Consider the following 230,686-nt stretch of genomic DNA (forward strand, 5'->3'; position numbering starts at 1 on the left):
GTCCGCGGGGCTCTGGTCGCGGCAGAGGGACTGGCCCGCGCGCAGCCAGGCGGACCGCAGGCCTCCGCGGTCGTCGCCGGGGCCGGTGGCGTACGCGGTGGTGACGCGCAGCGGGTCGGCCGTGCACACCGCGACGGGGTCGGCCAGGTCGACCGCGTGCCGCGCCTCGTAGGGCAGGTCCCCCGGGCCCGGCTCCCCTCGCCCGGAGGCTCCCTGAGCCGGGGCGTTCGTCTCGCCGCGGTCCGCCTCCTCCGCGTCCCCGTCGAGGTCCACGACCGTGACGCGCCGGTCGGCGAGGAGGGCGTACGAAGGCGTTCCCGTACAGCTCTCGACGACGAGCCGCACCCGGCCCGAGGCGGCGAGTTCGCCGATCAGTTCGGCGATCGCCTCCGGCTCGGCGGCGGCGTGCAGGTCCGGCAGGACGAGGGCCGCGCGTCGTGTCTCGGTGGTGGCGACGGCCTGGACCAGTTCGCCTGGCGTCCTGGCCACGACACCGAGCCGGTTCGCGATCGTCCAGGCCGCGCCGAGCGCGCACTGTCCGGCGAGCGGGATCAGCTCGCGCGCCGCGCGCCGGCGGCGCGCGCCCGCGCGGGTGCCGTGCGCGGCGAGCCAGGAGAGCAGCGCGGACTTGCCCCTGCGGGGGCCGCCGACGACCAGGCAGAGGCGGGGGGCCTCCGGGTCGGTGAGCCAGCCGAGCAGGGCCGCCGCCTCGGCCTCCGTTCCGGCGGGGCGGTCTCCGCGGACGGATCCGGTCACGGGCGCCTTCCCCGTGCCGGGGACGGAGTCGCGGACGGCATGGGACACCTCACGGACGGCGCGGTACGGGCGGGTTCACGGCAACAGCCAACGGCGGCAAGGGCCGAGGGCACCGGCCGACGGCAACGACCTTAGTCGTCAGTCCGCCGATCCGGTGAAATGCTCCCTGACAAGTGACTGCACGACGGTGACATCCTGGGCGATCAGGGCGTCGAGGAGGGCGCCGTGTTCCGCCGCGTCCGCCACGAGGTCGCCGTGGCGGGTCACCGGGCCGCTCGTCAGGGGCCACTGGGAGCGGCGGTGCAGGTCGTCGGCGACGGCGAGGAGCTGCTCGTTGCCGGCCAGTGAGAGCACGGCGCGGTGGAAGGCGCGGTCGGCCTCGGCGTAGTGGGCGCGGTCGCCGCGGGCGGCGGCGGCGCCGGTGGCCTCGGCGAGCGGCCGGAGCTCGGCCCAGCGGGCGGCGGGGACCGTGCGGGCGAGGCGGAGCATGATCGGGATCTCGATGAGCGCCCGGATCTCGGCGAGCTCGGCGAGCTCGCGCGGAGTGCGTTCGGTGACCCGGAATCCGCGGTTCGGTACGACTTCGACGGCGCCCTCGACGGCGAGCTGTTGCATGGCCTCGCGCACGGGGGTCGCGGAGACGCCGAAGCGCTCGGCGAGGACCGGTGCGGAGTACACCTCGCCGGGGACCAGCTCGCCGCCCACGAGGGCGGTGCGCAGGGCCTGGAGGATCTGGCCGCGTACGGAGTGGCGCTGGACGGTACGGGGGGCGAGGCCGGGCGTGGACGGCTCACCGTGGGTGTACTCACCGCGAGTGTGCTCGCCGTGGGTGTGCTCGCCGCGGACCTGCTCGGGGACCCGCACCGCGCCGTCGTTCGGCGGGTGCGGCCGGCCGGCGGCCCGCTCGCGCGCTCTGCCCTGCTCCACCCGGGTCCTCCTGCGGGCTCGTGCCGGGCCTGGCTCGCGATACCGAGGCCCCCTGTGCACCATAGGCGGCCAGGGCTGCAGTTCAAACATCGACGCCATCGGGTAAGGTAAGGCTAACCTGCTAACGATCGCGATTCGGTGGTCCCCGTATGGCCCTCCCCGCTCTGCTCCCCGCCCCGTACACCTCCCCCGTCGCGGCTTCCTACGCCCGCCTCGGCGAGGTGTTCTCCGGCCTGCGGATAGAGGAGCTGGACAGTGGCGAGAGCTCGCCACGGGGGGCCGGCTGGGTGGGGGCCGACGAGCTCGCGGCCGGCGGCGCCGCCCTCGACGCCTTCCTGGCCTGGGACAACGCCCAGGTACTGCGCGACTACGGGCAGCAGGCCCGCCCCGACGTGATCGCCGGCTTCGGACTGCACCGGTACGCCTGGCCCGCCTGCCTCCTGGTCACGGTCCCCTGGTTCCTGCACCGCCGGGTCCCCCGGCTGCCCGCCCGGAACGTGTCCTTCCAGCGGGCCCTGGGACGGATGACCGTACGGATCGAGGAGTTCACCTGTCTGCCGGGCGACCCCGCGGCTTCACTGCCCGGCGCCCGGGTCGTCCCGGACGAGGAGGCGCTGCGCGCCGAGCTCAGGGACGCGCTCGCCGAGCACTTCGAGGAGATCCTGGCCGGCTTCGGACCGCGGATGCGACGCGGGAGGCGGGCGGTGTGGGGCATGGCCACGGACGAGATCGTCGAGGGGCTCTGGTACGTCGGGGCGCTGTTCGGCGAGGAGCGGCGGGCGATGGACGAGCTGGAGCTGCTGATGCCCGGCACGGCCAAGCCGTACGCGGGCACCGCGGGCTTCCGTGAGCTGCCCGGCGCCGAGACGGCCGACGGGACGCCCCGCCCCACCCGGGACCGCGCGACGTGCTGCTTCTTCTACACGCTGCGCCCCGAGGACACCTGTCTGACCTGTCCGCGCACGTGCGACGCCGAGCGGGTCCGCAGGCTCGCCGCGACCGCCTGACGGTCGGACGAATTACGCCACTCGTACGGGTGACGTCGATCGAACACAACTCCCTTGCACCGGCCGGTCGTTCGACCAGATCGCACCTATTCGTATGCCGTGCGGCCCCGATGGCGTGCTCTTGCCGCGAAACCCCTTGAGCGGCCCCCGGGGTCGGCCAGTATGGGCGGCCGAAACGCCCTACTGCGATGCAAGGGACACCGCATGAGACTGACCGACATATCGCTGGACTGGCTGCTTCCGGGCGGCGTCATGGTGGCCGGAGTCCTGACGGCGGTGGCGGTGCTCGCGCGCGGCAAGCGCGCCGGTGACCAGGCCGCGGCCGAAGACTCCTGGGAACGCAGTGAGGAACGTCGCCGACGCAAGGAGGCGATCTACGGAACCGCCTCCTACGTCCTGCTCTTCTGCTGCGCGGCGGTCGCCGCCGCGCTCTCCTTCCACGGCCTCGTCGGCTTCGGCCGGCAGAACCTGAACCTCACCGGGGGCTGGGAGTACCTCGTCCCCTTCGGCCTCGACGGCGCGGCGATGTTCTGCTCGGTGCTCGCCGTCCGTGAGGCGAGCCACGGTGACGCGGCCCTCGGCTCGCGGCTCCTGGTGTGGACGTTCGCGGGCGCGGCCGCCTGGTTCAACTGGGTCCACGCCCCCCGGGGTCTGGACCACGCGGGTGCCCCGCAGTTCTTCGCGGGCATGTCCCTCTCGGCTGCGGTTCTCTTCGACCGGGCCCTCAAGCAGACCCGCCGGGCGGCCCTCCGTGAGCAGGGCCTGGTGCCCCGTCCGCTGCCGCAGATCCGGATCGTCCGGTGGCTGAGGGCGCCCCGGGAGACCTTCGCCGCCTGGTCGCTGATGCTCCTGGAGGGCGTACGGACCCTGGACGAGGCGGTGGACGAGGTCCGTGAGGACCGGCGCGAGAAGGAGCAGCACCGGCTGCGCAGGCGTGAGCAGGAGAAGCTCGACCGGGCCAGGATCAAGGCGATCAACCGCCAGCACCGGGCCTTCGGGCTGGGCAGAGGAGGCGGACGCCAGGTCGAGGTGCCGTCCCTGAACTCCGGCGCGGGCTCCGCGACGCCGTCCGTGGGGACAGCCGTCGCGGAGCCTGCCATAGCAGACCCCGGACAGCTGCCGCTTCGACACCGGCCCTCCCTCCAGGCCGTGAAGGGTACTGAGCCCCGGACGGTGGACCTCACCGCCGAGGACGACACCCAGACACTGCCCCGGCTCGACTCGCTGGAGCGCAAACTGAAGGACCTGGAGCAGCAGTTCGGCTGAGAGGCCGACATGAACGGCGGGGCCGCGTGAGAGCTCTCACGCGGCCCCGCCGTTCAGCTCGAACCACACGACCTTGCCCACGCCGTGCTTCTCCACGCCCCAGGAGTCGGCCAGGGCCTGGACCAGGACGAGCCCCCTGCCGCTCGTACCGTCGTCGGCGATCGGTGCCCGTGGCTCGGGGAGCCCGGCGACGAAGTCCCGCACCTCGACCCGGAGACCGTCCGGGACGACGGTCGCGGTGATCACGGCGCCGTGGTCGGTGTGGATCAGAGCGTTGGTGACGAGTTCGCTGGTGAGCAGCTCCGCGACGTCGGAGGCCCCCGGTCCGCCCCATGTCCGCAGCATCCTGCGCAACGCATGTCGTACCTCCGGCACCGCGGTGAGATCCGCGCATCCCACCTTTCTGAGCATCTGAGTCGGCTGTCGCGCCTCCCCGGCCATAACCCCCACCCACATGTCGGTACAGATCTCCTCGAACAGGCTCACGGGGATGCATGCCCCACCGCCCGGCCCGCATTCATGGCCGGGGGACGTTCCGTACGTTGGAGCGGGCCATCTGGAGCATGCGGCCGACGCCGCCGTCGAGGACGATCTTGCTCGCCGAGAGGGCGAAGCCGGAGACCATCTCGCGGCTGATCTTCGGGGGGATCGAGAGGGCGTTGGGGTCGGTCACGATGTCGACGAGGGCCGGCCCCTTGTGCTTGAAGGCGTCCTTCAGGGCGCCGGCGAGCTGTTTCGGCTTCTCGACGCGGACGCCGTACGCGCCGGCCGCGCGGGCGACGGCGGCGAAGTCGGGGTTGCGGTTGGTCGTGCCGTACGAGGGGAGGCCGGCGACCAGCATCTCCAGCTCGACCATGGAGAGCGAGGAGTTGTTGAACAGGACGATCTTCACCGGGAGGTCGTACTGGACCAGCGTCAGGAAGTCGCCCATCAGCATCGAGAACCCGCCGTCGCCGGACATCGAGATCACCTGACGCCCGCGGTCCGTGAACTGGGCGCCGATGGCCTGCGGCAGCGCGTTCGCCATCGAGCCGTGCGAGAAGGAGCCGATGATGCGGCGGCGCCCGTTGGGTGAGATGTAGCGCGCGGCCCAGACGTTGCACATTCCGGTGTCGACGGTGAACACGGCGTCGTCGTCGGCGAGTTCGTCGAGCACCGAGGCGACGTACTCGGGATGGATCGGGACGTGCTTCTCCACCTTGCGGGTGTACGCCTTGACGACGCCTTCGAGCGCGTCGGCGTGCTTCTTCAGCATCTTGTCGAGGAAGCGCCGGTCGGACTTGGCCCGCACCCGCGGGGTGAGGCAGCGCAGTGTCTCCCGGACGTCGCCCCAGACCGCCAGGTCGAGCTTGGAGCGGCGGCCGAGGCGTTCGGGCCGGACGTCCACCTGGACGATCTTGACGTCGTCCGGCAGGAAGGCGTTGTACGGGAAGTCCGTGCCGAGCAGGATCAGCAGGTCGCACTCGTGGGTGGCCTCGTAGGCCGCTCCGTAGCCGAGCAGCCCGCTCATCCCGACGTCGAACGGATTGTCGAACTGGATCCACTCCTTGCCGCGCAGCGCGTGGCCGACGGGGGACTTCACCCGCTCGGCGAACTGCATCACCTCCGCGTGCGCGCCGGCCGTGCCGCTGCCGCAGAACAGCGTCACCCGATCGGCCTCGTCGATCATCCGCGCCAGGGCCTCGATCTCGGCGTCACCCGGACGGACGGTGGGCCGTGAGGTGACGAGGGCCGTCTCCCACGCCTTCTCGGGGGCCGGCTCGGAGGCGATGTCGCCCGGCAGCGCGACGACGCTGACCCCGCTCTGCCCGATGGCGTGCTGAATGGCCGTCTGGAGCAGCCGTGGCATCTGCCGGGGGCTGGAGATCAGCTCGCTGTAGTGGCTGCACTCGGAGAAGAGCCGGTCGGGGTGGGTCTCCTGGAAGTAGCCGAGGCCGATCTCGCTGGAGGGGATCTGCGAGGCGAGCGCCAGGACCGGGGCCATCGAACGGTGTGCGTCGTAGAGGCCGTTGATCAGGTGGAGGTTGCCCGGGCCGCAGGAGCCGGCGCACGCCGCCAGACGGCCGGTGATCTGCGCCTCGGCTCCGGCGGCGAAGGCGGCGGCCTCCTCGTGCCGGACCTGGATCCAGTCGATGTCGGGGGTGCGGCGGATGGCGTCGACGACGGGATTCAGGCTGTCGCCGACGACTCCGTACAGCCGTTGGACGCCCGCCCGGACGAGGATGTCGACGAACTGTTCTGCGACGTTCTGCTTGGCCATGGATCCATCAACCCATGGGGTGGAGCGTTACGCCTCCCAGACGGCCACGCCCGTACGGTCGTCGGCGTACCCCTTCACCCGCAGCTGGGTGTCGGCGAGGAAGGCGGCGAGCCCGGGCGGCTCGGGGACCGCCCAGCGCGCCGCGAGCTCCCTGGCGAGGGCGGGCTCGCCACGCATGGGCTCGGCGAGGCCCTGCGAGGCGAGCAGGAGCGTGTCACCCGGGCGGGCGACGGAGGCGCGGAAGCGGAACGGTTCGGCGGGGGGCGCGGGGTCTCCCCCGCCGGAGGCCGGGAGAGGGTCCTCCGCGAAGGGGGCGCCCGGCGGCCCCGTGACGCTCAGTCTCATGGTGTGGCGGTCGCCCTCCGCCGTCTCGGACGGTGTCCCCGAGGCCGTCCCCGCAGGCGGCGAGCCGAAGCCGACGACAGGGGCGCCGGCGAGCGCGGCGGGCTCGGGGAGCAACGGTTCGATGTCCTGCCAGGCGCCGTCGCGGAGGCGGAAGAGGCCGCCCGGGCCGATCCCGAAGAAGACCCGGGTGCGGCAGGCGGGGTCGGCGGAGAGCAGCAGGCAGCGCAGCCCCGCCGTGTACTCCTCGGGGCCCACGCCCATCTCGGCGGCGCGGGCGCGCAGCTTGCCGTAGGTGCGGTCGGTGAGCCGGTGGAGCCCCGACTTCAGGTCGCCGCGGCGGCCGGACCTGATGTCCTCCGAGAGCCGGGCGTGGCTGCGGCCGACGGCCTCGCCGATCCAGTGGCAGGCGTCGGCGGCGGCGAGATGGGCGCCCTCGGCGGCGCGGGCGCCGCTCGCCACGGCGACGAGGACGAGCGCGGCCTCCTCCTGGCCGAACCGGGCGGTGAGCAGCGCGTCCCTGCGGGGTTCGCCGCGGTAGCGGGCGGAGTCGCCGCGCTGCGAGGCGGCGCGCAGGGTGTACGCGCCGTAGCGCGCGCCGTCGAGGACGGTGTCGGCGACCAGTTCGCCGAGGTCTCCGGGCCGGGCCACGGGCAGCGCGGTCGGCTCGGCCTCGTACGTGGGCGGCCGGTTGCCGATGTGGGCGGTACGGGGACGGGGCACCGGCGCGGGTCCCGCCTCCGGTGCGCTCGGCCCGGGAGCGGCGTCCTCGTCGGCGTCGGCCGCTGCGGCCGGCTCCGGGGCCGGTCCGGGGAACGACCGTGGTTCAGGGGCCGAGCCGGGGTCGTCGAGCGGCTCCCAGGGAGCCCGGGGCGGCAGCGCCGCCGTGCGCGTCGTGTCGCCCGTCGCCTGCGACGCGGAGTCGAAGCGGTCGTCGAGCGTGTCGCCCGTCGTGGCCGGTGCCGTGTCCGGCGCCGACTCGTCGTAGAGCTTGTCCCACCAGTTGTCCCCCTGCTGAGTCATGCCCTTATTGTCCACCGCGCGGGTGGCCGGAAAACGGGACATGACGAAAAAAGGGGTCCGCCGGGCGACCCCACCCCCCACGGGAAGGACGCCCGGCGGACCGGCGTGATCAGCGCACGTCGTAGGCGCGGACCACGGTCTGGGTGACGGAGTTGCCGTTGGCGTCCGTCAGTTCGGTCTTCAGAGTGACCGGCCTGCCGGCCGCGCCCGCGTGGTTCACGGTCGCGGTCCACACACCGTTCTGCTTGGAGACCTGCGCCTCTGTCCAGGTCGTACCGTCGTCGTAGGAGTACGAGAGCCTGGCCGAGGTGAGAGCGGCGGACTTGTAGCCCGCGTGACCCGTCGCGGTGAGGCCGATCTTCTGGCCGTCGGTCGCGGCGAGGGTCTTGAGTCCGTCCTCCGGAAGGGTGTACCGGGGGAAGAGAATCGGGATGCCTTGAGAGTAGACGCTCTCGTCGGCCTGGGAAGTGAATTCCCATACCGAGTTGACGGATGTGGAGCGGTTCCACACCTTGCTGCCGACCTTCATGGTGTTCTGTTCGAGCGTGTACGTGCCGCGCTCGGACGGGACTTCGAAGGCCCCGAACGGCCATCCGGTCTCTCCGAGCACCTCACCGTCCCTGCTCAGCCGGAGGTTGCCGAGGTCCCCGAAGGACCCGGGCTGGGCGTAGTGGGTGCTGTCGCCCCACATGGCGTCGGCGAAACCGATGAGGTTGCCCTGCCGCTCGGCGACGAGGACCGGTTTTCCCGCCGCGTCGAGCGGGGCGGTCGGGGCGATGACGCCGTCGTACCACCGCTCGGTGCGCTTCTCCCCGGCCTTGTAGGCGTGCTGGGCACCCATCATGAACTCGCCGAACGGGAAGCTGGAGGAGAGAACCGTCTCCCACCGGGTGTCCCCGGCCGTGTAGTACTCCGTCCGGGTGCCCGGCGCCGGGACCGCCTCGATCGCGCCGAAGTAGACCGCGGTGCCGTTCGGCCGGTAGGCGGCGGGGCTGTCGACGAAGTCTGCGGCGACGCCCATGGAGCCGTAGGTCGACTCGGTGCGGCCCAGCTGTCCGTCCCGGACCCGGTAGGTCTTGTCGTCGCGGATCGGACCGGTCTCCTGGAACCCCAGGTTGTAGAGGTACGGGCTCTTCGCCGTGGCCTTCCAGGAGAGGGTGACCTCGCCGGCCGAGAGCTTGGTCAGGAGCCCCGCGGCTTCGGCGGAGTCGACGGCGAGGACCGGGAGCCCCGGTCCCGCGAAGCCCGCGGTCGGGATCCAGCGGACGGGCGAGGTCCGGTGGACCAGGACCGCGACGGCGCCCGCGGCCTTGGCGTCCCGTGCGACGGTGGCCACGAGGCTGGAGGTGTCCGGGATGCGGACCAGGGCGACGCGGCCCTGGACGCCGGCGGCCTTCAGTTCCTCCGGGGTTCCGGTGCCTGCGTCGACGAGCCGGGCCGAGCCGGCGCCGTCGAGGTTGTCGGAGCCGAGGGAGGTCGAGTACGGGTGCAGGACGGTGCCGTCGCTCGTCTTCAGCTCGGAGACCTGCGGGGCGGCGGTGCGCCAGTAGCTGCCGAACTCGAAGTCGCCCTCGTCGGCGCGGCCTTCGACCGAGGCGTAGTAGCCGCGGATCGAGCGGGTGCCCGCGGCCGTGCCGGAGTGCAGCCAGATGTCGTCCCAGGAGCGGGAGAACGCCAGGGTGGTGCCGCGCTGTTCACCGGGCTTGTCGGTCTCCACCGACAGCCTGTGCGCCCTGCGGGCGTCGAGGACGACGGTGGTGTCCTTCTTCACCTCCACCTGCGGGCGGGCCAGGTAGCTGAGCGAGTCGTTCAGCGTGGCGCCCTCGCCGGTGTCGGCGGTGGTGACGAAGGAGGTGAGGAAGTAGCTGCCGGGCCGCACCTGGAAGACCTGGTCGGTGGCGCCCTCGTTGAAGCGGCGCTCGCCGCTGGCGTCGTCGGTGCCGATGAGGTCCACGGAGGACGCCCCGGCGGCGGGCTTGCCCTGACGGTCGATCAGCTTGACCCGCAGGGTGACCGTCTCGGGCTGGACGTAGAGCGAGAAGGGCGTCGAGACGTGGACGCCGCCGGGGGCGGTGGCCAGGACCCGGCCGGTGACGTCGCCGTACTGGGCGCGCTCCAGGTGGGCGGACGGGTCCAGTTGGAGCGGCACCTCGACGGTCGCGCCGGCCGGGACGGTGACCGTGCGCCTGCCGAGCCGGGCGACGGAGGACCGGACGCGCGAGCCGTCGTTGCCGGTGACCCTCTCGACGGCGAGCGTCAGGGTGACGGCCTTGCCGGAGGTGTTGGTGTACGGCACGGAGACCGAGGTCCGGTCGCTGCTGTCCTGGGGCCAGTTGAAGGTGCCGCCCTGGACGGCGTCGGCGCCGAGGACCGTCTGGTCGATCGCGGCCTTGACGTCCAGGCGGCCGCCGCCGACCTCGCGTACGTCGCCGGGGACGGAGCTCTCGGCGGAGGAGACGAGGGCGGCCTTGATCTGCTGGGCAGTCCAGTCGGGGTGGCGCTGCTTGACGATGGCGGCGGCGCCCGCGACGTGCGGGGTGGCCATCGACGTACCGGACATGGCCTGGTAGGCGTACACGCCCCGGCCGCCGGCCGCGGCGGCGGATATGCCGACGCCGGGGGCCGCGATCTCCGGCTTGAGGGTGTGGCCGAGGGTCGTCGGGCCACGGCTGGAGAAGGACGCGGTGGAGTCGTCGCGGTCGGTGGCTCCGACGGTGAGGACGCTCGGCGCGCAGCCGGGCGAGGAGACCGTGTTCAGCGAGGGGCCGGTGTTTCCGGCGGCGACGACGAACAACGTGCCCTCGTTCTGGGCGAGTTCCTCGGCGGCGATGCTCATCGGGTCGGTGCAGTCGGTCTCCGAGGGGTTGCCGAGGCTCATGGAGACGACGTCGGCGCCCTGGGCGACGGCCCACTCCATGCCCGCGATGATCCAGGAGGTGGCGCCGGAGCCGGAGTCGTTGAGGACCTTGCCGTTGAGGAGGTCGGCGCCGGGCGCGACGCCCTTCTTCCTGCCGTCGCTCGCCGCGCCGGAGCCGCCGACGGTGGAGATGGTGTGGGTGCCGTGGCCCTGGCGGTCGTCGGCGCTGTCGGAGTCGGTGAAGTTCTCCGAGGCGACGACCCGGCCCTTGAGGTCGGGGTGCTCGACGTCGGCGCCGGTGTCGAGGACGGCGACCTTGGTGCCCTTGCCGTCGTAGCCGGCGGCCCAGGCCTCGGGGGCGTGGACCTGCTGGGTCGAGCGCTCCAGGGTGGCCTGGACCTTGCGGTCGAGCCAGAGCTTCTTCAGGCCGGAGGCGGACCGGGCGGCGGGGGCGTTCACATCCGCCCAGAAGGCGGCGGCCTGCTTCTTGTCGGTCGTGAGGGCGACGCCGTCGACGGTCTTGAGGATCTGTCCGCGCCGGGCTCCGCGCGGGGCGGCGGGGACGGAGCGGGCGAGGTCGGAGCCGTAGACGGCGATCAGGGGCAGCGTCTGGGTGGCGGCGTCGTCGTAGCCCTGCCGGACCAGGCCGGTGACGTTGAAGAGCTCCTCGTCGACGCGGCCCGCGGCGAGGGCGGCGATGGCGCCCTCGGGGTAGACGTACAGGTCCTGGCCCGAGCGGCGGGTCTGGACGAGGGGCACCGTCCCGTCCTCGCGGGGCAGCGCGGCGGCGGCCGGGTTCCCGGCGGCGTCGCGGGTGACGAGGACCCGGTCACCCGTGACCAGCGTGACGGTGGCGGCCCGCTCCCCGGCGCGGGCCTGGGCCTCGCTGCCGACCAGCGGTCGACTGCCGGTCGTGTCGTCCTGCGGCGCGGCTGCCGTGGACGGCGCGACCGCGGTGACGGCCAGGACGGCGGCGGTCGCCGCCCCCAGGGCCGTACGCGAAATCGGGCGCATCGCTCTCCCCATCTGATTCCGGGCATAGGCAGGCAAAGGGCCCTGTGCCCGGAGGCTGTTGGTGCTGCGGTGCCGCCACATTGGCAGAGGTGAGGGTGGTGCAGGGATGATGTGCGCGGCGGGAATGCGTCGTGGCCGATTCCCGCCAGGGCACCAACGGAACGAATGCGTCCGGTGAACGTCCGGGGAATGTCCGGGACATCCCGGGACGTCCGGCGAGGGGTGGGGCAGCGATGCTGGGAGCGATAGGTCTCGACGAGCGGCAGGAGTCGGCGTACCGCGCGCTCGTCGCGCTGGGCGCGGCCGAGGTGACGGACCTCGCGCACCGGCTCGCCCTGCCCGAGACCGACACCGAGCGGGCGCTGCGGCGCCTGGAGTCGCAGGGGCTGGCCGCGCAGTCCTCGGCCCGGACCGGGCGGTGGGTCGCGGCGCCGCCGGGGGTGGCGCTGGGCGCGCTCCTCACCCAGCAGCGCCACGAGCTGGAGCAGGCGGAGCTGGCGGCGGCGCTGCTCGCCGAGGAGTACCGCGCGGAGGCGGCGGAGCCGGCCGTCCACGACCTGGTGGAGGTGGTGACCGGCGCGAGCGCCGTCACCCACCGGTTCCTCCAGCTCCAGCTGGGCGCGACCGACGAGGTCTGCGCGCTGGTGTCGGGCAAGCCGATCGCGGTCTCCGGGATGGACAACGACGCCGAGGAGCTGGCGGCCGGGCGGGGCGTGTCCTACCGGGTGGTCGTCGAGCGGGAGGTGCTGACCCTGCCGTCGGGGATCGTCGAGCTGTCGGCCGCGCTCGGCCGTGACGAGCAGATCCGCGTGGTGGACCGGGTCCCCACGAAGCTGGTGGTCGCGGACCGGGCCCTGGCGATGGTCCCGCTGACGGGCCGCGGGGCGGAGCCTGCCGCGCTCGTGGTGCACGCGAGCGGGCTCCTGGAGTCCCTGATGGGCCTCTTCGAGGCGGTCTGGCGCGACGCGCTGCCGCTGCGGCTCGGGGCGAGCGCGCAGGTCACGGAGACGGAGGCGCCGGGCCCCGACGTGACGGACCTGGAGATCCTCTCGCTGCTGCTGGCCGGCATGACGGACGCGAGCGTGGCCAAACAGCTCGATCTGGGCCTGCGCACGGTGCAGCGGCGGGTCAAGGGCCTGATGGAGCTCTCGGGCGTGACGACCCGGCTCCAGCTGGGCTGGCACGCGTACGAGAAGGGGTGGGTGGCTCGGCGGTAGGGGGGCCGGGGGCCCGGGCGGCGGGTCCGGTGGCGCGGCGAGGGGTCGACCCGGGGCGCGGGGCCGGTGGCGCGCCAGGGGGCGACACGGGGCGCGGGGGCGGCCGGTAGGGCGCCGGAGCCAGGGCCGGTAGGGCGCCGGGCGGTCGACCCGGATGGTGGAGCCAGGGCCGGTAGGGTGCCGGGCGGTCGAACCCGGATGGCGGAGCCGGACGGGCGGGTGGGCCCCCCGTACGTACCCTGCGACCTGCGGGGAGATCATGGGTCCTGCACGCTGGGCAGATGGGTGTGTGGCAGCTGTTGCTCGTCGCGATGGTGATGCTGCTCGGCCTGTTCGGGGTACTGGCTCCCGGCGTGCCGGGGCCCTGGCTGGTGTGGGCGGCCATGCTCTGGTGGTCGCTGCACGAGCAGAGCGGCCTCGCCTGGATCCTGCTGGTCGCCTCGACCGCACTGCTCCTGCTCACCCAGGTGGTGGTGTGGCTGCTGCCGCAGCGCCGGATCCGGGGCGTCGGCATCACGCGGCGGATGGTCACGTACGCGGGGGTGGGCGCGTTCCTGGGCTTCATCCTGATCCCCGTGGTCGGCGCCGTCCCCGGTTTCATCGGCGGGATCTACCTCTGCGAACGGCTCCGCCTGGGCGGTCACGGCCAGGCCAGGGCCTCCACGCGGAAGGTGATGCGGGCGGCGGGGACGAGCATCCTGGTGGAGATGTTCGCCTGCCTGCTGATCGTCGGCGCGTGGGCGGGGGCGGTGATCTGGGGCTGAGGTCGCCATGGGCCGTACGACAGCCGGGGCCTTCGCGAGCCCGTCGGGAACCCGTCCCGAACCCGTCGCGAACCTCATGAACCCTCACGAATCCTTTGGAAGATCGATCTGGTACTTGATGAAGCCGGTGTCGCGGGCGACCTTGTCGTAGAGATGGCGGGCGGTGGTGTTGGACGCCTGGGTGTTCCAGTAGACCCGGTCGCAGCCCTGCTCCCGCGCCCACTCCGCGACGGCCGCGATCAGGGCGCGCGCCACGCCCCGGCCGCGCGCCTCGGGGTCGGTGAACAGGTCCTGGAGATAGCAGACGTCCGGCCCCGAGGTGCTGGGGTGGACGAAGAAGTGGGTGAAGCCGACGAGACGCCCGTCGAGCCTGGCTGCCCGCGCGTGCAGCCGCGTGCCGTCCTGGAAGGCCTGCCAGGCGCGCTCGTACATGGCGTCGGGCTCGCTGCGGCCGTAGAAGTCGATGTAGGCGCGGAAGAGACGCTCCCAGGCGTCGCGGTCGTCGGGTCCGAGCAGGTCTGTGTCGATCATGGGGTCATTGTGCCGGTAGGGGCACGAGCGCCCGGTACCGGTGTGCGTACGACCGCCAGGGCCGCCAGGCGTCGGACTCCGGGCGCGCCTCCGGGTCGGCCTGCGGGTCCACGTCGGGGTCGCCGAGGGCCCGCATACGGATCACGGCGGCGTGGACGGCGGTGACACCGGGGACGGCGCGCAGGGCGCGCTCGGCCTCGTCGCGGTCGGCGCCGGGGTCGAGGCGTACGGCACCGTCGGCGAGCGCGGCGGCGAGCGGGCCCGCCTGGGGGTGGGCGGTGAGCGCGGCGGGTTCGGGGAAGAGGCGGGTCAGGGTGGAGCAGGCGTTGTCCAGGGGCGTGCCGTGGGTCTGGACGAGCCGCGCCGCCTCGTCCGGGCCGACCACGGTCCGGAGCGCGAACTCCTCCGGTTCGGCCGCACCCGGCGACCGCAGGCCGGGGCGGGCGGCGACCCGGCCGGCGAGGGCGGGGTCGGCGCCGAGGCGCTCGGCGACGGCGTACGGATCGGCGTCCAGGTCGAGGAGGCGGCGCAGCCGCTGGACGGCGGTGGTCAGGTCGCGCAGGTCGGTGAGGTGGATCCGGGCGTCGAGCCAGGGCCCGGCGGCGCGCTCGTCGACGGAGACGATGCCGATGCCGTACGGGAGGCGGAGCGTACGGCGGTAGGTGCGGGCGCCGGGGCCGGGGCCGGAGAGCACCTCCTCGACGCCGGGCACGGCCTCGGCGGAGAGCAGGTCGAAGACCTCGCGGGCGGCGTACGGGCCCCGGTGGGCGAGCCGCAGCGGCACCCCGGCGGCGAGTGCGGTACGGGGCCCCGCGCCGGTGCCGGACTCGGCGCGCAGTTCGGTGGGGGTACGGGCGTAGATGCGGCGGATCGTGTCGTTGAACTGGCGCACGCTGGCGAAGCCGGAGGCGAAGGCGATCTCGGTGACCGGCAGCCCGGTGGTCTGCAGGAGCAGCCGGGCGGTGTGCGCGCGCTGGGCGCGGGCGAGGGCGACGGGGCCGGCGCCGAGTTCGGCGGTGAGCTGTCGCTGCACCTGGCGGGGGCTGTAGCCGAGGCGTCCGGCGAGGCCGGGGACGCCCTCGCGGTCGACGACGCCGTCACCGATCATCCGCATGGCGCGCCCGACGATGTCGGCACGGACGTTCCACTCGGCGGAACCGGGCACGGCGTCCGGCCGGCACCGCCGGCAGGCGCGGAAGCCGTGGCCCTGGGCGGCGGCCGCGGTCGGGAAGAACGTGACGTTCTTCCGCTTGGGCGTGACGGCGGGGCAGCTGGGGCGGCAGTAGATCCCGGTCGTCTCGACGGCGAAGAAGAACGCACCGTCGAACCGCGCGTCCCGACTGCTGACCGCCTGGTACCGCGTGTCCTCGCCGCTCTCCGGCCTGGTTCCCTGATGCCTCACGCCCTCCAGTGTGCGGGACCCGACGCCCCCCGCCTGGCGGTTTTCGGACACGACGCTGCCGGGGGCCGGCGGCGGGCCCGGCCAGGCGCCGCCGCCGTGCGCCCGGCGGGTGGCTCGGCCGGGTGGCTCAGCCGGGCGGCTCGGGCGGGTGGCTCGGGCGGGCGGCCGCCCGGTCCGGCGGACCCGGCGGACCCGGCCGGGCGGGCTCTTGCCCGCCCGGCCGATCGTGCGCGGGTCCGGCTACCGGCCCGCGTGCCGGGTGCGGGCGCCGCGCCGGCTCGCCCCGGGCGGCCGCCGGGTCCGGCGAGCCGGGCGGCGCCGCCGTGCGACGCCCGGGCGGCTCCCCCCGGGCGCCCGCTCGGACCGAGGGGCTCTGCTCGCCCCGGGCGGCCGACCGGCCCGACGGACCCGGCGGACCCGGCGGACCCGGCGGGCCCGGGGGCTGGGCGGGCGGTCGGCTCGGCCCGGGCGGCTCCGGGCCGCCGGCCCGGCCGGCCGCTCGTGTGCCGGGCCGGCTAGCGGTCCGCGTGGCGGGTGCGGGGGCCGCGTTTGGCCTCCAGTGCCGCGCGGCCCTCCGCGCCCTTGCGCTTCCAGTCCTTGAGCATCTCGGCCCGCATGCGGGCGTCCGTCTTGGCGACGATGCGCTGGTTCTCGCGCAGGAGCTTGCGGTAGCTCTCCAGCCGGCGGACCGAGAGCGTGCCGTCGTCCACCGCGGCTGTCACGGCGCAGCCGGGCTCCGCCTCGTGGGCGCAGTCGTGGAAGCGGCACTCCTCGGCGAGGCCCTCGATCTCCGAGAAGACCTGGCCGACGCCGGCCTCGGCGTCCCAGAGCCCGACCCCGCGCAGCCCCGGGGTGTCGATGAGGACACCGCCCCCGGGCATCACGAGCAGGTTGCGCGTGGTCGTGGTGTGACGGCCCTTGCCGTCCACGTCACGGGCGGCCTGGACGGTCATGACGTCCTCGCCGAGGAGCGTGTTGGCGAGCGTGGACTTGCCGGCGCCGGAGACGCCGAGCAGCACACTGGTGCCGCCCGCCACGACCGCCCCGAGCACGTCGAGCCCCTCGCCGGTGGTGGAACTGACGGGAATCACCTGCACGCCGGGCGCCGCGCTCTGCACGTCCTCGACGAGGTACGAGAGGCCGACCGGGTCGGGCACGAGGTCGGCCTTGCTGAGTACGACGAGCGGCTGGGCACCGGACTCCCAGGCGAGGGCGAGGAAGCGCTCGACGCGGCCGAGGTCCAGCTCGACGGCGAGCGAGACGGTGATGATCGCGTGGTCGACGTTGGCGGCGAGGATCTGGCCCTCGGAACGCTTGGACGACGTGGACCGCGCGAACGCCGTCCGGCGCGGGAGGAGCGCCCGTACGTAGCGGGGATCGCCGGTCGGGTCGACCGCGGCCCAGTCGCCCGTGCAGACGACCTTCAGCGGGTCGCGGGGCACGACGAACTCGGTGTCGGCCCGCAGGGTGCCGATCGGGGTGACCAGGTCGCACTGACCGCGGTCGACCCGCAGGACCCGGCCGGGCAGAAGCCCCTGCTCGGCGTACGGAGCGAACTCCGCTTCCCAGCCTTCATCCCAGCCGTGGGCGGCGAGGACGTGCTGAGCATCAGAAGTGGAAGACGTGTTGAGCGAAGCGTTGAACAAGGGGAACCCTTCGAAGGGCGGCCCCGGCGGCGCGCTAGGCGCGCGGAAGTCAAGTGGGTTGTCAGCCGGAGACCACAGGGGTGGAAACGATGAACTCCTGAATGCGGGCAGCGCCCGTCACCATGACAGTCATCAATGTCCTCACCTCCTGCTTCTTCTCAACGAACCAACGAACCAACGAACCGAGACCGCGCCCCCCGGCAACGACACACAGCCGCGCCTGGGAACGAGCAGAACCATAGCCCCACCCCACGGCAGGGCACCACCTGATTAAAGCCAGGGCTTCACCTGAACGCCCCCGACAGCCGGCGGAAGGCTGACGGGCCGGAAACCGTTCGCGGCCCTGGGCGAACGCTCCTAGCCTGCGTCAGGTGATGACTGCTGAAGACGTGTTGTCCGTCCTGGCTCTCCTACGGCGAGCGAAGGCGGACGTCTGGATCGGTGGAGGATGGGGGATCGACGCACTGGTCGGCGAGCAGACGCGAGACCATCGGGACCTGGACCTGATGCACCGGCAGGACCAGGAGGACGTCGTGGTGGCGGCGCTCCATGAGGCCGGTTTCGTGGAGACCCTGGACTGGAGGCCCATCCGATTCGTCGTGACGGCACCGGACGGGCGAGAGATCGACCTCCACCCGCTGGTCTTCGCAGATGACGGCTCAGCAGTGCAGGCGTCACCCGAACCCGAGCGTCCCTTCGCCTACCCGACCTCGTGCTTCGTGACGGGCACCCTCCTTGGGACGTCAGTCCCGTGCTTGTCTGCCGAACAGCAGGTCCACTTCCACCAGGGCTACGAGCCCTCGGAACGTGATCGTCACGACATGGACCGACTCCGCCGCGTCTTCGGCATCGCAACGCACTTCTGATCACGACGCCCGGAGGGTGTCCAGTACCGCGAGCTGCTCCGTGAGGCGGTCGGCGGACCAGGTGTCGAGCCAGGACGCGAAGTCTCCGCCGTAGGCGCGGGGAGCGGCCTCCACGCGCATGACGAGGGCGAGGTAGACACGGTAGAGGGCGAGCCGTACGCGGGCGCCGGTGTCGACGGTCAGGCCGGGTGTGACGGAGCGGTACCCGGCCATGAGGTCGGCGTCGTCCTCGGCCGCACCGAGGGGGTCGAGCCCGACGAGTTCGGCCAGGGGGTCGCCGAAGAAGGCGCGTTCGCCGTCGATGAGGCCGGCCAGAGACCATGAGCCGTCGACGTCCCGGGCCAGGACGATGTTGCCTTCCCAGGCGTCGAAGTGGACGAGCGCGGGACGACGGACCTCCGCGAGCCGGTGGCCGAACCGCACGGGCAGTCCGGCGAACTCGGCGGCCGGGGCAGGCAGGGTGACGCCGAACCGGCCGGCGTCGGCGAGGACGGCACGCAGCATGCCGGTGAAGGCGGAGGGCCAGTCGGGGGTGGAAAGGCCGGCGGCGCTCTGCGGGTATCCGTACGCCGGGCCGGTGACGGTGGCGACCCGGGCCAGGCACTCGCCCAGCCGGCGGCGCAGCACGGTGCGGTCGGCTGGGGTGAGCCAGTCGCGGGCGGCGTCCCATGTGGCGCCGTCGAGGTAGGAGAGAAGCAGCCACTCGGCGGGCGCGCCACGGCCGGAGGGCTGGTGGTGGAGGACGGTGGGCGCCTGGACACCCGCTCCGGCGGCGAGACGGTGGAAGAGCGCCTCGGTGCCGAGGAGCCCCTGCTCGTGAGCGAGAGCGGGAGCGCTCGCTAGGGGCGCGGTCTTGAGTATCAGACGCCGTCCGTCGGTGAGTTCGAGCAGGCGGACGGAGTTGTAGAGGCCCCCGCTGAGGGCGGTGTCACGGGCGACCGTGACCGCGCCGAGGACGGGACGCAGCCGCTCGGCGGTGAGTTCGTCGGCGTCGCCGGGTTCCGAGGGAGACGACGGGGCGGTCGTGGTGGCCATGGGCGGCTCCTGCCGGGGGGAACCTGGGCGGGGAGTCGGAGCGGTGTAGCGCACGGCAGGCCCCGCCGGGCGCTCCGCCGTGTGCGCTGGTGGAGCCCGGTGGCCGGTCCCCGCCCGTACCGTAGGCGTGACCGCCTCCTGCGGGAGAGTGCTGCGGCCTCGGCCTCCGGAAGGGCCCCAGGAGGGCAGCCTTCCGGAGGCTCGTCACGGGTTTCCGATCAGTCGGTGGTCGTCGCCCGGTGGGCGCGGATGATGTCCGCGTACCGTCGGCCGCTCGTCTTCACGGTCCGCTTCTGGGTCGCGTAGTCGACGTGGACGAGGCCGAAGCGCTTGTCGTAGCCGTAGGCCCATTCGAAGTTGTCGAGCAGGGACCAGGCGTAGTACCCGGCGAGCGGGGCGCCCTTGCGGAGGGCGCGGGCGCAGGCGGCCAGGTGCTGTTCCAGGTAGCGGGTGCGCTCGGGGTCGTGGACCGCGCCGTCGGGGCCGACGGTGTCGGGGAAGGCCGAGCCGTTCTCGGTGACGTACAGCTCGCGTACTCCGTAGTCGTCGGTGAGGCGCAGCAGGAAGGCCTCCAGGCCGCCGGCGTCGATCTGCCAGTCCATGCCCGTGCGGGGGACGTCGGGGAGACGGACCTCGCGGGCGTGCGGGACGGGGCCCGCGGGGTCGTCGGCGACGGTCACCGGGAAGTAGTAGTTGAGGCCGTGCCAGTCGAGCGGGGCCGCGATGGTCTCCATGTCACCGGCCTGCTCGGGCAGTTCGACGCCGTACAGCTCGCGCATGTCGGCGGGGAAGCCGCGGCCGTACACCGGGTCGAGCCACCAGCGGTTGGTGTGGCCGTCCATGCGGGCGGCGGCCGCGATGTCCTCGGGCCGTGTGGAGGCGGGGGCGACGGTGGAGTGGTTGGTGACGAGGCCGACGCGCGCGCCGGGGGCGGCGGCGCGGATGGCCTGGGTGGCGAGTCCGTGGCCGAGCAGCAGGTGGTACGAGGCGCGGACGGCGGCCGTCAGGTCGGTGAATCCGGGGGCCATGCGGCCTTCCAGGTGGCCGATCCAGCCCGAGCAGAGGGGTTCGTTGAGGGTGGTCCACTGGGTGACGCGGTCGCCGAGGCGCTCGGCGACGACGGAGGCGTACGCGGCGAGGTGTTCGGCGGTGGCCCGCTCGGTCCAGCCGCCGCGGCTGTCCTGGACCCGGTCCTGGAGGGCCTGCGGCAGGTCCCAGTGGTAGAGGGTGACGGACGGGGCGATGCCCGCGTCGAGGAGGGCGTCGACGAGCCGGTCGTAGAAGTCGAGTCCGGCGGCGTTGACCGGCCCGTCGCCGCCGGGGACGACGCGCGGCCAGGCGAGGGAGAGGCGGTACGCGTCGGTGCCGAGGCCCTTCATCAGGGCGAGGTCCTCGGGCCAGCGGTGGTAGTGGTCGCAGGCGGTGTCGCCGTTGTCGCCGTTGTCGATCGCGCCGGGGGTACGGGAGAAGGTGTCCCAGATGGAGGGGGCGCGGCCGTCCTCGGCGACGGCGCCCTCGATCTGGTAGGCGGACGTCGCCGTGCCCCAGGCGAAGGACGGAGGGAAAGCCTCCAGATCGAGCGGCTGGGAGTCGGTGGATTCGGACACGGAGAACCCCTTCGTGGTCGGTGTGGAGAAGGTCGTCACTTGACCGCGCCTGCGGTGAGGCCGGCGACGAGATAGCGCTGGAGGAGCAGGAAGCCGACGACGACGGGGACGCTCACCACGAGGGAGGCGGCCATCACTTGGTTCCAGTAGACGTCGTTCAGGGTGGCGTACCCCTGGAGCCCGACGGCGAGGGTGCGCGTGGTGTCGTTGGTCATGACGGAGGCGAAGAGGACCTCGCCCCAGGCCGTCATGAAGGCGTAGATCGCGACGGCGACGATGCCGGGCATCGCGGCCGGGATGATCACCCGGAACAGCGCCCTGATCGGCCCGCAGCCGTCGACCTTGGCGGCCTCGTCGAGTTCGCGCGGGATCGAGTCGAAGTAGCCGGTCAGCATCCAGATGGAGAACGGCAGCGAGAAGGTCAGATAGGTGAGGATCAGACCCTCGCGCGAGCCGAAGAGCGCGATGCCGGTGGCGTTGCCGAGGTTGACGTAGATGAGGAAAAGCGGCAGCAGGAAGAGGATGCCGGGGAACATCTGCGTCGAGAGGACCGTCACCGTGAAGACCCGCTTGCCGCGGAAGGAGTAGCGGCTGACGGCGTACGCGGCGAAGATCGCGACGGCCACCGAGAACACCGTGGCCGCGCCGGCGACGACGATCGAGTTCACGAAGTAGTCGGCGAGCGGGACCGTCTCCCAGATGTCGAAGTAGGGGCGGATCGTGAGCCCGGAGGGGATCCACTGGAACTTCCCCGAGACGTCCTCGAGGGGCTTGAGGGAGCTGGAGATCATCACGTACACCGGCAGCAGCACGAAGGTGGTGAGCACGGTGAGGAAGATCCGCCGGGTCCACAGGAACGAGCGGGGTGCCGCCATGGGCGACCGTGGAGCCGTGCGCCGGGCTGCGTGCTCAGACATCGGAGGTCTTCCTTCCGCGGGTGGTGAGCAGGAGGTAGACGCCCGTGACGACGAGGAGGAAGAGCAGCAGCAGGACGGACATGGCCGAGCCGGTGCCGAAGTTCCACGTCTGGAAGGACGACTGGTAGATGTGGAGGGAGATCAGGTCCGCGGCTTCGGGTGCGGCCTTGCCGAAGAGCACGAACGGCGTGTTGAAGTCGTTGAACGTCCAGAGGAAGAGGACGAGCACGAGGACCTGGTTGACGGAGCGCAGGGACGGCAGGGTGATGTGCCGGATCTGCTTCCACACGCCGGCCCCGTCGAGGGCGGCCGCCTCGTACATGTCCCGGGGGATGTTCTGCAGTCCCGCCATGACGGTGAGGAAGGCGAACGGCCAGCCCTTCCACACGGAGACGGTCAGCAGGGCCCAGAAGCTGTTGTCGCCGATGAGCCAGAAGGCGGGGCTGTCGCCGATGCCCAACTGGTCGTGCAGGACGTGGTTGATGATGCCGTTGTCCCGCTGGAACATGAACGCCCAGGTGATGACGGCGGCGTAGACGGGCAGCGCGTACGGGACGAGGAACAGGGTCCTGAGGAAACCGCGGCCTCGGAAGTTCTCCTGGAGGAAGACCGCGGCGGCCGTCCCCAGGAGCCAGCACAGGCCCACGGACAGGACGGTGAACATGCACGTGGTCAGGAACGACTTGAGGAGCGCCTGGCCCACGGGGGCGTCGAAGTCGATCGCGACGGTGTAGTTGTCCAGCCCCGACCAGGGCGCCTCGGACCAGTTCCGGATGTAGAACTGGGTGAGCTCGCGGAAGCTCATGGTGATGCCCATGAGCATCGGGACGAGGTGGACGAGGAGTTCAAGGAGCAGGGCGGGCAGGAGCAGGAGGTACGGCAGTGCGATGCGGCGCCGCCCGGAGCGGCGCGGGGGGCGCGCCTCTCCGGGTGTGGCCTTGCGCACCGCCGGCTCGGTCGGGTGAGCGACGGCGGTTTCGGTCATGGCGGGGCGGCCTACTTCTTGGGCATCTGCTGCTGGGCCTTTTCGAGCTTGGCCTTCACCGACTCCGTGGTGACCGGCCGGCCGGCGGCGGCCTCGGCGAACAGTTCCTTGACCGCGGTGCCGACGACCGTCTCGAACTGCGACTCCTCCGGGACCTGCGGCAGGGCGGCGGCGCTGGTGGCGAGGGTGTCGCGGAGGACCGTCAGGGCCGGGGTGCTGAAGGCGGGGTCCTGCTGGGCGCTCTTGACCGGGGGGATGGAGCCGTAGGCCTGGTTGAGGGTCTTCTGCTCCTCGTCGCTGGTCATGAACTTCACGAACTTCAGCGCGCCGTCGATGTTCTTGGTGTTCTTGAAGACGGCCATGTTGATGCCGGCGACCATGGAGTTGGTCTGCTGGCCCGCTCCGGGCCTGCCGGCCGGGACCGGGGCGGGGGCGACGCCCCACTCGTCGTCGTCCATGCCCTGCGCCTTGAACGTGGCAGAGGCGGTCTGCCACAGGACCATGGCGGTCTTGTCCTTGGCGAAGTCGCTGAGGGACTGGTTCTGGGAGTACTCGGCGTTGCCGGGGGCGACGATCTTGTGCGTGGCCATGAGGTCGACGTACTGCTTGACGGCGGCCACCGCGCTGTCGGAGGTGAAGTCGGCCTTGCCGTCGGCGGTGAAGAAGTCGGCTCCGTGCTGCTTTCCGAGGACGAAGACCTGGTGGATGTTGTTGGAGAGGTTGGAGCCCTCGACCCCGATCCCCCACTTGCCGTCCTTGCTCAGGCGCTTGCCGGTGGCGGCCAGCTCGTCCCAGGTCGCCGGCGGCTTCTCGATGCCGGCGTCCTTGAACATCTTCTTGTTGTAGTAGAGCGCGTAGGCCATCGAGTACAGCGGGACGGCGGCCGGGTCCTGGGCCTGGACGCCGGTGGAGCCGAGGGCGGACTCGACGAAGCGGTCCTCGCCGCCGATGGCCTCGAAGTTCTTCGCGTCCCAGGGCAGCAGGGCGCCGGTGGACTGGAGGGAGGCGCTCCAGGTGTTGCCTATGTTGAGGACGTCGGGGCCCTGGCCGGAGGTGGTCGCGGTGAGGATCCGGTTGAGCAGGTCCGACCAGGGCACGACCTCCAGCTTGACCTTGATGCCGGTCTGCTTCTCGAACTTGTCGAGCTCGGGCTGGAGGACCTTCTTGTCGACCTCGATGCTGGCGCCCTGGTTGGACGCCCAGTAGGTGAGGGTCTTGGGCTGCTCGTTGGACCCGGATCCGCCGGCGGAACCGCCGCCGCAGGCAGCCGCCGTGAGGACGAGGGAGAGGGTGACGGCACCGACAGCCGCGACTCTGATTCTGCGCATGGGTCCACGAGTCCTTATCAGGGATGGCGAAAGCCGAGGGAGATGAGGGAGCTGCGTCCCGCAGGAGACCTGATCGGCCTCTCGGCTTAATTTAGGATGTGAGTTAATCCTCGGGGGAAGGTCGCGTCAAGAGGTGCCGCACCGGTATGTTGCGCCGTAGGACCTAGGGAAGTGGGTGTCCGGTGAGAGTGCGCAGCGGTCGTACCGTGCGTGACCTGCGGAGGGAGAGCCGCACGGCGGTTTTGCAACGGTTGTATTTCGACGGGCCTCTGAGCCGCCTCGCACTCGGGCCGGCCACGGGCCTCAGCTCGGGGTCTGTCAGCAACGTGGTCGCGGAACTGGTCGCGGACGGCCTGGTGGAGGAGGCCGGCAGCGTGGACTCCGCCGGCGGCCGGCCCCGCACGCTCCTGCGCATCCGCCAGGACAGTGCCTACATGATCGGCGTCGACGTCGGTGAGACGCGGGTCCGGGTCGAACTCTTCGATCTGGCCCTCACCGAGCTCGCGCGCGTCGAGAAGCCTCTCGCCGCCAACGGGCCGCGAAGAGAGGACCGTTACGACGTCGCCGTCGTCGTCGCGCACGTGCGTGCCGGCATCGAGGAGGTCGTCCGACAGGCAGGGGTCGGGCCCGAGAAGCTACTGGGCGTGGGCGTGGGAGTCCCCGGTATCGTCGCCAGGACACCGGAGGACGGCGCTGTGGTGCACGGGCAGACGGTCCGCTGGGACGCCGTGCCTCTGGAACGGTTGTTGCGCGAGTCGGTACCGCTGCCGCAGTCGGTGCCGTACTTCATCGACAACGGGGCCAAGACGCTCGGTCAGGCCGAGATGTGGTTCGGTGCCGGACGCGGAGCCGGCAGCGCCGTCGTGGTGCTCTTCGGGTCCGGGGTCGGCGCGTGTGTCGTCAGCGACGACCCGCGCTCCGCCCGGGCCATCGAATGGGGACATCTGAAAGTACGCGTCCGCGGGCGCCGCTGCCGCTGCGGAGCCCAGGGCTGCCTGGAGGCCTACGCCGGAGCGGAAGCGCTCCTGGAGCGCTGGCGGGAAGCCGGCGGCGGTCCTCCGGACGGCGCGGACGAGGAGACTGCTCTGACGGCGCTTCTCGCCGCCGCCTACCCGCCCGACCCGGGGGTGCAGGCCGATACGACCGCACTGGCCGTCCTGGAGGAGACCGCCGAGTACCTGGGCGCCGGATTCGCCGACCTGATCAACCTCTTCCAGCCCGAGCGGATCCTCGTCGGAGGATGGGCGGGCCTTCAGCTCGGTGCCCGGTTCCTCGACAGCGTCACGGAGTACGCCGCCCTCTACGCCCTTTCCTACCCCGCCTCCCGCGTGAGCGTCGAACTCGGCACCCTCGGGCCGGACGCCGTCACGGTCGGCGCCGCGATCCTGCCGCTCGCCGACTTCTTCGCCCAGGGAGGTCGCCGGGAGCCGCCGGAGATCGAGGAGACGGCGCCGGCGTGGAAGACCTCGCTCCGTCAACGGGCGGCACATTGAAGGTGCTGTCCGCCCGGCGCGCAGGGCCGGCGGGCCGGATCGCGGCGCTCCCCCGGTCGGTCCAGACCCAGCACGCCGTCCGGTGCGGGACGGATTCTCCGGCCCTGGTGATCGAACACGTACAGCTGTGCCAGCCGCTACGGTCGAGCCGGGCGAGTTCCTGGTCCTGCCCGTTCCCTCAGGCCGACTCACGCACGACGAGTTCGGGGTCGAAAAGCACGCGCGCAGGCCCGCGCCCAGCCCCTTGAAGATGGCCCGCCAGCAATTCCGCCATCGCGGCGGCCATCTTCTCGACCGGCTGACGCACGGTTGTCAGTGGCGGCCGGCAGGTGACCGCGACGGTGGAGTCGTCGAAACCGACGACGGCCACGTCGGCGGGTACGCGTCGCCCCTGCTCGCGCAGGACCTGACAGGCTCCCTGGGCCATCAGATCGTTGGCCACGAAAACGCCGTCGGTCTCGGGGTGGCTGTCCAGCAGACGGATCATGGCTGCGGCACCGCTGTCGAGGGTGAAGTTGCCCTCGACCACCGGCGCGGGGTCCTGACCCGCATGAGCGAGGGCGTCACGGAATCCGGCGAGTCTGTCACGACCGGCCGGCAGATCCTGCGGCGCGCTGATCGCCGCCGGGTGCAGGCACCCGCGAGCCAGGAGGTGTTCGGCGGCCAGCCGCCCGCCCTGGTAATGGTCCATGTCCACGTAGCTCACCGGCAACGGGTGGGGCGGCCGGGCGAAGAGCACGGTCGGCACCCGGGCGTCGACGAGCATCCGAGGCAGAGGGTCGTCGGCTTGGATGGACACGACGAGGGCGCCGTCCGCGCTTCCCTGACGGAGGTAGTCGACCACCTGTTCCCTGGCGGCGTCCGATTCCGCGAACATCAGCACCGGGTGCATGGCTCGTCCCCGGAGGTACGTCACGGCGCCGCTGACGATGCGGCCGAAGAACGGGTCGGCGAAGACACGGGCGGCGAAGCCGTCCCCCGCACCGGAGACCAACAGGGCCACCGTCTCCGCGCGTCGCGTCACAAGGGACCTCGCCGCGCCGTTCGGGGTGTATCCGGTGGCCTGGATGGCCTGGCGGACCAGATCCTGGATCCCGGGGTCCACATTGCGGACCCCGTTCACGACACGCGACACCGTCGCCCGGGAGACGCCTGCTTCCCGTGCGACGTCCTCCAAGGTCGGCCCCCGCTTGTTCACTCCAGCACTGTAACGCGCCGTTTTCCCCGCTCACACAGCACGCTCTCGGGCCCTCAGGCAGGGCCCGGCCGGACGGCCGGTGTCACTCCGCGATCAGCGGCGCCTCCCATTCCATGGCTCCCGCCGAGCGTCCCACCATGATCCTGAACGGTCCGGATTCCGTGAGCCACGTTCTCTCCGCGGGAGACCAGTGCCGCAGCGCCCGTGGCCCCACGGTCACCTCGGCTGTCGCCGTTCGATCCGCGTCGGCGTGGACCGCCGCATAGCCGGCAAGCCACCGCGCGGGGCGCTCCACGGTGGAGCCCGGCCGGGCCATGTAGACCTGGACGACCTCACGCCCCGCGCGCTTTCCGGTGTTACGCAGCGTCACCCGTACGGTGAACGGGTCTCCGATCCTGATCTGCGCCGGTGCGTCCACGTGCTCGTACTCCCAGGTGGTGTAGCCCAGGCCGTGCCCGAACCAGTAGGCGGGCTCGCGTGCTGCGCGGAGCCAGGCGCGGTACCCGATGTGCAGGCCCTCCGCATAGTCGAGCCGGCCGTCGACGGGCCGGGTGCGTGTGACGGGCGCGTCGGAGAGGGAGGCCGCCCAGGTCGTGGGAAGCCTGCCGCCCGGCTCGCTGCGGCCGAAGAGGATGTCGGCCAGGCCGGCGCCGGCCTCCTGGCCGGGGAACCAGGCGAGCAGCAGTGCGCCCACCTCGCTGCGCCAGGGCAGTTCGACCGGGCCTCCGCTGTTGACCACCGCGACGGTTCGGGGGTTGGCCGCGGCGACCGCGCGTACGAGGCCGTCCTGAAGGCGGCCGAGGGACAGGTCCGTGCGGTCGTACCCCTCCGTCTCGCTGTGCTCCGTCGTGCCGACGACGACGATCACGGCGTCCGCGCCACGGGCCGCGTCCACGGCCTCGGCGAGGGCGGCCGCCGGGTCGCGCTCCGGCGGTGCGGCGGCGACGACGGTGGCGCGGCCGGTGCCGGAGGCGAGTTCGCGACGTGCCACGAGGAGAACGGGGCACTTGCTGTCCAGCTGCGCCTGCGCGGTGTGCAGGGGTGGGGTGACGTGCACGATCGCCGGGTCATCGGTTTCGCAGGGGTAGGTTCCGTCGAGGACGGCGCGCCCGTCGATGCTGAGCGACATCCTGCCGAAGCCGCCCATGCCGAAGGTCCACGTGCCGGTGGTCTCGGGCCGGAGCAGCGCGCTGATCTCCACCGTGTGCGCGCCGGGAACCTCCTCAGGTTCGAGCTGCCTGCCCGACAGGCGCCGCTCCGCATACAGTTCGCGTCCTTCGGCGTCCAGGCAACGCAGCAGTACACCGGGCTCCCCCGACCTCGGATCCGTGCACCGATCGGTGTCCAGCGGCGGCGGGGGCACATTCAAGGTGGGGCCCGGGGCGTACACCACACGGCTTCGTCCGCGCAGTTGTGCGCGGATGCCGTCGAGCGGTGTGACGACCGCCGAGGGGAACACGCCGGCGCTGCCACCGCCCTGGACACGGGGTGCTGCGGCGTGTTCGCCGATGACCGCCACCGTCGACAGGGTGCCGGCATCGAACGGCAGGATGTCCGCGTTGCGTGCCAGGACCGTTCCGGCCGCGACCGCACGGCGCAGCAGCGACCGGGCCTCTCCGGTCCGCAGCTTCGGACGCCGGCGCCGGTGCTCGTCGAACGCGCCGACGCGGGCTGCGAGCCGGAGCAGGCTGCGCACCTTGTCGTCGATGACCGTCGGGGGGACGCGGCCGTCACTCACGGCTTGGACGAGCTCTGCGGCCCAGGGGCTCCTGGGCCCCGGCATCGCCAGGTCGAGCGCCGCCCGGGCCGTCTCCTCGGTGGTACGGACGGCGGCCCAGTCCGAGACGACGGCCCCGTCGAAACCCCATTCGCCCTTGAGCGGTTCGGACAGGAGGGGGTGCGCCGTCATCGTCGTGCCCTCGACGCTGTTGTAACCGGCCATGACCAGCCAGACGCCGGCTTCCACAGCTGCTTCGAAGGGGGCGAGGTACACCTCGCGCAGGGCCCGTTCGGAGACGCGGACGTCGGCGCGGAGCCTGTCGGTCTCGGAGTCGTTGGCGACGAAGTGTTTGGCCGTGGCAGCTACTCCGTGGTCCTGGATCCCTCTGATCAGGGCCGCTCCGGTACGGGCGGTCAGCTCGGGGTCCTCCGAGAAGCACTCGAAGTGGCGCCCTCCCAGGGGGCTGCGGTGCAGGTTCAGATTGGGCGCGAGCACGATGTCGACGCCTTTGAGGACGGCTTCCGAGGCGAGCAGTCCTCCCAGGTCCGTCAGGAGCCGCTCGTCCCATGCCGCGCCGAGGGCCGAGGCGGAGGGAAGCAGAGCGGAGGCGCGCCGCTCGTCCCATGCCTCTCCTCGCACACCCGCCGGGCCGTCGGAGCAGACCATCTCCCTGAGGCCGATCTCCTCCTCGGCGGCCGTCCTCCAGGTCGTGGAGCCGGTGAGGAGGCGGACCTTCTGCTCCGGACTCAGCTTCTCGACCAACCGGTCCAGCATGTCCTCACGCATTGCCACTCCTTGCTCTCTCCGGGAGAACACGCTCTCCCTGTGCTTGCCCGTCGCCCCGGCCCGGCGAAAGGCCGTGCGGAAAGGGCAGGCAGATCGAGGGCCCGGCCGCCCCCGGGATGAGCGGGGGCGGCCGGGCTTCGGCGGATCCGTCGGCCCGGTCAGGGCAGGCGGTGGTCCGCGTTCAGCGCGGCACCGCGTTCGGGGCGGTACAGGTCGAAGCCTCGTGTGTCGCACTGCAGGCCGCCGACGATGCAGTGGTCGACGAGGGCCTTGAGGGTGCGCTCCTCCCACGCGTTGAAGAAGTCGTAGTGGAAGGAGTAGCCGCGGCCACTGGCCAGGCGGACCTGGCTCATGTCGCCGTTGACCGGCCACGCCATCTTGAACTCGATCATCGGCAGGGCGACCGGGTGGGAGGCCGGGCACATGTTGTCGTTGGTGCCGGGCTTGACCACCGGGTAAGCCATGTGGCTCTTGTGGTCGGGGGTGTCGAGGTACAGGCCGTTCCAGCAACTGGGGGCCTGCATGCGCAGATTGAGCTGTACGTCGGGCCGGCTCGGACAGCTCGCCGGGATGTCGGTGTTGAAGAAGCTGTCACCGCACTCCCAGCCCTCGACGAAGCCCTTGTGGTTACGGAACTCCTGGGCGCTCTGCATCGGGTTGCCGACGACGAACCGCAGACCCTTGGGGAAGGGCCGCACGCTCCGGTAGTCGGTGACGCCCGCCTTGTAGTAGATGACCTGGGGGCCCACGGGCAGGATCTTCTGGTCGCCCTTGTAGAGCGAGGGCATCCAGTACGCGGAGGAGTCCGCGGGCGCCTTGCAGGTGGTGTTGCCTCCGTAGAGCGAGCCGGTGGTGCTGGCGGCGTTGGTGGAGGTGTTGCCCATGAACGTGTGGTCGTGGGACTTGCCGAACTGGCCCGGGTAGACGATCGGGTCGTCGGGCGCGGTGTGGGTGACGGAGCAGCCGGCCTGGAACTCGTGATGGTAGGCCGGAGGCGGGGTGGCCGTGGACGGTGTCACACCGGTGACCTGGGGCACGGCCGGGATGTAGCCGTCTCCGTCGGCGTCGTCGCCAGAGGCCTGGGTGGACGCGGCCATGATGTGTCCGCTGTGAGCGTTGGCCGCGACGACGGCGGGCGAGGTGCCGCTGTCCGTGCCCGCGGCGGAGGCGATGGTACCGACGCCGAGGACGCCGGCGATGAGGGCCGTGCCGACGAGGAGTACGGAGAGCCGCTTCGGACTCGATCTCATGGGGATCTCCTGCCCATGGGGGTGGTTTCGCGTGAGCGCGAAGGCGCCACGCGACTGGCGTGATGGGTTCCTGTGCGGTGGTGCCGGGGTGGCGGAGCCGAGCGGCAGGCCCCGCCACCCGTCATGGGGTTCGGCCCGTCAGCTGTAGACGCCGAACTCGTGGAGGGAGTAGCCCCAGCCGGTGCCGCGTGCGGTGAGCTGGAGCTTGACGTACCGGGCGGTGGTGGCGGTCTCGATGGTGTCGACGTCTCCGTTACCGGTGGTCGTGGAGTGGACCGGACGCCAGGTGCTGCCGTCGTCGGAGACCTGCACCTCGTAGGCGCGGGCGTAGGCGGGGTCCCAGACGAGTTGCAGGGTGCGGATGGGCTTGGCCGCGCCGAGGTCGACCTGGATCCACTGCGGGTCGCTCCAGTCGCTGGCCCAGCGGGTGCCGGTGTCGCCGTCGGTGGCGTTGGTGGCCGGGCACGGGCAGTCGCCGTAGGAGGCCTGGGCGGAGGAGGCGGTGGTGGGCCTGTTCAGGGCGATGTTGGTGCCGGTCATGGGCGGGGCGACGACCTTGACGGACTTGGTCTCGATGCCGGCGTTGCCGCGGCCGTCCTCGGCCTGGATGTAGACCTTCCACACGCCGAGCTTCTCGGGCGCGGTGACGGCGAAGGTGCCGTTGCCGGTGGAGCGCCACTGCGCGTCGACGAGGCGCTTGTCGCCGTTGGCGTAGTTGCCGCTGAGGTAGATCCTGGGGGTGACCTGGTCCCCGTCGGGGTCGCGGATGTCGGCGCGCACCGTGAACTCACGGCCGGCCGGAGCCGCGGAGGCAGGGCTGACGGTCATGTTCGTGATGACGGGCGGGGTGTTGCTGCCTGCGGAGCCGCTGTACGCCTTCTTCACGGCGTAGTACGACAGGCGCTTCAGGCCGTCCGGGAGAAGGTTGAACCAGATGCCGCCGAAGTCGTGTTCGAGGCCGTAGTGGAAGAGGGTGGCGCCGAGAGCCACGCCCTGGTGTCCGGTGACGCAGCCCCACGCCTTGGTGTAGCCGTCGGCCTTCTGGACGTCGGTGGGCTCGTCGGGGATGCCGTTGACGTCGTCGGGGACCTCCCACTCGCCGGCGGGGCCGCCCTCGGTGATGATGTACGGCTTGTCGTAGCCGCCGTCGATCCAGTCCTGGCGCACGCCGCAGATGTCGCCGTAGGAGTTCATCGAGTACAGGTCGAGGTCCGGTGCGTTGCGCTTGTAGTACGGCCAGGCGCCGGTCCAGGCGTCCGTGGAGGTCACGGGGTGGTCGGGGTCGATGGAGTGGATCTTCTTGGCGACGTCGTTGACGAAGGTCGTGTACGCGTTGCGCTGGGCCTCCAGCTCGGCGCCGCCGTAACAGTTCTGCAGGCCGAGGACGGACTCGTTGCCGACGTTCCACATGAGCGTGGCCGGGTGGGACTTGTAGGTGTCGACCCACTTCGCGAACTCGGTGAGCGCGGTGTTCTTGTACGCGGTGTCCGTCACGTAGTTCACGCACCCGCCGGAGCCCGGTCCGCCGCCCGGCTGGAGCCAGAAGCCGTTGACGACCTTCAGCCCCTGGGCGGCCGCGGCGTCGAGCAGGGGCTTGCTGGAGGCGTCCGTCCCCCAGGTGCGGACGGTGTTGACACCCATGGACTTCAGGTCCGGCATGTAGCGGGGAGCGTCGGCCATCGCCGGGCCCCAGGTGAGGCCCTTGACGGTGTAGGGCTGTCCCCCGACTGTCAGCCGCCAGTTGCCCTGCGAGCCGGTCACCTTGACCGCGCCGGCCGGCGGCGGGTTGGTTCCGCCGTCGCTGCCGTAGACCTGGAACTCCCACAGGGAGTAGCCGTAGCCGGTAGCTCGTGCCACGCCCTGCATGCGGACGTACCGGCCCGAGCCGGAGACGGCGAGGTCGTCCGTGCCGCCGTCGCCGCCGGTCACGGTCTTCAGGGTGCGCCAGTCGGTGCCGTTGTCGGACGCCTGGATCTCGTAACTCCTGCCGTAGGCGCCCTCCCAGGTCAGGACGGTTCGGCTCAGGTCCTTGGTCGCCCCGAGGTCGACCTGGATCCACTGGGCGTCGCTCCACTGGCTCGCCCAGCGGGTTCCGGTGAGGTCGCCGTCGACCGCGGCGGCCGCGGACCAGGCGGCGCCCTCCGCCGACGAGGCGGTGGCGGTCCTGCCCTGGGAGAGGAGGGTCTCCGCGGCCTGTGCCCGCGGGGCCAGACTCAGGGTGAGTGAGGACGCCAGAAGGGCGCCAAGCGTCACGAGGGACGTTCCGTTGCGCCCACGGGAACGAGTGGGCGTGGAGGGGGGACTGGACACGTGTGCTCCTGGCTGATTCATGACGCCGGGCGCGTGGGGCCGGCCGTGGGGCCGGCTCGCGTGCGGCGCTTCGTGTGGAGGGGGATGCACGGTGCTGCTGCGCGAGCCCTTCCGGGCCGGGCCGCGGGGACGTGATCACCCGGCCCGGAAGGGAATCGAAGGCCTCACCGGCGTACGGCGGTGAGGCAGCGGCGTCTCAGGGGAAGGAGACGACGGTGGACGGCACGGTCGAGGTGCCGGCGGGGATGGTGGACGCCCCGGTGTCGTTGATGACGTGGTTGTAGTGGCCCATACCGCCGAGGGACACCACCAGGAGGCTGTGGAACTTCACCCCCGGCTTGACGGGTGCCTTGAAGCCGTGGTCCTGGACGATGGTCGGGTCCACGTTGTAGTTGCAGTAGCTTCCGAGGCCCCAGGCCTCGTGGGTGTTCACCGAGTCGTCGACCCGGTAGGCGGCGTACCCCTTCGTGCTGCCGTTCTGGATGGCGGCCTGGTTGGGGGCGTCGTACGCCTTCTCGTTCTGGTAGAAGATCGTGCGGCCGCGCTCGCCGTACCACTCGACGTCGTACTTGTTGAAGTGCTCGACGAACAGGCCGGTGGCCAGCACGTCGTCGCCGTTGACCCGGACGCCGTAGTCGGCGCGGTTGGTCTCCCAGCCCCAGCCCTCGCCGTGGTCGGCGCGCCACACCCAGGTGTGGTCGATGATCGTGTCGTCACTGTTCACGACCATGCTGGTGGTGGCCTTGCCCGCGCCGGCGCCGCCGATGCGGATGTACACGTCCTGCACGGTGGTGGGGTTGGCGGCGTGGTCCGCGCCGGAGTTCTGCGGTCCGAGCTCCAGCAGCGTCGGGGAGTTGACCGGGCCTGCATCGATCAGGAATCCGGCGAGCCGGACGCCGTCGACGTCGGCCACCTTCATCGCGGTGACGCCGTTGTCCGGGATGATCGTGGCGAGACCGAGACCGAGCACGATGGTGTTCGCGCGGTTGACGTTGATGGTCTGGTCGACGTGGTACACGCCGGGGGTGAAGAGCAGGTGCAGGCCCTGGGCCAGCGCCTGGTTGATCGTGGCGGCGGTGGCGCCGGGCTTGACCACGTAGAACCGGCTGAGCGGGACGGACTCGCCCTGCGGGGTGCCGTTGGCCCAGCTGGTGCCGCGGGCGTTGACGCGCTTGGCGGGCGCGAAGACCTTGTACTCGTTGCCGTCCAGGTAGAGGTAGGGCTTCTCGCGCGAGATCGGGGTGGTGTCGAGCGTGGTGTAGCGGGGCTCGGGGAACGAGGTGGCGGGTGCGCCCTCGACGCCGGAGAAGGTCTGGTTCCACACGCTGTTGGACCAGCCGTCGATCGCGCTGTCGCGGGTGTACCACTGCTGCTGCGAGTAGTTGCCGATCTGGCCGTCGACCTTGGAGTCGGCGATGTAGCCGCCGCTGGCCCAGCCGTAGCCGTTCGGGGCGAGGTTGAGGCCGCCCTTGACGTGCATGCGGCGGAAGGAGGAGGCCTGGGAGACCGCCCAGCGGTTGGTGCCGTTGACGGGGTTGAGGGTCAGGCCCTCGGCGCCGCGCCAGAAGTTCTGGGTGGCGTTGCCGTTGAACCAGCCCGCGTCGACGGTCACGTCACCGTTGATGGTGGTGTCGCCCGGGCGCAGGCCGAGGCCGGCGATCTGGGTGTAGAAGCCGATCTGGGCGTTGAGGTTGTTGTACGTGCCGGGCTTGAAGAGGAAGGCGTGCCGGCCGGAACCGAACTGGGCCGACTCCTGCTGCTGGAACACCTGGTCCAGCTTGCCCTGGATGTTGGGGGTCGAAGGGTCGATGACGTGCACGTTGGGGCCGAGGTCACCGCCGCCCGGCAGGACCGGGCCGCTGTCGCCGCCGCCGTACACCTGGAACTCCCAGAGCGAGTAGCCGTAGCCGGTGGCTCGTGTCACGCCCTGCATGCGTACGTACCGGGCCGTGCCTGATATCGCGAGGGTCTCCGTACCGCCCGCGCCGGTCGTGGTCGAGTAGGCCGTCGACCAGTTGGCGCCGTCCGTCGACAGTTCGATGCGGTAGGCCCTGGCGTACGCCCCCTCCCAGCGCAGCACCACCTGGCTGAGCGAGGCGGAGCTGCCCAGGTCCACCTGCAGCCACTGCCCGTCGGACGCGGCGCTCGACCAGCGGGTTCCGAGATTGCCGTCGACCGCGTCGGCCGCCGGGGTGCCGTAGTGCTCCTGGCTCGAAGCCGTGACGGGCTTACCTTGCGACAGCAGCACGGGAGCCGCCTGGGCCGTGGTCGTCGGAACCACCGCCAGGAGCGTGGCGGCCAGCGCGGTGACGACGGCACCCGCGAGACCGCGCCGCACGCGCTCGCGGGTCGGCGGTGAGGCCGCCAGAGGCATGCCAAAAGTGGACATAAGGGGTGTCTCCTTGAAGCGAGAGAGGCGCGTGGGAGAGCGCTCTCCGGAACCATGCCCGCCCCTCCAGGCACGGTCAATATCTCTGACAAGACTTTTCTTTTCACTTGGCTTAAGTGACGATGGAGGCCCTTCCGGGGCCAGATCGCGCCCGCTCGGGCGAGGACGCGCACCGACCTGCGAGTTCTCTTCCGAACGCCGGTACGCAGCTACGCGAGCGGGAGGACGCCCGGGCCGGGGTGGACGCGTCGGACGCCCTGGCCGTCTCACGCGGCGCCGCCCGCCGCGGAAGGCGCGGCCCTGCCCGCATCGGCTGACACGGACCGGCCCCCCTCATCCGCGGGCTCCGCTCGATGTGAGCGGGTGGCCGGGATCCGGTCTCCCGTGGGGCCCTTCTCACTCCCGGCCGTGACGAAGCCGGCCGGCTTCAGCGCTTCGCCGTGTGCATCCTCGCGTAGGGGCCGCCCCGGTCGATGAGCTCGTCATGGGTTCCCACTTCCGCGACCCGCCCGCGGTCCATGACGACGATCCGGTCGGCGTCCTGGATCGTGGAGAGGCGGTGGGCGACCACGAAGACGGTCCGGCCCCGCACCAGGCGGCTCAGCGCCTGCTGGATCAGCGCTTCCGAGTGGTTGTCGAGGGCCGAGGTGGCTTCGTCGAGGACGAGCACGCGGGGATCGCGGATGAGGGCCCGGGCGATGGCCAGGCGTTGCTTCTGACCGCCGGACAGCCGCGCGCCGCGCTCCCCCACGACGGTGTCGACGCCGTGCGGGAGGCTGTCCACGAACTCCAGTGCGTGGGCGTCGTGGAGGGCCTGCCGGACGGCGTCCTTGCCGGCGTTGCGCAGACCGTACGTGACGTTCTCCTCGATCGTGCCCTCGAAGAGGATCGACTCCTGGGGTACGACGGAGACGAAGTGCCGGTAGGTCCTCAGGTCGAGCCGCGCCATGTCGGTGCCGTCGAGGAGGATGCGGCCGCCGGTGGGCCGGATGAAGCCGATCAGCAGGTTGAGGACGGTGGACTTGCCGGCGCCCGAGGCCCCGACGAGCGCGACGGTCTCGCCGGGCCGTGCCGAGAGGGTCACCTCCTCGACGGCGGTACGGCGGTCCGCCGCCCCGGGCTCCCCGTAGGCGAAGGTCACGTTCTCGAAGTCGATGCGTCCCTCGACGGTGGAGATCCGCTCCTTGCCGGTGTTCCGCTCCAGGTCGGGCTCCTGGAGTACTTCGCCGATCGAGCGCACCGATTCCAGGCCCTTGCTGAGGACCGGCGCGAGGCTGAGCAGCGTGGTGACAGAACCCGTCAGGACGGTGAAGAAGCCGCTCAGCATGACGACGTCGCCGGCCGTGACGGGGAGCCAGCCGTGGTAGGCGACCAGCGCCGAACCCGTCAGGCACAGCAGACCGAGTGTGTTCAGCACGATCCACGCCAGGGAGCCGAAGCGCCCGTTGAGCAGGTCGAGCCGGATGCCCTCCGAGCGGACCTCGTCCAGCGTGGCGTTGACGCGGCCGAGGGCCGCGTGCTCCAGGCCGTGGGCCCGGGTGATGGGGATGAGCGAGGTCATCTCCCCCACGTGTGAGGACAGTTGTTCCATCCGGCGCCGGAAGAGTTCGTTCTGGTCGCGCAGTCGGCCCCGGAGCCTCATCACCAGCAGTCCCGCCGCCGGAACGACGATCAGGAAGACCGGCAGGAAGGAGGGGACGCGCAGCCCGATCACGACCAGTCCCCCGACCAGGGTGACCACCGCCGCGAGCCCGAGGTCGGCGCACTGCATGAGCATCTGCTCGACCGCTTCGGCGTCCCGGATCACTTTCGCCTGAAGGACACTCGCACTGGTTCGCGAGTGGTAGCCGATCGACAGCTGCTGCATGCGGGCGCACAGCGCCGAGCGCAGCATCGTGCCCAGTCCCCGCACGATGGTTCCCATGCAGCGCACGTAGACCAGGTGCAGAGGGAAGTTCAGTAGGAGAACCGTCAGGAGGACCACGGTGGCGGTCCACAGTTCGGCCACGGGCCGGTGTTCCACCACCACGTCGAGTATCACCGCCGTGATGAGCGGCAGCAGCCAGATGGGACTGTGCTTGGCGACGAACGTCACGACGGCCACCGTCAGTCGTGGAAGCTCGGGACGCAGCAGCCGGCCGAGGGTGCGTACGGGGTTCTGCCCGCTGTAGGCGTGGTCGGCGGGCAGGGGGGCCGTCCGCGGGGTCGGCTGTTTCGGTCGCATGCGTGTCATTTCTGCTCTGTCGGAAGACAGGGTGCGGGCGGCGCGTCGGTCCGTGGACCGTTCGCGCCGCCCGTACCCCTTACGTCTGTCGTGGCCGTGTCACCAGGTGGACGGTGCCGGCGGGGCGACGACCGGAGGACGGTCGTCACAGGTGAGGGTGTCGGGCAGCATCCACGGCGCGAGCCAGCCGCCGTCGTTGTCGCCGCGGTCGGTCAGGGCGAACTCGGATCCCGCGGTGGGGAAGTTGAAGGAGCCGCAGTTGTTGACGCCGACCGCCCCGACATTGCGGGCGTCGACGTTCTCGAAGGTGGCGGAGCCCTTCACCCTTGCGCTGAGGACGGAGGTGCCGGTGCCGTCGACGCGGACGTCCTTGAAGTGGACGGCCGGGATGTCCACCTTGTCTTTCACCCCGTAGTCGCTGACCAGCATGATCGCGTTGTAGGTGGAGTCGAGGTAGTGATCGCCGGTGACCTGGATGTCGGCGTCGATGCTCTTGTCCAGGGCGTAGAACCAGAGGGCGCCGAGGCCGATCTTCCAGTTGAGGTCGAGGGTGCCGGCGCGGACGGTGGTGTTGCCGGTGAAGCGGAGGGTGCCGGTGAAGGGCTCGGCTCCGAACCGGGAGCCGGCGTGCAGGCCGCTGCCCTCGCGGACGGGGTCGGCGACGAGGTTCCCCCTGACGGTGTTGTCCTCGCCGCCGTAGATCGCGATGCCGTTGGCGAGGGTCGGGGACTGGACGGTGTTGCGGGAGAAGGTGTTGCGCGCGTCGGTGGTCGTGTCCGACCACATGGCCAGGCCGTCGTCGCCGGTGTTGCGGATGAAGTTGTTGTGGGCGAGGGAGTCGGTGACACCGGTGTGGAAGTTGAGGGCGTCCGCGATCTGGTCGGTGATCACGTTGTTCGTGACCCTGACCTTCGACATGGGGCCGTCGAACCACAGGCCGACCTTGGTGTGGTGGATGTACAGGCCGTCGATGGTGGAGTCGCTCATGGCGCCGCCGATGGCGTTGACCTGGTCGCTGTCGATCCGCTCGCGGACGTCGCCCTCGATGGCGAAACCGCGCAGATGCACGTTGCGGCTGCCGCCCTCGGCCGCGCTCCTGCCGTAGAGGCCGACGCCGGTGTGCCGGGAGCCGTCGGGTGCGGGCGCGGCCAGGGTGACCTGACGGCCCTTGAGGATCGTGTGCCAGTTACCGGCACCGACGATCGTGACGTCGTCGACGACGAGGTGCCGGTCGACCCGGAAGGTGCCCGGCGGCAGGTGGACCGGCCGGTCGATCCGGCGGGCGAGGGCGATGGCGCGCTCGATGGCGGGGGCCGCGTCACGCCGGCCGGTGGGGTCGGCGCCGAAGGCCAGGACGTTCACGCCGCCGCGTTCCACGTGCGGTGCGGCGACCAGTTCGGTGTCGAGGAGGTCGATGACGGTCCAGGCGGCGGAGCTGCCCTCGGGGACGGTCAGGCGGACCCGGTCGCCCGCCTTGTAGGTGCGGCCGAGGTGGAGTCGCTGCTCGTCGTAGAAGTGGGTGGGCCGGAAGGGCTTGGCGATCCGGGGCGCCGGGGTGGTGGCCGCGGGGACGCACGCGCACTCGGTGATCCACCAGTCGGGGTGCAGCAGGTCCGCCTGGGGGTCGTTGGTGAAGGGGTACTGGTTGTAGAGCCAGGAGTACTGCGAGGTGAGCGTCATCGGTCTGCGGTGGCCGCCGTTGACGGTGACGTCCAGCGGCGCGGTGATGCCGCCGCCCTCGGGGGCGTCCGGGATGCTGTAGCGGACGGTGAGGGCGTTGGCCGCACGCGGGAGGACGAACTCGACGTGCTGCTCGGGGGCCAGCCGCACCGCGGAGCGTCCGGACGCCTCGGAGGCAAGCGTGTACGGGGTGCGGTCGGGTGCGATGACGGTGCCGTCGGTGGAGGCGTTCTCCGCCTCCTGCTCGTCGAAGGCGACGGCGGCACCGCGCCCGGCGACGAGCTCGGGGGCGAGGCCGGCCCGCGTGACCACGGGGCCCGTGGCGCCGGCGGCCGGCTCCCGGCCCGCCGTACCCGCTGCGGCCACGCCGTCAAGGGTCACACTCAGGCTCAGTGCGAGGGCGGCGGTCGCCAGGACGGCTCTTCGGCCGCTGCGCGCGCCGCGTCCGGATCGGCTCGAGTTCATTTCGGGCTCACTTCTGTCAGAGGTGATGCGGACATCGCCCGGGCGCGAGGCCCAGGCCGTGGGAGCAACAGGCCCGGTGTGCCGCCCCCTCGCGAGGGGGCGGCACACCGGGCATCCCCCCCGTGCGCGGCGTGGTCAGGTACGCCGTCGTACGGCGAGTTCTCCGTCGACCGGCGGCGTGGTCAGGTCCGCAGCCAGACGGCGGTGTCCGAGGGGAGCGTCCCGTCCGCCGGCAGCTCTTCACTGGCCAGCAGGACCTCGCTGTGCGACGGGAGGGGGACGGGGCCACCGGAGAGGTTCACGACGCACAGGAAGTTCTCCGCGCGGGCGAAGGTCAGCACTCCCTCGGGGGACGGCAGCCATCCCATCGGGCCGTCACCGAGTCCGGCCTCCGCGCGGCGCATCCGCAGCGCCGTGCGGTAGAGGCTGAGCATCGATTCGGGGTCCGCGGTCTGCCGGTCGACGGCGTAGCGGGCCCAGTCGGCGGGCTGCGGCAGCCAGGTTTCCGTACCGGCGCCGAAGCCGTACGAGGGAGCGTCGGCCTTCCACGGCAGGGGTACGCGGCAGCCGTCACGGCCCGGGTCGGTGCCGCCGGAGCGGGCGTGCATGGGGTCCTGGATGCGGTCCAGGGGGATGTCGGCCTCGGGCAGTCCGAGTTCCTCGCCCTGGTACAGGTAGACCGACCCGGGCAGGGCCAGGGTGAGCAGGGCGGCGGCGCGGGCGCGGCGGGTGCCGAGCTCGAGGTCGGCCGGGGTGCCGAAGCGCTTCTTGGCGAAGTCGAAGCCGGTGTCCTCGCGGCCGTAGCGGGTCGCGGTGCGCGTCACGTCGTGGTTGCAGAGGACCCAGGTGGCGGGGGCTCCGACGGGGGCGTGTTCGGCGAGGGTGTCGTCGATGGTGCGGCGTAGCCGGTCCGGTTCCCAGGGGCAGGAGAGGAAGTTGAAGTTGAAGGCGGTGTGCAGTTCGTCGGGGCGGAGGTAGCGGGCGAAGCGTTCGGCGTCGGGCAGCCAGACCTCCCCGACGAAGACACCGCGGTACTCGTCCGCGATGGCCCGCCAGGAGCGGTAGATGTCGTGGATCTCGTCGAGGTCGATGTACGGGTGCGGGTCGACGCCCTCGACGAAGTCGCGGAGGTCGGAGTCCTTGGTGAGCAGGGCTGCGGAGTCGATGCGGACGCCGGCGACGCCGCGTTCGAACCAGAAGCGCAGGACGTCCTCGTGTTCGCGGCGCACGTCGGGGTGGGACCAGTTGAGGTCGGGCTGTTCGGGGGTGAAGAGGTGGAGGTACCACTCGCCGTCGTCGACGCGGGTCCAGGTGTTTCCGGAGAACTGCGACGGCCAGTCGTTGGGCGGGAGTTCTCCGTTCTCACCTCGGCCGGGGCGGAAGTGGAAGCGTGCGCGCTCGGGGCTGCCGGGGCCGGCGGCGAGCGCGGCCTGGAACCAGGCGTGCTGGTCGGAGACGTGGTTGGGAACGATGTCGACGATGGCCCGGATGCCGAGCGCACGGGCCTCGGCGATCAGCTTCTCGGCTTCGGCGAGGGTGCCGAAGGCGGGGTCGATGGTGCGGTAGTCGGCGACGTCGTAGCCGCCGTCGACCAGCGGGGAGAGGTACCAGGGGGTGAACCAGACGGCGTCGACGCCCAGTTCGGCGAGGTAGGGCAGTCTCGCCCGGACGCCCGCGAGGTCCCCGGTGCCGTCGCCGTCGCCGTCGGCGAAGCTGCGTGGGTACACCTGGTAGATGACGGCGTCGCGCCACCAGTCGTCGGTGCGGGACGGATGAGGGGCTGCCACGGGGCGGTCCTTTCGGGCAGGTGGTTCTTCGCCGCCGGCCCTGACAGCGGGGCGGCGGATGGGCCGGCGGCGAAGGCTTCTGGGGTGGTGATCCGGGGCCGGGAGGGGGGCTGGTCAGCCCTTGAGGCCACCGGCGGTGAGTCCGCTCATGATGTTCCGCTGGAAGATCAGGAAGATCAGCAGCGTGGGAACGGAGGCGATGGTCAGAGCGGCGATCAGGACGTTGACCGGGACACCGTTGGACAGTGAGTAGATGCCGACGTTGAGGGTCTGCTTCGACGGGTCGGGCAGGGTGAGCATCGGCCAGAGGAAGTCCTTCCAGACGCCCACGACCGCGAAGATCGACACCACGCCGAGAATGGGCCGGGAGATCGGCAGGACGATCGACCACAGGACCCGAATGGACGAGGCCCCGTCCATGGACGCGGCGTCGAGCAGCTCCTTGGGGATGGAGTCGAAGAACCGCTTCAGCAGGAAGATGTTGAAGGCGTTGGTGACGGCCGGCAGCCAGATCGCCCATGGCGTGTTCAGCAGGTTTCGCTCGATGACCGGCACGTCGAGCACGGTCAGGTACTGCGGCACGACGAGCACGGTCGCCGGGATCATGAGCGTGGCGAGCATCATGCCGAGGATCGCCTTGCCGAACATGGGCCGCAGCTTCGACAGCGAGTAGGCGGCCGCCACGTCGAGGACCAGCTGGAAGGCGAGCGCGCCGAAGGCGTAGTACAGCGTGTTGAAGAGCAGGGTGGCGAGATCCATGACCTCCCAGGCCCGCGTGTAGTTCTCCGGCTCGAACGATTCGGGCACCAGGGTCGGCGGGGTGGCGATGACTTCCTGGGCGTCCTTGAATCCGCTGGACACGAGCCAGTAGAGCGGTCCGAGGAAGACCAGGGTGAACAGGAGGACGACGGCGGCGAAGACGGCCCAGTAGAGGACCTTGCCGCGGGGCCTGGCGAGAACGGCCGGCGAGATGAGCGTACGTGTGGACATGGCTGGTCTCCGGTCCTACTCGTCCTCGGCGCGGCTGAGCTTGACGTACACCGCCGAGAATCCGGCCAGGAGTACGAGCAGGAGCAGGCCGAGCGCCGCCGCGGCACCGTAGTTGTTGAAGTTGAAGGCGTACTGGTAGATGAGGTAGACGACCGTGGTCGTCGAACCCTCGGGGCCGGCGCCGCCGGTGAGCAGGAACGGCTCCACGAAGACCTGCATCGTGGCGATGACCTGCATGAGCGCCATCAGCGACAGGATGAGACGGGTCTGCGGGATGGTGACGTGCCAGATCTTGCGGAACAGGCCGGCGCCGTCGAGCTCGGCCGCCTCGTACAGCTCGCCGGGGATGGACTGGAGCGAGGCGAGGTAGATCAGGGTCGCACCGCCCATGTTCATCCAGGTGGAGGCGATGACGACGGCGAACATCGAGATGTCCGGGTCCTGGAGCCACTGCTGCTCGGGCAGCCCGATGGAGGTGAACAGCTCGTTGAGGAGACCGTAGCCGGGGTCGTAGAGGTACTTGAAGAGCAGGACCGAGGCGACCGGCGGCAGCATCACGGGCAGGTAGACCAGGAGCCGGAGGTAGCCCTGGCCGTGCTGGAACTCGTTGATGACCACGGCGACGAGAAACGGCACCGCGAAGCCGAGGACGAGCGCGAGTACGGTGAACAGGGCGGTGTTGCCCCACGCCTGCCAGAAGGCCGGATCGTTGAACACCGTGACCAGGTTGTCGAAACCGACCCAGGTCGTGCGGCCGTCCTCGGTCTTCTGGAAGGCCAGGAAGAACTCCCGCACCATCGGATACCAGGAGAAGACGCCGAAGCACAGCACCGCGCCGATGAGGAAACCGTGTGCGGTCGCATTGCGCCGCAGGGCACGCGCGAAACTGCCGGAGGCAGGCCCCGGCTTCGTCTCACGCGGCGGGGCGGGGCGGGTGCGATCCGCCTTGCTCGGGGTCAGGCTGGGGGCCGACATCGTCGCTCCTTGGTACTGTCTGCCGGTTCTGAGCCCGATCAGGCGGACTGATGGGCCTGGGCAGGCCGGAGTGGGTCCGGCCGGCCCTCTGGACCGGGGCGGGCAGCTGCCCGCCCCGCACCCGACCGGTCACTGGTTGGCGAGGACCTGGTTCACCTGCGCCTCGGCGGTGGCGAGGAGCTTGTCTATGTCGGCGTCCTTGTTGGTGAGGATGCCCGACATGACGTTGTCCAGGATCTTGTAGACCTCCTGCGCCTTCGGCGGCTCGGCCTTGCCCGCGACGGGGTTGTCCATGAAGGTCTTGAAGTTCGCGACCGGCATGGTGGCGTGGGCGAGACGTGCGGCGTCGTCCGTGGTCTTGGACTGGTTCAGCCAGAAGTTGGGCTGCGGGACGCCGACCGGCAGGCCGTCCTGCTTGGTGCGCTCCCAGTCGAACTGGCCCTTGCCCACGGTGAGGTTCTTGAAGTTCAGCCAGGCGACCGCGGCCTTGATCTTGTCGGGCGAGATGCCCTTCTTGATCATGTAGTTGTTTCCGCCGGCCAGCGTGGCCTTCTCACCGGGGATCGGTCCCATGCCGAAGTTCTCGTACTTCGCGCCCAGCTGCTGGGCCATGTACGCGATGTCGTCGGGCGCGGCGAGGAACATGCCGAGCTTGTCGGTGGAGATCTGCTTCTGCAGCTCGCCCCACTTCAGCAGCTGGGTCTTGCCCATGGAGTCGTCCTCCCAGCGCATGGCGTGGAGGTTCTTCGCGACCTGCTTGCCGAGCTCGTTGTTGAACGCCGCCTTCTTGCCGGACGCGTCCACGACGTCACCGCCGACGCTGTACATCTGCGCGGTGAAGTGCCAGCCGCCCTGGTTGCCCGCGCTGTACTCACCGAAGCCGGAGATCCCCTCGCCCAGGCCGGCGATCTTCTTCGCGGCGGCGCGGACCTCGTCCCAGGTGCGCGGCGGGGCGTCGGGGTTCAGGCCCGCGTCCTTGAAGAGCTTGCGGTTGATCAGCAGGCCCATCGTGTAGTTGCTGGTGGGCAGGCCGTACAGCTTGCCGTCCTGCTTGAGGGAGTTGAGGACGTTCGGGTCGATGTCCTTCAGGAGCGGGACGCTCTTGTCGTTGACGTACGCGGTGATGTCGGCGGCGCCGTCGTTGTCGAGCACCTGCGGCAGGTCGGTGAAGTACGTGTAGAAGACGTCCGGCTGCGACTTGGCCTTGAGCATCGCGGTGAACCGCGGCGGCTCCAGACACTGGCCGGGGGTGGAGCGGCCCTCGATGGTGACGTTCGGGTACGTCTTGTTGAACTCGGCGACGTCCTCCTTCCACTCCTTCAGCTCGGGCGCCTTCGCCGCGGGCGGCATGCAGTCGATCGTGAGCGTCACCTTGGTCTTCGGGTCCAGCGGCAGCGTGGGATCCGAGGAACCGTTCTGCTGGGTTCCCTCGCTGTTGTTGTCGTTGCTGCTGCTCGTGCCGCACGCGGCGAGCGCGGTGAGCGACAGGGCGGAGACGAGGGCGATCGCGGCTGCACGGCGGCTGCGGCTGACCCGGGCACTTCTCATGAGTGGACCCCTTCGGGCATGAACGAGGAGTGGTACGTGAACGTGGAGGTCACCCCATCGCCGGCGGCGTTGTGGGGTGCGGCACACTCAACCACCACCAACAAGTGAACGCAAGATCTCGCGCTAGTTTCGCAATTGTGCGACAGGGGCGCGTAATCATATCGTGACCGGCGCGCAGGGTTGCGACGCAGGCAGGTGTCGACGGCACCCTTCGAAAAGGGCAGCACCTGGCCGGCGCAGGGCTCACGGAGGAGTTCCCTGCGCCGGCGGGTGCCTCCGGTGGACGCCGGAGGACCACGGCCTACGGGTTGACGTTGATCTTGAAGGTGGAGGTGGTGTTACGGATGTCGACGGCGTTGCCGTTCATCCTCAGCCCGTTGAAGGTGACCTCTCCGACGGCGGGGCCCTGCCCGGACTCCGGCATCTCGTTGGCCCAGAGGCCGAAGCCGGACTTGGCGTCCCAGGCGTCGCCGCTCTTGCGGGCTCCGGTGATGGAGATGTCGGTGAGGATGGTGTCCTTGATCGGGAACTGCGGCTGTCCGCCGACGTAGTTCGTCTGGAACAGGATGCCGCTGTAGGTGGGGTCGACGATGTCGATGCTGTTCACCCTGATGCCCTGGAAGACCTTGGACGCGGAGAACAGCCACAGGCCGGGGAAGGTCTGGTTGCCCCAGAAGTGACCGCCGGCCCGGACGATCGAGATGTTCTCCAGGGTCGTCGGCTCGGTTCCGAAGCCGTTCATGGCGTAGCCGAAGTCCAGGGAGGAGACGGTGACGCCGGAGTAGACGAGGGTGTCGGCGATGTGGATGTTGCGGAAGGTGTTGTTGTAGCCGCCGTAGACGGCGAGGCCCGCAGCCCGCCAGGTGAGCGTGCTGGTCAGGTTCTCGTACACGTTGTTCTTCATGTCGGCGCCGCCGGCGTCGATCGCCGAGAACAGCGCGAAGCTGTCGTCACCCGTCGCCCGGGCGTCGTTGTTCACGACGTGGTTGTCGGTGGAGCCGTTGGTCATGTTGATGCCGTCGGCGAACATGTTGCGGATCCGGGAGTTCTTGATCGTGATCCGGTCGGTGTTGGCGCCCCAGTAGAGGCACACCATGTGCTCGGTCCAGATCTTGTCGATCTCGATGTCGGTCACGTTGGCGAAGTCGAAGACCTTGCCGGGACCGTCGATGCGCGAGGTGTAGTTGCCGAAGTAGGCGAAGTTGCGGAACGACGAGCCCTTCGCCGCCGCCTCGGCCCGGAAGCCGACGTCGGTGTTGTTCTGCGTGGAGGGCGCGTGGAACCTCGTGTACCAGGGGCCGGCGCCGATGACCTGGACGGGCTTGCCGTAGACCTGGAACTTGCTGGAGGTCTGGTAGTCACCGGGCGGAAGGTAGACGCCGACGAGCCTGCCGGTGGAGTCCATACGGACCTTGTCGAGCGCGTTCTGCACGTCCTGCTGGCCGAAGCCGGTCGCGACGACGTACGCGGCGGGGTCCGGGTTGGCGACCGGGGCGACCTGCTCCAGGTTGACGAAGTCGATCGCGTAGTTCGCCGCGCTGTTGGCGGCGTCCTTCTGGAGGCGGATCCTGCTGCCGGCCGGGACGGTCTCGCCGAGCAGGAGGTGGGCTTCGTCGTAGATGTGACGGGGGCCGCCGGCCGAGGGAGCGTTCTCCGGGTTGGTCTCGGCGCCGTACAGCCAGGCGTACTTCGACGTCAGCGGCATCGCCTTCTTGAACACGCCGTCGACGTACACGTTGATCGTGGAGTCGATGCCGCCACCGCCCGGGGCATCCGGGATGGAGAAGCGGGTGACCAGGGTGTTCGTGGACGCCCTGGTGGTGAACTCGACGTACTCGCCGGTCGCGTCCAGGTTCACCGCCTTGCGGCCGGAGGCCTCGCCCGCGATGTCGCCGACCGTGCGGTTGGGCCCGGCGACGGTTGCGCCGCCGCCGGCGGTGCCGTCCTCCGCCTCGTACATGTCGTACGGCATGTTCGCGCCTCGCCCGACGAACAGCGCCTGGGAGGACGTGTTGTTCGCGCGCTTGACCGGAAGTTCGTCGGCGTCGTCGGCGAGCACCGTGCGCACCGTGTACGAACCGTTGGCAGCGGTCCACGGGCCGAGGGTCACCACGGTCGAGGCACCGGCGGCGAGGCTGCCGTTGTAGGAGCCCGTCAGGGTCTTGACCGTGGCGCCCTGCTTGTCGATCAGGTTCAGGGTGACGCCGTGGCTGCCCGCCGAGGTGGGCTGGTTGCCCTGGTTCCTCACTGTCGCCTTGAAGGAGACGGTGTCACCGGCGGACGGGCTGGACGGGGTGGTCGTGACCGAGGTGGTGACCACGTCGGCGCTGGTGACCGGCTTGACCACCAGAGCGGTGGGACGGGTGTGGGTGTTGTTGGTCTCGTTCTGCTCGATGACCGCGTTCGCCTCGTCGGCGACCGCGCTCAGCTCGTACGAGCCCGCCTCCCGCGCGCCGATGGAGGCGCTGACCGTCGTCTGGGCGCCGGCGGCCAGGGCCCCGACCTGGGCGGTGGCGACCTTCGTGCCGCCCAGGCGCAGCGCGACGGCGCTGGCAGGCGCGGCGGCCGGGCCGCTGTTGCGGACGGTTGCGCTGACCGTGATCGTGTCCGACTCGACCGGGGCGGCCGGCGTCGTGGTGAGTCCGGTCACCTCGAGGTCCGGGTTGGGCGCGGCCACGCCCATGACCTGGAACTCCGCGAGCTGGCCCGCCGAGGACCCCGAGTTGGCCGTGAACCTCAGCTGCACGTCGGCGACGCGCGCGGTGACCGGTACGGTCACGGTGTTGCCGCTCGACGGGTCGAAGGAGTAGCTCTTCGCGGCGACCAGGCTCGTGAAGCCGGTGGCGTTCTGCTCGCGTCCGAGGACCTCGACGGTCTGGTTGCGGGCGCCCCAGGCGGTGGCCGGGTCGAGCTTCAGGACGAGCCGGTCGAGGTCGGCGTTGGAGCCCAGCTTCACGGTGAGGGTCTGCGGGTAGCTGCCGCCCGCGCCCTCCCAGTAGGTGCTGGTGTTGTTGTCGTTGGCGTTGGTCGCGACGAAGTTGTGGACCGAGGAAGAGGCGCTGATCGCCTTGCCGACGGCCAGGTTGGAACCCGCCCCGCCGGTGCCGTTGCGGGTGACGGTGTTGCTGTTGGCGGACTGGTTGCCGGCCGCGTCCCTGGCTCGTACGTGGTACGTGACCGTCTGGTTCGCCGGGCGGTTGTCCGTGTACGTCGTGACGTTGCCCGCCACGCTCGTCAGCAGCGTGTTGTCGGCATAGATGTCGTAGCCGGTGACACCCGTGTTGTCCGACGAGGCACCCCACGTCAGCTTCACCTGACCGGACGCCGGCTCGGTGAACGCCAGGCTCGCCGGGGTCGTCGGCGCCTGCGTGTCACCGGTGTCGCCCCGGCGGGTGACGGTGTTGCTGTTGGCGGACTGGTTGCCGGCCGCGTCCCTGGCTCGTACGTGGTACGTGACCGTCTGGTTCGCCGGGCGGTTGTCCGTGTACGTCGTGACGTTGCCCGCCACGCTCGTCAGCAGCGTGTTGTCGGCATAGATGTCGTAGCCGGTGACACCCGTGTTGTCCGACGAGGCACCCCACGTCAGCTTCACCTGACCGGACGCCGGCTCGGTGAACGCCAGGCTCGCCGGAACCGTCGGCGCCTGCGTGTCACCGGTGGCCGGACCGTAGACCTCCAGCTCGGATATCTGAGCGGCGGGCTGGGTGGTGTTCGCGGTGACCAGGACACGGATGTAGCGCGCGGTCGTCTCACCGAACGGGATCGTCACGGAGTTCTGGCCGGAAGGGGCGAACTCGTACGCCTTGGAGGTGGTGAGGTCGGTGAAGTCCGTGCCGTTCGCGCTGCTCTGGATCTTCAGCGTCTGGCTGCGGGCGCCCCAGCCGTCGGGCAGACGCAGCACGACGCGGTCGACACGGACGGATGTGCCGAGGTCGGCCCGCAGCCACTGGGGCAGTTCGTTGTTGCGGCTCTCCCAGTAGGTGGCCTTGTTGCCGTCGTTGGCGTTGCCCGCCGCGTACACCTCGGTGTGGCTGCTCGCGGTCAGGGTCTTGCCCGCAGCGAGGTTGGCGGAGGTGCCGTCGGCGGCGTGGACCTGCAACTCGGAGAGCTGCGCGGCCTGCCAGCCGGTGTTGGCGGTGATCTCGACGCGGACGAAGCGCGCCTGGGTGGCCGGAAAGCTCACCGTGACGGTGTTGCCCGCCCCCGGGCTGAAGGTGTACGTGGCGGAACTCTTCAGCGTGGTGAAGCCGGTGCCATCGGCGCTGCCCTGGACGGAGAGGGTCTGGTTGCGGCTCTCCCAGCCCGCCGGGAGCTTCAGGACGACCTCGTCCAAGCGGGTGCTCGTACCGAGGTCGGCCTGGACCCACTGGGGAAGGTCCGAGCCGGCGCTCTGCCAGTACGTGCCCTGGTTTCCGTCGGTGACGTTCGCGGCGCCGTACTCGGCCACGGCGCTGCCGGCCGCCGCGGGATCACCCAGTGCGATGTTGGGGCCTCCAGCCGCCTGGGCGGTCACGAGAGGACCGCCCAGCGCCAGCAGGCTCGTCGCGATCACGGCGCACATGCTCCGTGATCTCCAGTTGTCCAGTTTCATCTGTCCTCGATCTCGGCCCCGCATGCGCTAGCTGCGTGGCGCGGCTCGTCGGAATCCCGTACAGCTCGCCTTTGTCGTCTATTTACTGCGAGCGGTGGAAGAGTTGCAGAGATTGGCCAACTCGTCTACGCCCGAAGGTAGTTGGATTCCAGAAGGCAGAACCGGCCGATCGAGGGCATGCCGAAGACCCCGCTCGCCGCAGGCGGCGGGGTGCGCTCGGCCTTGCGGGTCCGGCCACCGCCGTGGCCGGACCCCTGTTCACGGCGCTCTCGGCGCCGGTGACGGTGTTACGGGTTGTTGATGACGAACTGCGATCCGGGCTCGACCAGGATGTTGCCCTCGGCCGAGTTGGTGATCGTCACGCCCGACAGGGTGGCACTGCCGCGGGCGCCGCCCATGGCGAGGATGCCGGAGCCGTTGTTCGACTTGTCGATCCGGACGTTGGTGATCTTCACGTCCGGCATCTCGCCGCCACCGGTCTTGAACTGGATGCCGTCGTACGTCGAGTCGACGATGTCGGTGTCCTTGATGGTGACGCCCGGGATCGGCTGGCCCTGGGCGAACAGGGTGATGGCGCCGAACTCCTGGTCCTCGTTCCAGAACGCGCCGCCCGTGCGGTACAGGGCGTTGTTGGAGATGAGGGTCTGCCCGGAGAAGGGCAGCGGGTCGTGGTCGGTCGCCAGCATGATGCCGGGGTAGTTCATGGTGTCGGCGATGATGTTGTTCTCGATGGTGTTGCCGAATCCGCCGTAGATCGCGATGCCGTTGGCCCGCCACGGCAGCTGGATCGTGTTGTTGCGGAAGTGGTTGTTGGATCCGATGTCCACCGACTGGTCCTTGACGTACTTGCTGGCCCAGACGGCCAGCGCGTCGTCACCGTTGTTGCGGAAGGACGAGTTGTAGACGGTGGAGTTACGGGTGCCGTTGGCGAAGTTGATGCCGTCGGCGTAGGTGTTGCGGACCCGCATGCCACTGAACTCGACGCCGTCACCCGGTCCCCACAGCTCGGGAATGTTGGTGTAGTCGCGGCCGGCCCAGACGCCGACGTTGGCGTGCTCGATCCAGACGTTGCTGATCTTGGTGTTCTTGCCGAAGCGTCCGTTGAGGCCGACGCCGCCCTCTTCCTGGGCGTTGTTGCCACGGATCGTGCCCGAGCCGAAGATGGCGATGTCGGAGATCTGCGTGTTGTGGTCGATGTCGAAGCCGAAGTTGCCCTCGTGCGGGTGGTTGATGCCGCCCGCCTGGTGCGGCGGCGTCAGGGTGTAGAGCTGGGAGTGCCACATGCCCGCGCCGCGGATGGTCACGTCACGGATGCCGACGGTGTTGTAGATCCCGCGGTTCAGCGGGTCGTCGGTCAGGATCTTCTGCTCCTGGCGCCACTGGCCCGCCGGGATCCACACGCAGGAGATCTCGCCCTTCTGGTCCGCTGTCACAGCACGCTGGATCGCATCGGTGTCGTCGATTCCGTCGTTGGGCACCGCACCGTAGTTCGTGATCGACACACAACCGGCCGGCTGGGCCGCCGGGGGCGCGACCTGCTCCAGGTCGATCATGTCGATGATGTAGAAGGAGGCGCTGTCGCCCGCGTCCCGCTGGAGCCGGAACTTGGTTCCGGCGGGGTAGGACTGGGTCAGCAGCGCGTTGGACTCGTCGAACAGACGGCGGGCGTCGGTTCCCGGGGTGTTGCTGAGCCCCTCCGGGTCGTCGCTGGTGCCGTAGAGCCAGCTGTGCTTGGAGGAGAGGGTCAGCTTCCGTACGAACTGTCCGTCCGCGTACAGGCTCAGCGTCGCTTCCCGTCCGCCACCGGCGGCGGCGTCGGGGATCGAGTTGCGTACGACGATGGAGTTCGCGGCGTTGGTGGAGGTGAACTCCACGAACTCACCGGTGGAGTTCAGCCGGACCGACTTGCGCCCCGAGGACTCGGTGGCGAAGTTGGTGTGACCGAAGGTCCGCTTGGCGTCGGCGGTGAGCAGGGTGCCCTGGTAGCGGGCGTCCTCCGCCTCGTACTCCGTGTACGGAACGGCCGCGCCGCGACCCACGACGAGCGAACGGCTGAAGACGTTGTTGTTCTCGTTCGTCTCGGCCACGGTCGCGGTGGCGTCGGCCGTCGCGGTGAGGGTGACCCCGCCGCTCGCGGCGGTCCAGGTGCCGGAGAGCGGCACGGTGACCGTCCCACCGGCGGCGACCGCGGGGGTGGTTCCGTTCAGCGTGGTGGTGCCCGCCGCGAGGCGGGTGACGGTCCCGGCGGCGACGGCGGTCGTGCCCCGGTTCTGGACCGTGGCGGTGAAGGAGACCTGCGCGCCCACCGCCGGGGAGGACGGGTTCGGAGTGATCGCGGTGACCGTGAGGTCGGGGCCGGGGGCCTGTCCGACGACCAGCTTGGAGGAGCCGGTACGGCTGTTGTTGGTGTCGTCCTGCTCGACGACGGTGTTCGCCGGGTCGACGACGGCGGACACGGTGTAGCTGCCCATCGCCTTCCTGCCGACGGGGATCTTGACGGTCGTGGAGGCGCCGGCGGCGAGCGCTCCGACCTGCGCGGTGCCCGCCGCGGCGCCTTCGAGGCTCACGTTGACCGACGTCGCCGGCGAGGCGGCGGTGCCGGCGTTGCGGACGGTCGCGCTGACCTCGACGGGGTCCGTCTCCGAGGGGGAGGAGGGGGTCCACACGAGGTCGGTGACGGTGAGGTCCGGGTTCGGGGCGGCGGTGCCCACCACCTGGAACTCGGCGACCTGAGCACCGGGGGCACCGTTGTTGCTGAAGAACTTCAGCTGCACGTCGGCATACCGGCCGGTGACCGGGATGGTGATGGTGTTGCCGCCCGAGGACGGGCTGAACCGGTAGTCGGCGCGGGCCTTGAGGGACGTGAACCCCGTGGCCGACTGCTCACGCCCGAGCACCTCGACGGCCTGTGTCCGCGGACCCCACGCCTGGTCCGGGTTGAGGCGGATCCTGACCGCCTCGACCTGGGCGTTGGCGCCGAGCTTCGTCGTCAGGGTGGCGGGGAAACCGGCCGACTCCCAGTAGGTGGCGACGTTGTCGTCGTTGGCGTTGGCGGCCACGTACGACTGGACGACCGAGGAGGCCTCGATCGGCTTGTTGCGTGCCAGGTTCGTCCCGGTGGGCTCCGGCTCGACCGGACCGCCCCCGTCCTCCTCGCCGAAGATCTCCAGCTCGGACAACTGGGCCGCGTTCCAGCCCGTGTTCGCCGCGACCTGGACCCGGATGAAGCGGGCCGTGGTCGCGGTGACGGGGATGCTGACGGTGTTGGCGTTCGCCGGGTCGAAGGTGCGCGCACCCGATCCCGAGAGTGTGGCGAACGAGGCTCCGTCCGTGCTGCCCAGCACGCTCAGTGTCTGGACACGGGAGCCCCAGGAAGCGGGAAGCTTCAGCGCGACCCGGTCGACTTCGGTGCTCGCGCCCAGGTCGACCTGCACCCACTGCGGCAGCGCCCCGTTGGGGCCCTCCCAGTAGGACGCCTGGCTTCCGTCCGTCACATTTCCGGCGACGTAGCTGCCGTTCGTGCCGCCGGCCGTCGCGGACCTGCCCAGGGCGAGATTGGGGCCCTCGGCCGCAAAGGCGGGGGCGGGAAGCATCCCCACACCTATCACGCCCGCCATCACCGAGCCGACGATCACTCGCCGCCCGTGGTTTCTCAATCGCATGAAGAGTCCTCTTGATTCCTCACCCGAGGGCCGACCGGACTCGCCCTGCCGACGGCACGCACAGCGCCGGGGGAAGGAGGACGGGCTGGGGGGGCGGATACATCGGGTGAACGTCGACAGAGACCTCGCACGACACTTTCCATACCCAAAGAGGGAACATCCGCGCGTCAGCGAGTTTTTTTGAGCTGTTCAGTCGATCTTTTGCGATGACCAGGTGACAGGTTTCCGTCAGGTCACCACTTTGTCAACGGGGCCGACACAACTGCCTGTTGGAGGCGCGCGCGTCACGTGAGCGTCTGGGGCGGCCCGCCGCCGCGAGCGCGTCAGGGGCCGCGGTCAGGACGGAGTCGCGTCACGTCCTTCGGCAGGGTGCTCGGGGCTGCGGCCGGCGTTCGCCCGAGCACACGAAAGGGCCAGACCGTCAGGTCTGGCCCTCAGCATCGGCCGCGCGGTGTCGCACGCCCCCGCAGAACAGAAGACAACTGCGGGCGGGCGCGGGTCAGCTGGTGGACGGTGGCGCGGTCGAGCCCCGCACCACGAGCTCTGAATCGAAGAGCAGCTCGCCGGGGTGCGGCTGCGCCCCCTGGATCTGGGCACACAGAAGATCGACGGCGGCCCGCCCCATCGCCTCGATCGGTTGCCGCACCGTCGACAAGGGCGGGTCGATGCAGTTCATGAAGGCCGAGTCGTCGAACCCCAGCACGGACACATCGGCGGGGACGGCCAGCCTGCGTCGGCGCGCTGCTCGAATGGCGCCCAGGGCCAGCGGGTCACTCGCGCAAATGACTCCGGTCACCCCGCGGTCCCACAGCCGCCCCGCGGCCGCCTGGCCGCCCTCGAGCGAGAACATCGAGCGCTCCACGAACTCCTCGGTCAGCACCGTGCCCGCCACGGCCGCCGCCGTTCGCGCCGCGGCCAGCTTCCGGCGCGAGGGGATGTGGTCCTCGGGACCGAGGACCAGCCCGATGCGCTCGTGCCCGAGAGAGGAGAGGTGCCGCCAGGCCTGCTCCACCGCGACGACGTCATCACAGGAGACACACGGGAAATCGAGTTCCTCGATGGGAGCGTTGACCAGGACGACGGGGATCTTGCGCTCCGCCAGCTGCCGGTAGTGCTCGTGCGGCGCGTCGGCCTGCGCGAAGAGACCTCCGGCGAAGATCACGCCGGACACCTGCTGCTGCAGGAGCAGCTCGACGTAGTCGGCCTCCGAAACGCCGCCCTTGGTCTGCGTGCAGAGCACCGGCGTGAGTCCCTGCTGCGCCAGCGCGCCCCCGATGACCTCGGCGAAGGCCGGAAAGATGGGGTTCTGCAGCTCCGGCAGGACCAGACCCACCAGCCTGGCCCGCTCCCCCCGCAGCTGCGTGGGCCGCTCGTAGCCGAGGACGTCCAGCGCGCTGAGCACGGACTGGCGGGTGGTCTCCGACACCCCCGGCTTACCGTTGAGAACTCGGCTGACCGTGGCCTCGCTGACCCCCACCTTTTTCGCCACCAAAGCAAGTCGTCGCGTCACGAACGCAACCCTAGCGCAAGGATAGGCAGGAAGTTGCACGCTTCTTGTCGTCCTTACAGCACGGTGATGCGCCGCAATGCCGGGATATCCGCCCCCGTCGAGCCACGACGCGGACAGAGCGGGAACGGCTCAGGATCCCCCTCGGCCCGAGGTGGTCTCCGGCTCCCAGGGCGGCAGGGGCCGGGGACCACCTCTCCTGTGCCGTGGATCAGCGGGAACTCAGTCGGTCAGGGGAGGGTCCACTTCTGGCTCTGCCCGGTATGACAGGTCCACAGATGCACCCGGGTGCCGTCGCTCCCGGCGCCGCCCTCCACGTCCATGCACTTGCCGGACCGAGGGTTGCGCAGCGTGCCGGCGCCCTGCGGCTCCCACGTCTGGGCTCCTGAGCCGTTGCAGGTCCACAGCTGGATCTTCGTGCCGTCAGCGCCGCCTCCCCCGGAGACGTCGAGGCACTTGCCGAGCGCGCGTACGGTTCCGTCCCCGGGCAGCGCCCACCGCTGGGCGGCGGTGCCGTTGCAGGTCCACAGCTGGATCTGGGTTCCGTCCGCGGTCTGGGAGTTGTCGACGTCGAGACACTTGCCGGCGATGCCCTTGACCTCCCCGGTCCGGTCGGGAGATCCGCCGGGCAGCTGGTTCAGCGTGTACCAGGCTTCCGTACTCCACAGGGGGTCACCGCCCTGCGAGCTGAACGGCCGGGGCGAGCGCACGTGCACCACCCGGTCCGCCTTGAGGCCGGGCACCTTCAGGGTCACGGTCCTGCCGTCACCGGACAGCGTGGCCGACTGCGCGGTGAGCGTCTCCTCGTCGACCTTCGGGCCGCCGTACTCCGCGGTCGGGACGTAACGCCACTGCTTGATCTTGTACTTCGCGGCAAGACCGTTCGCCGTGTCCGCCGACAGCGGCTGGGTGTACTCCAGCTCGAAGCCGCCCGTGACGGCGCGCATGGCGCGGATGTCGAAGGCATGACTGCTGGTGGGTGTCAGCTTCTGCAGGCCGTAGGAGAGCTTGCCCTCCTGGCCCCAGTTGCCGCCCGCTCCCAGTCCGCCGGCGTACAGCGCGCCGTCCGGGCCGACACTGATCCGGGTCACGCCGGCCTCCAGGCCCTGGGTCAGACGGAAGACGGCACCCTGGTACTCGCCCCCCACCTTCTCCAGGTAGCCGCGCTGGATCCCGCCGTAGGTCACGTCACCGAAGAGCATCTGACCCGCGAAGGGGCCCTCCTCCAGCAGCAGCGGGGTGCTCGGGGAGTTGGCGATCTCGTTCTGCGGCAGCCACAGCACCGGCTTGGTCACCGGCTGCGCGTCGAAGGGCCCGTCCGGGTTGGTGTAGTGGTTGAAGAACCTGTTCTGCTTGATGTGGACGAGCTTGGGCGAGGGCAGCCAGCCGCCCTGGTTGTCGGTGACGAAGAGATCGCCCCCGGGGCCCCAGCCGATGCCGTTGGGGGTGCGCAGGCCGCCGACGATGGAGGAGACCGCCCCGGTCGCCTTGTTCACCTTGATGGTGGTGCCGCGGTTCGCCGCCGGCTGCGGGTCGGTCGTCGCGCCGCCGTAGTTGATGGCCACCGACAGGTTGAGGTAGAAGAAGCCGTCCTGGTGCAGCAGACCGAAGGCGAACTCGTGGAAGTTTCCGCCGAAGGGCCAGGTCGCCACTGTCCGGTACTGGTCGATGACCTCGTTTCCGTCGGTGTCGTTCAGCTCCGTCAGCTCGTGCTTCTGGGAGACGTAGAGCTTGCCGTCGACATGCTTGATGCCCATCGACTCCTTGAGACCTTGCGCGATCTTCTTCGCCGTCACCTTGTTCGGGCCGGTGTCGCCGGTGACGTTGTCGAGGAGGTAGACCTCGCCCGCGGTGTTCTGGCTGCCGCCCCAGGTGGCCACGGCCAGGCGCCCGTCCGGGAGCCAGTCCATCGCCGAGACCTGTGGCTCGAAGCCGGCCGGGCGCAGGTCGGTGAGGGTGTAGTCCGGGTGGACGCCGGTCAGCGGCAGCCCGTCATCTGGAGAGTCGGCACCGCCCTCGCACTGCTTGGCGCCCGGCGCTGTCACCCGTACGACGCCCGCGTCCGTGCTCAGCGCGGAGTTCGGGACGAGGCTGAAGTCGGAGGCGCCCGGCGGCTTCCAGGCGAGCGTGAGCTGCTGGCCGCCGTCGCGTTCGAAGTGCTCGATCCGCAGCGAGTGGAGGCCGGCCGACAGTGCCAGCGTGCCGTCCTTCGGCTCTGCCCCGTGCAATCCGTCGTGTTCGATGACGAGTTGGTCGTCGATCCACAGTCGGGAGCCGTCGTCTACTTGCTCCGGTTGCCGGTCCAGTGCCGCCCGCAGGGCGACCATCGGCCCCGGGCGGCGGCGGCTTCTAGGATCTGCGGCATGGCGACACGACTCGTGCAGATCAATATGAAGGCCCACGACGACTCCGCGCTCGGCCGGTTCTGGGCGGAGGCACTCGGTTGGGGTGTCGACAGCGAGGGGCCCGGCGTCACCAACCTCGAACCCGTGGGTTTCGCCTACCCCGACCCCGTGGCCGTCTGCATCGACATCGTCGCCCGCCCGGAAGCCAAAACGGTGAAGAACCGGGTGCACCTCGATCTGGCCACCACCTCGACCGCCCATCAGGCGGCGTTGGTCGCGCGCTTGAAGGATCTCGGCGCGACGCTCGCCGACGTGGGTCAGGGCGACGTCCCCTGGACGGTCATGGCCGACCCGGAGGGCAACGAGTTCTGCGTCCTGGAGCCCCGCCCGATCTACCAGGACACCGGGCCGATCGCCGCGGTGGTGGTCGACTGCACCGACCCACGAGAGATGGCCCGGTTCTGGGGCCGGGCGATGGACTGGACGCTGCACGAGGTCACCGACGACCACGCGACCATGCGATCCGCCCAAGGCGTCGGCCCCTACCTGGAGTTCCTCCGCACCCCCGACGCCAAGAGTGTGTGGAACCGCGTCCACCTCGACGTCTGCCCCTACCCCGGTGACGACCTGGAAGCAGAAGAGGCCCGACTGCGCGCCCTGGGCGCCACCGACCCCGGTATCGACCGGTCCGCGATCTCCTGGACGGTTCTGGCCGACCCGGAAGGCAACGAGTTCTGCCTCCTCACTCCTCGCTGACCTTGACCGGCTCCGGCCGGTCTCGGGTCGGCGGCGAAGTCCGCGTGGGGGACCCTTTTCGGGCCCGGGCCGTCACCCGGGCCGTCCATGGCATCGAGCCCCAGGCGCACCAGGGTGCTCGGAGCCGTGAAGAATGTGTGTGTCACACCCAACTCCGCGTACAGACAATGGTGTTGGCGCACACTTGGATCTCATGACATACCGTCAGGATCCTCAGGACCCCGGGTCGCCACGGCCGGAACGAGACGCGTTCACGGACGAGCTGTACGAGTGGGCGAACGAGCGGGGCGCGCTGTACCACGCGGCCCGGGACATGGTCGTCGTCCACGGCGCCGTGAACGAGCACCACCACGAGCACTACCACTCCGGCGGCGAGCAGACGTCGAGGACCACGACACCCTCGGAGAACGACGACTGCCCCTACCCCGGCCTCCGCGCGTTCGACACGGACGAGGCCGAGTGGTTCTTCGGCCGGGAGTCCCTGGTCCACCAGGTCATGGACAGGCTGGAACTGTGCGTGGCGGATCACCTTCCGCTGGCTGTCGTCTCGCCGTCCGGCGCGGGCAAGTCCTCGCTGCTCCGTGCCGGGGTGCTGCCGGGCCTCGCGCAGGGCCGGCTGCCGGGATCGCGGCACTGGCCGCGGCTGCTGCTGACCCCCACGGCCGAGCCGCTCTCGGCGCTCGCCTCGGCGCTGGGCAGGCTCACGGGAGCGGAACCCGCGCTGGTCACCGAGGCGATGGAGGCGGGGCCCGGCCGCCTCGGCGCCTTCGTGCGGGAGCGCATGGCACTGCCGCCGGAGGGCCGGGTCGTGCTCGTCGTCGACCAGCTGGAGGAGGTCTTCACCCTCTGCCGGGACGAGTCCGCCCGCCGCCGGTTCATCGACGTGCTCGCCGGCCTCACCGGCTCGGCTCCGCCGAACCGTGGCGAGCCGCCCGTGGCCCTCACCGTCTACGGCGTACGCGCGGACTTCTACGGGGCGTGCAGCGCCTTCCCGCATCTGCGCGACGCCCTGCTGGAGCGTCAGGTCATCGTCGGCCCCATGAGCGACGACGAGGTCCGACGGGCGGTGACCAGGCCCGCCGAGCGCGGCAGGCTGGCCCTCGGGCCCGGCTTCGTGGACATCGTCCTGCGCGACCTGCGCGGTACGACCCCGCGGGACGAGGGCGCGTACGAGGCGGGCAGGCTGCCTCTCCTCGCGCACGCGCTGCGGGCCACCTGGAGGGAGCGCAGGGGTGACACCCTCACGGTGGACAGCTACCGCGACACCGGCGGCATCGACGGCGCGGTGGCGGCCACCGCCGAGGAGGAGTACGGCAGGCTGACTCCCTCCGCGCAGCGCGCCGCGCGGCTGATGTTCCTCGGTCTGGTCAGGATCGGCGAGAACGGCGAGGTGACCCGCCGCCGGCGGAGCCGCGCCGACCTGCTGCTCGCCGCCGCCGACCCCGAGGTGGTGCCGGATCTCACGGAGCGCTTCACCCGCGCCCGACTGCTCACCCAGGGCGTGGACTGGCGCGAGGGAACCGTCACCGTCGAGGTCACGCACGAGGCGCTGTTGAGGGCGTGGCCGCGGCTGAGCCGCGACTGGATCGGGGCGGGGCAGAGCGGTGTGCCGGTGCGGCAGGAGGTCGAGGAGGCCGCCGTGGCCTGGGAGCGCGGCGACCGCAAGGACGCGTCCGCGCTGCTCCGGGGAGCACGGCTGGAGTTGGCCCGCACCTGGTCCTCGGTGGCCGGACCCGAGGATCTCACTCCCCTGGTCCGTGACTACCTCGCCGCCTCCGCGCGCCAGGAACGCCGGAGCCGCCTGTTCCGGCGCGGCGCGGTGGCCGCCGTCACCGTACTGGCGGTGCTGGCGTCGGGGCTGGCCGCGTACGCCTTCGACCAGGGCCGTGACGCCGTGCGGGCGCGTGACGACGCCATCTTCGACCGGGTCAGCGCCGAGGCGGACCGCCAACGCGAGACCAACGGCGCGCTGGCCGCGCAACTCGACCTCGTCGCCCACCGGATGCGGCCGACGGACCGACTGCGGACGCGGCTGACGACGGCCGCGAACTCGATCCTTCCCACGGCGCTCCCGGGCGATTTCGGGTCGGCCCCGCCGGTCGCCTTCCACCCGACGGGCCGGCTGGCCACCGGCGGTGGGTCCCTGCGGTTCTGGGACACCAAGGACACCTCCCGGCCCGCTCGCCTGGCGTCCGAACCCGGAGTGGACGAGAAGGCCCCCGTGTCCGCGGTCGCGTACAGCCCACGTGGCGACCTGGTGGCCCGCGGCGGCGGGGACGGCCGGGTACAGCTCCTGGACGTCTCCGACGCCAGGCGCCCGGTGGCACTCGCCACCCCTTTGCCGGCGGTGAAGGGCCTGGTGACGAGCGTGCAGTTCAGCCCGGACGGCCGGACGCTGGCCGTCGCCGGGTCCTTCACCGCGGGCGACGAGACGAGCGGGACGGTGTCGCTGCTGGACGTCGGCGAGCCCAGGCGTCCGCGTCGCGTGAGCACGGTGGTGTCCGTCGAGCGTCAGGGCATCACCTCCGTCGCGTTCAGCCGGGACGGGCGCACGCTCGCGGTGACCGGCGGCACCGGCCCCGGCGACGAGCGCAGACTGCTCGTGCGCCTGTGGAACGTGTCCGACCCGAGCCGTCCGAAGGCCCTGGGCGGAGATCTGGGCGGCCATTCGGGCGTCGTCCACCGCGCGGCGTTCAGCCCCGTCGGATCGGTGCTGGTGACCGCCGGCGGTGACAGCAGGGTGGTGGTCCGGGACGTGTCCGACCCGCTGCGGCCGAAGGTGACCAACACCCTCTACCTCAGCACACCGCTCGCCTCGCTCGCGTTCAGTCCGGGTGGCCACATGCTCGCCACGGGAGAGACCTCCGGGGCCATCAACATCTGGAACATCGGCGCCCCGGCCCGGACCAGGGCGATCGTCCCGACCCTGCGCGCCCACACCTCTCTCGTGAGCCACCTCGCCTTCGACCCCACCGGACGCACCCTCGCCAGCGGCGGCGGGGACGGCAGGATCCTGCTGTGGCGGATGCCCACGGGGATGGTCGTCATGGGCGGCGGCGAGACGACGGAGTCGATGGCGCTGAGCGGTGACGGGCGGCTGCTCGCGGTGGGGTCGGGGCCGTACGTGACGCTGTTCGACTTCTCCGACCCGAGGCGCCTGAACCATGTCGGAGGGCTCCCGACACGGTTCCGTGGCACGGTCACCGCGTTGGCCTTCCGGACACGGCCGCCCGGATCGCCGGGTACGGCGGGCGGACTCGTGCTCGCCACGGGCGACCACGGCGGCGATGTCCGGCTGTGGGACGTGTCGACGAGCACCCGCCCGGTGGAGATGGGCACGGCGCTGCCCGGACAGACGAAGCCGGTGTCCGCGCTCGCCTTCGACGCCGGCGGATCCACCCTCGTCGCGGCGGCGCTGAACTTGCAGGGCGGCTACGTCGGGGGCCTGCGCGCCTGGGACCTGGCCGATCCGAGGCGCCCCTCCGCGCTGGGGGACGAGCTGCACACGGAGGGGGTGGCGATCCCGGCCATGGTGGCCGCGCCCCGGCCGGGGCAGGTCTACACGTCGGACGTCTTCGGCCGGCTCCGCACCTGGCGGACGGGCGAGGGAACCGTCCCCGCCATCTCCGGGCGCGTGTCCGGCAACCAGGTGACCCTGACCCTGGCCGCCCATCCCCGTGCCCCGCTGCTCGCGGCGGGCGGAGGGGACAGCCGCGTCAGGCTCTGGGACATGTCCCGGCAGCCCTCCCCCAAGGCCGTCGGCCGGCCGATGGCCTTGGGCGGCAGCGTGTGGAGCGTGGCCTTCGCTCCGGACGGCGCCGTGCTCGCCGGGGGCGACGCCATCGGCCAGATCCGGCGGTGGGACACATCGGATCCCGCCCGCGCCACCCCCTACGGGCTCCCCGTCACCGGCCATGTCGGCGCCGTAAGGGCCCTGCTGTACGGACCGCGCGGCGGGGCGCTGCTGTCCGCGGGGCAGGACGGCACCGTACGTCTGTGGCAGACCGACCCGGCGGCGGCCCGGGCGTCGCTGTGCGCGACGACGGGTTCGGCGATGACCCCGGCCGCGTGGAAGGAGTACGTGTCGCCCGCCCTGCCCTACGACCCGCCTTGCGACACGTGACACCGGGGCGGCCGGGGCCGACCGGGGCGGCCGGGGGTCGGATTCAGACGACGACCACGTCGACCGAGGCCACCGGGTTGCAGCCGTAGCCCTGGGCGTTCCACGGGGCGCGGGCCGGCTGGGTCGCGCCGTGGGAGTCGGTCGCGCGGGCCATCAGCCGGTACCGGCCGGGGCGGCGCGGCGTCCAGGGGTACGACCAGCCCGTCCACGCGTACGGGCCGGTGGGCGGATCGAGCGCGGCGTCGTGCCACTCGCCGTCCGGGGCGCCCTCCCCCGGCCCGGTGCCGTCCTCGTCCACGGCCCGTACCTCGACCCGTCCCACCGACCGGCCGGCGCCCGACCAGGCTCGGCCGCGTACGACGGTCTGCGTGCCGCGGCGCAGGTCCTCGTCCGGCTCGGGCGCGGTGATGAGCGACTTGACGCGGATGGCCGTGACGGGCCCGTCGGGCGTGCTGTCCGAGGCGATGTAGACGTACTCCTCGGCCTGGAAGACGCCGGTGAAGGGCTCGGTGACGGCGCGGGCCCCGGCCAGCCACTTCACGTCGGCGACGGCGTACCGTCCGGGGACCACGAGCCGGACGGGGGCGCCGTGCACGGGTGTGAGCGGTTCGCCGTTCATGTGCGTGGCGAGGAGGGTGTCGGGGTGCAGGGCCTCGGCGAGCGGGAGGGCCCGCTCGAAGGCGGTGCGACGCCCGTGGACGGTGCCGGCGTCGGCTCCGGCGAAGACGAACTCGACCGTCGCCGGGTCGACGCCTGCCCGCTCGGCGACGAGGTGGAAGGGCACGCCCGCGAACCGGGCGCAGCCGACCGCGCCCCGGCCCCAGGGCAGACCCGGTGGGCGGGGGTTCATCAGGGCCCTCCCGTTGCCCGCGCACTCCAGGACGACGTCGAACTCCCGGCGCCCGGGGCGTCCGAGCGCGATGAGCTCCTCGTAGTCGATCGTGAGCGGCGCGGCCACGGCGCCGTCGACGCGCAGCCGCCAGGAGGCGGGCTCCATGGGCGGGACGCCGAAGTGGTCCCGTACGAAGAGGGCGTCGGCGGGCGTCACCGTGGCGGCCAGCGCGGCCATCGGCGTCTGGGCGTTGTACGGCTCGGCGGTCACCGTCTCGGGTGCCCAGACAGTGGCGCCGGGCCCCTGGGGGATGGCCGATGCGGTCATCACGGCACCTCCGTCGGGCGCTCCTGCGGGCGCGGTCCCGTTCTCAGCGTACGTCCGGCGACGCGCCCCCACGAGCGCCGCGCGCCCCCGCGCCAGCCGTCCCGTGGGCCGTCCGGTCGGCCCTCCCGTCCGCCGTCCGATTCGTACAAGACCCGGTCTCCCCCACCGGCCTAGCCTCGCCCCATGAACACACCACGACTGGACGTCATCGGCCTCGTCGTCTCCGACATGGCCGCCTCGCTCGCCTTCTACCGGCGGCTCGGGCTCGACATCCCGGCCGCCGCCGACACCGCGCCGCACGTGGAGGCCGCCCTGCCCGGAGGGATGCGGATCGCGTGGGACACCGAGGAGGTCATCGCCTCCTTCGATCCCGGCTGGACCCGGCCCCGGGGCGGCGACCGGATCGGACTGGCGTTCCTCTGCGACTCGCCCGGGGAGGTGGACCGCACGTACGAGTCGCTCGTCGCCGCCGGGTACCGCGGGCATCTGAAGCCCTGGGACGCCGTGTGGGGGCAGCGCTACGCCGTGGTGCTCGACCCGGACGGCTGCGGGGTCTCCCTCTTCGCCCAGGCCGACGCGTAGGCCGAGAGGGTCGTGCCGGCCAGCGCCCGGGTCTCGCGTGCCAGGTGGGCCTGGTCGGCGCAGCCCGCCCGGAGCGCCGCGTCGGCGTACGGGACCCCCGCCCTGACCAGGGAGAGGGCGCGCTGGAGCCGGAGGATCCTGGCCAGGGTCTTGGGGCCGTAGCCGAACGCGTCCAGCGATCTCCGGTGGAGCCGGCGCGCTCCGAGGCCGACGGCGTCGGCCGTCTCGGCCACGGGCCGTCCGGCGGCGAGGCGCCCGGCGACGGCCCGGATCAGCGGGTCGGGCGCCGGGGCGTCCGCGGCCCGGCGGACGGCGAGCTCCTCCAGGGCGGCGGCCGGATCGGGCGCGGCGGAGACGCGCTCGGCGAGCCGCCGGGCCCGCGCCTCGCCCCACAGCGCGCCCAGCTCCACCCGCCGGTCGCGCAGGGCGCTCGCCGGTACGCCGAGCAGCGCGGGCGCGTCACCGGGTGCGAAGCGGATCCCGGCGTAACGGCTCGGGCCGCCTTCGGGGAGGTACGCGAAGGTGTCGGGCCCGGCGACGAGCAGCCGGCCGTCGCACCACAGCAGGTCCATGCAGCCGTCGGGCAGCACCGGCACCGGCTCCTCGGCCACGGGCGGTGACGTGAGGGCCCAGACGACCGCGCCGTCCAGGCGCGCGGGGCGTTCCGTGTACACCCTTCCCAGCCTAGGAGGGTGTCCTTTCGCGAGCCCGGCAGGATCCGGAAGGAGCGGGTGTCAGTTTTTCTCCCAGCCGGAGTATGGAGCGGGTATCAGTCCTTCTCCCAGCCGGAGTGCAGTCGCGACTTCACGTCGTCCGGCGGAAGGAACCGTGACCAGCGCTCGGGGAACTCCGACGGCATGTCCGGGTCGTCCTCGTCCACTTCGTCCGCCTCCGCGCGCAGCCGGGCGACGAGGTCGGCGGCCTGGGCGACGCGGGCGCGGTCGGATGCCTCGCGGGCGGCCGCCGTGGCGACCGAGGGCCAGACCCGGTCGATGGCCGCGTTCACCGCCGCGCCGACGAGCACGGCGAAGGCCGAGATCCCGATCCAGAGCAGGACGGCGATGGGGGCGGCGAGGGAGCCGTAGATGGTGGGGCCCTCGACCTGGCTGGTGAGGTAGATCCGCAGCAGGAAGCTGCCCAGCACCCACATCCCGAGCGCGACCAGCGCGCCCGGGATGTCCTCGATCCACGGCGACCTGACCGGCACGGACACGTGGTAGAGCGTGGTGAGGAACGCGATGGAGAGCAGGATGACGACCGGCCAGTAGAGGACGGAGACGACCTCCGTGCCCCACGGGATCAGCTCCACCACCCGGTCCGGTCCCACCACGGCGAGCGGCAGCACGACCGCGCCGATGAGCAGCGCCACGATGTAGAGCAGGAAGGCGAGGAGCCGGGTCTTGACGATGCCCCGGTGGCCGTCGAGTCCGTACATCACCGTGATGGTGTCGATGAAGACGTTCACGGCGCGCGAGCCGGACCACAGGGCGATGGCGAAACCGAGCGAGACCAGTTCGGGGCGGGTGCCCTGGGTGACGTCGTCGAGCAGGGGTTTGGCGATGTCCCGGACGCCCCGGTCGGACAGGACCGTTCCGGCGGCGCGGAGGATGTTCTCCTGGATGCTCGCGACGGTGTCGGTGTTGGTCCAGTCGTCGGCGTAGCCGAGGAGGGCGATCAGGCCGAGCAGCAGCGGGGGCAGGGACAGCAGGGTGAAGAAGGCCGCCTCGGCGGCGAGGCCGAGGATGCGGTACTCGATGCACGAGTTGACGGTGTCCTTCAGGAGCAACCAGACCATCTTCCGCTTGGAGACGTTGCGGTAGAGGACTCGCGCCCGGTGGAGTCTGCCCCCGGGCCGCCGCTCGGGTGTTTCGTTTGCTGCCTGCACCTCCTTACCGTATCGGCATGGCAGCCAGCACCCACACCGTGACCAACCAGCCTCCGCCCCTGGTCGGATACGACGTCTTCACGGCGGACCGGGCTCTCTCGGAGGCGGTGGAGCGCCATCTGGCACCGGAGGTGCACGCGGAGGCGCGCGAGGAACTGGCCGACTTCGGCCGGGCCGCCGGATCGGCCCAGGCACAGGAGTGGGGAGTGCTGGCGAACGAGCACCCGCCGCGGCTGCGGACGCACGACCGGTACGGGAACCGGATCGACGAGGTCACGTTCCATCCGGCCTGGCACCGCCTCCTGGGCCGGGCGGTCGGCGCCGGTCTGACGGACGCGTGGGGCCGTCCGGGTGGCCATGTGCGGCGGGCGGCCGGCTTCGTCCTCACGACACAGATCGAGGCGGGGCACGGCTGCCCGCTCTCCATGACGCATGCCGCGGTGCCCGCGGTGCGTGCCGACCCGGCGCTGGCCGCCGTGTGGGAGCCGCTGCTGACCTCGCGTGTGTACGAGGAGGGGCTGCGGCCGCCGGCGGAGAAGGCCGGGGTCCTCTTCGGGATGGGGATGACGGAGAAGCAGGGCGGCAGCGACGTGCGGGCGAACACGACCGAGGCGCGGCCCCTGTCCGGCGACGGGGACGAGTACGTCCTGAAGGGGCACAAGTGGTTCTGTTCGGCGCCGATGTCGGACGGCTTCCTGGTCCTCGCGCAGGCGTCCTCCTCCGCGGGACCGGGCGGGCTCACCTGCTTCCTGGTGCCGCGGGTCCTGCCCGACGGCTCGCGCAACGCGTTCGCGGTCCAGCGGCTCAAGGACAAGGTCGGCAACCGGTCGAACGCCTCCGCCGAGGTCGAGTTCGACGGGACGACCTGGGCGCGCCGGGTCGGGGACGAGGGACGCGGCGTCCGCACGATCATCGGGATGGTGGCGGCGACGCGGCTGGACTGCGTGCTGGGCTCGGCCGCGCTGATGCGGCAGGCGGTCGCGCAGGCCGTGCACCACGCCGCGTACCGCCGCGCGTTCGGGGGTGTGCTGATCGAGAAACCGCTGATGCGCAACGTGCTGGCCGATCTGGCCCTGGAGTCGGAGGCGGCCACGGTGCTCGGGATGCGTCTGGCGGCGGCCGCCGACGCGGTCGACGGCGAGGGACCGGAGGCGGAGGCGGAGCGGGCGTTCGCGCGGATCGCGGTGCCGGTGGCCAAGTTCTGGGTGACGAAGCGGTGCACGCCGATGGTGGCGGAGGCGCTGGAGTGCCTGGGCGGCAACGGCTACGTGGAGGAGTCGGCCATGCCGCGGCTGCTGCGCGAGTCGCCGCTCAACTCGATCTGGGAGGGCGCCGGCAATGTCCAGGCGCTGGACGTGCTGAGGGCGCTGCGGAGGGAGCCGATGGCGCTGAACGCGTTCCTGACGGAGGTCGGGAAGGCCCGGGGCGCGGATCACCGGCTGGACAGGGCGATCAAGGGGATGCTGACCGAACTGGCCGATCTGGACGGGATCGAGGGGCGGGCCCGGCGGCTGGTGGAGCGGATGGCACTGGTGTTGCAGGGGTCGCTGCTGGTGCGGTGGGCGCCGCCGGAGGTGGCGGACGCGTTCTGCGCCTCGCGGCTGGGCGGCGACTGGGGTTCGTCGTTCGGGACGCTGCCGTCGTCGCTGAACCTGGGCGCGGTGGTGGAACGGGCGCGGGCGGAGGTCTGATCCGGCCCGGCCGGCGGTCGCGCCACGCGCGAAAAGCGGTGGGTGGTGCTGCGCCGACACGGCACCACCCGCCGCTCGCACCACCTTCTTGCACGAGAGCGGTTGCTTCCAGAGTTGCAAAGGGTTGCAGGATTACCCGAACCGCCCTTCACCGCGCGGTCCCGAACGGCACGATGGGCACCAGGACTTCGGAGTTCCGCAGAACCGATACAGCACGCAGGTGGCTGGGAGAGACCGATGAAGAACACGCGGCTGAACAACACGCGGCTCGACATGCACCGGCTCGCCGCCATGGACGCCGCCCAGGCGACCCGACTCCTGCACCGCGTACGGGAGGAGACGCTCGCCGGCCGCACCCCGCCGATCGCGCCCAGACGGGTGATCGACGCCTCCTGGAAGCGGATGGTCCGGCTCGGTCTCGACCCGGACCAGGGCACCAGCACCGTACTGCTCCAGCGGGACGAGCTGGAGGAGCGCCGGCGCACGACGGTCCTCGGCGAGGTGATGCGCACGCTGAGCACGATGCTCGCGGGGATCGCCGACGCCTCGATGCAGATCATGGTGGTGACCGACGAGCAGGGCCGGGTGCTGTGGCGGGAGGGCAACCTCTCGGTCCTGCGGCAGGCCAACGGCATCTGTCTGGAGGAGGGCGCGGCCTGGAGCGAACACACCGCCGGAACGAACGCGGTGGGGACGGCGCTGGCGATGGGGCGGGCCGTCCAGGTCCACTCGGCCGAGCACTACGTCCACACGCTGCACAACTGGACCTGCGCGGCGGCCCCGGTCCACGATCCGCGCGACCAGCGGCTGCTGGGGATCGTGGACGTGAGCGGTCCGGCGTCCGGTTTCCATCCGTCGACGCTCGCGCTGGTCGGTTCGGTGGCGCAGCTCGCCGAGGCGGAGATGCGCGACCGTCATCTGCGGTCGATCGAGCGGCTGCGCTCGGTGGCCGCGCCGATCCTGTGCCGGGTGGGCGGCCGCGCGGTCGCCGTGGACGGGCACGGCTGGACGGCGGCGGTGACGGGGATGGCCCCGGTGGACCGGATCGCGCTGCCCAAGTCCTTCCGCGCCGGGCGGACGTGGCTGCCGTCGCTGGGGATGTGCGCGGTGGAGCCGCTGCCGGGCGGCTGGCTGTTGCGGGTCGAGGACGAGACCGGGGCGGGGGCGGCGCAGGGCGCGGAGGCGGCGAGCCGGGTGGTGCTGGACCTGAGCCGGCCGCGCCGCTGGTCGGTGGCGGTGTCGGGGCCGGCGGGCAGCTGGACCCAGGAGCTGAGCCCGCGCCATGCCGAGCTGCTGTACGTCCTGGCGCTGCACCGTGACGGGCGGACGGCGGCGGAGCTGGCCGAGGACGTGTTCGGCGACCGGACGAGGACGGTGACCGTACGGGCGGAGATGTCCCGGGTCCGCCGGAACCTGGCGAGCGTGCTCGCCCACCGGCCGTACCGCTTCAGCGAGGAGGTCGAGGTCGAGGTCGTCGCCCCGGACCACCCCGCGGACCTCCTCCCCCACTCGACGGCCCCGGCCGTACGGTCGGCCCGGCTGGGCCACGCGTAGAGGCGCGGGCCGGGGCGGCCCTGGAACCGGGCGGCCCGGTGCCGGGGCGCGACGTCTGTCCGGCATGTGGACACGTGGCTCACGGGGCGGCGGCCGGGCGGGGCCGCCCTGGGAATCCCGGACTCCGCATGATGCGATGAGGCCATGCGCATCACTCTCACCACCTGGTCCCTCGAACAGACCTCGCCCTCCGATCTGCGTCCCGCGACCCCGCCCGAGGGGGACGACGTCACCGTCCGGCGCGCCGAGGTGCCCTCCGCCGAGTACAGCCGCTTCCTCTATACGGCGGTCGGCGGCGACATCCGCTGGAACGACCGGCTGTCGCTGACCTACAAGCAGTGGCAGGAGATCGTCGAGAAGCCCGGGGCCGAGATCTGGGTGGCGTACGACAAGGGGACACCGGCCGGGTACGTGGAGCTGGACCCGCAGGACGACGGTGTGGTGGAGATCGTCTACTTCGGGCTGATCCCCGCCTTCCGGGGCCGCCGGATCGGCGGGCACCTGCTCTCGTACGGTGTCCAGCGCGCCTGGGACCTGGCCGAGCGGTGGCCGGAGCGGGAGGCGACCCGGCGGGTCTGGCTCCACACGTGCTCGCTGGACGGGCCGCACGCCATGGACAACTACCTGCGCAGGGGCTTCCGGCTCTTCGACACCAAGGTGGAGGAGGTCGAGGAGTCCGAGACCCCCGGCCCCTGGCCCGGCGCGCACGCCTGACCCCTCTCGCCTCACGTCCCGGGCCCGCGGGAGGGCCCGGGACGTGACCCACGACACATCGTCTCGCCATCCGGGACAGTGGTGTCCACATTGCGGACGAAGCTGGACTGAGTCCAAAGCCCCGTGACACGCTTCCGTCATGTCTGGAACTGGAATTGCCTTGGTGAGTCGGCGGCACGTCGACCTCGGCCGCATGTCCAGCGCCATGTGTTCGGCGCGCTGAGAGAACCAGCACCGCCCCGAACGCCTTTCAGACCGCCCCTGCTGCGCACCGTCGCGCCATCCCCTGACCCACGTACGAGTGTGCAGGTCAGAGCCGCCCTCCCGCAGTCCCGAAGGACATATCGCCATGGCCGCCACCCCGGAAAACCCCGCACCCGCCACGCCCCGCCGCAAGGTGAGCCGTCACCGTGGCGAGGGTCAGTGGGCCGTGGGGCACTTCACCCCGTTGAACGGCAATGAGCAGTTCAAGAAGGACGACGACGGTCTCAATGTGCGGACACGCATTGAGACGATCTACTCCAAGCGTGGATTCGACTCGATCGACCCCAACGACCTGCGGGGCCGCATGCGCTGGTGGGGTCTGTACACCCAGCGCAAGGAGGGCCTCGACGGCACCAAGACCGGTGTCCTGGAGCCGGAGGAGCTGGACGCGGAGTACTTCATGCTCCGGGTCCGCATCGACGGCGGCCGGCTGACGACCGAACAGCTGCGGGTCGTCGGCGAGATCTCGCAGGAGTTCGCGCGCGGCACGGCCGACATCACGGACCGGCAGAACGTCCAGTACCACTGGATCCGGATCGAGGACGTCCCGGAGATCTGGAACCGTCTGGAGGCCGTCGGCCTGTCGACCACCGAGGCCTGCGGTGACACCCCGCGTGTCATCCTCGGCTCCCCGGTCGCCGGGATCGCCGAGGACGAGATCATCGACGGCACCCCCGCCATCGACGAGATCTACCGCCGGATCGTGGGCAACAAGGACTTCTCCAACCTGCCCCGCAAGTTCAAGTCGGCCGTCTCCGGCTCGCCGCTGCTCGACGTGGCGCACGAGATCAACGACATCGCCTTCGTCGGCGTGAACCACCCGGAGCACGGCCCCGGCTTCGACGTCTGGGTCGGCGGCGGCCTCTCCACCAACCCCAAGCTGGGCGTCCGCCTGGGCACCTGGGTCTCGCTCGACGAGGTCCCGGACGTCTACGAGGGCGTCATCTCGATCTTCCGCGACTACGGCTACCGCCGGCTGCGCACCCGCGCGCGCCTGAAGTTCCTCGTCGCCGACTGGGGCCCGGAGAAGTTCCGCCAGATCCTGGAGGACGAGTACCTGAAGCGCAAGCTGACGGACGGCCCCGCTCCGGAGCAGCCGGCCGGCCAGTGGCGCGACCACGTCGGTGTCCACCGGCAGAAGGACGGCCGCTTCTACGTCGGCTTCGCGCCGCGCGTCGGCCGGGTCGACGGCACCACGCTCACCAAGATCGCGGAGATCGCCGAGGCGCACGGTTCGGGCCGGGTCCGTACCACCGCCGAGCAGAAGATGATCGTCCTGGACATCGAGGAGGCGCAGGTCGAGTCGATCGTCTCCGCCCTCGAGTCCCTGGACCTGCGGGTCAACCCCTCGCCCTTCCGGCGCGGCACGATGGCCTGCACCGGTATCGAGTTCTGCAAGCTGGCGATCGTCGAGACCAAGGCGCGCGGCGCCTCCCTCATCGACGAACTCGAGCGCCGCATCCCCGAGTTCGACGAGCCGATCACCATCAACATCAACGGCTGCCCCAACGCCTGCGCCCGTATCCAGGTCGCGGACATCGGTCTGAAGGGCCAGCTGGTCCTGGACGACGAGGGCAACCGCGTGGAGGGCTACCAGGTCCACCTGGGCGGCGCCCTCGGCCTGGAGGCCGGCTTCGGCCGCAAAGTCCGTGGCCTCAAGGTCACGTCCACCGAGCTGCCGGACTACGTCGAGCGGGTCCTCACGCGCTTCCAGGAGCAGCGCGAGGACGGCGAGCGCTTCGCCACCTGGGCGGCGCGCGCGTCGGAGGAGGCACTGTCGTGAGCATCGGCGAGCGGCGGCGGAGGGAGGGCCCATGAGCGAGCGTGCCGCTCCCTTCTACTGCCCGTACTGCGGCGACGAGGACCTGTTCCCGCACGAGACCGGACACGGGGCCTGGGAATGCCGGGCATGCAGTCGAGCCTTCCAGCTGAAGTTCCTGGGGCTCCTCGCCCCGGGCACTTCGAGCAACGCAGCTGGAGGGGAAGAGATATGACGACGACTCAGGCCATCACCGAGGACACCGACCTGAAGGCGCTCGCCGAGCGGGCCGGACGCGAGCTGGAGGACGCCTCCGCGCTGGAGATCCTCCAGTGGGCGGCCGACACCTTCGGCAAGCAGTTCTGCGTCACCTCCTCGATGGAGGACGCGGTGGTCGCCCACCTCGCCTCCCGCGCCATGCCCGGGGTGGACGTGGTCTTCCTCGACACCGGATACCACTTCCCCGAGACCATCGGCACCCGTGACGCGGTCGAGGCCGTGATGGACGTCAACGTCATCACCCTGACCCCGCGTCAGTCGGTCGCCGAGCAGGACGCCGAGTACGGCCCGAAGCTGCACGACCGCGACCCGGACCTGTGCTGCGCGCTGCGCAAGGTCAAGCCGCTCGAAGAGGGCCTGACCGCCTACCGCGCGTGGGCGACCGGCCTGCGCCGCGACGAGTCCCCGACCCGGGCGAACACCCCGGTCGTCGGCTGGGACGAGAAGCGGCGGAAGGTCAAGGTCTCCCCCATCGCCCGCTGGACGCAGGACGACGTCGACGCCTACGTCGCCCAGCACGGCGTGCTCACCAACCCGCTCCTCATGGACGGTTACGCCTCCGTCGGCTGCGCGCCCTGCACCCGGCGCGTCGAGGAGGGCGAGGACGCCCGGGCCGGCCGCTGGGCCGGGCGGGGCAAGACCGAATGCGGGCTGCACGGCTGATGACCACCACAGAGACTTCCCAGGAGAACCACGTGACCGGTGCCACCATCTGGCTCACGGGCCTGCCCAGCGCCGGCAAGACCACGATCGCGTACGAGCTCGCCTCCTCGCTGCGCGCCGCGGGCCACCGGGTCGAGGTCCTCGACGGTGACGAGATCCGCGAGTTCCTCTCCGCGGGCCTCGGCTTCAGCCGTGAGGACCGGCACACCAACGTGCAGCGGATCGGCTTCGTCGCCGAACTGCTCGCCTCGAACGGCGTGAAGGTGCTGGTCCCGGTCATCGCCCCCTACGAGGACAGCCGCGAGGCCGTCCGCAAGCGCCACCAGTCCGAGGGCACCCCCTACGTCGAGGTGCATGTCGCCACTCCGGTGGACGTGTGCTCCGTACGCGATGTGAAGGGGCTGTACGCCAAGCAGGCCGCGGGCGAGATCAGCGGCCTGACCGGGGTCGACGACCCGTACGACGAGCCGGCCGACCCCGATCTGCGGATCGAGTCCCAGAACCAGACCGTGCAGGAGTCCGCGGCGCAGCTGTACGCGCTGCTCACCGAGAGGGGCCTGCTGTGAGCGACGCGCGCGCGGCCGCTCAGCCGCAGACGAATGTCAACGCCGCGCCTCTGCGCCGCGCGGGCGGAGAAGCTCACGAAAGGGGTGCAGAGTGACCACCACCGTTGCCCATGTTCATGAGGAGACCGACAGCCCGTTCGCGCTGTCGCACCTGGACTCGCTCGAGTCCGAGGGCGTCCACATCTTCCGTGAGGTGGCGGGCGAGTTCGAGCGGCCGGTGATCCTCTTCTCCGGCGGCAAGGACTCCATCGTCATGCTGCACCTGGCGCTGAAGGCGTTCGCGCCCGCGCCGGTGCCGTTCACGCTGCTGCACGTCGACACCGGGCACAACTTCCCCGAGGTCATCGAGTACCGCGACCGTGTCGTCGCCCAGCACGGGCTGCGGCTGCACGTCGCCTCCGTGCAGGAGTACATCGACGCCGGGAAGCTGCGCGAGCGTCCCGACGGGACGCGCAACCCGCTCCAGACGGTGCCGCTGACCGAGGCGATCCAGCAGCACCGTTTCGACGCCGTCTTCGGCGGCGGCCGGCGCGACGAGGAGAAGGCCCGCGCGAAGGAGCGGGTGTTCTCCCTGCGCGACGAGTTCTCGCAGTGGGACCCGCGCCGCCAGCGGCCCGAGCTGTGGCAGCTCTACAACGGCCGCCACGCGCCCGGTGAGCACGTCCGGGTCTTCCCGCTCTCCAACTGGACCGAGCTGGACGTCTGGCAGTACATCGCCCGCGAGTCCATCGAGCTGCCGGAGATCTACTTCGCCCACGAGCGCGAGGTCTTCGCCCGCAGCGGCATGTGGCTGACGGCCGGCGAGTGGGGCGGCCCCAAGGACACCGAGACGGTCGAGACGCGGCTCATCCGCTACCGCACCGTCGGTGACATGTCCTGCACGGGCGCCGTCGACTCCGACGCCACGACGCTGGACGCCGTGATCGCCGAGATCGCCGCCTCCCGTCTCACCGAGCGGGGTGCGACCCGCGCCGACGACAAGATGTCCGAGGCCGCGATGGAAGACCGCAAGCGCGAAGGGTACTTCTAGCCATGACGAGCACCACCGAGCAGTTCGCCGACGTCTCGGCGACCACCCTGCTGCGTTTCGCGACCGCCGGATCCGTCGACGACGGCAAGTCCACCCTGGTGGGCCGGCTCCTGCACGACTCCAAGTCGGTCCTGACCGACCAGCTGGAGGCCGTGGAGGCCGCGTCCATCAAGCGCGGCCAGGAGGCCCCCGACCTGGCGCTGCTCACCGACGGCCTGCGGGCCGAGCGGGAGCAGGGCATCACGATCGACGTGGCGTACCGCTACTTCGCGACCCCGCGCCGCCGGTTCATCCTGGCCGACACCCCCGGGCACGTGCAGTACACCCGGAACATGGTCACCGGCGCCTCCACCGCCGAGCTGGCCGTAGTCCTGGTCGACGCGCGCAACGGCGTGGTCGAGCAGACCCGCCGCCACGCGGCCGTCGCGGCGCTGCTGCGGGTGCCGCACGTCGTCCTCGCCGTCAACAAGATGGACCTCGTCGACTACGCGGAGCCCGTCTTCGCCGCGATCGCCGAGGAGTTCACGACGTACGCCTCCGAGCTCGGCGTCCCGGAGATCACCGCGATCCCGATCTCCGCGCTGGCCGGCGACAACGTGGTGGAGCCCTCCGCCAACATGGACTGGTACGGCGGTCCGACCGTCCTGGAGCACCTGGAGACCGTCCCGGTCAGCCACGACCTGACGGCCTGCCACGCGCGCTTCCCCGTGCAGTACGTGATCCGTCCGCAGACCGCCGAGCACCCGGACTACCGGGGCTACGCCGGTCAGATCGCGGCCGGTGCCTTCCGGGTCGGCGAGGAGATCACCGTCCTCCCCTCGGGGAAGACCTCCACGATCGCCGCGATCGACGCGCTGGGCGAACCGGTGGACATCGCGTGGGCGCCGCAGTCGGTGACCATCCGGCTCGCCGACGACATAGACATCTCGCGCGGCGACCTCCTCGCCCCGAGCGGGGACGCCCCGGCCACCAGCCAGGACGTCGAGGCGACGGTCTGCCATGTGGCGGACCAGCCGCTGACGGTGGGCCAGCGGGTGCTGCTCAAGCACACGACCCGTACGGTCAAGGCGATCGTCAAGGAGATCCCGTCCCGGCTGACCCTGGACGACCTCTCCCAGCACCCCGAGCCGGGGCAGCTGGTCGCCAACGACATCGGCCGGGTGAAGGTCCGTACCGCCGAGCCGCTCGCGCTCGACGCCTACGCCGACTCGCGGCGCACCGGTTCGTTCCTGCTGATCGACCCCGCGGACGGCACGACGCTCGCGGCCGGCATGGCGGGCGAGTCCTTCGCCGACGCCAAGGCCGTGGTCGCCGGTGCGGACGCGGACGACGAGGGCTGGGACTTCTGATGGCGCGCGACGTCTACGGCACCTTCGCCAAGGAGGGCGGCCGCGTGGGTTCCGGCGCCCTCGGCGCGGGCAGCGGAGGGGTCGCGCGATGTGCGTGCTGATGCCGGAGCGTCGCGTACGCGGCGCGATCGCGCTCCACCCGTTCCACGAACGACACAGCCGAAGAAGACTTCGAAGACCCTGAGGGGAACCACCTCCGTGCCTGCCTTCCGCACCACTCCGCGCCGCTCGCTCGTCGCCGCCGCGGCCCTGCCGCTGCTGATCGGCGCGCTGGCCTCCTGTGGCTACGGGTCGCAGGCGAAGGGCGACGAGCAGAAGGTGGCGGCGGTGGGCGAGAAGCTCTCGGCCGACGACGTCCGGCTCGGGTACTTCCCGAACCTGACGCACGCCACGGCGCTGATCGGTGACGAAGAGGGCATCTTCCAGAAGGAGTTGGGCGGCACCCAGCTGAAGGTCTCCACCTTCAACGCCGGCCCTTCGGCGATCGAGGCGCTGAACGCCGAGTCGGTCGACATCGCGTTCATCGGCCCGTCGCCCGCGATCAACGGCTACACCAAGTCCAGGGGCAAGAACCTGCGGGTCATCGGGGGCTCGGCCTCCGGTGGGGTCAAGCTGGTCGTGAACCCGGAGAAGATCAAGACCCTGGACGACGTCAAGGGCAAGCGGATCGCGACGCCGCAGCTCGGCAACACGCAGGACGTGGCCTTCCTCAACTGGGTCTCGGACCAGGGCTGGAAGGTCGACCCCCAGAGCGGCAAGGGCGACGTCTCCGTCCTGCGTACGGACAACAAGGTCACCCCGGACGCCTACAAGTCCGGCTCCATCGACGGCGCCTGGGTCCCCGAGCCCACCGCCTCCAAGCTGGTCGGCGAGGGCGGCAAGGTCCTCCTCGACGAGTCGACGCTCTGGCCCGACAACAAGTTCGTCATCACGAACATCGTCGTGTCCCAGAAGTTCCTCGCCGAGCACCCCGACGTCGTCGAGGCCGTGCTGCGCGGCTCGGTGAACACCAACAAGTGGATCAACGCCAACCCCGAGAAGGCCAAGGCCTCGGCCAACGCCAAGCTCAAGGAACTCACCGGAAAGCCGCTCGGCGCGAAGGTCATCGACGGCGCCTGGCCCTCGATCCGGTTCACCAACGACCCGCTGGCCGCCACGCTCCGGGCCCAGGCCGGACACGCGGTGGAAGCCGGACTCCTCAAGCAGCCCGACCTCGACGGCATCTACGACCTGAAGCCCTTGAACAAGGTCCTGAAGGCCGCCGGCCGGCCCGAGGTCTCCGACGCCGGTCTCGGCGCCAAGTGAACAAGTCCGCCGCTCATACCCAGGAGGTGACGACCATGGCCACGACCGCGACGCTCGCCAAGGCCGAGGACCGTGCGACGGTGACGCACGCCGCCCGGATCGCGCATGTCTCGAAGTCCTTCGGCGGCCCCGCCGGGGGGCAGCTCGTCCTCGACGACATCTCGCTCGACGTCGCCCCGGGTGAGTTCGTCACCCTCCTCGGCGCGTCCGGGTGCGGAAAGTCCACCCTGCTCAACCTGGTCGCCGGGCTCGACCGCCCGTCCGCGGGGTCCATCGAGACCCCCGGCGGCCGGCCCGCCCTGATGTTCCAGGAGCACGCCCTCTTCCCGTGGCTCACCGCGGGCAAGAACATCGAGCTGGCCCTGCGGCTGCGCGGGGTGCCCAAGGCCGAGCGGCGCCCGGAGGCGGAGCGCCTGCTGGACCTGGTGCGGCTGAGCGGCTCGTACCGCAAGCGGGTGCACGAGCTGTCCGGCGGCATGCGCCAGCGCGTCGCCCTGGCCCGGGCGCTCGCCCAGGCCAGCGACCTGCTGCTGATGGACGAGCCGTTCGCGGCGCTCGACGCCATCACCCGGGACGTGCTCCACGACGAGCTGACCCGGATCTGGCGCGAGACGAACCTCTCGGTCCTGTTCGTGACCCACAACGTGCGCGAGGCCGTGCGGCTGGCCGAGCGCGTGGTGCTCCTGTCGTCCCGGCCGGGCCGGATCGCCCGGGAGTGGACGATCGACATCCCGCAACCGCGCCGTATCGAGGACGCCGCCGTGGCGGAACTCTCCGTCGAGATCACCGAAGAACTGCGTGGGGAGATCCGCCGTCATGGCCAGCACTGATACGACCGCCCCGAAGGCCGGGACGGCCTCGAAGACCGACGACCTGGCCGGTCTGGAGGCGGGCCTGGACGCACTGGACGCGGTGCAGGTGCGCCGTACGCCGGTGCGCGAGGTCCTGGTGAAGAAGGTCCTGCCGCCGGTCGTGGCCGTGCTGCTGGTCCTCGTGGTCTGGCAGCTGCTCGTCGTGGCCGAGGTCACCGACGAGTCGAAGCTGCCCGCGCCGTCCGCCGTCTGGGACAGCGTGACCACGATGTGGCTGGAGGGCACGCTCCTCGACGTCCTCTGGACGAGCGTGTCGCGCGCCCTGCTCGGCTTCCTGATGGCGCTCGCCATCGGTACGCCGCTGGGTCTGCTGGTCGCCCGGGTCAGGTTCGTCCGCGCGGCCATCGGACCGGTGCTCGCGGGACTCCAGTCGCTGCCGTCGGTGGCCTGGGTGGCCCCCGCCGTGCTGTGGATCGGCCTCAACGACTCGATGATGTACGCGGTGATCCTGCTGGGCGCCGTGCCGTCGATCGCCAACGGCCTGGTGGCCGGTGTCGACCAGGTCCCGCCGCTCTTCCTGCGGGCCGGGCGGACGCTCGGCGCGACCGGGCTCAAGGGCGCCTGGCACATCGTGATGCCGGCCGCGCTGCCGGGCTATCTCGCGGGTCTGAAGCAGGGCTGGGCCTTCTCCTGGCGTTCGCTGATGGCCGCCGAGATCATCGCCTCCTCGCCCGATCTGGGGCTGGGTCTCGGCCAGTTGCTGGAGAACGGCCGGAACAACTTCGACATGCCGGGGATCTTCCTCGCCATCATCCTGATCCTGCTCGTCGGTGTCGCCATCGACCTGCTGATCTTCAGCCCGCTGGAGCGCGCGGTGCTGCGCGGGCGCGGCCTGCTGGTGAAGAGCTGACCATGAGCGCTCCTGTTCTCCTCGTCGTCGCCCACGGCAGCCGCGATCCGCGGCACGCCGCGACCGTGCACGCGCTGGTGCGCCGTGCCAGGTCGCTGCGGCCGGGGCTGCGCGTGGAGACCGCGTTCCTGGACTTCAACCTCCCGTCGGTGCCCGGGGTGCTCGACCGGCTCGCCGACGAAGGGGTACGGGACGTGGTGGCCCTGCCGCTGCTGCTGACCCGGGCCTTCCACGCGAAGGCCGACATCCCCGCCGTACTGCGCCAGGCCCCGGCGGGCCTCCGAATCCGCCAGGCGAAGGTACTCGGCCCCTCTCCGCTGCTGGTCGCGGCGGTGGAACGCCGGTTGTACGAGGCCGGGGTCGTCCCGGCTTCGGCGCACTCGTCGGACCTGGAGGCGACCGCCGCGTGGCGTCGGGCGGTCGACGAGATGAAGCGCTCGACCGGGGTCGTCCTGGCCTCGGCGGGCTCCACAGACCCGGAGGCGATCGCAGCGATCGCAGAAACGGCGCGGGAGCTGCGGCGCACCGGTTGGTGCTCCGTGCGGCCTGCGTTCGCCTCCGCATCTCTTCCGAGGACCGAGGACGCGGTCCGGGCGATGCGCGCCGACGGCGTGCGCCGGGTGGCGGTGGCGCCCTACGTCATCGCGCCCGGCCGGCTGCCGGACCGTATCGCGGCGGGCGCGGCGCAGGCCGACGTCCTGGCCGACGTCCTCGGCCCGTCGCCGGAGCTCGCCCGGCTGCTCGTCGAGCGGTACGAGGAGTGCCGGGCACTGTCGGCCGGCAACCTCGCGACGCGGGCCGCGGGCTAGCGGTCCTCGTCCGGGCGGCCCGGCGCCGCCGAGGACTGAGCCGGTTCCGGTCCTCCGGACGGCCTGGTGGTCGTGCTCAGTCCCGGGTCATCTCCACGAGCTTGACCACCGTGTTCCAGTTGCGGGTGGTGGCCACGATCCCCTTGACGAGGGCGGGCCGGGAGAGCGCCTCGGCGAGCTTGGAGCGGCCGAGGCCGTCGGGCGCGTAGAGGTAGAGCGCGCGGTCGCCGAGCCTGAACTCCTCGGGCAGGAACGCCTGCTGGTCGATCGACGCGAGTCGTTCGGGGAGGACGGTCTCCGAGAAGTACGTGACGTGGAGCTGCTTGCCCTCCAGCTCGGCGGCGGGGAAGGGGCAGGCGTCGGCGACGGCGGCGAGGTACGCGCTGTCGCGGACCAGGCAGTCGACACGGAAGCCGAACCGCTGCTCGATGGCGTCCTCGATCGCGGTGGTCAGCTCCGCGTCGCTCGGCTCGTCGGCGTCGGTGGTGAAGACGGCGTTGCCGCTCTGCAGATAGGTCCGGACGTCGCGGTGGCCCATCCCTTCGAGCAGTGGACGGAGCTCCGCCATCGGCACCTTGCGGTGTCCGCCCACGTTGATTCCGCGCAGCAGCACGGCATACGTCGTCGTCATGGTTCATACGATAAGGCGGCCGCCGCGCCCCGTGGGGGAGGGCACGGCGACCGCCGGTTCATCGGTGAGGGCTACTCGACGATCTTGAGCAGCTTGTTGGCGGTGCCGGCGGACGGGTTGCTGATCTTGTCCGCGGTGGCACCGTCGACGAGGGCCTTGGCGACCTGGTCCGGCGTGGCGTCCTGGTGCGCCGCGAGGTAGACGGCTGCGGCGCCGACCACGTGCGGGGTGGCCATGGACGTACCGGAGATGGTCTTCGTGCCCTCGTCGCTGTCGTTCCACGCCGAGGTGATGTCCGAACCGGGGGCGTAGATGTCGACCACGGCGCCGAAGTTGGAGAAGTCGGACTGCTGGTCCTCCTTGGTGGAGGAGGCCACGGTGAGGGCTTCCTTCACGCGGGAGGGGGAGCCCTGGCCGGCGTCGGAGGACTCGTTGCCGGCGGCGACACCGAAGGTGACACCGGAGGCGATGGCCTTCTGCACGGCCTCGTCGAGGGCCGGGTCGGCGCCTCCACCGAGGCTCATGTTGGCGACGGACGGGCCCTGGTGGTTCTTGGTGACCCAGTCGATGCCCGCGACGACCTGCTCGGTGGTGCCCGAGCCGTTGTCGTCGAGGACGCGGACGGCGACGATCTTCGCCTTCTTGGCGACGCCGTGTGCGGCACCGGCGATGGTGCCCGCGACGTGGGTGCCGTGGCCGTTGCCGTCCGAGGCGTCGTCGTCGTTGTCGACGGCGTCGAAGCCGGAGGTGGCGCGGCCCTCGAAGTCCTTGTGCGTGATGCGGACTCCGGTGTCGATGACGTAGGCCGTGACCCCCTCACCCGCGGCATCGGGGTAGGTGTACTTGGAGTCGCCGGCGGTGTCGGCCTGGTCGACCCGGTCCAGACCCCACGACGGCGGGTTGTCCTGGGTCGCGTTGATGGTGAACTTCTTGTTCTGGACGACCTTGGCGACGGCCGGGTCGGCGGCGAGGCGCTTGGCCTCGGTCTCCGAAAGACCGTTCACCGAGAAGCCGTTGACCGCGGAGTCGTAGCTGCGGCGCAGGGTGCCGCCGTACTCCTCCGCGAGATCGCCCTTGTCGGCCTTCTCGTCCAGCAGAACGATGTAGCTGCCTGCCACGGCGCCTTCGACGCCGAGTCCGTGGACCGTCCCGAGGGCGGGCGTGGGGGCCGCGCCGGCGAACGGACTTGTGAGGGCGACGACTCCGGCCGCGGCCGCGATCGCGGTCGAGACCGCGATGAGCTTCGTCTTCCGGACACGCTTGTGTATTGCCATGAAGAGGGGTCTCCTCGTCAGGATTTGTGGGGGGTTGAGCCTCCGGAAGGAAGTTCTCCGGCGGCTGCCTCGAAACCCTTGCTCATTGACGAGTGCAAATCAAGACCTTCATACAGCTGTGATTTATTCAACAAGTCTTCGTAATAATATTTTGGTCATCTCCCCCCAACTCGCCGCACGCGTAAGGCCCCCGGGTGTTCCGGGGGCCTCGGGCGGGGCGTGTCAGACCAGTTCGGACTCGATCAGATCGGCCGCCCTGGGCGTTCCGCCCTCGTTCGCCATTCGCTCCTGGACCTCCTTGGCGCGGAGGGCCACTTCGGGGTCGTCGACGAGGGCGAGGACGGCCTCGCGCAGGCGCTCGGGGGTCACCTCCTCCAGCGGGAGATGACGGGCCACCCCCAGGGACTGGAGCATGTCCGCGTTGCCGAACTGGTCGGTGGCGAGCGGGACCGCGACCATCGGGGTGGCGGTGGCCAGCCCCTCCTGGCTGCCGCCCGCACCGGCATGGGTGATGAAGGCGTCCGCCTGGCGCAGGATCGCCAACTGGGGCACCCAGCTGTGCACTTCGACATTGGCGGGAATCGCACCCAGCTCCGCGGGGTCGACGAACGCGCCGATCTGGAGCACCACGTGCCAGCCCGGCAGGTCACCGAAGGCGGCGACGCAGGCCCGGTAGAAGTCCGGCTGCTTGGTGAAGGCCGAGCCCAGGGAGACCAGCAGGACCTTCTCCGCGCTCGCCGGCCGCCGCCACTCCCCCTGGTCCGCACGGTCGCCCTGGCAGGCGCCGACGAAGGTGAAGACGGACTCGTCGACCCGGTCGGCGTGCGGCTGGAGCGCCCGGGGGATGAGCACGATCGCCCGGCGGGGGCGGGCGACGAGCCGGTCGGGGTGGGTGTCGACACCGTGCTCGGTCAGCCAGTTCTCGAAGCGGGCGTAGTACGCCTTGCCCCGCTCCGAGGCCTTGAGCTCGGCGAACATGGGCTCCGCGACCTCCTCCTCGTACCCCTGCCACGGGACGAGATTCGGCCAGAGTCCCACAGCGGGCACACCCCACCGGTGTGCGAGGACCGGGGCCGGGTAGGCGGTGATGTCGTGGAGGACGAGGTCCGGTCGGTCGTCGTCGAAAGCCGCCGCGAGCTGGGGAAGCGCCTGGATGGCATCACGGAGGAAGGGCTCGATGTTGTCGATCAGTTCGGTCCCCCATGCGTCCGGGTCCTCGTCGGTCGGCAGCGTGGAGGTGTAGACGACAGGGGTGGCGCCGGTCGCGGCGACCTTGTCGGCGAAGGAGGCGGGGATGGCGTAACTGACGCGGTGCCCGCGGGTGACGAGCTCGCGGATCACTTCGAGGCTCGGGTTCACATGGCCGTGGGCGGCGATGGAGAACATGGCGATGTGGGCGGGGCGCGGAGTGGCGGTCATGGCTCCACAGTAAACGAGACGAGACGTCTCGTCCACTTACTTGTCCGTGACGGCTCCCCCGAGGAGGTCCGTGGATCAGTCGCGCTGGTAGCGGGCGAGGACGAGGTTGCCGTCCCCCTCAAGGCGCTTGCGCAGCTCCGCCGCGTCGATCGCCCCGCTGTAGTACTCCTGGTAGGCCGGGGTGGCCACCTTGTCCTTCCACTCCGGATAGCCGCGGACCGACTGCGCGGGCGCGGAGCGCAGATGCCCGGCCACGGCCGCCCCGGTCGCCCAGCCGTCCTTCGCCGTGTGCAGCGACGGATCGGCGAGGGCCGCCGTCCCGGTGGGCAGCATCCAGTCGCCGCGGGCGAGGCGGACCATGTTGGCCGGCCGGAGGAAGAAGTCGAGGAACTGCGCCGCCTCCTTCTTGTGCGGGCTCTCCTCGGCGATGGAGAGCGTCTGCGGGCTGACCCCCTGGGCGAGTCCGTCCTCGCCCGCGGGCGCGGGCAGGACGATCCACTCGAAGCCCTTCGGAGCCTGCTGGGTGATCTGCTGCCGGTAGGAGAAGCCCAGCGGGACCATCGCGTACTTGCCGCCGAAGAAGCCGGGCAGGGCGTCGGAGCCGCCGGTGCCCAGCGTCGAACGCGAGGCGCTGAGGTCGGTGTTGACCTGGTCGTGGATGGTCCCCGGCACGATGTCGTCCTGCTCGGTGAAGCGGACGGTCACCTTGCCGTCGGGCCCGCGGTGGAAGAGCTGTCCGCCGGCCGAGAGCCCCAGGTTGAGGCTGACCGAGACCGGCTCCTTGAGCGGCCAGGCGACCGCGTACCTCCCCTTGCCCATGGCGGCCGTCAGCTCCTTGGTGATCTGCCGGAACTCCTCCCAGCTCCACGGCTTGTCGGGGGTCGGGAGGCGGACGCCGGAGGACTCCAGGATCTGCTTGTTGGCCATGATCACGCGAGGCTCCTGGAGGAACGGCACGCCGTGGATCCCGTCGCCGAAGGTCGTGGTCTGCCAGCTGCGCTCCGGGATGTCGGCCTTGAGCCGCTCCGGCAGGAGGTCGGTCAGATCGGCCAGATAGCCGCCGTAGGCGAAGTCGGCCAGGTCGTCGGAGGCGTCGTGGATGATGTCCGGCGCCTCGCCGCCCTCGAAGGAGGTGAGGAGCTGGTCATGGACGGAGTCCCAGCTGCCCTGGACGTAGTCGACCTGGATGTCGGGGTGGGCGGCGTTCCACTCCTCCACCAGCTCCTTGTTGGCGTCGACGGACTCCTTCTGCCACGCCAGCGACTGGAAGCGGAGCCGTACCGGTCCGCCGTCGGGCTCGTCGGCCGACGAGCATCCGGTGAGGAGCAGCGCGATCGTGGCGGCGGTCGCCGTGAACGTCCGTACGCGCATCAGGACTTCACCGCCCCGGTCAGCATCCCGCCCGTGATGCGTTTCTGGATGATCGCGAAGATGACCAGGGAGGGGAGGGTGGCGAGGAACGCGGCCGCGGCCAGCGGTCCGAGGTCCGCGACGCCCTCCGCGCCGAGGAAGTGGGTGAGGACGACCGGCAAGGTCTGCTTCTCCGGGGTCTTGAGCAGGACGAGCGCGAAGAAGAACTCGTTCCACGCGGTGACGAAGGCGAAGAGCGCCGTGGCGACGATGCCGGGGGCGAGCAGCGGGGCGGTGACCGAGACGAGCGTACGCAGCCTCCCGGCCCCGTCGACGGCCGCGGCCTCCTCCAGCTCGGCCGGGACGGCCCGTACGTATCCGGCCAGCATCCACAGCGCGAACGGCAGCGACCAGACGACGTACACCAGCACGAGGCCGAAGAGGCTGTTGATCAGATGCAGGTTCTTGAGGACGAGGAAGAGCGGGATGATCACCAGCACGAAGGGGAAGGCCTGGCTGATCACGACCCAGCCGGTGGCGGCGGTGGAGAGCCGGCCGCGGTGCCGGGCCATCACGTAGGCCATCGGCGTGGCGATGAGGACGGCGATCAGGGCCGCGGCGAGGGCGGCGATCAGGCTGTTCGCGGCGGCCCTGAGCAGCGGCTGCTCGGCGAACGCCTGGCGGAAGTTGGCGAGGGTCGGGTCCTCGGGGATCCAGGTCGGGTGGAGCGAGCCGAGTTCGGTCGCCGGCTTGAAGGCGGTGGAGATCAGCCAGAGGAACGGGAAGGCGAGGAAGACCAGATACGCGAGGAGCGCGAGGTACTGGCCGAACCGCGCCGGTCTGCTGGTACGGAGCGCGCTCACCGGTCCTGGTCCCCCTTCAGCCGTCCGACGAGATAGAGGGCGAGGAGCACGGAGATGACGGCGACCATGACACAGCCCATCGCGGCGGCGTAGCCGAACTGCCCGTAGCGGAAGGCCTCCTCGTAGGCGAAGAGCATGGGGAGCCGGGTGCGGCCGCCGGGTCCGCCGTTGGTCAGGACGTAGACCAGGGCGAAGGAGTTGAAGTTCCAGATGAAGTTGAGCGCGGTGATGGCGAGGGCCACCGGCTTGAGGGCGGGCCAGGTGACGGTACGGAAGCGGCGCCAGGCTCCCGCGCCGTCCAGTGCGGCGGCCTCGTGGAGCTCGTGCGGGGTGTTCTGCAGTCCGGCGAGCAGGGCGACCGTGGTCTGCGGCATGCCCGCCCAGATGCCGACGACGATCACGGCGGGCAGGGCGGTGGCGAGTCCGGTGAGCCAGTCGCGTCCGTCTCCCAGGCCCAGGTCGCGGATGGTCTCGTTGAGGATGCCCGCGTCGGGGTTGTAGACGAGCCGCCACATGATGCCGACGACGACCTCGGGCATGGCCCAGGGGATGATCGCGAGCGCCCGGGCCAGCCAGCGGAAGCGGAGGTTCTGGTTGAGCAGCAGCGCGAGGCCGAGGGCCAGCAGGAACTGCGGGACGGTGACGCCGACGGCCCAGAGCAGGCCGATCCGGAAGGAGTCCCAGAAGAGCGTGTCGTGGAGCAGGTCCTGGAAGTTGAGGGTGCCGACCCACTGCGTGGACTGCGTGCGGCCGGACTGGGCGTCGGTGAAGGCGAGCGCGATGCCGTAGAGCAGGGGGCCGACGCTGAGGATCAGGACGGGGATGAGGGCGGGCAGCACCAGGAACCAGGCGCCGTGGTCCCTCCCGGCGCCGGGTCTCCCGCCGGCGGCCGCTGTTCCGCCGGACCGCTTCGTTGCGGTCGCCACACTCACAGATGGACCCCTTTTGCGCCTTTGGCCATGCCGCACCGGCCTCCGTCATGGTCCTGACGGGCCGTCGCTTCGTCAAGGCAACCTGCATGGATGCGAGACTTTGGCTGATTCGCACAGGCATCGGGGACAGCTGGGAGAGACGGATGGACGAGGCGCGCGCACGGGAGATCCTGGCCGCCGCGGGACTGACGGCCGGGCAGCCGGAGGCGCGGCTCCTGGCGCTCGGCGAGAACGCGGTCTTCGCCGTGGGCGAGCTCGTGGTGAAGGTCGGCCGGGACGCGGAGCTGCTTCCCCGGGCGGAGCGGGAGCTCGCGCTGGCGGAGTGGCTGGCGGAGACGGACGTCCCGGCGGTACGGGCGGCGGAGCCGAAGCCCCGGCTGGCCGACGGGCACCCGGTCACCCTGTGGCACCGGCTGCCCGAGGCCGTGCGCCCGGCCGAGCCCCGGGACCTCGCGCCGCTGCTGCGGCGGATCCACGCCCTGCCGGAGCCGGAAGGCTTCACGCTCCCCCGCCGTGAGCTGCTCGGCGGGGTCGAGCGGTGGCTGCGGCTCGCAGGCGACGCCGTCGACCCGGCCGACGCGGCCTTCCTGCGGGAGCGGCGCGACGCCTTCGCCCCTGCCGCGGCCGCTCTCGCCCCCCGGCTCACGCCGGGACCGATCCACGGGGACGCCCTCCCCCGGAACGTCCATGTCGGCCCCGACGGGCCGGTCCTGGTCGACCTGGAGACCTTCTCCTCCGATCTGCGCGAACACGATCTGGTGGTTCTCGCCCTCTCCCGTGACCGGTACGGACTCGACCCCGCCGCCTACGACGCGTTCACCGAGGCGTACGGCTGGGACGTACGGGAGTGGGACGGGTGCGCGGTGCTGCGCGGGGCCCGGGAGACCGCGAGCTGCGCCTGGGTGGCCCAGCACGCGCCGACGAACCCCAAGGCCCTGGCCGAGTTCGAGCGGCGGGTGGCCTCGCTGCGGGACGGCGACCCCGAGGTGCGCTGGTACCCCTTCTGACATCATGTCGGGGCCGGGCTTCTCCCTTTCGCGAACGGGGTGTTGTGATGCGCGTGGAACTGTCCGAGGTGACGCTCGACGTCGAGGTGAGCGGCGCCGGCCCGGCCGTCCTGCTGGTGCACGGCTTCCCCGACAGCCACCGCCTCTGGCGCCATCAGGTCCCGGCCCTGACCGCGGCGGGGTACAAGTGCGTCGCTCCCACCCTGCGGGGCTTCGGCGGCTCCGACCGGCCGGAGGGCGGCGCGGAGGCGTACCACCCGGGCAAGCACGTCGGCGACCTGCTCGAACTCCTCGCCCGGCTGGAGATCGACCGGGTCCATCTGGTCGGGCACGACTGGGGCTCGGGCATGGTCCAGGGCATCGCCCAGGCCTTCCCGGAGCGGGTGGCGTCCTTGAGCATCCTGTCGGTGGGGCACCTGGCGTCGATCCGTGACGCGGGCTGGGAGCAGAAGCAGCGCTCCTGGTACATGATCCTCTTCCAGCTCGCCGGCCTGGCCGAGGACTGGCTCGCGCGCGACGACTTCGCCAACCTCCGGGAGATGCTGGGCGAGCACCCGGACGCGGACGCGGTCGTCGAGCCGCTGCGGGCGCCGGGCGCGCTCACCGCGGCCCTCGGCGTCTACCGGGCGGGCCTGCCCGCCGAGGTCCAGTTCGGTCCGCCGCTGCCGCTCCCGCCACTGCCGGGCCCGGTCATGGGCGTCTGGTCCTCCGGCGACCGCTTCCTCACCGAGCAGTCCATGACCGGCACCGGCAAGCACGTGGACGGCACCTGGCGGTACGAACGGGTCGAGGACGCGGGCCACTGGCTCCAGCTGGACCGGCCGGACCGCGTCAACGCGCTGCTCCTGGACTTCCTGGCGGAGAACCCGATCGGCTGACGGCACCGGCCGGGGCGGAACGGTCCGTCAGCCCGCCACCGGCGCGAGCTCGCGCAGCGGCCAGGACGGGTCCACGAACGCGTCCGGGGTGCCCTTGCGGCGCAGGAAGTCCTGGAAGTCCTCGGCCCAGATGCGGTACCAGTCGATCTGACGCTCATGCAGCTGGGCCGGGGTCAGCGCGGCCACCGCGGCGTGCCGCTCGGCTATCGCGACGGCCACCCGCACGGCGGCCAGCGCGTCGGCGGCCGCCTGGTGGGCCGCTTCGAGGACGACTCCGTACTCGGCGCAGACCGCCTCGAGGGTCCGCTTCCCCCTGCGATACCGGTCGACGGCCCGGTCGATGGTGTACGGGTCGAGGACGGGGCCTATCGGGGCGCCGCCCAGCCGCTCGCTCAGCGAGGGGAGCCCGTGGCGGCGCAGCTCGGCCGAGAGGAGGGTGAGGTCGAAGGAGGCGTTGTACGCCACGACCGGGACGCCCTGCGTCCAGTACCCCGTCAGCGTCTCGGCGATCTCGTCGGCCACCTCGACGACCGGCCGGCCCTCCGCGGCCGCCCGCTCGCTGCTGATGCCGTGGATCGCGGACGCCTGCGCCGGGATGCGGATCCCGGGGTCGGCGAGCCAGTCCCGCTGGCGCACCACCCGCCCGCCCTGGACGCCGACGACCGAGGCCGTCACGATCCGCGCCTCCAGCGGTTCGGTGCCGGTCGTCTCCAGGTCGAATCCGACCAGCTCTTCCCCGTGCCAAGCCATCGGGTCCTCCTTACGTGATCTCCCCCGTGGTGCTGAACACCCTCGCACGCGCCACTGACAACGCCCCCGGGCGGCGGTCCCGGGCGACGGTCCCGGCCCCTCAGGAGACCGGACGGGAGTCGAGCCAGACCGACTCGAACTCCTCCCTATATGTCGCGAATAGTCCGTATTCACCGTCACGTGCGTGCTGTCCGGAACGCACCACGTTGCGGCCACCCCCGCGCAGGACGAGCACCGGCGCCTCCATCCCCCGCGCCTTCCGCAGATACGACTGGACGACGGCGACCCCGTCCGGCCCGTCCCCGTCCACCAGGTACGCCGTGAAGCGGGGGGTCTCGTCGAAGACATGGATCTGGAAGGCGTCCGGGTCGCGCAGCCGGGACCGCACCCGCCTCATGTGGAGGATGTTCATCTCCACCGAGCGACTCAACTCGCCCTTCTTAAGCCCCAGTTCCCGCTCGCGCCGTTTGACGGCGCTGCTCGCCGGATTGAGGAACAGCAGGCGTATGCGACAGCCGGACTCGGCGAGCCGCACCAGCCGCCGCCCGGAGAAGTTCTGCACGAGGAGGTTCAGGCCTATGCCCGTGGCGTCGAGGCGGCGGGCCCCGCCGAAGAGGTCCTCGGCCGGCAGCTGGCGCTGCAGCCGCACCCGGTCGGAGTGGACGGAGACCACGTCGGCGTACCGGTCGCCCACCAGGTCCTCGACCGCGTCGACCGGCAGCCGGTCGGCGGACGGCACGCCCGCGCCGCTGCCGAGGATCTCCAGGAGCCGCGCGGAGGCCCGTTCGGACTGGGCGAGGACGGTCGTCGACAGGGCGCGGTTGCGGGAGACGACGTTGCGCGTCACCTCCAGCTCGTCCAGAGCCAGTTCGACCTCGCGACGGTCGTCGAAGTACGGCTCGAAGCACGGCCAGTGCTGCACCATCAGCTCCCGCAGCTGCGGGAGGGTCAGGAAGCTGAGAACGTTGTCGTCCGCCGGGTCCAGGAGATAGCCCTTGCGCCGCGAGACCTCGCGCACGGCGACGGCCCGCTGCACCCACTCCTGTCCGGCCGGTCCGGCCGCGGCCACCACCCAGTCGTCACCGTGCACCGGCTCGTACACCGGCCGCAGCACGGCGGCGACCACGGCGCGGAGCCGCTGTTCGACGAGATTCAGCCAGATATAGGCACGCCCGGCGCGCTGGGCGCGGGTCCGCACCTCGCTCCAGGCCTCGGCGCCCCAGTCGAGCTCCGCCCCGATCTCCATCGGCCGGGCGACGGAGACCGCTCCGGGCGGTGCGTCCGCGGGCTCGGGCGGGATCCCCTCGTGACCCGCGTCACCTGGGGGCAGCTCCAGACCTCCCGAGCTCACCCGCGCACCGCCTTCTGCTGTTGGACGCCCGATCCCGCCGCCTGTCGACGATCAAGGAAGGGTACTCCGGGAGCGGGAGGCGGTGCAGCCGGATCGGCAGGCTGCTTGCTCAACTCCCCTGATTGGGAGCGCCGTTCCGGAGGGCGAGTTCGGCCGGAGTGAGCGGATTCATACCGGTGACGCCCCCGGCCGCGAGCGGGGAGCCCCGGCGGACGACCGGCACCGGGCTCCGGCCTCGTCCGGGGCGGTGCGGCGGAACCCGATGTTGACCCGGCCCGGGCGGACCGGTTCGACGGGCGGAAGGCGGGCGGGCGGGTGGCCGGCGGGGCCGGCCCGCAGCCGGTGAGCGCGGCCGGACCGCGGCCGACCGGCGGAACCGGCCCCTCATCGCACATCAGGTCGAAACCCGCACATATCACCGCTGGAAGCGCACCCGGCAGGGCGGGGCGAAGTCCTAGGAGGTTGCCCCTCTTTCGGGCAGGATCTGGCCGGAGTACACCCCAACACCCGGATCAGGATGGAAGAGTCTTATCTATGCAGGTCTGGCCGGGACAGGCGTATCCCCTTGGCGCCACCTACGACGGCGCAGGAACCAATTTCGCGGTCTTCTCGGAGGCCGCCCACAGGATCGAGCTGTGTCTGCTCCATGACGACGGCTCGGAGACGGCGGTGGAGCTGCGCGAGACGGACGCCTTCGTCCGGCACGCCTATCTGCCGGGAGTGATGCCGGGACAGCGGTACGGATTCCGCGTCCACGGCCCCTACGCACCGGAGCAAGGGCAGCGCTGCAACTCGGCGAAGCTGCTCCTGGACCCCTACGCCCGCGCGGTCTCGGGCTCGGTCGAGTGGGGCGAGGCGGTGTACGGCTACCACTTCGGGCGGCCGGACTCACGCAACGACCTCGACTCGGCGCCGCACACGATGACCTCGGTCGTGGTCAATCCGTACTTCGACTGGGGCGACGACCGACGCCCACGCACCGACTACCACCGGACGGTGATCTACGAGGCACATGTGAAGGGCCTGACCATGCTCCACCCGGAGCTGCCGGAGGAGCTGCGCGGGACGTACGCGGGGCTCGCGCACCCGGCGGTCATCGGGCATCTGAAGGAACTGGGCGTCACGGCGCTGGAATTGATGCCGGTGCACCAGTTCGTCAACGACCACCGACTGGTCGACGCGGGGCTCTCCAACTACTGGGGCTACAACACGATCGGCTTCTTCGCCCCCCACAACGCCTACGCCTCCTGGGGCGACCGGGGCCAGCAGGTCCTGGAGTTCAAGTCGGCGGTACGGGCTCTGCACCAGGCGGGCATCGAGGTCATCCTCGACGTGGTCTACAACCACACGGCCGAGGGCAACCACCTGGGCCCCACACTCTCCTTCCGGGGCCTGGACAACCCTTCGTACTACCGGCTCTCGAACGACCAGCGGTACTACACGGACACCACCGGCACCGGGAACTCGCTGCTCATGCGGTCCCCGCACGTACTCCAGCTGATCATGGACAGTCTGCGGTACTGGGTGACGGAGATGCACGTCGACGGCTTCCGCTTCGACCTGGCGGCGACGCTGGCCCGGCAGTTCCACGAGGTGGACCGGCTGTCGTCCTTCTTCGACCTGGTGCAGCAGGATCCGGTGGTCAGCCAGGTGAAGCTGATCGCCGAGCCCTGGGACGTCGGCGAGGGCGGCTACCAGGTGGGGAACTTCCCCCCGCTGTGGACCGAGTGGAACGGCAAGTACCGGGACTGTGTACGGGACTTGTGGCGCGGCGAGCCGCGTACGCTCGCCGAGTTCGCCTCCAGGCTCACCGGCTCGTCCGACCTGTACCAGGACGACGGCCGCCGGCCGCTCGCCTCGGTCAACTTCGTGACCTGCCACGACGGGTTCACACTGCGCGACCTCGTCAGTTACGACGGCAAGCACAACGAGGCGAACGGGGAGGGCAACCGCGACGGCGAGAGCTACAACCGGTCGTGGAACTGCGGGGCCGAGGGCGACTCGGACGACATCGGGATCCGGGAGCTGAGGGCCCGGCAGATGCGCAACTTCCTCGCGACGCTGATGCTCTCGCAGGGCGTGCCGATGCTCAGCCACGGCGACGAGTTCGGCCGGACGCAGGGCGGCAACAACAACGCCTACTGCCAGGACAACGAGGTCTCGTGGGTGCGCTGGCCGGAGCCCGGCGCGTCGGAGGAAGGGACCCTGCTGGAGTTCACCCGGGCGATGGTCCGGCTGCGGCGGGACCATCCGGTCTTCCGGCGCCGCCGCTTCTTCCACGGACGCCCGGTGGAGGGCACGCACGACGAGCTGACCGACATCGCCTGGTTCACGCCGGAGGGCGAGGAGATGAAGGCGCGGGACTGGCAGGCGGCGCACGCGCAGGCGCTGTCGGTCTTCCTGAACGGCAACGCGATCTCCGAGCCGGGACCGCAGGGGGAACGGATCGCGGACGACTCGTTCCTGCTGATGTTCAACGCCTCGGCGCAGGAGCTGGAGTTCGAGGTGCCGGTCAACCACGGCGAGAGCTGGCGGGTGGTGGTCGACACCTCCCACCCGGAGGGCATCCCTCCCCAGGAGGGCCCCAAGGTCGCGGCGGGCGAACGGGTGACTCTGGCACCGCTGAGCCTGACGGTGCTGAAGCGGCCGGCGTAGCCGGGGACCGCGACGGGCGGGGCGGGCGGGGCGCGTGTCCCCGCCCGCCGCGTACGTCACGCTCCTCGGCCATCGCGTCCGCCATCGCGTCCGCCATCGCGTCCGCCATCGCGTCCGCCGTCAGACCTCGGCCGTCGCATCCGCCCCGGCCGGTCGGGTGCCGGGCGCCGGAACCCGCGTGCGGACGGCCCACGACAACACCGCGCACAGGGCGGCCGCGACGACCGCCACGGTGAAGGCGGCCGGTGCGCCGTGGGTCTCCGCGAGGCGGCCCGAGAGGGCCAGCGCGAGGGCCTGGCCGCCGACGATCCCGCTGGTGAGAAAAGCCATCGACTCGGCGAGCCGGGACGCGGGCACGGTCCGCTCGGTGAGTCCGAAGACGGTGATCAGATGCGGCGCGTAGGCGGCGCCGAGGACGATCACGACCGCGTACAGGGCCGGGAGCGAGTCCACGAGGACGAGCGGGGCGGAGAGAACGACGAGCGCGACGGTGGCCGCACGCCAGCGCGTCGGCAGCCCGATCCGCGCCGGCACGGCCGCCATCGAGAGGCCGACGGCGGCGCTCATCACCCCCATGGCGGCGTAGACGAGCCCGGCCTGCGCCGGAGCCCCGAGCTTCTCGGTGAGCGCGGTGATGCCCGCCTGCGAGGCACCGAACATGGCGCCCTGGAGCACCATCGTGAACCGGAGGGCGTACGCGGACCCCGGCAGCCGCCCCCGTTCGGCGGCGCCCGTACGGGTGGCGGTGGAGCCCGCCGTACCGCCTTCGGCGACACGGGCCGAGGGGTGCAGCGCGAACGCCGTGCCGCAGGTCGCCAGGAGGGCCGAGGCCGTCAGGAGGGCGGCCGCCGGGTGGGCGAGGGCGGCGGCGAGGCCCACGAGGGCCGGGCCCAGGACGAAGGAGACCTCGTCGAGGGTGCCTTCGAAGGAGAGCACCGTGCCCACCGGCCGGTCGCCGGCGCCGGAACGCCGGGCCAGGGCGACCGAGCGGGTCCGGGCGAGCGGTCCGATCTGCGGGACGGTCGCGCCCGCGAGCGCGCCGAGGGCGATCAGCCAGCCGGTCGCCGCCTGCGCGAGGGCCGCGAGGACCAGCGCGGCGACGGCCACCGCGTTGGCGAGGGACGCGACGAGGACCACCCCCCGCTGTCCGCGCCGGTCGGCGAACCGGCCGATGACGGGCCCCGCGAGCGTCTGCCCCGCCGCGAGCGCGCCGCCCGCGAGCCCCGCCGTCGTCAGGGATCCGCTCGTCTCGGCGACCAGGAGCAGGCTGCCGAGCTGGCACATCGCGGTCGGCAGCCGCCCCAGGAAGGAGACCACCGGAAGCACCGGCCCGAGCAGGGACAGCGTGTCGCGATACATACGGAGCATCGCCAGAACGTAACGCGATACACCCGAACGGACGCATGAGGCGATGACACAGAAGCCTCCTGGCCGGGTACGTACGTTCGCATGACGTCCTCGCTCCCGTCCCCGCCCTCCGCCCGGACCGTGCCCACCGCCACCTACCGGCTCCAACTCCAGCCGGAGTTCCCCTTCCCGGCCGCCGAGCGGGCCGTCCCCCATCTCGCCGCACTCGGGGTCTCCCACCTCCACCTCTCCCCCGTCCTGGAGGCCGTGCCCGGCTCGACGCACGGCTACGACGTGACCGATCACCGCGCGATCCGGGCCGAGCTGGGCGGCGAGGAGGGGCTGCGGGCGCTCGCCGCGACCGCCCGGGCGCACGGCCTGGGCCTGGTCGTGGACCTGGTGCCCAACCACATGGCGGCGTCGCCCACCCACAACCACGCGCTGCGCGAGGTGCTCCGCGAGGGCCCCGAGTCGCCGTACGCCCGCTGGTTCGACATCGACTGGACGGCGGGGGACGGCCGGGTCCTGCTGCCCGTGCTTCCGGCCCGGCTCCCGGACGTACGGGAGCGGATGCGGGTCGCCGACGGCGTGCTGCACCTGGACGGCCAGGAGTTCCCGCTCCGCGCGGGCACGGAGGGGCTGCCGCTGCCCGAGCTTCTCGACGCCCAGTGGTACCGGCTCGGCTGGTGGCGTCTGGCCCGCACCGAGCTGAACTACCGCCGGTTCTTCACCATTTCGGAGCTGATCGGGGTGCGGGTCGAGGACCCCGAGGTCTTCGACGCCACCCACGGCAAGATCGTCGAACTGGTCCGGGACGGGGTGATCGAAGGGCTGCGGATCGACCACCCGGACGGACTCGCCGACCCCGAGGGGTACTTGGAGCGCCTGCGGGAGGCGACGGGCGGCCGGTGCTGGACGGTCGTCGAGAAGATCCTCACCGGCGCGGAGCCGCTGGCGCCGGCCTGGCCGGTCGCGGGGACGACCGGCTACGACGCCCTGCGGTATGTGGACGGTGTCTTCGTCGACGGTGTGGGCGCCGACGAACTCTCCGACGTGTACCGCGAGTTCGCGGGGCGCGCGGGCGACCGGGGCGGCTCCTGGGAGGCGACCGCGCGCCGGTCCGCGTACGAGGTGGTGACGCACGACCTGGCGGCGGAGACCGCGGCCCTTGCCCGGCTCGCGGACCGGATCTGCGCCGCCGATCCCGGCTTGCGCGACCACGCCCCCTGGGCCCTGCGGACCGCGGTCCGCGAGCTCCTCGTCCGCGTCCCCGTCTACCGCTTCTACCGTACGGACGCCGAGTCGGTGCTGACCCCGGAGGCGGCCCGGGGCGCGAAGGCGGCCTTCGCCGTACCGGAGGAGGCCACGGCGGTCGACACCGTGCGGGACCTGGCGCTCGGGCTGCTCGGCGACGGCCACGAACACCGGGCGTTCCGGGCGAGGTTCGCCCAGACGTCCTCGGCGCTGCGCGCCAAGTCCGTGGAGGACACCGCCTTCTACCGCTACACCCCGCTGCTGTCCGCGAACGAGGTGGGCGGCGACCCTGGGCGCCCGGCGATCGCGCCCGAGGAGTTCCACGCGTACTGCCTACGGCTCTCCCGGTACTGGCCCGGCACCGGGACCGTGCTCTCCACGCACGACACCAAGCGCAGTGCGGACGTCCGTGCCGGGATCGCCGTCCTCTCCCAGTGTCCGGCGGTGTGGCGGGAGTTGCTGGAGGAGGTGGCGGGCGTTCCGGCGCCGGATCCGCACCTGGCGTGGACGGCGTGGCAGACCGCGTTCGGGTTCGGCACACCGGATCCGGCGCGGCTCGGCCCGGCGGTCCTGAAGTCCGTACGGGAGGCCGGTCTGCACACCAGCTGGACGGAGCCCGATCCGGCGTACGAGCGCGCGGTGACCGACTTCGTGGCGGCCGGGCCGGGCCGGATCCCTCTCCGGGCGGCCTCGGAGGCGGCGTTCGCGCTGGAGCCGCACATCCGGGCGCACATGCTGGGCGCGACCCTGGTCCAGCTGACGATGCCGGGGGTGCCGGAGCTCTATCAGGGCACCGAGCGGGAGTACCGGGCGCTGGTCGACCCGGACAACCGGACTCCGTTCACGGTCGGCGAGGACGACGACAAGACGGCGGTGGTCCGTGCGGCGCTCGGGCTGCGGCGGCGGCACCCCGAGGTGTTCGCCGCGCCGGACTCGTACACCCCGCTGGCCGTGACCGGGGCCACGGCGCCGCACTGTCTGGCCTTCGCCCGCGGAGAGGGCGGCTCGGCCGAGGTGGTCACGGCGGTCACACGGTTGCCGCTGCGGCTGGCTGAGGCGGGCGGGTGGCAGGACACGGAGCTGATCCTGCCACCGGGCCGCTGGTTCGACCTGCTCGACGGCGTACGGGAGTTCACGGGCGGAGCGGTGAAGCCGGTCGACCTCTTCGACGCCCGCCCGGTGTCCCTGCTCGGCCGACGGCCCGCCCGGGAGGAGTGAGGAAGGGCTGCCCGGGGCGGGGCGCGGGGGGCGGGGGCGACCGGTGCCGGGGCGACCGGCACGGGGTAGCCCGGCACGGGGTAGCCCGGCACGGGGTAGCCCGGCACGGGGGCCGCACGGCACGGGATAGCCAGCCCGGGGGCGCGCGGCAGGGGGCGCGCGGCAGGGGGCGCGGGGGCGCCAGGCCCGGGCGCCTCAACCGCCGGGACGTCAACCGCCTGGGCGCGGCGCGGGGTTGTCTGCCAGTGGGGCACCCGGCCCGGGTCGCCCCGGCGCCGGGGCCGGGCGGCCCGCACCGGCGCCTTGACCGCCGGGGCATCAACCGCCCGGGCGTCAGTCGCCGGGTTGTACGAGGAGGCTCCGCGGGGCGCGGGTGATCAGGCCCGTTCGCTCGGGCCGGAAGCCGTGGGCCAGTCGCAGGCGGGGCATGGCGTCGAGGAGCGCCCGCAGGGCGTACTCGGCTTCGAGGCGGGCGAGGAGGACGGCGGGGCAGACGCCGCTCCCGTAGGTCAGCTGGCCGGGGTCGTCGCGCCGCGGGTCGTAGCGGTCGGGGTCGCGGAAGCGTTCCGGGTCCCGGCAGGCGGCCCCGATCAGCAGGGCGACGGGCTCCCCCGCCGGGATCGTGCCGCCGCCGACACGGACGTCGGCGGCGGTGCGGCGGACGGCGATCTGTACGGGCGGGTCGTGGCGCAGCGACTCGGTCCAGGCGCGGGCGATCTCCTCCGAGGGCGCGTCATGGAGGGCGGCCGCGCGTTCCGGCTCGACGAGGACGTCGGCGAGGAAGGAGGCGAGGGCCTTCTCCCGTACCGAGATCTGGCCGGTGCACTGACCGGCGAGCGCGGAGGCGGCGCGGCCGCGGACCAGGCGCATCATGTCCCGGTAGGGCACGCCGACGGCGGCGGCGACGGTGCCGGCGGGCAGCCAGCGGCAGAAGTCCGCGACCAGGTCCGCCTGGGGCCGCTCGGCGATCCGGCGGGCGAGGACGTGCGCGGTGCGCGCGGTGACGCTGCGGAGTTCGTCCTCGTCGACGTCGACGTGCGTCCGGGCGCAGGGCGGGTCGCCGGGCCGGTGACCGTGGGTGAACCGGGCGTCGGTGAGGGCGGTGGCGACGTCGGCGAACCGGCTCAGGACCCAGGCGCGCAGCAGCGGGTCGTAGGTCAGCGGGAACTCCTCGCGCAGGACCCGGTGGACGCGGTACGGGTCCCGGGTGGCGCCGGGGTCGAGCGGGCTGGGCGCGACGGTCCGGCTCGTCGGCCGCCCGGCGGGGCTCCCCGGCGGCCGCTCGACGGAGGAAGGACCCTCGCCCCGGACCCGCCCGTCCGCCCGGACCCGCCCGTCCGCCCGGACCCGCCCGTCCGCCCGGACGCGCCCGGCGGTCGGGGCCGCCGCCGTGGTGCGGGCGTGGGCGCGCGAGGAGGGCGCGGGCCCCATGGGCGGGAGGCCCGCCCAGCCGTCCGTGCCTATGCCCGGCTTCGACTCGTCGCTCATCGCGCCCCCTGTCGGTCCAGCGTGTGTGCGTCCCCCCACCCCACCACCGCCCACGGACCCCCGCAGCCCGCATACCGCCGAACGGGTGAAACAAGCCCCGCGCGGCGACAGTTGACCTCAACCAATCTTCAGGTTTTACGGTTCAGGCACCACCGACCGTCCACAGGGGGAAACCACCATGACGACCCAGCACCTCTCCGACGCCGAACTCGCCACCCAGCCGGCCGCCTACGTGACCGGAGTGGCCAACCGCGCGCTCGTCGCGTTCACACGGGCCCGGCAGGCCGAGTCCGGCTTCACCCAGCCCCAGTTCTGGCTGCTGCGCCATCTGTCGAAGCACGACATCTCGCCCGACGGGCACGGCATGACGGTCCCGGAGCTCCAGGAGGCGATGAGCTCCTACATCAGGCCGGAGGACGACCTGGCGGCGGAGGCCGAGGTCCTGCTCGGACGCGGCTGGCTGACGCGCGACGCGGAGGACCGCCTGTGGATCACCGAATCGGGCGACGAGGCCCGCGTGACCATGAAGGGCCACGCCCCGGCGATCCTCGCCCGCATCCACGAGGGCATCGACGACGCCGACTACGTCATCGCCCTGAAGGTGCTCCGCCGGATGATCGAGAACACGGGCGGCTCCCTGGTCCTGTGACGCGGTGGGCTCGGACGAGGGCCTTCTCGCCCCCGGCGGTGGCCGGAGACGCCGCCGCCGGTGCGGGGGCCCCGGAGGGACGGCGCGGCCACCAGGCGCGGTCTCCCAGGAGAGCCATCGCCGAGGGAAGGATCACCGCACGGAGCACGATCGCGTCGAAGAGGACGGCGACCGTCAGACCCACCGCGATCTGCTTCATCTCGATGCGGTCGATGAAGAGGAAGCTGACGAAGACCGACACCATGATCACCGCCGCGCTGGTCACCACGCCCGCCGAGCCGGCGATCCCGTCCACCACCGCCTCCCGGGTCGGCACCCCGCGCCGTACGGCCTCACGGATCCGGCTGACGACGAAGATCTGGTAGTCCGTCGAGAGCCCCACCAGGATCGCGAAGACCATCAGCGGCGTACGGGAGCCGACGAAGCCCAGAGACTCGAAGCCCCACAGGCCCTCCGCCCAGGTCCCCTGGAAGACCAGGGTGAGCACGCCCCAGGCCACCAGGACCGCGGCCAGGTTGAGGACCGTGCCGAGCGCCGCCATCACCACAGAGCCGAACGCGGCGTACATGACCGCCAGAGTGGCGAGCGACACGAAGAGGATCACCCACGGCAGCCGGCTCTCCTGGTGCGCGGCATAGTCGGCGCCGGCGGCGATCTCGCCGGAGACCGCCCACTGGAGACCGGGCGTGCCGCCGACGGCGGCGGGCAGCAGACGTTCGCGGACCTGCTCCAGGGAGCGGGCGGCCTCGGGCGAGTTCGCCGCGTACGGAACGGGCAGTACGAGCAGCGCCGTGCGGCCGTCCTCCGCGGTCCGCACCACCGGCGCCCGGTCCTGCGCGAAGAGCGCGTCGCCGCGGGTCGCGTCGGCGAGCCTCCGCAGGGGCGCGGCCGGGTCCTCACCTCGTACGAGGACGAGATGCCCGGGCCCCTCGGACGGGAAGGCCGCCACGAGCCGGTCGTACGCGGCGACGGCCGGGACGCTGTCGGGGAACGTCTCCTTCCCCTCGGTGCCGAGCCGCATCCCGAGCGCGGGCGCGGCCAGCGCGACGGTCACGGCGACGCCGGCCACCAGCGCCACGAGCGGACGGCGCACGACCGGGCGCAGCAGCGCGGCCCACACGCGCCCCTCGCCGCCCCCGCTGCCCCCGCGGCGCCGGCGGGCGAGCCGGCCGCCGTCCATCCGGTGGCCCAGCTTGGCGAGCAGGGCGGGCAGGACCGTCAGCGAGCCGCCGACGGCCACGAGCGTGACGAGGATGGCCCCCGTGGCGATCGACGAGAAGATCACGTCCCCGACGAGGTACAGGCCCGCCAGGGAGAGGGCGACCGCGAACCCGGAGTCGACGACGGCCCGCCCCGAGGTCGCGGCGGCCAGTTCGACGGCTCTGGCGTGCGAGATCGTGCCGCCGGAGCGCTCGCGCTCCTCCCGCGCGCGCTTGAGGTAGAAGAGCGAGTAGTCGACGCCGACCGCCATGCCCATCATGAAGATGACGCTCAGCGCCGCGCCGCCCGCGTCGGGGAAGACCCAGGAGGCGAGCCCGTACAGCCCGACCGCTCCGGCGAACGAGAAGAGGGCGAGGAGGACGGGGATCCCGGCGGCGAGGACCGCGCCGAAGACGACGAGGAGGATGAGGAAGGTGACCGGGAGGCTGATCATCTCGGTCCGCCGGAGGTCCTGCCCCTGCTTGTCGTTGACCCCCACGGAGAGGGAGGCGCTGCCGGTCTGTTCGACCGTCAGACCGGGGTGGGCCCGCTGGACGGCGGTGGTCTGGACGAGGAGCGCCCCGACGTCCTTCTTCGCGGTCTCCCGGTCCCCGCGCAGCGTGACCGCCACCCGCACCGCGTCGCCCCCGCGCGACGCGACCGGGGCGCCGACCGACTCGACGGCCGGGAGCGTCTCCATCCGCCGACGGATCTCCTCCGCGGCGGCGGTGAGGTCCTGCGCGGCGGCTGTGGGGCCCTGCGCGACGGCCGTGGGGACCTCCGCGCCGAGGGCCGTGGAGACCTCAGCGCCGGCGACCGTGGGGACCTCGGCGCCGCCGGCCGTGGAGACCTCCGCACCGGCGACCGTGGGGACCTCAGCGCCGGCGGCCGTGGGGACCTCGGCGCCGGCGGCCGTGTCATCCGCGTCGGCGGCCGTAGGGCCCTGCGCCACGGCGGCCGCCGGGCGCTGCCCGGCGGCCCCGGCCCCGCGCTCGATCAGCACCTGCTCGACGGGCGGCGGTGTGAGCCCGCTGCCCGAGGCCATGGCCTCGGCCCGCCCGGCCTCGCCTATCCAGAAGTCGGCGAACGACCCCTTGTTCGTGCCCACCGCGGCCCCCGCGCCGATGCACAGCGCGAGCAGGAGCACCCAGCCCGAGACGGCCTTCCACGGGTGCGTGGCACACCACTGCGCCGTCCGGACCGTGGCGGGGACTCTGCCCTGCGGCTGCTGACCTGTTGTTCGCATGCCCGCCAGCCTCCCGCCGGACGCATGACACGGTCACTGGTGGACTCCGGTGTCCCTACCGGGGGTTACCCCCACCCGTAGGGGAAGGAGGGCGGCCCCCTGTCAGGGAAGTCGCCCGGCAGGCCGTGCCGTTCAGCGGACGGAGAGCCGGAACGACATCTGGCCGAACGCGACCAGGTCGCCCGCCCGCACGGCCACGGCCCCCGTGACCCGGCGCCCGTTGACGCTCGTACCGTTGGTCGAGCCGAGGTCGCGCAGGACCCAGAGCCCGCCCTGGAGGGAGAGTTCGGCGTGCAGCCGGGAGACCGTCTCGTGGCTGAGCCGCAGCCCGTTCGCCGGGTCGCGGCCGATCCGCAGCGGGTACGGCCCCGGCTCGGGCAGCAGCAGCTTCGGGAGCCGCTCGGCGTGCCAGGCCCGGCCGAGCTTGGCGGTGAACGCGGACATCTTCTCCACCGCGCCCACCACGCGCCGCGTCCAGCCGGACTCGGTCTGCAGGTCGGCGGTCAGGAGCGCGAGTTCGTCCGGGCGCTGGGCGACGAGCGCCTTCTCCATGCGGTGGAGGAAGGTGTCGTGCGAGAGCCTGCCCTGCGCGGCACCCTCACGGAGCAGCACCAGCGCACGGTCCCGCTCGGCGTCGGAGAGCCGAGCGGGGTGCGTGGAGAACTCGAAAGGCGTCGTCACACCGTGATTGTCGGTCCGAGGGGCCTGACGTGTCCAGAACGGGGCCTCGCGGGGGCCGCGGGGGTGCCCCGGATCCGTCCCGCGACCGACCTGGGAAACGTCCCGGTGGCGAACTCCTTCGCCCGCACGGGGTACACGACGTTCGAGCGAGCGATCAACTTCGTCCGGGACACACCGGGCGCGGCCGGGCCCTGACTGCCAGGATGGACGCCGTAGTCGTTGTGGCGGCCACCGCGGCCGCCGCGGCCCGGCGCCGCCGCCACCGCTGCTGCGCTGCCGTTGTGTGGACCATCGACGAGGGGATCGGCCGGTGCTGTTCGAGGTGTGGGCCCCGCGGGCCCGTGACCGGGTGACGCTCGAGCTGAACGGCACGGGGCACCCCCTGGAGCCGGACCCCGAGCGGGCCGGCTGGTGGTCCGGCGTCGTGGCGGCCGGGGACGGCGACCGTTACGGCTTCTCCCTGGACGGCGGGCCGGTCCTCCCCGACCCGCGCTCCCGCCGCCAGCCGGACGGCCCGGACGGCCTCAGCGCGGTCGTCGACCACTCCGCGTACGTCTGGTTCAACGAGGCCCCTCGGCTGCGGCTGCGCGCCGCGGTCCTGTACGAGCTGCACGTCGGGACCTTCACCCCGGACGGAACCCTGGACGCGGCGGCCGAGCGGCTCGGGGAGCTTGCGGGCCTCGGCATCACCCATGTGGAGCTGATGCCGCTCTGCCCCTTCCCGGGCAGGCACGGCTGGGGATACGACGGTGTGGCGCCGTGGGCGGTCCACGAGCCGTACGGCGGGCCGACGGCGCTCAAGCGGTTCGTCGACACGGCCCACGGGCTCGGGATGGGTGTCGTCCTGGACGTGGTCCACAACCATCTCGGCCCGTCCGGGAACCATCTGCCGTCCTTCGGCCCGTACTTCACCGACACCCACCAGACGCCCTGGGGCGCGGCCGTGAACCTGGACGCGGCGGGCTCCGACGAAGTCCGCCGCTATCTGCTGGACAGCGCGCTCGCCTGGCTCCAGGACTACCGGATCGACGGGCTCCGGCTGGACGCCGTGCACGCCCTGGTGGACGACCGGGCGCTGACGTTCCTGGAGGAGCTGAGCGAGGCGGTGGACGAGCTGGCGCGGGAGCAGGGTCGCCAGCACTTCCTGATCGCCGAGTCGGACCTCGCCGACCCGCGTACGACGGCCCCGCGCGTCTCGGGCGGCCTGGGCGTCCACGCACAGTGGAACGACGACTTCCACCACGCGCTGCACACCGCCCTGACCGGCGAGTCCCAGGGCTACTACGGCGACTTCGCGCGCGCCCCCCTGGCCGCGCTCGCCAAGACGCTGACCCATGTCTTCTTCCACGACGGTACGTACTCGAGTTTCCGGGGACGCCGCCACGGGCGCCCGGTGGACCGGGTCCGTACCCCCGCGCACCGCTTCCTGGCCTACGCCCAGACACACGACCAGATCGGCAACCGGGCGCTGGGCGACCGGCTCTCGGCGACCCTCTCCCCCGGGCTGCTCGCCTGCGCGGCGACGCTGGTCCTGACGGCCCCCTCGGTGCCGATGCTGTTCATGGGTGAGGAGTGGGGGGCGACCACGCCCTGGCAGTACTTCACCGACCACACCGACCCGGAGCTCGCGGAGGCCGTACGGCAGGGCAGGCGGCGGGAGTTCGCGGAGCACGGCTGGGCGGAGGAGGACGTTCCCGACCCGCAGGACCCGGCCACCCGGGACCGTTCCGTACTGGACCGGTCGGAGCGCGAACGCGCCCCGCACAACCGGCTGTCGGCCTGGCACCGCGAGCTGATCGCGCTGCGCCGCACCCTGCCGGACCTCACCGATCCGGACCTGGCGGCGGTCCGGGTCGCCTTCGACGAGGACGCCCGCTGGCTGGCGTTCCGGCGCGGGGTGCTGCGGGTCGCGGTCAACCTGGGCAAGGAACCGGTGGAGATCCCCCTCGGCTCCAACGGCCGCGACAAGGTCCTCGCCTCCTGGATCCCGGTCGACGCCCCGGGCGCGGACGGCCTCCTTCGCCTCCCGGCGGAGTGCGCGGTGGTGTTGACGGACGGATGAGCCGGTGGCCGGCCGCCACGGGCCACGGCCGGTGGTGGCCCGGCCCGTCCTGTCCCGTCACTCCACGATCGCCATCTCGCGCGGCGTGTTGTTGAAGCGGCGGCCGCCGCCCGCGCCCTCCTCGGTCGCCGTCACGATGTCCTCGATCCGGACCCCGAAGCGGCCCGGCAGATAGACACCCGGTTCGATGGAGAAGCACATGCCCGGCACGATCGGCCGCTCCTCGCCCTCGATCATGTACGGCGGCTCGTGGGTCGTGACCCCGATGCCGTGGCCGGTGCGGTGGATGAAGTACGCGCCGTACCCCGCGTCCGTGATGACCTTGCGCGCCGCCCGGTCCACGTCCTGGCAGGCCGCGCCCGGCCGTACGGCCTCGAATCCGGCCTGCTGCGCCTCCCGCACCAGGTCGTGGACGCGCTGTTCCTCGGCGGTCGGCTCGCCGACGTGCACGCTTCGGGTGGTGTCGGAGCCGTACCCGTGCTTGAGGCCGCCGAAGTCGAGCACGACCATGTCCCCGCGCTGGATGACCCGTTCCCCCGCCTCGTGGTGCGGGTTGGCGCCGTTGGGTCCGGAGCCGACGACGGTGAAATCGACCTGGGAGTGGCCGAACCGCATGAGCAGCGCGGCGAGGTCGGCCGCCACCTCGGTCTCCCGCCGGCCGGCGAAGGCCACCTTGAGGATCTCGCCGTACGCCTGGTCCGCGGCGGCCCCGGCCGCCGCGACGCGCTCCAGCTCGTGGGCGTCCTTGACGGCCCGCAGCATCGGCAGCGCGTCGGTCAGCGAGACGTACGACGTGGAGGACAGCTGCTTCTGCAGGCCGAGGAGGTGCATCGCCCAGGCGTTGTCGCTGACGCCGAAGCGCCCTTCGGCGTCCAGGAGGGGCGCGGTGACGGCGTACGGATCCTTCCCGTCGGTCCAGTCCCGCAGCGTGAGCGCGGCGGCTCCCGGGGCCTTCTCGGCGTCCGGGGCCTCCAGGGTCGGCACGACCAGCACCGGGTCCCGGCCGGCGGCGAGGACGAGGACGGTGAGCCGCTCGGTGATGGCGGTCGGCTGGTAGCCGGTCAGATAGACGAGGTCGGGGCCGGGGGCGACGAGGACGCCGGCGAGTCCGGCGTCGGCCGCGGACCGGGCGGCACGGTCCATCCGGGCACGGTAGTCGTCGACGGTGAAGGGTGCGGGCGTACGGGGCTCGGCTGTACGGGACTCGGGCGTACGGGACTCGGGCGTACTCGGCATGGGGTCATCCTGCCCGCCGGGCCCCACGGGCGCGACCGCTCGGCGGCGGGCGGCTGCGGGCGGCGGGCAGGCGTCACGTCTGCGCCGGTCAGAGGTCCGGACCGGCGTCCGGGCCGTGGCCGGGGCCCTGGGCGATGAGACGTTCCAGCAGCTCGTGGAAGTCCTCGCCCACGACGATCCGAAGCTCCCCGTCCTCCCCGTCATGGTCGCTGAGCTGGGTGAGCGTGCCGCCGCGCCACCAGAAGACGTACGGGCTGATGGCGCCGGGGGTGTCCTCGTAGCCGGAGGCCGCGAACGAGGCCATCGCGCCGAGCGCGGGGACGATCGTGGTGTCGCGGATCGGGTGGAAGGCCAACTGGTGCCGGAACGGCAGGGCCACAAGCGCCCCGTGCTCGCCGAGCGGCCGCCCGGTCACGCGCCGCACCACGGCGTCCAGGTCGAGGACGCGGCTCGCGGTGTAGAAGGAGTCGCCGAGGAGCACCTCGAAGCACATGCCGTCGGCGTCCCGTACCGTCTCGTGGCCCTCGACGGGGAGCCCGCGCAGATTGGCGAGCGCCCGGTCGCGCAGGTCCTCGACGTCGCCGAGCGGTTCGAGGGCCTCGTCGGTCAGCATCATGACGCTCTCGGGGAGGTCGAGGGCGAGGATCTCGTACAGTCCGGGCGCGACGCTCCGGGCGTAGCCGAAGGTCCCGGGGTCGATGCCCTCGCCGCTGACCACCCGGGGGTAGAGCTGGGCGCGGATCTGCTCCGGCCGGAGGGTGTCGAGCGCCGAGGGGCCGTCCATGGTGCGCAACACCAGGCCGACGTGGCGGCGGATCAGCGCGGGCCAGGCACGCGGCCCGCGCCGGTCGTTGTGGCAGACGGCGGCGAGGTTGCCGAGACCGAACACGCGGCCGTCGGCGTCGCGCACCAGGTCGGCGTAGACCGTGACCTCCAGGCCGAGTTCGGCGAAGGCCTCTCGGACGCGGCTGCGGAAGAGGGCGGCCTCGCGCTGGGAGAAGTACGAGAACTCGGGGTCCCTGGGCACGTCGTCACCGTCACGCCTGGGTCCTCGCCGGAACAACCCCACGTCCGCCCGCCTTTCCTCTCGCCGTGGTCCCAGCCTAGGGGGTGCCGTGTCGATCGGTCCGGCCGGTGATCGGCCGGGCCCCGGCCGTCAGCCGTCGGACCAACTCGGCTGCGGTGCCCACGGGTTCGGCGCCGGTGTGGAGCAGTTCGGTGCGGTGGACGAGGCGCGGGGCGCTCAGCGGTACGGCGACGGCTCCCGCGACGGTGGCGGCGACGGAGACGGGGAGCAGCGTCAGGCCGTGTCCGGCGGCGGCCAGGGCGCCGACGACGCGGGTGTCGGTGCCCTCGTGGCGCAGGGCGGTGCGGAAGCCCTGGCCGGAGGGGCCGCCGTGCGCGGAGCGGAGCCGGTCGAGCGGGATCCCGGCGTCGGGCGCGTCGAGCCAGCGGGCGTCGACGAGGTCGGCGAGCCGCAGGCCAGGACGGGCGGAGAGCGGATGCCCGGCGGGCAGGACCACGGCGACGGGCTCCTCGGCGACGCGCACGGCGGTGAGCGGCGCGACGTCGGGCAGCCGCAACGGGTCGCTGGGGGCGGCCAGTCCGTCGACCAGGCCGAGGTCGGCCGTTCCGGCGGCGACGGCGGCGGGCACCTCGTCACGGGGCAGGGTGCGCAGGGTGACGCCGACCGCGGGCAGGGCGGCGAGGGTACGGGGGTGCAGGGCGAGCGGGGAGGCGGCGAGGGTCAGCGTCTCGCGGGGCGCGGCGGCGAACCGGGCGAGATCGGCGCGGGCGGCGTCGAGCCGGAGGAGGAGCGAGCCGGCGTGTTCGAGGAGCCGGTCGCCGGCGCGGGTGGGAAGGACGGGGCGGCGGCCGAGGAGCGGCAGCCCGAGGTCGCTCTCGAGGGCGGCGATGTGCTGGGAGACGGCGGACTGGGTGTAGCCGAGCGCGCGGGCGGCCTCGGAGAACGAGGCGAGCCGGGCGACGGTGACGAAGGTACGGAGGTGGTGCGGGTCCATGGGATCCCGAGCATAGGCGGGGCGTACGCGAGCGACGGGCGGCAGGGACGACCGGTCACGGCGGCTGGTCGGGACAACCGGTCACGGCGGCGGGGAAGTCGCCCGGTCACGGCGGTCGGGCTGCCCGGGGGCCGTCATAAGCGTTCGCGATCGGGGGTGCAGGAATCATCGTTGGACGTGAACCCGCAGCTCCGACCAGCATGGTCGGCATGACGAACACCCCTTGCGTCGCCCTCGTCGGCGACCGTTCCCCGCACGTGAAGTCCCATGTCCGCATCCCCCGCCTGCTCGACGCGCTGGCCGAGCGGGACGGACTCGTGCTCGACGCGTACTGGATCCCGACCGGCGACGCGGAGGCGCCGGACGCGGTGAAGGAGTTCGACGCGGTGTGGGTGCTCCCGGGGAGCCCGTACGAGAGCGAGGCGGGCGCGCTGGCGGCGATCCGTACGGCCCGCGAGGACGGCATCCCCCTCCTCGGCACCTGCGGCGGCTTCCAGCACACCCTTCTCGAGTTCGCCCGCGACGTCTGCGGTCTGACCGCGGCCGCGCACGCCGAGAACGACCCGGCGGCCGCCGACGACGACCTGCTGATCGCGCCGCTCGCCTGCTCGCTGGTCGGGCACGAGGGGACGGTACGGATGACTCCGGGATCGCTCGCGGAGTCGGTGCTCGGCGCCGAGCGGACCACGGAGCGGTACCACTGCGACTACGGTCCCGACAGCCGCCACCTGGACACCTTGCGCGCCCACGGTCTGCGGTTCACGGGCGAGGACGAGGACGGGCTGGTCCGGATCGCGGAACTGCCCGGCCACCCCTTCTTCCTGGCGACGCTCTTCCAGCCGGAACTGGCGGGCGACGGCTCGCGACCCCACCCGATCGTGCGGGCGTTGGCGCGGGCGGCGACGGAGCACGCCGCCCGATAGTCCGGGACCAGGCTCGCTGGACGAGCGATCAGTTCTCGCGCATCCAGGCGAGCATGGTCCGCGACTCGCGCAGTCGCCAGCCCGCCGGCGTCCGCACCGCGGTGCAGGCCAGTCGCAGGCCGCTCGACAGGTGGGGCGCCCGGCCGTCGCGGTAGAAGTACACGAGCGAGTTCGCCGAGGCGGTCGCCTCGTCGCCGTCGACGTCCACCAGCAGGTCGGTGGTCACGTGCTGGGTCTGCTCCCCTTCGACCTCGGCCTGGCGCATGAAGCCGACGACCTTGTCGATGCCGCGGATCTCGCCCGAGCGCGGCGAGTGCACCACCACGTCCTCGGTGAAGACGGTGTCCGCGTCCCCCCAGCGCTTCTCGTCGAGCAGGCGCGCGAAGCGGGCGAACAGGTCGGCGATCTCGATGCGGTCGACGACGCGGTCGACGACCGGAGCATGCGTGGACATGGCTACATCCCTTTTCGTTGGTGAGCCCAACATTGGCGACGCCAACTGTACAGAAATTCATTGGGCGCGCCAACGATGTATCGTGGCCGGCGTGGAAGAGACCCCCGCGCACATGAGCGCGAAGCCGAGCTGGCTGCTCACCCAGGCGGCGGTGCACGCCCACCGGTTGGCGTCCGAGGGCTTCGGCAAGGTGGGCGGGCGCGGGTACCACTACCGGATCCTGGCCGCGCTGGAGGAGTTCGGGGTCGCCAGCCAGGCCGAACTCGGCCGCCGGTGCAGCATGGACCGCAGCGACGTCGTGGCGGCGATCAACGAACTGGCCGAGCAGGGCTGCGTCGAGCGAACGCCGGACCCGGACGACCGCAGGCGCAACAGGGTGATCCTCACCGCGGCGGGCCACCGGCAGCTGCGACGCATGGAGCAGGAACTCGACAGGGTGCAGGACGAACTGCTCGAACCGCTCTCGGCCGAGGACAGGCAGACCCTGACCCATCTGCTCACCCGACTGCTCACCCACCACCAGCGGGGCTAGGGCGTGTTTCGAAAGTAGCGTCGTCCGCCCGAAGGGCGGGGCCGGGGGCGTCTGGTGCGTGCGATCGCAAGGCGGAGGGAGGAGAGCGCAGCGGGCTGCGCCGACGACCGACAACGCGGCGTGGGGGCACCTCCCGTGCCCGAAGGGCTACGGGGGAGTGCGTGCCAGGCGTTCCCGGCCAGACGGGACTTTCGAAACACGCCCTAGACCCGCCCACCTATGACCCGGCGGCTCGCTAGGTCATACGGACGACGAGGTCGGCGCGGTCGCGGCCGCGGGCGACGAGGCGCGCGTTGGACTCGTCGGAGTCGCGCACCCAGCGCTCGGCATGCGCCCGGTCCTTGCCGAAGCGGACGTGCCGCTCGACGAGCCGTGGCACGCGGCGCCGGTCGTCGAGCTCCAGGAACCACGCCTCGTCGAGCAGCGGCAGGACGGCGGCCCACGGACCCTCGTCGTGGAGCAGGTAGTTGCCCTCGGTGACGACGAGGGGGACATCGGGCCCGACCGGGATCGCACCGGCGACGGGCTCCTCCAGAGCGCGGTCGAAGGCGGGGGCGTAGACCGTGGTGCCGGGCTCGGGGGCGCGGAGGCGGGCGAGCAGCACGGCGTACCCGGCGGCGTCGAAGGTGTCCGGCGCACCCTTGCGCTCCGCGCGTCCCAGCCGCTCCAGCTCCGCCTGCGCGAGATGGAAGCCGTCCATCGGGACGAGGGCGGCGAGGCCGTCGAGCCGGGCGACGAGGCGGGCCGCGAGCGTGGACTTCCCGGCCCCCGGCGCCCCGGCGAGGCCCAGGATCCGCCGCCGGCCGGGAACGGCGAGGAGCCGGGCGCGGTCGGTGAGTTCGGCGAGCGGCTGGGCGTCCATGCGGTGCATTGTCGCACCGCGTGGCGCCCTGATGGTCATACGTATAACCTTGAGGTATGTCCCTCATCGCCCTTGTCACCCTTGTCGTCCGTGACTACGACGAGGCGCTCGCCTTCTACACGGGCGCCCTCGGCTTCGACCTCGTCGAGGACACCGCCCGCGACGACGGCTCCCGCTGGATCGTGGTCCGCCCCGCCGCGGGCCCCGACGGCGCCTCCGGCACGAGCCTGCTCCTGGCCCGCGCGAAGAGCCCGGAGGAGGAGTCCGCCGTGGGCCGCCAGACGGGCGGCCGGGTCGGCTTCTTCCTCCACACCGACGACTTCACCCGCGACCACACCCGCATGACCGCCGCGGGCGTCCACTTCCTGGAGGAGCCGCGCCGCGAGCCGTACGGCACGGTGGCCGTCTTCGAGGACCTCTACGGCAACCGCTGGGACCTCCTGGAGCCTGCGGTCTGAACGGACGCGGCCCCGGGCGCCGCGGACGCGGCCCCGGGCGCCGTCGTACGGAGGTCGAGTTCGGCGCGGACCGTCTTGCCGATCGGGAGGCGGGGCCGGACCTCCCAGCGTGAGGCGAGGGCTGCGACGAGGAACAGGCCGCGGCCCGTGTCGGCGAGCGGGTCCGGGGCGCGGAGGGCGTCGGGGGCGGGCGGGCGGTGTTCGCTGCGGGTGTCGGAGACGTCGATCCGCAGGAGGGCGCCGGGGGTGTACGCGAGCGTCAGCTCGAAGTCGCGGCCGGGGACGCGACCGTGGGTGACGGCGTTGGCGGCGAGCTCGGCCACGAGGAGCGCGGCGGTGTCCTGCGGGACCTCCCAGTGCCGGAACTGGTGCACGGCCAGGAGGCGGGCGAGGCGGGCGCCGCGCGGGGTGGAGCTGAAGCGCTGGGTGAACACACGTACGGTGACGGGTTCTTGCCGGGTCCGGGGGGTGGTCATGTGATCAATGTGGCGAGGCCGGGGGCGGGATGCCAGGTCAGCCACCCGTACGCTGAGTGAGCGTACGGGTCCGGAGGGTGGACAGTACCGGTGACGGCCCGTGAGCATGGCCCCGTCGGGTGTGGGGGCACGGGAGGTGTACGGGATGACGGACGGGTACCCGAGTGGCGGAGAGCCCGAGGTGTCGGACAGCTTGAAGTCCTTCGGGGAGGTGGTCAAGACCTTCCGCAAGCGGGTGCGGCTCACGCAGGAGGAGTTCGCGCCGCGAGTGCGGTACTCCCTGCCCACGGTCGCCTCGATCGAGCAGGGCCGGCGCTTCCCGCCCTCGGACTTCGTGGACCGGGCGGAGGACGTGCTGGACGCGTTCGGTGTCCTGCGGGCGGCGGCGAAGCACCTGTCGAGGCAGCCGGGGCTGGCGAGTTGGTTCCGCCAGTGGGCGAAGCTGGAGGCGGAGGCACTCAGCCTCTACACGTACGAGAACCGGCTCGTGCCGGGGCTCCTGCAGACGAAGGCGTACGCGCACGAGCTGTTCGCCGAGCAGCGGCCGCCGCTCGGGGACGAGCAGATCGAGGCGCAGCTCGTCGCCCGGCTGGAACGGAAGCGGTTACTGACGGAACGGCCGAACACCGCCTACAGCTTCATCGTCGAGCAGCATGTCCTCGAACGGCCCACGGGTGGGGCGGAGGTGACGCGGGAACAGCTCGACCACCTCCTCGCACTGGCCGAGCGCCGGAACATCGAGGTCCAGGTCATCCCGAAGTCGCTCGGCCATCACGCGGGGCTCGGCGGCCCCATGCAACTCCTGGAGACCCCGGACAACCGGTGGTTCGGCTACTGCGAGGGGCAGGAGAGCGGCCAGTTCATCTCCGACTCCAAAGTGGTCAGCATCCTCCAGATGCGGTATGCCAGGATGCGGTCACAGGCTCTTACCCTGGAAGACTCCCGGAGCCTGTTGCGGCAGATGCGAGGAGCTTCATGAGCACCACAGAACTGGCCTGGTTCAAGAGCAGCTACAGCAGCAGCGGCAGCGGCGACTGCGTCGAAGTCGCGCTCTCCTGGCACAAGTCCAGCTACAGCAGCGGCGGCGACGGCGACTGCGTGGAGGTCGCCACCTGCCCCACCACCGTGCACGTACGCGACTCCAAGCACCCCCGAGGCCCCCAGCTCGCCCTCGCCCCCACCGCGTGGGCCGCGTTCGTCCATCACGCGACCCACGCCTGAACCACCCGGCGGGGCGGGGCGAGCGGAGGGATCGCTCAGCGTCTGCCCCGCCGCAGCCATCCCTGGGCCGCGCTGATGTCGGTCACGTTCGCCTGCCCGCCGCCGACCCGTGGGCGGCTGTGCGGCTGCACGTCCACCAGCCGCGCCCGCCATGGGCCGTCCGCCATCTCCAGGTGGACGATGAGCGGGCCCTCGGGCAGCGGCACGGTCTCCCGTCGTCTGCCGATCTCGTTCACCACGTTCTCGTCGGTGGGCAGAGCCGCGGGGTCGTCGTGGCCCGCCAGTTCGTAGAGGTTGATGATGAGGTTGTCGTCACCGCGGTAGCGGAGGGCGAGATCGGCGATGCCTCCGGTGTGCAGCAGGACGTCCGGGCCGCGGCACTCCAGCTCCTCCTCCGTCAGACGCGTCGCCGCGGCCAGCGGCAGCACCTCGATCCGCCAGGGTCCGTCCGCCTTCAGCTGGAGACGCAGCCGCCCGTTCCCGGGGACCTGGGTGAGGACGCGGCCGCGGAAGTTGTCCTCGGTGCTGTTGACGAGGCTGTCTCCCTCCTTGTTGAACCGCGTCAGCGGCCACAGGCCCGTGTACCCGTCGCCCTGCACCTGGAGGTCGACCACGACCGGCCCCGGCGGGAGCCCGTTCACGGTGATCACGTCGTTGTCCCGGCCGGTCTGGACGTACGGCTCGAAGACGGATCCGTACGTCCAGTCCGGCGCCCCGCCCGGCTGCGGCTGCGGGGGTGGCGGCGGTGACGGCGGAGCCGCGACCGTGGGCGGTGGCGCGGAAGGCGGCGCGAATCCGGGCGCCGGAGGCTGGTACGGAACGGGCCCCTGCGGCGGCGGAACCGGCGCCTGGGGCTGGTACGGAGCCGGCGCCTGGGAAGGAGCCGCGGGCGGAGGCTGGAACGGGATCGGGGCGGCCTCGGCCTGCGCCGGGGCGTTCTCCGCCACCTCCACGCCGTGGTCCGTCGCCAGGCCCGCCAGGCCGTTCACATAACCCTGCCCCACCGCACGGAACTTCCAGCCTCCCGCCCGCCGGTACAGCTCCGCCAGCACCATCGCCGTCTCGCCGCCGGCGTCCGTCACCTCGTACCGCGCGACCGACGTGCCGTCCGGCGCGAACGCCTCCACGGACAGCCCGTGCACGTCCCGCATCGCGCCGGTCTCCGTCGACCCGACCACCAGCACGCGGACGATCTCCCCCTCGACCGCGGTGAGACCGGCCTCCAGCCACACCGTGCCGCTCTCCTCCCCCAGCAGCCGTACGGCTCCCGAGGGATGGACCGGCGCGCCGTGGAACACGATGTCCGCGTCCCCCCGGACCCGCCCCTGCTCCGTCAGCAGCAGGACCGCCACGTCGACTCCGTTCCGCACCGCGATCCGTAGCGGCACCGTCGGAACGAAGGCATTGCCCCCCTTGATCATTTCCCCTCCCCTGAATCGATCCCAGAATCGATCACTCCTGGATCTTGCGACGATCCGGGCCCACGCGACAAGCCCTGTGGAAAACGGGTCGGATCCGGCAGACGCGATGTGCCAGGATGCCCTGGCCATGGCTTTCATACGACACATCCGGTCCGCCGCGCCGCCCACCGCCGTCTCCGCCGGATTCCTCGCCGTGCTGATCGGCGTCACCAGCTCCGTCGCCGTCGTCTTCACGGCGGCCAAGGCGGCAGGAGCCACCTCCGCCCAGCTCACCTCGTGGGTCTTCGCCCTCGGCATCGGCATGGGCGTCACCTGCATCGGCCTGTCCCTGCGCCATCGGGCTCCGGTCGTGACGGCCTGGTCCACCCCCGGCGCCGCCCTGCTCGCCACCGGGCTCCAGGGGGTGACGATGGCTCAGGCGGTCGGCGCCTTCCTGCTGTCCGCCGTCCTCATCGTGATCAGCGGGGTCACCGGCTGGTTCGCGCGGATCATGGACCGGATCCCCGTGCCGCTCGCCTCGGCGCTGCTCGCCGGAGTCCTCCTCCAGTTCGGCACCGAGCTGTTCACGCAGATGGAGCGGAACGGCGCCATCGCCGTCCCCATGTTCCTGGCGTATCTCGGCGGCCGGCGCTGGTTCCCCCGGTACGCGGTCGTCGCCGCGCTCGCCGTCGGCATCGCGGCCACGGCGTGGCAGGGCTCCTGGAAGCTGGACGGCTTCGCGCTCACGCTCGCCGAACCGTCCTTCGTACGCCCCGAGTTCGACTGGCAGGTCCTCATCGGCGTGGGCCTGCCGCTCTTCGCCGTGACCATGGCCTCGCAGAACCTGCCGGGGGTCGCCGTCCTGCGCAACGCCGGGTACTCCACGCCGGTCTCCCCCCTGCTGACCTGGACGGGCACGGTCAACGCCGTCCTCGCGCCCTTCGGCTGCTTCGGCCTGAACCTGGCCGCGATCACCGCGGCGATCTGCAGCGGAGAGGCCGCTCACCCGGATCCCAGGAAGCGGTACGTGGCCGGGGTCTGGACGGGCGTCTTCTACCTGCTGGTCGGCCTCTTCGGCGGAACGGTCGGCTGGCTGCTGACCGCGATGCCGCCGGCGCTGGTCCTGGGCATCGCGGGCATCGGCCTGCTGGGCACGATCGGCTCCTCCCTGACCTCGGCCCTGCGGGACGACCGCCTCCGCGAGCCGGCCGTGGTCACTCTGCTCGCCACGGCGTCCGGGTTCACGCTCTTCGGTATCGGCTCGACCTTCTGGGGCCTCCTGGCGGGCGTTCTCACCCTCGCCGTGGGCGACCTCGCACGGCGCAGGACGACCACGGCCACGACCACGACACCGGCACCCGCACCGGCATCGGCACCGGCACACGAGGGCCTCCGCGGCACGGCACCGGCCTCCGGGGACCGCGAGGCCCCCGAGGACCCCAAGGGCCTCAGAGAGAGCGCGCCAACTCCGCCGCCCGTGCCAGATGCGCGGCCTTGAGGGCCGGCCATTCCGTCTCGTCCGTGGTGGCCGAACCCCCGAGGACGACGAACTCGCTCGTCCTCGCCCGCTCGCCGATCCGGTCGGTGAGCATGACGGTCCTCATCGCCCCGTAGCAGCCGGACGCGTCGAGCTCGGCGACGTCGTACCCGGCCGTGCAGAGCACCAGCGCCTTCTCGGCCACCGTGGGAGGCCCGACGGTCTTCCGGGCGAACCCGACCGTCCAGACCCGGTCGAACCAGCCCTTGAGCCGGGCCGGGCAGTCCGCCCACCACACCGGATAGAGGAAGACCCACGTGCCGGCGGCGGCGAGGGCGGCCTGCTCGGCGACGACGTCGTCGGGCACGGGCGCGTCGGAACGCAGGCCGGACTCCCGCTCGTACTCGGCGCGCGTGAGCTCCGAGCGGAACTCACGCGCGTAGAGGTCGGAGACGGTGTACGTGCGTCCCGCCTCGTCCAGCCCGCGCAGGAACGCGTCGAGGACCTCGCGCGTGAAGCTCCGCTCACTGGGGTGCGCGTAGACGACGTGTACGTGTGCCACACGTCCACCTTGGATGGGAGGGGAGGAGAAGGGGGACGGCAAGGGCCCGCCGGGCCCCCGCCGGTGGTCCGGACGGCCGCTCAGCCCTCGTCGGGCGTCAGCTTCAGCGAGATGCTGTTGATGCAGTACCGCTGGTCCGTCGGGGTCGGGTAGCCCTCGCCCTCGAAGACATGGCCCAGGTGCGAACCGCAGCGCGCGCAGCGGACCTCGGTGCGGACCATGCCGTGCGAGCGGTCGGCGATCAGCTCGACCGCCGCGCTGTCCTTCGGGTCGTAGAAGGACGGCCAGCCGCAGTGGGACTCGAACTTCTCCGTCGACGTGAAGAGCTCGGAGCCGCACGCCCGGCAGGAGTAGACGCCCTTCGTCTTCGTGTCCGTGTACTCACCGCGGAACGCGGGCTCGGTGCCCGCCTGCCGCAGGACCTGGTACTCCGCCGGGCTCAGCTCCGCGCGCCACTGCTCGTCCGGCTTCTCGACCTCGTACGCCGCCATCACATGCTCCTCAGCTCGAAAGGCGGGCCAGGATCAGCGGACCGAGGTCCGTGACGTCACCCGCGCCCATCGTCAGAACGAGATCACCGGGCCTGGCCATTCCCGCGACGACGTCCGCGACCGCGCCCTTGTCGTGCACCGGCGTCACGTCCGCGCCGGCCGCGCGGGCCGCCGAGATGATCAGCTCGCTGGTGATCCCGGGGATCGGGTCCTCGCGGGCCGGGTAGATGTCCAGGACCACGGAGGCGTCGGCGAGGGCCAGGGCGTCGCCCATCTCCTTGCCGAGCTCCTGCGTGCGGGAGAAGAGGTGGGGCTGGAAGACGACCAGGAGGCGAGCGGCCCCGGCGGCGCCGCGCATGGCCTCCAGGTCGGCCGTCATCTCGGTGGGGTGGTGGGCGTACGAGTCGATGACCTGGACACCGGCTGCCTCGCCCTTGAGCTGGAGGCGGCGGCCGACACCGGTGTACGCGGTGAGGGCCTGGGCCAGCTCCCGGGGGTCGATCCCCATACGGGAGCCGGCGGCGAGGGCGGCGGCGGCGTTGTGGGCGTAGTGGCGGCCGGGCACCGAGACGGTGAAGGTGATCTCGTCGCCACCCCACAGGGAGACGGTGACCTCGCTGGTCATGCCCTTCGGGGTGATCGCGAGGATGCGGACGTCCGCGTCCTCGCCCTCGCCGACCCGGGTGATCTCCAGGCCGTCACGGCCCGCGACCCGGGCGGCCAGCTCGCGCGCGCCCGCGTGCTCGCCGACGACCAGGGTCCCGGCCGTCGGGATCTTGTCGACGAACGCCTCGAAGGACTCGTAGATCTCGTCCATCGACGCGTAGTTCGCGTGGTGGTCCAGCTCGACGTTGAGGACGATCGCGACGTCGGGGTCGTACTTCTGGAAGCTGCGGTCGCTCTCGTCGGCCTCGGCGACGAAGATCTCGCCCTCGCCGTGGCGGGCGTTGGTGCCCGGGCCCGCGAGGTCGCCGCCGATGGCGTACGAGGGGTCGAGGCCGAGTTCGGTGAGCGCGACGGCGAGCATCGACGTGGTCGTGGTCTTGCCGTGCGTGCCGGCGACGGCGATCGTGCTCCGGCTCCGCATCAGCGCGGCGAGCGCGTCGGAGCGGTGGACGACCGGGATGCCGAGCTCGGCGGCGCGGGCCAGCTCGGGGTTGTCGGCGCGGATGGCGCTGGAGACGACGACGGCGGAGGCGTCGTCGGCGAGGTGGGCGGCGGCGTGGCCGATGTGCACCGTGACCCCGAGCGCGCGCAGCGACTCGGCGGTCGCGGACTCCTTCGCGTCGCTGCCGGCGACCTTCGCTCCCCGCTGGGCGAGGATCTTCGCGATGCCCGACATTCCGGCACCGCCGATGCCGATGAAGTGCGGCCGTTCCATGGCGGCAGGGATGGCGGGTGCCATGAGTGTTCTCCCCGGGGTACGACGTACAGGAGGTCCCCAGCCTAGTGGCTCGCCGTGACCGTCCCGGGCTGACGGCCCCGGGGCCGCCGGACACGGCGCCGCGTCCGGCCCGCGGGCGGGGTGGCACCCGGGGCCGGACGCGGCGGTGGCCGTCAGGCGATGACCGTCAGTCGGTCGCGGTGGCCGTCAGGCGGTCGCGCTGGTCGTCAGGCCGTGGCCGTCAGGCGGTGTCGCGGTGGCCGTCAGGCGGTCTCCGCCTCGCTGTGGGCGAAGAGCTTCAGGACCGGGACGCCGACCTTGTGTCTCGCCCGCGACGCCCAGTCCCGGTGGAAGAACTCCTCCACGTAGTGGGGGGCCGTCAGGACGATCACCTCGTCCGCCTCGGACTCCTCGACCACGGACTTCATCTTGTCCAGGGGGTGGTCCTCGACCACCTGTCCGACCGCCTCGCAGCCCGCGTCCCGCAGCGCCTGGAGCGAGTGCTCCAGCGCCTGCTCGGCGGGGAGACGGGCCGCCTTGCCCTCCGGCTTCTCGCCCTCGCGGGCCGCTTCCTTCAGCTCGCCCATGGCGACGTCGTCGATGGCACGCAGCAGTACATCGGCCTGGTCACCACGGGGCTGCATCAGCACGATGAACGAGATGTCCTCGTCGCCGTGCAGGGTGGTGACGAATTCCACGTCGACGGACGTGAGGGGCTTCTCGATCATCAGAACGCTTGTGAACACCTCAGGAGCCCTTCTGCGGAAACCATCCTTCCCCGTGCCCGCACGGGGTCTACGGGGGTAAGTGTGCCCAGCGGAAGCTAACCGGAACGACAAATTCCGCCGATTGTCAGATCCGACGGTAGCGGGTGAAAAGGAACCCGGCCTCTTCCAGCAGGGACGCCACGGCGAACCGCTGCGGCACCTCCACCGAGGGCCCTCCGGCGATGCGCTGCGCACCGCCCGCCGTCATCGTCGGCGAGACCGTCAGACACAGCTCGTCGAGGACCCCGGCCGCCACGAACTGGCCGAGCAGCCGCGGACCGCCCTCGGTCAGCTGGCGCCGCAGTCCCCGCTCCGCCAGCGCCGCCACCGCGCGGGCCGGCTCGACCCCGGGCCCGTCGCCCGCGATCACCACCTCCGCGCCCGCCTTCATCGCCTCGGTCATCCGGTCGGCGGGCGCCACGGCGCCGGTCAGGACGAGGGTCGGAACCAGGGGCTCCGTGAAGAGCGGAGCCGAGAAGTCGAGGTCCAGGGAGGCGCTGACCACGGCGATCACCGGCGCGGGGCCCTGCCCGGCGGCCGCCCGGCGGGCCGCGAAGGCCTCCCGCGCGCGGGCCGGGCGGTACCCCTCCTGGCGTACCGTCTGCGCCCCCACCACGATCACGTCGGCGAGCCCGCGCAGCATGCCGAAGATCCGCATGTCGCCGTCGGAGGAGAGCGGCTGGGAGCGGCCGTCGTGCTGCCCGGCGCCGTCGAGGGAGGAGACCATGTTGGCGCGCAGCCAGGTCTCGTCCGGGCCGAGGCCTGGGTACGCGTAGGCATCGGCCAGCTCGTCCAGGGACCACTCCCTGTCACCGGACGTGTCGCGTCCGGCGTCGTCGATGGCTGTCATGTCCGTCACAGGGAACAGGCGTCGCATCCTCGCAGTCTGACACGGCGCATAGAGTGGGGAACTGTGTCGACCCGTGCCTCCCACGCCTCCCCCGCCATAACCGAAGCGGCTTCCTCCGAAGCGGCTCCGGTCTCCCTGTGCGTCCGGGAGCCCCACGTCCCCGCCGACCGTCTCGTCGCGGAGATGGTCCCGCCGCCGCGCTTCGACTCGGTCCGCTTCGACACGTACATCCCGGACCCGAACCAGCCGAGCCAGACCGACGCGGTCAAGGCCCTGAGCTCCTTCGCCGAGGGCCTCGGCGGCGCCCACGCCTCCGGCGCCGGCCGGCGCCCCGGCCTCAGCCGCTGGTTCGCGAAGAAGCCGGCCGCTCCCAGCGGTCCGCGCGGCGTCTACCTCGACGGCGGCTACGGCGTCGGCAAGACGCACCTGCTCGCCTCCCTCTGGCACGCCACTCCCGCCGAGCCGGGCCTCAAGGCCTTCGGCACGTTCGTGGAGCTGACGAACCTCGTGGGTGCGCTGGGCTTCCAGCAGACGGTACGGACCCTCAGCGGACACCGGCTGCTCTGCATCGACGAGTTCGAACTGGACGACCCGGGCGACACCGTCCTGGTCTCCTCCCTGCTCAGCCGGCTGGTCGAGGAGGGTGTGGCGCTCGCCGCCACCTCCAACACGCTGCCGGGCAAGCTGGGCGAGGGCCGGTTCGCCGCCGCCGACTTCCTGCGCGAGATCCAGGGCCTCTCCGCCCACTTCCGTCCGCTGCGGATCGACGGCGAGGACTACCGCCACCGCGGGCTGCCCGAGGCACCGGCCCCGTACTCCGACGAACAGGTGACGAAGGCCGCGTACGCCACCCCGGGCGCCTCGCTCGACGACTTCCCGCACCTGCTCGACCACCTGGCCAAGGTCCACCCCAGCCGGTACGGCGCGCTCACCGACGACCTGACGGCGGTCTGCCTCACGGACGTGACCGCGGTCCCGGACCAGTCGACGGCGCTGCGGCTCGTCGTCCTCGCCGACCGGCTGTACGACCGCGAGGTCCCGGTGCTCGCCTCCGGGCTCCCCTTCGACCGCCTCTTCAGTGAAGAGATGCTGAAGGGCGGGTACCGCAAGAAGTACTTCCGGGCGATCTCCCGGCTCACGGCGCTGGCACGGGACGCGAAGGGCTTGGTCGGGCAGTAGGTTGGGGGCCATACCCGATCGAAAGGGATTCACCATGGCCACCGTCCGTCACGCCCACACCGTCTGGGAGGGCGACCTCCTCAAGGGCAAGGGCGTCGTCACCCTCGACTCCTCCGGCCTCGGTTCGTACGACGTCTCCTGGCCGGCCCGCACCGAGGAGCCGAACGGCAGGACCAGCCCCGAGGAGCTGATCGCGGCCGCGCACTCCTCCTGCTTCTCGATGGCCTTCTCCAACGGCCTGGCCAAGGCGGGCAACCCGCCCACCCGCCTGGAGACCAAGGCCGATGTCACCTTCCAGCCCGGCGAGGGCATCACGGGCATCCACCTGACCGTGCGCGGAGAGGTCCCCGGCCTGGACGCGGACGAGTTCAAGGCGCTGGCCGAGGACGCCAAGAAGAACTGCCCCGTCAGCCAGGCGCTCACCGGCACGACGATCACGCTCACCGCCGAACTCGCCTGACACCCACGCCACATGAGGCCGTTGTGGCCCGCATGGTTCACCTGCCACCAGGGTGCGTGATACACACATGCGGGTCACACGTCACAGCACACACCTGTCCTCCCCCATAGCCTTCGGCATGGGGGTACCCCCACAGGAAAGTGGGTTGCCTCATGTCCGCAACACGACGTCAGCTCCTGTCCCGCACCGGCGCGTCCGTCGCCGGCATCGCCTTCACGGGCGCCTTCACCGAGCTCTTCGCCGGCACGTCCGCCGCCCGTGGTCACGCCGGCTACGGCCCGCTGGTCCCGGACCCCGACGGCCTGCTCGACCTCCCCGAGGGCTTCCGCTACCGGGTCCTCTCGCGCGAGGGAGAGCCGCTCCGTTCCGACGAGGGCCCCGTACCCAGCAACTTCGACGGCATGGCCGCCTTCGCCGGCCGCCGTGGGCGCGTCCATCTGGTCCGCAACCACGAGAACCGCGCCACCGGCCGCATCGGGGTCCCGACCGTCGAGGGCCTGACCTACGACCCCGCCGGGAAGGGCGGCTGTACGGCGCTCACGCTCGACGGGTGCGGCGACGTCCTCGACGAGCGCGTCGCGATCGCCGGCACGGCCGTCAACTGCGCCGGTGGGCCGACGCCTTGGGGCACCTGGCTCACCTGCGAGGAGACCGAGGACAAGGCCGGGACCAACGGCTACACCAAGGACCACGGCTTCATCTTCGAGGTCGACGGGGCCGACCCGCACCGCACCGGAGCCGTACCCCTCACGGCCATGGGCCGCTTCCAGCACGAGGCGATCGCCGTCGACCCGCACAGCGGGATCGTGTACGAGACGGAGGACGCCTTCGAGCGGCCGTTCGGGCTCTTCTACCGCTTCCTGCCCGAGGTGCCTATGGGCGGCCGCCGCTCGCTGCGCGCGGGCGGGGAGCTCCAGGCGATGCGGGTGCCGGGCGTGGCCGACCTCTCCGTGGTCCAGGAGACCGGGGCGACCTTCGACCGCGTCGAGTGGGTGCCGGTACCGGACCCGCTGGCGGTCGAGACCCCCATCAGGCACCAGGACTTCGGTCCGAAGGGCATCACCCACGCCCAGAAGCTGGAGGGCTGCTACTGGGGCGGCCGGTCCGTCTACTTCGTCTCGTCCTTCGCCCGCACCGGCGACGGCTCCGGCGCGACCCACTTCGGCCAGGTGTGGAAGTACGAGCCGCACCGCCGCCGTCTGACGCTCGTCGTCGTCTTCGGCCCGAGCACCGACATCCAGCTCCCCGGCGAGTCGCCGGACAACATCTGCCTCGCCCCGAGCGGCGGGCTGATGGTCTGCGAGGACGGCAACGGGGCGCAGCACGTGTACGGGGTGAGCAGGCGGGGCGAGGTGTACGCGGTGGCGCGCGGGGCGCAGAACATCGGCACCCCCGCGGAGCCGGAGTGGGGCGAGTTCGCGGGCGTCACGTTCTCCCCGGACGGCCGGACGATGTACGTCAACTGCTACACGCCCGGCACGACGTTCGCGGTGACGGGCCCGTGGTGCTGACGTAGGCCCGGCGCCCCGGTCGCGCGGCCGTCCGTTCCGGCGCAGGATCGGGGGGAGGTGCCGGGCGGACGGGAAGGGTCGCGAGGTGGCGAAGAAGGACGGCAAGCGGGACGGGAAGCGGAAGGCCGGGGCGGAGAAGGAGGGGAAGCGGAAGGCCGGGGCGGAGAAGGACGGCGCGAAGAGGGACGGCGCTCCGCGGCTCCTCCCGGCGAAGGACCCGGTCCTGCGTGAGCTGCTGCGCGTGCCCGTCGGCAGGCCCGTCGACCTCGCCTCGTACTCCGCCTCGGAGATCACGGCCGGGCCGGCGGGCAAGGCGGCGGGGATCGAGGCGTCGGCGCTGCTGGCGCCCCGCCTCGCCGACCTCCAGGAGCGCCTGTACGCGGCGAGCACGGCCGGTGACCGCCGCCGGCTGCTGCTCGTCCTCCAGGGCATGGACACCAGCGGCAAGGGCGGCACGGTCAAGCATGTGATCGGCTACTTCAACCCCTCGGGCTGCCGGATCCGCGCCTTCAAGGCGCCCACGGCGGAGGAGCGCGGCCACCCGTTCCTCTGGCGGGTCGCACGGGCCCTGCCGGTGCCGGGCGAGATCGGCATCTTCGACCGCTCGCACTACGAGGACGTCCTCATCGCCCGCGTGCGGGAGCTGGGCCCCCGCCGCGACCTCGGCCGCCGCTACGGCCAGATCAACCGCTGGGAGGAGTCCCTCGTCGACGACGGGGTGACGATCGTCAAGGTCTTCCTCCACATCTCGTACGAGGAACAGCGCACCCGGCTCCTTCAGCGCCTGGACAACCCCGACAAGCACTGGAAGTTCAACACGGGCGACATCGAGGAGCGCGCGCTGTGGCCGGCGTACCAGGAGGCGTACGAGCTGGCGCTGGAACGCTGCTCGACCGACGAGGCGCCCTGGTACGTGGTCCCGGCCGACCGCAAGTGGTACCGCAACTGGGCCATCGGCAAGCTGCTCCTGGAACACCTGGAGGCCCTGGACCCGCGCTATCCGCCGGGAGACTTCGACGTGGCGGAGGCCCGGAAGAGGCTACTGGCCACGTGACCGGCGCCGCCTGTCGAGGGTGCGCCGGAGGCCGGTTTCCGGGCGGTCGCCCGGGAGGACGCCGCCGCCACCCAGGACCCAGACCGGCCACAACTTGCCCTCGGCCCGACGCCGACGCTCGCCAACCTCACCCCTCGGATGATCTGCTTTACTGTCGCCTTCAAGATCATGAACGAGTCTCTTGGAGGTCCCATGAAGCTGCGCGGGAAGAGCGTTGCGCTGACCCTGCTGCTCAGCACGGCGGGTCTGATCGGTCTGTCAACGCCGGCACACGCTGCCTCCAGTGCCAAAGCAGAAAGCGCGTGCGGGTCCGGCTACCGCGTGATCGACGGAATGCCACTGTCAAGAGACCAGACCACCTATGACTGGGCCACCGTATTCCTGCTCTACAACGGAAGCACGGGGAAGAACTGCGTCGTCACCGTGCGCGACGAGCCGGAATTCAAGGTGAACATGAGCGCGAAGGTTCGGGTGTACGGCGGCTCCTGGATTCAGGACACGGACCACTACTCCTCCTACGCCGGGCCGGTCTACGTCTCGGCCGCAGGCAAGTGCGTCCAGTTTCACGGTATGAGCAATGGCAGCGAATACACGAGCCCGTGGGGTCACTGCGGCTAGCCGCCTGGCCGTCAGCTGAGGCGATGGTCCGTCAGCTCGCCGTGTGGACGCGCGCGCTGCTGCTGTCGAGCCGCGAGCGTTGAAGCCGCACGATCGGATAAATTCCGTTCGTGACCATTTCTGTACGAAAGATGTCGGCACTTGCTCTGTTGGGTGCCGTACTCGTCGGCTGCGGCGGCGGGGGCGTGGCCGGTACCTCGGCCGCGCCCGACAGCCCGTCCACCGCGCCGGCGACGTCCGCCACCTCCGGCGCCAGGCCCGCCGGGAGCCCGAGTGCCGGTGCCGCGCCCGGGCCGGCCGTCGTGCGCAAGGCTCCGCCGACCATGGCGCCGGGGCCCGAGGGGCTCACGCCCGTCTTCGAGCGGGCCCGGAAGGGCACGGACAAGGTCGTCGCGCTGACCTTCGACGCCGACATGACGGCCGACCAGGGGGCGCGGGCGGCCGATGGAGAGCGGTTCGACAATCCGGCGCTGATCGAGACCCTGCGCCGGCTCCGGGTCGACTCGACGGTCTTCATGACGGGCCGCTGGGCCGAGGAGTACCCGGACCAGGCGCGGGCCATCGGCACCGACCCCCGCTTCGAGATCGCCAACCACTCGTACAGCCACTACGCCTTCGCCTCGCCCTGCTACGGCCTGCCGACCGTCACCAAGGAGAACATGGCCGCCGACGTCCGGCGGGCCTTCGAGGCGTTCCGGAAGGCCGGGGCGCGCAACGTCGTCCCGTACTTCCGCTTCCCCGGCGGCTGCTACGACGACCGGGCGCTGCGCGCGCTCGCGCCCGCGAAGGTCACGGCGGTGCAGTGGGACGTCGTCAGCGGCGACGCCTTCGCCAAGGACGGCGACGCGGTGGCCCAGCAGGTACTCGACGGCGTGAAGCCCGGCTCTCTCGTGGTCATGCACTGCACCCGCAGCGCCGCCCCCGTCACGGAACAGGCGATCCGGAAGATCGTCCCCGAACTGCGGGCCAGGGGATACCGCTTCGTCAAGGTCTCCGAGCTGATGGAAGAGCGGGTGACCCCTTAGAGACCGGCTGGACCACGCCTAGACCCCGACGTTGTGGAGGTCCGCGATGACCTCCGCGGCCCGCCGGTTCGCTGTCAGGCCCCACGAGGGGCGCAGCGTCGCCAGCCGGGTGACCGCCGTCGCCAGCCATTCCGCGTCGCCCAACCGGTCGGCCGCCTTCGCCGCGACCGTGTGCCGGAGCAGGTGGCCCAGCCAGAAGACGTCGGCCGGCGTGTAGGGACGCTCGTGGTGGCTGTAGCGCGCCGACCAGTCCTCGTACGGATGGCGCAGCAGCCCGTACACGCGGCAGCCGTCGCGGCCGTAGGCCGGTGCGGTGGCGGGGCCCACGGCGCTCAGCGCGCCCATGGTGCGGGTGGCCATCCACGCCCGCGTGGTGGCGTACAACTGCATCTGCATGAACCTGGACCACGGCAGGACGGCCTGCGGTTCGGGTTCCGCGTTCCGGTGGTGCTCCAGACCCTCGGCGGTGAGGACCAGGCACGAGCCGCCCTCTCGGTTCGGGTCCCCGATGGTCCACCGGTCTCCGACCAGCTCAAGCGGTCCCAGTCGTTCCATCGTGATCCCCCTGTCTCCCGATGCCGACGTGACGTCGCGTCACCAGCCTAGCCCGAGCAGGCCGTCCGCTGGGCCTCCTGCCAGGCGCAGACCGGGCAGAGGGTCGCCCCCCGGGTCGACTCGGGGTACTCGGTCGGCTTCCGGCACAGCACGCACTCGGCGTACGGTCCTTCGGCGACCGGCGTCGCGGCCCTCACCTCGGCGGGCTCGCAGTACGGCGTGGACTCGTCCATGGTGGCGAGGGTACTCACTCCCGCCAGGCGGTGGCCCGGGTGCTCACGGCCGCCGCGGCGGCGGCGAGGAGCAGCGCGCCCGCGAGGGCGAGCCAGGGCATGGTGACCGTCGCGGTGCGGGAGCCGGTGATCAGGCCCTGTACCGCGTACTGCGCGGGCGAGCCGGTCGTCACGAGCGCGAGGAGCGAGCCGAGGACGAGCGCCGCGAGCGACCAGCCCCGTGAGCGCAGGATCGGCCGGGTCGTGAGGGCGCCCACGGCAGCGCCGGTCAGGACGCAGACCGCGGTCGCCAGGAGCCCGGAGGTCAGGGCCGCGGCAGGTTCGACCCGGCGCAGGTCGCTGACGGCCGTCACGCCGAGGACGGCGACGACGCCGAGGAGCGCCGCGCAGGCCACGGCGGCCAGCAGCGCGGCGAGATGGGCCCGTGCCCGTCCGGCCGCGGCGGCCACCACGTTGCGCGCGGCCGAGGGTTCCTGGGTGAGGCAGATCCGTACCGCCCAGGCCGTCACGGGGAGCAGCGCGGCGGCGGAGTAGCCGAGGGCGCCGAGCACGGGCTCGCCGGCCTGCACACCGACGCCGAGGAAGACCGCGTACAGGAGCAGGGGGGCGAGCCAGCGCTGGGAACGCAGCAGCAGGTCGGTCTGGTAGCGCAGCAGTGCGGTCATACCCGGACGCCTTCGGTGCTCAGCTCGTGGACGTGCCAGCAGGCTTCGAGCAGCGCCCGGAGCAGTCCGTCGGAGTGCGCCGCGTCGACCGCGTACACCGTCGTGCCGTCCGGTCCGTGCTCGTACGAGGGCGAACCCGGCAGCCCCTCGGCAAGCGGGCGGCCGCCGGAGACGACGATCCTCGCGCGGATCCGCGCGCCCTCGTCGCGACGGGAGTCCGCCGCGCTCACCCGTCCCGCCTCCACCGTGAACGCCGCGTCGGCCTCGCCCGCGAGCCGCCGCGGGTCGTGGTCGACGAAGACGACCGTGCCGCCCGCCGCGACCCGCTCGCGCACGGCGCGGTCCAGCTCGTGGCGGGCGTCCGTGTCGAGGCCCGTCCACGCCTCGTCGAGGACCAGCAGGTCCGGGCCGGCGAGCAGCGCCTGGGCGACGGCCACCTTCTGGCTGCTGCCCTTGGAGAGCTCGGCGAGCGGGGTGTCCGCGAAGACCCCGGCGCCGAACCGCTCCAGCCACTCCCCCGCCCCCGCCGCCGCTGCCGCCCGGCCGAGCCCCTGGACACGCCCGAGGTGGGTCAGATAGCCGCGCGCGGTGAAGGGCAGGGCGACCGGGAAGCGCTCGGGGACGTACGCCGTCCGCCGCGGTCGGCCGGTGATCCGGCCCTCCGTCGGCGCGTCGATGCCCGCGAGGATCCGGAGCAGCGTCGACTTGCCGGTGCCGTTGGTGCCCGTGATGCGGACGAGGGCGCCGGCGGGCACGCCGAGGGCGACCTCGCGCAGCACCCAGGGCCCGCGCGGGCCGTAACGGCGCCCCACCCGTTCCAGGTTCAGTTCGACGTCTTCTGCGGGGTGAGCTCGCTCGGCCGGACGATGACGAAGCCCTCGCCGTCCAGCCGCAGCTGGACGGCCTCGCCCGAGCCGCCGCGGATCATCGAGCCGACGGACTGCGAGCGGTGGAGCGAGGTGTTGAGCCGGTCGCTCCAGCCGACGACGGCGTCGGTGTCGACGCACACCGGGGCCTGAGGGGTGACGGGGATGACGATCGGGTTGCCCTCGCACATCAGGGCGATCTTGCCGTAGCCGGTGAAGACGCTGTTGAAGAGGCCACCGCCGGTCATACCGGCGCCCTTCACCGTCTTGATCTCGTAGCTGAGGGTGGAGTCGAAGCAGAGGACGTTACGGCCGTTCACGGTGAACGCGTCGTTCTGCTCGACCTCGACGATGAAGCAGTTCTGCGCCTCGTGCGCGAACCACGCCTCGCCCTGGCCACGGACGGCCATCAGCGCCAGGCCCTCGCCGGTGACGGCGCGCTTGAGCATGCCGCCGATGCCCTGGCCCTTGCGCTCGAACTGGAGGTCGCCGCGGAAGGCGATCATCGAACCCTGGCGGGCCTGCATCTCGCCGTTGACGGCGTACTTGACGCACTTGGCGTTCTGCAGGGTCATGCCGGGGAACGTCGCGGTCTCGGCAAGGTGTTCGCTGGCAAAAAGATCGCTCTTCATGGCAGGCATCCTGTCCCGGAACCTCCGATTCCCACAAGAATCGCCGTCCGGACCGCCGTCGTACCGTCGTCCGGCCCGCCCTCGGGGGGCGGCCGGGCCGGTGGCAGACTTCGCCTGGTGAGCAGCAACGAGACCGACATCCGCGATGAGAAGCCCCAGTTCGTCCTCCCGCTCGTCGTGCGGATCGAACGGGCCGAACCCCCGGCCCGTACCGACGCCCTGGAGACGGCCGCCCGCGCCGTGCTCGCGATCCTCGTCGACGATCGCTCGCACGGCGAGGGCGAGTGGGCACAGGTCATGACCGACTGGCAGGACGCTCGGATCCGCAAGGTCGTGCGCCGGGCGCGCGGGGCGGAGTGGCGGCGCGCGGAGACGCTGCCGGGGATCACGGTGAGGGGCGCGGACGCGGAGGTACGGGTGTTCCCGCCGGTCCCGCTGGACGGCTGGCCCAAGGAGCTGGCCAAGCTCCAGGTGTCGGGCACCGACCTGGAGGACCCGGCCGCCCCCGGCCCCCCGCGGCCCGGCGCGGCGCTGCTCTGGCTCAACCCGGACCTGGAGATGTCGGCGGGCAAGGCGATGGCCCAGGCGGGCCACGGCGCGCAGCTGCTGTGGTGGGCGATGCCGGAGGCCGACCGGAAGGCGTGGCGCGAGGCCGGCTTCCCGCTGGCCGTACGGACGGCCGATCCGGCGCGCTGGGCGGGGCTGACGACGAGCGGTCTGCCGGTCGTGCGGGATGCCGGGTTCACGGAGATCGCGCCCGGTTCGTGCACGGTCGTGTCCGAATTCCCCGTGCTCGGTTCGCCCGGCGACTGAACGCGCCCGTCCCGCAGTACGTATCTCCCGATACCGCCAAGCGGGTTGAACGGAAGCGTCGTTGCCGGTTCAGTTCCGGTGACCGCTATTTCGAACGTACGGGAGACACCTTGTCGCTACGCGTCAACGGCACGGCACTCATCATCGCGGCGCTCGTCGCGACGGTCGGCGCGCTCGCCTTCCCCGTCTGGTCCTACGCCGACAGGTCCGGGACCGGTGAGGCGAATCTGAACGCGTCGAGCGTCGCCACCCAGTGGGGGCCGCTGTCCGCCACGGACCGGGACTTCCTGGTCAAGGTGCGGCTGGCCGGTCTCTGGGAGCTCCCCGCCGGCCAGCAGGCCATCCAGCGCGCCCCGAGCAAGGCGATGGTGGAGTGCGGCGACCATCTCGTGGTCGGCCACACGGACCTGGACCGGCGCGCCCGGACGGTGGCCGCGAAGCTGGGCGTGGAGCTGCCGAACCAGCCGACCGACCAGCAGCAGGGGTGGCTGCGCGAGCTGACCGCTTCGAGCGGTGAGGAGTACGAGCGCAAGTTCGCGAACCTGCTGCGCAACGCGCACGGCAAGGTGTTCGCGCTGATCGCGGAGGTCCGGCACACCACACGCAACACGCTGATACGGCAGCTGGCGAGCGACGCGAACCAGACCGTGCTCGACCACATCACCATGCTGGAGGCCACCGGGATGGTCGACCACGACGCGCTCGCGAACGAGGCGGCGGGCCGGAAGACGACGCCTCCGACGGGCCCGCCGGTCGTACCCTCGCCCGCGGAGCCCTCGCCGGTCGTACCGTCGGGGACCGACCAGTCCTTCACCTCCCGCCCGGTCCCGGAGGGTGGCCTCGTGACGCCGCACTCGGAGCCGTAGCGCCGCAGGAACCTCAAATCAACCTCTGAACGTCCCCCTGACTGGATTCGAACGCCGCCGGCCGGGCCATCACGTGAGGGACTGAAGGAGGGGGACATGACGGAACTCGGCATCGGCATCGGATGGCGGCCCGAGATCGCGGGGGCGGTGGAGGCACTCCCCGGCGTCGACTGGGTGGAGGTCGTCGCGGAGAACCTGTGCGCGGGCCACGTGCCGGACTCGCTGTCGCGGCTGCGCTCGCGCGGCGTGACGGTCGTCCCGCACGGGGTCTCGCTGGGTCTCGGCGGCGCGGACCGGCCGGACGCGGGGCGGCTCGCCGCCCTGGCGGCGACGGCGACGGCGCTGGGGGCGCCGCTGGTGACGGAGCACATCGCGTTCGTCCGTGCCGGTGGCGCGCTGACGGCGACGCCGGTCCTGGAGGCGGGCCACCTGCTGCCGGTGCCGCGCACGTGGGACGCGCTGGACGTGCTCTGCGAGAACGTCCGGATCGCGCAGGACGCGCTGCCGGTGCCGCTGGCCCTGGAGAACATCGCGGCGCTGATCTCCTGGCCGGGCGAGGAGCTGACCGAGGGGCAGTTCCTGGCGGAGCTGGTGGAGCGTACGGGGGTACGCCTCCTGATCGATGTCGCCAACCTCCACACGAACCACGTCAACCGGGGCGAGTCCCCGGCGAAGGCCCTCGCCGAACTGCCGGTCGAGGCGATCGCGTACGTCCATGTGGCCGGCGGGCTCGCCCGTGACGGGGTCTGGCACGACACCCACGCCCACCCGGTCCCCGAGCCCGTCCTGGACATCCTGTCGGACCTGGCGTCCCGGGTCTCCCCGCCGGGGGTCCTGCTGGAGCGGGACGACAACTTCCCCGCGGCGGAGGAACTGGCCTCGGAACTCACGGCGATCCGGAGCCGGCTGACCACCGCCGGAACGGGACCCGCCCGGTCCGTCGAGCACGGGGCCGCGCACGGGGCCGGGCACCGGGCCGGGGACGGTGGCGCGTACGAGGCCGAGCATGCGCTGCTGATCGGGGCGGGCGCCCGGGTCTCGGGCGGTCCGATGCCGCAGCCCCCGCCCGCTGCCGTCGCGCCCTCCGGCCCCGAGCGGGCCGCCCTCCCGGCGGAGCCGGGCGCCGGCGGAGTCGGCTCCCCCGCGCCGCAGGCGGCCGCCGGCAGCCGGCGTGGAGCGGGCGCGCGGGAGCGTGTCGCCGTGGCGCAGGCCGCGTTGCTGTCCTCCCTCGTCGCCGGGACGCCCGTGCCCGAGGGGTTCGACTCCCGGCGGCTCGGGGTGCAGAGCCGCGCCCTCGTCGGGAAGCGGGCCGACGTGATCGCGAAGATCGCGCCCGAGCTCCCCGAGATCCTCGGCGACGGCTACCGCCCCGCCTTCCGCGCCTACGCGCGGACCCGCCCCATGTCCGGCGGTTACCGCCGCGACGCCCTCGACTTCGTCGAGCACCTGCTCGTCGCCGGACGCCCGGAGGACCCGGACGCCCGGCGCGGGCTCACCCGCTGGTGGCAGGAGCGCACGGACACGCGCCCGCCCGGCCCGGCCACCCGACTCTTCCGCGCAGCCCGCGCCGCACTCGTACGGAGGTGACGCCACCATGAACCTCATCGCCCTGCTCTTCTGGGCCACCGTGATCACCGGCTCCGCCCTGCTCATCGCCCGCCTCCGCGCCGCCCGCGCGGACCACGGAGGTGGCATCCACGACCTCTCCGAGGCCGCCTTCCTCACCGGTGGCCCGCCCCGGGTCGTGGACACCGCGCTCGCCTCCCTGCACGCCGACGGCCGGATCGGTGTCGGCGGCCCCGGCATCGTCGTCGCGCGGCCCGGCGCCACCCCCCGCGACCACGTCGAACGCGCCGTGCTCCAGGAGCTCGCCGCCGCCCCGAACGGCGCCCTGCACCAGCTGCGCCTCGCGGTGATGCGCGGCCCCGCGGTCCAGGAGATCGGCGACGGACTCGCGGCGCGCGGTCTGATGGTGGCGCCCGAGGCCCGGCGCACCGGCACGCGGGCCTGCATCGCCCTCGGCCTCGTGTCGCTCTCGCTGCTCGTCGTCTCGATCGTCCTGTCCGTGGCCTTCGCGAGTGCCGCCTTCGAAGTGCCGCTCTTCGTCAAGGTGTTCCCCGTCGTCTTCGCCGGCGGCTTCGTCGCCCTGATCTGCGGCGCGTACAACTCCGGCCGCATCAGCCGCGCGGGACGCCGCGCCGCGGCCGAGTTCCGGGCGGCGCACGCCTACTCCACCGACGCGGGGCACCAGGTCGCGCTGCGCGGACTGCGCGCCGTACCGGAGGAGGTGCTGCGGACCCAGCTGATCGCGGCGGCGAGGATGCCGGTCTCCCCGGCCTCCCGTTCGCACGGCAGCTCCGCGACGGACGCGGCCCTGATCACGTCCCTGCACTGGTGCGCGGGCACGCCGGGCAACTCGGGCGGCTGCGGCGGCGCTTCCGGAGACTCCGGGGGCGGCACGGACAGCGGCTTCGGGGGTGGGGGCTGCTCCGCGAGCGCCTGCTCCGGCGGATCGGGCGGCGGGTCCGGCGGCGGATCGGGCGGCGGATCCAGCTGTTCCAGCTCCAGCGGCGGAAGCTCCTGTTCCAGCAGCAGCGGTTCGAGCTGCTCCAGCTCCAGCGGCTGACCGGGCGGTTCCCGCCGACACCCCCGGAATGTCCTGTACAGACCGGGGGTTGTCGTGCCAACGATCCTGGGGTGAAAGCCCTCGCGCTGACCGGAACCGTCGGGTCGCTGCTGCTGTCCTCCCTCACCGCCGCGCCCGCCCCCGCCCTGGACGCCCCGCCCTCCGAGACCGGTGGCACGCTCGTCGCCGCGCGCCGCGCGGCCGCCGAAGGCATCCGCTTCGGCGGCTGCCCGGCGGCCGAGAAGCTGCCGCCGTCGGTCCGGTGCGGCACCGTCCTGGTCCCGCTCGACTACGCGGACCCCGGCGGCAGACGGATCCCGCTCACCGTCAGCCGGGTGAGGGCCTCCGGCCCGGCCGCCGACCGCCAGGGCGCACTCGTCTTCAACCCGGGCGGCCCCGGGGCCTCGTCGACGTACTTCCCCCTGGTCGCCGAAGTCCCCGAGTGGAAGCGGATCTCCGCCGCGTACGACCTGGTCGGCTACACCCCGCGCGGGGTGGGCCGCTCCGCCCCGGTCTCCTGCCAGGACCCCGCCGACCGCCCCAAGGGGCCCACCCCGGCGCCCACCCAGCCCTCCGAGGTCTTCAAGCGGGAGCGGATCGCCCGCGCGAAGACGTACGCGCGGGGCTGTGCGGCCCGTACCGGCACGGCGCTGCGGCACTACCACTCGCTCAACAACGCCCGCGACCTGGAGGTGCTGCGCGCCGCGCTCGGCGAGCCGAGGCTGACGTACATGGGCGCCTCCTACGGCACGTACTTCGGCGCGCTGTACGCGACGCTCTTCCCGCACCGGGTGCGCCGCATGGTCTTCGACGCGCCCGTCGACCCCGCGCCGGGGCGGATCTGGTACCTCAACAACCTCGGCCAGTCGGCCGCCTTCGAGCGGCGCTGGGCCGACTTCCGCACCTGGGTCGCCAAGCACGACAAGGTGTACGGCCTCGGCGCCACCGCCGAGGAGGTGCGGCGGAGTTACGAGAAGGTCCGCGCCGAACTCGCGGCGCGGCCGGCCGGTGGGCGCGTCGGACCGGGGCAGCTGCACGCGGCGATGTTCCAGGCCGGGTACCACGACGGTTACTGGCCGCTGCGGGCCATGGCGCTCGCCCGGTATCTGAAGGGCGATCCGAAGCCGCTCGTCGAGCAGGCGGCGCCGGGCGAGGAGGTCTCGCAGGACACGGGCAACGGGGCGGCCGTCTACACGGCGGTGGAGTGCAACGACGCGCCGTGGCCGGAGGACTTCGCCGTCTGGGACCGGGACAACACCCGGCTGGCGAAGACCGCCCCGTTCGAGACCTGGGACAACGTCTGGGCCAATCTGCCCTGCGCGTACTGGAAGACGCCGCGGCAGAGGCCGCTGGACGTACGGACCGCTCCTGGGGTGCTGCCGCCGGTGCTGATCCTGGCCGCCGAGCGGGACGCGGCCACGCCGTACGCGGGGGCGCTCGAGCTCCAGCGCAGGCTGTCGGGGGCGGCGCTGGTGACCGAGCGGGACGCCGGTACGCACGGCATCGGGGGCGGGGCGAACGCCTGCGTCAACGGGTACCTGGAGTCGTATCTGCTGACGGGCGCCGTCCCGGCGGCCGCCGCAGACCCGGCGGTCGGAACCACGGCCACCGCAGACCCGGCCGCGGGAACCACGGCAGTCGGTGACACGGCGGCCGAGAAGACGCCGGTGCGGCGCGCGTCGTGCGCGCCGCACCCGGAGCCGGACCCGGTGTCGCTGGACCGGCGGTCGGAACTCCGTCCGCCGTCTGATCTTCCGGGTCGAGGGGTGACGTCCCGGCTGGTCGCCGGGCGGTCACCGAGTCGGTAGGGCGGCCGTCAGGCCAGACCCGCCACCAGGTCCGCCACGGAACGGCGGCGGCCGGTGTAGAACGGGACCTCCTCGCGGACGTGCATCCGCGCCTCGGAGGCGCGCAGATGGCGCATGAGGTCGACGATGCGGTGCAGCTCGTCGGCCTCGAAGGCCAGGAGCCACTCGTAGTCGCCGAGCGAGAACGAGGCGACCGTGTTGGCGCGGACGTCGGGGAAGCCGCGGGCCATCTTGCCGTGGTCCGCGAGCATCCGGCGGCGGTCCTCGTCCGGCAGCAGGTACCAGTCGTAGGAGCGCACGAAGGGGTAGACGCTCACGTAGTCGCGGGGCGTCTCGTCGGCCAGGAAGGCCGGGATGTGCGACTTGTTGAACTCGGCGGGGCGGTGCAGCGCCATGTTCGACCAGACCGGCTCGAGGGCGCGGCCCAGCTTGGTGCGGCGGAAGAGGTTGTACGCGTCCTGGAGCTCGTCGCTCGTCTCGGCGTGCCACCAGATCATGACGTCCGCGTCGGCGCGCAGACCGGAGAGGTCGTACGTGCCGCGGATGGTGATGTCCTTGGCGGCGAGCTGGTCGAACAGCTCCTGGACCTCGTCGGCGTAGCCGGCGCGGTCCTCGGGCAGGTTGTCGCGCAGCTTGAACACAGACCACAGGGTGTAGCGGATGACCTCGTTGAGGTCCTTCGCCTTCTTACCGGCGTTCGGGATCTTTTCGGGCGCACTCATACGCCTATTCTCGCCCGTCACGGACAGTGCCCCGCACCAGGGTGGGTGGTTTCCGACGTGGCGATGATCTCGTCCGCGAACGCGGCCACGATCTCGTCGGCCGCGCGGTGGCCCGAGGCGATGCAGGCGGGGATGCCGACGCCCTCGTACACGGCCCCGGCGACGCGCAGTCCGGGGACCTCGGCGACGGCCTCGCGGATGCGGGCGACGCGGGCGAGATGGCCGACGGGGTACTGCGGGAGGCCGCCGGTCCAGCGGGTGACGGTGGTGGCGACGGGCCGGGCGGTGAGCCCGGTGGCCGCGGCGAGGTCCTTCAGGGAGGCTTCGACGAGGTCGGCGTCGTCGCGGAAGACCTGCTCCTCCTCGCCGTAGCGGCCGACGGAGGTGCGGAGGACGAAGAGGTCGGGGGCGGCGTCGGCGACCCACTGCCACTTCTGGCTGGAGAAGGTGGACGCCTTGATGGTGTGCCCGTCGACCGGCGGCACGAGGAAGCCGGAGCCGGGCAGCCCACCCACGTCCTGCCGGCGGAAGGCGAGGGTCACGAGCGCCATCGAGGCGTACTCGACCCGGGCGAGTTCCCGCGCGGCCCCCGGCGCCTCCCGGCCGAGCAGTTCGGCCGCGGCCCAGGCGGGCGCGGCGACGACGACCGCGTCGGCGCCGAACTCCCGGCCCGCGGCGACGACCCGCCAGCGGTCGGCGGCGGACTCCGGCCGACCCGTGACGGACTCCGCCCGACCGTTGCCGGGGTCCGTCGTACGGCGGATCCCGGTCACGGGAGCGAGGGTCAGGATCTCGCCGCCGACCGCGCGGATCGCCGCGGCGACGGCCTCGGGGAGGGTGCCGATGCCGCCCTCGATGCCCAGGAAGGCGGAGCCGCCGAGGCCGGTGGCCGCGCCCGCCGCGTCGGACGGGGTCGACGCCCCGGCGCGCTGGACCGCGTGGACGGCCTCGGTGAGGGTGGGGTGGGTGCGGGCGGCGGCGAAGAGCGCGGGGACGGCGGCCCGCATCGAGATGCGGTAGGCGTCACCGGCGTACACCCCGCCGAGCAGCGGCTCGACGAGCCGGTCGACGACCTCGTGGCCCATCCGCTCGGAGACGTACGCGCCGATGGCGATGTCCTCGCCGATCTCGGCGGGGGGCAGTTCGCGGTCCCGCCCGACCCGGCGCAGGCCCTCCTCGGAGAGCAGCTCGGTGAGCGCGGAGGCGTCGCCGGGGACGCCCATGACGTGGCCCTTGGGCATCGGGCGCAGCGTGCCGCGGGTCCAGACGGACGCGGTGGTCGTCGCGGGCGGCCGGAGCCGGTCCCCGAGCCCGACGGCCCGGGCGAGTTCGATCGCCTCCGGCCGGCGGGCGAGCAGCGACTCGGCACCGAGGTCGACGGGGGCGCCGGCGATCTCCCCGGCGAGCAGCTTGCCGCCGAGCCGGTCGCCGCCTTCGAGCAGCGTCACCCGGAGCCCGGCCGAGACCAGCCGGTGGGCCGCCGCGAGACCGGCGATACCGCCTCCGACGACGACGACATGCCTGGTCCTGGTGTCCGCGTTCATGGCTCCACTCTCTCAAACCCGTTCCGAGGCCAGAACGTGACCGCTTCGCTACCGCTCGGGGGCAACCCGCGCTCCCCCTCCGAACGTCGAACCGGCAACACTCGTCACCACCCCAGGGGGGGATCTCATGCGTGGAGCGCGAAGAGCGGCCGTGGCGCTGCTGACGGTCTCGTTGGCGCTGACCGGCTGCGGCGCGGGCTCGTCGGACAGCGGCGCGGACAGCAAGGGGCTGACCGCGGCGAAGCCCGCCGACGGAGCGGAGGGGGCCGGCGCCGCCGACCGGGGCTACGCGGCGGACAAGGGGGCCACGGATACCAAGAAGCCCGCCGCGCCCCAGCAGCAGCACGTCATCCGTACCGCCGAGCTGTCGGTGGAGGTCGAGGACGCGGCGAGGGCCCTGGCCACGGCCCGCCGTGTCACCGAGGGCGCGGGAGGTCATGTCTCCCACGAGTCGACCGAGCGGGTCGACGACACGCACGTCACCTCGCGGGTCGTGCTGCGCGTGCCGCAGGACTCGTACGACCCGGTGCTGAAGGAGCTGTCGGGCACGGGCCGGCTGCTGTTCCGTAAGGCGGACGCGAAGGACGTCACCGAGCAGGTGGTGGACGTGGAGAGCCGGATCGCGACCCAGCGGGCCAGCGTCGACCGCGTCCGCAAGCTCATGGACCAGGCGACGCGGCTGAGCGACGTGGTCACCCTGGAGGGCGAGCTGAGCCGTCGGCAGGCCGACCTGGAGTCGCTGCTCGCGCAGCAGGCCTCGCTGAAGGACCGTACGACGATGGCGACGATCACCCTCGAACTCACCGAGGAGGAGACGGAGAAGGCGTCGGACTCCGACGACCGGCCGGGCTTCCTGGACGCTCTCGCCGGCGGCTGGAACGCGCTGGTCACGGCGCTGGCCTGGGCCGGGGTCGTCCTCGCGGCGGTGGCGCCGTGGCTCGCGGTGGCTCTGGCCGGCTATCTGCTGTGGCGGCTGTTCGTCCGGCCGCGACGCGCGGCGCGCCGCCCGTCGGCGGAACCGGCGGGACGGGTGGAAGGAGCGGAGGGTCCCGGCGTCTCCAGGGACTGAACCACCGCGCCGACGTAGCGTGTTCGTATGAGCGAACGACTGGTGGTCATCGGCGGCGACGCGGCGGGCATGTCGGCCGCGTCGCAGGCACGCAGACTCAAGGGCCCCGAGGAGCTGGAGATCGTCGCCTTCGAACGCGGCCACTTCTCCTCCTACTCGGCCTGCGGCATCCCGTACTGGGTCGGCGGCGACGTCGCCGAACGCGAGGAGCTGATCGCGCGTGCCCCGGAGGAGCACCGGGCGCGGGACATCGATCTGCGGATGCGCACGGAGGCCGTCGAGGTGGACGTCCCCGGGCAGCGGGTGCGCAGCCGGGACCTGGAGTCGGGCACCGAGGCGTGGACGGGCTTCGACAAGCTGGTGATCGCGACCGGCGCGCGGCCGCTGCGGCCGCGGATGCCGGGGATCGACGCCCCGGGTGTGCACGGCGTGCAGACGCTGGACGACGGGCAGGCGCTGCTCGACTCGCTGGAGGGTACGGAGGGCCGCCGCGCGGTGGTCGTGGGCGCCGGGTACATCGGCGTGGAGATGGCCGAGGCGCTGCTGAACCGCGGCTACGAGGTGACCGTCCTCAACCGGAGCGAGCAGCCGATGACGACGCTCGACCCGGACATGGGCCGGCTGGTCCACCGGGCGATGGACGGCCTCGGGATCCGGACGGTCGGCTCCGCGGCCGTCACCAAGATCCTGACCGGCGAGGACGGCCGGGTCAGGGCGGTGGCGACGGACGACGCCGAGTACCCGGCGGACGTGGTGGTCCTGGGGATGGGCGTGGAGCCGGAGACGACTCTGGCGGAGGCGGCCGGGCTTCCGCTGGGGGTCCACGGCGGACTGCTGACCGACCTCGCGATGCGGGTGCGGGGCCACGAGAACATCTGGGCGGGCGGCGACTGCGTCGAGGTCCTGGACCTGGTCTCGGGCCGTGAGCGGCACATCGCGCTCGGCACGCACGCCAACAAGCACGGTCAGGTGATCGGCTCGAACGTGGGCGGCGGCTACGCCACGTTCCCGGGCGTGGTCGGTACGGCGGTGTCGAAGGTGTGCGACCTGGAGCTCGCGCGGACGGGTCTGCGCGAGAAGGAGGCCCGTGAGGTGGGCCTGCGGTACGTGGCGGTGACGGTCGAGTCGACGAGCCGGGCGGGCTACTACCCGGGCGCGGCGCCCATGACGGTGAAGATGCTGGCGGAGCGCGGAACGGGCCGGCTCCTCGGGGTGCAGATCGTGGGCCGCGAGGGCGCCGCCAAGCGGGTGGACATCGCGGCGGTGGCGTTGACGGCCAGGATGACGGTGGAGCAGATGACGGCGCTGGACCTGGGGTACGCGCCGCCGTTCTCGCCCGTGTGGGATCCGGTGCTGGTCGCGGCGCGGAAGGCGGTGTCCGCGGTCCGCTCGGCGGGCTGACGCGAGCGACCCCCGGGACGACGGCGCCGCCCCCGCCCGTGAGGACGGTGGACGGCGGCGCTCACGTCACCGGCGCGGACGTCGTCGACTCAGACGGCCGTCTTCGTGTGGACGTACTCCACCAGACGCGTCAGCGCGTCCGGGTTCGTCGTCGGCAGCACTCCGTGGCCCAGGTTGAAGACGTGCCCCTCCAGCCCTGCGGCGGCGGCCAGGACCTCGTCCGTCTTGGCCTCGACGGCCTCCGGGGTGGAGAACAGAACGGCCGGGTCCAGGTTGCCCTGGAGCGCCTTGCCGGGGCCGACGCGCCGGGCGGCCTCGTCCATCGGGACGCGCCAGTCGACGCCGACGACGTCGGCGCCCGCCTCGCCCATGAGGCCGAGCAGCTCACCCGTACCGACACCGAAGTGGATGCGCGGGACGCCGTACGAGGCGACCGCGTCGAACACCTTGACGGAGGCGGGCATCACGGAGCGGCGGTAGTCGGCGGGGGCCAGGGCGCCCACCCAGGAGTCGAAGAGCTGGACGGCGGAGGCGCCGGCCTCGATCTGGACCTTGAGGAAGGCCGCGGTGATCTCGGCGAGACGGTCGAGCAGGTCGGCCCAGAGCTGCGGGTCGCCGTACATCAGCGCCTTGGTGTGCTCGTGGTTGCGGGACGGGCCGCCCTCGACGAGGTAGCTCGCGAGGGTGAAAGGCGCGCCGGCGAAACCGATGAGCGGGGTGGCGCCCAGCTCTCCCGTGAGCATCCCGATGGCCTCGGTGACGTAGTGGACGTCCTCGGGGGTCAGGTCGCGCAGCCGGTCGAGGTCGGCGCGGGTGCGGATCGGGTCGGCGACGACCGGGCCGACGCCGGGCTTGATGTCGAGGTCGATGCCGATGGCCTTGAGCGGGACCACGATGTCGCTGAAGTAGATCGCCGCGTCCACCTTGTGGCGGCGCACGGGCTGCAGCGTGATCTCGGTGACCAGCTCGGGCCGCATGCAGGACTCGAGCATCGGGATGCCCTCGCGGACCTTCAGGTACTCGGGCAGCGAGCGTCCGGCCTGCCGCATGAACCAGACCGGCGTGTGCGGCACGGGCTCCCGTCGGCACGCCTTGAGGAACGCGGAGTCGTGCGTCCGCGACTGCTGCTTCGTCTGCTGGCCCACGGGGCTGTCATTGGCACTCACGACCAGAATCTTCGCATGTGGCGGGAAGCCGCTCGCCCGGGCCGGGTGTCCCTCCCTGCGCGAGGCTCCCGTTCCGCCTACTCTTCCCCGCATGGCTGCGGCTCAGGGACATTTTTCCGATCATTCCGACGGTGACGGAGGTACGGACGACACGGAGGCGAACGCGGTGCCACCCGCATTCCGGCGGGCGGTCGACGCCCTGCGGGCGGCTCGGCTGCGGCCGGAGCTGGAGATCGATCCGACCAGGCCGCCGCAGCGCCTGGCGCCGTACGCGTACGCACTGGAGGCGGCCGTCGTCGAGGGCGAGGACGATCTGGCCGACGGGCGGCTCGTGCTGCTGCACGACCCGGCCGGACACGACGCCTGGAAGGGAACGTTCCGTCTGGTGACGCTGGTCCGGGCGGAGCTGGAGCCGGAGATGGCGGCGGACCCGCTGCTCCCCGAGGTCTGCTGGTCGTGGCTGACCGGTGCGCTGGAGGCGCGCGGGCTGGCGTACGGGGAGGCGAGCGGCACGGTCACCCAGGCGGGTTCGCACTACTTCGGGGGGCTCGCCGAGCGCCGGCCGGCGACCCAGATCGAGATCCGGGCGTCCTGGACGCCGCAGGACGCGCTGGGTGGTGCGCCGGACACCGCGGCGCATCTGACGGCCTGGTCCGATCTGCTCTGTCAGATCGCGGGGCTTCCGCCGTCGACGCCCGACCCGGGGGCGGGCACGATCTCGGGCGCGGGGGTCGTCTCGCTGCCCCAGCGCAGGGGTCCTCAGCAGCCCTAGGCCCTGTCGTCACCATGGCCCAGGAAGGGGCGCCGGGGCCCGCCGGCGGGGAGGCTCACTCGTAGGATGATCGATCACGCGTCCGAATTGCCCCAATTGTTACTCACCAAATCGTGATCTTTCCCTAAAGGCGGGCGCCCCAGCTGCCGAAGAGGTCAATGACCCCTTCACCGCACGGGTTCGCCCCCGGCTTCTTCCCCGAGCCGGCTCCGTCCCGCATCTCCCCAGGAGGCCGTGTGTCCGTTCTCCTCGAGCAGCCCGCAAGCCTGGTCGCCTACCGCCCGAACAAGCCGACCGCCATGGTCGTCGTGGCCGACCCTCGCGTCCGCTCCACCGTCACCCGCCACCTGTGGGCCCTCGGCGTACGCGACGTGATCGAGGCGTCGTCCATCGCCGAGGCCCGTCCCCGTGTCGGCAACCCCCGCGACATCTGCGTGGCCGACGTCCACCTTCCCGACGGCAGCGGCCTGACGCTGCTGTCCGAGACCCGCGCGGCGGGCTGGCCCAACGGCCTCGCCCTCTCCGCGGCCGACGACATCGGCGCGGTGCGCAACGCACTGGCCGGTGGGGTCAAGGGCTATGTCGTCACCGGTACGCGGACCAACATCGGGCACCCCACCCGCCCCGGAGCCGCCCCCATCGGCGCCGCGGCAGCCCGCCTCGGCCACCGCCGCCCCCCGGGTGCTCCGAGCCACCCAGGCGGCTACCGCGAGCTCTCCGGCCGTGAGGTCGAGGTGCTCCGGCTGGTGGCCGAAGGCCAGTCGAACAAGGCGATCGGCGTGTCCATGGGCCTGTCGGCCCTGACGGTCAAGAGCCACCTGGCCAGGATCGCCCGCAAGCTGGGCACCGGCGACCGGGCCGGGATGGTCGCGGTGGCGCTGCGCACCGGGATCATCCACTGAGTACGGGACGCCCCCGAACGGGCACCCCGCGCGGTTGACGAAAGATCGGCGCCTGTCGACGGAACGTTCCGTCGACAGGCGCTTGCCGTTCACAGATACCCTTGACACGTGACCGACGCCCAAGAGACCGCAGCAGACACAGCACTGCGAACCACCGGGGGCGCTCCCCCGGACGACGACGTCCCTGCGAATGGGCTGCCGATCCCCTTGCTGGAGCCCCGCGAGGGCATTCCGCCCGTCGTGACGACCGACGAGGCGCTCGCCGAGGTGATCGCCGCGTTCGCCGCGGGCCACGGGCCCGTCGCCGTCGACGCCGAGCGCGCCTCGGGGTACCGCTACGGCCAGCGTGCCTATCTCGTCCAGCTCCGCCGTGAGGGCGCGGGCAGCGCGCTCGTCGACCCGGTGGGCTGCCCCGATCTGTCCGGCCTCGGTGAGGCGCTGGCGGGGACCGAGTGGATCCTGCACGCCGCGACCCAGGACCTGCCGTGCCTGCGGGACATAGGCATGGTGCCCACCCGGCTGTTCGACACCGAGCTGGCCGGCCGCCTCGCGGGCTTCCCGCGGGTCGGGCTCGGGGCCATGGTCGAGTCCGTTCTCGGCTACGCCCTGGAGAAGGGGCACTCCGCGGTGGACTGGTCCACCCGCCCGCTGCCCGAGCCGTGGCTCCGGTACGCCGCGCTGGACGTCGAGCTTCTCGTCGACCTGCGTGACGCACTGGAGAAGGAGCTCGACCGGCAGGGCAAGCTGGAGTGGGCCCTGCAGGAGTTCGACGCGATCGCCTCGGCCCCGCCCGCCCCTCCCCGCAAGGACCCCTGGCGGCGGACCTCCGGCATGCACAAGGTGCGGCGCCGGCGTCAGATGGCGGTCGTACGGGAGCTGTGGACGGCCCGGGACCGGATCGCCCAGCGGCGGGACGTCTCGCCGGGCAAGGTGCTGAGCGACGCGGCGATCGTGGAGGCCTCGCTCGCGGTGCCGGCGAACGTGGCGGCGCTGACCGCGCTCCCGGGCTTCGGCCACCGCATGGGCCGGCGTCAGCTGGAGCAGTGGCAGGCGGCCGTGGACCGGGCGAAGGCCCTCCCGGACGGCGAGCTCCCCCAGCCCGGCCAGCCGGTCGCGGGCCCGCCCCCGCCGCGCGCCTGGGCGGACAAGGACCCGGCGGCGGCCGCCCGGCTGTCGGCGGCCCGCACGGCGGTCTCGGCCCTCGCGGAGGAGCTGAACCTCCCCCAGGAGAACCTGATCACCCCGGACACGGTCCGCCGCGTCTGCTGGGAGCCCCCGGCCCCGGCCACCCCCGACACGGTCGCGGCCGCCCTCACGGGCCACGGCGCCCGGCCGTGGCAGGTGGAGCTGGTGACCCCGCTCCTGGTCACGGCCCTGTCGGCGACGGCGTAACCGCCTCGCCGACCCTGCGACAGCCCCCGGCCGCACGCGGCCGGGGGCTCGGCCGCGCTACGGGGCCGGGCTGAGGTTCCCGTCGGTGTCCATGTCGAAGACGCCCTGGGTCTTGCCGTCGACCTTGAGCTGCTTGAGCCAGTGCTTCGACAGGTGGTGGACGTTCTTGTGCTGCGCCTCCCACACCACCGAATGGCCCGCGCAGGCCAACTTGACCATCAGCTTGTGGGCGCCCGCGACGGCGTCGTAGAGCGCGGGAACCGAGAAGTTGAGTTCAGGGTTCGCGGAGGGCGGTGACGTGTTCACCTGAGTGTCGGAGTCCCCGTACACGATCAGCACGGGCACACTTCCGCCGAGGACATCGCCCTGCGCCGCCGTCGCCCTGTTCCAGCCCCACCGGACGAAGTTCCGGATCCGGCTCAGGCCCTCCGGCGGCCCCCATGTCCTGCCCACCGGGTCGTTCTCCATGATGGCGGCCCACGCCTTTTCGACCATGCCGGGTTCGCGCTGGCCCACACAGCTCAGTTCCGTGTTCCACCCCGACTCGAGACCCCACCTCGTCCCCAGGAACGTCGGGAAGCCGGGCTGCGGCAGCGGGTTCGGCGGGGTCGACGTGCCGTCGGGCGGGAAGATCGGCGCCAGCAGGAACAGACTCTCGACCTTGGTGGGGTTGTTCACCGCGTACGGTCCCATGGTGAACGCCGCCGCGGACCAGCCGACGAAGGCGATCTTGTCCACCTTGCGCTCCTTGCGGATCCACTCCACGACGGTGTGCAGCTCGTCCCGGTCGCTGTTCGAGTTGTTCAGCTGGAACGCGTAGTTCGCCGGGCCCGGGGTGAATCCCGGTGGTCTCGGCTTGAGGAGGTTCTGGCTGGCCGGGTTGACGTTGCGCGGGTCGTCCATCTTGGGACGTGGCGACCGTCCCGAGCCCTGGAGATCCATCAGGAAGACGTCGTAGCCGGCCTTCGCCAGCGCCTCGGCCCAGCTGTACGACTTGTGCCGGAGGTCGAAGCCCGCGAGCACCGGAACGCTCCGGCCGTGCAGCATGAGGACTGCCCTGCGCTTCGGGAGAAGTCCGAGAGGGGTGCCGTCCCGCTCCCGCACGAAGAGCTGGACCACCTCGCCCTTGTTCGCGGGGACGGTGGACGAGTGGGGGATCGCGTGGTCCTTGGTGGTGATCGCCATGGGGGTCCGTTCTCTGCGTTCGTTCGGTCCGGGGGCCTCGCGCCCCCGTCCCGACCAGCGTCGACTCGATGTGAACCCGGCGCCACGGCACGATCGCGGACCTGAGCCCATCGGGTTGTGGGACCCTCCGATCGGCGGTCGGGCGGTGTGACCTTCACCGCTCCGGCCCCCGGGGCTGGGCAGCCTGGTTACCCGCAAGTAGCATGGGGGGAGCAAGCGCGCGCTTAGTCGCGTGCCGCAGCAGTGCCACCCCGCACCCTGGAGGAGAGCCATCGTGCCTCGTACCGTCAGGGACGTCGTCTTCGTCGACGGCGTCCGCACCCCGTTCGGCAAGGCGGGCCCGAAGGGCATCTACCACGAGACCCGCGCCGACGATCTCGTCGTGAAGGCCATCCGGGAGCTGCTGCGCCGCAACCCCGGCCTCGACCCCGCGAAGATCGACGAGGTCGCCATCGCCGCGACCACGCAGATCGGCGACCAGGGTCTGACCCTCGGCCGCACCGCCGGCATCCTCGCCGGGCTGCCGCAGTCCGTCCCGGGCTACTCCATCGACCGCATGTGCGCCGGTGCCCTCACCGCCGTCACCTCGGTCGCCGGCTCCATCGCCTTCGGCGCCTACGACGCCGTCATCGCCGGTGGCGTCGAGCACATGGGCCGTCACCCCATGGGCGAGGGTGTCGACCCGAACCCGCGGTTCGTGAGCGAGAAGCTGGTCGACGAGTCCGCCCTGTTCATGGGCATGACCGCCGAGAACCTGCACGACCGCTACCCGAGCATCACCAAGCAGCGCGCCGACGAGTACGCCGTGCGCTCGCAGGAGAAGGCCGCCAAGGCGTACGCCGACGGCAAGATCCAGGCGGACCTCGTACCGATCTCGGTCCGCCGCACCAACGCCGAGGCCGGCGAGACCGGCTGGGGCCTGGTCACCGCCGACGAGCCGATGCGCCCGGGCACCACCCTGGAGTCGCTGGCCAACCTGAAGACGCCGTTCCGCGTCCACGGCAACGTCACCGCGGGCAACGCGGCCGGTCTCAACGACGGCGCCACCGCCTCGATCATCGCCTCCGAGGACTTCGCCCGCGAGAACAACCTCCCGGTGAAGATGCGCCTCGTCTCGTACGCCTTCGCCGGCGTCGAGCCCGAGGTCATGGGCTACGGCCCGATCCCCGCGACGGAGAAGGCGCTCGCCCAGGCCGGTCTCTCGATCGAGGACATCGACCTCTTCGAGATCAACGAGGCCTTCGCGGTCCAGGTCCTGGCGTTCCTGGAGCACTACGGCATCGCCGACGACGACGCCCGCGTCAACCAGTACGGCGGCGCGATCGCCTACGGTCACCCGCTGGCCTCCTCCGGCGTCCGTCTCATGACGCAGCTGGCCCGCCAGTTCGAGGAGAACCCGCAGGTCCGCTACGGCCTCAACACGATGTGCGTCGGCTTCGGCATGGGCGCCACGGTCATCTGGGAAAACCCCCACTGGGAGGGCAAGTGAGCACCACCGCCGAGCTTCTGAAGGGCGCCGCGGAGCTCTTCCCCGACGAGGTCGTCACCAGCGCCCACGTACGGCACTTCGAGCTGCCCGCGGGTGCGGGCCGGTTCGCGCTGATCACGCTGGACAACGGCTTCGACCACACCAAGCCGACCACCTTCGGTCCGCAGTCCCTGGCGAACCTCAACACCGCGATCGACCAGGTCGAGGCCGAGGCCGCCAACGGTGAGATCGTCGGCGTCGGTGTCACCGGCAAGCCGTTCATCTTCGCCGTGGGTGCCGACCTCAAGGGCGTCGAGCTGCTCAAGCAGCACTCCGACGCGCTCGCCATCGGCAAGGGCGGCCACGACGTCTTCAAGCGTCTGTCCGCGCTGGCCGTGCCGACCTTCGCGTACTACAACGGCGCGGCGATGGGCGGCGGTGTCGAGGTCGGTCTGCACTGCACCTACCGCACCGTCTCCAAGGCCCTGCCGGCCTTCTCGCTGCCCGAGGTCTTCCTCGGCCTGGTGCCCGGCTGGGGCGGCTGCACGATCCTGCCGAACCTGATCGGCGCGGAGAAGGCCGTCACGGTCATCATCGAGAACTCGCTGAACCAGAACCGTCAGCTCAAGGGCAAGCAGGTCTTCGAGCTCGGCATCGCCGACGCGATCTTCGAGGGCGCGGACTTCCTGGAGCAGTCGCTGATCTGGACCGCCTCGGTCCTCAACGGCTCGGTCACGGTGGAGCGTCCGGAGATCGACCGCGGTGAGGGCTGGGACCAGGCCGTCGCCAAGGGCCGGTTCATCGCCGACTCCAAGGTGCACGGCGCCGCCCCGGCCGCGTACCGCGCCCTGGACATCATCGAGGCGTCCAAGGACGGCGACCTGCAGAAGGGCTTCGACGCCGAGGACCAGGCCCTCGCGGACCTGATCATGGGCGGCGAGCTCCGCTCCGGCATCTACGCCTTCAACCTGGTGCAGAAGCGCGGCAAGCGGCCGGCCGGTGCCCCGGACAAGTCGCTGGCCCGCCCGGTCACCAAGGTCGGTGTCGTCGGCGCCGGTCTGATGGCCTCCCAGCTCGCCCTGCTCTTCCTGCGCCGCCTCGAGGTGCCGGTCGTCCTGACCGACATCGACCAGGAGCGCGTCGACAAGGGTGTGGGCTACGTCCACGCCGAGATCGAGAAGCTGCTCGGCAAGGGCCGGATCAACCAGGACAAGGCCAACCGTCTCAAGGGCCTGGTCTCCGGTGTCCTGGACAAGGCCGAGGGCTTCGCGGACGCGGACTTCATCATCGAGGCCGTGTTCGAGGAGATGTCCGTCAAGCAGAAGGTGTTCGCGGAGGTCGAGGCGGTCGCTCCGGCGCACGCGATCCTCGCCACCAACACCTCCTCGCTGTCGGTCTCGGAGATGGCCTCGAAGCTCCAGCACCCGGAGCGCGTGGTCGGCTTCCACTTCTTCAACCCGGTCGCGATCCTCCCGCTCCTGGAGATCGTCCGCGGCGAGAAGACGGACGAGGCCTCGCTCGCCACCGCCTTCGGTGTCGCGAAGAAGCTGAAGAAGACCGCGGTCCTCACCAAGGACGCCCCGGCGTTCGTCGTGAACCGCATCCTGACCCGCTTCATGGGCGAGATCCAGAACGTCATCGACGAGGGCACCTCGGTCGAGACGGCCGAGAAGGCCATCGAGCCGCTCGGTCTGCCGATGTCGCCGCTGGTCCTCCTGGAGCTCGTCGGCCCGGCGATCGGTCTGCACGTCTCCGAGACCCTGAACCGCGCCTTCCCGGAGCGCTTCACCGTCTCCCCGAACCTGGCGGCCGTCGTCAAGGCCGGCAAGCGCGGCTTCTACACGTACGACTCCGGTAAGCCGGAGCTGGACCCCGAGGTCGCCGCCCTCCTCAAGCAGGGCGACGTCGTCCTGACGGAGGAGCAGGTCCGCGACCGCGTCCTGGACGCGGTGGCGCAGGAGATCGGCCTGATGCTGGAGGAGGGTGTCGTCGCCGAGGCGCAGGACATCGACCTCTGCCTGATCACGGGCGCGGGCTGGCCCTTCCACCTGGGCGGCATCACGCCGTACCTGGACCGTGAGGGCGTCTCCCAGCGGGTGAACGGCAAGCCGTTCCTCGCGCAGGGCGTCGCGAGCGTCCCGGCGTAACGCCGAACGGAACGGCCCCGGCACCTCGAAGGTGCCGGGGCCGTTCCGCGTTCGTGTCGTCCGTCAGGGGCGGCGGCGTGCGGTCCGGACCGCCGAGCGCGGCCCGGACGCTCGACCGCCGTTCAGATCACCGAGTGCCAGCCGCCCAGCTGGAAGCCGTCGGCCCCGGCCTTCTGCCGCATGGTGAGCAGCACGGGTCCGTCGGCCACCGTCATGGCCACGAGACCGCCGTCCAGGTCCTGCGTGAGGGTGGTCGTGAGGGGGCCCTGCGGGGCGCCCGTCTCGGTCCACTTGGCGCCGGCCGACTCCTGCTCGGCGGGGTACGCGGCCAGTGCGAGCCGCCCGTCGGCGGTCTGCTGGGCCAGTACGGTGCAGTCGAAGCCGTCGATCCGGCAGGAGGTCGCGGAGAGCGGTCCCGTCCCCACGGCCTCGACGAAGGGCGTCGACTCGGGCGAGCGGCCCGGGGACCAGACGCGGACGTGCCCGTCCTTGTCGCAGTAGAAGAGCGTGACGTGCCCCGAGGGCCCGGTCACGGCGGCCAGCGTGCCGAAGGTCACCTCGGCGGGCACCACGTCCTGCCGGACCGGCTTGCCGCCGGGCTCCTCCTGGACGTAGCGCAGCAGCCCCTTGGCGGTCGCCGTGTACAGCTCGACGAGGCCGTCGCCGTTGGTGACGGCGACCGGCGAGGGGTCGGTGCCGCTGCCCATGAGGTCCCACCAGGGGTGCCAGCCGCCGCCCTGCTTCTGGGCCCGTACGCTGAGCCCGCCGCCGCCGTTCTTGGTGAAGACGTACGCACGGCCCTCGGCGTCGACCGCGATGCTCGGGTTGCCCGTCCACTTGAAGCTCTTGCCGTTGGAGTGGGCGATGGAGCGCCATTCGACGTTCGGCCGGCCCGTCTGGAACTGGGTGGAGTGCACCAGCTCGACGTGGCCCTCCTCGCCGTCGGCCACCGGACGCAGCCCCACGAGGTGGACGTAACGGTCGGCGCCCTGTCCGACCGCCAGGATCGGCAGGAGACCCCCGCCGCCGAGGGAGTCCGCGCCGCTCCACCGGCCGTCGGTGCCCTCCGTCCAGCGCACCACTTCGCCGTCCCTCAGGAGGTAGGCGCTGAAGCGGCCCTCCGTGCCGCGGGTGAGCCAGCCCCCGCGCAGCGTCGGAACGGCGAACCGCCCCTGGGAACGGTGGGTCGGGTCCTCGGATCGATATGCCATGGGGTCCAGCGCTCCGGTCGACAGGTCAGCATCGGAATGGGCAGGTCCGCTCGGACTGCTGTTCGTCGACTTTAGTGGGTGCCGGGAGTGCCTGACGCCGCCGTGGGGTACGCCGGCATCGCGCCGGCCGGGCTGCCGCTCAGCGACGCGGCAGAACGGCGATCGCCGTGGAGACCCGGCGTTCCTCCACGGAGTCGCCCACGGCCTCACGCGGACGGTTGCGGAGCCGGCCGTTCACCACCATGGTCGTGGAACCGCCGCCGTCGAGGGTGACGCCGTCCGTGGCTCCCAGGGAGCGCAGCAGACCGGCCGCTTCCCGGAGCGTGGACCCCTCGCTCACGCCGGGGTCGCGGCCGTCGAGCGTGACGAGGAGGACCGAGCCGTCCTCGGTCACACCGGCGAGGGTCCGGGGGGGCCGGTCCGAGGCGGAGGCCCTGTCCGCGACCGTGACGCGGCCGTCGGTCAGCAGCCGGGTCCCGCCGCCGACGACCGAGTCGACCGGTCCGGCAAGCGTCCGGCCGTCGGGGCCGTGCATGGGCATCGACGCGTCCAGCCGCCGGCCTGTGCGCGCGTGGTCCCGGAGCCAGTCGGCGCCCTCGCCGATGCCGTACAGCACCCGTGCGCGCGCCGGGACGGGGCCGCCGGCCGGGGATCTCAGCCGCTGGACCCTTCCGTCCGCGGAGAGCACGGCCTCGACGCTGCCGGGTCCCCCGATCGGGGTGTCGACGCCCCACTGCGGGGTGAACTCCACGATCTCGTCGGGGACGGAGCAGAGCCCGGTCCGCGGGTCGTCGCGGACGAGGCGACCGGCCGCGGACAGCCGGCGGCCGTCCACTCCCCCACACGGGCGGAGCCGGCCCGGCAGCCGGTTGACGCCGTCGAGCGGCCGGCTCGCCGCGTCCTCCGCCTCGATGCGGCCCGGGGTGGAGACCTCGGTGATCCGCGCGTCCAGGCGTCCGTCGCGGTAGCCGAGGACGAGGGCGGCGCTGTCGTTGCGGGCTTCGCTGAGGACCTGGTCGCCCTCCGCGTACAGCCCCGTCGGGTCGCCCTCGAAGCCGCTGAACGCCTTCCCGCCGCGGATGTCGAAGTACGAGCCGTTGACCGCGGCCAGCGCTCCGGTCTGCCGCGCGATCTCCCGTACCGTCTGGGCCGTCGCCAGCCTCCTGCCGTGCGCCCCGGTCAGCCGCACCTTGGCGTCGGGTGCGACGCGCAGCACCGCGACGCGAACGGGCCCCGCCGGGCCGTCGGCGGTGAACTCCTCATGGACCACGCCGGGGGCCAGGGGGCGCCCGCTCGGGGGGGCGGTGGGGCCGTGGAGGTCGGGGCGGTCGTCGCCGGCGTCCGTGCAGGCCCCGGCGGTCAGGAGGAGCGCCAACGCGAGCACGGCGAGACGGCGCGCAGAACTAGCCATCCGTGCGGATCGCGCCCGGCGAGTGGCTCAGGTCGCCGGTGTACACGGTGATCTCGGACCAGACGCGGTGCCCGCTCTCGTCCTCGAAGCAGCAGGAGAAGCCGTCGTAGCCGACGTGGTCGTGATCCGCCTGGTAGGTGAGGCTGCCGTCCGGGGCGCCGAGGAGCGTCCCGTGGGCGGCGAACGTGCTGCCGACGAGCCGGAGTCCGGCCGCAGGGCTGTAGTCACCGGGGATCACGAACCGTCCGCCGGGAGGCAGCATCATGGAGCGTCCGGGCAGCCAGTGCCGACGGACCCGGAATCCGACGTGGGACACCGACATGGAGGACACCAGTCGCTCCTCCTCGGTGCGCTTGACGCCGACCACGATCCGCGGGAGCAGGTACGAGCCCTCGGCCGCGTCGTCCGCGATCCTGGCCACCAGGGTCACGGCGCGCGGTTCGGCGCCGGAGGCGTACGTCGCGTAGCGCCCGTTGCCCAGCTTGCCGAGGCCCTTGTGGGTGACGACGCTCGTGACGCCCTCGAAGACGTCGCCGAGCAGGTAGCCGTACGTCCGGAACGGCGCGTCCTGCGGCGTGATCGACAGCGTCAGGGAGAACGTCTGCCCCGGGGCGAGCGGCAGCTGCGGGTCGACGTCGGAGAAGAGCTCCAGACGGCCGCCGTGCCGGGGGCTCTCCGGGTGGCTCACCCAGGCCTGGGCCAGCGGGTACCAGTCACTCATCGCACGACCTCACTCACGCGGGACTTGGTCAGGTGCTCGAAGACGTCGTCGGGCAGCCAGGTGACCTCCTGCTCCGGGATGTGCGCGTCCAGGTTGCGGAAGCACTCCGGCAGGAGCAGGCCCTGGGCGTACATCTCGCGGGCGACGAACCGGGCGCATTCCAGGGCGCCGTGGGGGCGCACGTGGCTGTTGTCCTCGACCCCCTCCGGATAGTTGGGGTGCTCCCCCGGCCGGAGGTACAGGAAGACGTTCTTGCTCTCCTCCGAGCCGAGCTGCTCCCACCAGGAGCAGGTGAAGTCGTGCAGGTCGACGAGGGGTACGGAGGTCGCCTGGGCGAGTTCTCGGACGGCCTGCGGATAGACGCCGAGGCTGCGCCGCATGTTGCCGAAGGCATCGAACACGCGCCGCTCCACGCCGGGCACGAGCACCGGATGCGCGCCCCGGGACCGGGCCCCGCTGATGTACTTCTTCAGATAGAACTGGAAGTCGGAGAACGGCGCGCTGAAGCGGCCGTCCTCGGCCCGCATGTCGTTGTGTCCGAAGGAGACGAGCAGCAGATCGCCGGGGGCGATGTTCTCCAGGATCCAGGCGAGGCGTCCGCGCTCCCAGAAGCTGCGCGAACTCGCCCCGGCCCGGGCCGCGTTGACGACTTCGGCGCCGGGGGTGAACAGGTGGAGCACCTGCCCCCAGCCGGCCATCGGGGCCATGCTCGTCTGCCGCGTGCAGGCACCCGAGCCCCCCGCGATGAAGATTCTCCTCATCCGATCGTTCATCCCTGTCCGTCCTGCCATTTCATGGAATCAGCACCCCGCGGTGGAGGTCGTCGAACATCGGATCCGCGACCTCGGCGGGGTCCAGCGTCTCGATCACCCGGTAGGCGCGCTCGCAGTTCGACGTGTCACGGAGCACGAAGAACTCCTCCGCGCGCCGCTGGTACACCTCTTCGACCGCGAAGTCCTGCTCGATGGAGCGGATGATCTCCTCGACCGCCCGGTCGACGGTGCCGCAGGCCGGTCCGAACCCGTCCCGGGCGAGGTCGAAGTAACCGCGCTTGTAGTGCTTGCTGTAGAACTGCTCGTCGTCGAAGTTCGTGTAGACGATCGGCTTGCCCATGTAGGCGACGTCGAAGAACACGGACGAGTAGTCGGTCACCAGCATCGAACACTCCCGCATGGCGAGCTGGACGTCCCGGCCGGTCGTGGAGACCGTGATCGACGGGTGGTCGATCTTGAAGTGCTTGAGGTACGGCCTGATCTCGTAGTGCGGCATGAACTCCAGCTCGACGCCGTGGTGTTCGAGGGTGGCGAGGAGTCGCTCGTCACGCAGGAGCGAGGAGAAGAAGCGGTAGTACTCGGAGGCGACGAACGGCATCTCCGGCTTGGCGGCCTTGTTGTAGGAGGGCGCGACGATGTCACGGCGCCAGGTCGGCATGACGAGGACGCGGCGCGGCCCGTTCACCCGTTCCAGGGCGTCGAAGCGCGGCAGTCCGGTGGCGGCGACGCGCTCGTATCCGTATCCGCAGTGCTCGGCATAGTAGGCGCGCTCGCTGCGGCCCGTGGTGAGCACCATGTCGACGTTGGTGGCCTGGGCATGGATCGACGCGACGACGTCGTTGTACACGACTCCGTGCTGGAGGAAGACCCGCTTGTAGCGCAGCAGATCGCCGTACCCCCGGAGGAAGGCCCGCTTGTTCAGCCCGGGGAAGCCGAGGTACGCCTCCAGGTCGTAGGCGTTGATCAGCCGCTCCGCGTGCAGCAGATAGGCCCGGTGCCGCCAGGACAGCCGGTCGATGACCTGACCGTGGCGGGCGACCTTGTCCCAGTCCGGGGAGTCCCCGTTGATCGAGTAGTAGACCTTGCGTTCGGGGTGGTTCTGCCGGATCCACTTGAACAGGTGGTAGCTGTTGTCCTGCGCGGTGTCCTCGCGCTCCCCGATGATCCAGATGCCCCGCCGGTGGAGCACGGGGTGGGTGAGCCAGTACAGCAGGCGGGTGCGCCAGCCGTCGCGGCCGGGCAGGGCGGCCCGGAACTCCTGCCGGAAGCGGCGGATCCGGTGGGCCAGCCGGGCGGCGGACCCGTGTACCCAGCGGACGGAGACCATCTCGTCCTTGTCGATGGTCAGCACGAACCGCTGCCGCCCGCGGGTGTGCACGCCCTTGAAGCGGTGCAGCATCTGGCGGGTGGCCAGCGGGATGTCGTGGTGCCGCCCGTCCGCGTGGATACGGATCGCGAGCTTCAGCTCCGCGTTGGCGAGCGCGTCGAGCGACTCCTGCCGGACCACGGCGCGCCAGCCGGAGAACCAGTCCTGGTCCTTGCGGGTACGCCAGCGGTCCCGCCGGTAGACCTGTGCCACGGCGGCCGTGGCCTCGCGCTCACCGTCGCTGAGGACCAGCTCGATGCGGTTGGTGAACAGCGCGTCGATGTCCGTCGACGAGAAGACCAGCAGGCCCTCGAACTCGATCTCCCGGCCGGACCACTGGAAGGTCTCGAGGACGACACCGGTCCTCGGGACACGCAGCAGAGAGGTCTCGACCGAGTCGACGGCGAGCCGCCGGAAGACGCCCTCGTCGTCGACGTGCAGCGTCGGAAGGTACGCCTGCTTGCTCAGCGGCTCCGCGAACAGCTCGACGTTGCCGGTGACGATCGCGTGATGCTGGAGCCGGGCCAGGGGATGGACGGCGTACTGGAGGATCAGGTCGTCGGGCACCTGCGTGTAGATGGAGTGGAGCATCGGGAAGACCGCACCGATCTCCGGCTTGCTCATGATCCGGTGCACGTTGCGCACGTACGGCTGGAGCGTGCGGACCACGAAGCGCTGGGCCAGCCGGACCGTGCGTTCGGACGCGCCGTGGACCGCCTTCAGTACGTGTGCGGCGAGCCGGACCAACTCCTGGGTCTTGACGGGGTCGTTCCAGGGGCGGTCGAAGAGCGAGTCCTCCTGCGGCTCGTCGCGCGCGTAGAAGCGGGCGCCCCGGGCCACCGCGAGGCGGCGGCTGCGCAGGATCGCCGGCACGGTGAACCAGTCGTCCTCGAAGCCGGGCCCGTGACCGCAGCGGAAGTGGCGGTCGCGTACGTACGAGGTCTTGAAGAGCTTCCCGCCGAGTGCGGTGGAGAAGACGAGGTAGGGCGCGTCGTCGAGGCGGCCCACCGGTGCGGTCTCCTCGAAGTACCGCTTCCAGGGCGCGTCGTCGGTGCGTCGCGGGCCAGGAAAGTTGTCCTCCTCGCCGACGACGACGTCGACGCCTCCCGGGACCTTGCGTGCCGCCGCGAGCAGCCGTGCGAGCGCGGACTCGCCGAGGATGTCCCGGGCGCGGGCGAACATCACATAGGGCGCGGTGACGTACCGCAGGCCGTGGTCGAAGGCGGAACGCAGGCCCAGAACGGCCTGGGAGACGACTCTCGCGTTGGGGTAGTACGCCGCGAAGGCGGCCAGCCGGCGGGCGGTGGCATCGCTCGAACCGTCGTCGACGAGGACGACCTGGGTCTCGGCGAACCCGGCCTGGGCGGCCAGCGAGGAGAGGAACTCCCCGATGTTGTACTCGTCGTTGCGGCAGTGGACCACGATCGCCGCCGACCAGGTCTTCGGCGGCGCCACGGGTTCGGGAGCGGTGATGTCCTGCCACCACAGCCAGGAGGCGCCGCGCGGGTTGGCTCGGGTCTGGGCCGCGCTGGTCTCCGGGCGGAGCCCGAGGTTGCCGCTGACGGTCTCGTAGAACTCGTGGACACCGGACGCACCGGTGTACCGCAGCTCGGCCACGTCGATGCCGGGGATGGCGAGGGCGGTCGACGCGCGCTCACCGTCGTGGCGGAGCTGGACGAAGAGGTTCCAGTTGCCCGCGCGGTCGGCCCGGCCCAGGGTGTCGGCGAGGTCGAGGGTGGCGTGGTACCGGATCCACTGGTCGTCGATCTCGACGCCCGAGACGGGGAAGCGGTGGTCGGCCTTGGTGCTCCGGCGGCGCAGCACCGCGAGGAGCTCGACCTTGTCCTCGGGGTCGATCCGGCCGAGCTGGTTGCGTATCGCGCCGGCGATGTGGAGCCGGTCGCCGTGAATCTCGACGCGGGACGCCTCGTTGTAGAGCCGGGCGTCGGCAAGCTTGGTGCCGGTCAGCTCCAGTTCGGTGACGTCGAGGAACATCTCCGCGCCGGGCCTGCCGAGCAGTGAGCCGGACCAGTACACACGGCCGTCGCGCTCGACGATGTCGGAGCTGATCACGCTGCGGCGGCGCATGAAGTCCGCGGCCGAGATCGCGATGTCGACCCGGTCGTGCATCAGCCCGAAGGCGCGGACACGCTCCATGGGGCCGCACAGCTCGTACGCGCGCTCGTCCAGGGTCTGCAGATAGGGGGCGACGGTCCGCACGAAGGCGCTGCGGTAGGCCTTGTCCCCGGTGCGCAGCTCGGAGGTGTAGAGGCGCAGGTCGTGGGAGAGGAACTTGGCACCCTTGTGGGCGAGCAGGTCCGGGCGGCCGACCGCGGTCAGGAACCGGTCGGTGTACCGGTGGACCTGGACGCGGTCGCTGATGCTGCGCCGCTCGTGGCGCCGGTTCGTGATGGACGGCTGGTCCGTGTCGCGGTCCCACATCCACCGGTAGACCGGGGTGGCGAGGAGCGTGAGCGAGCGCGCGTGGAAGTTGGCGACCGTCGAGAAGTAGGTGTCCTCGAAGAAGACGCCTTCGGGGAAGCGGATGCCGAAGTCGTCGAGGAAGGCGTGGCTGTAGAGCTTTCCGGCGGCGATCGGGTCGTCGAACAGCTCCGGCAGGGCGCCGAGGCCGCCGGTGGTCCGGTCGACCGCGTAGAGCTGCGGCTGCCAGACGGTGTTCTCGTCCTTGACCGGGTTGATGCGCAGCACGCGGCCCGCGGTGACCTCCGATCCGGTGGCGAGGGCGGAGGCGAGCAGGTCCTCGACGGCCTTGAGCGGCAGCTCGTCGTCGGCGTCGAGGAACATCACGTACTGGCCGGAGGCGGCGTCGATGCCGTTGTTGCGGGGCGCTCCACAGCCCCCGCTGTTCTGTGGCCGCTCGATGACACGGACGCGAGGGTCCGCGGCGGCGAACTGACGGGCCACCAGGAGGGTGCCGTCGGCGGAGCAGTCGTCGACGACGAGCACCTCGACCGCGCGGTGGGTCTGGGCGAGTGCGGACTGCAGCGCCCGGGCGAGCGTGGCGCTCGCGTTGTACACCGGGACGACGATGCTGACGAGGTGCCGGGTCGTGGTGAGCGGGGGGTTCATCTGCTGTACTGCTCCGCTTCGGCCCGACCGTCCCGGGCGGAGGGCTGTGCCGGGATATGCACGAACCGGTGGAGCTGCATGGTGTCCTTCGGGCGGGCTCCGTGCAGGTCGTCGTAAGGACGGGGGTACGGCTGGAATCCCGGGTCCTCGTCGGGCTCCGGCGCCGGGAACCGCTGGTCGGCGAGGAGCGCGGTGGCGGCCTGCGCGGTGGAGACGGCGGCGGCGGGTTCGTACCCTCGGCGGCGGTGGCGGCCGGCCTGGAGGTGCGGGGCGATGGAACCGGCCCGGGTCGGCACGTCCTCGGGGGCGAGCCGCTCCATGGTGCGCGTGAAGTCGCGGGTGGAGAGCCAGAACTTGAACATGATGACGAGCTCGAAGGCGCCCATCAGCACGGCGGAGACGGCGGTGGTCAGGAGTACGTGGCCGATCAGGGGGCCGACGATGAAGATGAACATCTGGAACTCGATGCCGCTGATCAGATGCGGCCGGATCCGGCTGCGCAGCAGGGCGTGGCGGAAGCGCGCGTACCAGGGGAAGCTCTTGCGGAAGCCCTGGTGCAGGTCGATGACCTCGGAGTGTCCCGTCCCCGCGGCCGCCGCCTTGTGGACGTCCGCCTCCATCAGCGGGTTCTCGCGCAGCAGGTCCTCCATGAAGACGACCTTCTGGTCCTCCTCCCGGATGCCCGCCTCGGCCTGCCGGGCGAGGGTGACGGCCTCGATCTTGGACCGCATGGACATGCGCATCTTGTAGATCTGGAGGGCGTCGACGTAGCGGAGCATGTCGAGGAAGACGACGGCGAGGGCGGCGAGGAGGTAGATGGGCTCGTTCGTACGGAGGAACTGGCCGCCCATCAGGGCCAGGGCGCAGAACAGGACACGGATGCGGTCGAAGACGTAGTCGAGCCAGCCGCCGAAGACGGAGCCGTTGCCCTTGAGCCGGGCGAGCTTTCCATCGATGCAGTCGAGGATGAAGCTGATGTGGTAGAGCCCGGCGCCGATGGCGAGTGACTGGTAGTCACCCTTGAGGAAGAGGGCCGCGGAGCCGAGTCCCACGAACAGCGCGGCCCAGGTGACCCGGTTCGGTGTGATGAAGTTGAACCGGGCGAACCAGCACACCAGACGCGTCGCGACGGGGTCCACGAGGAGGACCGTCCACCAGGCGTCGCGCTTCTTGCACGTCAGCTTCTGGACGGCTCTGACTGAGAGCTTGTGCATGGCCCCTCGTGCTTGGCGTGGAATGTCTGGAGCGTCAGAACCCCCGTTGGTTCACACGCCTGAGCCCCGGTCGAGAGGGCCGAGCACTTCAGGTCCACAGAATCTTCACCTGTGGTCCACATAAAGGCCGTGGGTGACACTAGCAAATATGATCGACGGTCTCGCGTTCGAGTCCGCTCCCCGGGACGCTCAGAGCGTCTGCCACGGACCGAACTCCAGCCCCTGGACGCCCGTGCGCTGCCGGGTCACGCGCGGCGCCCCGTCCTCCCCCACTGTGGCGATCACCACACGGCCGAGACCGTCGAGCGCGACGGCGGGCGGGACGAGGGACCTGCCGCCCTGGGGCGACCACCACACACCCAGGTCCGGGCGGCCGTCCGCGTGGGCTCCGACCTCGGTGACTCCGTCGTGCCCCGGGCGGACCAGCACCGTGCAGCTCCAGCCGTCGACGCCGGCGCCCGCTACGCCCGCGACCGGCCCGCTTCCGTCGGCGCCGCCCAGACCGATCGGCGCGGGCGCGCCCGGCTGCCAGACGCAGACCTCGTTGGTCGCCGCGTACCGGTAGCGCAGCGCCCCCGCTTCGGGCGCCGCCGAGAGGCTGCCCGGCACGGCGCTCACCGGGATGTCCTCCGGCTCCGCCCACGTCCGGGACGCGCGGTCGTAGTGCCAGTGCACCGCGGCCACGCCGTCGCGCCGGCGGGCCACCAGCTCGACACCGCCGTCCCAACCCGGAAAGGCGGCCAACTCGTCCGCGACCCGGCAGCCCCTGAGGTGCTGCCAGGCGGACCAGTGGCCGTTCGCGTCCTGCCGCCGGGTGCTGATGCTCGCCCCGACGTTGCGCACGAATACATGGAGCGTGCCGTCGCCGTCGAACGCGGCCACGGGGAACCCGACCCGGCGCGCCTTGTGCCAGTCACGCGCGTTGGGGTTGCCCAGTTCCGCCCACGGGCCGAGCGCGCGCCCGCTCTGGTACTGGACGGCCGTGACGACCTCCAGTGCGCCCTCGTCCTCGTCGGCACCCTCGGTGCGGCGCAGCCCGAAGAGTCGTACATAGCCGTCGGCGCCCTGCAGCACGGCGAGTCCCGGCATGAGCTCGGGCGTCTCCAGGAGTACGGGGCCGGTCCACAGCGGGCCGCCCGAGGCGGCCTCGGTCCAGCGCAGCACACCCGCCGCGGAGAGCAGATGGACGGAGAGCCGGCCGTCCGCACCCCTGGTGAGCCAGCGGGCCGGGCGGGGGTACCGGGACGCGAGGCCGAGCGGGTCGCCGGGGTCGGCGGCCGCCCGCCGGCATTCCACGAACACCGGCCGTCCGGTGCGGTGCTGGTACCAGCGCGCCGCGCGTACCGCCGCCAGGGCGGCACGGCCGCGCGCGGGGGGCTCGACGACGGCGAACTTCCGGCCGCCGCGAGGACCGTCCTCGTCCACGGCCGTACTCGCGGGGTCGGGGTCCAGCGTGGCCACGCGCGTCGGCCCGAGTTCGCGGAAGGCCGCGCGGAGCGAGGCGTCGACGTCCCTGCCCCGGACGCCGAGGACGCGGGGCTCACCCGTGATCCGGTGCCCCCGCTGCCGCGCCTCGGCCAGGGCGCGCCCGAGGGCCTCGGACTCCCCGTCCGCTCCGGCGTCGAGAGAGATCACGGCGAGGGGGGCACCGGGAGGTTCCGTGGCGACCAGCGCCATCGCGTCGGCGGGTGTGGCGACGACGACGGCAAGACATCCCACGGACCCGGACGGACGGGGGCCGTCGGGCCGTTCGGCGACGGACGGGGAATCGCCGGCAGGACGGCTCGTCCGCATACGGCGACCGGTTCCTCGCGCCACGCCCTCCCCCTCTCCTCGAACCGTGGTTCGACCCTGGTTCACACCAGGTCCATCGGCAGTCGACCGAGTAGACGATAAGCGCTCGTTCGTTCGCCTGGAAAATCCCACATGACCCGAAGTCATACACCAGTACGAGTGTCGGCCTATACTTCACGCTTCACAGGAGCTTGAGCGCATCCTGATGCCCCGGGGGGGGTGCCGGGTCGCCGTAACCCGCAGCGGGTTCAGAATTCGAGGAAGCACGCGCGATGAGTCAGGACATACGTACGCCGGACGCCGGAACCGACGGCGGGAGCTCCGTCGGCCGCTCCCGCAAGGCACCGAAGCGCAAGCGCAGGACGGGGCGGATCGTCCTGCTGACGCTGCTCGTGCTCCTCCTCGCCGCGGGCGGCACGACGTACTGGATGTACAGCAGCCTCGACGGGAACATCAAGGCCGTCGACGTCGACAAGGCGCTCGGCGACGACCGTCCCCAGAAGCTCCCGACCGCCGGGCAGAACCTGCTGGTGCTCGGCTCGGACTCGCGCGCCGGGGACAACGCCGCACTGGACGGCGGGAAGGTGAGCGGCGCCCGCGCGGACACCGCGCTGGTGGTCCACATCCCGGAGGGCCGTACCAAGGCCGTCGCGATCAGCATCCCCCGCGACACGCTCGTCACCCGGCCCGAGTGCCAGAAGTCCGGGGGCGGCACCGCGCCCTCCGCGCAGCGCGTGATGTTCAACTCCGTGTTCGCGCAGTACGGGCCGGCCTGTGTGATGAAGACCGTCGAGAAGATGAGCGGCGTGCGGCTCGACCACTACCTGGAGATCGACTTCGCGGGCTTCAAGGACCTCGTGGACGCCATCGGCGGCGTCACCGTGGACATCGAGGAGCCCATCAAGGACGGTTCCGCGGGCCTCGACCTCGCCACCGGCCCGCAGCGGCTCGACGGCACACAGTCCCTGGCGTTCGTACGCACCCGGTACGGCATCGGCGACGGCAGCGACCTCGGCCGCATCAGCAACCAGCAGAAGTTCCTCACCGCGCTGCTGACCGAGGTCCGCGAGCAGGACCTGCTGGGCAGCCCCACCAAGACCTACAAGGTCGCCGACTCGGCGACCAAGGCGCTGACCACCGACTCCGGACTCGCCTCGCTCACCGCGCTCAGCGAGTTCGCCCGGTCCCTGAACGGGGTCGACCCGAGCAGCATGGAGACCATCATGCTGCCGGTCGCCTACGACAAGAAGGACCCGAACCGGGTGGTCGCGTACGAGCCCAACGCCTCCCGCCTGTGGAAGGCGCTCCGCGAGGACGCCGCCATCCCCGAGTCGGCGAAGAAGTCCCCCGCCACCGGCGGCTGACCGAGCGGCACGCAGGAGGCGGGGAAGGGGTGCGAACCGGTCTCTAGCCGGTTCGCACCCCTTCCGCCGTCACACCTCCACGTACGGCGCCGCGGTCACGGCGCGTCAGTACAGCGCTTCCTTGCCGGCCTTGCCCAGGCGGCTGTGGGAGCGGCCGTACAGGAAGTACACGACGATGCCGATGGCCATCCAGACCGCGAAGCGGAACCAGGTCTCGCCCGGCAGGTTCAGCATCAGCCACACCGACGCGGCGATGGACAGGATGGGGAGCACCGGGACCCACGGGGTACGGAAGGCGCGGTGCAGGTCGGGGCGGGTGCGGCGGAGCACCATCACGCCGAAGGCGACGACGACGAAGGCGAAGAGCGTGCCGATGTTCACCAGGGTCGCGAGCTCGTTGATGCTGGTGAAGCCGGCCACGATCGCGATGACCACGCCGAGCAGGATGGTCGGCCGGTACGGCGTCCTGAAGCGCGGGTGCGTGACGGAGAAGAACCGCGGAAGGAGCCCGTCGCGGCTCATCGCGAAGAACACCCGGGTCTGGCCGAGCAGCAGGATCAGGCAGACCGTGGTGAGGCCGACGGCGGCGCCGAAGCTGATCACGCCGGCGTAGAAGGGGTGTCCGACGGCCTTGAAGGCGTCGGCGAGCGGTGCGCTCACCGACAGCTCGCTGTAGTGCTGCATACCCGTCACGACCAGCGCGACGGCGACGTAGAGCACCGTGCAGATGAGGAGCGAGCCCAGGATGCCGCGCGGCATGTCGCGCTGCGGGAGCTTGGTCTCCTCGGCGGCGGTGGCGACCACGTCGAAGCCGATGAAGGCGAAGAAGACGACGGAGGCGGCGGTGAAGATGCCCATGACGCCGAAGTTGGTGGGCTCGTAGCCGAAGATCGTCTGGACCAGCGGTGCGTCCCAGGCGGACCCGCCGCCGGGCGGGGTGACCGCCTCCGGGATGAAGGGGTCGTAGTTGTCGCCCACGATGAAGAAGAGACCCGCGATGATCACGATCATCACGACCGTGACCTTGATGGCCACCACGATCGCGGTGATGCGGGCGGAGAGCTTCATGCCGAGGACGAGGACCACGGTCAGCACCAGCACCAGCAGGAAGGCCAGGATGTCGAAGGTGCCGCCGACCGCGTCGGGCCCTTGCAAGGCGGCCGGTAGATGCCAGTCCACGTTGTCCATCAGGGACCGTACGTAGCCGGACCAGCCCACCGCGACGACGGCCGTGCCGAGCGCGAACTCCAGGACGAGGTCCCAGCCGATGATCCAGGCCGGGAGTTCGCCGATGGAGGCGTACGCGAAGGTGTAGGCCGAACCGGCGACGGGGACCGTCGAGGCGAACTCGGCGTAGCACAGGGCCGCGAGCGCACAGACGATGCCGGCCGCGACGAAGGCCAGCGCGGTGGCCGGCCCCGCGTTCTCCTTGGCCACCTTGCCGGTGAGCACGAAGATGCCGGTGCCGATGATGACGCCGACGCCGAAGACCATCAGGTCCCAGGCGGAGAGAGATTTCTTGAGCGCGTGCTCGGGCTCCTCGGTGTCCCGGATCGACTGTTCGACCGTTTTGGTCCGGAACATCCCGGACGATCTGCTTGGCTGCTGGTCCGTGCTCACCGTCGTACCTCCGTGCCGTCGGTCCCAGCACCCATGATCGAGACCCCGAAGGGGTGGCGCGCGTCGAGGATGCGGGTTTCACACGAAAGGGCCGGTCGGTCACCCCGTAGGGTGCTCCGACCGGCCCAATGGTGACGCGCGGTGACGGCGGTCAGTCGCGCGCGGGCTCCACGGCCCGGCTGCTCTCCTCGTACCTGTTGTCCAGGCGCGACACCAGGCCGGTGACCTGACGGGCGATGTCCGGGGCGGTCAGGCCGATCTCGGCCATCACCTCGGCGCGGGAGGCGTGGTCGAGGAAGCGCGGCGGGATGCCGAAGTCGCGCAGCGGCACGTCCACTCCGGCGTCGCGCAGGGCCTGCGAGACGGCTGAGCCGACACCGCCCACACGGCTGTTGTCCTCCACCGTCACGACGACCCGGTGCCGCTCGGCGAGCGGGGCGAGCGCCTCGTCGACCGGCTTGACCCAGCGCGGGTCGACGACGGTCGTGGAGATGCCCTGCTTGTCGAGCAGGTCGGCGATGTCCAGGCACATCGGCGCCAGCGCGCCCACGGAGACCAGCAGGACGTCGGGCCTGTCGGTGCCGGGCTCGCGGAGCACGTCCATGCCGCCGACGCGGCGCAGGGCCGGTACGGCGGGGCCGACGGCGCCCTTGGAGAAGCGGACGACGGTCGGCGCGTCGGTGACGTCGACGGCCTCGCGCAGCTGGGCGCGGACCTGGTCGGCGTCGCGCGGCGCGGCGAGCCGCAGGCCGGGGACGACCTGAAGGATCGACATGTCCCACATGCCGTTGTGGGACGCGCCGTCGGTGCCGGTGATGCCGGCCCGGTCCAGGACGAAGGTGACGCCGCACTTGTGCAGGGCCACGTCCATCAGGACCTGGTCGAAGGCGCGGTTGAGGAAGGTCGCGTAGACCGCGAAGACCGGGTGGAGGCCGCCGGTCGCGAGGCCGGCCGCGGAGACCGCGCCGTGCTGCTCGGCGATGCCGACGTCGTACACCCGCTCGGGGAAGGCCTTGGCGAACTTGTCGAGGCCGACGGGCTGGAGCATGGCCGCGGTGATCGCGACGATGTCGTCGCGCTCCTTGCCGAGCTCGACCATCTCCTGGGCGAAGACACCCGTCCAGTCGGCTCCGGAGGAGGCGATCGGCAGACCGGTGTCGGGGTGGATCTTGCCGACCGCGTGGAAGCGGTCGGCCTCGTCCTGGAGGGCCGGCTGGTAGCCGCGGCCCTTCTCCGTGAGGCAGTGGACGATGACCGGGCCGCCGAAGCGCTTGGCGCGCGTCAGGGCGGACTCCAGGGCCTCGATGTCGTGGCCGTCGATGGGGCCGACGTACTTGAGGCCGAGGTCCTCGAACATGCCCTGCGGGGCGATGAAGTCCTTCAGGCCCTTCTTGGCGCCGTGCAGGGTCTCGTAGAGCGGCTTCCCGACGACGGGGGTGCGCTCCAGGATGTCCTTGCCGCGGGCGAGGAAGCGCTCGTAGCCGTCCGTCGTACGGAGGGTGGCCAGGTGGTTGGCGAGGCCGCCGATCGTGGGGGCGTAGGAGCGCTCGTTGTCGTTGACGACGATGACCAGCGGGCGGTCCTTGGCGGCGGCGATGTTGTTCAGCGCCTCCCAGGCCATACCGCCGGTGAGGGCTCCGTCACCGATGACGGCGACGACGTGGTCGTCCTTCCTGAGCACCTCGTTGGCCTTGGCCAGGCCGTCGGCCCAGCCGAGGACCGTGGAGGCGTGCGAGTTCTCGATGACGTCGTGCTCGGACTCCGCCTGCGAGGGGTAGCCGGACAGGCCGCCCTTCATCTTCAGCTTCGAGAAGTCCTGGCGGCCCGTGAGCAGCTTGTGGACGTAGCTCTGGTGGCCGGTGTCGAAGAGGACCTTGTCCTTCGGGGAGTCGAAGACGCGGTGCAGGGCGATGGTCAGCTCGACCACGCCGAGGTTGGGGCCGAGGTGGCCACCGGTCTTGGAGACGGCGTCCACGAGAAACGTCCGGATCTCCTCGGCCAGCTGGTCCAGCTGTTCCGGGGAGAGCCGGTCCAGATCGCGCGGTCCCCTGATACGGGTCAGCAATGCCACCCGTGCCTCCTTGCCATTGAGCTGGTCGAGCTTGCCGATTTGTCGAGTCTAATGTTCCGCCCCCGATCGTGGTCATCGGACAGCGGGGTGCGCGTCGCGCTCGTGGCCGACACACCGCTGAGCGTACGGGCGGTGCACAGGTCCAGACGCAGCAGTGCCCGGCACCGGTTCTCCGGCGCCGGACACTGTGGGGTTGCTAACGCCGAGGGCGCTACGCGCGGCCCGCGGTCTTCTGCGTACGGCGCGAGACCGAGTCGATCACGACGGCGGCGAGGAGCACCGCGCCGGTGATCATGTTCTGGATGGCGTTGGACATGCCGATCATGTTCAGACCCTGCTGGATCGACTGGATCACGATCATCCCCAGGAGTGCCGACCAGACCTTGCCCCGGCCGCCGAAGAGGCTGGTGCCACCGATGACGGCCGCCGCGATGACGAGCATCAGGGTGTTGCCGCCACCGAGGCTCTTGGTCGCGCCGCCGGAGAGGCTCGCGATGAAGAGGCCACCGAAGGCGCCGAGGGTGCCGGAGAGGGCGAAGACCGCGATCCGGATGCGGTCGACGTTGATGCCGGCGCGGCGGGCGGCCTCGGCGTTGCCGCCGACCGCGAAGACCTTGCGGCCGAAGAGCGTGCGGCGGGCGACGAAGTCGGCGATCACCAGGACGGCCACGAAGAGGACCAGGGCGAGCGGCAGGCCACGGGCGCCCTCCGGCTCGTTCATGACGTAGGCGACGGCGAAGACGAGGACCGCGACGACGGCCGTGCGCAGCACGATCTCGCTGAGGGGGCGGGCCGGCAGGGCCGCCGCCTTGCGGCGCTTGGTGTCGAGCAGCAGCGACCCGAGGTAGGCGAGCACGGCGACGAGGGCGAGGCCGTAGGCGGCCGCCTTGTCGGCGAAGAAGTAGTTGGTGAGGTTCTCCACGACACTGCCCGAGGGCGTGTTGATGGAGCCTTCCCCGCCCATCAGCCACTCCTGCATACCCATCCAGGCGAGGAAGCCCGCGAGGGTCACCACGAAGGCGGGGACGCCGATCTTGGCGAAGAAGAAGCCGTGCAGCGCGCCGATGGCGGTGCCGGTGAGCACCGCGAGCACGATGGACAGCCACTCGTTCATGCCGTTGCTGACCTGGAGGCCTGCCCAGACGGCCGCGCCGACGCCGGCGACGGAGCCGACCGACAGGTCGATCTCGCCCAGGATCAGTACGAAGACGATACCGACGGCCATGATGCCGAGGCCGGAGGCGTACACCGAGACGTTGGCGACGGAGCTCGCGGAGAGGAAGTTGCTGTTCTGGACCTGGAACACGACCGCGATGACGATCAGGCCCAGGACGACGGGCAGCGAGCCGAGCTCGCCACCGCGGACCTTGCGGCTGAACTCGGTCCAGTAGCCCTTGATGCCCTGCTCGCGGACCAGCAGGCGCGGGTCGACGGCGGGGATCGGGGCGGCGGAGGCCGCCGGGGCCTCCGCGGAGCGGGGCTTGGGGGTCTTGGCGAGGTCGCTCACTTCGCGTCCTCCTTCGTGGCCTGGCGCGCCTGGCGACGGGTCACGGCGTTGTCCGTGGCGCCCGTGATGGCCGCGATGATCGTCTCGTGGCTGGTCTCGGCGACCGGGAAGTCGCCGTTGTTGCGGCCCAGGCGCAGGACCGCGACGCGGTCCGCGACGGCGCGGACGTCAGCCATGTTGTGGCTGATGAGGATGACTCCGTGGCCGCGCTCGCGCAGCCGCTCCACGAGGTCGAGCACCTGTGCGGTCTGCTCGACGCCGAGGGCGGCGGTGGGCTCGTCCAGGATGACGATCTTCGGGTCGCCGATCAGGGCGCGGGCGATGGCCACGACCTGACGCTGACCGCCGGAGAGCGCCGCGACCGGGATGCGGACGGACGGGATCCGGATGGACAGGGTGTCCAGGAGCTCCTTGGCGCGCTTCTCCATGGCGATCTCGTCGAGGACGGAGCCGGAGCTCAGCTCGCTGCCGAGGAAGAGGTTGGCGACGACGTCGAGGTTGTCGCAGAGCGCCAGGTCCTGGTAGACGGTGGCGACCCCGAGGTTCTGGGCGTCGTGCGGCCTGGTGATCTGGACGGGGCGGCCGTCCCACTCGATGACGCCCTCGTCGATCGGGTGAACACCCGAGATCGTCTTGACGAGGGTCGACTTGCCGGCGCCGTTGTCGCCGACCAGGGCGACGACCTCACCGGCGTGGATCTCCAGTTCTACGTCGGTGAGCACCTGGACGGCGCCGAACCGCTTGGAGACTCCGCGCAACGCCAGCACGGGCGTAGCGGACACGTGAATCATCTCCTTCGCCGCCTGACCGGCGGGGATGGTGGTGCGAGAGAGCACAGAGGGGGCTGTGAGAGGAGTCCGGCGCCCCCGCCCCCGCTTGCGGGGCGTTGAACGGGGCGGGGTGGCGCCGGACCGGAACCGGGGGCCGTACGGAGGAGGTCAGTGGGTCCGAAGGCCGTACCGGCAGCGGGTGTTACTTGATGCCCGCCGCGTCGCAGGCCGCCTGGTACTCGCCGGCGCAGAGGGCCGCGGCCTCGTAGACGCCGTCGGCGATGATCGTGGAGCCGATGTTCTCCTTGGTCACGACCTGCGCGTCGTACAGCTTCGCCGGGATGTCCTTGAACTCACCGGTCAGGCTGGTGACCTTGGTGGGGACCAGGTCGTCGATCTTCTCGCCCTTGAGCAGGCGGACCGCGATCTCGGCCGTGGTCTCGGCCTCGGGCTTGATCTGCTTGTAGATCGTGAAGGACTGGTCGCCCTTCAGGATGCGCTGCAGACCGGCGAGCTCGGCGTCCTGGCCGCCGACCGGGACCTTGATGCCCTGCTTGGAGAGGGCAGTGATGATGCCGCCGGCCATGCCGTCGTTGGCCGAGTAGACGCCCTGGAAGCCGTCCTTGCCCAGCGAGTCGATGGCGGCACCCATCTTCTTGTTGGCCTCGTCGGGCGACCAGTCCGGGATGTCCTGCTCGTAGACGACCTTCTTGACGGCCGAGTCGAGGACGCTGTGGGCGCCCTTCTTGAAGAGCGGGGCGTTCGGGTCGGTCGGCGAGCCGTTGATCATGACAACGTTGGCGTCCTTGGCCTTGTCGCCGAGCGCCTTCACCAGGCCCTCGCCCTGCAGGCGGCCGATCTTCTCGTTGTCGTAGCTGACGTAGGCGGAGATCGGGCCCTCGGCCAGACGGTCGTACGCGACGACCTTGACGCCCTTCTTCTCGGCCTGCTGGACCCAGGACTTGGTGGCCTTGTAGTCGACCGAGTCCAGGATGATGACCTTCACGCCCTGCGTCACCAGCGCGTCGAACTGCTTCTTCTGCGTCTCGGTGTCCTGCGCGGCGTTGTTGTACTTGACCTCGCAGTCCGAGCAGAGAGCCTCGATCTTCGCCTCGATGATCGGGCGGTCGAAGGTCTCGTAGCGCGTGGTCTTGTTCTCCGGAAGCAGCAGACCGATGGTCTTGCCGTCGCCGCCGCTCCCGTTACCCGAGTCGCTGTCGCCCGCCTTGCCACAGGCGGCGACGGAGAGGGCCATGGAAACCGCGGCCGTGCCTATGACGATGCGACGCGTCACTGCGTTCATGTGGGGTTGCCTCCCTGACGAGGCCGCGACATTGCGGCCGAGGTGGCTGGAAGTCAACTCGGCCGCGACGTCACCGTCAAGAAGTAAATCCTTAACGAGATGGCAACGGTGCCATTCGTTATCTAAGTGAAGGCAGGACTGGCGGCGCTCGCGGCGCTGGGCAGAGCACTCTCAAGGAGGGTCGAATCGCCCATCTCGCTCAGTACGAGAGCCAGCGCGCCGAGCACCTCCGCGCGCCCGCCGAGCGCTCCGGGAGCGAGCGACAACTGCCGTGCGGCGCTGGGGATGGCGTACCGCGAGACGGAGTCCCGGATCGGCGCGAGCACCAGCTCGCCGGCCTCGGCGAGGTCGCCGCCCAGGACCACCCTGCTGGGGTTCAGGAGGTTGCAGAGGTTGGCGACACCGCTGCCGATGTGGCGGCCGACGTCGGCGATCACCCGGCGGCAGCCGGGATCGCCCTCACGGGCCAGCTGGACGACCCGTTCCATCGTCAGATCGGGGCCGTGACCGGGCTGGAGCAGGGGCAGGACGTAGCGGGCGGCCGCGAAGGTCTCCAGGCAGCCCCGGTTGCCGCAACGGCAGACAGGGCCGGACTCGTCGAGCGTGATGTGCCCGATCTCGCCGGCGGTGCCGCCGGGCCCCCGGTAGACCCGTCCGTCGATGACGAGGCCCGCGCCGACGCCGCTGGCGACCTTGATGTAGGCCAGGTCCTTCACCCCGCGGCCGCTGCCCCAGACGAGCTCGCCGAGCGCGCCGAGGTTGGCGTCGTTGTCGACGTACACGGGGACGCCGAGCCGGCCCGAGAGCTCCTCTGCCGGGTTGATGCCGCTCCAGCCCGGCAGGATCGACGTGGAGCCCAGCGTGCCCGAGGAGACGTCGATCGGGCCCGGTACGCCGAGGCCGACGCCGACGACCTTGTCACGGCCGATGCCGGTCGCCCCGATCAGCCGCATGACCAGGCGTTCCGCCCGGTCGAAGCCCTCGGCGGAGGAGGCGTCGACGTCCAGCGGCTCGGACTCCTCGGCCAGCACCTGGTGGGCGAGGTTGCCCACGGCGACCCGCAGATGGGTGTGGCCGAAGTCGACGCCGATGACGATGCCCGCGTCACCGGAGAGCGAGACGCTGCGGGCCCGGCGGCCGCCCGCGGAGGTGGGGGTGACCTCGACGGTTCCGCCGTCCTTCAGCTCCCGCACGATGTTGGAGACCGTGGCGGCGGACAGGCCGGTCGCCCGGGCGATCTCCGCCTGCGTGAGCGAGCCCGCCATGCGTACCGCACGGACGACCCGTTCGAGATTGGCCCTGTGCAGAGATGTCTGCGAACCCGGAGTCTCCATCGACTCATCCACTCCCGCCTGCGACGGACGGTGTGATCACCGCCCCCGATGCCGGGGGCACACCTGTGAGACCCCGGCCTGTTCTCCAACTTGTGAACTCTAAGATGAGCCTTTGGGGTTGTCCCCCGTCAAGACCTTGAGCCAGAGGAGGCTCGGATGAGCTCGGCGGCGACACCGCCTCCGGTCCGGCCGGGAACGGGCGGGGACCGACGCTCGCGGTGATACCTCAGGATACCCGGCTTCGGGGGTGAACACGCAGGTCAACGCGGGTACGGGCGCTCCGCGCGGGGGACGTGGCCCGGCCCTGGGCGGGGCTTTCGGACCGGGAGGGCGGCGGGTGGTCCGTACTCGGTTCGAGATGTCCTCGTGACCCCGGCTTGTCCGTCTTTCGGCCGGTGCGGCGGTGGATTCGGCCGGGCCCTGGACACCGCCGCGGCGCGACCGAGGGCGGCCCCTGTGCGCAGGGGCCGCCCTCGGGGCGTTCGGGACCGTCACCTCACCGGGGGACCGTCACCTCACCAGGGGACCGTCACCTCACCGGGGGACCGTCACCTCACCGGCGCCGTCACTTCACCGCGCCGGCGGTCAGACCGGCGACCACCTGGCGCTGGAAGACGATGTACGCGACGAGAACGGGGAGCATGGCCATGACCAGGCCGGCGAACAGGCCCGACCAGTCGCCCTTGTATCCCTGGCTGACGGCGAGCTGGACCAGCCCCTGGGAGAGCACCTTCTGGTCCTGCTCGGTGTTGAGCACGGTGGGCAGCAGGTACTGGTTCCACTGGCCCAGGAAGTTGAAGATGCCCACGCTGATCAGGCCCGGCTTGGCCATCGGCAGCATCACCTGGAAGAAGGTCCGGGTGTGTGAGGCGCCGTCCATGAAGGCCGCTTCCGCCACCGAGGTCGGCAGGGTGCGGAAGAAGGCGGTGAGGAAGAAGACCGTGAACGGCAGCGAGTACGCGATGTAGACCAGGATGAGGCCGTGCAGCGTGTTGAGCAGGGCCATGTTCTGCAGTACGTAGAACAGCGGCACGAGCGCCAGGATGATCGGGAAGCTCATCCCGCCGATGAAGAGGAAGTAGATGAAGCGGTTGCCCGGGAAGTCGAAGCGGGCCAGCACGTAGGCCGCCATCGAACCGAAGAGCAGCGTGCCGATGAGCGACCCGCCCACCACCAGGACGGTGTTCAGGAAGTAGTCGCTCATGTGCGCCTCGGTCCAGGCGCGCGACCAGTTCTCGAAGTGCAGCTTGTCGGGCAGCGCCCAGGGCGAGGTGAAGATCGCCCGGTCGGTCTTGAAGGAGGTCATGACCGCCCACAGCAGCGGCATGACCACCATGATCGCCCAGACGATCAGGATGCCGTGGGAGAAGACGTTGAGGGTCGCGCCCTCCGCCTTGCTCGTCCTGCGCGGAGCGGGAGGCGCGCTCGTCGTCACCTTCGTGACGCCGGGCTCGGGGGGCTCGGGCAGCGCCGCGCCGGCCGGAGGGGTGTCGATGGCTTTCACCGGAGGTCACCTCGTGCTGTCGTGCCGGCCACCGCGACCGAGCTGCTTGCGTGCTGAAGGTCCGGGGGCTGTCCGCCGGGAAGACACAGCATCAGTACTCCAGCCGCTCGCGCCGGCCGAGCCGCATCACGACGGCCGCGAAGAGCAGCGTCACGACGAGCAGCGCGACACCGATCGTGGTCGCGTAGGCGGCCTGACCGTCACGGAAGGCCTTCTGGTACACGTACAGCGGCATCACGATGGTGGAGTAGTCCGGCCCGCCGCCGTTGGGGCCGACCGTCATGATCTGGACGACGGCGAAGGACTCGGCGCCGAGCGCCAGGATGCCCATGTAGATCCAGCCGGACTGCACGGTGTCCCAGAGCAGCGGCAGCGTGATCTTGAAGAAGGTGGTGAAACGGTTCGCGCCGTCGAGCAGCGCCGCCTCGTAGAAGTCCTTGGGGATCGAGGCCATGCCCGCCGAGAAGAGCACCACGAAGAAGCCGACCGTGGACCAGACGAGGACGACCATCACACAGATGAGGGCCAGGTTCGGGTCGCCCAGCCAGTCGGGCTGGATGCTGCCGAGTCCGACTCCCTTGAGGACCGAGTTGATGGCTCCGCTGTTGGGGTTGTACGCGAACTGGAAGAGAAGCGCCACGATCGCGATGGACAGCACCTGCGGGAAGAAGTACACGATCTTGTAGAAGGACGAACCGCGCACACCGGCGACGGCCGCCCCCCGGCGGCGCCGACCGCCCACATTGAGCATGAACGCGAAGAACAGCGCCAGGCCGACGGTGACCAGCGGCAGCACGACCGCGAAGGTCAGGCTGTGCTGGAGCGATTTCCAGAACACCTCGTCGTCGAGCATGCGGCTGTAGTTGTCGAACCCGACCATCCGGAATTCGGGGCTGAGACCGCTCCAGTCCGTGAACGAGTAGTAGATGGACTGGACGAAGGGCCAGATGACGAACAACGCGTACATGGCCAGGGGGACCGCCAGGAACCCCACGATGAAACGGTACTTGCCGTGTTGCATTCCTACCGACCCCGATCTTCCCGCGGAGTAGCCGCTGGTGCCGTGCGTGGCGTGAGTGCCGTACGCAAGGAGCCGGGGCCCGCTCCCGGTCGGCGGGAAGGGGCCCCGGCACAGCTCACTGGTGCTTGTAGTGCTTGATGGAGGAGTCCTTGGCCGCCTCGTCGGCGAACTTCTGGATCTTCTTGATCGTCTCGGCCGGGGTCGCCCGGCCGGCCATCATCTCGCCGATGCCGGCGACTCCGATCTTCTCCTTCTGCAGCGCCACGTACCAGTCCTGCAGACGCGGGTTGACGACGTTCTGTCCGGCCTTGTCGAGGGCCGCGACACCGGACTTCAGACCCGGGGTCAGCTCGATGCCGTCCGTGCCGCCGTTGAACGCGGTCAGCGACTTCACCGACTGGGTGAAGTTCTTCGAGGAGGCCTCGCTGAGCATGATGCGCAGCTGCTCCATGCCGCCCTCGGCGTTCTTCGCCTTGGCCGGGACGATGAAGGGCTCACCGCCGGAGGCCCAGATCGTGCCGAACGGCATCTTGTCGGAGGAGTCGATGCCGGTCGGGGCGGAGACGGCGAGGTCGAAGTCCTTCGGCATGGTCTTCGCCGCCTCGTTCTCCACCCACGAGCCGTTCGGGATGAAGAGCGCCTTGCCCTCGGTCCAGGCCGTCTGCGACTGGATGTGGTCGAGGCCCGGGGTGCCCTGGAGGATGTAGCCCTTGCGCTGGAGCTCGTAGTACGCCTCGAAACAGGCCTTGACGGCGGGGTGCTCCCAGGCCTTCGGCTCCAGGTTGTCGATCGCGTCCAGGACCTCGCGGCCACCGACCTTGCCGATCATCGGGTACAGCGAGAAGGGGACGTAGTACGGGTGCTTGCCGGCGTACGTCCAGCCCGCGATGCCCTTCTTCTTGGCCTTCTCGCAGACGGCCAGCATCTCGTCCCAGGTCTCGGGGTACTTCGCGTCGAGCGAGTCCAGCAGCTTCTGGGAGTACCAGACGCCGTAGATCGTGTACGCGTAGTAGAGGATCCAGACCGGGGCGCCGTCGAACTGGCCCATCTCCACGATGCCCGGGCGCAGGGTGTCGCGGACCTTCTTGCTCGGGTCGTCGATCGAGGCGGCGTCGAGCAGCGCGGTGAGGTCGGTCAGCTGCTTCTGGCCGACGAGGACACCCATGTCCATCTGCTCGGCGCCGGAGTTGTCGATGAGGTCCGGCGGGTTGCCGCCGTTGAACCGCGGCTGCAGCTCGGTGGTGATCTTCTGGGTGGCGGTGAACTTGACCTTGGCCTGTGGATAGGTGCTCTCGTAGACCTTCACCGCGTCCTTGGCGTACTGCTGGCCGAAGCCTCCGTCGAAGAGGACGAAGTCGAGCGGAGCCGACCCGTTGACGCCGAGCGGGTTCTTCTCGGACTTGGTGCCCTTCTCGACCTTGTCGCCACCGTCGGAGGTGCCGCCGCTGGCGCAGGCGGAAAGGAAGCTCATCGTCGGCACCGAGATCAGACCGAGAGCGGCGGACCGCTTGATCAGATCGCGGCGGCCGAGGCCCTCGTCGTTGTGCGCGGAGGTGGATCCCATGCTCAAGTCCTCGCCTTCATTCAGGACTCAGGCGGTGTACCGGTCGCCCGTTTTCTGATCGCCACAGGCGAAGGGCCCCGCCACCGCATTCGAATGCAGCTTGGGTCGTACACGTACAGACGTCGTGCCGTCGAGCACGTGGTGACGACGGTCCGGACGCCGACAGGTATAGTCCACTTCCCTTCTTCTGAGCAAGATCGAAAGCAGGTTTGCGCGGCAGTCTTTCCCGAGTTGAGACCTCGCGGATTATGAAGGCGCATCTATGCCGATTCCTCCCCCGACTTGCCGTCAACACCCTTGACACCGTCAGCCACTTGGCCCCCTACTGGAGCCTGCGACTTTCGATTGACAACGTTGTCCAAATCCAGTGGCAGGAGCGGCGGCACGGCATGGAGCCCAGAATTCGCACCCGATCACGGTCCCGGAACCCTCGCTTCAGAGCCGCCGCGCTGATCGCGTCGACGGCCCTGGTACTCAGCTCGGCGCCCTCGGTGGCACAGGCACTTCCCGGCCAAACGAACATATCCACCCGGGAGTTCGCCACCTCCTTCGAATCGGACGAAACTCAGCCCACTTGGCGTAATACGGTGGACGTCGGAGCGGACGGCGCCCAGCGTGCCTCGGGGGTGGACGGCGGCTTCGCCAGTGGAATACCGGGCAATGTCACCGACAAGGTGGTGTCGCTGCGGGCCAGTGGTGAGAACGCGGGCTCCGGAGAGACCAAGGAGAACCTGGTCGATCTCCAGCCCTCCACGAAATGGCTGGTCTTCGAGCCGACCGCCTGGATCGAGTTCGATCTGGACGAGCCGGTCAAGGTGGTCACGTACGCGCTGACGTCGGCGAACGACGCGGCCGAGCGCGACCCTCGGGACTGGACCCTGAAGGGCTCGGCGGACGGCAAGGAGTGGACGGTCCTCGACAGCCGCGAGGGTCAGAGCTTCGCCAAGCGCTTCGAGACGAAGACGTACGAATTCGCCAACGACACGGCATACGCCCACTACCGGCTCGAGTTCACGAAGAACGCCGGCGCGAGCCTCACCCAGCTGGCGGACGTTCAGTTCTCGAACGGTGACACCTCCTCCCCCGTGCCCGAGGAGATGCGCAGCCATGTCGACCGCGGCCCCGGCGGGTCGCCGACCGCCAAGGCGAACGCCGGCTTCACCGGGACGCGCGCGCTGCGCTACGCCGGTACGCACAAGCCGGACGGCCGGGCGTACTCGTACAACAAGATCTTCGACGTGGACACCCGGATCGCCCGGGACACCGAGCTGTCGTACCGGATCTTCCCGTCCCTGCCCGAGACGGATCTCCATTACCCCGCCACGAACGTGGCGGTGGACCTGGCCTTCACCGACGGCACCTATCTGAGCGACCTCGGGGCCACCGACTCCCACGGCGGGCTGCTCTCCCCCCGGGGCCAGGGCGCGGCCAAGCGGCTCTACGTCAACCAGTGGAACCAGGTGACCTCCGGGATCGGCACGGTCGCGGCCGGCAAGACCGTGGACCGGATCCTGGTCGCGTACGACTCCCCCAGGGGTCCGGCGAAGTTCCAGGGCTGGATCGACGACATCTCGCTGAAGGCCAGGGCCCCCGAGAAGCGGCTGGACCGGCTCTCCGACTACGCCTCCACCACCCGCGGCACGAACTCCAGCGGCTCCTTCTCGCGCGGCAACACCTTCCCCGCGACCGCCGTCCCGCACGGCTTCAACTTCTGGACGCCGGTGACCAACGCGGCCTCCAGGAGCTGGCTGTACGAGTACGCGCGCGGCAACAACGCGGACAACCTGCCGACGGTGCAGGCCTTCGCCGCGAGCCATGAGCCGAGCCCCTGGATGGGCGACCGGCAGACCTTCCAGGTGATGCCGTCGGCGGCGGCCGGCACTCCGGCGACGGACCGGGTCGAGCGGGCGCTCGCCTTCCGCCACGAGAAGGAGACGGCCCGCCCGCACTACTACGGCGTGACGTTCGAGAACGGCCTGAAGGCCGAGATCACCCCGACCGACCACGCGGCGCTGATGCGCTTCACCTATCCGGGCGACGACGCGAGCGTCGTCCTCGACAACGTCACGGCGGAGGGCGGCCTGACCCTCGACGCGGCGAACAGCTCCTTCACCGGCTTCTCGGACGTCAAGAGCGGACTGTCGACGGGCGCCACCCGGATGTTCGTGTACGGCGTCTTCGACGCGCCGGTCACATCCTCCGCGGCCGAGGGCGTCAGGGGCCTGCTCCGCTTCGACGCCGGGGGGGACCGCACGGTGAGCCTGCGGATCGCGACCTCGCTGATCTCCGTCGACCAGGCGAAGGCGAACCTCGCGGACGAGCTCCCGGCCGGCAGCCGCTTCGAGCGCGTGAAGGAGCGGGCGCAGGACGCCTGGGACGAGGTCCTGGGCCGGGTGGAGGTCGAGGGGGCCACCCACGACCAGCTGGTGACCCTCTACTCCAGCCTCTACCGGCTCTACCTCTACCCGAACTCCGGATTCGAGAAGGTCGGTTCGAAGCACCGGTACGCCAGCCCCTTCTCTCCCATGACCGGCCCGGACACCCCCACCCATACCGGGGCAAAGGTCGTGGACGGGAAGGTGTACGTCAACAACGGCTTCTGGGACACCTATCGGACGACCTGGCCGGCCTACTCCTTCCTCACCCCGAGGAAGGCCGGTGAGCTGGTCGACGGTTTCGTTCAGCAGTACAAGGACGGCGGCTGGATCTCCCGCTGGTCCTCCCCCGGCTACGCCGACCTGATGACCGGCACCTCCTCCGACGTGGCCTTCGCCGACGCGTTCGTCAAGGGCGTCGACTTCGACGCGGAGGCGGCGTACGAGGCGGCGCTGAAGAACGCCACCGTCGTGGCGCCGAGCCGGGGCGTGGGCCGCAAGGGGATGGAGACCTCCCCCTTCCTCGGCTACGCGTCGACCGAGACGCACGAGGGCCTCTCCTGGTCCCTGGAGGGCTGTCTCAACGACTACGGCATCGCGAAGATGGCGCAGGCGCTGCACAAGAAGACCGGGAAGAAGCGGTACGAGGAGGAGGCGGCGTACTTCCTCTCCCGCGCCCAGAGCTATGTCTCCCTCTTCGACAAGAAGGCCGGCTTCTTCCAGGGCCGTGACCTGAAGGGCGACTGGCGGGTGCCCTCGGAGAGTTACGACCCGAGGATCTGGGGTCACGACTACACCGAGACCAACGGCTGGGGCTACGCCTTCACGGCCCCGCAGGACTCGCGCGGACTCGCCGCGCTGTACGGCGGCCGCAAGGGCCTCGGGCAGAAGCTGGACACCTACTTCTCCACGCCCGAGACCGCGAGCCCGGAGTTCGTCGGCTCGTACGGCAGCGTCATCCACGAGATGACCGAGGCCCGTGACGTCCGGATGGGCATGTACGGCCACTCCAACCAGGTCGCCCACCACGTCCCGTACATGTACAACGCGGCCGGACAGCCCTGGAAGACGCAGGAGAAGGTCCGCGAGGTGCTCTCCCGGCTCTACACGGGAAGCGAGATCGGGCAGGGGTACCACGGCGACGAGGACAACGGCGAGCAGTCGGCCTGGTACCTCTTCTCCGCGCTCGGCTTCTATCCGCTGGTCATGGGCAGCGGGGAGTACGCGATCGGCTCGCCGCTCTTCACCAAGGCGACGATCCGGACGGACGAAGGCCGCAAGCTCGTCGTCGAGGCCCCGCGCAACAGCGCCAGGAACCTGTACGTGCAGGGCGTGAAGCTGAACGGCAAGCGCTGGAACTCCACCGCGCTGCCGCACGACCTGCTGGCCAGGGGCGGCACGCTGACCTTCGAGATGGGGTCGAAGCCCTCGTCCTGGGGCACGGGCGCGCAGGCGGGCCCGGTCTCGATCACCCCGGCCGGCAAGGCCCCGGCGCCGCGCACGGACGCGACCACCGGCACCGGCGCGCTCGTCGACAACACCTCGGCGACGTCGGCGGCGCTGACCTCGGTCGAGCTGCCGGTCACGGAGAAGACGCGCGCGGTGCAGTACACGCTGACGTCGGCGGCGGCGGAATCGGCGCCTACCGGGTGGGTGTTGCAGGGCTCCAGGGACGGACAGAAGTGGACAGACCTGGACAAGCGGACCGGGGAGACCTTCACTTGGGACCGCCAGACCCGGGCGTTCACGGTCCGGGCACCGGGCTCGTACACGACCTACCGTCTGGTTCTCGGCCAGGAGGCGCAGTTGGCGGAAGTGGAGCTGCTCCGCTAACAAAGGGCGAACAGGAGCTTCTAACCGAAACAGTTCTGTCACAAACGAATTGACCCGTGAAGATCCTGTGCGAGGATCCTTGGGAATGAGTGGTCCGCCGCGCCCTCGATCGGGCGCGGCGGACCCGTTTCCACCAGAGATCTGGAGTCTTACGTGGCCAATTCTTCTGGCCTGAACACCACGGGCATCCTGTCCCGTGTCACGGTCGCGGCGATAACCGCGGCCCTGGTCGCCACGACCACGTCGGCCGTCGCGGCCGACCAGCCGAAGGCCGCCGAGCGCGCCGTGGCGGCGCCGTCCGCCTCCGCGTTCAACACGGAGTCCGCGGCCGACGCTCCGATCAACGGCCTGTACGGCGTCACCAGCGGCGGCGACCTCTACGTCTACCTGCCGAACGGCGAGGGCGGCCTGGACAGCCGTCTCCTCAACGGCTACGGCTGGAACTACGCCAAGCACATGACGCAGGCCGACCACGACGCCGACGGCAGCTCCGACGCCATCTGGAGCGTCACCAACGGCAACCTGGAGCACACCGCCTGGGGTGAGGACCCGGTCACCATCGGCGGCGGCTGGGGCATCTACAACAAGGTGACCTCCGCGGGCAACCTCGGTGGCGCCGGTGCCGACGACCTGCTCGCGCGGGACGCCTCCGGCAAGCTGTACCTGTACCTGGGCTACGGCAACGGCAAGCTGACCTCGCGCAAGCTGGTCGGCAGCGGCTGGGGCCAGTACAACCAGATCACCGGCAAGGGTGACCTGACGAACGACGGCAAGGCCGACATCGTCGCGCGCGACGGCTCGGGCAACCTGTACCTGTACAAGGGCACCGGTAGCTCCACGACCCCGTTCGCCGGGCGCGTCAAGATCGGCAGCGGCTGGAACATGTTCAACAACCTCGTCTCGGTCGGCGACATCGACTTCGACGGCATCACGGACCTCGTCGCCCGTGACAACGCCGGCGCGCTGTACCTGTACAAGGGCACCGGCAACGCCGCGAGCGTGTTCAAGCCGCGCGTGAAGATCGGCACCAGCGGCTGGAACACCTACCGCCTGCTGTTCTGATCGACCTGGCTGTACTGATCGACCTGCTGTTCTGATCGACCTGCTGTTCTGATCGACGTCCTCGGCGTCCGACGAACAGGTGAACGGGCCCCGCTCCTCTTCCGGGGAGCGGGGCCCGCTTGCCTTGGCGGCCGCGGACCTCTATCCACCACAGAGACTGGAGACTTACGTGGCCAACTCCTCTGGCCTGAACACCGCGGGCATCCTGTCCCGTGTCACGGTCGCGACGATAACGGCGGCGCTGGTCGCCACGACGACGAGCGCGGTCGCGGCCGACGCCCCGAATCCCGCGGAGAAGGCCGCCGCGGCGGCCACCAAGCCCGTGCAGGCACCGAAGGCGGGCATCGCCTCCACGGCCGCCGAGGCCGACTACCGCTGGCTGGGCGCCGTCACCGGCAACACCCTGTACTGGTACTCCCCGGACAGCACGGGCGGTTACGACTCCCGCATCTGGCAGACCGACACGTGGGGCGACGTCAAGCACGCCCAGCAGGCCGACAACGACGGTGACGGTCTCGCCGACGACCTCTGGGTGTGGACCACCGACGGCACCCTCGGCTACGCCGACGGTGACACGGCGGACGACGGCATCACCGTCGGCAAGGGCTGGAACATCTACAACAAGGTCCTGGTCCCGGGCAACCTCGGTGGCGCGGCCGCTCCGGACCTGCTCGCCCGTGACACGTCGGGCAACCTGTACATCTACCTCGGTTACGGCACCGGCAAGCTGACCGGTCGCACCCTGGTCGGCGGCGGCTGGGGCCAGTACACCCAGATCACCGGCGCCGGCGACCTGAGCGGTGACGGCCTGGCCGACATCGTCGCGCGCGACGGCTCGGGCACGCTGTGGCTGTACAAGGGCACCGGCAACCAGAAGTCCCCGTTCTCCGCCCGCACCAAGGTCGGCACCGGCTGGAACATGTTCAACAACCTCACGGCCGTGAGCGACCTGGACTTCGACGGTCTCGGCGACCTGGTCGCGCGGGACACGTCCGGCAAGCTGTACCGCTACTCGGGCACCGGCGACGCCGCCGCCCCGTTCAAGCCGCGTGTCCTCATCGGCAGCGGTGGCTGGAACACGTACCGCCTCATGTTCTGATCGACGCCCTCGGCGTCCGACGGACACAGAACGAACGGGCCCCGCTCCTCTCGTCGAGGAGCGGGGCCCGCTTCGTGTGTCACCCGATGCGTCAGCCGCGGATCAGGTTGCGCAGCACGTACTGCATGATGCCGCCGTTGCGGTAGTAGTCCGCCTCACCGGGGGTGTCGATGCGGACGACCGCGTCGAACTCGACACCGGTGTCGGTGGTGACCTTGACCGTGCGCGGCGTGGTGCCGTTGTTGAGCTCCTCGACGCCGGTGAAGGAGAAGGTCTCCTCGCCGGTCAGGCCGAGGGACGCGGCCGAGGCGCCCTCCGGGAACTGGAGCGGCAGGACGCCCATGCCGATGAGGTTCGAGCGGTGGATGCGCTCGTACGACTCGGCGATGACGGCCTTCACGCCGAGCAGCGCGGTGCCCTTGGCGGCCCAGTCGCGGGACGAGCCGGAGCCGTACTCCTTGCCCGCCAGGATCGCGAGCGGGGTGCCCTGCTCGATGTAGTTGCGGGAGGCGTCGTAGATGAAGGAGACGGGGGCGTCCTCCTGCGTGAAGTCGCGGGTGTAGCCGCCCTCGGTGCCCGGCGCGATCTGGTTGCGCAGGCGGATGTTGGCGAACGTACCGCGGATCATGACCTCGTGGTTGCCTCGGCGCGAGCCGTAGGAGTTGAAGTCACGACGCTCCACACCGTGCTCGGTGAGGTACTTGCCGGCCGGGGTGTCGGCCTTGATGGCACCGGCCGGGGAGATGTGGTCGGTGGTGACCGAGTCGCCCAGCTTGGCCAGGACGCGCGCGCCGACGATGTCGGTGACCGGGGTGGTCTCCATCGTCATGCCCTCGAAGTAGGGGGGCTTGCGGACGTAGGTGGACTCGGTGTCCCACTCGAAGGTGTTGCCGGTCGGGATCGGCAGCGCCTGCCACTGGGCGTCGCCCGCGAAGACGTCCTGGTAGGACTTGTTGAACATGTCCTCGCCGATGGCGTTGGCGACGACGTCGTTCACCTCGGCCTCGGAGGGCCAGATGTCCGCCAGGTAGACCGGCTTGCCCTCGGTGTCGGTGCCGAGCGCGTCCTTGGTGATGTCCACCTTCATGGAGCCCGCGAGGGCGTACGCGACGACCAGCGGCGGGGAGGCCAGGTAGTTCATCTTGACGTCGGGGTTGATACGGCCCTCGAAGTTCCGGTTGCCGGAGAGGACCGAGGTGACCGCGAGGTCGTGCTCGTTGACGGCCTTGGAGACCTCCTCCGGCAGCGGGCCGGAGTTGCCGATGCAGGTGGTGCAGCCGTAGCCGACGAGGTTGAAGCCGACCTTGTCGAGGTACGGGGTCAGGCCCGCCTTGTCGAAGTAGTCGGTGACGACCTTCGAGCCCGGGGCGAGGGTGGTCTTGACCCACGGCTTGCGGGTCAGGCCCTTCTCCACGGCCTTCTTCGCGACGAGCGCGGCGGCGACCATGACGTACGGGTTCGAGGTGTTGGTGCAGGAGGTGATCGCGGCGACGGTGACGGCGCCGTGGTCGATCTCGTACGTCGAGCCGTCGGGGGCGGTCACGGTGACCGGCTTCGACGGGGCGCCGTTGGGGTGGTTCGCCGGGGCGTCGGAGGCCGGGAAGGACTCCTTGCCCGCCTCGTCCACGTCGTCCACGTAGTTGCGGACGTCCTGGGCGAACTGCTGGGCGGCGTTCGCGAGGACGATGCGGTCCTGCGGGCGCTTCGGGCCGGCGATGGAGGGGACGACCGTGGAGAGGTCGAGCTCCAGCTTCTCGGAGAAGTCGGGCTCGGCGGACGGGTCCAGCCAGAGGCCCTGCTCCTTGGCGTACGCCTCGACGAGCGCGACCTGCTGCTCGGAACGGCCGGTGAGCTTGAGGTACTTCAGCGTCTCGCCGTCGATCGGGAAGATCGCGGCGGTGGAGCCGAACTCCGGCGACATGTTGCCGATGGTGGCGCGGTTGGCGAGCGAGGTGGCGGCCACACCCTCGCCGTAGAACTCGACGAACTTGCCGACGACGCCGTGCTTGCGCAGCATCTCGGTGATCGTGAGGACGAGGTCGGTGGCGGTGGTGCCGGCCGGGAGCTCGCCGGTCAGCTTGAAGCCGACGACGCGCGGGATCAGCATGGAGACCGGCTGGCCGAGCATGGCGGCCTCGGCCTCGATGCCGCCGACGCCCCAGCCGAGCACACCGAGGCCGTTGACCATGGTGGTGTGCGAGTCGGTGCCGACGAGGGTGTCGGGGTACGCCTGGCCGTTGCGGACCATGACCGTACGGGCCAGGTGCTCGATGTTCACCTGGTGGACGATGCCGGTGCCGGGCGGGACGACCTTGAAGTCGTCGAAGGCGGTCTGGCCCCAGCGCAGGAACTGGTAGCGCTCCTTGTTGCGGCCGTACTCCAGCTCGACGTTCTGGCCGAAGGCGTCCTTCGTGCCGAACTTGTCGGCGATGACGGAGTGGTCGATGACCAGCTCGGCCGGGGAGAGCGGGTTGACCTTCGCCGGGTCGCCACCGAGCTCCTTGACGGCCTCACGCATGGTGGCGAGGTCGACGACGCAGGGAACGCCGGTGAAGTCCTGCATGATCACGCGGGCCGGCGTGAACTGGATCTCCTGGTTCGGCTGGGCCTGCGAGTCCCAGGCGCCGATGGCCCGGATGTGGTCGGCGGTGATGTTCGCGCCGTCCTCGGTGCGGAGCAGGTTCTCCAGGAGGACCTTCAGGCTGTAGGGAAGGCGCGCGGAGCCCTCGACCTTGTCCAGCTTGAAGATCTCGTACGACTCGTCGCCCACGCGCAGCGTGCTGCGGGCGTCGAAGCTGTTCGCCGACACGACAGTCTCCTTCATCAATGTGCGCGTATTACCGCCATGCTGCCGCCACGACTCCTCGCCGATCCGCTAAGGTAAGACTTAGTTAGGTAACCCTTACCGGGTGGGCGGCTGCGGTGCGCCGTAAGCAGTTATCTCGATGTCGAGATAACTCTAGTGCATCCCCGCCGCTCGGTCATGCCCGGCATGCGTGTGATCGGCGTCATCCGTGCGGAACGCGCGGCGGTACGTGCCCGCGGCTGCCATGACCGCCCGCTCAGTCGGCGGACCGGGCCTCGTCCGGAACGGGGAGGGCCCCGTCGAAGTTCGCGCCGGTGAGGATCGCCCCGGTGAGGTCGGCTCCGAGGAGGGTCGCCTTCGAGAGGTTCGCGTCGGTCAGGTTAGCCCGGGTGAGCTTGGCATCGCCGAGATTCGCGCCCGCCAGGTTCGCTCCCGTCAGGTTCGCGCCGGTCAGATCGACGTCCCACATCACGGTGTCGCTCAGGTCGGCTCCGCCGAGAGTCGCGCCGCTGAGGTCCGCCTGCCACATCTCGGCTCCGGACAGTCTCGCCCTGGTCAGGTTCGCCTTCACGAGATCGGCGCCGTACAACTGGGCCCCTCGCAGGTCGGCGCGGGCCAGAATCGCCCCGGAGAGGTCGGCGTCGGTCAGGTCCGCCGCGGTCAGGGACGCGTCCCGCAGGTCCGCGTCCCGCAGGGCGATGCCGGTCAGATCCGCCTCGTCGAGTGCCGCGTCGTCGAGCTGCGCCCTCTCCAGACTCGTCGTGCCCTCCAGCCGCACCCGCGCCAGGTTCCCTTCCCGCAGGTCCGCCCCGTCCAGGTCCACGTCGACCAGCCGGGAATCCGCCAGGTTCACTCCGCGTCCCGACGCCTGGTTGAGATCCACGCCCGTGAGTGTCGCCTTCCGCAGATCCGCCCGGATGAGCCTCGCGAAGTCGAGTGACGGGCGGACGGCATCCGGAGACCTCCCCGACGGCGCGACCTCCCGCCCGAGTTCGATGCCGCGCAGATCCGCGCCCGTCCAGTCGACCTTCGCCGTCCCGTCCTCGCCTCTGGGGCGGGCCGCCAGGACCTCGGCCACGGCTTTCACGTCGGCGGCCGGGGAAGGACTCTCGCCCGCCTCCATGGTCGCGAAGCCGCCCGCGGGGACGCCCGTGTGGGTACGCACGTACGCCGACAGAACCGAGATCACCCTCGCCTGATCGCGAGGCGAGTCCTGCATGATGCGCTCCAGTGCGTAGATGCCCCCGAACTTCACATCCGGCGAGGCCGTGCCCAAGTGCGTGATCGCCGCACTGAAGCGATCCGTGAGCTGGCCCTCCTCCGCGATCCGCAGCTCCTCCCGGGTCTGGCCCACCGACATCCAGGTGAACAGCAGAGCCCCCAGGGCCGCCAGGCCCGGCAGGCCGGCCGCCAGGGTGAGCCACTTGGTACTGCCGTCGGCACCGCCGCCCCGCGACGCACTCCTTCGCGGAGCCGCCTCTCGCCTCGTCGCCCCGTGTCGTCGCCGTGGCCGCCGGACTCTCATCTCCTCATGGCACAGGAAGACCAAGGATCGCGCATGCCCGCGGGGCCGTGTCAGCGACTCCGCCCGGATCGTTCGCGCAAGGTCCGCGCACCCGCCCCGACCTTCGCGGCCCGACCCCCGTACGGGTGCGGATCGATTGCCGCGGGCGTGCGGCGGGTCGAGGATCGGACCATGTTCAGCGGCGCGCATGTGATTCTCTACACCCCGGACGCGGACGCCGACCGGGCGTTCCTGAAGGACGCCCTGGGGTTCGAGCACGTCGACGCGGGCGGGGGCTGGCTCGTCTTCCGGCTGCCGCCGGCCGAACTCGCCGTCCATCCCACGGCGGACGAGCCGAAGCACGAGTTCTATCTGATGTGCGACGACCTCACCGAAACGCTCGCCGCGCTCAGGGAGCACGGGGCCGAGACGTCGGAGCCCAGCGACCAGGGCTGGGGGCTGCTCGCCTCCGTGCGCCTGCCGAGCGGGTCCGAACTGCCCCTGTATGAGCCCCGTCACCCCACTACTCACGGTTCGTCACCCTGAAGGCCCACCCTCGCGAGCCGCATCTCATATCTGAGATAACGTGACGCCCATGGCAGACGACTACCTCGTACGCATCGGCAAGCTCATCCGTGACGCCCGCCAGCACCGTGGCTGGACGCAGACGCAGCTCGCCGAGGCCCTGGCCACCAGCCAGAGCGCCGTGAACCGGATCGAACGTGGCAACCAGAACATCAGCCTTGAGATGATCGCACGCATCGGCGAAGCACTGGACAGCGAGATCGTGTCCCTGGGATACGCCGGACCCATGCATCTGCGGGTCGTCGGCCGCCGCCGGCTCTCCGGGGCCATCGACGTCAAGACGAGCAAGAACGCGTGTGTCGCGCTGCTCTGCGGCTCGCTCCTCAACAAGGGCCGCACGGTCCTGCGCCGCGTCGCCCGCATCGAGGAGGTCTTCCGGCTCCTGGAGGTCCTCAACTCCATCGGGGTACGCACCCGTTGGATCAACGACGGCGTCGACCTGGAGATCGTGCCGCCGGCCGAGCTGGACATGGACTCGATCGACGCCGAGGCCGCGATCCGCACCCGCTCGATCATCATGTTCCTCGGCCCGCTGCTGCACCGCCTCGACCGCTTCAAGCTGCCGTACGCGGGCGGCTGCGACCTCGGTACGCGGACGATCGAGCCGCACATGATCGCGCTGCGCCGCTTCGGCCTCGACATCACGGCCACCGAGGGGCTCTACCACGCGCAGGTCGAGCCGTCCGTGGTCCCCGACCGCCCGATCGTGCTGACCGAGCGCGGCGACACCGTGACGGAGAACGCGCTGCTCGCCGCGGCCCGCCACGACGGCGTGACCGTCATCCGCAACGCCTCCTCCAACTACATGGTCCAGGACCTGTGCTTCTTCCTGGAGGCGCTGGGCGTACGGGTGGAGGGCATCGGCACGACGACGCTGACCGTCCACGGCGTCCCGCAGATCGACGTCGACGTGGACTACTCCCCCTCCGAGGACCCGGTCGAGGCGATGAGCCTGCTGGCCGCGGCCGTGGTCACCGAGTCGGAGCTGACGATCCGCCGGGTCCCGATCGAGTTCATGGAGATCGAGCTCGCGGTCCTGGAGGAGATGGGCCTCGACCACGACCGCTCGCCGGAGTACGCGGCGGACAACGGCCGCACCCGCCTGGTCGACCTGACGGTCCGCCCCTCCAAGCTGGAGGCGCCGATCGACAAGATCCACCCGATGCCGTTCCCGGGCCTGAACATCGACAACGTGCCGTTCTTCGCGGCGATCGCGGCGACGGCCCAGGGCAAGACGCTGATCCACGACTGGGTCTACGACAACCGGGCGATCTATCTCACCGACCTCAACCGCCTGGGCGGCCGCCTCCAACTCCTCGACCCCCACCGCGTCCTGGTCGAGGGCCCGACCCGCTGGCGCGCGGCCGAGATGATGTGCCCGCCGGCCCTGCGCCCGGCGGTGGTCGTCCTGCTGGCGATGATGGCGGCGGAGGGCACGTCGGTCCTGCGGAACGTGTACGTGATCAACCGGGGCTACGAGGAGCTGGCGGAGCGCCTGAACTCGGTGGGCGCGCAGATCGAGATCTTCCGGGACATCTAGTGGAGGGCGCGGTGTCAGTGGGGTGCGTCATTCTGGGGGTATGACTCTGCCGCGTGCCGTCTGTCCCGTCTGCGCCCGCACCGTCGCCCTCAAGCCGACCCGACGAGCCGGGCACGGGTCGGTGACGGACCACAAGCGTGAGCGGAAGTCCCTGAGCCTGTGCCCCGGTTCGGAGACCCACCTGCCGTACACCGAGGCGAACGCGTGGCAGCTGGAGATTCCGGCCCTGCGGAGCGGTCCGGCGGAGGACGGGGACTCGCTGAGGCTGTTCTGAGGCGCGGGGTCAGCCTGTGGGACGGCTGCGGAGCTTCTTGCGGAGCGTGCGGGTCTCGGGGTGCTTCGGGCCGAGCGCCGCGTCGAGGATCGCGAAGCTGTCGTCGTACCACTGGCGCGCCCCGTCCGGGCCGTCCGCGAGCAGGGCGACGTCGCCGAGGCGCTCACAGAGGACGCTCAGCGCCCGCTGGGCCCGCAGGTCCCTGGGGTCGTCGCCGAGCAGGGCGCGGCGGATGGTCAGCGCCTCGTCGTAGTGGGCGCGGGCGGTCTCCAGGTCGCGACGGAGCAGGGCCAGGTCGCCGAGGCGCTCGTGCTGGACGCCCAGATCGCGGCGGGTGCCGGGGTCGTTGGGGGTCTCCAGCGCCAGGTTCCGGTGGACGGACAGGGCGCGCGCGTACCACTCGGCCGCCTCGCCGTGCTCACCACGGTCCGCCGCCAGGAGCCCGAGCCGTTCCTGGATCACGCCCAGCTCCCGCCGGTCGCCGCGGTGGCGCGGGTCCGCGTCCGCCAGTCGCTCGGCGTACGAGAGCGCCGTGTCGTAGCGGTCGCGTGCGGTGCGTCCGTCGCCGGCCGCCGCGATCTCGCCGAGCTTGAACGCGCCGTCCCGCAGGTTCCGCAGCACCCCCAGGTCGTCGGGGTGCTCCTCGTGCAGTCGCGAGGCGACGGCCAGGCCCTCCTCGTACGCCTCCGCGGCCTGGTCGGGGCGGCCGGCTCCCTGCCAGAAGTCGCCGTACTTGGCGAACGACGCGCTCAGCTCCCGACGTGTGGAGAGGTCGGGGAACTGCTCGGCCAGGCGGATCGCGTTCGCCAGCATGCGTTCGTAGTGGCGCCGGGCCTCCCGGGGCTTCCCCCTCCGCACGGCCTCGTCACCGGCCCGCTCGGCGGAGGTACAGCTGTCCACGATGCCCTGCCGTACCCGGACCGCATCCCATCTCGTCATCGAACCCCCACATGCACGGCCCGGCCGTGTCACGGCGGGAAACCTGCTGACGAGATCACTATCCCCGGCCCCGGGACCTTGGGAGACGCCGTGCGACGAACCTTCCGCCAGAGTTCACCCAACGGTCGGCGAGGACGTCACGGGCGGGTACGGGCGAGCGGGCGGCCGGCCCCCGCTCGCCCGCCGTACCGGCTCGGTTACTTCAGGGCGGAGATGGCGGCCTCGTAGTCGGGCTCCTGGGTGATCTCGTCCACGAGCTCCGCGTGGAGCACCTCGTTGTTCTCGTCCAGGACGACGACGGCGCGGGCGGTCAGGCCCGCCATCGGGCCGTCCACGATCTCGACGCCGTAGTTGGTGTGGAACTCCCGGCCGCGCAGGGTGGAGAGCGTCTTCACGTTCTCCAGGCCCTCCGCACCGCAGAAGCGGGACTGCGCGAACGGCAGGTCCGCGGAGATGCACAGCACGACGGTGTTGGCCAGGTCGGCCGCCTTCTCGTTGAAGGTGCGGACCGAGGCGGCGCAGACGCCGGTGTCGACGCTCGGGAAGATGTTCAGCACCTTGCGCTGTCCGGCGAAGCTCTCCAGCGAGCTGTCCGACAGCTCCTTGGCGACGAGCGTGAACGCCGGGGCGATGGTGCCGGGGGCGGGCAGCACGCCGTTGACCTGCACCGGGTTGCCCTTGAGCGCAATCTGGGCCATGGGGGTTTCTCCCTGGGTAGTGATACCGACAACGCGCCCGATCGTACGTCGCGTGGGCTGCGCGGCACGTACCGGCGGCGCTCGGGCGCTACCAGTCGATGCGGTCGAGGACCCACGCCCGCAGAGCCGTGTCGTCGGCCGGCAGCTCCTCGTCCGCGTGACAGGGCGTCAGGACCAGGACGAAGTGGGTGAGGTAGCCGTACGGGCCGTGGTCCTGCAGAGGGGTGAGGACGACGGCGTGCGCGTCGGTGCGCCATATCCGGCACAGTGCGAACGGGCCGAGGCTGAACCGGCCGTCGGAGCGCACCGTCCGGACGGGCTCGCTGCCGAGGACCCCGCTCACCGTCGCGGAGGCCTCGGCGAGCAGCGTCTCGCACGTGTCGGGTGCCGGGTCCGTCGAGAAGCGCCCGCCGAGCTCGTCCGCCCACCCGCGGACGTCGTCGGTCAGCCCCCGGACGTTCGCCTCGGCCTCCGGGTCGTACGGGTACGCCTCGGCGAAGACCAGGTTGAACGTCGCGCTCCGGGATCCGACCGGGTTGTCCTCGTCGTAGGAGAGGACGTGGCCGTGGCGGGTGCGCTCCGCGTCGCAGACGAGCATCGTGAACTCCCAGCCCAGGACGGAGCTGCCGTGGTCGAGGAACGCCTCGTCGGCCACGGGGGCCATGGCGGGGAGCGCCAGCAGGTCGCGGACGGCGGGGGCGGTCAGGGTGGAGGCGGCCAGCGCTTTCACGATCATGACACCGACGGTACGGGGCGCCTGTGACAACCGGGGCACCTCGACGGGTCCGCTGCCCGGCCGCCACCGCCCGACCCGCCCGGCCCGGCCCGGCGGGTCGGGAGGGGGCGGATCAGCCGGCGCCGGGCGGTGGCATTCCGCCCTTGAGGCGTTCGATGTCCGAGGCGCGGACCTGGATCACGAAGAGGGCGATGAAGAACGCCACGATGGCGAACGCCGCCGCCGTGATGAATCCGGACGAGACGCCGGACGTCAGGACCTGGTCGGCGTAGGGCGGTGGCAGCTGCCCCGTCTTGGCGAACTCGGCCTTCTCCAGGGGGCCCGCCTGGGAGAGGAAGACGGGGATCTGCACCTTCGCCTCGTTGCGGCTGGCCGTGCCGAAGACGGTCACCAGGATCGAGAGGCCGAGCGAACCGCCCACCTGCTGGGTGGCGTTGAGCAGCCCGGACGCGGCGCCCGACTCCCGCTGCTCGACGTTGGACAGCGCCATGATGGTCAGCGAGACGAACATCAGGCCCATGCCCATGCCGAAGACGAGGATCGGCCCGAGGACACTGCCCAGGTAGGTGGAGTCGACGTCGGTCAGGGTCAGCCAGGACAGGCCGCCCGCGGCCAGGAGCGAGCCGACGACCATGAAGGGTTTCGGCCCGTACCTGGGCAGCAGCTGGGAGGCGATTCCCGCGCCGACCGCGATGATCGCGCTGACGGGCAGGAAGGCGAGGCCGGTCTTCAACGGGCTGAAGTGCAGGACGTCCTGCACCCAGAGCGTCAGGAAGAAGAACATGCCGAAGATCGCCGCGGCCAGGCAGAGCATGATCGCGTAGGTGCCCGCCCGGTTGCGGTCGGCGAACATGTGCAGCGGGGTGATCGGCTGCCGGGAGCGGCGCTCCACCAGGATGAACAGGAACAGCAGGACTACCGCCGCGCCGAACGAGATGAGCGTCAGCGGGTCGCGCCAGCCCTCCTGGGAGGCACGGATGAACCCGTACACGAGGGCCACCATGCCGAGGGTGGAGGTGAACGCTCCGGTGAAGTCGAAGTGGCCGGGGTGCCGCTCGGACTCCTTGATGTGGCGGGGGGTGAGGAAGACGATGAGCAGCGCGATGGGCACGTTGACGAAGAAGATCCAGCGCCAGTCGAGCCATTCGACGAGCAGTCCGCCGGCGACGAGGCCGATCGCGCCGCCGCCCGCGGAGACGGCCGCGAAGACGCCGAACGCCCGGTTGCGTTCCGGGCCCTCTTCGAAGTTCGTGGTGATCAGGGAGAGCGAGGTCGGGGAGGCGATGGCTCCGCCGACGCCCTGGAGCGCCCGGGCGGCGAGGAGTTGCCAGTCGTTCTGGGCCAGTCCGCAGAGCAGTGAGGCGAATCCGAAGAGCAGGATGCCGAACATGAAGACACGGCGGCGGCCGAGGATGTCACCGGCGCGCCCGCCGAGGAGCAGCAGTCCGCCGAAGGTCAGCGTGTAGGCGTTGACGACCCACGACAGGCTGGTGGTCGAGAACTCCAGCGAACTCTGGATGTGTGGCAGGGCGATGTTGACGATCGTGATGTCCAGAACGACCATCAGCTGACACGAGGCGATGACGAAGAGGGCGATGCCCTTGCCGTCGCCCTGGTGCTTCGTTGCCGCGGTCCCCGCCGGCGTTGTCGGCTTGGGTGTACTCATGGCGCGTCGCGTCCTCGCTCTGTGAGGAGGCGTGGGCCGGTCAGTCCACCTTTCGACATTAAGCCCGGGTTCGGCGACTCTCCAGTTGATCAAGCGGGGCCCGTCACTCCAGGACGGCGAGGCCGTCCAGTTCGACCTGCGCCTGCTCGTCCCACAGCCGTACGACTCCGATGACGGCCATCGCGGGGTAGTCGCGGCCGGCCAACCGATGCCAGATCCGGCCCAGTTCGTGGGCGTGGTGCCGGTAGTCGGCGATGTCGGTGGCGTAGACGGTGACACGGGCGAGATCGGCGGGGGAACCGCCCGCGTGCCGGAGGGCGGTGAGGAGGTTGGCGAGGGCGGTCTCGAACTGCTCGGGCAGCGACTCCCCCACGACCTTGCCGTCGCGGTCGAGGCTGGTCTGCCCGGCGAGGAGGACGAGCCGCGAGCCGGTGGCGGTGACCGCGTGGGAGAAGCCGGTGGGCGGGGAGAGTTCGGCGGGGTTGTGCCGGTGCAGGCTCATGACGTGGCCTCCTTGGACCGCGCGGAAGGCGTCTCGACAAGCTTCTCGTACGGCGGCCCGGGCGTGCCCCTCGGAGGCTGGTCCGGCGTCCGTCGCGAAGGCCCCTCCGGCAGCCTCTCCGACGGGTTCTCCCCGGGCGTCCCGGGGGCCGTCCCCGCCGTCTCCTCTGAAGGCCGTTCGGAGAGCGTCCGCGCCTTGTAGAGCTCCTTGGCGATGATCGTGCGCTGGACCTCGGTGGCACCTTCGTAGATGCGCGGGGCACGCACCTCCCGGTAGAGGTGCTCCAGGAGGTGGCCGCGTTGCAGCGCGCGGGCGCCGTGGAGCTGGACGGCGGCGTCGACGACGTACTGCGCGGTCTCGGTGGCGAGCAGCTTCGCCATCGCCGCGCGGCGGGGCACGTCCTCCGCCCCGGCGTCGTACGCGGCCGCGGCGGCGTAGACGAGGAGGCGGGCGGCCTCGGTGCGGGTGGCCATCTCGGCGACCTGGTGGGCGACGGCCTGGAGGTCGGCGAGGACGCCGCCGAAGGCGCGGCGGTCGGCGGTGTGCGCGAGGGTGGCGTCGAGCGCCGCCTGGGCCATGCCGACGGCGAAGGCGCCGACGCTGGGGCGGAAGCGGTTGAGGGTCGTCATGGCGACCCGGAAGCCGCGGTCGGGCTCGCCGAGGACGTCCGCGGGGCCGACGGGGACCCCGTCGAAGACCAGGGTGCCGATGGCGTGCGGGGCGAGCATGTCGAGGGGGCTGCCGGAGAGGCCGGGACGGTCGGCCGGGACGAGAAAGGCGGTGACGCCGCGGGCGCCGGCGCCCGGGACCGTACGGGCGAAGACGGTGGCGAAGTCGGCTTCGGGGGCGTTGGAGATCCAGCGCTTCTCGCCGTGCAGCCGCCAGCCGCCGGAGCCGTCCGGACGGGCCTGGAGGGCGAGCGCCGCGGCGTCGGAGCCGGCGTCGGGCTCGCTGAGCGCGAAGGCGGCGACGGCGCGTCCGGCGACGATCTCGGGGAGCCAGCGGGAGCGCTGTTCAGGGGTGCCGAAGGCGGCGACCGGGTGGCCGCCGAGACCCTGGAGGGCGAGGGCGGTCTCGGCCTCCGTACAGGCGTGTGCGAGGGACTCGCGCAGCAGGCAGAGGTCGAGGGCGCCGGCGTCGAAGAGCCCGGCCAGCAGGCCGAGCTCGCCGAGGGCGGCGACGAGAGGGCGGTTGACGCGGCCCGGCTCGCCCTTCTCGGCGAGCGGCCGGAGCCGTTCGGCCGCGAGGGCGCGGAGCTCCGCGCAGCGGGCGGTCTGCTGTGGATCGAGTGAGAATACGGACATTCGGACCCCTGTCCCGTTCGCCGACATCACTTCTATCGCGCACCGTTGACTGTCGTCACCATCACGATACGCTCGATGGGCGACCCCACCACGACAAGGGGACGAACTCATGGAGCTGACCCCCTCGGCCCACCACGACACCTTCGCGCGCGACCATCTGCCGCCATCGGACCAGTGGCCGCGCCTGCTCTTCGAGCTGCCGGGGCTGAACTACCCCGAACGGCTCAACTGCGGGGCGGAACTGCTCGACCGCACGGTGGAACGATTCGGCACGGAGCGCCCCGCCTTCCGTGACGGCGACGGGCATGTCTGGACATATGGACAACTGAGTGAACGGGTGAACCGGATCGCCCATGTCCTCACCTCCGACCTCGGCGTCCGGCCCGGCAACCGGGTGCTCCTGCGCGGCCCCACCACCCCGTGGCTGGCCGCCTGCTGGCTCGCGGTGATGAAGGCGGGCGCCGTCGCCGTCACCGTCCTGGCCCAGCAGCGCGCCCGCGAACTGGCGGTCATGTGCGAGATGGCCCGCTGCGACCACGCGCTGTGCGACGTCAGGACGGTCGACGACCTGGTCAAGGCCGAGGTGCCGGGGCTGCGGATCACGGCCTTCGGCGGGGACGCCCCGGACGACCTGCTCGCCCTCGCGGCCGGCCACCCGGACACGTACGAGGCGGTGGAGACGGCCGCCGACGACGTGGCGCTGATCGCCTTCACCTCGGGCACCACCGGGCGGCCCAAGGGGTGCATGCACTTCCACCGTGACGTGCTCGCCGTCGCCGACACCTTCTCCGAGCACGTCCTGCGGCCGGATCCGGACGACGTCTTCGCGGGCTCCCCGCCCCTCGGCTTCACCTTCGGTCTCGGCGGACTCGTCCTCTTCCCGCTGCGCGCCGGGGCGAGTGCGCTGCTGCTCGAACAGTCGGGCCCCAAGCAGCTGCTGACGGCGATCCCCGAGCACGGGGTGTCGGTGCTGTTCACCGCGCCGACGGCGTACCGGGTGATGCTGGAGGAGATCGACCGGAACGGCGGCCACCACGCCGGCACGCTGCGCTCCCTGCGGCGGTGCGTGTCGGCCGGCGAGAACCTGCCGGCCGCGACCTGGAACGCCTGGTACGAGCGGACCGGCCTGAAGCTCATCAACGGCATCGGCGCGACGGAGCTGCTCCACATCTTCATCTCCGCGGCGGACGGCGACATCCGCCCGGGCACGACCGGACGGCCGGTCCCCGGCTGGCAGGCGCGGGTGGTGGACCGGACGGGCGCCGAGGTCCCGGACGGGCAGGAGGGCCTGCTCGCGGTGCGCGGTCCGGTGGGCTGCCGGTATCTGTCCGACCCGCGCCAGAGCGAGTACGTCCACCAGGGCTGGAACGTCACCGGCGACACGTACGTCCGCGAGGCCGACGGGTACTTCCGCTATGTCGCCCGCGCCGACGACATGATCATCTCGGCGGGCTTCAACATCGCCGGGCCGCAGGTGGAGGAGGCGCTCCTCGCCCACCCGGACGTGGTCGAGGCGGCGGTGGTCGGTCACGAGGACCCGATGCGCGGCCAGATCGTCGTGGCGTACGCGGTGGTACGCGACGGGGTGCCGCGGGACGCGGAGACGGCCGGGGCGCTGCGGGCGTTCGTGCGGGCCCGGCTGGTGCCGTACAAGAGCCCACGGAGGATCGTCTTCCTGGACGCGCTGCCCCGGACGGCCACGGGAAAGCTCCAGAGATTCCGGCTGCGCGCGAGCCCCGAAGACACCCCCTAGAGTGATCACGTGGTCGAGCACACCCCCCGTTCCCTGATCGTCTCGCTGTACGGCGCGTACGGCCGTGGCCTCGCTCCGGGCGAGGAGCCGTTGCCGGTCGCCGAGCTGATCCGCCTTCTCGCGGTGCTCGGCGTGGACGCGCCGTCGGTGCGCTCGTCGGTGTCCCGGCTGAAACGCCGGGGGCTGCTGCTGCCCCGCCGGACGGCGGACGGGGCGGCCGGGTACACGCTGTCGGACGACGCCCGCCAGCTCCTGGACGACGGGGACCGCCGCATCTACGCCCGGGCGGAACCGGCGCTCTCCGACGGGTGGGTCCTCGCCGTCTTCACCGTGCCCGAGGCCGAGCGCCACAAGCGGCACCTGCTGCGCTCGCGGCTCGCCCGGCTGGGCTTCGGCTCGGCGGCACCGGGGGTCTGGATCGCGCCCGCGCGGCTGTACGAGGAGACCCGTCACACCCTGGAGCGCCTGGAGCTCTCGTCGTACGTGGACCTCTTCCGCGGCGAGCACCTGGGGTACGCGCCGACGGCGGAGGCGGTGGCCCGCTGGTGGGACCTGCCCGCGATCGCCAAGCTCCATGAGGAGTTCCTGGCCGCCCATGAGCCGGTCCTGCGGGCCTGGAGGGCCGCCCCGGGCTCGGCGGAGGACGCCTACCGCGACTACCTCTTCGCCCTGGACTCCTGGCGGCGCCTCCCCTACGCAGACCCCGTCCTCCCGGCCGAACTGCTCCCCCAGGACTGGCCGGGCGCCCGCTCGGCGACGGTCTTCGCAGAACTCCACGAGCGCCTGCGGGACCGGGGCGCGGAGTTCGCGCAACCGACGGCGGACGGCTCGGGGGAGTGACGGAGCCGGCCGCGAGGCTGGAGGGGTACGCGCGGGAGTACCGGGCCGGGAAGTGGCCGGGCACCCCGCACCCCGACCCGTGTGCGTGCCATGACTGCCTGGGCGTCAGTTCAGGGTGAGCCGGGGCTTCGGGGCGTCCGTGCGGCCCGTCGGCGGTGTGCGGCTGCCCGCGCGGTACGGGTCCGGCCAGGGCGCCGCCGGGCCCCGGTAGTTCTGCTCGGCCGCCGCGTGGAGCGTCCAGTGCGGGTCGTAGAGGTGCGGGCGGGCCAGCGCGCACAGGTCCGCGCGGCCGGCCAGGAGCAGGGAGTTGACGTCGTCCCAGGAGGAGATCGCGCCGACCGCGATCACGGGGACCCCGAGCGCGTTGCGGATCCGGTCGGCGTACGGGGCCTGGTACGAGCGGCCGTACTCCGGGCGTTCGTCGGGGACGACCTGGCCGGTGGAGACGTCGAGGGCGTCCGCGCCGTGGGCGACGAAGGCGCGGGCGGTCCCGATCGCGTCCTCGGTCGTGGTCCCGCCCTCCGCCCAGTCGGTCGCGGAGAGGCGCACGGTCATCGGCCGGTCGTCGGGCCAGGCCTCCCGTACGGCGTCGAAGACCTCCAGCGGGAAGCGGAGCCGGTTCTCCAGCGGGCCGCCGTAGGCGTCGTCCCTGCGGTTGGTCAGCGGGGAGAGGAAGCCCGAGAGCAGATAGCCGTGGGCGCAGTGCAGTTCGAGGAGGTCGAAGTCGCAGCGGGCCGCGCGCCGGGCCGCGGCGGCGAACTCCTCCCGTACGGCCGTCATGCCCGCCCGGTCCAGGGCCCGGGGGGTCTGGTTGACGCCGGGCCGGTAGGGCAGTGGCGAGGCGGCCGTCAGCGGCCAGTTGCCCTCGGGGAGCGGCTGGTCGATCCCCTCCCACATGCGGCGGGTGGAGCCCTTGCGGCCGGAGTGGCCGAGTTGGACGCCGATCGCCGTGCCGGGGGCCTGTGTGTGGGCGAAGGCGGTGATCCGGCGCCAGGCGTCGGCCTGCTCGTCCGTCCAGAGGCCGGTGCAGGCGGGGGTGATGCGGCCCTCGGGGCTCACGCAGACCATCTCGGTCATGACGAGCCCGGCGCCGCCGAGCGCCCGCGCGCCGAGGTGGACGAGGTGGAAGTCGCCGGGAAGGCCGTCCTCGGCGACGTACATGTCCATCGGCGAGACCACGACCCGGTTGCGCAGGGTGAGTCCGCGCAGCCTCAGGGGGGTGAACATCGGCGGGGTGCCGGGCGGGCAGCCGAAGTCCCGTTCCACGGAGTCGGTGAAGAGGGGATCGCGCAGACGGAGGTTGTCGTGGGTGACGCGGCGGCTGCGGGTGAGGAGGTTGAAGGCGAACTGGCGTGGCGGCTGGTGGAGATAGCCGTCGACCTCCTCGAACCAGCGCAGGCTGGCCGCCGCCGCGCGCTGGGTGGACTCGACGACCGGCCTGCGCTCGGTCTCGTACGCGGTCAGCGCCTCCGCCAGGGTGGGCTGTTCCTCGACGCAGGCGGCGAGCGTGAGGGCGTCCTCGACGGCGAGCTTGGTGCCGGAGCCGATGGAGAAGTGGGCGGTGTGGGCGGCGTCGCCGAGGAGGACGGTGGTGCCGTGCGACCAGCGCTCGTTGACCACCGTACGGAACGCCGTCCAGGAGGACCGGTTGGAGCGCAGCTCCCGGCCGCCGAGCACATCGGCGAAGACCTTGGCGCAGCGGGCGGTGGACTCGTCCTCGTCCATCTCGTCGAAGCCGGCGGCCCGCCAGACCTCCTCGCGCATCTCGACGATGACGGTGGAGGCACCGGAGGAGAACGGGTAGCCGTGGAGCTGCATCACGCCGTGCTCGGTCTCGGCGATCTCGAAGCGGAAGGCGTCGAGGGCGAAGTCGGCGGCGAGCCAGATGTAGCGGCAGCGGTGGGTGGTGATCCGGGGGCGGAAGACGTCCGCGTGCGCCTCGCGGGTCGCGCTGTGGACGCCGTCGGCGGCGATGACGAGGTCGTGTGCGGCGGCCAGCTCGGCGGCCGGCGGGGCCTCGGTACGGAAGCGGAGCCGTACGCCGAGCTCGGCGCACCGCGCGTGCAGGATCTCCAGGAGCCGGCGGCGTCCGAGTGCGGCGAAGCCGTGGCCGGAGGAGGTGAGGAGGTGTCCGCGGTGGCCGATGTGGATGTCGTCCCACCGGACGAACTCGTCCTGGAGGGCCCGGTAGACGGCGGGGTCGGCGTGCTCGATGCCACCGAGGGTCTCGTCGGAGAGGACGACGCCGAAGCCGAAGGTGTCGTCGGGGGCGTTGCGTTCCCAGACGGTGACCTCGCGGGCGGGGTCGAGCCGCTTGAGCAGGGCGGCGGCGTAGAGCCCGCCGGGCCCGCCACCGACGACGGCGATACGGAGGGGGGCCCGGGGGGCTTCCGCGGGGGCGGGCTCGGTCCGGGCGGGGGGCGTCGTCACCGCCCGCGCCACTTCGGGGGGCGCTTCTCGGTGAAGGCGGCGTGGAACTCGGCGTAGTCCTCGCCGTTCATGAGCAGCGCCTGGGTGGCCGCGTCCAGTTCGACGGCGGCCGCGAGCGGCATGTCCAGTTCGGCGGTGAGCAGCGCCTTGGTCTGGGCGTGGGCGAGGGCCGGTCCGTCGGCGAGGCGGCGGGCGAGCTCGGCGGCGCGGGTGTGAACGCCGCCCTCCTCCGTGACCTCGCTGAGCAGGCCGATCCGCTCGGCCTCGGCGGCGCGGACCGGTTCGCCGAGCATGAGGAGCCGGGTCGCATGGCCGAGGCCGACGACCCGGGGCAGCAGATAAGCCGCGCCCATGTCGCCGCCGGAGAGCCCGACCCGGGTGAAGAGGAAGGCGAACCGGGCGCTCGGGTCGGCGATCCGGAAGTCGGCGGCCAGCGCCAGGACCGCTCCCGCGCCGGCCGCGACACCGTGGACGGCGGCGATCACGGGGAAGGGGCACTCACGGATCGCCCGGACGACCTGCCCGGTCATCCGGTTGAAGTCGAGCAACTCGGCGGTGTCCATCGCGAGGGTCGCGCCGATGATCTCGTCCACGTCACCGCCGGAGCAGAAGCCGCGCCCCTCGCCGCCCAGGACGAGGGCGCGGACCGCCCGCTCGCGGGAGAGCTCGGCGAGCAGGTCGCGCAGGTCGGCGTAGGCGCCGAAGGTGAGCGCGTTGAGCTTGTCGGGTCGGTCGAGGGTGACGGTGGCGACGCCGTCCTCGACGGTCAGTCGCAGATGCCGCCAGCGCTCGGTGCGGGGTGCGGAGCCGGTAAAGGGGCTCATACGGGACGCCCTCCCTTCCTCCTCCCCGCAGCGTATCACCGTGTTGTGACTGTCGTCACGAGCGCGCGATAAAGCGGGGGCCCGGCCCTCCCCGCCGAAGGTCCCGCCGGGCGGGTGACCGTCGGCCCGGCCATGAGGGAGGGGGTGCCCATGGTGCTCGGCTCCGGCCTTCGTAAGGTTGAAAGCAGGACGTCCAGGACAGCCCTGCACCCCTCCCCCCGCCCCCGCGACCCTCGGCGAACGGACCCTGCCATGCTCGAAGCCACCGAACCCGCCTCGTGGCGCATCGAGCTTCCGCACACCACGGCCGCCGTGCCGATCGCCCGTGCCCTGGTCCGCGACGCGCTGACGGAGGTCGACGCGCCCGCCGACCGGGACACCGCCGAGCTGCTGACCGCCGAGCTCGTCGCCAACGCCGTGGAGCACACCGACGGCGAGGGCCCCATCGAGCTGGTCGTCGAGCTGCTGCCGGGCGGCTGTCAGGTCGAGGTGCACGACCGGCGCCCCGCGCGCCCGGGCGAGCTGACCTGTCCGGAGCCGGGCGAGGCGCCCGACCCCTGGCAGGAGCACGGCCGGGGCCTGTTCCTCATCCGCACGCTGAGCAGCGACTGCGGACACCGCCCCACCGCGGACGGCAAGGCGGTCTGGTTCACCCTTCCCGCGATGCCGTCGCAGCGACGGCCGGGACAGCCGCGACCGGGCCGGAGCCACCCGGGGCAGAGCCACCCAGGACCGCCTCGTCCGGTGAGCGGCCGACCGGAGCGCTGAGGGCGAGGACCGAGCACGGGCGGTGCGGGGCCGCTAGGCGGTGGGCTCCGGGGCCATGGTCGCCAGGAGGGCGCTAGGCGATGCGCTCCGGAGCCATGGTCGCGACGAGGGCGCTAGGCGATGGGCCCCGCGGCCATGGTCGCGACGAGGACCGCCTTGATGGTGTGCATGCGGTTCTCGGCCTCGTCGAAGACGACGGAGTACTCGGACTCGAAGACCTCGTCGGAGACCTCCAGCTCGGTCAGGCCGTGCCGGGCGTGGATGTCCCGGCCGACGGCCGTACCGAGGTCGTGGAAGGCCGGCAGACAGTGCAGGAACTTCACCCCCGGGTTGCCGGTGGCGCGCAGGACGTCCATGGTCACGGCGTACGGCGCGAGGTCGGCGATCCGCTCGTCCCAGACCTCCTTCGGCTCCCCCATGGAGACCCAGACATCCGTGGCGACGAAGTCCGCGCCCCGGACGCCCACTTCGACGTCCTCGGTGAGGGTGATCTTCGCGCCGCTCGTCTCCGCGAGCGCGCGCGCCGAGGCGACGATCGCCTCGGCCGGCCAGTAGGCCTTGGGCGCCACGATCCGGACGTCCATGCCGAGCAGGGCGCCGGTGACGAGGTAGGAGTTGCCCATGTTGAAGCGGGCGTCGCCGAGGTAGGCGAAGGCGAGTGCGTCGAGCGGCTTGTCCGTGTGCTCGGTCATGGTCAGGACGTCGGCGAGCATCTGGGTGGGGTGCCAGTCGTCCGTCAGACCGTTGAACACGGGGACGCCCGCGTGGGCGGCGAAGGCCTCCACCTTCGCCTGGCTGTCACCGCGGTACTCGATGGCGTCGAACATCCGGCCGAGCACCCGGGCGGTGTCCTTGACCGACTCCTTGTGGCCGATCTGCGAGCCGGACGGGTCCAGGTAGGTCGTGGACGCGCCCTGGTCGGCGGCGGCGACCTCGAACGCGCAGCGGGTCCTGGTCGAGGTCTTCTCGAAGATCAGCGCGATGTTCCTGCCCCGCAGCCGCTGGACCTCTCCACCCGCCTTCTTGGCCGCCTTCAGCTCCGCGGCCAGGCCGATCAGACCGCGGAACTCCTCGGCGGTGAAGTCCAGCTCCTTGAGGAAGTGGCGGCCGATGAGGTCGGTGGCCATGGGGTGCTCCTGGGTACGGTCGAGGACGGGACGGCGAACGAGCCGGCGACTGGAAGTCTATACGTATATCAGTATGGATATACAGTGAGGCCGCCCACTCCCGTCGTCCCGCCCGTTCCTCACACGGCGTCGCGCTCCACCGGGCAGCTCATGCAGCGTGGGCCGCCCCTCCCCCGCCCCAGCTCGCTGCCCGGGATCTCGATCACCTCGATGCCCTGCTTCCGCAGATGGGTGTTGGTCGTCGCGTTCCGCTCGTACGCCACCACGACGCCCGGTTCGACGGCGAGGACGTTGCAGCCGTCGTCCCACTGCTCGCGCTCCGCCGCGTGGACGTCCTGCGTGGCGGTGAGGACCCGGACGTCCTGGAGGCCGAGCACGGCGGCGATGGCGCTGTGCATGTGCTCGGGCGGGTGGTCGGTGACCCGCAGGGACTGGCCCTCGTCGCCCGGTTCGATCGTGTACGAGCGGAGCATGCCGAGCCCCGCGTACTGGGTGAAGGTGTCCTGGTCGACCATCGTCATCACGGTGTCGAGGTGCATGAACGCGCGCCGCTTCGGCATGTCGAGGGCGACGATCGTCCGCGCCGAGCCGGCCGCGAACATCCCGCGCGCCAGCATCTCCACCGCCTGCGGAGTGGTCCGCTCGCTCATGCCGATCAGGACGGCTCCGTTGCCGATGACGAGGACGTCGCCGCCCTCGATCGTGGACGGGTAGTCGGCCTGGCCGTCCGACCAGAGGTGGAAGTTCCCCGCCTCGGGGCCGGTGAAGAGGGGATGGTGCTTGTAGATCGCCTCGAAGTGGACCGTCTCGCGCTGGCGGGCCGGCCAGCGCATCGCGTTGATGGAGACGCCGTCGTAGATCCAGGCGGAGGTGTCGCGGGTGAAGATGTGGTTCGGCAGCGGCCTGAGGACGAAGTCGTCCAGGTCCATGACGTGGAACCGGACCGAGGTCGGCTCGCGGTGCGCGGCCAGGAACTCCCGTTTCGTCATCCCGCCGACCAGCGCCTCGGCGAGCTCGGCGGCGTCCAGGGAGTCGAAGGCCGCGCGGAGGTGGTCGGCGGCCAGCGGGCCGTACTCCTTCTCGTCGAAGACCCGGTCGAGGACGAGCTTGCGGGCGGCGGGCAGTTCGAGGGACTCGCGCAGGAGATCCCCGAAGAGATGGACCTCGACGCCCCGGTCGCGCAGGACGTCGGCGAAGCCGTCGTGCTCCTGCCGGGCGCGGCGCACCCAGAGCACGTCGTCGAAGAGGAGAGCGTCCTTGTTGGAGGGTGTCAGCCTCTTCAGCTCCAGATCGGGCCGGTGCAGGATGACGCGGCGGAGCCGCCCGGTCTCGGAATCGACATGGAATCCCATGCGCCCATCCTGACGGAGCCGGGCGGCTCGCGCGTGGTTCTCACGTCACGGAGTACGCGACGATGACGGCGAGGAGAGTGACCATCACGGCGAGGAGGGTCAGGGCGACCATCCGGCCGTCGCCGCCGGAGGGTTCGGACGGGGGCACGGCGGCCGGGGACACGGGAGCGGGGTTCGGGGGGCGGGTGGGGGCGTGGGGTGCTGGGTCGGCGGGTGTTTGGGGTGTGGGGGGCGCGTCGGGCGCGTTGTGCGTGTGGGGGGCGTCGTGCGCGTCGGGGGCCGGGCGGGCGTGCCTCGGGTCTGCCTGGCGGCCGGACGCCGGGGCCGTCGGTGCGGGCGGGGCCGTCGGCCGGGGCGGCGCAGCGGCCGTGGCGGCGTCATGGAGCAGGGCCTGCCAGACCTCCTCGGGCAGGCCCGGCCGCTCGCCCTCCACGATCTGACGGAACGCGGACCGCGCGGCCTGGACAGGGCTCGACCGGAGCCGGATCAGCAGCGCCACGAGCACGCCCGTCGCCGGCGCGTCGCCCTCGTCGAGAAGGGGACGTACGGCCCAGCGGTGCAGCGCGGCGGCGTTGGCCGCGCGCTCGGCGTCGGTCGGGTCGCCGGGAAGGGGAGAGCCCGGGGCCGTCACGAACAGCTCGTGCGCGATGACGAGATCCCTGAACTCGCGGCGCAGGGGGCGGGGCCAGGTCGGGACCCGGCGTGCGACCTCGTGCATGAGGAGCGTGGCGATCCGGTACGACTGGGGTCCGCGGAGCGCGGTGAGCAGCTCGCCGTCGCCACCGGCCCGGACACGTGCCTCCGCATCCGCCGCGCGGTCGGCGAGCGACCGTACGAGTCCGGTCTCGACGGGCTTCCCGCGCCGCCACGACCTGACGGTCCCCCACCAGGAGCGACGGGCCTCGGGCCCTTGCCAGGCGGGCGCGACGGCGTCGAGGCTCCCGGACGCGTGCCCTTCGCCCTCGGGGGCGGGGTCGCGGTGGAGGCTCGACGTGGCGCGGGTCTCGGGGCTCGGCTCCTCGTGGGACGTGACCGTGCTGTCGGCGTGATCGCGGTACAGACTCGGCGTCTCGCGGGCCTCGCGGGCCTCGTGGGGCATGCCGGGGCTGTCGGGGAAGTCGCGGGGGAGGCCGGGAGCCTCCCGGGACTCACGAGGTCCGTCGGGTCCGCGCTCCGGCGCTCCGCGCAGCAAAGAGCCCCCGCGCCCCGTATCCGGCGGTTCGGACGGCTCGCGCCCCTGAGCCGCATCCGACCGGTACAGGCCGGAAGCCCCGCGGCCCTCCCGGCCCGCACGCGGATCGCCCGGGTCCCGGAGGCCATCGCGGTCCTCAAGGCCCGCCCGCTGAACCCCCGAGCCCCCGGAGTCCAGAAGACCCTGGGTGTCCCTGAGACCGTCCCAGGGATCGCGCTGATCCCCACCCTCACCGAAGCCGCCCGGGGCCCCGGTACGGTCGCGGTCCTCCTGGTGCGTGCGCGGGCCCAGGGGTCGGTAGTCCCTGGGGTTCCGGGGATCGGGCCGGGCGCGGTCCCGGGGGTTCCGGGGGGCGACGCCCCTGCCCGGCTCCCGGGTCCCGGGGCCCTCCCCGCGCCCCCGCGGATCCGCGGGCTCCGGGCGGCCCGTCGGGGCGGCGTCGAGGCGGGACAGGGCGCGTTCGGCCTGCTCCAGGAGGGAGAGGTCGCCCGCGGCCTCGCGGAGGGCCGTCGCCACCGCTCCCTCGGGGCCGCCGCGCAGATGGTGCCGGACCAGCCGCGCCGCGAGCTCCTCCGCCCGGTCGCCGACCCGCTCCAGGGGGTCCACGCGGCGGCGTTCCGTGTTCCGGCTCGCCGCCCCCGCCCACCGGCCGACGAACACGAAGCGCAGCGACGTCAGTTCCGCCGTGTCGTGGCTCGCGAAGGTCCACCAGCGCGGGCGGCGCGGGGCGTCGGCGAACATCCCGTACAGCCCCCGCAGCACCGCGCAGGCGGTGTCGCCCCGCTCGTCCAGGAGCGTGAACCGGGCCTGCGGATGGCGCAGCAACTCGGCGACCGCTCCGGTGAGTTCCCGCTCGACGCCCGGAAGCGCCAGGTCGAGAGCCCGCTGCCCGGCCGAGGCCGAGGCCGCGAGGACGTCCCTCGGCACCACGGGCAGCGCTCCGCGCACCCGCGCCGACGGCAGCTCCGCCCCGTCCCAGTCCCACGCGTGCAGGCCCAGGCAGAACGCCGGGTCCAGCAGCTCCTGCGACCCGACGAGGGCATGGCAGATCACCGACTCGCGCCCGCCCTGGTCCCGCCACGGGGTGCGGCGGATCAGTACGACGCCCGCGCGCTGCTCCACCCGGAGCAGCGCGGGCCGCGTCTCCTCACCGTTCGCCCGCAGCAGCGTGCCGTAGATCTGGAAGAGCGCCTCCACCTCGTCGCGCGGCCCCGACCAGGCCACCGGGCCGAAGCCGGTGCTGCCGACGGCGTTCTCGCTGTCCCAGCGGAAGACGATCTGGTCCGCCTCGTACCTCGACCGCGCCATCAGACTCCTCCCTCGATCGGTTCCGCCTCGGGAAGCAGCCCGCACATGGCGAAGATGGACAGCAGCGGTGCGAGGACCCGTCGCGACCGGGCCCCGTGCGGGAAGCGGTCTCCCCTGGCCTGCCCGCCCGTCGCCGCCACGAAGTGCAACGTGCAGCGGGCGCAGTCGTCGAAGGGCTTGAGCCAGGCGCGGCTCGCGTGGTGGGTCAGGAAGGCGTAGGCGTCGCGGCTCTCGGCGCGCAGCGCCTCCCGGTCCAGCCGCGGGGGCAGCCCGCGGCCCAGCCAGCGGTCGACCGCCGGTTCGAAGCGGACCAGGTCGGACTTGTTGACGGCGATCACCGCCGGCGCACCGACAAGTCCGTTGCTCTGACGCTCGATCCGATTGAGGACCGTGGTGAAAGCCTCGTCCCCCAGGTCCCGGCGCGGCAGCCCGTCCTGTTCGCGGACCGGGTCGAGCGACGCCATCCGCAGCGCCCGCAGCGGGTCCAGGACGAAGACGAAGGCGTCGACACCGGTCAGGAAGCGGGTCACCTCCCCGTCCTGCGCCAGGTCCTCACCCGCCAGGTCGAAGAAGACGACGGGCCGGGGCGTCGCACCCCGGGCCGAGACCAGCAGACCGTCGGCGAACCGGGCGAAGGTCTGCTGGACGGTGCGGCCCAACTGCCGTCCCTGCTGCAGACTCTGGACGCGTTCACGCAGGTACGTGCGGTGGGCGTCCGGGTTGAGCGGCAGGCACTTCAGACCGTACGGCTCCAGGCCGCCGAGCTCGACCTCGCCGAGTATGGCCGCGAGCAGATGGGTCTTGCCGACTGACGAGCTGCCGACAAAGGCGATCGACAGCGGATCGCCGTTGGTGAGATAGGGGACGGGCAGTTCGTGGGCCTCCTCCCCCGGCCCCGCGTGCGGGCACAGGTGGTAGGCCTTGCGCAGGATCTCCCGTCTGATCGCCGGCCGGTGTTCGCCGGCGAGGTCGAGCGGGATGCGGTTGCCCTTGGCGTCGATGGTGACGAGCAGAGTCTCGTCGTACTCGACGGGGCGCAGGCAGTGCGGACACATCCGCGCGCGGGACGGCGGCGGTACGAGGACGGGGGCCGGCGCCGGTGCGGGGGGCGCCGGGGTCCGGTCGGGCGCGTCGCCGCCGAAGCCGGCGCGGAGCCGGGCGCGCAGGGAGGGCCTCGGGGGCACCAGGTCGTAGGGGTTGCGCGGACCGTCCTGTACGGGAACCCACGCCGCTCCCGGTGCCTGACCCGGGGCCGCCGCCGAGGCCTGGCGCTTGCGCGCGAGATGGGCGTCGAACTCGGCGCGGCCCCGGCTGAGCGGGTCGGCGGTGCCGACGGCCGTGGCGAGCGGGTCGGGGACGTGCAGGAGCCGCAGCAGCTCGGCGGGGGCCGGCCGGGCGGCCGCGTCCGCGGCGAAGAGACCGCTGTGTTCGAGCGCGGCGAGGCGGCGGTAGTCGCCGAGGTCCTCGGGCGGGCCCTCGCCCCGGTCGGAGTGGCCGGAGAGGAGGTAGTAGCCGATCCTGCCCACCGACCACAGATCGTCGCGGGGGTCGGCGGTCCCGCGCCCCGCGCGCTGCTCGGGCGAGGCCCACGGAGCGGCGCCGAAGGCCTCGCGGGTCTCCCCGACGCGCAGCGCGGCGTACGGCTCGCACAGCCGCACATGGGTGCCGTCCCAGCGCACGGTGTCGGGGGCGATCGTCCGGTGCACCAGCTCCAGGTCGCTCAGGAGGCGGACGGCGAGGGCGAGTTGGGCGATGACGCGCTGCTGTTCGTCGCCGCTGAGGCGGCCCGCGCACTCGGTGAGCGGGGCGCCGGCGGGCGTCCGGTAGAGCACGAAGGGCTCCGCGCACGTCAGGTCGAAGCCGATCACCCGGGTGAAGACCTCGCCGAACTTCTCGGAGCCGTAACGCCGTTCGAGCGCGACGGCGGTGGACACCTCCCGTTCGAGCATGTCGTACGCGTGCGGGTCCGCCTGCGCGGAGAGGGGCAGCCGGAACTGGAGGACCGGCCAGCCGGCGCTGAGGGTGACCTCGCGGGCGAGGACACCGGGGCGGCCGGGCGGCCTGCGGTCCTCGCCGTAGCGGACGGCGAAGCGGATCGACTCCTCCAGATGGGTGGAGAACTCCAATTCCTCGTAGGGGCCGGGTGGTTGGGCGGCTTCCGGCTCGGTCATGGCGCTCCCGCCTCCTCTGCCCTGACGATGCGCACCACGTCGGGGCGCAGCGGTACGAGCCGCAGCACGCCGGCGTGGCGTCCCGCGCCCGTCCACTCCACGTCCTCGGCCGTGCCCCGCCAGATGTCGTCGCCCGTGGCGCCGCGGCGCATCGTCTCGGGCACGAAGCGGACCTGGCGGACGGACGAGGGATCGTGGGAGAGCAGCCGCAGATGCTCGGGGCCGCACATCGGCACCGTGAGGTCGGGGTCGTCGTCGGCGATCAGCCGGGCGACGGCGTCCGGCGCGACGCCGGTGAGCCGGGCCGCGTCGGGACGGTCGCGCCGTTCGCCACCGCCGGGCGGCGGGGAGGCCGCGACGTCCCGCTCCAGGCGGACGCGGGTCTCGTCGAGCAGCTCCGTCAGCGGCTCGTCCAGCGGGAGCCGGCCGGCGTTCGCGGGATCGCGTTCGATCCCCGCCCAGCAGCCGTCGAGGATCCGGACGGTGCCCTCGACGAGGTCGGCGACGAGGGTGTCCACGAGGGCGGGCCCGCCGTCGCCGTGCCGGCGTTCCAGCCAGGCGGGCACGGAGTCCCCGCTCTTCCGGGGCGGGGGGACCGTGCCGAAGGAGGCGGGCCTCGGAGCCCGGGCCGCGGGATCGCCGGACCGGCCCGACGCGTCCCACGCGTCGGATACGCCGGACACACCTGGTACGTCGGATGCATCCGGTACGTCGGACCAGAGGTCGTCGCCCGCGCTGTCCTCCCAGTCCCCCCAGCTCCAGGACGCGTCCCCGCTGGAGGCGGCCTCCGAGCGCCCGGGGCCGGCCGCGCCGGACGCGCTGCCCGTCGGCGGGCCGGAGTCGTACGCGTACGGGCGGCCGGAGCCGTACCCGTACCCGTCCCCGTCGTCGACGCGTCCGTACGTGTACGCGTCGGCCGTCGCGGCCAGGCCGCGCAGCAGCCGGGCGACTGCCCCGGCGCCGTCGGAGCAGTGGTGGCGCACGTCGGCGAAGAGCCAGTCGTGCACGGCGGTCGTGATCACGAGGTGGTGGATCTCCTTCAGTACGGGCCCGGCGCGTTCGGGGTCCACCCGGGCCCACCAGTCGTCCACGGCCCGCGTCCAGTCCCGGAGGGCGAGCGCCGTGACGGCGGCCACGGCGACCGTCACGGCCACGGCGCCCGCCCAGAGCGGGAGGCCGAGCGCCTGGCCCACGGCCGCGCCGGCCGCGCCGCCGACGAGTCCGCCGAGGAGCCGGGGCGCCACCCCGGTGCTCGCGCCGCCGTCGAGCCGGCCGTCGGGTGAGCGGTTGGGCCTGCGCCGCAGCATGAGCCGGGCGAGGAGCGCGGCCAGCACCGCGACGGCGGGGCCGAGGGCCCAGCCGGCGACCGGCCAGAGCCCGGCGAGGAAGGCGAGGACGGCGGTCACCGCGGCGGCCGCGGCGCCCGAGCCGCCGGCCGCGAAGTACTGCTGGGCGGCCAGCCGGTTCACCTCGTCGTCGGAGCAGATCTCGTCGAGCCGGGCGAGCCTCGCGGCGCTGCCCGACGGAGCGGTACGCGCCGAGAGCGCGGCGAGCCGGGCGGCGACGGAGCGGAGCGGCAGCCCCCGGCCGATGAGCTCGTGGGTGTGGTCGCGCAGGGCCGGGACGATCCCCGCCCGCGAGATCTCCCGTGGCATCTCGGGCAGTTCGACGCCCCGGTCGCGCAGCTGTCCGCGGTGCTCGGCGGTGAGCCGGGTACCGCCCGCGGCGGTGAACGCGTCGGCGACGGCGGTTCGGAACCGTCGCAGGGAGTCGGCCAGCCGCTCGATGTCGCCCGGCAGGTCGGGCGCCCGGCCGGACGTGCTGAGCAGTCCGGCCGGGCCGCGCACCCACGCGTACCCCTCGGCGGCGTCCTCCAGCGCCTCCTCGCAGGTGAGCAGGAGGCCCCCGGCCCTGCCGTGGGCGGGGAGCCACTGGTGGTCGGCCAGGGACCGGGGGACGGACTCGTCGAGGAGCACGGCGAGTTCGGCGGGGACGGCCTCCGTGGCCGGCGCCTGGGCGGGGACGTCGGGACCGGCCAGGCCCTCCACCGCCTGCCGCCAGGAACGCGCGCGTGCCTCGTCGGTCAGGTCGTGCTCCAGAACGCGTGCGGAGGGGACGGCCACGCCGTGGACCACCTCCGCGAGCGCGCGGAGGACGGCCTTGAACACCTCGGGGCCGGACAGGACGTCGACGAGCGGGCGCAGCGCGGCGTCGTCCGGGTCGTCGAGCAGCCAGAGCACCCCGGCGTTGGGCGGGCGCAGGGTCAGGGAGCGGCGCAGGCTCCGCTGCCCCGGGGCGCCGACGGCCAGGCAGACGATCCGTGCCGGGCCGTGGGACGACAGGCGTTCGTGGAGGAGTTGGTGGGCGACGAGCCGGTCGGCGTCGTCGAGGACGACGAAGCGGCGGTCGCCCCTGGGCTGCGGGACGTCCAGCGCGGCACGCACCACGGCGTCGGGGTCGTGCAGCGGGGCCCTGAGGTCGAGGCACACGGCGTGGCCGGGTACCGGATGCTCCGGGGTCGCGCGGGGGCTCACTCCTCCTCACCGTCCAGGTCCCAGGGGTAACGGACGTCCTCGGGCGCGGGCTTGTACGCGGGGTCGGGCGCGGGTCGGTAGGACGGCTCGGGCTCCGGACGGCGCTGCGACGCGATCTCGGGCCGGTACTGCGGATCCGGCTCCGGGCGGTACGCCGGCTCCGGCTCGGGCCGGTACTGCGGTTCCGGTTCCTGCCGGTACCGCGGTTCGGACTCCGGCTCGTACGGCACCCGGCGTACCGGCTCCGCGGGCGGTACCGGGGTCTGCTCGTGCGCCTGTGCCTGGGCCTGGATCCAGCGGTCGAAGAGGGCCTGGAGGCTGGGCCGCACGGGGTGACCGGCCCCGGAGAAGCGCCGCTTCATGGCCGCGGGGAAGGTCACCGTCCAGAAGTGCCGCAGCGGCGCGAGCCACGCCGCGTCCCTCTCGTCGTACTCGGCGCTCAGCTGGTCGATCAGGGCCAGCTGACGCGGCACGACCTTCTCGATGAGGTGGACGAAGAGCGGCGACGGGTCGGCGGGGACGTGCGTGAGCCCCTTGGGCAGGGAGCGCATCAGCCGCTCGCAGAACACCTCCATGATCTCGCCCTCGTCGAGCAGCGCCGACTGCTCGTACCCGCGCAGCAGTCCGGCCCAGCTGGAGAGCGCTCCGTCGAAGCCCTCCAGGCGGAGCGACATGGACGCGGACTCGCCCTCCTGGAGCCGGATCCGGACGAGCTCCGGGGAGTCCGCGGGACCCTTGATCCGGATGTTCCCGTTCCACATCGCGTTGAGGATCCGGTGCAGGATCCGCTGCCGGTCCTCCTCCGTGGAGACCAGCCAGTCGTCCTGGTAACCCAGCCGCTGACGCCAGTGCAGGAAGTCGTCCTCGCCCGCCGAGTCCCGTGCCTCCGACCAGAGTTTGAGGACGCTGCGCACCTCGGAGATGTCCGTGAGGTTCATGCCGCTGCGGAAGAGGACGACGGTGATGGAGTCGGTGTCCACGGCCCGGTACTCCTGCGTCGCCCCGGCGGGAAGGTTCAGCTCCTCGGCGAGGTAGTCGGCTGCGCGGCTGTCGGACTCGCTCGCCGGGTGGACGATGAGGATCTTCAGGGGCCCGCCGCCGTCCGGACTGAAGCCCACCGGGAGCAGTCCGGCGATCCCCGCGCGGAACTGTTCGAGCCAGCGGACGTCGATCTTCGACTCGGCGGCCTCGTCCCCGGACGCGGCGCGCAGCAGCAGCTCCATGGAGGGCAGCAGCGGCCGGGTGTAGCGGTCCTCGTTGGCCTCGCCGAAGAGCCGCTTGACGCGCTGTTCGACGACCTGCTTGATCTCCTTGACGGCGGCGCCGGGCGAGCGGCGGACGGCGTCCAGGGCGGAGCGCCAGTCCTCGGGCCTGACGAGCCGGCCGAGGAGCGTGGCGGCGTCGACGTTCTCGGGCAGCCGCTCGCTCTGGGCGAGCCGGTCGAGGACGTCGTCGTAGAAGGCCCGCAGGCTGTTCTGCGGGGGCAGGAGGTAGGTGATGCCCGTGCGGTCGTCGCGGTAGAGCTCGCGCCTGCGGTCGGCGAAGAGACGGCCCTCGTCCTGCTCGTGGGCGCGCAGCGCGCCGGTCAGCTCACCGAGGTCGTGGGCGACCCGGTGCAGCGGATCCCGCCACTGCGTCTCGCCCTCCTGCCAGCCGCTGTGCCACAGCTTCCTGGCCCGCCACTGGTACCAGTCGTCCTGCTCGCCGAGCGCGTCCTCGACGTCGGGGTCGCTCCACCGGGCCGCCACGAGCCCGCCGGCGCCGCGCTTGATGTGCGGGATCGCCGGGGCGCTGTTCTGGACGTGCGCGGGCCGTTCGGGTTCGTCGCGCCGGTTGTCGAGCATGCCGGTGAACCCCTCGCGGGCGATCCGCTCGGGGTGGCCCGGCAGCCCGTTCAGGACGGCCTCCAGCTGGAAGGGGCCGATCCTGTCGAGCAGTTCGCGCACTCCGGTCCCCGGCTTGAACTCCTCCACGAGACGCGGGACTTCGCGCTCCAGGCTGTTCGAGAGCCGGTCCAGCGAGTCCTCCATGTCGCCGAGCCGGTCGAAGAGCGCCTTGGTGATCGCCCGGCCTCCCTTGGGGAGGTCCTCGGGCGCGGGTACGTCCGGGGCCTCCCGGGTCCACAGTCGTCCGACCCCGGACCGGTTGAAGAGCTCCCGTACGAGTTCGGGCGCCTCGGAGGCGGGTCGGCGGGCCCGCTCGGTCATGCCCCGGACGGCCTGGGCGAGCAGGCGCGCGGCGACGATCTCGGCGAGGTCGTCGACGGGCACGGTGAGCGACGCCGCGAGGCTGGTGGACATGCCGCGGTAGCCGATACCGGTACGGGCGGGGGTGGACCGTTCCACGCTCTTGTTGACGAAGCTGGCGGCGAAGGACTGGTAGTCGTCCTCGCCCCGGTTGGCCCCGCCGGTGTCCTCGCCGAGTTCGGTGCCGATGAGGGACATCACCATGGCGGTGATGGAACGACGCAGGTCCTCCGGGCGGATGACAGCGGGCTTGGAGAAGAGGAACGCCGTCTGGACGGTCGAGGCCCGCAGCTCGACGGCGCCCTCGCCGGGGTAGTGGACGCTGATCCGGCCCCGCCGCTCGACGTCGCCGAGCTCGTCGAGGGCGTCCGGCACGTTCTGGTCGTCGACCAGCCGCGAGAGGTCCACCAGGGAGCGGGCCGCGTTCAGTTCGGCCTCGCGGCCGCCGCCCGCCTCGGGCGGGAACGCCGAGGGCATGACGACCAGCGGGTAGATCTTCACGCCGCGCACCTTGGCGTTGCGGAACTCGTGCCCGATGAGGTGCAGGAAGTCGTAGAAGATTCCGGCTCCGGTGCCCCCCGCCACCGAGAAGGCGACGAAGACGTCACAGCCCCGGATCCGGCCGCCGCCGACCCGCTGGAGGTCGCCCGCCGCGGTGCCGATGGCGCTGATGGCCTCGCGCAGTTGACGCAGGACCGGTTCGAGGCCGTGGCGCATCGTCGCGAACAGCGCGGCGCGGCCCACGGTCGGCAGCTGGCCCGCGCCGTCGTGCAGCGGGGCGACCCGCGGCTGGCGCGCCTGGGGCGGCAGCCAGGAACGGGTCTCCTCGTGCAGGGCGATCCGCAGCATGCGCGTCACGTCGGGCGAGGAGTCGAACTCCGCGGGCAGCAGATCGCGGACCATCCTGGACGTACGGGCGAAGGCCTGGCCCTCGGCCCCCTTGGCGCGGAACTGCGGCTGCCGCAGCAGGTCGCCCTCGCTGAAGTCGGCGTAGACGAACTGGAGGCACTCGGGCAGCTGGAAGGGCAGCCGCTTGCCCCCGTCGACGAGGTCGGTGCCGTCCGGGCCGCACAGCTCTCTGCGCAGACTGCGTTCCAGTTCGCTGCCGATGCGCCCGCCGGTGCCGCCGAGGCCGACGAACAGCATGGGCTGGTAGATCTTCATGTCGTCTCCCTTTGAGACCCGTTGGTACGTGGGCCGATCAGAAGTTCGGGTCCCATTGGCTGCTGGGTGCGGGCTGCTCGGCGCGGCCCTCGTCGGATCCGGCGGTACGGCTCCGATCGCGGGACCGGTCCCGGTCGCGGTCGCCTCCGGCGGTACGGCCGGGGTCACGGCCGGTGTCACGGTCACGGGAGCCGGGGTCACGGTCACGGCCGGTGTCACGGTCACGGGAGCCGGTGTCACGGTCCCTGCCGCTCTCCCGGTTCCGGTCGCCGGGTGTGGCGGAGCGGCGGCCGAACCGGTCGCGCCATCCGCCGCCACCGCCCGTGCGGTTCGGGCCCGTGGGCCGGCCCGCGCCGTCGGGGCGCCCGGGACCGCCGCTGCGGCCCGTGCCGCCGGTACGGCCGCCCGTACCGCCGCCCGTACCGCCGCCTCGGCCCGCGCGGCCGCCGACGACGAGCTCGAAGCCGCCGAGACCGGCCGGAACACCCGGGCGTACGCCGGACTCCCGTCCCCCGTGCGGACGCAGGAGCAGCTCGCCGCCGCCCGTCCGGCGCAGGCGGTGGGCCGTGGACCCGCCGCGTGAGCGGCGCAGCGTCGGGGCGGCCCCGCGCGGCTCGTCGACCGCGAAGAGGTACTCGCCGCCGCGGCTCTGGCCCTTGCGGATGGTGAGCGAGCTGAGAACCGTCCCGTCGCGGAGGAGTTCGAGCCGGACGCCTGTCAGGTCCTTGCGACGGATCTGCGCCCGGGCCCATGCGGCGGTGACGGCGGCGGCGATCAGGAGGACCGCCGCCGCGGCGGCCACCGCCCACCACCAGCGGTCCCACCAGGTGGGCGGCGCCTCGACCCGTACGTCCAGGAAGGCGGTGTCGAGGGCGCGGTCGCCGTCCCCGGTATCGAGGAGGACGACCTGGCCGCCCAGTTCGCCCACGGGCGTGCCCCGGCCGACCGCGAGCGTGAAGTCGAAGCGGGTGCTCCGGCCGGGCTCCGCGGTGACCGTCGCCGGGGACAGTTCGAGGTCGGCGCCGGCCGCCTGGTCCGTCAGACCGAGGCGCAGGCTGTGCGGGACGCTGTCGTTGTTGGTGACGTCCAGGGTCCCCCGCACGGTGGCGCCGGGGTGCACCGTCACACGGTCGACGGTGATCCCGGCCGTGACGGCCGGGGTGCCCTGGGCCGTACGGGCGTGCAGCGGGCGGCGGTCGGAGGTGACCCCGGGCGCCGCCATGTCCGTGACGAGCTCCAGGTCGCCGGTGGCGGTGGCCGGGACGGTGATCCGGCCCGTGAACCGCACGTCGCCCGCCCGCTGGTCGGGGGCGCGCCCGTCGTCCGCGAGACGGACGGTGACCGGGGCGAAGCCGGCGCCGCTGAGCACGGCCGAGACCTTGACGCCCTCCAGCTGCTTGGGGTCGGTGATGACGACGCCGCGCCGGGTCTGCATCCGCACCGCGACGACGACCTCCTCGCCGGCGCGCGGCGAGGCGGGGTCGAGGATGACCTCGGAGCGCAGCCGGCCCTGCCAGATCGCGCGGACGGCGACCTCGCGGTCCCGGTGACCCTCCGGGGCCTCGATGTGGACGCGCCAGCGGCCGGGCATCGGGTTCTTGACGCGCAGCGCCTCGACCGGGCCGTCCTGTCCGCTGACCTCGAAGGTGGAGCCGTCGAACTCGCCCTGGGTGGGGACCTTGCGGCCGCTCGGGTCGTAGTAGGTCACCCGTACCTTGGGGTCGTGCTTGCCGACCGTGAGCGAGCCGTCGGTGGCGATCGGCGGGATGGTGACGGACAGGTCGGCCGGCGGCTTGCCGACCGTGCCGTGGGCGATGCGGGCACAGCGGGCCGCCGCGAACGTCTCCTGGAGCGCCTTGTCGATCCCGGCCGCGGTGTCGACCACCCGCATCCTCGGGACGGCGCCGGGCACGTCGGCGCAGCTGCCGCGGTAGCCGCCCTCGGCCATCGCGGTGAGCGCGTCCTCGTCGATCTCGCCGCCGAAGCCCAGGGGCCAGATCTGGACGGAGGCGGCCCGGGCGCGGGCGAGTTCCTCGGCGAGCCGCTTCTCGCCGTTGCTCTGCCGGCTCGCCTTGTCGGGGCCGTACTCGGGGCTGTCCCCGACATCGAGCCGGCCGTCGGTGAGCAGGAAGACGACCTTGGGCGTGGTCGGGCGGCCGTCCTCCGTGAGCCGGGAGACGGCCTGGCGGATCGCGGCGGGGAAGTCGGTGCCGGGGCCCATGCGCGCGGAGTCCCGGCGGGTCAGCTGCGGGACGCAGTCGCTGAGGCGCTGGCGGCCGGCCGCGTCGGCGACGGTCAGCGGGCACACCTCGCGCACCGGGGACTGGCCCGGTTTCTCGGAGCTGCCGAAGCCGATGACGGTGGCCCGGGAGCGCTCGGATATCTCACCCTGGCTGAGCAGGGCGGCCGCCTCGGTCTCCAGGGCCAGGTCCTTGTCGGCGAGGCTCTTGGACTGGTCGACGACGACGGCGAAGTCGATGGGGTCGGGGCCCTCGGCCGGGGCGGCCGCCGCCGAGGCGGTCCGCGGCGCCGCCGCGCCCGCCGTGCCGGGGCCGAGGGGGCCGGAGAGCGCGACCAGCGCTCCGGCGAGGAGCAGAACGCCCCCGGTGCTTCTCCACTGCATTGTCTCTCACCACAGTCCGCTGAAGAGGGCCGGCAGGGCGCCGAGCGCGAGAGCGCAGACGCCGAGACGCAGCCATCGGTATTTCGCGGCGAGCACGACACCGTGCACGCTCGCCTGTTCCAGGAGCCAGTCGGTGGCGTCCCCGCCGGACGCCGTGAGCCGGTCGCGCAGCGCGTCCGGGGTCGTCCCCGACGTCAGTTCGCGCAGCAGGGTCCGGTCGGCGCCGATACGGGTGCGCGGAAGGACCACGGAGACGAGCATCAGGACCCCGGCCGTCCACAGCGCCCCGGCCACGGCCGCCAGGACGAGGCCCGCGCCGGAGGACGGCAGCGGGCCGCGGTCCCGGGAGAAGACCACCGCCAGGAAGGCGAGGGCGCCGGAGAGCAGGATCGCCGCCTTGGTGTCGGCCCGGCCGATGTCCTCGCGGACGGTGGTCAGGAGCCGCTCTGCCATGAATCGGAGGTCGGCCGCGTCCGGGGCGGAGGCGGGCTCGGGGGTGGGGGTCGGGGCCGGGGCCGGGGTGGGTGCGGTCATTCGGTGTCCCAGTCGTCGAAGTCGGAGCTGGGGCGGGAGGAGGGGCCTCGGTCGCGGTCGTCACGGAACCGGTCGTCACGGAACCGGTCGTCGAACCGCCGGTCGTCGTAGTCCCGTTCCTCGAAGTCGGAGTAGCGGCGGCGGGCCCGGTCGTCGCGGTCGCGTTCCGAGGACGACTGGACGCGGGTCGGCTCGTAGACCGGCCGCTCCTCCTCGTGCTCCGCGTCCTCCCACGACGGTTCGCGTCCGGACTCCCGACCGCCGCCGTCCCGGGATTCCCGCGCATCGTCGCTCCGGGTGTCCCCGAATCCCCTGGGCTCGCCCGACCCCCTGGAATCCCTGGGCTCCCTGGAATCCCTGGTCTCCCTGGAACCGCTGGGCCCCCTCCGTGCCCGCGTGTCCTCGTCGCCGGAGTCCCGCCCTTCCCGCCCTTCCCGCCCGCCCCGGCCGTCCCGCGTGTCGTCGTGCCAGGGCGGCAGGACCGGTTCGGGGCGGGCGCCGCCCTCCAGGGCCGCCCTTCTGCGGCCGGGGCCGGGCGGGGTGAGGACGTGGCCCGCGACGCCCCCGAGGACGGTTCCGGTGCTCTCCCGCAGGAACTCCAGTACCTGGTACATCGGTTCGCCGATGTCGTGCCGTTCCAGGACACCCGTGTCGAGGAGGCGGTTGAAGACCGCGAGGAAGTCGGCCTGGCCCTCGCGCTTCTCCTGCTGGAGCTCGCGCCTGATGTCCCACTGCTTGTCGGGGTTCATCGCCATGTGGTGCGCGATCTGCGCCAGGTCCCCGCGCCGGAACAGCTCTTCGAGATCGCGGGCCCGCTCGGCGACGAGCCGCCGCTCGCCCAGCTCCTTGACCCGCCGCTGCTCGATCTCCCGCTCGTCGACCTGCATGGAGACGCTGACCAGGTCCCGCTTGCCGATCTCCTCCTTGATGGTGTCGTCCAGGTCGATGAAGACGAGCACCCGGGCGCGCAGTCCGAGGTCCTCTCCGAGGCTGAAGCGCCCGGAGCTGAGCTCGTCGCGTACGGCCTCGTCGGCGCGCTGGGCGTCGGTGAGCCGGAACCGGCGGGAGACCGCCCGCAGCCCGTCCAGGAGGTCGTCGCGCAGCAACTCGGCGACGTTCCACACCTGTTGGCTCACGACGAGATACGGATCGGCCACCTCCCACAGGACCCGGGCCGCCGCCTTGAAGAAGACGCCGTCGCCGGAGGCGGGCAGGGCGAGCTCGAACTCGGTGACATGACGGCCGGTCCGGACCTCGAAGACGGTGTACGGAGAGCCCAGCATGGGCTTGTTGGTGTCCTCGGTGCGGTCGGGCCACATGACCCGGTGGCCGCCGTTGCGGTAGAGCAGCACGGCCGCGACCGCGCCGCTGGTGCGCTTGTACGGGGGCGGGACCTCGCGGATCAGCGGACCCGCGCTCTTCTCCCGCCGCCCCTGCTCGCGCCCGTCCCGCCCGCCGCGCTGCCCCTGCCCGTGCTCCCGTCCGTCCCGCTGCCTCTGGCCGCCGAGGCCGCCGTTCTGGTTCTGGGGGTCGTTCATCGCTCCGCTCCTTCCGCCACCGCGTCCCACATCCGGCCCGCGGCGCGCCTGTCCATCGGCCTGTCCCGGTCGCCGACCAGTTCCTTGAGCAGTCCGCGCAGCCGGTCGCGGTCCCTGCGGCTCACCCCGAGCAGCGGCAGCAGCCGGCACACGTGGTCGAGCGCCTCCTCGTCCTTCGCGGCCCGGCGCAGCAGGCTGGCCAGGCCGTCGAGGGCCGCCTCGCCCGAGCGCGCGGTGCTGAGCGTGTGGCGCAGCAGGGCGGCGAGGTGCGGGGCGAGGCCGGGGCGGGTGGCGAGCAGGGCGACGAGCAGCGGCCGGGCGGCGTGCGGTTCCAGCTCGGGCACGTCCCGCAGCCCCCAGAGGTGGGTGGTGCGGAACGTCAGCGTGTTGAGCATGGAGACGAGGACCAGGTTGGCCAGCGTGAGCCGCCCGTCCTCGAGCCACTCGCCCATCCTTCGGGTGACCGTCTCGGGCTCCCCCGAGGCGAGCAGCCGGACGACGCTGAAGGAGGCCGTGCCGATGACGTCGACGTCGGTGGCCTCCCGGCCGCGTACCACGCGTGCGAGCGCGTCGAGCGAGTCCTTCACCGTCCCGGCCGCCAGCACGTAGCCGTGGGTGAGCAGGACGGTCTCGCGCAGTTCGTCGTCGTCCTCGCCCGCCCAGTCCTTCAGTACGGCGACGACGGCGGGCTGCACCCGCGGGTTGCGGGCGGCCTCGGCGAGCGCGGTGGCGGCGGCCATCCGCGGTACGGCGGTGTCCATCGACGCCATCGGGGCGATCAGCTCGCCGAACCCGTAGATCCAGTCCCAGGAACAGAGCACGCCGGCGGCGATGGAGGCCCGGACCCAGACCTCGGGGCGGGGGTCGTGGCAGAGCGTGCGGAGCCAGCGGGCGACCGGGCCGCGCACGTTGTGGTAACCGTGCCAGATCTCGCCGAGGACGGCCGTGGCCAGGGCGTCGCCCTGGAAGCGGATCGCCCGGACGGGGACCTTGGCGGGCCCGAGGTCGATCTCGCCGTCCTCCAGTACGGAGCGGGCGAGGACCGGGCGGCTTTCGGCGTGGGTGCCGAACAGCCTTCGTCCCGGCGGCTGTTCAGGGTCGAGGGTGGAGCTGAGCTCCCAGGTGAGGAGTTCGGCGGCCTCGGCGGCGATGCTGTAGGCCGATCCGTTGAAGACGGCGACGGCGATCCGGAACGCGGTGGCGTTGAGGGCGGGCAGCGCCTCGGGCAGGGTGCCGGGACGGTCGGCGCCGGCGAACCAGGAGCGTGCCTGGGCGCGGACGAACGCCGAGCAGTCCTCCAGGAGTTCCGCGTCGGTGAGTTCCTGCTTCTGCCGCCGGGCCAGGTGGTCGGCGAGCCGGGCGGCCTCGCGGGGGCGCAGCGCGTCGAGGCCGAGGGCCTTGGTGACGTCGGCGCGCCGGGCGAGCGCCCGCGCGTCGTCGAGGGCTCCTTCGGGCTCGCCCCGCAGCAGCGTCCGCAGATGCCGGTGGAGGACCTCGTCGGAGGGCGGCGGCGGGCAGTACATCCCGTACCGTCCGCGCAGCATCCGGTCGGCGAGGTCGCCGCTCTCGACGAGGACGACTCCGTACGCCTCCTTGCCGCGGAGCTGCTCGCTGAACCGGTCGAGGTGCAGTTCGGAGAGGCGTATGCGGGTGCGGCGGGTCCTGTCGCGGGGTTCGTCGCGGCCGCGGTGCGGCTCGTGCTCGGCCCGCCCGTCGTCGGAGGGCAGCTCCAGGAGGTGGCCGAATCCCGGCTCCAGCGCGTCGGTGTCGATCTCGTCGACGCGGTGGCGGGGGTCGAGGCGGTTGACCTTGTGGTCGGTGACCTCGGAGAGCAGGGCGAGGGCGGTGGCCTTGCGGCCGCTGCCGGGTTCGCCGCAGAGGACGAGGAGGCGGTTGCCGCGCAGGAGGTCCCTCATCCGGGCGTAGCCGGGCACTTCGCGGTACACGTCGTCGAGGTGCTGGAGGGTCTCCTGCGGTACGGCTCCCTGGACCAGTTCGGTCCGGGTGCCCGCCCAGAACTGGGTGATCCACTGGTTGCCCTCGTAGATCTGTCCGTCGCCGCCGATCTCGTAGGTGCGGCCGGCGGGCTGCTGGGCGAGGGTGCGCAGCGCGGCGCGGGCGGTGCCGGCTCCGCCGGTGCCGCCGTGGCCGTCGACGGGGCTGCGGCCCGCGCGGTCGAAGGGGTTGGCCTCGGGCGGCTGTTCGCCTGCCGTGTCGGTCCGGTCGGCGGGCCGGTCGGAACCGGGCCGGTCCGCGTCCGGCCTTCCCGTGTCCGGCCTGTCGCCGCCGGACGGTCCGTCTTCCCGCGGGCCGTCCTGCGCGGACGCGTCGTCGTCGCTCATGCGTCCTCCTCCTCCCGCCGGGAGCCGGAGCGGTCCTTCCGGATGCCGGTGAATCCGCCGTGGATCGTGTTGCCCTCGAACACGTTGAGGTCACGGCCGGCGTTGTAGCGCCGGGTCTCGATGGGCGGTGGGCCGTCCCCCCGCGACGGCCCACCGCCGGTCTGAGGTCCCCCCGCCTCCGGGTCCGGCAGCGGCGGCGCCGGCCGGCGGGGGATGTGGAACCAGGCGGTCTCGTCGGTCTCCTTGGAGCGCACCCGGGCCTGCCGGTAGTGCCCCGGCTCGACGTACCGTCCGCCCTCGACGACCACGTTGGCGTAGAGCCAGTCCGAGACGACCACGAGCAGGTCGGCCTCGGGCGCGTCGGTCATGATCTGCTTGGCCGTGGGGCTGTCGCAGAGCCGGCAGGCGAGGTCGACCGCCCGCCCGACCAGTCCGTGACCGTCCTCCAGGACCAGTCCGGCGTTGATGCCGACCCGCATCCGCAGCCGGTCGCGGCGCCCGGCGTTGTGCTCCCGCAGGCTCTCGTACAGGGTGTCGATCCACCGTCCGACGACGAACGTCGGCGGTACGTCCGGGCGCAGGGCCCCGAGGATGCCGTCGCCGCGGTCCTCCTGGTGGACGGTGCCCGGTTCGACGCCGATGGCGGCGTACGCCTCGCCGAACGCCCCGTACATGGCGGAGCGCATCTGCCGCTTCGCGTCCATGCCCAAGGTGCCGGATCCGACGGCGTCTCCGAAGACGACGAGCCGGTGGATCGCTCCGGCGCTCGCTCCCGCACTGCTCACTCGGACTCCCTGTGTGTGCCGTGGTGCCGTGGTGACGGGTCAAGCCTGGCCGCGTGCGGCGGCCGGCGATGTAGTCGTTTACACACCCGGAGGAGATTTCTCCGACGTCCTCGGGTGGGGCGCTCCGCCCTGGGCCAGCAGGAGCAGGACGGGCATGTCGATGACGACGACCCGGCGGTTCGCGGTACGGACGACGTCCTGTTCCCGCAGCAGCCGGAGCGCCTTGGCGACCGCCTCCCGGGTGGCTCCTATGGCCGCGGCCAGGTCGTGCTGCGGAAGCGGGAGTTCGAGTACGGTCCCGGCGCCGGCGCGTCGGCCCGCCCGTTCGGCCAGTTCGACCAGGCGGGCGGCGAGCCGCTGGAGCACCGTCTCGGAGGCGAGGGAGCGGCGCTCGACGTCGGAGCTGCGCAGGCGGGCCGAGAGCTGGCGCATGATCAGCGAGGTGGCGTGCGGGTGGGTGGCGAGGAAGTGGCGGAACCTGTCGCCGGAGACGGCGACGGCCTCGACGTGGCCCAGCGCCGTGACGGTGGCGCTGCGGGGGCGCATGTCCACGGCGGCGAGATCGCCGACGACCTCGCCGGCGCCGCGCAGGGCCAGGATGAGGCGGGTGCCGCGCTCGGTCTCCACCGAGACGACGGACCAGCCGGAGGTCAGCGCGAGGACGTAGGCGGAGGTGTCCCGCTCCCGGATCATCACCTCGCCGGGTTCGTAGCCGCGTGGCGTCCCCTCGGCGAGCAGCTCACGGCGGTCCCGCTCGGGCAGGGCGTGGAGGAACGAGCGGTCCTGGCCGAAAAGGCCCACTGTCCTCACCCCCCGCTCTTCACCGCGCGGCCGTGTCGGCCACGCGACGAACCGCGCACGCCTGCGCCCGTGTCCGTGTCTGGTCCCAACTCAAGTGGTGCACGCAGTCACAGTGCTGACTCTGCGTCACGTCGTGGGGTGAAGAACGCTAGGGGCTGGCGAAGAGGCCCGTCAACGAGCACGGGGGGCGCAGGGGAGCGCGGCTGTCCACTCCCCTGCGCCCCCCGCGGAATCACGGTCAGAGGCGCGGATCCACCGGCTCGGACTCCAGTGCGAGCACCGCGAACACGGCCTCGTGCACCCGCCAGAGCGGCTCGCCCTCGGCCAGCCGGTCCAGCGCTTCCAGGCCGAGCGCGTACTCACGCAGAGCGAGCGAACGCTTGTGCCCGAGGAAGCGGTTCCGCAGACGCTCCAGGTTCTCCGGGCGGGTGTACTCCGGGCCGTAGATGATCCGCAGGTACTCACGGCCGCGGACCTTCACGCCCGGCTGGACGAGCCGGCCGCCGGCGCCGCGGACCAGTGCGGCGAGCGGCTTGACGACCATGCCCTCGCCACCGGCCGCCGTCATCTCCAGCCACCAGTCGACACCGGCCCGTACGGACTCCTCGTCACCCGTGTCGACCACGAGCCGTCGGGTGACCTGGAGCAGACCGGTCGGGTCGGAGTCGGTCATCCGGTCGAGCCACCCGAGCTGCTCGTCGTGCGGCACGGCCGCCAGCGAGCGGCCCCGCGCGGCGAGGACCTGGAACGGCGCGAAGCGCACGCCCTCCAGACCCTGCGTCGGCCAACAGTACCGGCGGTACGCCTCGGTGAACGCCTCGGCGTCCGAAGCCCGTTCGCGCTGCTTGGCGAGGAGCGCGTCCACCCCTTCCACGCCCCGCGCCACCGCCTGCTCCAGCGCGCCGAGCGCGCCGGGGAAGACGGCACGGGAGGCCGCGCCGACCGCCGCGTACTGCGAGCGCAGCAGCCCGGTGGACTTCAGCGACCACGGCATCAGTTCGCCGTCGAGCAGCAGCCAGTCCCCCGCGCCGGAGGCGCTGTCCGATGCCGACAGCTCGTCCCACAGCCCGGCGGCGGTGACGGCCGCCCGCAGCCGCGCCAGGACCTGCTCGGTGACCTCGGGATCGTCGAAGAAGGGCCGGCCGGTACGGGTGTGCAGCGCGCCGGTCGCTCCGACGACGCCGAACCGTTCCCGCGCCGTGTCCTCGTCCCGGCAGACCAGGGCGACGGCCCGGGAGCCCATGTGCTTCTCCTCGCACACGACCCGCTCGACACCCTCCGCCCGGTACTGGGCGAAGGCCTCGGCGGGGTGCTCCAGGTAGCCCTCCTCCTTCGAGGTCGCGGTCGGCGCCATCGTCGGCGGCAGGTAGGCGAGCAGCCGCGGGTCGACCGCGAAGCGGCTCATGACCTCCAGGGCCGCCGCCGCGTTCTCCTCCCGTACCGAGACGTTGCCCATCTGCCGGGTCTCCACGATCCGGCGTCCGTGCACGTCGGCGAGGTCGAGCGGGCGCCCCTCGTGGCCGCCCGGCGCCTCGGTCGCGAGCGGCCGCGCCGGCTCGTACCAGACCTTCTCCGCCGGTACGTCGACGAGTTCCCGCTCCGGCCAGCGCAGCGCGGTCATCTTCCCGCCGAAGACGGCGCCGGTGTCCAGGCAGATGGTGTTGTTCACCCACGAGGTGTTCGGGACAGGCGTGTGGCCATAGACGACGGTGGCCCGGCCGCGGTACTCCTCCGCCCACGGGTAGCGCACCGGCAGCCCGAACTCGTCGGTCTCCCCCGTCGTGTCCCCGTACAGGGCGTGCGAGCGCACCCGCCCGGAGGTCCGGCCGTGGTACTTCTCCGGCAGACCCGCGTGGCAGACGACGAGCTTCCCCTCGTCGAGGACGTAGTGGCTGACGAGCCCGTCGATGAACGCGCCGACCTCGGCCCGGAACTCCTCGCTCTCCCGGCCCAGCTGCTCGATCGTCTCGGCGAGGCCGTGGGTCTCCTGGACCTTGCGGCCCTTGAGCCAGCGGCCCAGCTTGTTCTCGTGGTTCCCGGGAACACAGAGGGCGTCGCCGGCCGCGACCATGGACATGACGCGCCGCAGAACGCCCGGGCTGTCCGGACCGCGGTCGACGAGGTCGCCGACGAAGACGGCCGTACGCCCCTCGGGGTGGTGGCCGTCGACGTAACCGAGCCTTCCGAGCAGGGTCTCCAGCTCGGAGTGGCAGCCGTGGATGTCACCGACGATGTCGAACGGGCCGGTGAGGTGGCGCAGGTCGTTGAACCGCTTCTCCAGGACGACCTCGGCCGCCTCCACCTCCTCGACGCTGCGCAGCACGTGCACCTTGCGGAAGCCCTCACGCTCCAGTCCGCGCAGCGAGCGGCGCAGCTCGCGGCGGTGGCGCTGGATCACGTGGCGCGGCATGTCCGCCCGGTCGGGGCGGCCCGCGTTCCGTGCCTGGCAGACCTCCTCGGGGAGGTCGAGGACGATCGCGATGGGCAGCACGTCGTACTGCCGGGCCAGCTGCACCAGCTGACGCCGGGCCTCCTGCTGGACGTTGGTGGCGTCCACGACGGTCAGCCGTCCCGCCTCAAGCCGCTTGCCGGCGATGTAGTGCAGGACGTCGAAGGCGTCCCGGCTGGCGCTCTGGTCGTTCTCGTCGTCGGCGACCAGGCCGCGGCAGAAGTCGGAGGAGATGACCTCGGTGGGCTTGAAGTGGCGGCGCGCGAAGGTGGACTTGCCGGAGCCGCTCGCACCGATGAGGACCACGAGGGACAGGTCGGTGACGGGCAGCTTGCGGGTGCCGGTGGCGGCGGTGGTCTCGGTGGTCATGCCTGCTCCTCCTTCGGGGTCGCGGCGTGCTGGGTGAAGACGGCCATCTGGGTGGGCGGGCCGACCTCGGGGTCGTCCGGGCCGACGGGGGTGAACCCGACCCCGTATCCGTACTCTTCGGCGACGCGCCCCGCCCAGGCGCGGAACTCCTCGCGGGTCCACTCGAAGCGGTGGTCGCCGTGCCGGACGTGCCCGGCCGGGAGGGACTCCCAGCGGACGTTGTACTCGACGTTCGGGGTGGTCACGAGCACCGTCCGGGGTCGTGCTGAGCCGAACACGGCGTACTCCAGCGCCGGCAGCCGCGGCAGGTCGAGGTGCTCGATGACCTCGCTCAGGACGGCCGCGTCGTAGCCGGTCAGACGCTTGTCGGTGTACGCGAGCGAGCCCTGGATCAGCTTCACCCGGCCGGCCTGGCGCTCACCGAGACGCTCCAGACGCAGCCGGCGCCCGGCGATGGTCAGGGCCCGTACGGACACGTCGACGCCGACGATGTCGGTGAAGCGCACGTCCTTGAGCAGCGCCTGCACCAACTGGCCCTGTCCGCAGCCGAGGTCGAGCACGCGCGTCGCGTCGGCGGCGCGCAGGGCGGCGAGGATCGCCTCACGGCGCTGCTCGGCGAGCGGGACCGGCTTCTCCTCGGTGTCGGTCGTCTCGTCGACCGCGTTGTCGACGTCCTCGACGTCCAGCCCGTCCGTCTCGGCGAGCCGCACCAGCTCCAGGCGCTCCATGGCGTCCCGTGTCAGGCCCCAGCGGCGGGAGAGGTAGCGGCTGGTGATCAGCTTCTGCTCGGGGTGCTCGGCGAGCCAGCCGTCACCGGCGCGCAGCAGCTTGTCGACCTCGTCCGGCGCGACCCAGTAGTGCTTGGCGTCGTCGAGGACCGGAAGCAGGACGTACAGCTGGTTGAGCGCGTCGGCGAGCCGCAGCTCCCCTTCGAGGACGAGCCGTACGTAGCGCGAGTCGCCCCACTCCGGGAACGACGTGTCCAGCGCCACGGGCTCCGCCTCGACCGTGTCCCAGCCGAGGGGCGCGAACAGTTTGCGGACCAGTTCGGCACCACCGCGCGCCGGGAGCGCCGGGACCTCGACGCGCAGCGGCAGGGAGGCGGCGGCGCGCTCGGGCATCGCCTTGCAGGCGCCGCGCAGGGCGCTCTTGAAGACGGTGGAGAGCGCGACGGCGAGCAGCGAGGACGCGGCGTAGGGCCGGTCGTTCACGTACTGCGCGAGCGCGGAGTCGGGGGCGCCGCCCCGGCCCTTGCCCTTGCCCCGCCGCACCAGACCCACGGGGTCCACCTCGAGGAGGAGCGCGGCCGTGCACCGCTCGGCGGTCGCCTCGGGGTAGAGGACGTGCGCCGTGCCGTGCGAGGTCGAGAACGTCTGCGCGTTGTCGGGATGCTTGTGCAGCAGGAAGCCCAGATCGGTCGCGGGACGTTCGCGGGTGCCGGTCGTACTGATTGTCAGGAACACCCGTCCGAGTATGGTCCGGAAACCCGGCTCCGACCAGGCATTTTCCGGGTGCCGCCGCCGGCCGGGGCCGGTTCGGCGGCCACCGGCGCGGCGTGGGCCGGACGGGTTCAGCGGGTGCCGCCGCCGGCGCGGCGCGGGCCGGGCGGGTTCAGCGGGTGTCGCCACGGGCGCGGGCCGGGCGGGTTCAGTTCGGCCGGCGGCGGACCTCCTGCACCTCGCGGGAGATCGCCCAGGCGTCCGCGACCTCGCCCATGTGCCCGAGCTTGTCGGGGTTGATCACCGTGCGGATGGTCTGGATCTGCCCGTCGAGCACGTCCAGCGTCAGGGCGTGGAGAACCCTGCCGTCCCGGTCGCGGAAGATCGCGCCCGGTTGGCCGTTGACCTCGTGCTGCTCGAACGTGACGTCCACGAGGGCCAGGAGCGGGATGTAGGTGCCGAGCAGCCGGGCCACGTTCTGCGCGCCCATGATGGCCCTGGCCAGCTGCGGGGCCTTGCCGCCGCCGTCTCCGACCAGCTGTGCGTCGGCGGCGAGCAGCTCCCGCAGCCCGTCCATGTCGCCCGCCCTCAGCGCGTCGAAGAACCGCGTCGCCAGCTCCTTGCGCTCCTGCCGGTCCGCCTCGAACCGCGGCCGCCCGGCCTTCATGTGCCGTCGCGCCCGCACCAGTAGCTGCCGGCACGCCGCCTCCGACCGCCCCACGGCCGACGCGACCTCGTCGAACCCGAAACCGAACACCTCCCGCAGCACGAACACCGCCCGTTCCAGCGGGCTGAGCCGCTCGAGGAGCAGCAGCGCGGCCATGGAGACCGAATCGGCGAGTTCCGCCGCCCGCGCCGGATCCTCGTACGGATCGCTCAGCAGCGGCTCGGGGAACCAGGGGCCCACGTACTCCTCCCGCCGCATGCGCGCGGAGCGGAGCACGTCGACCGAGATCCGGGTGATCGTGGTCGACAGGAAGGCCTTGGCCGACGTGGGCCGGGTCGGCGAGCCGTCGAAGCGCAGCCATGTCTCCTGTACCGCGTCCTCGGCCTCGGCCACACTGCCCAGAATCCGGTAGGCGATCGAGAACAGCAGCGGTCGCAACTGCTCGAACTCCTCCACCTTGTTCATGCCGATCCTCTCCCCCTGGCACCGGGCCGCTCGCCGATGCGGATGCTTCAGCCGCTGCCGTTCAGTGCTGGAACTGCCCGGCCTGGTACTCACCGTTCGCCGGCTGCTGCGTGATGATGTTCAGTCGGTTCGCCGTGTTCATGAAGGAGATCAGGATGACCAGGGCGGTGAGCTGCTCCTCGTCGTAGTGCTTGGCAGCCGCCTCCCATACCTCGTCGCTGACACCACCGGCCGCGTCCGCGGTCCGGGTCCCCTCCTCCGCCAGCTCCAGCGCGGCGCGCTCGGCCTCGGTGAAGACGGTGGCCTCGCGCCACGCCGCCACCAGGTTCAGCCGCACCGAGGTCTCGCCGGCCGCGGTGGCCTCCTTGGTGTGCATGTCGATACAGACGGCGCAGCCGTTGATCTGGCTGACGCGCAGCGCCACCAACTCCTGTGTGGCGGCCGGCAGCGGCGAGTCCTTGAGCGCCTTGCCCGCCGACATGAAGTACTTGAAGGCCTTGCCGGCGGTCGGGCTGGTGAAGAAGTTCAGTCGCGCGTCCATGGGGTGCTCCTCCGTGGTGGTCGGTGGCTACACCCTTGAGACGAGACAGCCCGTACCCCTGTGACACGACCCGATGTGACCTGCGTCTCCCTGGACACCCGACCCCGTTCCCGCCCCGTACCCGACCCGTACCCGCTCCCGTACTCGGCCCCGTACCCGACGCCGGGTACGGGGCCGGGTACGGGGCGGACGCGTCAGGGCGCCGCGGCCACGGCGGCGGCCAGCGCGGCGATCCGGTCGGGGCCCACCCGGCAACAGCCGCCGATCAACCGGGCCCCGGCCGCCGGCCAGCCCCGCATCCGGCCCGGGTCGAAGGCGCCGCCGCCCCGCCAGGCCCGGGCGCCGGCGTCCCACTCCTCCCCGCTGTTCGGGTAGACCACGACCGGCTTGCCCGTACCGGCGGCGAGCTCCACCGCCCGCGCCGCGTCGCCCGGGTCGCAGCAGTTGACCCCGACCGCCAGCACCTGGTCGTTCCCCGCCACGAGCCCGAACGCCTCCGTCAGCTCCTGCCCGGCGCGCGTCCGCTCCCCCGCGATCGTGTACGAGAGCCAGACCGGCACCCCGCACCCCTCGACGGCCCGCAGCAACGCCTCGGCCTCGACCGTGTCCGGCACCGTCTCCAGCGCCAGCACGTCCGGGCCCGCCGCCACGAGCGCCTCGATCCGGGGCCGGTGGAACCGCTCCAACTCGCGTACGTCCAGCCCGTACCGGCCCCGGTACTCGCTGCCGTCGGCGAGCATCGCCCCGTACGGCCCCACCGACGCGGCCACCCACACCGGCTCCGCGGCCCCCTCCCCCGCCGCCCGGGCCAGCTCCACGCTCCGCGCGAGCAGCCGCGCCGCCTCGGCCCTCCCGACGCCGCGCCGGGCGAAGCCCTCGAACGTGGCCTGGTAGCTGGCCGTGATCAGCACCCGGGCACCCGCCCGTACGTACGCGGTGTGCGCCGCCTCGATCTGCTCGGGCCCGTCGGCCAGCAGTCGCGCCGACCACAGCTCGTCGCGCAGGTCGCACCCCTGCGCCTCCAACTGGTTGGAGAGGCCCCCGTCGAGGACGAGCACCTCGCGGGAGAGCGCCTCGCCGAGGGTGTGGACGGGCTTCATCGACGCGCCTCCGTTCAGCCGAGCTGGGACTGGACCTGGGAGGAGATCAGCTCCAGGTGGTCCAGGTCGTCCAGGTCGAGAACCTGCAGGTAGATCCTGGACGCCCCGATCGCGCCGTACCGGCCGATCTTGTCCACGACCTCGGCGGGTGAGCCCGCCAGACCGTTCGCCTTCAGCTCCTCCACCTCGCGACCGATGGCCGCCGCCCGGCGGGCCACCTCGGCGTCGTCCCGGCCGACACAGACCACCAGGGCGTTGGAGTACACGAGCTCGTCGGCCCCGCGCCCAGCGGCCTCGGCGGCGGCCCGGACGCGCCCGAACTGCCGCTCGCTGTCCTCCAGCGAGGCGAACGGGATGTTGAACTCGTCGGCGTACCGCGCGGCCAGACGCGGCGTACGGCTCGCGCCGTGTCCCCCGATGAGCACCGGGACCCTGTCCTGGGCCGGCTTCGGCAGCGCAGGCGAGTCGGTGAGCTGGTAGTACTCACCGTCGAAGGAGAACGTCTTGCCGAGCTCGGTGCCCCACAGCCCGGTGACGATCGCCAGCTGCTCCTCGAGACGGCCGAACTTCTCCTTGGGGAACGGGATCCCGTAAGCCCGGTGCTCCTCCTCGAACCAGCCCGCTCCCAGGCCCAGTTCGACCCGACCGCCGGACATCTGGTCGACCTGGGCGACCTGGATGGCCAGGACTCCGGGAAGGCGGAAGGTGCCGGCGGTCATCAGCGTGCCGAGCCGGATCCGCCGGGTCTCCCGGGCCAAGCCGGCCAGCGTGATCCAGGCGTCCGTCGGCCCGGGCAGCCCGTCGGCGGAGCCCATGCTGACGTAGTGGTCCGATCGGAAGAAGGCGTCGAAACCGAGGTCCTCGGTGGCCTTGGCGACGGTGAGCAGGGTGTCGTAGCTCGCACCCTGCTGGGGCTCGGTGAAGATTCGAAGATCCATACCTCCATCCTGCACCTATGTGCGGCCGTCAACCTCTCCGTCAGCGCCAGGACCGCCGCGGCTCGGTCGGGTGAATATCCGAGCCCCTGGCGGGCGATGCCCGAGCAGCCGGTACAGCCGCCCGTACAGCAGTCCGTGCCCGAGCAGAGGGGCTCCGGCGCCCCCACGGGCCTGCTGCAGCAGATGGAAGAGCTGATGGCCGCGCTCAACGCCGACTTGTCGCAGCTCGACTCCGACCTCCAGTCCTCGACGGACCGCACCCGGTTCCCCGCGGGGGACGAGCCCCGGACGGGCTGACGGCATCCTGGGCGCGCACCGGTGCTCTCGCCGACGGCCGTGCCCGCCGTCGCCGTTCACCGCGCTCCCGCCGGGCCCGCCCTGCCCCGAGCCGCATCGGGCGGCCGGTCACGCTCCCTGACCGCGAGGCGGCGCAGCATCCCGCGCACCCGGTCGTTCGACTCGTCGGCGGCGTCGATGGCCTCGATGCACTGCCAGTACAACCCCTCCTCGTCGGTCGCGCACGCCACACCGACCAAGGCGATCCCCACTTCTCCCAGGAGCGCGCCGAGCGCGGTCAACGCCAGGCGCGCGTCCCCCACTTCGGTCAGCTGTGCGGCCCTCGGTCCGCCCGTCCGCAGCACCGGATGGTCGGCCACCCCGCGTCCGCCGCCGATCTCACTGAGCCCCCGCGCCTCACTCCGCAGCTCCTGCGGTCCGCAGAGCGCGAGATGACTCCCTATCGCCTGCGCGAGGGCCTGGGCCTGCCAGGCCTCCGCCACGATGTCCAGCGCCGTCCCGCTCTCCGCCAGCGCGTGCCGGCCCGTCGCGATCAGTCGCTCCGCTTCCATGTACGCCGCCCCCGTTCGTACGACTTACTGCCCACTGAATCCATTACCCAGAGTGAAGGCGCCTGAGCCCAAACGCCAGAGGAATTCGGAAATCTGTGGACAGGAAGCTCGATGGGGAGAAGTCGATCACTCCGAAGAGTGACGATCACCGTTTTCAGTGGCGTTGAGCGCCCCCTCCCGCGCCCCCTCCCTCAGTGCCGGCCCCTTCTTCTCCCGTGCGCCGCCCCGCGGGGAAGCGGAGTTCGTTCCTGTCGATCTTCGCCGACAGCGCGGCAAGCACGTCGACGCCCAGCACCTCGCAGAACTGGAGGAGATACGCCAGCACGTCGGCGACCTCGTCCTCCACCCGGTGCGCCGTGTCCGGATCCTCCATCACCCGGTCCGCCTGCTGCGGTGTCAACCACTGGAAGATCTCCAGCAGTTCGGCGGCCTCGACGCTCAGCGCCGCCGCAAGGTTCTTCGGCGTGTGGTACGGCTGCCAGTCGCGCGCGGCCGCGAACTCGGTCAGCCTGCGCTGCAGTCCCGCTACATCCAGTTCACTCACGTGCCAGGTCTACCACTGACACCCCGGGCGTCTCGCGTGCGTATCCCGCGGCAGCCTCCCCGACCGTGCCCACGAGCCGGATGTGCCCCTCGGAGCCGATGCCGGCGGCGAGGCCGAGCAGTGCGCGCAGCTGGGGCCCGTCCAGGGATCCGTCGAGTCCGTCGGCGAGGACGGTCAGGGTCCGCATGGCGGCGGGCACTTCGGCGAGCTGGTCCATGGCGAGCACGCCGGGTCCGGTGAGCAGGACGAGGGCGAGGGCGAGATAGCGCAGTTCGCCGTCGCCGAGCCGGCCGAACGGGGTCCCGCCCGGCCGGCCGTCGCCGACCCGCCCGGGTGTCGCCCCGCCAAGCCTGTCGTCGTCGAGCCGCCCGGGTGTCGTCCCGCCCGGCCGGCCGCCGGCCCTCGGCTCGCGTTCCAGCAACGCCCGTACCGTCGCGTCCGGCAGCTCTTCCACCCGCAGCCCGGTGACCACACCCGCGCAGCCGGCGTCCGCCACCGCGGCGAGGCGTGCGTGGCGGCGCGCGCACTCGGTGGCGGTGCGGTGGAGCACCTCCGCGAGGTTGTCGCAGCCGCGCCGCAGCCGCCCCTCGCCCATCGGCACGGGCGCCCGCATCCGCCGCGGCTGCGGGTCGCAGGGGAAGACCGACCGCAGCGCGACCACCAGCTGTTCGGCGGCTGCCAGGACCTCCAGTTGCCCCTTCGTCTTTCCCGCCACGCGCAGGGGGAGCAGGGCGGTGCCGAGCAGGTCGTCGGGGAACGGCGCCCGGGTGACGGGGGTGGTGCCCGCGGTGTGCCACTCGGCCTGGACGGTGCTGCGGCCGGGGTCGCGGAGGGCGGTGGTGAGGAGCGTACGGCCGCGGCAGGTGAGCCGTTCGCCGACGATACGGAGTGCGGGTTCGACCTGGACCGCGAGGTCGAGTCGGACGGGCCCGGCCGGTCCGTCGACGGTGCAGCCGATCCGGAAGCCCCGCCTCCCCTGGGCGTCGGGCCGGGCCCGCTCGGGCACGCAGGCGGCGGCGTCGGGGAAGGCGGCGGCCAGGTCCTCGCCCGCGCCCAGCCGGGCCAGGGCCTCGTACGCCCGCAGGGCGGTGGACTTGCCGCTGCCGCTGGCCCCGGTGAAGAGCGTCACGGGGCCGAGCGGGTGGACGGCGGAGCGGTGGGAGGCGAAGGCGGAGAGGCGGAGTTCGGTGATGACGGGGCGGGCGGGTCGGCGCACGGAGGGATCCATGTGCTGAGCCGGCACCTGGCGCCGCGCGCCGCCCCCGACCGCGGCACGACCGCCCGCCTCGCCACCGACCGCATCCCCACCGGACGCGGCACCGCCGGCCGGACCGCCCTCCGCCAGGTCACCGCACCCCACCGGGTCGCCACCAGACGGGTCACCGCCAGCCGGACCACCGCCTGACGGGCGGACGGCCGCCCGCCTTCCCTCCGCCGGTTCACCGGTCGTCGCCCGGCCTCCCTCCGCCGGTTCACCGGCCGCGCGGTCCCCTGCCGGACCGCGT

176 protein-coding genes and 1 pseudogene (1 of these 177 cut by a window edge) are annotated in these 230,686 nt (G+C 71.8%); 65 read left to right on the plus strand and 112 right to left on the minus strand.

Annotation, left to right across the window (positions count from 1 at the left end; genetic code table 11):
- Both M5362_RS03765 and M5362_RS03770 read right to left on the minus strand, forming a co-directional pair.
- Positions 1 to 756, minus strand: the 5' portion of a protein-coding gene (locus M5362_RS03765) for a WD40 repeat domain-containing protein (RefSeq protein WP_260225844.1). 879 nt of this gene lie to the left of the window's left edge; only the first 756 of its 1,635 coding nucleotides appear in the window; its start codon is at positions 754 to 756; the stop codon falls past the left edge of the window.
- Between the two features lie 138 nt (positions 757 to 894).
- Complete coding sequence (locus M5362_RS03770) at positions 895 to 1,683, minus strand: GntR family transcriptional regulator (protein ID WP_260225845.1); 789 nt, start codon at positions 1,681 to 1,683, stop codon at positions 895 to 897.
- 149 nt (positions 1,684 to 1,832) lie between these two features.
- Here M5362_RS03770 and M5362_RS03775 point away from each other — a divergent pair, with 149 nt between their 5' ends.
- Both M5362_RS03775 and M5362_RS03780 read left to right on the plus strand, forming a co-directional pair.
- Complete coding sequence (locus tag M5362_RS03775) at positions 1,833 to 2,690, plus strand: (2Fe-2S)-binding protein (RefSeq protein WP_260225846.1); 858 nt, start codon at positions 1,833 to 1,835, stop codon at positions 2,688 to 2,690.
- Positions 2,691 to 2,894: 204 nt separating this feature from the next.
- Positions 2,895 to 3,956, plus strand: a complete 1,062-nt coding sequence (locus tag M5362_RS03780; protein ID WP_260225847.1) for a DUF2637 domain-containing protein — start codon at positions 2,895 to 2,897, stop codon at positions 3,954 to 3,956.
- Positions 3,957 to 3,992: 36 nt separating this feature from the next.
- Here M5362_RS03780 and M5362_RS03785 read toward each other — a convergent pair whose 3' ends face one another.
- From M5362_RS03785 to M5362_RS03800, 4 genes are all read right to left on the minus strand, one after another.
- Complete coding sequence (locus M5362_RS03785; protein ID WP_260225848.1) at positions 3,993 to 4,412, minus strand: ATP-binding protein; 420 nt, start codon at positions 4,410 to 4,412, stop codon at positions 3,993 to 3,995.
- Positions 4,413 to 4,473: 61 nt separating this feature from the next.
- Positions 4,474 to 6,216, minus strand: a complete 1,743-nt coding sequence (locus tag M5362_RS03790) for a pyruvate dehydrogenase (protein ID WP_260225849.1) — start codon at positions 6,214 to 6,216, stop codon at positions 4,474 to 4,476.
- A gap of 27 nt (positions 6,217 to 6,243) precedes the next feature.
- On the minus strand, positions 6,244 to 7,581 hold the full coding sequence (locus M5362_RS03795; RefSeq protein ID WP_260225850.1) for a protein phosphatase 2C domain-containing protein: 1,338 nt from the start codon (positions 7,579 to 7,581) through the stop codon (positions 6,244 to 6,246).
- A 109-nt stretch (positions 7,582 to 7,690) separates the two neighbouring features.
- Positions 7,691 to 11,452, minus strand: a complete 3,762-nt coding sequence (locus tag M5362_RS03800; RefSeq protein ID WP_260225851.1) for a S8 family serine peptidase — start codon at positions 11,450 to 11,452, stop codon at positions 7,691 to 7,693.
- 233 nt (positions 11,453 to 11,685) lie between these two features.
- Between M5362_RS03800 and M5362_RS03805 the strand changes: the two genes are divergently transcribed.
- Together M5362_RS03805 and M5362_RS03810 are read left to right on the plus strand one after the other, a co-directional pair.
- Positions 11,686 to 12,669, plus strand: a complete 984-nt coding sequence (locus M5362_RS03805) for a helix-turn-helix domain-containing protein (protein ID WP_260225852.1) — start codon at positions 11,686 to 11,688, stop codon at positions 12,667 to 12,669.
- Between the two features lie 281 nt (positions 12,670 to 12,950).
- Positions 12,951 to 13,433, plus strand: a complete 483-nt coding sequence (locus M5362_RS03810) for a DUF456 domain-containing protein (protein WP_260225853.1) — start codon at positions 12,951 to 12,953, stop codon at positions 13,431 to 13,433.
- 84 nt (positions 13,434 to 13,517) lie between these two features.
- Here M5362_RS03810 and M5362_RS03815 read toward each other — a convergent pair whose 3' ends face one another.
- The 3 genes from M5362_RS03815 to rsgA form a co-directional block, all read right to left on the minus strand.
- On the minus strand, positions 13,518 to 13,964 hold the full coding sequence (locus M5362_RS03815) for a GNAT family N-acetyltransferase (RefSeq protein ID WP_260225854.1): 447 nt from the start codon (positions 13,962 to 13,964) through the stop codon (positions 13,518 to 13,520).
- Between the two features lie 4 nt (positions 13,965 to 13,968).
- Entirely contained in the window at positions 13,969 to 15,366 is a 1,398-nt protein-coding gene (locus M5362_RS03820) for a DNA-3-methyladenine glycosylase 2 family protein (protein WP_260225855.1), read from the minus strand.
- A 515-nt stretch (positions 15,367 to 15,881) separates the two neighbouring features.
- The gene (rsgA, locus tag M5362_RS03825; protein ID WP_260225856.1) at positions 15,882 to 17,012 is read right to left on the minus strand and encodes a ribosome small subunit-dependent GTPase A; all 1,131 of its coding nucleotides are present in this window, start codon (positions 17,010 to 17,012) and stop codon (positions 15,882 to 15,884) included.
- A gap of 374 nt (positions 17,013 to 17,386) precedes the next feature.
- Between rsgA and M5362_RS03830 the strand changes: the two genes are divergently transcribed.
- The gene (locus M5362_RS03830; protein WP_260225857.1) at positions 17,387 to 17,878 is read left to right on the plus strand and encodes a nucleotidyltransferase domain-containing protein; all 492 of its coding nucleotides are present in this window, start codon (positions 17,387 to 17,389) and stop codon (positions 17,876 to 17,878) included.
- Here M5362_RS03830 and M5362_RS03835 read toward each other — a convergent pair whose 3' ends face one another.
- The 5 genes from M5362_RS03835 to M5362_RS03855 all read right to left on the minus strand — a co-directional run bounded on the left by M5362_RS03835 (position 17,879) and on the right by M5362_RS03855 (position 23,750).
- On the minus strand, positions 17,879 to 18,913 hold the full coding sequence (locus tag M5362_RS03835; RefSeq protein ID WP_260225858.1) for a phosphotransferase family protein: 1,035 nt from the start codon (positions 18,911 to 18,913) through the stop codon (positions 17,879 to 17,881). It abuts the gene before it with no gap.
- Positions 18,914 to 19,131: 218 nt separating this feature from the next.
- Positions 19,132 to 20,520, minus strand: coding sequence for a GH1 family beta-glucosidase (locus M5362_RS03840; RefSeq protein ID WP_260225859.1), 1,389 nt, complete (start codon positions 20,518 to 20,520; stop codon positions 19,132 to 19,134).
- 35 nt (positions 20,521 to 20,555) lie between these two features.
- Positions 20,556 to 21,395 (minus strand): carbohydrate ABC transporter permease, encoded by an 840-nt coding sequence (locus tag M5362_RS03845; RefSeq protein ID WP_260226159.1) that lies wholly within the window; start codon positions 21,393 to 21,395, stop codon positions 20,556 to 20,558.
- A 34-nt stretch (positions 21,396 to 21,429) separates the two neighbouring features.
- Positions 21,430 to 22,422: a carbohydrate ABC transporter permease gene (locus M5362_RS03850; protein ID WP_260225860.1), complete on the minus strand. Its 993-nt coding sequence runs from the start codon at positions 22,420 to 22,422 to the stop codon at positions 21,430 to 21,432.
- Between the two features lie 11 nt (positions 22,423 to 22,433).
- Complete coding sequence (locus M5362_RS03855; protein WP_260225861.1) at positions 22,434 to 23,750, minus strand: extracellular solute-binding protein; 1,317 nt, start codon at positions 23,748 to 23,750, stop codon at positions 22,434 to 22,436.
- Positions 23,751 to 23,932: 182 nt separating this feature from the next.
- On the opposite strand from M5362_RS03855, the gene M5362_RS03860 reads away from it, so the two are divergent.
- Positions 23,933 to 25,243, plus strand: coding sequence for an ROK family protein (locus M5362_RS03860; protein ID WP_260225862.1), 1,311 nt, complete (start codon positions 23,933 to 23,935; stop codon positions 25,241 to 25,243).
- 178 nt (positions 25,244 to 25,421) lie between these two features.
- Here the strand turns inward: M5362_RS03860 and M5362_RS03865 are convergent, their stop codons facing one another.
- The 15 genes and pseudogenes from M5362_RS03865 to M5362_RS03935 all read right to left on the minus strand — a co-directional run.
- On the minus strand, positions 25,422 to 26,441 hold the full coding sequence (locus M5362_RS03865; RefSeq protein WP_260225863.1) for a LacI family DNA-binding transcriptional regulator: 1,020 nt from the start codon (positions 26,439 to 26,441) through the stop codon (positions 25,422 to 25,424).
- Between the two features lie 82 nt (positions 26,442 to 26,523).
- Entirely contained in the window at positions 26,524 to 28,947 is a 2,424-nt protein-coding gene (locus M5362_RS03870) for a glycoside hydrolase family 3 protein (RefSeq protein WP_260225864.1), read from the minus strand.
- 158 nt (positions 28,948 to 29,105) lie between these two features.
- Positions 29,106 to 30,197, minus strand: a complete 1,092-nt coding sequence (locus M5362_RS03875; protein ID WP_260225865.1) for a DUF1996 domain-containing protein — start codon at positions 30,195 to 30,197, stop codon at positions 29,106 to 29,108.
- 138 nt (positions 30,198 to 30,335) lie between these two features.
- Positions 30,336 to 32,528: a discoidin domain-containing protein gene (locus M5362_RS03880; RefSeq protein WP_260225866.1), complete on the minus strand. Its 2,193-nt coding sequence runs from the start codon at positions 32,526 to 32,528 to the stop codon at positions 30,336 to 30,338.
- Between the two features lie 175 nt (positions 32,529 to 32,703).
- Entirely contained in the window at positions 32,704 to 34,881 is a 2,178-nt protein-coding gene (locus M5362_RS03885; protein WP_374214411.1) for a discoidin domain-containing protein, read from the minus strand.
- 442 nt (positions 34,882 to 35,323) lie between these two features.
- Positions 35,324 to 37,120, minus strand: coding sequence for an ABC transporter ATP-binding protein (locus tag M5362_RS03890; protein WP_260225868.1), 1,797 nt, complete (start codon positions 37,118 to 37,120; stop codon positions 35,324 to 35,326).
- 99 nt (positions 37,121 to 37,219) lie between these two features.
- Positions 37,220 to 39,265 carry a glycosyl hydrolase family 28-related protein gene (locus tag M5362_RS03895; protein WP_260225869.1) on the minus strand — a complete coding sequence of 682 codons (2,046 nt, stop codon included), beginning with the start codon at positions 39,263 to 39,265 and terminating at the stop codon, positions 37,220 to 37,222.
- A gap of 182 nt (positions 39,266 to 39,447) precedes the next feature.
- Positions 39,448 to 41,052 carry a glycoside hydrolase family 13 protein gene (locus tag M5362_RS03900; RefSeq protein WP_260225870.1) on the minus strand — a complete coding sequence of 535 codons (1,605 nt, stop codon included), beginning with the start codon at positions 41,050 to 41,052 and terminating at the stop codon, positions 39,448 to 39,450.
- A gap of 114 nt (positions 41,053 to 41,166) precedes the next feature.
- Positions 41,167 to 42,042: a carbohydrate ABC transporter permease gene (locus M5362_RS03905; RefSeq protein WP_260225871.1), complete on the minus strand. Its 876-nt coding sequence runs from the start codon at positions 42,040 to 42,042 to the stop codon at positions 41,167 to 41,169.
- Between the two features lie 15 nt (positions 42,043 to 42,057).
- A complete protein-coding gene (locus tag M5362_RS03910) occupies positions 42,058 to 43,017 on the minus strand; it encodes a carbohydrate ABC transporter permease (protein ID WP_260225872.1) in 960 nt (319 codons plus the stop codon).
- Positions 43,018 to 43,146: 129 nt separating this feature from the next.
- Complete coding sequence (locus M5362_RS03915; protein WP_260225873.1) at positions 43,147 to 44,565, minus strand: extracellular solute-binding protein; 1,419 nt, start codon at positions 44,563 to 44,565, stop codon at positions 43,147 to 43,149.
- Between the two features lie 301 nt (positions 44,566 to 44,866).
- Entirely contained in the window at positions 44,867 to 49,126 is a 4,260-nt protein-coding gene (locus M5362_RS03920) for a discoidin domain-containing protein (protein WP_374214400.1), read from the minus strand.
- A gap of 317 nt (positions 49,127 to 49,443) precedes the next feature.
- The gene (locus M5362_RS03925) at positions 49,444 to 52,773 is read right to left on the minus strand and encodes a CARDB domain-containing protein (RefSeq protein WP_374214412.1); all 3,330 of its coding nucleotides are present in this window, start codon (positions 52,771 to 52,773) and stop codon (positions 49,444 to 49,446) included.
- Positions 52,774 to 53,317: 544 nt separating this feature from the next.
- Complete coding sequence (locus tag M5362_RS03930) at positions 53,318 to 54,328, minus strand: LacI family DNA-binding transcriptional regulator (RefSeq protein WP_260225876.1); 1,011 nt, start codon at positions 54,326 to 54,328, stop codon at positions 53,318 to 53,320.
- Between the two features lie 227 nt (positions 54,329 to 54,555).
- A pseudogene (locus tag M5362_RS03935) lies at positions 54,556 to 56,607 on the minus strand (RICIN domain-containing protein); the annotation flags it as partial.
- 81 nt (positions 56,608 to 56,688) lie between these two features.
- Here M5362_RS03935 and M5362_RS03940 point away from each other — a divergent pair.
- Together M5362_RS03940 and M5362_RS03945 are read left to right on the plus strand one after the other, a co-directional pair.
- Complete coding sequence (locus M5362_RS03940; RefSeq protein WP_260225878.1) at positions 56,689 to 57,426, plus strand: VOC family protein; 738 nt, start codon at positions 56,689 to 56,691, stop codon at positions 57,424 to 57,426.
- A gap of 193 nt (positions 57,427 to 57,619) precedes the next feature.
- Positions 57,620 to 61,549, plus strand: coding sequence for a hypothetical protein (locus tag M5362_RS03945; protein WP_260225879.1), 3,930 nt, complete (start codon positions 57,620 to 57,622; stop codon positions 61,547 to 61,549).
- A 43-nt stretch (positions 61,550 to 61,592) separates the two neighbouring features.
- Here M5362_RS03945 and M5362_RS03950 read toward each other — a convergent pair whose 3' ends face one another.
- Positions 61,593 to 62,708 (minus strand): sulfite oxidase, encoded by a 1,116-nt coding sequence (locus M5362_RS03950; protein ID WP_260225880.1) that lies wholly within the window; start codon positions 62,706 to 62,708, stop codon positions 61,593 to 61,595.
- Positions 62,709 to 62,891: 183 nt separating this feature from the next.
- Between M5362_RS03950 and M5362_RS03955 the strand changes: the two genes are divergently transcribed.
- The gene (locus tag M5362_RS03955) at positions 62,892 to 63,290 is read left to right on the plus strand and encodes a VOC family protein (RefSeq protein ID WP_260225881.1); all 399 of its coding nucleotides are present in this window, start codon (positions 62,892 to 62,894) and stop codon (positions 63,288 to 63,290) included.
- On the opposite strand, the gene M5362_RS03960 is transcribed toward M5362_RS03955, so the two are convergent.
- Together M5362_RS03960 and M5362_RS03965 are read right to left on the minus strand one after the other, a co-directional pair.
- Positions 63,227 to 63,973, minus strand: a complete 747-nt coding sequence (locus M5362_RS03960; RefSeq protein WP_260226160.1) for a helix-turn-helix domain-containing protein — start codon at positions 63,971 to 63,973, stop codon at positions 63,227 to 63,229. The genes M5362_RS03955 and M5362_RS03960 overlap by 64 nt on opposite strands.
- Positions 63,974 to 64,059: 86 nt before the next feature.
- Positions 64,060 to 65,175, minus strand: a complete 1,116-nt coding sequence (locus M5362_RS03965; RefSeq protein ID WP_260225882.1) for a YihY/virulence factor BrkB family protein — start codon at positions 65,173 to 65,175, stop codon at positions 64,060 to 64,062.
- A gap of 17 nt (positions 65,176 to 65,192) precedes the next feature.
- On the opposite strand from M5362_RS03965, the gene M5362_RS03970 reads away from it, so the two are divergent.
- The 14 genes from M5362_RS03970 to M5362_RS04030 all read left to right on the plus strand — a co-directional run bounded on the left by M5362_RS03970 (position 65,193) and on the right by M5362_RS04030 (position 78,880).
- Positions 65,193 to 66,866, plus strand: coding sequence for an acyl-CoA dehydrogenase family protein (locus tag M5362_RS03970; RefSeq protein ID WP_260225883.1), 1,674 nt, complete (start codon positions 65,193 to 65,195; stop codon positions 66,864 to 66,866).
- A 252-nt stretch (positions 66,867 to 67,118) separates the two neighbouring features.
- Positions 67,119 to 68,420 (plus strand): GAF domain-containing protein, encoded by a 1,302-nt coding sequence (locus tag M5362_RS03975; RefSeq protein ID WP_374214413.1) that lies wholly within the window; start codon positions 67,119 to 67,121, stop codon positions 68,418 to 68,420.
- A 144-nt stretch (positions 68,421 to 68,564) separates the two neighbouring features.
- Complete coding sequence (locus tag M5362_RS03980) at positions 68,565 to 69,134, plus strand: GNAT family N-acetyltransferase (protein WP_260225885.1); 570 nt, start codon at positions 68,565 to 68,567, stop codon at positions 69,132 to 69,134.
- Between the two features lie 139 nt (positions 69,135 to 69,273).
- Complete coding sequence (locus M5362_RS33275; protein WP_352077884.1) at positions 69,274 to 69,357, plus strand: putative leader peptide; 84 nt, start codon at positions 69,274 to 69,276, stop codon at positions 69,355 to 69,357.
- Positions 69,358 to 69,483: 126 nt separating this feature from the next.
- Positions 69,484 to 71,181 carry a nitrite/sulfite reductase gene (locus M5362_RS03985; RefSeq protein ID WP_260225886.1) on the plus strand — a complete coding sequence of 566 codons (1,698 nt, stop codon included), beginning with the start codon at positions 69,484 to 69,486 and terminating at the stop codon, positions 71,179 to 71,181.
- 31 nt (positions 71,182 to 71,212) lie between these two features.
- Positions 71,213 to 71,392, plus strand: a complete 180-nt coding sequence (locus tag M5362_RS03990) for a hypothetical protein (protein WP_260225887.1) — start codon at positions 71,213 to 71,215, stop codon at positions 71,390 to 71,392.
- A complete protein-coding gene (locus tag M5362_RS03995; protein WP_260225888.1) occupies positions 71,389 to 72,099 on the plus strand; it encodes a phosphoadenylyl-sulfate reductase in 711 nt (236 codons plus the stop codon). Before M5362_RS03990 ends, M5362_RS03995 begins: the two co-directional genes overlap by 4 nt.
- Positions 72,081 to 72,665, plus strand: a complete 585-nt coding sequence (gene cysC / locus M5362_RS04000) for an adenylyl-sulfate kinase (RefSeq protein WP_374214401.1) — start codon at positions 72,081 to 72,083, stop codon at positions 72,663 to 72,665. Before M5362_RS03995 ends, cysC begins: the two co-directional genes overlap by 19 nt.
- Before the next feature lie 91 nt (positions 72,666 to 72,756).
- Positions 72,757 to 73,695, plus strand: coding sequence for a sulfate adenylyltransferase subunit CysD (gene cysD, locus M5362_RS04005; RefSeq protein ID WP_260225890.1), 939 nt, complete (start codon positions 72,757 to 72,759; stop codon positions 73,693 to 73,695).
- Positions 73,696 to 73,697: 2 nt separating this feature from the next.
- On the plus strand, positions 73,698 to 75,044 hold the full coding sequence (locus M5362_RS04010; RefSeq protein WP_260225891.1) for a sulfate adenylyltransferase subunit 1: 1,347 nt from the start codon (positions 73,698 to 73,700) through the stop codon (positions 75,042 to 75,044).
- Positions 75,045 to 75,242: 198 nt separating this feature from the next.
- A complete protein-coding gene (locus tag M5362_RS04015) occupies positions 75,243 to 76,349 on the plus strand; it encodes an aliphatic sulfonate ABC transporter substrate-binding protein (protein WP_260225892.1) in 1,107 nt (368 codons plus the stop codon).
- Between the two features lie 35 nt (positions 76,350 to 76,384).
- The gene (locus M5362_RS04020) at positions 76,385 to 77,179 is read left to right on the plus strand and encodes an ABC transporter ATP-binding protein (protein ID WP_260225893.1); all 795 of its coding nucleotides are present in this window, start codon (positions 76,385 to 76,387) and stop codon (positions 77,177 to 77,179) included.
- Complete coding sequence (locus M5362_RS04025; protein WP_260225894.1) at positions 77,166 to 78,071, plus strand: ABC transporter permease; 906 nt, start codon at positions 77,166 to 77,168, stop codon at positions 78,069 to 78,071. The genes M5362_RS04020 and M5362_RS04025 overlap by 14 nt, the downstream gene beginning before the upstream one ends.
- A 2-nt stretch (positions 78,072 to 78,073) precedes the next feature.
- Positions 78,074 to 78,880 (plus strand): sirohydrochlorin chelatase, encoded by an 807-nt coding sequence (locus tag M5362_RS04030; protein WP_260225895.1) that lies wholly within the window; start codon positions 78,074 to 78,076, stop codon positions 78,878 to 78,880.
- A gap of 76 nt (positions 78,881 to 78,956) precedes the next feature.
- Here the strand turns inward: M5362_RS04030 and M5362_RS04035 are convergent, their stop codons facing one another.
- The 6 genes from M5362_RS04035 to M5362_RS04060 form a co-directional block, all read right to left on the minus strand.
- The gene (locus tag M5362_RS04035; protein ID WP_260225896.1) at positions 78,957 to 79,511 is read right to left on the minus strand and encodes a DUF1697 domain-containing protein; all 555 of its coding nucleotides are present in this window, start codon (positions 79,509 to 79,511) and stop codon (positions 78,957 to 78,959) included.
- Between the two features lie 71 nt (positions 79,512 to 79,582).
- Complete coding sequence (locus M5362_RS04040) at positions 79,583 to 80,785, minus strand: S8 family peptidase (RefSeq protein WP_260225897.1); 1,203 nt, start codon at positions 80,783 to 80,785, stop codon at positions 79,583 to 79,585.
- Between the two features lie 222 nt (positions 80,786 to 81,007).
- Complete coding sequence (gene mgt / locus M5362_RS04045; RefSeq protein ID WP_260225898.1) at positions 81,008 to 82,204, minus strand: macrolide-inactivating glycosyltransferase; 1,197 nt, start codon at positions 82,202 to 82,204, stop codon at positions 81,008 to 81,010.
- Positions 82,205 to 82,279: 75 nt separating this feature from the next.
- Positions 82,280 to 83,575: an ABC transporter substrate-binding protein gene (locus M5362_RS04050; protein ID WP_260225899.1), complete on the minus strand. Its 1,296-nt coding sequence runs from the start codon at positions 83,573 to 83,575 to the stop codon at positions 82,280 to 82,282.
- Positions 83,575 to 84,417 (minus strand): carbohydrate ABC transporter permease, encoded by an 843-nt coding sequence (locus M5362_RS04055; RefSeq protein WP_260225900.1) that lies wholly within the window; start codon positions 84,415 to 84,417, stop codon positions 83,575 to 83,577. The genes M5362_RS04050 and M5362_RS04055 overlap by 1 nt, the downstream gene beginning before the upstream one ends.
- Positions 84,414 to 85,343: a carbohydrate ABC transporter permease gene (locus M5362_RS04060; protein ID WP_374214402.1), complete on the minus strand. Its 930-nt coding sequence runs from the start codon at positions 85,341 to 85,343 to the stop codon at positions 84,414 to 84,416. The genes M5362_RS04055 and M5362_RS04060 overlap by 4 nt, the downstream gene beginning before the upstream one ends.
- Before the next feature lie 149 nt (positions 85,344 to 85,492).
- Here M5362_RS04060 and M5362_RS04065 point away from each other — a divergent pair, with 149 nt between their 5' ends.
- Both M5362_RS04065 and M5362_RS04070 read left to right on the plus strand, forming a co-directional pair.
- Positions 85,493 to 86,356, plus strand: a complete 864-nt coding sequence (locus M5362_RS04065; RefSeq protein ID WP_260225902.1) for a phosphotransferase enzyme family protein — start codon at positions 85,493 to 85,495, stop codon at positions 86,354 to 86,356.
- Positions 86,357 to 86,403: 47 nt separating this feature from the next.
- Positions 86,404 to 87,234 carry an alpha/beta fold hydrolase gene (locus M5362_RS04070; RefSeq protein WP_260225903.1) on the plus strand — a complete coding sequence of 277 codons (831 nt, stop codon included), beginning with the start codon at positions 86,404 to 86,406 and terminating at the stop codon, positions 87,232 to 87,234.
- 27 nt (positions 87,235 to 87,261) lie between these two features.
- On the opposite strand, the gene M5362_RS04075 is transcribed toward M5362_RS04070, so the two are convergent.
- Together M5362_RS04075 and M5362_RS04080 are read right to left on the minus strand one after the other, a co-directional pair.
- Positions 87,262 to 87,984, minus strand: coding sequence for an exonuclease domain-containing protein (locus tag M5362_RS04075; protein ID WP_260225904.1), 723 nt, complete (start codon positions 87,982 to 87,984; stop codon positions 87,262 to 87,264).
- Between the two features lie 100 nt (positions 87,985 to 88,084).
- Complete coding sequence (locus M5362_RS04080; protein ID WP_260225905.1) at positions 88,085 to 89,335, minus strand: SAV2148 family HEPN domain-containing protein; 1,251 nt, start codon at positions 89,333 to 89,335, stop codon at positions 88,085 to 88,087.
- A gap of 534 nt (positions 89,336 to 89,869) precedes the next feature.
- On the opposite strand from M5362_RS04080, the gene glgX reads away from it, so the two are divergent.
- A complete protein-coding gene (gene glgX, locus M5362_RS04085; protein ID WP_260225906.1) occupies positions 89,870 to 91,990 on the plus strand; it encodes a glycogen debranching protein GlgX in 2,121 nt (706 codons plus the stop codon).
- A 120-nt stretch (positions 91,991 to 92,110) separates the two neighbouring features.
- Here glgX and M5362_RS04090 read toward each other — a convergent pair whose 3' ends face one another.
- On the minus strand, positions 92,111 to 93,349 hold the full coding sequence (locus tag M5362_RS04090) for an MFS transporter (protein ID WP_260226161.1): 1,239 nt from the start codon (positions 93,347 to 93,349) through the stop codon (positions 92,111 to 92,113).
- Between the two features lie 90 nt (positions 93,350 to 93,439).
- Between M5362_RS04090 and treY the strand changes: the two genes are divergently transcribed.
- Complete coding sequence (gene treY, locus M5362_RS04095) at positions 93,440 to 95,809, plus strand: malto-oligosyltrehalose synthase (RefSeq protein WP_260225907.1); 2,370 nt, start codon at positions 93,440 to 93,442, stop codon at positions 95,807 to 95,809.
- A gap of 333 nt (positions 95,810 to 96,142) precedes the next feature.
- On the opposite strand, the gene M5362_RS32945 is transcribed toward treY, so the two are convergent.
- Entirely contained in the window at positions 96,143 to 97,297 is a 1,155-nt protein-coding gene (locus tag M5362_RS32945) for a cytochrome P450 (protein WP_261365543.1), read from the minus strand.
- 178 nt (positions 97,298 to 97,475) lie between these two features.
- On the opposite strand from M5362_RS32945, the gene M5362_RS04110 reads away from it, so the two are divergent.
- Positions 97,476 to 97,946 carry a MarR family winged helix-turn-helix transcriptional regulator gene (locus M5362_RS04110; protein ID WP_260225908.1) on the plus strand — a complete coding sequence of 157 codons (471 nt, stop codon included), beginning with the start codon at positions 97,476 to 97,478 and terminating at the stop codon, positions 97,944 to 97,946.
- Here the strand turns inward: M5362_RS04110 and M5362_RS04115 are convergent.
- Both M5362_RS04115 and M5362_RS04120 read right to left on the minus strand, forming a co-directional pair.
- A complete protein-coding gene (locus M5362_RS04115; RefSeq protein ID WP_260225909.1) occupies positions 97,885 to 100,392 on the minus strand; it encodes an MMPL family transporter in 2,508 nt (835 codons plus the stop codon). The two genes, M5362_RS04110 and M5362_RS04115, sit on opposite strands and share 62 nt — an antisense overlap.
- A gap of 132 nt (positions 100,393 to 100,524) precedes the next feature.
- Complete coding sequence (locus tag M5362_RS04120; protein WP_260225910.1) at positions 100,525 to 101,073, minus strand: DUF1707 and FHA domain-containing protein; 549 nt, start codon at positions 101,071 to 101,073, stop codon at positions 100,525 to 100,527.
- Positions 101,074 to 101,383: 310 nt separating this feature from the next.
- Between M5362_RS04120 and treZ the strand changes: the two genes are divergently transcribed.
- Positions 101,384 to 103,135 carry a malto-oligosyltrehalose trehalohydrolase gene (treZ, locus tag M5362_RS04130; protein WP_260225911.1) on the plus strand — a complete coding sequence of 584 codons (1,752 nt, stop codon included), beginning with the start codon at positions 101,384 to 101,386 and terminating at the stop codon, positions 103,133 to 103,135.
- A gap of 57 nt (positions 103,136 to 103,192) precedes the next feature.
- On the opposite strand, the gene M5362_RS04135 is transcribed toward treZ, so the two are convergent.
- The 3 genes from M5362_RS04135 to M5362_RS04145 all read right to left on the minus strand — a co-directional run bounded on the left by M5362_RS04135 (position 103,193) and on the right by M5362_RS04145 (position 106,392).
- Positions 103,193 to 104,371: an aminopeptidase P family protein gene (locus M5362_RS04135; protein ID WP_260225912.1), complete on the minus strand. Its 1,179-nt coding sequence runs from the start codon at positions 104,369 to 104,371 to the stop codon at positions 103,193 to 103,195.
- An 88-nt stretch (positions 104,372 to 104,459) separates the two neighbouring features.
- Entirely contained in the window at positions 104,460 to 105,440 is a 981-nt protein-coding gene (locus M5362_RS04140) for a hypothetical protein (protein WP_260225913.1), read from the minus strand.
- A 34-nt stretch (positions 105,441 to 105,474) separates the two neighbouring features.
- Positions 105,475 to 106,392, minus strand: a complete 918-nt coding sequence (locus M5362_RS04145) for a LysR family transcriptional regulator (protein WP_260225914.1) — start codon at positions 106,390 to 106,392, stop codon at positions 105,475 to 105,477.
- Between the two features lie 209 nt (positions 106,393 to 106,601).
- On the opposite strand from M5362_RS04145, the gene M5362_RS04150 reads away from it, so the two are divergent.
- Positions 106,602 to 107,315, plus strand: coding sequence for a gamma-glutamyl-gamma-aminobutyrate hydrolase family protein (locus M5362_RS04150; RefSeq protein ID WP_260225915.1), 714 nt, complete (start codon positions 106,602 to 106,604; stop codon positions 107,313 to 107,315).
- 28 nt (positions 107,316 to 107,343) lie between these two features.
- Here M5362_RS04150 and M5362_RS04155 read toward each other — a convergent pair whose 3' ends face one another.
- Positions 107,344 to 107,769 (minus strand): nuclear transport factor 2 family protein, encoded by a 426-nt coding sequence (locus M5362_RS04155; RefSeq protein WP_260225916.1) that lies wholly within the window; start codon positions 107,767 to 107,769, stop codon positions 107,344 to 107,346.
- Between the two features lie 91 nt (positions 107,770 to 107,860).
- Here M5362_RS04155 and M5362_RS04160 point away from each other — a divergent pair, with 91 nt between their 5' ends.
- Positions 107,861 to 108,301: a MarR family winged helix-turn-helix transcriptional regulator gene (locus M5362_RS04160; protein ID WP_260225917.1), complete on the plus strand. Its 441-nt coding sequence runs from the start codon at positions 107,861 to 107,863 to the stop codon at positions 108,299 to 108,301.
- Between the two features lie 235 nt (positions 108,302 to 108,536).
- Here M5362_RS04160 and M5362_RS04165 read toward each other — a convergent pair whose 3' ends face one another.
- The gene (locus M5362_RS04165) at positions 108,537 to 109,172 is read right to left on the minus strand and encodes a nucleoside/nucleotide kinase family protein (RefSeq protein WP_260226163.1); all 636 of its coding nucleotides are present in this window, start codon (positions 109,170 to 109,172) and stop codon (positions 108,537 to 108,539) included.
- 47 nt (positions 109,173 to 109,219) lie between these two features.
- On the opposite strand from M5362_RS04165, the gene M5362_RS04170 reads away from it, so the two are divergent.
- Positions 109,220 to 109,621, plus strand: a complete 402-nt coding sequence (locus M5362_RS04170) for a VOC family protein (protein WP_260225918.1) — start codon at positions 109,220 to 109,222, stop codon at positions 109,619 to 109,621.
- Here M5362_RS04170 and M5362_RS04175 read toward each other — a convergent pair.
- On the minus strand, positions 109,582 to 110,097 hold the full coding sequence (locus M5362_RS04175; protein ID WP_260225919.1) for an ATP-binding protein: 516 nt from the start codon (positions 110,095 to 110,097) through the stop codon (positions 109,582 to 109,584). The genes M5362_RS04170 and M5362_RS04175 overlap by 40 nt on opposite strands.
- A gap of 145 nt (positions 110,098 to 110,242) precedes the next feature.
- Here M5362_RS04175 and M5362_RS04180 point away from each other — a divergent pair, with 145 nt between their 5' ends.
- A complete protein-coding gene (locus tag M5362_RS04180) occupies positions 110,243 to 111,076 on the plus strand; it encodes a helix-turn-helix transcriptional regulator (RefSeq protein WP_260225920.1) in 834 nt (277 codons plus the stop codon).
- Positions 111,073 to 111,318 carry a DUF397 domain-containing protein gene (locus tag M5362_RS04185; protein WP_260225921.1) on the plus strand — a complete coding sequence of 82 codons (246 nt, stop codon included), beginning with the start codon at positions 111,073 to 111,075 and terminating at the stop codon, positions 111,316 to 111,318. The genes M5362_RS04180 and M5362_RS04185 overlap by 4 nt, the downstream gene beginning before the upstream one ends.
- A 35-nt stretch (positions 111,319 to 111,353) precedes the next feature.
- Here M5362_RS04185 and M5362_RS04190 read toward each other — a convergent pair whose 3' ends face one another.
- Positions 111,354 to 112,739, minus strand: coding sequence for a TerD family protein (locus M5362_RS04190; RefSeq protein ID WP_260225922.1), 1,386 nt, complete (start codon positions 112,737 to 112,739; stop codon positions 111,354 to 111,356).
- Positions 112,740 to 112,866: 127 nt separating this feature from the next.
- On the opposite strand from M5362_RS04190, the gene M5362_RS04195 reads away from it, so the two are divergent.
- Positions 112,867 to 114,216, plus strand: coding sequence for a benzoate/H(+) symporter BenE family transporter (locus M5362_RS04195; RefSeq protein WP_260225923.1), 1,350 nt, complete (start codon positions 112,867 to 112,869; stop codon positions 114,214 to 114,216).
- Here M5362_RS04195 and M5362_RS04200 read toward each other — a convergent pair.
- The 5 genes from M5362_RS04200 to M5362_RS04220 all read right to left on the minus strand — a co-directional run bounded on the left by M5362_RS04200 (position 114,167) and on the right by M5362_RS04220 (position 118,276).
- Positions 114,167 to 114,757 carry an NAD(P)H-dependent oxidoreductase gene (locus tag M5362_RS04200; RefSeq protein ID WP_260225924.1) on the minus strand — a complete coding sequence of 197 codons (591 nt, stop codon included), beginning with the start codon at positions 114,755 to 114,757 and terminating at the stop codon, positions 114,167 to 114,169. The two genes, M5362_RS04195 and M5362_RS04200, sit on opposite strands and share 50 nt — an antisense overlap.
- An 80-nt stretch (positions 114,758 to 114,837) precedes the next feature.
- Positions 114,838 to 115,248 (minus strand): peptide-methionine (R)-S-oxide reductase MsrB, encoded by a 411-nt coding sequence (msrB, locus tag M5362_RS04205; protein ID WP_260225925.1) that lies wholly within the window; start codon positions 115,246 to 115,248, stop codon positions 114,838 to 114,840.
- Positions 115,249 to 115,258: 10 nt separating this feature from the next.
- Positions 115,259 to 116,653, minus strand: a complete 1,395-nt coding sequence (gene murC / locus M5362_RS04210; protein ID WP_260225926.1) for a UDP-N-acetylmuramate--L-alanine ligase — start codon at positions 116,651 to 116,653, stop codon at positions 115,259 to 115,261.
- Between the two features lie 242 nt (positions 116,654 to 116,895).
- Positions 116,896 to 117,378, minus strand: a complete 483-nt coding sequence (locus M5362_RS04215; protein WP_260225927.1) for an indole-3-glycerol phosphate synthase — start codon at positions 117,376 to 117,378, stop codon at positions 116,896 to 116,898.
- A gap of 106 nt (positions 117,379 to 117,484) precedes the next feature.
- Positions 117,485 to 118,276, minus strand: a complete 792-nt coding sequence (locus tag M5362_RS04220; protein ID WP_260225928.1) for a pyrimidine reductase family protein — start codon at positions 118,274 to 118,276, stop codon at positions 117,485 to 117,487.
- 69 nt (positions 118,277 to 118,345) lie between these two features.
- Between M5362_RS04220 and zapE the strand changes: the two genes are divergently transcribed.
- The 6 genes from zapE to M5362_RS04250 all read left to right on the plus strand — a co-directional run bounded on the left by zapE (position 118,346) and on the right by M5362_RS04250 (position 124,096).
- Positions 118,346 to 119,428, plus strand: coding sequence for a cell division protein ZapE (zapE, locus tag M5362_RS04225; protein WP_374214414.1), 1,083 nt, complete (start codon positions 118,346 to 118,348; stop codon positions 119,426 to 119,428).
- 34 nt (positions 119,429 to 119,462) lie between these two features.
- Positions 119,463 to 119,888, plus strand: a complete 426-nt coding sequence (locus tag M5362_RS04230; protein WP_260225930.1) for an OsmC family protein — start codon at positions 119,463 to 119,465, stop codon at positions 119,886 to 119,888.
- Between the two features lie 152 nt (positions 119,889 to 120,040).
- The gene (locus tag M5362_RS04235; protein ID WP_260225931.1) at positions 120,041 to 121,399 is read left to right on the plus strand and encodes a PhoX family protein; all 1,359 of its coding nucleotides are present in this window, start codon (positions 120,041 to 120,043) and stop codon (positions 121,397 to 121,399) included.
- Positions 121,400 to 121,484: 85 nt separating this feature from the next.
- Positions 121,485 to 122,453 carry a PPK2 family polyphosphate kinase gene (locus tag M5362_RS04240; protein ID WP_374214403.1) on the plus strand — a complete coding sequence of 323 codons (969 nt, stop codon included), beginning with the start codon at positions 121,485 to 121,487 and terminating at the stop codon, positions 122,451 to 122,453.
- A gap of 192 nt (positions 122,454 to 122,645) precedes the next feature.
- Positions 122,646 to 123,071, plus strand: coding sequence for an acetyltransferase (locus tag M5362_RS04245; RefSeq protein WP_260225932.1), 426 nt, complete (start codon positions 122,646 to 122,648; stop codon positions 123,069 to 123,071).
- Between the two features lie 131 nt (positions 123,072 to 123,202).
- Positions 123,203 to 124,096: a polysaccharide deacetylase family protein gene (locus M5362_RS04250; protein WP_260225933.1), complete on the plus strand. Its 894-nt coding sequence runs from the start codon at positions 123,203 to 123,205 to the stop codon at positions 124,094 to 124,096.
- Between the two features lie 18 nt (positions 124,097 to 124,114).
- On the opposite strand, the gene M5362_RS04255 is transcribed toward M5362_RS04250, so the two are convergent.
- From M5362_RS04255 to M5362_RS04275, 5 genes are read right to left on the minus strand one after another with little or no spacing between them, the layout of a single operon-like run.
- Positions 124,115 to 124,651, minus strand: coding sequence for a hypothetical protein (locus M5362_RS04255; RefSeq protein ID WP_260225934.1), 537 nt, complete (start codon positions 124,649 to 124,651; stop codon positions 124,115 to 124,117).
- Positions 124,652 to 124,698: 47 nt separating this feature from the next.
- Positions 124,699 to 124,884: a hypothetical protein gene (locus M5362_RS04260; protein WP_260225935.1), complete on the minus strand. Its 186-nt coding sequence runs from the start codon at positions 124,882 to 124,884 to the stop codon at positions 124,699 to 124,701.
- Between the two features lie 14 nt (positions 124,885 to 124,898).
- Positions 124,899 to 125,549: an ABC transporter gene (locus M5362_RS04265; RefSeq protein WP_260225936.1), complete on the minus strand. Its 651-nt coding sequence runs from the start codon at positions 125,547 to 125,549 to the stop codon at positions 124,899 to 124,901.
- A complete protein-coding gene (locus M5362_RS04270; protein ID WP_260226165.1) occupies positions 125,546 to 126,376 on the minus strand; it encodes an ATP-binding cassette domain-containing protein in 831 nt (276 codons plus the stop codon). Before M5362_RS04270 ends, M5362_RS04265 begins: the two co-directional genes overlap by 4 nt.
- Positions 126,373 to 127,047 carry an AIM24 family protein gene (locus M5362_RS04275; RefSeq protein WP_260225937.1) on the minus strand — a complete coding sequence of 225 codons (675 nt, stop codon included), beginning with the start codon at positions 127,045 to 127,047 and terminating at the stop codon, positions 126,373 to 126,375. The genes M5362_RS04270 and M5362_RS04275 overlap by 4 nt, the downstream gene beginning before the upstream one ends.
- Positions 127,048 to 127,164: 117 nt before the next feature.
- Here M5362_RS04275 and M5362_RS04280 point away from each other — a divergent pair, with 117 nt between their 5' ends.
- The 5 genes from M5362_RS04280 to M5362_RS04300 all read left to right on the plus strand — a co-directional run bounded on the left by M5362_RS04280 (position 127,165) and on the right by M5362_RS04300 (position 133,160).
- Positions 127,165 to 127,860, plus strand: a complete 696-nt coding sequence (locus M5362_RS04280; protein WP_260225938.1) for an aminoacyl-tRNA hydrolase — start codon at positions 127,165 to 127,167, stop codon at positions 127,858 to 127,860.
- 110 nt (positions 127,861 to 127,970) lie between these two features.
- Complete coding sequence (locus M5362_RS04285; protein WP_260225939.1) at positions 127,971 to 128,726, plus strand: DUF4142 domain-containing protein; 756 nt, start codon at positions 127,971 to 127,973, stop codon at positions 128,724 to 128,726.
- Positions 128,727 to 128,822: 96 nt separating this feature from the next.
- Complete coding sequence (locus M5362_RS04290; protein WP_260225940.1) at positions 128,823 to 130,313, plus strand: DUF692 domain-containing protein; 1,491 nt, start codon at positions 128,823 to 128,825, stop codon at positions 130,311 to 130,313.
- Positions 130,314 to 130,320: 7 nt separating this feature from the next.
- Positions 130,321 to 131,352 carry a TIGR04222 domain-containing membrane protein gene (locus tag M5362_RS04295; protein ID WP_260225941.1) on the plus strand — a complete coding sequence of 344 codons (1,032 nt, stop codon included), beginning with the start codon at positions 130,321 to 130,323 and terminating at the stop codon, positions 131,350 to 131,352.
- A gap of 71 nt (positions 131,353 to 131,423) precedes the next feature.
- Positions 131,424 to 133,160, plus strand: a complete 1,737-nt coding sequence (locus M5362_RS04300; RefSeq protein WP_260225942.1) for an alpha/beta hydrolase — start codon at positions 131,424 to 131,426, stop codon at positions 133,158 to 133,160.
- Positions 133,161 to 133,168: 8 nt separating this feature from the next.
- On the opposite strand, the gene hemQ is transcribed toward M5362_RS04300, so the two are convergent.
- Entirely contained in the window at positions 133,169 to 133,882 is a 714-nt protein-coding gene (hemQ, locus tag M5362_RS04305; RefSeq protein WP_260225943.1) for a hydrogen peroxide-dependent heme synthase, read from the minus strand.
- Between the two features lie 17 nt (positions 133,883 to 133,899).
- Complete coding sequence (hemG, locus tag M5362_RS04310; protein WP_260225944.1) at positions 133,900 to 135,426, minus strand: protoporphyrinogen oxidase; 1,527 nt, start codon at positions 135,424 to 135,426, stop codon at positions 133,900 to 133,902.
- 127 nt (positions 135,427 to 135,553) lie between these two features.
- Between hemG and M5362_RS04315 the strand changes: the two genes are divergently transcribed.
- Positions 135,554 to 136,495, plus strand: coding sequence for a DUF4349 domain-containing protein (locus M5362_RS04315; protein ID WP_260225945.1), 942 nt, complete (start codon positions 135,554 to 135,556; stop codon positions 136,493 to 136,495).
- Positions 136,496 to 136,522: 27 nt separating this feature from the next.
- Positions 136,523 to 137,896: an FAD-dependent oxidoreductase gene (locus M5362_RS04320; protein ID WP_260225946.1), complete on the plus strand. Its 1,374-nt coding sequence runs from the start codon at positions 136,523 to 136,525 to the stop codon at positions 137,894 to 137,896.
- Positions 137,897 to 137,985: 89 nt separating this feature from the next.
- Here M5362_RS04320 and hemE read toward each other — a convergent pair whose 3' ends face one another.
- Positions 137,986 to 139,062, minus strand: a complete 1,077-nt coding sequence (hemE, locus tag M5362_RS04325) for a uroporphyrinogen decarboxylase (RefSeq protein WP_260225947.1) — start codon at positions 139,060 to 139,062, stop codon at positions 137,986 to 137,988.
- 91 nt (positions 139,063 to 139,153) lie between these two features.
- On the opposite strand from hemE, the gene M5362_RS04330 reads away from it, so the two are divergent.
- The 3 genes from M5362_RS04330 (at position 139,154) to M5362_RS04340 (ending at position 142,128) form a co-directional block, all read left to right on the plus strand.
- Complete coding sequence (locus M5362_RS04330; protein ID WP_260225948.1) at positions 139,154 to 139,834, plus strand: DUF3000 domain-containing protein; 681 nt, start codon at positions 139,154 to 139,156, stop codon at positions 139,832 to 139,834.
- A 236-nt stretch (positions 139,835 to 140,070) separates the two neighbouring features.
- Positions 140,071 to 140,736 (plus strand): response regulator transcription factor, encoded by a 666-nt coding sequence (locus tag M5362_RS04335; protein WP_015037008.1) that lies wholly within the window; start codon positions 140,071 to 140,073, stop codon positions 140,734 to 140,736.
- 108 nt (positions 140,737 to 140,844) lie between these two features.
- On the plus strand, positions 140,845 to 142,128 hold the full coding sequence (locus M5362_RS04340; protein WP_260225949.1) for a ribonuclease D: 1,284 nt from the start codon (positions 140,845 to 140,847) through the stop codon (positions 142,126 to 142,128).
- Positions 142,129 to 142,185: 57 nt separating this feature from the next.
- Here the strand turns inward: M5362_RS04340 and M5362_RS04345 are convergent, their stop codons facing one another.
- A complete protein-coding gene (locus M5362_RS04345) occupies positions 142,186 to 143,313 on the minus strand; it encodes an alpha/beta hydrolase (protein WP_260225950.1) in 1,128 nt (375 codons plus the stop codon).
- A 274-nt stretch (positions 143,314 to 143,587) separates the two neighbouring features.
- On the opposite strand from M5362_RS04345, the gene M5362_RS04350 reads away from it, so the two are divergent.
- Together M5362_RS04350 and M5362_RS04355 are read left to right on the plus strand one after the other, a co-directional pair.
- Positions 143,588 to 144,802 carry an acetyl-CoA C-acyltransferase gene (locus M5362_RS04350; protein ID WP_260225951.1) on the plus strand — a complete coding sequence of 405 codons (1,215 nt, stop codon included), beginning with the start codon at positions 143,588 to 143,590 and terminating at the stop codon, positions 144,800 to 144,802.
- Positions 144,799 to 146,928: a 3-hydroxyacyl-CoA dehydrogenase NAD-binding domain-containing protein gene (locus M5362_RS04355; RefSeq protein ID WP_260225952.1), complete on the plus strand. Its 2,130-nt coding sequence runs from the start codon at positions 144,799 to 144,801 to the stop codon at positions 146,926 to 146,928. Before M5362_RS04350 ends, M5362_RS04355 begins: the two co-directional genes overlap by 4 nt.
- Positions 146,929 to 147,050: 122 nt before the next feature.
- On the opposite strand, the gene M5362_RS04360 is transcribed toward M5362_RS04355, so the two are convergent.
- The 7 genes from M5362_RS04360 to M5362_RS04390 form a co-directional block, all read right to left on the minus strand.
- Positions 147,051 to 148,139 carry a hypothetical protein gene (locus tag M5362_RS04360; RefSeq protein ID WP_260225953.1) on the minus strand — a complete coding sequence of 363 codons (1,089 nt, stop codon included), beginning with the start codon at positions 148,137 to 148,139 and terminating at the stop codon, positions 147,051 to 147,053.
- 139 nt (positions 148,140 to 148,278) lie between these two features.
- Positions 148,279 to 149,550, minus strand: coding sequence for a phosphodiester glycosidase family protein (locus tag M5362_RS04365; protein ID WP_260225954.1), 1,272 nt, complete (start codon positions 149,548 to 149,550; stop codon positions 148,279 to 148,281).
- Positions 149,543 to 150,271, minus strand: a complete 729-nt coding sequence (locus M5362_RS04370; RefSeq protein WP_260225955.1) for an Ig-like domain-containing protein — start codon at positions 150,269 to 150,271, stop codon at positions 149,543 to 149,545. The genes M5362_RS04365 and M5362_RS04370 overlap by 8 nt, the downstream gene beginning before the upstream one ends.
- The gene (locus tag M5362_RS04375) at positions 150,268 to 151,032 is read right to left on the minus strand and encodes a rhamnogalacturonan acetylesterase (RefSeq protein WP_260225956.1); all 765 of its coding nucleotides are present in this window, start codon (positions 151,030 to 151,032) and stop codon (positions 150,268 to 150,270) included. The genes M5362_RS04370 and M5362_RS04375 overlap by 4 nt, the downstream gene beginning before the upstream one ends.
- A gap of 31 nt (positions 151,033 to 151,063) precedes the next feature.
- Positions 151,064 to 155,500: a glycosyltransferase gene (locus M5362_RS04380; RefSeq protein ID WP_260225957.1), complete on the minus strand. Its 4,437-nt coding sequence runs from the start codon at positions 155,498 to 155,500 to the stop codon at positions 151,064 to 151,066.
- Entirely contained in the window at positions 155,497 to 156,714 is a 1,218-nt protein-coding gene (locus tag M5362_RS04385) for a CDP-alcohol phosphatidyltransferase family protein (RefSeq protein WP_260225958.1), read from the minus strand. The genes M5362_RS04380 and M5362_RS04385 overlap by 4 nt, the downstream gene beginning before the upstream one ends.
- Before the next feature lie 189 nt (positions 156,715 to 156,903).
- Complete coding sequence (locus M5362_RS04390) at positions 156,904 to 158,433, minus strand: hypothetical protein (RefSeq protein ID WP_260225959.1); 1,530 nt, start codon at positions 158,431 to 158,433, stop codon at positions 156,904 to 156,906.
- A gap of 347 nt (positions 158,434 to 158,780) precedes the next feature.
- Here M5362_RS04390 and M5362_RS04395 point away from each other — a divergent pair, with 347 nt between their 5' ends.
- A complete protein-coding gene (locus tag M5362_RS04395) occupies positions 158,781 to 159,872 on the plus strand; it encodes an LCP family protein (RefSeq protein ID WP_260225960.1) in 1,092 nt (363 codons plus the stop codon).
- A gap of 105 nt (positions 159,873 to 159,977) precedes the next feature.
- On the opposite strand, the gene M5362_RS04400 is transcribed toward M5362_RS04395, so the two are convergent.
- From M5362_RS04400 to ngcE, 9 genes are all read right to left on the minus strand, one after another.
- Positions 159,978 to 161,456 (minus strand): amino acid permease, encoded by a 1,479-nt coding sequence (locus tag M5362_RS04400; protein WP_260225961.1) that lies wholly within the window; start codon positions 161,454 to 161,456, stop codon positions 159,978 to 159,980.
- A gap of 187 nt (positions 161,457 to 161,643) precedes the next feature.
- A complete protein-coding gene (gene dxs / locus M5362_RS04405) occupies positions 161,644 to 163,563 on the minus strand; it encodes a 1-deoxy-D-xylulose-5-phosphate synthase (protein ID WP_260225962.1) in 1,920 nt (639 codons plus the stop codon).
- A 211-nt stretch (positions 163,564 to 163,774) separates the two neighbouring features.
- Positions 163,775 to 165,070: a sugar ABC transporter permease gene (locus M5362_RS04410; protein WP_260225963.1), complete on the minus strand. Its 1,296-nt coding sequence runs from the start codon at positions 165,068 to 165,070 to the stop codon at positions 163,775 to 163,777.
- Entirely contained in the window at positions 165,067 to 165,861 is a 795-nt protein-coding gene (locus M5362_RS04415) for an ATP-binding cassette domain-containing protein (RefSeq protein WP_260225964.1), read from the minus strand. The genes M5362_RS04410 and M5362_RS04415 overlap by 4 nt, the downstream gene beginning before the upstream one ends.
- Before the next feature lie 181 nt (positions 165,862 to 166,042).
- Positions 166,043 to 167,143 (minus strand): substrate-binding domain-containing protein, encoded by a 1,101-nt coding sequence (locus M5362_RS04420; RefSeq protein ID WP_260225965.1) that lies wholly within the window; start codon positions 167,141 to 167,143, stop codon positions 166,043 to 166,045.
- A 122-nt stretch (positions 167,144 to 167,265) separates the two neighbouring features.
- Complete coding sequence (locus M5362_RS04425) at positions 167,266 to 168,477, minus strand: ROK family transcriptional regulator (protein ID WP_260225966.1); 1,212 nt, start codon at positions 168,475 to 168,477, stop codon at positions 167,266 to 167,268.
- 565 nt (positions 168,478 to 169,042) lie between these two features.
- Positions 169,043 to 169,981: a carbohydrate ABC transporter permease gene (locus M5362_RS04430; protein ID WP_374214404.1), complete on the minus strand. Its 939-nt coding sequence runs from the start codon at positions 169,979 to 169,981 to the stop codon at positions 169,043 to 169,045.
- A 91-nt stretch (positions 169,982 to 170,072) separates the two neighbouring features.
- Entirely contained in the window at positions 170,073 to 171,002 is a 930-nt protein-coding gene (locus tag M5362_RS04435) for a carbohydrate ABC transporter permease (RefSeq protein WP_260225967.1), read from the minus strand.
- 115 nt (positions 171,003 to 171,117) lie between these two features.
- The gene (gene ngcE / locus M5362_RS04440; protein WP_260225968.1) at positions 171,118 to 172,566 is read right to left on the minus strand and encodes an N-acetylglucosamine/diacetylchitobiose ABC transporter substrate-binding protein; all 1,449 of its coding nucleotides are present in this window, start codon (positions 172,564 to 172,566) and stop codon (positions 171,118 to 171,120) included.
- Between the two features lie 389 nt (positions 172,567 to 172,955).
- Here ngcE and M5362_RS04445 point away from each other — a divergent pair, with 389 nt between their 5' ends.
- From M5362_RS04445 to M5362_RS04455, 3 genes are all read left to right on the plus strand, one after another.
- Positions 172,956 to 176,774 (plus strand): GH92 family glycosyl hydrolase, encoded by a 3,819-nt coding sequence (locus M5362_RS04445; RefSeq protein ID WP_260226167.1) that lies wholly within the window; start codon positions 172,956 to 172,958, stop codon positions 176,772 to 176,774.
- Between the two features lie 153 nt (positions 176,775 to 176,927).
- Positions 176,928 to 177,836, plus strand: coding sequence for a VCBS repeat-containing protein (locus M5362_RS04450; RefSeq protein ID WP_260225969.1), 909 nt, complete (start codon positions 176,928 to 176,930; stop codon positions 177,834 to 177,836).
- A 169-nt stretch (positions 177,837 to 178,005) separates the two neighbouring features.
- Positions 178,006 to 178,935: a VCBS repeat-containing protein gene (locus tag M5362_RS04455; protein ID WP_260225970.1), complete on the plus strand. Its 930-nt coding sequence runs from the start codon at positions 178,006 to 178,008 to the stop codon at positions 178,933 to 178,935.
- Positions 178,936 to 179,026: 91 nt separating this feature from the next.
- Here the strand turns inward: M5362_RS04455 and acnA are convergent, their stop codons facing one another.
- Both acnA and M5362_RS04465 read right to left on the minus strand, forming a co-directional pair.
- A complete protein-coding gene (gene acnA / locus M5362_RS04460) occupies positions 179,027 to 181,744 on the minus strand; it encodes an aconitate hydratase AcnA (RefSeq protein WP_308354845.1) in 2,718 nt (905 codons plus the stop codon).
- 253 nt (positions 181,745 to 181,997) lie between these two features.
- Positions 181,998 to 183,095, minus strand: a complete 1,098-nt coding sequence (locus M5362_RS04465) for a pentapeptide repeat-containing protein (RefSeq protein WP_260225972.1) — start codon at positions 183,093 to 183,095, stop codon at positions 181,998 to 182,000.
- A 342-nt stretch (positions 183,096 to 183,437) separates the two neighbouring features.
- Between M5362_RS04465 and M5362_RS04470 the strand changes: the two genes are divergently transcribed.
- The 3 genes from M5362_RS04470 to M5362_RS04480 are packed head-to-tail and all read left to right on the plus strand — an operon-like array spanning position 183,438 to position 185,644.
- Positions 183,438 to 183,791: a VOC family protein gene (locus M5362_RS04470; RefSeq protein WP_260225973.1), complete on the plus strand. Its 354-nt coding sequence runs from the start codon at positions 183,438 to 183,440 to the stop codon at positions 183,789 to 183,791.
- A 49-nt stretch (positions 183,792 to 183,840) separates the two neighbouring features.
- Entirely contained in the window at positions 183,841 to 185,370 is a 1,530-nt protein-coding gene (locus tag M5362_RS04475; RefSeq protein WP_260225974.1) for a UDP-N-acetylglucosamine 1-carboxyvinyltransferase, read from the plus strand.
- Positions 185,371 to 185,410: 40 nt separating this feature from the next.
- A complete protein-coding gene (locus M5362_RS04480; protein ID WP_260225975.1) occupies positions 185,411 to 185,644 on the plus strand; it encodes a hypothetical protein in 234 nt (77 codons plus the stop codon).
- 9 nt (positions 185,645 to 185,653) lie between these two features.
- Here M5362_RS04480 and M5362_RS32950 read toward each other — a convergent pair whose 3' ends face one another.
- The 6 genes from M5362_RS32950 to M5362_RS04515 all read right to left on the minus strand — a co-directional run bounded on the left by M5362_RS32950 (position 185,654) and on the right by M5362_RS04515 (position 191,489).
- On the minus strand, positions 185,654 to 186,583 hold the full coding sequence (locus M5362_RS32950; protein ID WP_261365547.1) for a lipopolysaccharide assembly protein LapB: 930 nt from the start codon (positions 186,581 to 186,583) through the stop codon (positions 185,654 to 185,656).
- Between the two features lie 197 nt (positions 186,584 to 186,780).
- A complete protein-coding gene (gene tpx / locus M5362_RS04495) occupies positions 186,781 to 187,281 on the minus strand; it encodes a thiol peroxidase (protein ID WP_260225976.1) in 501 nt (166 codons plus the stop codon).
- A gap of 88 nt (positions 187,282 to 187,369) precedes the next feature.
- Positions 187,370 to 188,017 carry a hypothetical protein gene (locus tag M5362_RS04500; RefSeq protein ID WP_260225977.1) on the minus strand — a complete coding sequence of 216 codons (648 nt, stop codon included), beginning with the start codon at positions 188,015 to 188,017 and terminating at the stop codon, positions 187,370 to 187,372.
- Positions 188,018 to 188,129: 112 nt separating this feature from the next.
- Positions 188,130 to 189,683: an MFS transporter gene (locus M5362_RS04505; RefSeq protein WP_260225978.1), complete on the minus strand. Its 1,554-nt coding sequence runs from the start codon at positions 189,681 to 189,683 to the stop codon at positions 188,130 to 188,132.
- Between the two features lie 103 nt (positions 189,684 to 189,786).
- Positions 189,787 to 190,185, minus strand: coding sequence for a RidA family protein (locus tag M5362_RS04510; protein WP_260225979.1), 399 nt, complete (start codon positions 190,183 to 190,185; stop codon positions 189,787 to 189,789).
- The gene (locus M5362_RS04515) at positions 190,182 to 191,489 is read right to left on the minus strand and encodes an acyl-CoA dehydrogenase family protein (RefSeq protein ID WP_260225980.1); all 1,308 of its coding nucleotides are present in this window, start codon (positions 191,487 to 191,489) and stop codon (positions 190,182 to 190,184) included. The genes M5362_RS04510 and M5362_RS04515 overlap by 4 nt, the downstream gene beginning before the upstream one ends.
- Positions 191,490 to 191,598: 109 nt before the next feature.
- Between M5362_RS04515 and M5362_RS04520 the strand changes: the two genes are divergently transcribed.
- Complete coding sequence (locus M5362_RS04520; protein ID WP_308354846.1) at positions 191,599 to 193,242, plus strand: AMP-binding protein; 1,644 nt, start codon at positions 191,599 to 191,601, stop codon at positions 193,240 to 193,242.
- Between the two features lie 9 nt (positions 193,243 to 193,251).
- On the plus strand, positions 193,252 to 194,082 hold the full coding sequence (locus M5362_RS04525) for a PaaX family transcriptional regulator C-terminal domain-containing protein (protein WP_260225981.1): 831 nt from the start codon (positions 193,252 to 193,254) through the stop codon (positions 194,080 to 194,082).
- A 105-nt stretch (positions 194,083 to 194,187) separates the two neighbouring features.
- On the opposite strand, the gene M5362_RS04530 is transcribed toward M5362_RS04525, so the two are convergent.
- The gene (locus tag M5362_RS04530) at positions 194,188 to 196,512 is read right to left on the minus strand and encodes a bifunctional salicylyl-CoA 5-hydroxylase/oxidoreductase (RefSeq protein ID WP_260225982.1); all 2,325 of its coding nucleotides are present in this window, start codon (positions 196,510 to 196,512) and stop codon (positions 194,188 to 194,190) included.
- Positions 196,509 to 197,336, minus strand: coding sequence for an enoyl-CoA hydratase family protein (locus M5362_RS04535; RefSeq protein WP_260225983.1), 828 nt, complete (start codon positions 197,334 to 197,336; stop codon positions 196,509 to 196,511). The genes M5362_RS04530 and M5362_RS04535 overlap by 4 nt, the downstream gene beginning before the upstream one ends.
- Positions 197,337 to 197,588: 252 nt before the next feature.
- Here M5362_RS04535 and M5362_RS04540 point away from each other — a divergent pair, with 252 nt between their 5' ends.
- Positions 197,589 to 198,104 carry an ATP-binding protein gene (locus tag M5362_RS04540; protein ID WP_260225984.1) on the plus strand — a complete coding sequence of 172 codons (516 nt, stop codon included), beginning with the start codon at positions 197,589 to 197,591 and terminating at the stop codon, positions 198,102 to 198,104.
- A gap of 113 nt (positions 198,105 to 198,217) precedes the next feature.
- On the opposite strand, the gene argF is transcribed toward M5362_RS04540, so the two are convergent.
- From argF to M5362_RS04630, 18 genes are all read right to left on the minus strand, one after another.
- Complete coding sequence (gene argF / locus M5362_RS04545) at positions 198,218 to 199,231, minus strand: ornithine carbamoyltransferase (RefSeq protein ID WP_260225985.1); 1,014 nt, start codon at positions 199,229 to 199,231, stop codon at positions 198,218 to 198,220.
- A gap of 119 nt (positions 199,232 to 199,350) precedes the next feature.
- The gene (locus tag M5362_RS04550; RefSeq protein ID WP_260225986.1) at positions 199,351 to 200,583 is read right to left on the minus strand and encodes an arginine deiminase; all 1,233 of its coding nucleotides are present in this window, start codon (positions 200,581 to 200,583) and stop codon (positions 199,351 to 199,353) included.
- Between the two features lie 40 nt (positions 200,584 to 200,623).
- Positions 200,624 to 203,083: a hypothetical protein gene (locus M5362_RS04555; protein WP_260225987.1), complete on the minus strand. Its 2,460-nt coding sequence runs from the start codon at positions 203,081 to 203,083 to the stop codon at positions 200,624 to 200,626.
- Positions 203,083 to 205,254 (minus strand): hypothetical protein, encoded by a 2,172-nt coding sequence (locus M5362_RS04560; protein ID WP_260225988.1) that lies wholly within the window; start codon positions 205,252 to 205,254, stop codon positions 203,083 to 203,085. Before M5362_RS04560 ends, M5362_RS04555 begins: the two co-directional genes overlap by 1 nt.
- A complete protein-coding gene (locus tag M5362_RS04565) occupies positions 205,251 to 207,788 on the minus strand; it encodes a hypothetical protein (protein ID WP_260225989.1) in 2,538 nt (845 codons plus the stop codon). The genes M5362_RS04560 and M5362_RS04565 overlap by 4 nt, the downstream gene beginning before the upstream one ends.
- Positions 207,785 to 211,198 carry a tubulin-like doman-containing protein gene (locus M5362_RS04570; RefSeq protein WP_260225990.1) on the minus strand — a complete coding sequence of 1,138 codons (3,414 nt, stop codon included), beginning with the start codon at positions 211,196 to 211,198 and terminating at the stop codon, positions 207,785 to 207,787. Before M5362_RS04570 ends, M5362_RS04565 begins: the two co-directional genes overlap by 4 nt.
- Before the next feature lie 37 nt (positions 211,199 to 211,235).
- The gene (locus M5362_RS04575; protein ID WP_260225991.1) at positions 211,236 to 213,821 is read right to left on the minus strand and encodes a vWA domain-containing protein; all 2,586 of its coding nucleotides are present in this window, start codon (positions 213,819 to 213,821) and stop codon (positions 211,236 to 211,238) included.
- Positions 213,822 to 213,827: 6 nt separating this feature from the next.
- Complete coding sequence (locus tag M5362_RS04580; RefSeq protein WP_260225992.1) at positions 213,828 to 214,355, minus strand: Pycsar system effector family protein; 528 nt, start codon at positions 214,353 to 214,355, stop codon at positions 213,828 to 213,830.
- A complete protein-coding gene (locus M5362_RS04585; RefSeq protein ID WP_260225993.1) occupies positions 214,352 to 215,893 on the minus strand; it encodes a hypothetical protein in 1,542 nt (513 codons plus the stop codon). Before M5362_RS04585 ends, M5362_RS04580 begins: the two co-directional genes overlap by 4 nt.
- Entirely contained in the window at positions 215,890 to 218,235 is a 2,346-nt protein-coding gene (locus tag M5362_RS04590; RefSeq protein WP_260225994.1) for a hypothetical protein, read from the minus strand. The genes M5362_RS04585 and M5362_RS04590 overlap by 4 nt, the downstream gene beginning before the upstream one ends.
- Positions 218,232 to 219,020: a hypothetical protein gene (locus tag M5362_RS04595; protein ID WP_260225995.1), complete on the minus strand. Its 789-nt coding sequence runs from the start codon at positions 219,018 to 219,020 to the stop codon at positions 218,232 to 218,234. Before M5362_RS04595 ends, M5362_RS04590 begins: the two co-directional genes overlap by 4 nt.
- A 78-nt stretch (positions 219,021 to 219,098) precedes the next feature.
- A complete protein-coding gene (locus M5362_RS04600) occupies positions 219,099 to 219,821 on the minus strand; it encodes a Crp/Fnr family transcriptional regulator (RefSeq protein WP_260226170.1) in 723 nt (240 codons plus the stop codon).
- Positions 219,822 to 220,059: 238 nt separating this feature from the next.
- Entirely contained in the window at positions 220,060 to 222,639 is a 2,580-nt protein-coding gene (locus tag M5362_RS04605) for a polynucleotide kinase-phosphatase (protein ID WP_260225996.1), read from the minus strand.
- Positions 222,636 to 224,102 carry a 3' terminal RNA ribose 2'-O-methyltransferase Hen1 gene (locus M5362_RS04610; protein WP_260225997.1) on the minus strand — a complete coding sequence of 489 codons (1,467 nt, stop codon included), beginning with the start codon at positions 224,100 to 224,102 and terminating at the stop codon, positions 222,636 to 222,638. Before M5362_RS04610 ends, M5362_RS04605 begins: the two co-directional genes overlap by 4 nt.
- A gap of 184 nt (positions 224,103 to 224,286) precedes the next feature.
- Complete coding sequence (locus M5362_RS04615; protein WP_260225998.1) at positions 224,287 to 225,210, minus strand: RNA polymerase sigma-70 factor; 924 nt, start codon at positions 225,208 to 225,210, stop codon at positions 224,287 to 224,289.
- A 61-nt stretch (positions 225,211 to 225,271) separates the two neighbouring features.
- Entirely contained in the window at positions 225,272 to 225,751 is a 480-nt protein-coding gene (locus tag M5362_RS04620; protein ID WP_260225999.1) for a carboxymuconolactone decarboxylase family protein, read from the minus strand.
- 194 nt (positions 225,752 to 225,945) lie between these two features.
- Positions 225,946 to 226,851, minus strand: coding sequence for a homocysteine S-methyltransferase (gene mmuM / locus M5362_RS04625; protein WP_260226000.1), 906 nt, complete (start codon positions 226,849 to 226,851; stop codon positions 225,946 to 225,948).
- Positions 226,852 to 226,865: 14 nt separating this feature from the next.
- Complete coding sequence (locus M5362_RS04630; RefSeq protein ID WP_260226001.1) at positions 226,866 to 227,789, minus strand: LLM class F420-dependent oxidoreductase; 924 nt, start codon at positions 227,787 to 227,789, stop codon at positions 226,866 to 226,868.
- Positions 227,790 to 227,885: 96 nt separating this feature from the next.
- Between M5362_RS04630 and M5362_RS04635 the strand changes: the two genes are divergently transcribed.
- Positions 227,886 to 228,086 (plus strand): hypothetical protein, encoded by a 201-nt coding sequence (locus M5362_RS04635; protein WP_260226002.1) that lies wholly within the window; start codon positions 227,886 to 227,888, stop codon positions 228,084 to 228,086.
- A gap of 56 nt (positions 228,087 to 228,142) precedes the next feature.
- On the opposite strand, the gene M5362_RS04640 is transcribed toward M5362_RS04635, so the two are convergent.
- The 3 genes from M5362_RS04640 to M5362_RS04650 form a co-directional block, all read right to left on the minus strand.
- Positions 228,143 to 228,637, minus strand: coding sequence for a DUF6099 family protein (locus tag M5362_RS04640; protein WP_260226003.1), 495 nt, complete (start codon positions 228,635 to 228,637; stop codon positions 228,143 to 228,145).
- A 154-nt stretch (positions 228,638 to 228,791) separates the two neighbouring features.
- Complete coding sequence (locus M5362_RS04645) at positions 228,792 to 229,181, minus strand: nucleotide pyrophosphohydrolase (RefSeq protein ID WP_260226004.1); 390 nt, start codon at positions 229,179 to 229,181, stop codon at positions 228,792 to 228,794.
- Positions 229,174 to 230,409, minus strand: a complete 1,236-nt coding sequence (locus M5362_RS04650) for an ATP-binding protein (protein ID WP_260226005.1) — start codon at positions 230,407 to 230,409, stop codon at positions 229,174 to 229,176. The genes M5362_RS04645 and M5362_RS04650 overlap by 8 nt, the downstream gene beginning before the upstream one ends.
- Between M5362_RS04650 and M5362_RS04655 the strand changes: the two genes are divergently transcribed.
- Positions 230,410 to 230,586 carry a hypothetical protein gene (locus tag M5362_RS04655; protein WP_260226006.1) on the plus strand — a complete coding sequence of 59 codons (177 nt, stop codon included), beginning with the start codon at positions 230,410 to 230,412 and terminating at the stop codon, positions 230,584 to 230,586. It begins immediately after the preceding gene.
- Positions 230,587 to 230,686 lie beyond the last annotated feature (100 nt).

Source organism: Streptomyces sp. Je 1-79, from assembly GCF_025195125.1.
In the GTDB taxonomy this organism is placed as follows: Bacteria; Actinomycetota; Actinomycetes; order Streptomycetales; family Streptomycetaceae; genus Streptomyces.

What these genes read in the sequence shown, in the direction of transcription:
- M5362_RS04500 (WP_260225977.1), bottom strand. Translation starts at nt 188,017, where the DNA reads ATGATCGTGAAAGCGCTGGCCGCCTCCACCCTGACCGCCCCCGCCGTC.
- M5362_RS04570 (WP_260225990.1), bottom strand. Translation starts at nt 211,198, where the DNA reads ATGAAGATCTACCAGCCCATGCTGTTCGTCGGCCTCGGCGGCACCGGC.
- M5362_RS04420 (WP_260225965.1), bottom strand. Translation starts at nt 167,143, where the DNA reads ATGAACGCAGTGACGCGTCGCATCGTCATAGGCACGGCCGCGGTTTCC.
- M5362_RS04255 (WP_260225934.1), bottom strand. Translation starts at nt 124,651, where the DNA reads ATGGAACGACTGGGACCGCTTGAGCTGGTCGGAGACCGGTGGACCATC.
- M5362_RS04445 (WP_260226167.1), top strand. Translation starts at nt 172,956, where the DNA reads ATGGAGCCCAGAATTCGCACCCGATCACGGTCCCGGAACCCTCGCTTC.
- M5362_RS04020 (WP_260225893.1), top strand. Translation starts at nt 76,385, where the DNA reads ATGGCCACGACCGCGACGCTCGCCAAGGCCGAGGACCGTGCGACGGTG.
- M5362_RS03990 (WP_260225887.1), top strand. Translation starts at nt 71,213, where the DNA reads ATGAGCGAGCGTGCCGCTCCCTTCTACTGCCCGTACTGCGGCGACGAG.
- M5362_RS04400 (WP_260225961.1), bottom strand. Translation starts at nt 161,456, where the DNA reads ATGTTCCGGACCAAAACGGTCGAACAGTCGATCCGGGACACCGAGGAG.
- M5362_RS04580 (WP_260225992.1), bottom strand. Translation starts at nt 214,355, where the DNA reads ATGACCGCACCCACCCCGGCCCCGGCCCCGACCCCCACCCCCGAGCCC.
- M5362_RS04190 (WP_260225922.1), bottom strand. Translation starts at nt 112,739, where the DNA reads ATGATCAAGGGGGGCAATGCCTTCGTTCCGACGGTGCCGCTACGGATC.
- M5362_RS04115 (WP_260225909.1), bottom strand. Translation starts at nt 100,392, where the DNA reads ATGCGAACAACAGGTCAGCAGCCGCAGGGCAGAGTCCCCGCCACGGTC.
- M5362_RS03855 (WP_260225861.1), bottom strand. Translation starts at nt 23,750, where the DNA reads ATGCGCAGAATCAGAGTCGCGGCTGTCGGTGCCGTCACCCTCTCCCTC.
- M5362_RS04540 (WP_260225984.1), top strand. Translation starts at nt 197,589, where the DNA reads ATGCTCGAAGCCACCGAACCCGCCTCGTGGCGCATCGAGCTTCCGCAC.
- M5362_RS04380 (WP_260225957.1), bottom strand. Translation starts at nt 155,500, where the DNA reads ATGAACCCCCCGCTCACCACGACCCGGCACCTCGTCAGCATCGTCGTC.
- M5362_RS04245 (WP_260225932.1), top strand. Translation starts at nt 122,646, where the DNA reads ATGAAGCTGCGCGGGAAGAGCGTTGCGCTGACCCTGCTGCTCAGCACG.
- M5362_RS32950 (WP_261365547.1), bottom strand. Translation starts at nt 186,583, where the DNA reads ATGACGAGATGGGATGCGGTCCGGGTACGGCAGGGCATCGTGGACAGC.
- M5362_RS03970 (WP_260225883.1), top strand. Translation starts at nt 65,193, where the DNA reads ATGGCAGCCAGCACCCACACCGTGACCAACCAGCCTCCGCCCCTGGTC.
- M5362_RS04330 (WP_260225948.1), top strand. Translation starts at nt 139,154, where the DNA reads ATGGCTGCGGCTCAGGGACATTTTTCCGATCATTCCGACGGTGACGGA.
- treY (WP_260225907.1), top strand. Translation starts at nt 93,440, where the DNA reads ATGACGTCCTCGCTCCCGTCCCCGCCCTCCGCCCGGACCGTGCCCACC.
- M5362_RS04165 (WP_260226163.1), bottom strand. Translation starts at nt 109,172, where the DNA reads ATGCACCGCATGGACGCCCAGCCGCTCGCCGAACTCACCGACCGCGCC.
- M5362_RS04385 (WP_260225958.1), bottom strand. Translation starts at nt 156,714, where the DNA reads ATGCACAAGCTCTCAGTCAGAGCCGTCCAGAAGCTGACGTGCAAGAAG.
- M5362_RS04230 (WP_260225930.1), top strand. Translation starts at nt 119,463, where the DNA reads ATGGCCACCGTCCGTCACGCCCACACCGTCTGGGAGGGCGACCTCCTC.
- M5362_RS04070 (WP_260225903.1), top strand. Translation starts at nt 86,404, where the DNA reads ATGCGCGTGGAACTGTCCGAGGTGACGCTCGACGTCGAGGTGAGCGGC.
- M5362_RS04180 (WP_260225920.1), top strand. Translation starts at nt 110,243, where the DNA reads ATGACGGACGGGTACCCGAGTGGCGGAGAGCCCGAGGTGTCGGACAGC.
- M5362_RS03910 (WP_260225872.1), bottom strand. Translation starts at nt 43,017, where the DNA reads ATGTCGGCCCCCAGCCTGACCCCGAGCAAGGCGGATCGCACCCGCCCC.
- M5362_RS03830 (WP_260225857.1), top strand. Translation starts at nt 17,387, where the DNA reads ATGACTGCTGAAGACGTGTTGTCCGTCCTGGCTCTCCTACGGCGAGCG.
- ngcE (WP_260225968.1), bottom strand. Translation starts at nt 172,566, where the DNA reads ATGGGATCCACCTCCGCGCACAACGACGAGGGCCTCGGCCGCCGCGAT.
- M5362_RS04185 (WP_260225921.1), top strand. Translation starts at nt 111,073, where the DNA reads ATGAGCACCACAGAACTGGCCTGGTTCAAGAGCAGCTACAGCAGCAGC.
- M5362_RS04290 (WP_260225940.1), top strand. Translation starts at nt 128,823, where the DNA reads ATGACGGAACTCGGCATCGGCATCGGATGGCGGCCCGAGATCGCGGGG.
- M5362_RS04365 (WP_260225954.1), bottom strand. Translation starts at nt 149,550, where the DNA reads ATGGCTAGTTCTGCGCGCCGTCTCGCCGTGCTCGCGTTGGCGCTCCTC.
- cysC (WP_374214401.1), top strand. Translation starts at nt 72,081, where the DNA reads ATGCGGGCTGCACGGCTGATGACCACCACAGAGACTTCCCAGGAGAAC.
- M5362_RS03850 (WP_260225860.1), bottom strand. Translation starts at nt 22,422, where the DNA reads ATGACCGAAACCGCCGTCGCTCACCCGACCGAGCCGGCGGTGCGCAAG.
- M5362_RS03905 (WP_260225871.1), bottom strand. Translation starts at nt 42,042, where the DNA reads ATGTCCACACGTACGCTCATCTCGCCGGCCGTTCTCGCCAGGCCCCGC.
- M5362_RS03780 (WP_260225847.1), top strand. Translation starts at nt 2,895, where the DNA reads ATGAGACTGACCGACATATCGCTGGACTGGCTGCTTCCGGGCGGCGTC.
- M5362_RS32945 (WP_261365543.1), bottom strand. Translation starts at nt 97,297, where the DNA reads ATGAGCGACGAGTCGAAGCCGGGCATAGGCACGGACGGCTGGGCGGGC.
- M5362_RS04145 (WP_260225914.1), bottom strand. Translation starts at nt 106,392, where the DNA reads ATGGACCCGCACCACCTCCGTACCTTCGTCACCGTCGCCCGGCTCGCC.
- mgt (WP_260225898.1), bottom strand. Translation starts at nt 82,204, where the DNA reads ATGACCGCCACTCCGCGCCCCGCCCACATCGCCATGTTCTCCATCGCC.
- M5362_RS03885 (WP_374214411.1), bottom strand. Translation starts at nt 34,881, where the DNA reads ATGCCTCTGGCGGCCTCACCGCCGACCCGCGAGCGCGTGCGGCGCGGT.
- M5362_RS04630 (WP_260226001.1), bottom strand. Translation starts at nt 227,789, where the DNA reads ATGGATCTTCGAATCTTCACCGAGCCCCAGCAGGGTGCGAGCTACGAC.
- M5362_RS04075 (WP_260225904.1), bottom strand. Translation starts at nt 87,984, where the DNA reads ATGGCTTGGCACGGGGAAGAGCTGGTCGGATTCGACCTGGAGACGACC.
- M5362_RS03880 (WP_260225866.1), bottom strand. Translation starts at nt 32,528, where the DNA reads ATGAATCAGCCAGGAGCACACGTGTCCAGTCCCCCCTCCACGCCCACT.
- M5362_RS03875 (WP_260225865.1), bottom strand. Translation starts at nt 30,197, where the DNA reads ATGAGATCGAGTCCGAAGCGGCTCTCCGTACTCCTCGTCGGCACGGCC.
- M5362_RS03775 (WP_260225846.1), top strand. Translation starts at nt 1,833, where the DNA reads ATGGCCCTCCCCGCTCTGCTCCCCGCCCCGTACACCTCCCCCGTCGCG.
- M5362_RS04575 (WP_260225991.1), bottom strand. Translation starts at nt 213,821, where the DNA reads ATGCAGTGGAGAAGCACCGGGGGCGTTCTGCTCCTCGCCGGAGCGCTG.
- M5362_RS03810 (WP_260225853.1), top strand. Translation starts at nt 12,951, where the DNA reads ATGGGTGTGTGGCAGCTGTTGCTCGTCGCGATGGTGATGCTGCTCGGC.
- M5362_RS04360 (WP_260225953.1), bottom strand. Translation starts at nt 148,139, where the DNA reads ATGGCATATCGATCCGAGGACCCGACCCACCGTTCCCAGGGGCGGTTC.
- M5362_RS04025 (WP_260225894.1), top strand. Translation starts at nt 77,166, where the DNA reads ATGGCCAGCACTGATACGACCGCCCCGAAGGCCGGGACGGCCTCGAAG.
- M5362_RS04550 (WP_260225986.1), bottom strand. Translation starts at nt 200,583, where the DNA reads ATGGGATTCCATGTCGATTCCGAGACCGGGCGGCTCCGCCGCGTCATC.
- M5362_RS03955 (WP_260225881.1), top strand. Translation starts at nt 62,892, where the DNA reads ATGAACACACCACGACTGGACGTCATCGGCCTCGTCGTCTCCGACATG.
- M5362_RS03980 (WP_260225885.1), top strand. Translation starts at nt 68,565, where the DNA reads ATGCGCATCACTCTCACCACCTGGTCCCTCGAACAGACCTCGCCCTCC.
- msrB (WP_260225925.1), bottom strand. Translation starts at nt 115,248, where the DNA reads ATGGCGGCGTACGAGGTCGAGAAGCCGGACGAGCAGTGGCGCGCGGAG.
- M5362_RS03805 (WP_260225852.1), top strand. Translation starts at nt 11,686, where the DNA reads ATGCTGGGAGCGATAGGTCTCGACGAGCGGCAGGAGTCGGCGTACCGC.
- M5362_RS04170 (WP_260225918.1), top strand. Translation starts at nt 109,220, where the DNA reads ATGTCCCTCATCGCCCTTGTCACCCTTGTCGTCCGTGACTACGACGAG.
- M5362_RS04475 (WP_260225974.1), top strand. Translation starts at nt 183,841, where the DNA reads ATGGCAGACGACTACCTCGTACGCATCGGCAAGCTCATCCGTGACGCC.
- M5362_RS04650 (WP_260226005.1), bottom strand. Translation starts at nt 230,409, where the DNA reads ATGGATCCCTCCGTGCGCCGACCCGCCCGCCCCGTCATCACCGAACTC.
- M5362_RS04265 (WP_260225936.1), bottom strand. Translation starts at nt 125,549, where the DNA reads ATGACCGCACTGCTGCGCTACCAGACCGACCTGCTGCTGCGTTCCCAG.
- M5362_RS33275 (WP_352077884.1), top strand. Translation starts at nt 69,274, where the DNA reads ATGTCTGGAACTGGAATTGCCTTGGTGAGTCGGCGGCACGTCGACCTC.
- M5362_RS04065 (WP_260225902.1), top strand. Translation starts at nt 85,493, where the DNA reads ATGGACGAGGCGCGCGCACGGGAGATCCTGGCCGCCGCGGGACTGACG.
- M5362_RS03895 (WP_260225869.1), bottom strand. Translation starts at nt 39,265, where the DNA reads ATGAACTCGAGCCGATCCGGACGCGGCGCGCGCAGCGGCCGAAGAGCC.
- M5362_RS04395 (WP_260225960.1), top strand. Translation starts at nt 158,781, where the DNA reads ATGAGTCAGGACATACGTACGCCGGACGCCGGAACCGACGGCGGGAGC.
- M5362_RS04470 (WP_260225973.1), top strand. Translation starts at nt 183,438, where the DNA reads ATGTTCAGCGGCGCGCATGTGATTCTCTACACCCCGGACGCGGACGCC.
- M5362_RS04345 (WP_260225950.1), bottom strand. Translation starts at nt 143,313, where the DNA reads ATGGCGATCACCACCAAGGACCACGCGATCCCCCACTCGTCCACCGTC.
- M5362_RS04555 (WP_260225987.1), bottom strand. Translation starts at nt 203,083, where the DNA reads ATGGCGCGGTCGAGGTACGAGGCGGACCAGATCGTCTTCCGCTGGGAC.
- M5362_RS04295 (WP_260225941.1), top strand. Translation starts at nt 130,321, where the DNA reads ATGAACCTCATCGCCCTGCTCTTCTGGGCCACCGTGATCACCGGCTCC.
- M5362_RS04030 (WP_260225895.1), top strand. Translation starts at nt 78,074, where the DNA reads ATGAGCGCTCCTGTTCTCCTCGTCGTCGCCCACGGCAGCCGCGATCCG.
- M5362_RS04175 (WP_260225919.1), bottom strand. Translation starts at nt 110,097, where the DNA reads ATGACCACCCCCCGGACCCGGCAAGAACCCGTCACCGTACGTGTGTTC.
- M5362_RS04110 (WP_260225908.1), top strand. Translation starts at nt 97,476, where the DNA reads ATGACGACCCAGCACCTCTCCGACGCCGAACTCGCCACCCAGCCGGCC.
- M5362_RS04195 (WP_260225923.1), top strand. Translation starts at nt 112,867, where the DNA reads ATGGCTTTCATACGACACATCCGGTCCGCCGCGCCGCCCACCGCCGTC.
- M5362_RS04090 (WP_260226161.1), bottom strand. Translation starts at nt 93,349, where the DNA reads ATGTATCGCGACACGCTGTCCCTGCTCGGGCCGGTGCTTCCGGTGGTC.
- M5362_RS04235 (WP_260225931.1), top strand. Translation starts at nt 120,041, where the DNA reads ATGTCCGCAACACGACGTCAGCTCCTGTCCCGCACCGGCGCGTCCGTC.
- M5362_RS04585 (WP_260225993.1), bottom strand. Translation starts at nt 215,893, where the DNA reads ATGAACGACCCCCAGAACCAGAACGGCGGCCTCGGCGGCCAGAGGCAG.
- M5362_RS04135 (WP_260225912.1), bottom strand. Translation starts at nt 104,371, where the DNA reads ATGCCGAGTACGCCCGAGTCCCGTACGCCCGAGTCCCGTACAGCCGAG.
- M5362_RS03925 (WP_374214412.1), bottom strand. Translation starts at nt 52,773, where the DNA reads ATGGCGGGCGTGATAGGTGTGGGGATGCTTCCCGCCCCCGCCTTTGCG.
- M5362_RS04035 (WP_260225896.1), bottom strand. Translation starts at nt 79,511, where the DNA reads ATGACGACGACGTATGCCGTGCTGCTGCGCGGAATCAACGTGGGCGGA.
- M5362_RS04605 (WP_260225996.1), bottom strand. Translation starts at nt 222,639, where the DNA reads ATGACCACCGAGACCACCGCCGCCACCGGCACCCGCAAGCTGCCCGTC.
- M5362_RS03985 (WP_260225886.1), top strand. Translation starts at nt 69,484, where the DNA reads ATGGCCGCCACCCCGGAAAACCCCGCACCCGCCACGCCCCGCCGCAAG.
- M5362_RS04040 (WP_260225897.1), bottom strand. Translation starts at nt 80,785, where the DNA reads ATGGCAATACACAAGCGTGTCCGGAAGACGAAGCTCATCGCGGTCTCG.
- M5362_RS03845 (WP_260226159.1), bottom strand. Translation starts at nt 21,395, where the DNA reads ATGGCGGCACCCCGCTCGTTCCTGTGGACCCGGCGGATCTTCCTCACC.
- M5362_RS03890 (WP_260225868.1), bottom strand. Translation starts at nt 37,120, where the DNA reads ATGCGACCGAAACAGCCGACCCCGCGGACGGCCCCCCTGCCCGCCGAC.
- M5362_RS04615 (WP_260225998.1), bottom strand. Translation starts at nt 225,210, where the DNA reads ATGAACAAGGTGGAGGAGTTCGAGCAGTTGCGACCGCTGCTGTTCTCG.
- M5362_RS04505 (WP_260225978.1), bottom strand. Translation starts at nt 189,683, where the DNA reads ATGAGTACACCCAAGCCGACAACGCCGGCGGGGACCGCGGCAACGAAG.
- glgX (WP_260225906.1), top strand. Translation starts at nt 89,870, where the DNA reads ATGCAGGTCTGGCCGGGACAGGCGTATCCCCTTGGCGCCACCTACGAC.
- M5362_RS04150 (WP_260225915.1), top strand. Translation starts at nt 106,602, where the DNA reads ATGACGAACACCCCTTGCGTCGCCCTCGTCGGCGACCGTTCCCCGCAC.
- M5362_RS04315 (WP_260225945.1), top strand. Translation starts at nt 135,554, where the DNA reads ATGCGTGGAGCGCGAAGAGCGGCCGTGGCGCTGCTGACGGTCTCGTTG.
- M5362_RS04590 (WP_260225994.1), bottom strand. Translation starts at nt 218,235, where the DNA reads ATGAGCGACGACGACGCGTCCGCGCAGGACGGCCCGCGGGAAGACGGA.
- M5362_RS03945 (WP_260225879.1), top strand. Translation starts at nt 57,620, where the DNA reads ATGACATACCGTCAGGATCCTCAGGACCCCGGGTCGCCACGGCCGGAA.
- M5362_RS03950 (WP_260225880.1), bottom strand. Translation starts at nt 62,708, where the DNA reads ATGACCGCATCGGCCATCCCCCAGGGGCCCGGCGCCACTGTCTGGGCA.
- M5362_RS03785 (WP_260225848.1), bottom strand. Translation starts at nt 4,412, where the DNA reads ATGTGGGTGGGGGTTATGGCCGGGGAGGCGCGACAGCCGACTCAGATG.
- tpx (WP_260225976.1), bottom strand. Translation starts at nt 187,281, where the DNA reads ATGGCCCAGATTGCGCTCAAGGGCAACCCGGTGCAGGTCAACGGCGTG.
- M5362_RS04250 (WP_260225933.1), top strand. Translation starts at nt 123,203, where the DNA reads ATGTCGGCACTTGCTCTGTTGGGTGCCGTACTCGTCGGCTGCGGCGGC.
- hemQ (WP_260225943.1), bottom strand. Translation starts at nt 133,882, where the DNA reads ATGAGTGCGCCCGAAAAGATCCCGAACGCCGGTAAGAAGGCGAAGGAC.
- M5362_RS04480 (WP_260225975.1), top strand. Translation starts at nt 185,411, where the DNA reads ATGACTCTGCCGCGTGCCGTCTGTCCCGTCTGCGCCCGCACCGTCGCC.
- M5362_RS04620 (WP_260225999.1), bottom strand. Translation starts at nt 225,751, where the DNA reads ATGGACGCGCGACTGAACTTCTTCACCAGCCCGACCGCCGGCAAGGCC.
- M5362_RS04640 (WP_260226003.1), bottom strand. Translation starts at nt 228,637, where the DNA reads ATGGAAGCGGAGCGACTGATCGCGACGGGCCGGCACGCGCTGGCGGAG.
- M5362_RS03790 (WP_260225849.1), bottom strand. Translation starts at nt 6,216, where the DNA reads ATGGCCAAGCAGAACGTCGCAGAACAGTTCGTCGACATCCTCGTCCGG.
- M5362_RS03835 (WP_260225858.1), bottom strand. Translation starts at nt 18,913, where the DNA reads ATGGCCACCACGACCGCCCCGTCGTCTCCCTCGGAACCCGGCGACGCC.
- M5362_RS03920 (WP_374214400.1), bottom strand. Translation starts at nt 49,126, where the DNA reads ATGTGCGCCGTGATCGCGACGAGCCTGCTGGCGCTGGGCGGTCCTCTC.
- argF (WP_260225985.1), bottom strand. Translation starts at nt 199,231, where the DNA reads ATGGCCACCGACCTCATCGGCCGCCACTTCCTCAAGGAGCTGGACTTC.
- hemG (WP_260225944.1), bottom strand. Translation starts at nt 135,426, where the DNA reads ATGAACGCGGACACCAGGACCAGGCATGTCGTCGTCGTCGGAGGCGGT.
- M5362_RS04370 (WP_260225955.1), bottom strand. Translation starts at nt 150,271, where the DNA reads ATGAGTGACTGGTACCCGCTGGCCCAGGCCTGGGTGAGCCACCCGGAG.
- M5362_RS04320 (WP_260225946.1), top strand. Translation starts at nt 136,523, where the DNA reads ATGAGCGAACGACTGGTGGTCATCGGCGGCGACGCGGCGGGCATGTCG.
- M5362_RS03870 (WP_260225864.1), bottom strand. Translation starts at nt 28,947, where the DNA reads ATGCGTGAGGACATGCTGGACCGGTTGGTCGAGAAGCTGAGTCCGGAG.
- M5362_RS04560 (WP_260225988.1), bottom strand. Translation starts at nt 205,254, where the DNA reads ATGACCGAGCCGGAAGCCGCCCAACCACCCGGCCCCTACGAGGAATTG.
- M5362_RS04375 (WP_260225956.1), bottom strand. Translation starts at nt 151,032, where the DNA reads ATGAGGAGAATCTTCATCGCGGGGGGCTCGGGTGCCTGCACGCGGCAG.
- M5362_RS04635 (WP_260226002.1), top strand. Translation starts at nt 227,886, where the DNA reads ATGCCCGAGCAGCCGGTACAGCCGCCCGTACAGCAGTCCGTGCCCGAG.
- M5362_RS04515 (WP_260225980.1), bottom strand. Translation starts at nt 191,489, where the DNA reads ATGTCCGTATTCTCACTCGATCCACAGCAGACCGCCCGCTGCGCGGAG.
- M5362_RS04010 (WP_260225891.1), top strand. Translation starts at nt 73,698, where the DNA reads ATGACGAGCACCACCGAGCAGTTCGCCGACGTCTCGGCGACCACCCTG.
- M5362_RS04510 (WP_260225979.1), bottom strand. Translation starts at nt 190,185, where the DNA reads ATGAGCCTGCACCGGCACAACCCCGCCGAACTCTCCCCGCCCACCGGC.
- M5362_RS03995 (WP_260225888.1), top strand. Translation starts at nt 71,389, where the DNA reads ATGACGACGACTCAGGCCATCACCGAGGACACCGACCTGAAGGCGCTC.
- M5362_RS04220 (WP_260225928.1), bottom strand. Translation starts at nt 118,276, where the DNA reads ATGCGACGCCTGTTCCCTGTGACGGACATGACAGCCATCGACGACGCC.
- mmuM (WP_260226000.1), bottom strand. Translation starts at nt 226,851, where the DNA reads ATGAAGCCCGTCCACACCCTCGGCGAGGCGCTCTCCCGCGAGGTGCTC.
- M5362_RS04050 (WP_260225899.1), bottom strand. Translation starts at nt 83,575, where the DNA reads ATGCGCGTACGGACGTTCACGGCGACCGCCGCCACGATCGCGCTGCTC.
- M5362_RS04155 (WP_260225916.1), bottom strand. Translation starts at nt 107,769, where the DNA reads ATGTCCACGCATGCTCCGGTCGTCGACCGCGTCGTCGACCGCATCGAG.
- murC (WP_260225926.1), bottom strand. Translation starts at nt 116,653, where the DNA reads ATGGCACCCGCCATCCCTGCCGCCATGGAACGGCCGCACTTCATCGGC.
- M5362_RS03915 (WP_260225873.1), bottom strand. Translation starts at nt 44,565, where the DNA reads ATGAGAAGTGCCCGGGTCAGCCGCAGCCGCCGTGCAGCCGCGATCGCC.
- M5362_RS04435 (WP_260225967.1), bottom strand. Translation starts at nt 171,002, where the DNA reads ATGCAACACGGCAAGTACCGTTTCATCGTGGGGTTCCTGGCGGTCCCC.
- M5362_RS04425 (WP_260225966.1), bottom strand. Translation starts at nt 168,477, where the DNA reads ATGGAGACTCCGGGTTCGCAGACATCTCTGCACAGGGCCAATCTCGAA.
- M5362_RS03940 (WP_260225878.1), top strand. Translation starts at nt 56,689, where the DNA reads ATGGCGACACGACTCGTGCAGATCAATATGAAGGCCCACGACGACTCC.
- M5362_RS04520 (WP_308354846.1), top strand. Translation starts at nt 191,599, where the DNA reads ATGGAGCTGACCCCCTCGGCCCACCACGACACCTTCGCGCGCGACCAT.
- M5362_RS03815 (WP_260225854.1), bottom strand. Translation starts at nt 13,964, where the DNA reads ATGATCGACACAGACCTGCTCGGACCCGACGACCGCGACGCCTGGGAG.
- M5362_RS03800 (WP_260225851.1), bottom strand. Translation starts at nt 11,452, where the DNA reads ATGCGCCCGATTTCGCGTACGGCCCTGGGGGCGGCGACCGCCGCCGTC.
- M5362_RS04535 (WP_260225983.1), bottom strand. Translation starts at nt 197,336, where the DNA reads ATGAGCCCCTTTACCGGCTCCGCACCCCGCACCGAGCGCTGGCGGCAT.
- M5362_RS04275 (WP_260225937.1), bottom strand. Translation starts at nt 127,047, where the DNA reads ATGAAGAGCGATCTTTTTGCCAGCGAACACCTTGCCGAGACCGCGACG.
- M5362_RS04415 (WP_260225964.1), bottom strand. Translation starts at nt 165,861, where the DNA reads ATGATTCACGTGTCCGCTACGCCCGTGCTGGCGTTGCGCGGAGTCTCC.
- M5362_RS04260 (WP_260225935.1), bottom strand. Translation starts at nt 124,884, where the DNA reads ATGGACGAGTCCACGCCGTACTGCGAGCCCGCCGAGGTGAGGGCCGCG.
- M5362_RS03795 (WP_260225850.1), bottom strand. Translation starts at nt 7,581, where the DNA reads ATGACTCAGCAGGGGGACAACTGGTGGGACAAGCTCTACGACGAGTCG.